The organism is Pseudomonas sp. TWRC1-2 (assembly GCF_049896685.1).
Lineage (GTDB): Bacteria > Pseudomonadota > Gammaproteobacteria > Pseudomonadales > Pseudomonadaceae > Aquipseudomonas.
In genome coordinates this window covers 56402-281431 of sequence record NZ_JAFCUU010000008.1, presented here as the reverse complement: position 1 = coordinate 281431, position 225030 = coordinate 56402, and the positions used below count along the sequence as shown (strand labels likewise).

The following is a 225030-nucleotide window of genomic DNA, read 5'->3' as shown; positions in this document are numbered from 1 at the left end:
CGCCAGCAATTCAAATATTTCATTATTATTTACTGATGTAGTTATGCCAGAGATGACAGGCAAAGAACTTGCCGACCGCATCGCAACTACTGGTTCTCTAATACCTGTGCTATACACTACAGGATATACACGCAACGCTATTGTACATAACGAAACGCTAGATCGAGGCGTAGCACTTTTACCGAAGCCCTTTACACTTCATGAACTTGCAGTCAAGGTTAGGCAAGAAATAGATCGCTAGGATTGCTTTTTCAAGTTTAGCAGCCCGCTCATAGAGAGCGGGTAAGATAATTAGATGTAAGAGCCTACAATCTATTTTACTATTGCCGCCGCGCGAGCTTATAAGCATCCTCGATGGCCTGAGCAATATCTTCCAGGCTGTAGGGCTTGCGAAGCATTACTACGTTATCAAGCATATTCTGCTGATCCCCACCAGACGCGAAGACAATGGCGAGCCTTTCAAAAAGGTTCCGCGCTTTTTCTGCCAACGCTTCTCCTGAAATCCCACCAAGCCTGATATCAGTGATGAGTACATCAGTATTTTTATTGATCAAGCGAAAGGCGTCTTCTGCACTGGAAGCTAAGAAAACCTGGTGATTTAAGCTTTGGATTAGCTCTAACGTAACAGCACCAATAACTGGATCATCTTCAACAAAAACTATATTTAGTGATACGCGTGCAACTTGAGTAGGCTCTACTACACGCGGACTAGCTGGATTCGTTGCATTAGGCTGTCGTTGCCGTTGGTTTGCAAGGACATGACGAATCCGGCGAGCTAGCGCTTCCCTAGTATAAGGCTTGCCTAAAAGTTCAACGCCACGGTCAAGCTTTCCACCGTGTACGATTGCATTCTCTGTATAACCAGAAGTGTATAGCACAGCTAAATTAGGATGAAGATCGCAAGCTTTTTTCGCTAGTTCTGGGCTCTTAAGAGGGCCCGGCATGATCACGTCAGTGAACAGCAAATCGATAGGTAAGCCGCTTTCAACAATAGGCAAAGCACTAGCAGCATCATTAGCCTTAAGCACTCTGTACCCCAAATCCTTCAAAGTATCGACTACTATGGACTGCACGGCTATATCGTCTTCAACAACCAAAATCGTTTCACTTCCCCCTATAATGGGGCGTCTAACAGGTTTCTCTATCGCCTCCTCAGAGTCTAGGGAGCGAGGTAAATAAATTTTGACAGTAGTGCCGTGGCCAACTTCACTATAAATCTTTAAATGACCACCGGACTGTTTAACAAACCCAAAGACCATCGATAAACCGAGCCCTGTGCCTTTACCCACTGGTTTAGTGGTAAAGAAAGGGTCAAAAGCTTTGTTGATGATGTCATTCGACATCCCACACCCTGTATCGCTAACAGCTAACATGACATATTCCCCTGGTGTCACCTCCTGATGCAAACCAGCGTACGACACGTCTAAAGTAGCGTTATTAACTTCGATTGTTAGCTTCCCACTTCCTCCCATAGCATCACGCGCATTGACGCAAAGATTTAGTAAGGCATTTTCGATCTGAGCGATATCAATCAAGGTGTTCCATAAGTCAGAACCTACCACTACTTCGATATCAAACTCTTCACCTAAAGTACGGCGCAGCATGTCGTCCATGCCTATTACAGTATTGCCGATTTTCACCACCCTCGGTTCGAGCGTTTGCTTGCGGCTAAATGCTAATAGATAACTTGCTAGCTTCGCTCCTCGCTCCACACCAGCCAGGGCATTGGCCAAGCGCTTTGTCGCTTTAGCGTTACCCTCCAAATCTTGATTTAAAAGCTGCAGATTTCCGGCAATCACTTGCAGGAGGTTGTTGAAATCATGAGCCACACCTCCGGTTAGCTTACCCATGGTTTCCATTTTTTGCGCTTGCTGAAGCGCATGTTCAGTTCTTTTTAACTCCGCTTCTACCTCACGCTCAGCCGTCATATCTCGACCTACTAGCAGCATCGTGTTGTCGTGCAAACTCCCATTCAATGCCATGGATACGTAGCGACCTCTCCTGCAGAGGATCCGGGCTTCAAACATAAAGGTCGACGCACTGGACGAGCATTCCGACCATTTGGACAAGAAGGCTTCTTTATCGTCAGCAAGAATGAGATCTTGGATAGGACGATTGATCAGATCTATATCTGTCCAATTGAGAGTCTTTCGAAAGGCAGGGTTTACTGCGGATATTTTCCCCGTTTCGTCAGTGACAACCATGGCCTCTACAGAAAGATTCCACATCCGATCCCGATCTGCGGTTCGATTTAGAATTTCCCGCTTAGTGGCTGTAGCGAAATCCTTCAATTTCCTCTCAGTGAGAACCCGAGATGTCGTTTCGACTACGGTATCTAAAATGCCGACGACTTTGCCTTTCTCGTCAAAAACAGGGCTGTAGCAGAAGGTAAAAAATGCCGTTTCGGGAAACCCGTGACGCACAATCTCCAGCTCGAAATCTTCGATAAAAGTCGAGATTCCGGAAAGTGCTTTTTCTGCAATAGGGCCTATGGCGCACCACGCTTCACTCCAGACCTCCGCAAATGAGCGGCCTAAAGCATTAGGTTTGGAGCCCAGAATGGGAACAAAAGCATCGTTATAAATCATGACTAATTCCGAGCCCAACGCTAGACAAGCAGGAAAGCTGGAAGTCAAAACCATATTGACCGCTACGCATTGAGCAGCGCCCCACAACGGCATCGCGCCTAGGCTGGTGTCAGCCCAAGGGAAAGCTCTGACCTGATCGGCCATATCTCCAGTTGCGGCGATAGAACTCGTAACATTAGAAGGCATTTTTTCCCCAAGGCGTGCGGGCGCCCTGGCGCCGACTGTCACTACGTAATCGCACAATTCTACCTAAGTTTCGCTCACTTTCTGTAGCTTCAATCGAAAGATCAAATATCGAAAGCGAATTACGCGATGTGAGTAAATCCTTAATCACGAGGTGAATTCAACGAGCCGTAACAGACGTAATTGGGTGAGCCGTATGAGGGATAAGCAATTCCAAAGTCCCGCTGAAAACCTTAAAAACCAGACGAAGGTTCCGGCCCCAATGACCAGCTTTGAAGCGTCATTCCTTTAGCCGTGCTTCAGGCAACAACTGTTGGACGACAGTAAGCAGTGAGTCCAGTGCCCAGGGTTTCGGCAGGAAGGCTGCCTGATGGGGCAGCGCATCACGACGCTGGAGGTTGCCGGATGTGACAATGACAGGTAACGAGGGCCAGAGCTCAACGACAACCCTAGCAAGCCCCAAACCGTCGATCTGGCCAGGCATGTGTATGTCGGTAAGCACTAAACTCACTAAATTCGCTCGTTTTAGAACCTGCAGTGCTTCGTCGGCACTCGAAACGGGCAATACTTCCGCATCGAGGATTGAAAGCACATCAACGGCCAATTCACGAATAATTTCATCATCTTCGACTAGCAAAATCGTAGGGCGCATGGATCAGCTCTATTCTAAAGGCATGAAATTTAGAGAAAGCGAATTTGTGGTTAGTTTCATAATTCTGAAGGCAGCAGGTTTAACGACCATATCTGCTAGTAGATGTAGCCGGCGCTGTCCTGAGCGCTGGATCATAAAGATTCGCGAAAGGGCATAAACCGACCTGGTAAATGATCGATCTATGCCCTGGGAGTCTGGAGGGAATGCACGCAGCTTGAGCCGAGCGAGTAATACTACTGACAGGCACAAAATCGCCCTAGTGGGCGAACTCCAATGCAGCACGACTAAGCGTGCTAAGCCACCTGAGTCGCAAACTTACCAACCGCTTCAACAACTCTCTTGGCTCCGTCCTGAATTTCAACAATAACCTGTCCTGCCTGCGTGGCTAGCTCAAGACCTTGCTCAGCTTGGGATTTACTGTTCGTCATTTCCGCTACGGTTTGATCCACTAGCTTTTGGTTCTCCAAAACAACCGAAACAATTTCTTCGGTCGCGGTGCTGGTGCGCCCGGCTAATTGTCGAACCTCATCCGCGACGACTGCAAAGCCTCGACCTTGCTCCCCTGCGCGCGCAGCTTCAATTGCAGCGTTCAATGCCAAAAGGTTCGTTTGCTGGGCAATACTACTGATCGTCTGAATGATAGAACTGATTAACAGCGACTGCTTTCCAAGCGCTTCGACGCCACCCGAGGCAGCCTGCATATCCACAGCGACTTTACGCATGGTGTGCATCGTGTCGTTAACCACTATTGCACCACGTTGAGCAGTAACGTCAGTCTGCTGGGAGATCTCAAATGCCGTTTGTGCGGCCTCACTGACTTGGTGCTCACGGGCAACCTGTTCGGTAATAACCGTTGCAAACTTGATGACCTTGCGAAGTGTTCCCTCTGTATCGTAGACCGGGTTATAGGTCGCCTCCAGCCATACCGTCTGACCCCGACTATCAACACGTTGGAATCGGCCAGCGACAAATTCACCCTTGTTTAACGTCAACCAAAAATCTCTGTATTGCTGGGATGAGGCATCTTCTGGCCGGCAGAAAATACGATGGTGACTACCTTGCGCTTGTCCCAGGCTGTAACCCATCGCTTTTAAAAACTGATCATTCGCCATGAGTACATGCCCGGACAGGTCGAACTCGATCACTGCCGTTGAGCGCAGTAATGCGTCAATGAACGAGGCGTTTTCCGATGCCTTTTCCACTCTGGAAGTAATGTTCGTCGCATAGCCTGCAATATGACTCAACCGGCCAGTCGCATCCGTTACGGGCTGCCAATGGGCATGAATCCAAACCAATGAGCCATCAGCATGCAGGTACCGGTATTCATCAGAGATCGATTTTCCGGCGGCGACGGCTGCCCGAAAATTGTGAAAACAGGGGAGCTTGGAAACGTACTGCGGAACAATGTCGGCCATGGCACGACCTATAAGCTGATTCTGGGTGTACCCCAAAGCCTGTGCAAAATTGTCGTTGCAGGCGGTAATCGCAAAATTAGCATCGATGCACAGCGTCAGCATTTCACGGTGGAGGCCATCACGCAGTTGGCGCAACTCCGAAAGCTCAGCTGTTTGAGCCTGGAGCTGGTTCTTGATTTTTGTATTGAACATGGGAAGCCGCCTGTTGGGTGTTAAAAGGTCTATCGGCGTGATCTGCAACACGTTTAGCTATCAGACGAACGAAAACCAGTGAGGCGACGAACGTCACCATCAGGTCGGCAAACTGCCGTGGCCACACGTCTTAGCTCCAGCCCCAGAAGCCAACCTGAAATCCCCGAGCGGGCAACGCTTGGAACCTGATTTCGTTTCGAGGATTAGGCCCGGTTGTCATCGAAGTTTATTGAGCATATCTTGTCTGAAAACTTATACAAGGTATCAGTAGTTGTACAAGAATGAGCGATGGCCACTGACGCTGTATTTCGACGGCGAGTGCCCTCTTTGCGCCCGGGAGATCAAGCTCCTAAGGGAGCGGGCCTCGCCTAATCGCATTCTATTCGTTGATATCAGCGATGGTGCCTTCGACGCAAAATCTCTTGGGCTAACGCTCGTTGAAATGCAGTCGATACTGCACGCCAAGCTGGGCGATGGAACCTGGGTCACTGGCTTAGACGCTACGCTATGGAGCTGGCGAGCTGCGGGCCTTGGTATCTGGGCCGCGCCGTTATCATGGCGGTTGACCAGGCCACTTTTAAACCTTGGCTATCGCCTATTTTGCCGCTTGCGTCCCCATTTAGCATGGCTGCCCCATCCTGATGGCAGCGCTCGGTGTTGCGATGAGGGATGCGTAGTGCCTGATACCAAACGCGACCCAGACAGCAAGACGGCGCCTGCCAGAGGTAATCATGAACAGCGCTAGCAGCCTGCGACTGATCTTGGGGGATCAGCTTTCGTTCGATCTTGCTTCACTGCAGGGCTTGGATATACAGCGCGATACGGTGCTGCTTGTCGAGGTGATGGAGGAAGCCAGCCATGTTCCTCATCATCCGCAAAAGATCACCCTCATCTTCAGTGCTATGCGCCACTTCGCCGGGGCGTTGCAGCAACGGGGAGTCAAGGTGCGGTACGTCAAGCTTGATGACCCAAAAAATACTGGATCGGTGTCTCGCGAGTTAGAGCGGTGGCACGCACTTTTGCGACCGGATGAAATCCACATCACCGAGTGCGGCGACTGGCGCTTGGAGCAATCGATAAAGGACTGTGGTTTAGCGATAAAATGGCATTCGGATTCTCGCTTTCTCTGCTCCCGTGCCGAGTTCTCTACTTGGGCGAATGGCAAAAAGCAGCTGCGCATGGAGTTTTTCTATCGCGAGATGCGCCGTAAGAGCCGGCTATTACTCAATGGGGACGGCAGCCCAGTCGGAGGGGCGTGGAACTTTGATGCGGAAAACAGAAAGGCTTTCCCCAGGGGCGTAAGACCTCCATCACCCGCGCGTTTTACTCCTGACGCAATTACTCGAGATGTTCTTGCGTTAGTTGCCAAAAATTTCGCAAGCCACTACGGCACGCTCGACACATTCGACTATCCGGTAACCCACGCCGAAGCTCAGGCCCTCTGGGATTACTTCCTCGACTGGGGCTTGGCAGCCTTTGGTGATTACCAAGACGCCATGGCCAGCGACGAGCCTTTTCTGTTTCATGCCCGAATAAGCGCCGCGCTGAATATTGGACTGCTGGATCTTCGTCAGCTGTGCAGCGATGTTGAATCGGCGTACCTCTCGGGCAGCATTGCGCTGAACGCCGCCGAAGGTTTTATTCGACAACTGATCGGCTGGCGGGAATATGTCCGAGGCGTCTACTGGCTGAAGATGCCTGACTATGCCAATGGCAACGCGTTCGGTAATACGCGGTCGCTCCCAGAGTTCTACTGGACGGGCAACACGCAGATGAATTGCATGCGCCAAGCCATCAACCAGAGCCTTGAGCATGCCTACGCTCACCACATTCAACGCCTTATGGTGACTGGCAATTTCGCCCTGCTGGCAGGTATCGCACCGAGTCAGATATGTGAGTGGTATCTGGCGATCTACATGGACGCTTTCGATTGGGTGGAACTGCCCAATACACTCGGCATGGTCATGCATGCCGATGGCGGATACCTGGGATCGAAGCCTTATTGCGCGAGCGGGCAATACATCAAGCGCATGTCTGACTATTGCCGTGGCTGCGTATACAAAGTAAGCGAAAGCACGACTGACGACGCTTGCCCTTTCAACTCGCTCTATTGGCACTTTCTGATGCGCCACGGCGACCGCCTTCGCGGCAATCAGCGCATGGCCATGATTTATAAAAACCTCGACCGTATGGATGAATCCAGAAAGCAGGCGCTGTGGCAACGTGGCCAGTGGTTGCTTGCAGAAATGGATGAAGGCAGGAAATTTTGAAAAAGAGCGACCTCCCAATCAAAACCTGCGAAACCTGCGGCCTTCCTTTCGCGTGGAGGAAAAAATGGGCTCGCTGTTGGGAGGAGGTACGTTACTGCTCGGAGCGTTGCCGGCGCAGTAAAAGCTGAAACCAAACAAGGGCCTACAAAGGCCCCTGATTCGATTCAGGATCACTTGGTCAGCCAAGACTCGACGGTGTCCGAACCATGTTCGGTCTTCCACTCCTTCAAACCTCTGTGATTGCCACCCTTAGTTTCGATGATCTCGCCGGTGTGCGGATTCTTGTAAACCTTCACCTGACGTGCCTTACGTGTGGCTTTAGGCTCAGATACTGAAGCGCGACGACCAGCCTGCGGATCAAGCAGGTTGATCACATCCTTCAAGCTGTAGCCATACTTTGCGAGCAAATCACGTAGCTTCTTTTCGAAATCAATTTCCTTCTGAAGGCCGGCATCCCCTTTTAGAGCTTCAAGCGCCTGAAGCTGCTCGGCGAGGTGCTTTTCGAGTTGGCGGAATTCTGCGAGTTTAGACATTGGAAACCTCTTCTAAATGTACTGGTACGTTACACCAAAAAAGAAAAATGCATAAACAGATCGGCCTGTAAGCGAACGATCTGAGTAATAACCTGTGAATTATAAAAGCGGACTCTTTAGCAAGAGTCCGCGAGAAAATGACGTCTACTTCGGCATCAAAACCGTGTCGATCACATGAATGACACCATTGGACTGCATGACATCCGCAATCGTGATAGCCGCCTTGCCACCCTTGGCGTCTTCCACCCACAGCTTGCCGTCGTGAGCCCAAATCGTGAGTGACTCTCCTTGCACGGTTTTCAGCACTACTTTACCACCGTGCATTTTGGCCTCATCCATCAGTTGTTTGCCGGTATGAGTGCCAGCCACAACGTGGTAAGTCAGGATCTTCGTTAGGTCTGCCTTGTGCTCTGGTTTGACCAGCGTATCCACTGTACCAGCAGGCAACTTGGCGAAAGCCTCATTGGTAGGAGCAAACACCGTGAACGGCCCTTTACTATTGAGCGTATCCACAAGCCCGGCGGCTTTTACAGCTGCTACGAGGGTCGTGTGATCCTTCGAGTTCACCGCGTTTTCAACGATTGTTTTGTTCGGATACATTGCAGCGCCGCCGACCATCACGGTGTCCGCTGCAAAGCTGATACCCGTGTTGAGGCATAGAAGGGTGAAGCAAGCGATAACAATGCGTTTCATGAAATTGTGCATGGCGCGTCTCCTTGATTCGTCGACCCATCGAATGACGGGTACTGAATGTACGGAGGAGGATCTCAAACGGATGCAGCACATTTTTTCTTTTCGAACCAGTAAGCATCCAGGGATACACCTTCGCGCATCAACCTGAATTATTCGAGCCGGACAAGGCCTGCCAACGGCGGATGGGAGTGAAAAGCCCTTATGAGGGAAACTGACGATTGCGTACCTTTAAAATATGCTTCCCATTTTCTAACCCTTTCGAACGGCTCAAATAATTATTGATTTCACCCACCAGGCCCTTTGCTGTGCGGATCAAGCTAGGTCTCATGGTCAATTTCCTACAGACAAAAAAATAAAGTGTTCGCTATCCTCCAAGGCTGATACGCATGAGCGGAATGGAGTCTATGGGCGAGCATTGGGTTGCTATCACTTCTCTTTTGTTAATGGCATGGGTCGTTTTTATAGTGTTGGCCATTGAGAAATTTTTTCTTTAATTCCTAGGGTCATTGTCGAGCCCTTGCAATTTGAAAATATTTTATAGACGTGCACGAAACCCTCAATGTAGGTGCACCCAAACCAGCACCTTCCAACGCAGCTTACGTTCATCAGGCACCACATTTAAGCTAGGAATAGGGGGCTTTTTTTATGAGTGCTGGAGCCGGAGTCGCCTACACTGAAGACCCACAAATGCGATCAACGGAGTTCCTCCTACACATTTTCAACTTTAGGCCCACTTCCATGTACACGCCCCTCACCAATCCCTTAGCGCTGGACAACGCCCAGCAATGGTTTAATGACCTGATATCCCTTTCAGACCCCGACTATCTGCGCTCTCGATTGCGCCATCACATCGATGCTTACCGCGTTCAAGCCCTGAAGCTGCACAACTCGAAGATCCTTTTTAACCAGTTGATCGGTTTTCTGGACACTTTGGTGGCCTGCGAGGTCATAACCCCCCAGCTCGGTCGCGAATTCAACCTACGCCTGATCATCGGCTTTGAGTCAGCATGGATGAAATCGTAAGTGCTGTAGCGCCCGACTAGCCCAGCTGTCTTACTCCAACCTTTGACCACTGACGGATGCCCCATGTTTACTGGCGTACTTGACCCGGATTTAGAATCACACTTACTCCAGGAACAACTGGCAATCTTCCATCGCGAACATCCCATCGAGGCCGCGCTGATCGAGCGCATCATGGACGCGTTGGATTACGAAAAAACCGCGATTCGTGGAGAGCTCCGTGTTCGCGGTATGGTCTTGGCCCTCGGCAATCAATTGGCCAAGCGCTCAGATGGCAGCGTGGAGCGCTTGTACGGATGGCTAGCTCACTTTGTCAAAGACGGTGCCTTGACCCAAAAGCAAGCCACGTTGTTCACCGTCGAGATCCGAGCACTATTCTCTTGAATGCACCAGAAAAAAACATAGGCTTCGACCGTCTACACCAATCGCTGCGTCCCTGCCATGAAAGGTGGGGCCATGGAGGTTATTACGTCAATCGCTCAAATTTTCACGTGCAGCAGTTCGTCAATGAAGCGCGCAAGTCTCTCCGGCATGCGAGCCTCTTTGTTTTGGCCAGTCCATTAGCCAAACACTCTTGGAGTGAGCTGCACGATTTACCTGCTGACCAGCCGAGAGTAGACGCATGAGTATTTTAAACGGTTTGGGCTTGTTCAATCTGCCGCCACTTATCCGTGATCACGCCATGACGCATTTGGGGCGGCTGATAATTGCGGCAGATGCACAGACCTTGGATCGTGAGCAAGTGAGCGCTGATGGCTTCGTCGAAGGCCTGGCCGCCGCGCGTGCCGTCACACCAGCGTCGATTGAGGCACTATATTTGGCGATTGAGCACATTGCAGCGGATCGTCTGAAGGAGCTGGGTCAGTGATCGCAGACGCGATACATTCGGACACGTTGAAAGCGCTGGTCTCCGCCCTGCTCTCTGCCTGCATCAACTCGGCGGAGTTGTCGACGAACAGCCCGTCACTTGTGGGTAAATCTGGCAAACTAGCATAATTTTGTTATTGGGCTCAAAGCCATGATCAATCATGCAACGCTGCACTTGTGCTGTGCGTCCGATGCTTGCGACATCTAGATTTGACCCTAGTGGTTTTGCATAGCCGCACGCATACATCACCGGCCGGGCTTCGCTGTCATTGGCTACCTTGAATGAAAAATGGCGTGACGCTCCCGCTTTACGCCATGAGACCTGCATACGTTCATCCCGGCCTGAATTAGGCTTGATAGGGTGAAATGCTTCGTCTTCGACAAACGGTAACGCTTCGAGCTGGGACAAGCTGAGCGGACTGCCCTGCCTTTCTTCAACGCAGGCCGGCATATTCTTCATTATGTCGCAGTATTCAAAGCCGTCTTTTCGAATAAAACCGAGACGCTGCATGCACTGAAAGTGGATTATTTGTTCGTTTATTGGGAAATGGTTTTGTGGCCCTGCTACAGGGTCGCCACATTCTGCCATTGCGGCTTTAACGCCCTCTACGGTGGTAGAAGCGCGTTTCCATTGGGTGAAAGACGCCGGTGGCGGGCACCCAGTGAGTAAAAGTACAGATGAAATCAGGACTGGGATGGTTATGATCTGAGACTTGCTGAACATATTTTTCCTTAATTTATGTCAGGCCACACGAATGATGCCCATGTCCTAGGGTCACCAACTGAGTTGAAAGGCTTAACAGCGTCGCAGCTGTCTCCCATCAACATCACGACATGTACGGCGCCCGCTAATCATTCTTCGACGTCTGACGCCCCTGCGAGCGGCTTAACTAATTCTGGGCCTTGATTACTAACGTTACCCACTGCCTTGCTTACCTTATACCAATGAAAATGAGTAGCAGGCCGACAGTGTTCCATCGCGATTTCCAGCGCACGTTCAGGTGAAGTATCTGAGGCGATCCATTCGCGGGCGTGCTCAGGGGCCAGAACCAGCGGTTTGCGATCATGGATATCAACCATCCCTTCATCACTGGCGGCAGTGATGATGACAAAGCCATCACGAGGGTCTAGCTCCAGGCTCTGGTGAACCTCAGCTAAACCAGCGAAGAACATCGGAGCCTGCTCTTTCAGGGTTATGAAGTAAGGCTGCTTTTTCTTTGGATCAGCCGGATCTTTGACCCACTCAAACCACCCATTTGCCGGTGCGAGGACGCGACCGTTTGGCCAGAGCTGACTGAAGAACTTCCCAGTCATGACTGTTTCAACCCTGGCATTTATTGGGTCAGGACGCTTTCCTTTCGCCCAAAATGGCGACCATCCCCACCTCACCTTATCAATGCTCAGCTTTTCGTCTAGAGGCCGAATAATTTCCACCCGAGTCGAGGGTGCGACGTTGTATCGCTCTACTGGCCAAAGATCGTAGCCGTTGATCACCAACTGCTCTGGTGCGAGCTCCTTCAGGTAGTGATCCATTGATTCGTAGATCGAGTAGCGTCCGCACATGCTGTCACCCGTCGAATAGTGATGCTTATGACATTGACCGCAAGCGAAGCAAATCGTTAACTGTATATACGTACAGTTTACCACTTTAAGGCTTGCATCATGAGCGTCACCATCCTCGGCCCACTCGCTACTGACGGTAAGAAGCTGCCCCTTTATTCGTCCAGGGTACCGGCAGGCTTCCCGTCCCCTGCGGCTGATCACATCGAAAAGCACATCTCCCTTGATGAGCTGTTTGATATTCGAGCCCCGCACGTGTACCTGGTGAGGATCGACGGAGACAGTATGCAGGGCGCCGGCATCTTTTCAGGAGATCTGGTGGTTGTTGATCGAAGCGTAGATCCGGTCAGTGGGGATATTGTCATCGCAGCTCTCAACTCTGAGCCATTCTGCAAGCGCCTGCAGCTGCGCGACAACGCCGTGATCCTCCTGTCTGAAAATCCAAAATATCCAGCAAGGCATGTAATGGAAGGCGACGAACTTGTGATCTGGGGAGTGGTGAAATACAGCGTGCGCGATCATGACAACACGTGAGCCCGTCTTTGCCCTGATTGACTGCAACTCGTTTTATGCGAGCTGCGAGCGAGTGTTCAGACCCGACCTGGCAAAAACGCCCATTGTGGTTTTGTCCAACAACGACGGCTGTGTGATTGCACGCAGCTACGACGCCAAACCGTTTGTGAAGATGGGGCAGCCGTACTTCCAGATCAAAGACCATCTAAGCCGGCATGGGATCGTGGCCTTCAGCAGTAATTACGCTTTATACGGCGACATGAGCGAACGCGTCATGACGATCATCGAATCGCTGGTGCCTGCGCTTGAGGTCTACAGCATTGACGAGGCGTTTGCCGATCTGACCGGCGTCCCAGGCGATCTGTCTGCATTCGGACGGCACATGCGATCCACGCTTCTAAAACACACTGGCATTCCTGTCGGTGTAGGCATCGCACGCACCAAGACGCTGGCCAAGCTCGCCAACCATACTGCCAAAAGGCTGCTGGACATCACCGGTGGTGTAGTGGATCTGTGCGATCCTTTCAAACGGGACTGGACGCTGCGCAACACCGATGTCGGCGAGGTCTGGGGCATCGGCAGGCGCATGAAGGCACACTTGGAAACGATGGGCATCAAGACCGCCATGGACTTGGCGAAAGCCGATCCGTGGATGCTTCGCCAGAAATTCAGTGTGGTGATCGAGAAAACCGCTCGCGAGCTCGCCGGCACCTCCTGTCTGGAACTGGGTGAAGCTGACCCACCCAAGCAAGAGATTTGCTGTAGCCGGATGTTCGGCACCCGGCTCACGCAGATCGAGCCGATCAAGGAGGCCGTCGCCACCTACACCCAGCGCGCGGCGGAAAAGCTCAGAGCCCAAAACTCGCTGTGCAAGAAGATTCGCGTGAGCATTCGAACCGGCATGTTCAATCCCGAGGACGCGAAATATGCTAATGGCGCACTCGTCGAACTACCCTACCCGACAAACGATGTTCGACTCATGACCAAGGCTGCTACCGAAGCGGTAAATCGCCTCTTTCGACCGGGCTTCAAGTACAGCAAAGCAGAGGTTCTGCTGATGGATCTCCTCCAGCCTGGCGAGTTCACCGACGATCTGTTCGCTCAGTCTCAGCCTACGATGGCAGACAAAGTGATGAGCGTTTTGGACGAGATCAATGGTCGCTGGGGAAAGGGAATGCTGCGGGTTGCTAGTGTCCCGGTGGCGCCAGGTTGGGCGATGCGCCGGTGGCTGATGAGTCAGAGTTACACGACCAAGCTGGATCAGTTGTGGACGGTCAAGGCTAGGTAGCAGGCTGGCATAAGCTTACGCTGATGTGCACAGCGGGATATCGTGACCGCTGCTTACAGTTATGAGCAGCCGTTGCGAGCAGCCCCGAGAACGGAAACAGTCAGCTGCAAATTGAAACATTGCTCGTTGGAGAAGCTAGTCGGGATATCAGCTCGGAAAGCTTCGAGCTAAACCCAATGAGATGAAAAGGTCTTGGTGGATCTCGGACTAGCAGTCTTTGCCCCATCAAGAGAGGCAGAAAACGCCCGTCGCCCAAGGAATTCAACCTCCGCCGGCGCGATCTGACAGCGTATGCCACGCTTGGCGCCAATCGAAAAAATGCAGATACTGCCAATAAGCCAGCCGAACCTCATGGAGTACTTGATGGCACGGAAGCAAAAAAGCAGCCTTGGCATGTCGACCGTCGTGACCTTGATACTGATATTGGTCGTGGCCATCTCAGCTGCTCCATCTTATCTGCGGCTTACAGTTGCATTTTTGGTCGGAATCGCTGGCGTCATTTGGCTGATCAAGAAGTCTTCGGCAGAGTCACCGCAGCACCCTCCTCGGCTGAAAACGAATATCCTTGCCGACTCAATAGGTCAGACCGCCTCCTTGTCAAATCACGAGCAAAAATCTGAAATCAGCCTTGATGTGATCAGTGGAGACCTCGCTGGATCAGATTTCCATACGATTAGGGTGAGCACGCCTGAACAGCAGTTCACGATTCCTAAGCCTAAAAATCTATCCCCAAAAGCGCGTTGGATTGGAAAAGATGAAACCATCAATGTCGGTGGTCAGGCTCTGACGGTTCGCATGGTCTACTTTGCTGAGAAAACAGATCGCACATTCAACCATGAGCCCTCGCTGATTGACGGGCGACTGCCCGTGCAAATTACGCACGTGGATCTTACTGAAAAGCTCACCGGCTACTGGCCGAGTTACAGCGGAATTTCTCCTGCAGCACGACGTGGGTACCTGCAATGGCTGTCCGAGGGCCGCTGTGCACCCAGTGTGGATATAGGGTATGTCTTCATCTTCTTTTACGGTCTCGAGCGTCGGGTAATCGTTGATTCAATTACAGATGAGGCCGCGCGCTCGGAATTGCCGACCATCGCTGATGAGATTGGGCGTCTCAAAAACCTCTACGGTGACAACTCATCGTTTCGAAACTACGCGTCGAATCTGCTCAACCACATACAAATCATGGATGTGGAACCGCAGATGTACTTGAATGCACCGCCTCGATTTGAGTCGAATGGCTTTGAACTGCCGATTGCGCTGCGACTGGCATTAGGCCAAATGGCTCTGGACAAACATCCCTTGAACGCGGCGTGGGCAATGGCATGGGTACATTCAGACACTAACATTAGCCGCCGCACTGCCGTGAGCAGATGCGCGGATCAGTTTGCTTCACTGTTCGCGGCCCAATATTCCGCCCGCTATCCGAACGGCCTTGTGCTTACCCAAAATAAGACTCTGCTCAAGATCGCCTATCGTTCTGCCTCTTCCCGCTTAAGCGCTCCCGAAATTGCGTTGGGTGATATACCGGATGTTTCCGCTACGTCAGCAACGCGCAACAAGCTGCAGGCTATAGTGGATGAATGCACGATAGTGCTCGACCCATACAGCAGATACCTGGGTCGAAACCCTGAAGGAGCTTCAAATCTGGAGGGTATTCTGCAACTGCCGGTTGCCCTATGGCCGGCAGCGGCGAAGGATGTAATCGCTGAACTGCAACTCCAAGTCGGTGATGAGCAGTTGGTGATGACTTTCGGGGAACTGGCAGGGCGCTTCGGGTCTACAGGAGCTTTGCCGCGTGGCACAATCGTAGCGTTGGCAAGAGCCCTCGAGTCCTTGAATATCGGTTTTGAGCCAGATGTACTATCCGGTAGCCGTACCCCCAAAAATTCGGACACGATCGTATTGTTCGCGACGGGTGACGATGATGGAAGCCTGCGGACAACTTCGGACTATCACGCTGCTGTGGTAACACTGGATTTGGCAAGCGCTGTTGCGGCCGTAGATGGTGAAAGCTCAAGCGATGAGATGACCCAGCTAGGGCGGCATATCGATTCCTGGAGTCATCTATGCGTATCTCATCGGAAACGGCTCAAAGCCCACCTGCAAATCCAAATTCTGCAGCCGCCTACACTGGCGAGTCTAAAGAAAAAGTTAAGCCCTCTGAATGCCGATGCCAAACGCACCATAGCTGAATTCCTCGTTCATCTCGCTCAAGCTGACGGACACGTTTCACCTCAGGAAGTCAGGCTGCTGGAACGTGTATATAAAACACTTGAGCTGGATCCACAGCTGCTTTACGGGGACTTACACGGCGCGGCCATCAACCCTCCTAGGGACTTGTCCTCTACGCCCGCACTTGGTGCCGAATCTAGTCCTGACCAGGCCGGTGATACGCCAGGCACTAATGACGCCTCCCGAGGCTTCAATTTGGACATGGACAAAATTGCGCAGCTTCAACGCGAAACGGCAGCGGTGTCAGCACTGCTGGCAGAGGTGTTCAATGATGAGTCTCCTGAACCACCTATCGTAGAAGTGAGTATCCGGGATCAGCCAACTGATCATGCGGCTACGGTACATGGGCTCGACACAGAACACTCAGCGTTTCTACGAATGATCGTGTCACGCCGAGAGTGGAGCCGCCAAGAGCTGGAAGATGTTGCCACTGATATGGAGCTCATGCTGGATGGCGCTCTCGAGCACATCAACGACATGGCGTTTGAACGGTTCGACATGCCAGTCTCCGAGGGGGATGACCCCATCGAGATCAACCCAGATATCCTGGAAGAATTAGCCTTATGAGCACGATACGCGCCAAAGATCGCGATGCGGTCATCCAGTCATTGCGAGCCGGTGTAGTCCCCCGTGCAGGCCAACATCTAATCCAGGTGGGTCGAGCGGGAGAGCTGGACGCTCTTCTGAAAGATATAGATCGACTAGCTGACGGAGGCTCCGCTTTTAGGGTCGTTGTAGGCGAATATGGTGCGGGGAAAACCTTTTTTCTCAACCTTGTCAGAGGCATTGCGATGGAGCGAAAGCTGGTCACAATGCATGCCGATTTGAATCCCGACCGCAGGCTTCATGCATCCGGAGGACAAGCACGATCCCTGTATGCAGAGCTCGCTAAAAACATGTCCACTCGGACGAAACCTGACGGTGGCGCGCTGCAAGGTATTGTTGAGAAATTCATTTCTCAAGCCAAATCTGAAGCCAAAACTCGAGGTGTCGAGAGCGAAGGCGTTATTCGCGAATTTCTGGCCGAGCTCACTGAGATGGTAAACGGCTACGATTTCGCCGACGTAATTGCCAAATACTGCCAAGGGTTTGAACAAGGCAACGAGCAGCTGAAGGCAGATGCCATTCGATGGCTACGAGGAGAATTTACTACCAGAACAGATGCTCGTTCGGCGCTTGGTGTCCGAACCATTATTGATGACGCATCGGTCTACGATCAGCTGAAGTTGCTGTCGCGATTCGTCCGGCTTGCAGGGTTTGGCGGCCTCATGATTTGCCTGGACGAGCTAGTGAACCTGTACAAGCTTGCGAACACCCAGGCACGCAACGCCAACTACGAGCAGATCTTGCGGATTTTGAATGATTCCTTACAAGGCTCGACTGAGGGTCTAGGTTTCGTGCTTGGCGGTACGCCAGAGTTTTTGATGGATACGCGTCGCGGGCTCTACAGTTACCCCGCCTTGCAGTCACGGCTTGCTGAAAACACGTTTGCCAAATCTGGATTGATCGACCTTTCCGGGCCCGTAATCCGCCTAAGCAGCCTGACTCCGGAAGACTTCTACGTACTGCTTCAAAAGCTGCGCACCGTTTATGCTTACGGCGACCCGGACAAGTATTTGATGCCGGATGAGGCAATTCCTGCCTTCATGTCGCACTGCAACCAACGATTGGGGGAAGCCTACTTCCGGACGCCACGTACGACTATTACGGCGTTCATCAACTTGCTCGCCGTACTGGAGCAGAACCCTGGCGCGGACTGGCGTAAATTAGTAGGCGCTGTCCAGATTGCTCAGGACGACGGCGCCATGCAGGATCTAAGCATCGAGGCAGACGATGAGCTCACCAGTTTCAAACTCTGAATCCTCGTCTTTCGAGCGCCTGCATCCAGAAGTCCAACAGTGGGTTTGGGCCCAAGGATGGACAGCATTGCGGGACGCCCAAGAATGGGCGATTTCCGCGCTGGTCGATGCTGACCGTGATGTGATCATCGCGGCCTCAACAGCTGCGGGTAAAACTGAGGCTGCGTTCCTGCCCATCCTCACGAACCTGATGAATCACCCCGCCCCTGCAGGTGCTGTCCTCTATATCAGCCCACTAAAGGCACTCATCAACGATCAGTGGGACAGACTGAGTCGACTGTGTGAACAACTGGATCTCCCTGTTGTGGCGTGGCACGGCGATGTGTCAGCAAGCAAAAAACACAAGTTTCTCAAGTCTCCCAGCGGCGTCCTGCTGATTACACCTGAGTCTCTGGAAGCATTGTTCGTAAACAGGGGCTCGAGTTTGGCCGGGCTGTTCCAGAACCTGCGTTACATCGTAGTTGACGAGCTGCATGCTTTCATTGGCAGCGAGCGTGGTAAGCAGCTCCAGTCATTGATGCAGCGTGTAGAGCTTGTAGCGGGGAGAACCCTACCGAGGGTCGGTTTGTCCGCCACGCTGGGAGACATGTCGCTAGCGAGTGAGTTTCTCAGGCCTGGGCACCCTCAACGGGTTCAGGTGGTTGAATCGAAATCATCTGGCCAGAATCTTCAGGTGCAAGTGCGCGGTTACATGATGCCGCCCATGCAAAAGCTCCGTCAGGTAGAACTACCAACCGCCGACAGCGACCAAGACATAGATGGAGACGAAGAGGAAGACAAATCTGGCTCCAGGCATGCCATCGCGGCGCACATGTACAAAGTGCTGCGCGGCAGTAACAACCTGATATTCCCCAACAGCCGGCAAGAGGTGGAGTGGTACGCGGATCGGTTGCGGCGGCTCTGTGAGATCAGCGGGATACCCAATGAGTTTCTTCCCCATCACGGTAGCCTCTCGAAAGATCTGCGAGAAGACACGGAGCGCGCGCTCAAGGCCGGTACACCTCCAGCATCCGCTGTATGCACCACGACCTTGGAGCTAGGGATAGATATCGGCAACATCAAGACTGTCGTCCAGATAGGCTCTCCACCATCAGTCGCAAGCCTTCGCCAACGTCTAGGTCGGTCAGGTCGCCGGAACGGTGAACCTGCTACGCTGCGGGCCTACTGTCAGGAACGTGAGCTTACAGATCAATCGTTGTTATCAGACCTACTTCGCCAGAACCTCGTCCAAACCATCGCGATGATCAGGCTGCTTATTGGTAACTGGTTCGAGCCACCAAGAGCAGAGGGTTTGCACGCCTCTACTCTGGTGCAACAGATTCTGTCAGTGATCGCACAGGAAGGAGGCGCCAGCGCGGCGCAGCTATGGGGTGGTCTCGTCGAAAGCGGGACATTCAAAAGCATTTCCAAGCCCGACTTCTTTGCTCTACTGAAGGGACTCGGCGAGAAGAAACTGATCGTGCAGGACAGCTCAGGTCACCTGCTGCCAGGAGAAGTCGGCGAACGATTAATTAACCATTACGAATTCTATAGCGCCTTCACAAGCGATGAAGAGTTCAGGCTTATCCGCGAGGGCAAGCCGCTTGGGTCAATACCTGTCAGTCGGCCTCTGATGAAGGGTCAGCGAATCATCTTTGGTGGCCGGCGTTGGCGGGTACTGGATGTAGATATTGAAAAAAAGGTGATCGTCGTAAAAGCCGCTCGGGGCGGTCAGCCCCCCCAATTCGACGGGCTCGGTGCGATGGTGCACGATCATGTCCGCGAGGAAATGAGGGCTGTGCTTACCGAGGACACCCCCTGTCCCTTCATTGATAGCAAGGCGCAGGAACTACTCACCGAAGCCCGTAAATCCTTCAGATCTCTCGGGCTGGTAGATGAATTTACCTACGGGTCTGACTCGAAAACTCATCTACTGACCTGGCGTGGTGACCAAACCAATGACGCTCTGGTACTCATGTTCAATCATGTAGGACTGTCTTGCGAGAGCTCGGGCCTTGCGTTATCGCTCGGAGGCTCACAAAAAAGTGTCGCTGATGCCCTCGCAAGGATAGCGGAACTGGATCCCGACGATATTGAGGCATTACTGGATGGAGTCGAGAATCTCATAAAGGAGAAGTGGGACTGGGCTCTCCCTCGCTCCCTGCTCATGAAATCCTATGCGTCATCTCAGTTGAATTTCAAAGGTGCGGTAGAGTTTGCAAGGTTGTTTACTACTCGATGGCTGCACGGTGGAAACGCTTTCGAAAGCACTACCGTCCATTAGCACTGAGTTCACGTAGCCGAGGTCGTATCCGCACTTCAATCCATATTCGTGGTGTGACGGGAGCCGTGACTTTAGGGCCAAAGTGTTGAGGCTCGAAAAGAATGGCTGCGGTAGAAATTTCGTCGTTGGAGAAATAGGCCTCGTGAGCGCATCCGTAAGCAACGAGCAGTAGCACCGACTCCCTTATTGACCCACTGGCGAGCCCTCAGTAGCATGCTGACCAAGCGAGTACCTGAATCGCGCGGTCGGCACGCAAAGACTTTGTCACAGGCGAAACACCCTCTCTTTTTTCACGCATTCGACAGTCGTCATTGCGGGCAGCCGACACCGCCATCGACCGGAGTTTGCGCAATGATAGTTCCTGTTTTCCCATCTGATCTCGAACATAACTCTGGTTTAAAGAAGGTCGCTCGCTTCCTCTTCAAATCATGGCCAGGGGTGGAACCGATCATACATACTCAGTCCTTGGCTATTCTTGCCAGAGGACTCGGCTATCAAAGTTATCACCACCTCACGAAATCAGCCCCGACTTGGACTGAAGCACGTCCTGATATTGATATCCACTCGATCGAATGGAACCTGTCTCGCGTACTAAGCGAAGAGTTTCAAGCGCCTGGAAAGCCTGGCGTCACCATCAATCTTGGCAATCTCCTTGCCTACATCCAAACCATTCCTCTGCATCACCTGACGGTCTTCAAGCGCTTTCCCGAACTGTTGGAGGGGAGGCATTCCTTCCCGCTTCTGCCATACGACAAACAGTCTCCGTTCGGGAGGTTTCAACATAGCCCAGTTGTTCCCCATGAGGCCGACTGGAGGATTTCCGACGACGATGACAGTGAGCGGTTCAAACCATGATGCCCGATGCTCCCTCAACATCAAGAAAACACGGCCAAATTCGACAGTCGGGAACATCATGAGCCAGCAGACCCATACCTTATCTGAACTCGAAATCACAGAATTCAGAGAGCGGTATCCCAACCTGTTTTCAGATCCGGCAGTTGACGAAATCTACTGTGACCCCGGGTGGAAAGAGATACTGATTGCCCTATGTGACACGATTCAGGATCACCTGAAAAGACGCCCGGAAGTCACCCCCTTAACGGTCGGGCAGATTAAATCTAAATTCGGAGAACTCCATTTTTATTATGACGGCGGGGATGACTACTGCAGGGGCGCAGTAGACGTAGCGATCCAGCTTTCGCTGAAGACGTGCACAGTCTGCGGAGCACCAGGTAAACAGGTCGGCGGTAGGTGGGTTAGCACCCTGTGCTCAACCCATGACGGAAGCAATTATCAAAATTCGAAAGTGTGAACTGATGGGTCTCACTAGCAGCTTAGTGAACCCTGAACCACTTTACGAAAGGTGATGCGAGCTCATAATGCAACGCAAGCGGAGCACGCAGGCCACCGGCCGTAGGCGTGAGGATGGAAGCCCACCGGGCCGAGCCACGTAGTGGCTCGGTTTACGACAGCCGTCCGCAAAGCGGCACGCCCAATGTCCAAAAACCGTATGACGCCCTGGCTAACAAATCGAGCCTCGGAAAAGTAAATTGAGGAAGGTAGTTATGCCCATTACCAAAATTGCAGAGCACCTTCGGGTAGCCAGACACGTCGTAGTTTTTACCGGCGCCGGCGCATCGGCAGAAAGTGGTATTCCGACCTTCAGAGATACCCTAACCGGCCTATGGGAAAACTTCGATACCTCGAAGCTAGCGACAGCGGAAGCGTTCCGTGCAGATCCAAGTCTGTGCTGGGGCTGGTACGAATGGCGTAGACGCAAAGTCATCCAGGCCCAACCTAACGGCGTGCACAATGCAATCGCACTGCTCGCCAGTCACGTGCCCAAACTGACGATCATCACTCAGAATGTTGACGATCTTCACGAGCGCGCAGGAAGTCCAGTAGTGACTCATCTCCATGGCAGTCTGCACTCGCCCAGGTGCATCGACTGCGGCTCCGCACACGAAGCCCCTCTCCCCTCTGAACCATTACCAGAAGCCGGAATTCGCATCGAACCACCGCGATGCACGAGCTGCAACGGGTACGTGAGACCAGGTGTTGTTTGGTTTGGCGAAATGCTTCCAGATGAAGCCTGGACGGACGCATTAGCGGCCGCGAAAGACTGTGATCTCTTCCTATCGATCGGCACATCCGGGATTGTTTACCCAGCCGCTGAATTACCATTCGCCGCTTTAGCGAACGGTGCGACGGTCGTACACATTAACTCATTGCGCTTTGCAATCAGCAGTCAGGAGTTCTTCATACAAGGCACCGCAACGAGCAGCATGAAGTCCTTGGTTGAAGAGGCGTTTCTTTAAGAGTATGCGTCGTAGCTACCAGAGCAAAACAAGGGCGCGTTGGCAACATCGGTTCTAGCCAGGAAATCGCCCTTGTTCATGGCTCATGCGGTCGGCTAATCACCCCTCTACAAACTCACCGCCGCTCCGCAGAAAACGCAGTCCAGCCCTCCCCGCTTTAGGAAACTTGACCCAGGCAAAACAGCGGATAGCTTCCTCGCTCTCATGATACTCACCGTCCGCATAAGCCCGATCATCCACTACCTGGACTGTGCCAAAACCTGATACTTCCCAACTATCAGAAGCCCCCCAAAGCGGCTCGCTAAACGATTTGCCCTCATCCAGCTCGACCGAAAATGGCTCAGCCCCTGTCGCGCGATGTACCGCAGCGATGACACTTTCATCCGAAAGAATCACATGCCGAAGCTCTTGTTGAACGTAGGCATCGAGAAACTCTGGCAGATCTGAAAACACACCGTCGCGACAGTTGGCGATAGCGTCGATGAAGTCCTGAACAATGAAGGCCTGCAACACCTCGAGGTCAGTCAGCCGAGAGACACCGCCTTTGTAATCGAGAACGATGACCTCAGCATCAGCCAGATGATATTTCAGATCCTCCCTGCTCTCTTCAACCACAAGCGCGGCGTATGTTTTGTAGCCCAGAAACGCAGCAATAACTTCCAACGCGATACCGTGCTGGACTTTGATGCCTTTCGCAGCGAGGGATGTTTTGGCTGCAAATGCAGCTGCCTTGACGAAGTCTGTCATCTGAAAATTCCGGAATGTGTCGCTGTGCTGGGCGTTTTTTCGTTAGCGAATAACCGGGAAATCCGGATGCCGATAGCAGAATATTGAGGCGGGTGGGACGTTCTCTTTTCGAGCCGACCAGAGCTTCGGCGGAGAGCCGAGGCCGATCGTATCGGAGGGGTTGATGCCGGACAAGACCTTAAATGAACGATGAAAACCAGATTCTAAGACTGCTCGTGGCACAAGGCGCACACGTCTCCGTGGATGCTGTGTCACTCGGTCGCTGATTGGCGCTTGGCGGTGCCCTGATTGCCCTGACCAAACTGGTGTGCAAGCGTCGATAAGTGGGAAATGTGTCGCCCCTGTCTCTTCTGCGGCGACAAGGTCTATTTTCTCGTGTACTCCGAAATGGCAAATCAGGCTCCGTCAGAAGCCAGCAGCGCCCCTTAGCTGCGGGCTATGATCAAGTGGCGGCATGGTCGCTGCGGGGGCAAAACAAGGGCGCGTCAGCCGAGCGTCTAAGCCTGGATTCGGCGTCAAGTGACGCCCTTGCCCTCGGCTGCCATATCTGAAGAAGACCAGAGCCGATATGGCTCAATCTACACCCCCATGCCCAGGGCAAGCGGAGCGCGCAGGCCGCTAGGCCGTAGACGTGAGGATGGAAGCCCTCAGGGCCGAGACCGTCTGGGCTCGGTTTACGACAGTCGCCCGCATAGCGGCACGCCCTCACCCTCCCCGCACCATCAAATGATCACTGCAGCACTCGTGGAGTGATGTGCAGTCCTGCACGAAGACGCAAATACGAACGCAGACTCGCACGACCATTCCCCCGCTGAAACGTGGCGAGCACGTAGCGCGAATGCTCAGTCGTCATCACCCAAAACCTCCCCTCGCGCTCGACTTTCAACACGTCAGAAGTCCGAATCAAATAACCATCCTCGAACCGACCATACTGATCCTTCCGAGTATGACCGAAGACCACGCCGATACCAGCGCATGACCTTATGGAAACCCCGCAGAGGTAAGCCGTAACCGGTTCGTCAAAACCTTGCTCTTGGGCTCTCATGATGCGAACAAGATCAAAATTGGTGTGGCGTTTGCCGTGAAAATTTACATCAACTGTGTTCAGCATCACTACGCTCCGCTGGCAGCCCGCCTGGCGTTATCAGGAATTGCGCACGGAACCAGACACTCTGATACCGTGCAAGAATCTTGGTAAATTTCATGCTGATCGAATCATGGTTTCGAGAAAAACCGGTCGGCGGTTTTTTAGTGACTCGATTTGAAAACCTGGGCGATGTGAGCTGTGGTACACAGAGCCACCGCCTACTTCTATCAGGCACACATCACAGTCATGCTCATCATTGCCAACAGTGACTTTGACCACGCGATCCATACCCCATCCATCACAGTGGTTCATCCATGGCGGTGTCACTACCTGGACATCGGTGACTCTGATTTCCTCATCCTGAGCGATCAGAATCTGCTGCAGTTGATGCTCGTTATCGATCATGAAGGCGGCTTCAGATATCCGACCCTCTTGCCCGGCTTGAACAGTCAGGTGGTACCAGTGTTTACGGAGCACTCTGGATACCTGACGCCATTGGTACTGCCCGTCCCCGAACATCCCCGGTATGCCTATCATGTCGGTCTCGTTTGTTTTGAACATCGTGTGTCCCTATGTCTCGCGGAGCTCTTACAGGAGCGAAGATTAGAAAAAGGAGAAGATGGTCTTAAGGCTCGCAGTTTGCTCATGCCCCGGCCCCATCAGGACGTAAATCGTGTTCTTGGTCTCGAACATAACGCCTTCATCAAACGTGACGCACATGCTGGAACGTACCCAATCACCCGGCTGAAAGCGCCCTCGGCTGTCCTCGATCACCTTGTGGGCAAACATGAATAGGGGGAGGTGATCAGCAGCATGAACACGGGTGAGCTCGTCGGGAGTGAGGTCGGCACGGAAGATCGTCCACTGTTCGACTAAGCAGTACGGCTTGAATGGAAACAGCCTCGTAGCCAACTCAGCAGCTTCTAGACTCGAGGGCGTACTGTTTTGAAGCACTAGCCTCATCCCTTCTAGAAGCTCGTTTTCAGTCGGATTCGCCATGGACAGCTCACCCTCATTTTAGTAATGCATGAATTGACAAGGACTCGCTTGAAAGCGAAGCGTAGAGCTGAACAACAACCTAAAATCAACATGCATATCACTATATATATTTGAGTGTTTATACGCAAACACGGCATACCGTCTCCTTTTGATGAGGCGATAAAATGTCATTGCGTCGCCCTTTTGCGGCCGTGCTGCAACTGCTTCGCAAATCCAAGGATTTGCATCAGCTATCGATATCTGGAGAAGTTGCGCAGCCGTACGTCAGCTTGTTGGAAGCTTCAAAAGCTAATGCGACAGTGGATGTCACCAAAGCGTTGGCAGACGCTTTAGGTGTAAATTCTGCAACCTTCTTTGGGCTAGTGATTGCTGCCAGTCAGCAAGAAACCCCACGAAGCGTCATGCTCGCAGCCATCGCAGAAATGGAGGAGCTGGGACTTGCAGATTTAGTTTTGCCCGCGAAGCCGAGAAAGCTGGAGGCGCCGAACGTGACCGAGAGCAGGCTTAGAAAGCAGCAGGTTCAGAAATTAAAAGTCCAGGGCTACAGCCGTGCTGCGGTTGCGCGAGAGCTGGGGTGCACGTGGACAACCGTCAATCGACTATGGGGTGAGAAGCCTGACAATTGATGGACTTCGAATCTTTAGACGATCGACATGGTGCGAGGATGGACTTTTGGGCGGATCAGCACGATTGAATGCTGTCTTTTGATCGAGTTAGGCGCCCAGTTGTATGGCCGTTCATCACCCAAATGCCTTCAACAGCTGATTCAGGCACGACCGACGGCCAAAGTTTAGAAAATATGGACGTAAAGGCGTGCGGTTGCGGTAGGTGTAGTGGGCGAGCGCCTGCTCATGAACGGCCGTCCTCCACTAGATCTGCAAAAAATGTCGTACGTCATCGTCCGTTTCTGACATCAAATTTGGGGCGAATCTAGAAAAATACGTGCCCCTATACAATGCAAATGTAAACGTGAAAATCCAGTAAAACCGGGCGTTTTCGCCTTTTCTCGATTGGTCGATGTGCCGTAAAGCGCTGTCATTTGCGTCAGCAGGTTTACATCAAGAGCAAAAAAAATTGAAAAAGTGGCTTGTTTACATTTACACCAAAATGGATTTCGATGCGTAGGTCAGAGAGAAGAAATAACTCGGATAAAACCCATAGATACAGGCTTTTTCGTGGGTAATCGGACGTTTAGAGCGACGTAAATCTAGTCAAAAGCCTTGTTTACATTACTTCATGGAAAAAACTAATGCGCCCAGCACCTTCTTCAACACCACCGCCTGGGCCGCGCCGTGGCTGGGCCTGATCGGCACGGTGTTCGTGTTCTGCACCGGCATGCTCTACCTGGCGCGCCAGCGCAACAAGGCCCAGCGTGCCGGCGAAGGCTATGGCACCGAGCTGCGCAACGAGCCGGAAACCGCCGACAACCTGGCGCTGCCCAACCCGTGGATCGCGCTGTCGCCGCTGCTGCTGGTGGGCGTGATGAACTTGCTGTTCACCCACTGGATCCCGCAGTGGTACGGCAAGACCCACAGCCTCAGCCTGCCGGGCATGAGCGCGCCGGTGACCACTGAGATCGCCAAGCTCACCGCGATCTGGGCGGTGCAGGCGGCGTTGCTGGTGGGCATCGTCATGGTGTTGGTGTTCGGTTGGTCGGCGATCAAAAGCAAGCTCGCCGAAGGCAGCAAAAGCGCGGTCAGCGGCGCGCTGCTGGCGGCGATGAACACCGCGTCGGAATACGGTTTTGGTGCGGTGATCGCCTCGTTGCCGGGCTTTCTGGTGCTGGCGGACTGGCTCAAGGGCATCCCCAACCCGCTGGTCAACGAGGCGATCACCGTAACCCTGCTGGCCGGCATCACCGGTTCTGCGTCCGGGGGCATGAGCATCGCCCTGGCGGCGATGTCCGAGAGCTTTATTTCGGCGGCCCATGCGGCCAATATCCCCCTTGAAGTGCTGCACCGGGTCGCGGCCATGGCCAGCGGCGGCATGGACACCCTGCCGCACAACGGCGCGGTGATCACGTTGCTGGCGGTGACCGGGCTGACTCACCGCGAAGCCTACAAAGACATTTTCGGCATCACGATTATCAAGACCCTTGCGGTGTTCGTGGTGATCGGTACTTTCTACGCCACCGGCATTGTGTGAGGTTTTCATGACGACATTGAACGGCAAGACCGCCCTGGTTACCGGCTCCACCAGCGGCATCGGCTTGGGCATTGCGCTGAGCCTGGCAGAGGCCGGCGCCAACCTGATCCTCAACGGTTTTGGCGACGCCAGCGCGGTGATCGCTCAGGTGCAGGCATTTGGCGGCAAGGTCGGCCATCACCCGGCGGACGTCAGCGACCCGGCGCAGATCGCCGACATGATCGCCTACGCCGAGCGTGAATTCGGCGGCGTGGACATTCTGGTCAATAACGCCGGCATTCAGCATGTGTCGGCGGTGGAAGACTTCCCGGTCGAGCGTTGGGACTCGATTATCGCGATCAACCTGTCGTCGGTGTTCCACAGCACCCGCTTGAGCTTGCCGGGCATGAAAGCCAAGGGTTGGGGGCGCATCGTCAACATTGCCTCGGTGCATGGCCTGGTCGGCTCAGTGGGCAAGGCGGCCTATGTGGCGGCCAAGCACGGCGTGATCGGCCTGACCAAGGTGGTGGGCCTGGAGACCGCCACCAGCAACGTCACCTGCAACGCCATCTGCCCGGGCTGGGTGCTGACACCGTTGGTGCAACAGCAGATTGATGACCGCGCAGCCAAAGGCGTAGACCCACAGCAGGCGCAGCACGACTTGCTCGCGGAGAAACAGCCATCGCTGGCGTTTGTGACGCCGCCGCAGCTGGGTGAGTTGGTGCTGTTTTTGTGCAGTGAGGCGGGTGCGCAGGTGCGCGGTGCCGCGTGGAATATCGATGGCGGCTGGCTGGCCCAATAAAACAGACACTGAAGATCGAACGTGGGAGCTGGCAAGCCAGCTCCCACAGTTTCGACCTGTGTTGGCTGCAAGATTTGTACAAGAACAAGAGACTTCCTCATGTCCGAAATCCTCTGGCAACCCTCCCCCGAACGCATCCGCAACACGCGGATGGACCAGTTCCGGCGCTTCATCAACCAGCGCCACAGCCTGCAGCTGGCCGACTACCCCGCCCTGCACCAGTGGAGCATCGACCAGCGTGCCGACTTCTGGCAGGCCATCGTCGCGTTCTTCGACGTGCAGTTTCGCAGCCCGCCCACCGCGGCGCTGATCGAAGGCACTCAGATGCCCAGCGCCCAGTGGTTTCCCGGCGCCACCCTGAACTTTGCCCAACACCTGCTGCGCCGTCGCGACGATCACCCGGCGGTGGTCGCGATCAGCGAGGACGGCCAACGCGAACAGCTGACCTACGCCGAATTGGCCGAGCACGTTGCCGGCCTGCAACACAGCCTGCGCGCAGCCGGTGTCGGCGTGGGCGACCGCGTGGCCGCGTGCATGCCCAACACCTGGCAAACCCTGGTGGGCATGCTCGCCACCACCAGCCTCGGCGCGATCTGGTCTTGCTCATCGCCGGACTTCGGCACCCAGGGCGTGATCGACCGTTTTGGCCAGATCGAACCCAAGGTGCTGATCACCTGCGCGGGTTATCGCTACGCCGGCAAGGGCATCGACCAAACGGCCAAACTGAATGAGATCCTCGCGCGCCTGCCGTCCCTCGAACAGTTGATTATCGTGCCTTACGCGCGGCCTCAAGCGCGCGTCGCGGACTATCAGACCCAGGCCAGAGTCGCGCTGTGGGACGACTTCTACACACCCGGCGGCGAGCCTGAATTTGTCGCGGTGCCGTTCGCTCACCCGCTGTACATCCTCTATTCCAGCGGCACCACCGGCGTGCCCAAATGCATCATCCACGGCACCGGCGGTGTGCTGCTCACCCACCTCAAGGAACACGGCCTGCACGCCGACCTGTCGCGCGAGGATTGCCTGTTCTACTACACCACCTGCGGCTGGATGATGTGGAACTGGCTGGTGTCGGTGCTGGCCCTCGGCGCCACGGCGGTGCTGTACGACGGCTCGCCATTTCACCCCGGACCGGAACGCTTGATCGACCTGATCGACGCCGAAAAAATCAGCGTGTTTGGCACCAGCCCCAAATTCCTCGCCACCCTGGAAAAAGCCGGGCTGCAGCCGCGCCTGAGCCACGATCTGGGCAGCCTCAAAGGCCTGATCTCGACGGGCTCGCCGCTGTCGCCGCAGAGCTACGACTACGTGTACCGCCAGATCAAGGCCGAGCTGTGCCTGTCGTCGATGTCCGGCGGCACCGATATCGTCTCCTGCTTTGTGATCGGCAACCCGGTGCTGCCGGTGCGTCGCGGGCAGATGCAGTGCAAGAGCCTGGCGATGGCCATCGAAGTGTGGAACGAGCAGGGCAAAGCGGTGATCGGCGAAAAAGGCGAACTGGTGTGCACCCGGCACTTTCCGGCCATGCCGATTGGCCTGTGGAATGACCCGCAGCAGCACAAACTGCGCACCTCGTACTTCAGCCAGTTTCCCGGCGTGTGGGCCCAGGGCGACTACGCCGAGCAATGCCCGACTGGCAGCTGGCTGATTCACGGTCGCTCCGACGCGGTGCTCAACCCCGGTGGCGTGCGCATTGGCACGGCGGAAATTTATCGGCAGGTGGAAAAAGTCCCGCAGGTGCTGGAAAGCCTGGCCATCGGCCAACGCTGGCAGGATGACGTGCGCGTGGTGCTGTTTGTGCGCCTGACTGACGGTATCGAGCTGGATGAGGCCCTGGAGCAGCAGATTCGCCAGGTGATTCGCGCCAACACCACACCGCGTCACGTGCCGGCGAAGATCCTCGCCGTCACCGATATTCCGCGCACCATCAGCGGCAAGATTGTCGAGTTGGCGGTGCGCAATGTGGTGCACGGTGAGCCGGTGAAGAACACCGACGCCCTGGCGAATCCGCAAGCGCTGGAGCAGTTTCGCCAGCGCCCTGAGCTGGCCGAATGATGAAAGGTTTCAGCGCAAAAGCACTCAATTGAAGACAAAGCCCCAATGCATGCTATTTTTCGAGGGGTAGTCAGCCGCTCCCGTCTCGCGGGATAATCGGCTTTTGTTGTACTTCAAAGTGTCAGGTGTAGGGCTTTTTCATGAATGGAACATCCACCGGTAGCGAAGCCGCTGCATTGATTGCGCGGCTGGACTGGGCGCAAAGCCCCCTCGGTGAGGCCAACGACTGGCCGCAAAGTCTACGCACTGCGGTCGACATCGTGGTCCACTCACCGATGCCAATGCTGCTGTTGTGGGGCCCTCTGCTCACGCAGCTTTACAACGACGGCTTTGCGCGGCTTGCGGGCAACAAGCACCCCGGCGCGTTGGGCCAGCCGGCGCATGAGACCTGGCCGGAGTTGGCCGGCTTCACCGCGCCAGTCTACGACGCCGTGCTGAGCGGCCAGGTGCGCACGTTCAGCGAGCAACGCTTTGTACTGCAACGCAACCACCGCGATACCGAGATCTGGCTCGACCTGACCTACAGCCCGGTCCGCGATGAAAGCGGGACCGTCGCCGGTATCCTGGTCACCGCCATCGAAACCAACGAACGGCGCAGCAAAGCCCTCGAGCTGCAGCAGCGCTCCGAAGACAGCCTCAAGGCCCAGCACAGCACCGAGCAACGCCTGCAACTGGCGCTGGCGGCAACCGATGCGGTCGGCACCTGGGACTGGGACATCGGCGAAGACCGCTTTATCGCCGATGCCCATTTCGCCTACCTGCACGGCGTCGACCCGAGTGACGCCGGCCTGCTGCCCATCAGCGACTACCTGCAAGGCGTACACCCCGAAGACCGCGGCACGGTGGCGCGCAGCATCAAGCATTGCATCACCTTCGGCACCGAGTACGCCGAGGAATACCGCCTGCTGCAAGCCGACGGCCAGGTGCGCTGGGTGTTCGCGCGCGGGCGCTGTTACAAGGATCATCAAGGCCGCCCGGCACGCTTTTTAGGCGCAGCACTGGACCTGACCGAACGCAAACACACCGAGCAGGCCCTGCGTCAAAGCCAGACCGAGCTGCAGTTGATCATCAACGCCATGCCGGTGCTGATCGGTTACGTCGACCACGAACAGCGTTTTCGCCTGAACAATAGCGCCTACCTCGACTGGTACGGCATGACGCCCCAGGAGTTGTACGGCAAGAGCATCCGCGAAGTGCTCGGCGATGAGGTGTATGCCGGGCGCGAAGACAAGATCGAGGCCGCGCTCAAGGGCAAGGCGTGCAGCTTCATGACTGTGACGCCCCACCACGACGGCCGGCCGCGCCATGCACTGATGAAGTACTTGCCGCGCTTTAGCAATGACGGCTCGGTGAATGGCTTTTACATCTTCGTGATCGACGAGACCGAACGCAAACTCACCGAAGAAGCCCTGCGCCACCTCAACGAGAACCTTGAAGAACGCGTGGCCCAGCGCACCCAGGCGCTGGCCGAGGCCAACCAGCGCCTGCAAAACGAGATGTTCGAACGCGAGCGCGCCGAGGATGCGCTGCGCCATGCGCAGAAGATGGAAGCGGTAGGTCAACTGACCGGCGGCATCGCCCATGACTTCAACAACATGCTCACCGGGATTATCGGCAGCCTGGACCTGATGCAGCGCTATATCGCCGCCGGGCGCAGCGATGAGATCGGCCGGTTTACCGACGCGGCGGTCTCCTCCGCTCACCGTGCGGCCGCCCTCACCCACCGGCTGCTGGCGTTCTCCCGGCGCCAGTCGCTCGACCGCCGCCCGCTGGACCCGAACACGCTGGTGGCGTCGCTGGAAGACTTGTTCCGCCGCACCAAAGGCGCGCATATCTCACTCAAGGTGCAGCTGGGCAAGGACATCTGGCCGGTGAATACCGATGCCAGCCAGTTGGAAAACGCCCTGCTTAACCTGGTAATCAACGCGCGCGACGCTATGCCCGACGGCGGCGAACTGGTGATTGAAACCGCCAACAGCTACCTGGACGGCACCGACATCACCACCCTCGAACCGGTCAAGGCCGGCGACTACGTGATGCTCGGCGTAAGTGACAACGGCAGCGGCATGGCGCCGAAAATTCTGGCCAAGGCCTTCGACCCGTTCTTCACCACCAAGCCTATCGGCCAGGGCACCGGCCTGGGGCTGTCGATGATCTACGGGTTCGCCCAGCAATCGGGGGGCCACGTGACCATTCAAAGCGAACCCGGCCAGGGCACCTGCGTGCGCCTGTACCTGCCGCGCCTGTATGGCACTGCGCTGGAAAGCAACCTGCCGCAGCACCTGAGTGAAGCGCCGCTGGCACTGGCCGGTGAAGCGGTGGTCGTCGTCGAGGATGACCCCGCGGTGCGCATGCTGGTGGTCAATGTGCTGGCTGAACTGGGCTACACCGCCCACCAGGCGGCGGATTCACGCACGGCGCTGCCGCTGCTGGAGTCGGATTTGCGCGTGGACCTGCTGGTGACCGACGTCGGCCTGCCGGGCATGAACGGCCGCCAACTGGCAGAAATCGCCCGCCAGCACCGGCCCGGCCTGCGCGTGTTGTTCATGACCGGTTACGCCGAAAAAGCCGCCGAGCGCCAGGGCTTCCTGGAGGACGGCATGGACATGGTGGCCAAGCCGTTCTCGGTTGAGCTGCTGGCAACCAAAATCCGCAGCATGATCAGCGTCGATGAATGAGTTCAGGCATAATCACGCGCCCTTACGTTTGACCGTTGCCAGGTAACAACATGAAAGCCCAAGCCCGTCACATCCTGGTGAAGACCAGTGAAGAAGCCGAACAGCTCAAGCAGCGCATCGCCAAGGGCGAAGCGTTTGATGTGCTGGCCAAGAAATACTCGACCTGCCCGTCCGGCAAGCGCGGCGGTGATTTGGGTGAAGTGCGGCCAGGGCAGATGGTCGGGGCGATTGACGCGGTGATTTTCAAGAAGCCGGTGAAGGTGGTTCATGGGCCGATCAAGAGCAAGTTTGGCTATCACCTGGTGCAGGTGTTTTACCGCGACTAAGGGGTTGGCTCAGGACCGCTATCGCAGGCGGCCATTCACCGCGCAATCAAAGCCCCTGGCACCTGAATCACCCGGCTGGCCAACCGATGCCCAGCCAAGGCCGCCTCCTCTGGCGACTGACCTTTCAACCGGCTGGCCAGATACGCTGCACTGAACGAATCCCCCGCCGCCGTCGTGTCCACCACCTTCTCGACCTTCAACGCCGGCACGGCAACGCGCTCGCCCGCACAACGGATCAAACAGTCATCCGCGCCGCGCTTGAGCACCACCTCTGCAATCGTCGGGTACGCCGCAAACACCTGCTCGCTGTCGGCGTACCCAAACAACGCACGCTCGTCGTCCTCGGTCAGCAAGGCAATATCCACCTCGGCCAACACGGCGTGATACGCCGCGCGCGCCGCCTCGACGCTGGCCCACAAACGCGGCCTGTAGTTGTTGTCGAAGACTACCTTGCCACCGCGCTTGCGCGTTTCGATCAAGGTTTGCAGTAACCGCGTACGCCCGATTTCTCCCAGTACTGCCAGGGTAATACCGCTGAAATACACCACGTCATAACCCGGCAAAGCCGCCAGGATCGGCTCGGCGGCCGGTGTGGTGAAGCAGTCACGCACGGCGGCTTCGTTGCGCCAGTAGAGGAATTTGCGTTCGCCGTTGGCGTCCGTCTGAATGCAGTACAACCCCGGCAACCGCCCGGGCAGGCGTTGCACCATGCCCAGGCCCAGGCCTTCTTCGGCCCACTGCGTGCACATGGCGTCGCTGAAGCTGTCATCGCCCAGGGCGGTGACGTAGTCAACCGTGCCGATGTCGCCCAGCTCGCGGCGCAGGTACACCGCTGCATTCAGGGTGTCGCCGCCGAAGCTTTGTTGAAGGCTGCCATCGGCGCGGTGTTGGAGTTCGATCATGCATTCGCCGATCAGGGCGATGCGCGGTTGTGGGTTCATGCCTTGGTCTCTCGCTGTTCTGGAGGGCCTCTTCGCGGGCAAGCCCGCTCCCACATTCGACCGCATTCCTTCAGTTGAAATGCAATCAAATGTGGGAGCGCGCTTGCCCGCGATAGGCGCGACGCGGTCTAGAAGCAGGTGTGCAGCGACTCGATCACCTGCAACTGCTCATCCACCAGGCAGCCCACTTGCCACTTGTCGAAGGTCAGGCAAGGGTGCGAGGTGCCAAACGAAATGATGTCGCCGATGCGCAACTCTACCCCCGGCGCCACGGTCATGAACGCATGCTGGTCCATCACCGCCGTCACGATGCAGGCGGTGACGTCATCGCCTTCGGCCGGCACAATTCCAGCCCGGTAGCGCTTGAGCGGCACCGGCAAACCGGCGTCGTAGGCCACATCGCGCTTGCCCAGGGCGATCACCGCAAAGCCTGGCTCGGGCATCGATTGCACGTGCGCCCAGACTTCCAGCGCCGGGCGCAGGCCTTCATTGAGGTCGCTGCGACGGTCGAGCACGCAGCATTGCGCTTGCTTGTAGATACCGTGGTCGTGGGCCACGTAACTGCCCGGGCGCAACACGCTTAAGAAACGCCCCGCGGCGTTTTGGGTTTCGAAGGACTCGGCGATCAGGTCGTACCAGGCCGAACCCGAGGCGGTAATGATCGGTTTGGGCAGGTCGAAAGAGCCGTTGTTTTGCAGGTCGACCGCCAAGCGCACAAGGCTGGCGGCGAAATCGCGGATGCCGCTGATGGCGTGCTCGCCATGGATCACGCCTTCGTAGCCTTCAATGCCAGTGAGGGCCAGCGCCGGTTGGGCCTTGATCGCCTTGGCCAGTTCGCGCACTTCCTGCTCGCTGCGGCAGCCGCAACGGCCGCCGACCACGCCATACTCGATCATCACGTTCAAACGCAGGCCACGCGCGGCGAAAAACAGCCCCAGGTCGGCGACGTTGTCCGGGTGATCGACCATGCAATGGAAGTCGAAGTCTTTGTCGGCCAGCAGATCAGCAATCAACGCCATGTTCGGCGCGCCGACCAATTGGTTGGCCATCAACACGCGACGCACGCCCCCGGCATAGGCAGCGCGGGTCTGCACCGCATTGGCCAGGGTGATGCCCCAGGCGCCCGCCTCGATCTGGCGCTGAAACAACGCCGGCATCATGCTGGTTTTGCCGTGGGGCGCGAGTTCTGCGCCGCTGTTGCTGACGAAGTCCTGCATCCAGCGAATGTTGTGTTCCAGGGCGTCGCGGTGCAGCACCAGGGCCGGCAGGCTGACGTCGCGGACCAGGTGGGCGCCAACGGCGGCGGCGCCTTTTTCAACGGCGTTGAGGGCAGTCATAAACACTCCTATTCGTTGATGCGTCGGGCCAGGTTGTTGGCGCTGTCGATCAACACCCGGCGATAGTCGTTGTAGTTTTTGATCGCATCGGCCCGTGGGGCAACGATGCACAAGGTCGCAATGCTGATGCCCTGCGCGTCCCGCACCGGGGCGGCGAAGCAATGGGTGAAGGTGTCGGCCACGCTGTCAAAGGAGAAGAACCCATCGAGCGTGGCCTGACGGATCTGCGCCAGGAACGTCTCCAGCGGAAGGCGCTGGCCGTCCGGCAGGATGAAATCGTCGCAGTCGATCAGGTCGATAATCTGCTGGTCGCTCAAGTGCCCCAGCAACAGGCGCCCGGAAGCAGTCCAGGGGATCGGTGCGTTTTCGCCGATGTCCGACGAGATGCGGAAATGCCGCTCGCCTTCGCGCATCAGCGCCACCGTGTATTTACGCCCGTTGAGCAGGCACATCTGCGCGGTTTCGTGGGTTTGGCTGACGATCTCCTGCAAGGCGTGATCGGCCTCGCGGGTCAGGTCGAAGTGGCGCAGGTGCGCCTGACCGAGGAAGTACAGTTGGCGACCAAGGTAGACGTGGCCGTCCTTGCCCACGGTTTCCAGGATGCGCCGCTCCAGCAACGAGGCGACCAATTCGTAGACGGTGGATTTGGGGCTGCCGATGCCGCTGGCAATATCATTCGGGCGCAGGGGCTGGCCGATCTCCTTGAGAAAATCGAGGATATCGAATGCACGGTCCAGTCCTTTGGCGCGGCGTTTGATGGTGTCTTCGGTCATGGCAGTTCGGTCCGGTCGAAATTCTAGGGTCTGGCAGAGATCCCTTGTGGGAGGGGGCTTGCCCTCTCCCACATTTGATCTTCAGTGGATGTCAAGAGAGGGGCATTTAGCCTTTTTTCTTGTAGGCCACGCAATCAATCTCAACCTTGCAGTCGACCATCATGTTGGCCTGCACACAGGCGCGCGCCGGGGCGTGTTCGGGGGTGAAGTATTCACCGAACACCTTGTTGAAACTCCAGAAGTCGCGCGGATCTTCCAGCCATACGCCAACGCGCACCACGTCTTTCAACTCGTAGCCGGCCTCTTCGAGAATCGCCACCACGTTGCGCATGGTCTGGCGGGTTTGCTCGACGATGCCGCCGTTGATGATTTCACCGTCCACCGCCGGCACCTGGCCCGAGACGTAGAGCCAGCCGTCCGCTTCCACTGCACGTGCGAAAGGACGCGGTTGGCCACCGCCGGCGGTGCTGCCGGTGCCGTAACGAGTAATGCTCATAAAGTTGCTCCTGATTAAAAACGAATGTTCTTCAAAAATTCCGCCAGGCGCGGCGATTGCGGGCGTTCGAAGATGTCCTTCGCACTGCCCTGCTCTTCAATGCGGCCCTGGTTCATGAATACGATCTTGTCCGACACTTCGTAGGCAAAGCGCATTTCGTGGGTGACCAGCAACATGGTCATGCCCTCCTCTGCCAAGCCCTTGATCACGCTGAGCACCTCGCCCACCAACTCCGGGTCAAGGGCCGAGGTGACCTCGTCGAACAGCATCAAGCTGGGGTTCATCGCAATCGCCCGGGCAATCGCCACGCGCTGTTGCTGGCCGCCGGACAACTGGCCCGGGAAGTGATTGCGCCGCTCCAGCAGGCCGACGCGGTCCAGCCATTTTTCGGCCAGGGCCACGGCTTCGTCCTTGCCCATCTTCTTGACCTTGAGCAGGCCGAGGGTGACGTTTTGCAACGCGGTGAGGTGCGGAAACAGGTTGAACTGCTGGAACGCCATGCCGGTCATCGCGCGGTGCTGGGCAATCACCCGCTCAGGGTGGCGCACACGCTTGCCGGCGATTTCGCTGTAGCCGATGGACTCGCCGTCCAGGGTGATCTGCCCGCCCTGGAATTCTTCCAGCAGGTTGACGCAGCGCAGCAGCGTGGTTTTGCCCGAGCCGCTGGAGCCGATCAACGTCACCACGTTGCCGCGCTGCATGGACAGGTCGACGCCCTTGAGCACTTCGACCTGGCCGTACTGTTTACGCAGGCCGCGAATGTTCAAAAGCGGTTGGTTGGTTTGAGGTTGGTTCATGGCAAGGCCACCCGCTTTTCAATGTAGCGCCCGAATAACTCGATGGCGTAGTTGATGACAAAGAACAGAAACCCGGCGAACAGGTAGAACTCCAGGGTCATGAAGGTGCGCGCGATCACTTGCTGGGTGCTCAGCAGCAGCTCGGCCACGCCGATCACCGAGAGCAAGGTCGAGGCCTTGACGATTTCCGTGGAGGAGTTGACCCAGGTCGGCAGGATCTGGCGCAACGCCTGAGGCAACAGCACGTAACCCAGCGACTGGTAGAACGTCAGGCCAATCGCCTTACCCGCTTCCAGTTGCCCACGGGGAATGGCTTGCAGCGCGCCGCGCACGATCTCCGACACGTGAGAGCCGCAGAACAGCGTCAGCCCGACGGCGCCGGCCTGGAACGCGCTGATCTGCCAACCGAGCGCCGGCAACATGTAGAAACATGCCAAGACCAGCACAAACACCGGCGTGCCACGGATCAGGTCGACATACAGACGAAACGGCGCGCGCATCCAGAATTTGCCGTAGGTCAGGATCAACCCGGCGACGATGCCGATCAGCGTGCCAAAGATAATGGCCAGCGCAGACACATACACGCTGGCCTGAAAGCCCGCCCACAGGGTATCCCGGGCGATCCACAACTCATGCAGCCAGCTGGGGGACTCGTACATGGAAACCCTCCTTAACGACGGATCGCCAGACGCTGTTCCAGGTAACGGAGCAGCATGGCGATGAGGTAACAGGCAGCCACGTAGAGCGCAGTCGTGACCATCCAGGTTTCAATCACCCGGTAGCTTTCGACGTTGATCTTGCGGGCGTAATAGGTCAGCTCGGGCACGGCAATCGCCGCCGCCAGCGAGGTGTCCTTGAACAGCGAAATGAAGTTGTTCGACAACGCCGGCAAGACGTTGCGCAGCATCACCGGCACGGTGATGTAGGCGCGGATACGCCACTCACCCAGGCCGATGGCCAAGCCGGCTTCGCGCAAACCCTTGGGAATATTCAGCAACCCGGCGCGGAACACTTCGGTGAGGTAGGCACCGGCGTACAACGACAGCGTAATGATGAAGGACGGAATTTTGTCGAGACGAATCCCCAGTGACGGCAGTGCAAAGTAGATCAACAGGATCAGCACCAGAATCGGCGTATTGCGGATCACCGTCACGTACACCGAGGCGATGATGCGCAACGCGCGGTGCCTGGACAGCATGGCGAATGCCATCATCAAGCCGATCACGCAGCCAATCGCGATCGACAGCAGTGCCAGCTCAAGGCCCAGGCCGAGCCCCGCCAGCAAGCTGGGGAAATCACGCCACACGGCGGCAAAGTTCAACTGATAGTTCATGGTCGGCAGTACCTGATTGGGGCGCCGTCAGCGACGCCCCAGGGTTTACGATTTACTTGAACTCAACCGGGAAACCGATCGCAGGCTCTGGCAAATCCACACCGAACCATTGCTTGAACGAGGCTTTGTAGGTCGGGAACTCGACGCCGGTCATGGCTTCATGCAGCGCGGTGTTGACGAAGTTCAGCCAGTCCTGGTCGCCACGCTTGACCGCGCACGCGTAGGTTTGCGGGCTCCAGGCGTAGGTCGGGCTGCGGTAGCGGCCTGGGTTCTGCACCATCAGGTACTTGACCGACGACTGGTCGGTGGCGGCGGCGTCGGCACGGCCGGAGTTCACGGCCTGGTACATCAGGTCGACGCTGTCGTACTGATCAACCTTGGCCTTGGGCAGCGCCTGGTGCACCAGCTCTTCGGCGTAGACGTTTTGCAGCACGGCCACGGTGACGCCGTCGCCGGCGGCTTGCAGGTCTTCGATTTCCTTGTACTTGCTGTTGTTCGGCAACAGCAGGCCCACGCCTTCGCGGTAGTACGGCAAGGTAAAGGCCACCTGCTGCGCACGGCTGGCGGTGACGGTAATGAACTGGCAACTCATGTCGACCTTATCGGTCAGCAGGTTGGGAATACGTGCGTCGGAAGACTGCACCACAAACTCGACCTTGCTCGGGTCGTTGAACAAGCCTTTGGCCACAATGCGGCCGATGTCGATATCAAAACCCTGCAACTTGCCATCCGCTCCCTGGAAGTGCCACGGCGCATTGGTACTGCCTGTACCCACGATGAGATGCCCACGCTTGAGCACATCATCGAGCTTGCTGTCCGCCGCGTGCACTACGCTTGCGAGGGAAGCCGATGCGGCGAAGAGAAAAACACACGCTTTAAACACGGAAGGTCGGTGATGCATGACAAGCACTCCAGGAGTTGTGTATTCCGCTATACCGGAACTTAGTATGTAACAACGGAATAGACAGCAGAAAGTGTGCCACACGCGGCCGCAGAAAAACATGAAGGGGACAAAGTTGTTTTAAATCAATTGGATAAATATTGAGCTGCGGTAAGGCGCTGTGCCAGCAGCCGTGGATGTGTTGCTACGCAAGGCCACACGTGGCGGTGACAGTTTGGATGCCGTGCACCACGGTAGCGTTACCGTGCACCGTGGCGGTGCTGAGCGAGCGGGCTTCTTGTGGCGAGCGGGCTTGCCCCGCGTTGGGCTGCGAAGCGGCCCCAAAACCTGGCGACGCGGGTTTTCAGGTACAGCGCGGCGGCTGGATTGGGAGCGCTTCGCACTCCAACGCGGGGCAAGCCCGCTCGCCACAAGAAGCCCGCTCGCCACAGGAAGCTCGCTCACTATGAGAAGACCGCTCACTACAGCTAGCCGGTTTGCCGCAACTCACCAGGGTTTCTTGGCGAGGCTCTGGTTGTTTTTTTGTGCTGGGCTAGGCTGGTGGGATGTCTGTGTGCGGGAGCGTGGCGTGATGAAGGTAAGCCTTTTGGTGGTGTTGCTGGGCTGTCTGGTGGCCGGTACGGCTTCGGCCAGTAATGATCGCCGTGAATGCAAAGAAGAACTGCAGAAGCTCAAGGAAGCCTTCAGCACCGATTACACCAGCCAGAACCACCATGGCTATCGTCGGGCGAAGGCGTCCAGGGACAATGAGGAATACAAGAAATGCGCGAGCCAGGCGCGCAAGGCACGTGAACGAACGGAACGTGCCGACGATGCATGAGCCTGTCTACCTGTGAAGGTTGACAGTAGACGGTGGTGATCTCGCGATCTAGCGTATCCGGCAGGCCCCATCGGCCAGGTGCACAAGGAGATCATCATGGGTGCTGCCAATGCGGTGATTGATACCCTCAGCGATTACCAGCAGGTTCTGAATCAGCACCCGCTGGTGATCGTGCTGTTTACTTCCCAGTCTTGCCAGGCGTGCCTGGGAGTTCACCCACGCTTTAATAGCATCGCCGAAAAATACGCCGGCCGAGTGAAGAGCATGATCCTGGACACCGCCCGGACGCCGAGAATCGACGGCGTAGACGGCACGCCTACCCTGGTGGTCTACAAAAATGCCCTTGAGGTCGAAAACCTCAAGGGCATTGGCGCGCCGGAAGAACAGGAAGCACTTCTGGATCAGGTGTTCAAAGACTACGCGCCCTAGGCACCAGCAGCACCTGCGTCACCCGCCGCTCCTCCACCGCCGCCACTGTCAGGTGCCAGCCTTCGTGCTCCAGGCTGTCGCCCACTCGCGGCAAGCGGTCCAGCAGGCTCATCACCAAACCTGCGAGCGTCTGGTAATCGTCGGTGGCCACGGCCTTGAAGCCGGTGCGCTGGCGAACCTGGTTAAGGGTCAAGGCACCATTGGCGCGAAAGCCTGCGCCCTCCTCGACGATATCCGGCCCTTCGATTTCGCTGGCATCCGGCAATTCACCGGCGATGGATTCAAGAATGTCGGTCATGCTCAACACGCCCATGAAATCGCCGAATTCGTTGATCACAAACGCGATATGGGTGGATGCCTGGCGCATCTGCTCCAGGGCGTTGAGGATCGAAAAGCTCTCCAGCAGGTTGACCGCGCGGCGTGCCAGGTGCTCCAGGTTCGGCTCGTGGCCGGCCAGGTATTCCTTGAGCAACTCCTTCTTGTGCACAAAGCCCAATGGCTCATCGACAGCACCGTTGCGGATCAACGGCAGCCGGGAGTAGGACGAATGCATCAATTTACGGCGGATAGTGTCGGCATCGTCCGCTAGATCGATACAGTCGACCTTGGCCCGCGGCGTCATCAAGCTGCGGATCGGGCGCTCGGCCAACTGCAACACGCCACTGATCATCACGCGCTCGCGTCGATCAAACAGCGGGCCCTGGGTCGCATCCGGCTCGCCCATCAAGTCGGCAACGTCGTCATCCATGCCCTCCACCGCCAGACTGCGGCCCCCCAGTAAACGCATCACCGCATGCGCAGTGCGCTGGCGCACCGGCAATGTGCCCTGTACCGACTTTTTGCGACGGGCGCGGGCAAGCTGGTTGAACAGCTCCACCACAATCGAGAAGCCCATCGCCGCGTACAAATAACCCTTGGGCACATGGAAGCCCAGGCCTTCGGCAGTCAGCACCAGGCCGATCATCATCAGGAAACTCAGGCACAGCATGATCACCGTCGGGTGCGCATTGACGAAGCGCGTCAGCGGCTTGCTCGCGACAATCATCAGGCCGATGGACACGATCACTGCGATCATCATCACCGCCAGCTCGTCGACCATGCCCACGGCAGTCACCACCGCGTCGAGGGAGAACACCGCGTCAAGCACCACAATCTGCGCGACGATCGGCCAGAACATCGCATAGGTGGCATTGCCCGCACGCTGGGCCACATGACCTTCGAGGCGCTCGTGCAATTCCATGGTGGCCTTGAACAACAGGAACACACCGCCAAACAGCATGATCAGGTCACGGCCGGAAAACCCCTTGCCGAAAACCTCGAACAGCGGCTGAGTAAGGGTCACCATCCAGGAAATACTCGCCAGCAAGCCCAGGCGCATCAGCAGCGCCAGTGACAAACCGATCAACCGCGCCCGGTCGCGCTGCTCCGGCGGCAGCTTGTCCGCCAGGATCGCGATAAACACCAGGTTGTCGATGCCCAGCACCAGTTCCAGCACAATCAAGGTCAACAGGCCGAGCCAGGCCGTTGGATCCGCTAACCATTCCATTTATAGAGTCTCGTTATAGATTTCTGAATGCCGGACACGGCAAGGCGCGGTCAGTGGACCGGGGCAAGGGTAGCAATCGGAATACGGGGTGCTTCAGCGGGAACAGCAGCAGCGGATGTCTTGGGGAAAGACGACTGGGAGGCTCCGAGAGGGTGTTCATGCAAGTCCTGCAGTGGAAAAAGGACTTGAATCGTACAATCGAAACCTAAATTTCCTACAACGCAAAACTATTACAAAATCTGTAACCCCAACACACACTTCGAAATAGGCCACTCTAGAGCAGCGCTACCAGTGGAGCAGGACTAACGGTGGACAGAGCCACCTATGGGCCAAATCTACCCGTGGAGCAAGGCCACCTGTAAAGCAGAGCTACCTGTGAAGAAGAGCTATATGCAAAGCAGAGCTATCTATGGTGCAGGGCCACCTGTGGCGAGCGGGCTTGCCCCGCGTTGGGCTGCGCAGCAGCCCCAAAACCTGCTGACCAAATTCTCCTGATACTCCGAATCGCCTCAACTGGGGCTGCTTCGCACCCCAACGCGGGGCAAGCCCGCTCGCCACAGTAATCCCGCGCCCACACCTCGCTCAGCGTTTACGCGTCGCATCATCCAGCGCCAAAATCGTATGCGCAATCCACAAAGTCCCGGAATCCATCGCCCCCGACGAAGCCATCCTCATCGAACCGCTGGCCTGTTCGCTGCACGCCGCCGAGCGTGCGCATGCCGGCGGCGCATCCTTCAACGATGCGCTGCAAGCCATGAAAACCGCTGCCGCGCAAAGGCGTGATTCGACCAAGGACTTAGTCGCGAAAATCGGCCCCGCGAGTCGGCTGGGTGAGCACTCGTTGTGCGTGCTCGACGCAGGCGCGGTGTCGGACTGCCTGATCCTGACGCGGTTGGCTGATTCGGTTCAACCGCGCTGGGTGTAGCGCCCCGGATGGCCCTTTCGCGAGCAAGCCCGCTCCCACAAGGGCCTGACCTGCAGTCTGGAATTACCAGAACCGCTGCTGGGTCAAGCGGCTCCACCAGGTCAGCAGCACTCGGTCCACCGAACCGCTGGCCGCCAGGCCGACCCGCTCTTGCAGGCTTTTGCGCTCGGCATAGTGCAGGTGGAACACCTCGGCGGTCTTGGCCTTGGTGGCCAGGTATTCGTCGCTGGTTTGCAGTTCGTCGACCAGTTGCTTGTCGAGGGCTGCAACACCCAGCCACACTTCCCCGGTCGCGACATCATCGATTGCCAGCTGAGGGCGATAGCGCGACACGAAGTTCTTGAACAACTGATGGGTGATGTCCAGGTCTTCCTGGAATTTCTCGCGGCCCTTCTCGGTGTTTTCGCCAAACACGGTAAGGGTGCGCTTGTATTCACCGGCCGTCAGCACTTCGAAATCGATGTCATGTTTTTTCAGCAGGCGGTTGACGTTGGGCAACTGCGCTACCACGCCGATCGAACCGAGGATGGCGAACGGTGCGCTGATGATCTTCTCGCCGATGCACGCCATCATGTAACCGCCGCTGGCCGCGACCTTGTCGATGCACACGGTCAATGGCACGCCCGCCTGGCGAATACGCGCCAGTTGGGATGAGGCCAGGCCGTAGCTGTGCACCATGCCGCCGCCGCTTTCCAGGCGCAGCACCACTTCGTCTTTCGGCGTGGCCAGGCTCAGCAGTGCGGTGATTTCATGGCGCAGGCTCTCGGTGGCCGAGGCCTTGATGTCGCCGTCGAAATCCAGCACAAACACCCGGGGCTTGGCCTCGGGTTTCTTCTTGCCTTTCTTCTTTTCGGTTTTGCTTTCGGCTTTGCGCAGGGCCTTGAGCTGGTCCTTGTCGAGCAGGCTCGACTCCAGGCGCTCACGCAGGCCCTTGTAGAAATCATTGAGCTTGCTGACCTGCAATTGGCCGGCGGACTTGCGACGGCCTTTGCTGCGCAGCGCCGCGAAACTGATCAGTACCACCACAATAGCGACCACCAGGGTGACGGTCTTCGCCAGAAAGCTCGCGTATTCGGCCAGAAAATCCATATGTCTCCTTAAAAATGCACTGCGCCAGGCGCGGATGGGCCCAGCATACCGACGGCACCGCGTTCGAGCCAGTGATCAAACCGCCAGCAAGCGGGCTCTAACGGGCTTTTAAAACAAGCGTATGTTTTTTCATTGACAGCTCTCCGGCATCCTCATAACCTCGCCAGACTTTCAACGTACCGGGAAAACGGACGTGGGCAGCATTTATCTGATTCGACATGGCCAGGCCTCTTTCGGTGCAGACGACTATGACGTCCTGTCGCCCGTCGGCGTGGAACAAGCGCAAGTGCTCGGTCGCCACCTGGCAGACCTGGGCCTCACGTTCGAGCGCTGTATATCGGGCGACCTGCGCCGCCAGCAGCACACCGCCACGTCCGTGTTCGATCAATATGCAGCCCGTGGCCTGCCCGTACCTTCGCTGGACATCGACAGCGCCTTCAACGAATTCGACGCCGAGGCGATCATCCGCGCCCTGCTCCCCGACCTGCTGACCACCGAACCCGAAGCCCTGGAGATCCTGCGCAATGCGGCGCACAACCGCAGCGAATTCCAGCGCATCTTCGCGTTGATCATCGAGCGTTGGCTGACTGGCACTTATGACCCACCGGGGCTGGAAAGCTGGCTGGGGTTTGTCGAACGCGTACAAGGCGGCCTGCAACGGATTCTCGAAACCGCCCGGAACACGGACAAGATCGCCGTGTTCACCTCCGGCGGCACGATCACCGCCCTGCTTCACTTGATTACCCGAATGCCTGCCGCCCAGGCGTTCGAACTCAATTGGCAAATTGTTAACACCTCGCTCAACCAGCTGAAATTCCGTGGACGCGAGGTGGCGCTGGCTTCCTTCAACAGTCATACCCACTTGCAACTGTTGAAGGCGCCGCAGCTCATCACTTTCCGATGAACTGCGGCCAACTGTGACCCCAAGGTCACTGGACTCTACCCTTAAGGATCGAAACCATGACTGACGTAGCCAAAGCTGTAGAAGCAATGAAAGCCAAATTCAACCCAGCCGCTGCCGACGGCCTGGACCTGGTGTTCGGTTTCCGTATCGACGACACCCAGAACTTCTCGCTGGTGGTCAAGAACAACACCTGCGAACTGCTCGAAGGCGAAAACCCTGACGCCCAGGTCACGCTGGTCACCGACGGCGAAACCATGGAAGGCATCGTCAGCGGCGACACCGACGGCATGCAGGCCTTCATGAGCGGCAAACTGCGCACCGAAGGCGACATGATGCTGGCAATGAAGCTGAGCGAGCTGTTCCCGGCCTGATCACGCTGATTGTGTAGCGCGCTTTACCCCGACAAATCCCGCCACATGGCGGGATTTGTTGTTTGCGCGAGCGGACAACGGCCATACCCGCACCTCATCAGCCACAATTGCCCTTGATAGCCTCGCCCGCAAACGCCCGCCGAACAAACCCTGTCGAATCACCCAAAGACCCATTCACCGTCCCGGAGTGATCGAGCTCTGGATACAAATGCCATTCCACCCGATCCCCTGCCTGGCAGGCGTCCCGGACCAAGGCTTTTTGCCCCGGTACAAACACATCTCGGTCTTTACCGCCGGTGCCGAGAAAGACCGGAATATCGGTTTTCAACGTGGGATAAGCCGATTCACGCCCCAGCCGATCCAACGCCGCCTTGGGCGAACGCTTGAAGCTGTTATTGAAGGTCAAAACTGCCGACCGTGCCGTGAGCCCACGCCATCAGCGGCCAGCCACCCGCTGGTGCTGCGCCCTTGGGCACGAACAGCGCACCGGAAACCGCGACAGGCGTGAGGTTGTCGAGCCCATCGGTGGAGGAATACAGAATCCGCAGGTTCAGCCCGGCCGACGCCAGACTCTGCTGCGGCGTCAATGCTTCACTGCGCAGCAGTTTGCCGGGCATTGGCGGCACAGGGTCAGCCCAGGTGTAGAACGCGTCAGCGGCGCTGCTACTGCCAGCCGCCAGTACCCATAGCAACGCCCACGCGCGCATCACGCATCACCACCCTTCTTTCAACATGCGCAATTCCAGGTGCTGCAACAGCATGATGGTTTTGCCATCGACAATCTCACCGCTCTGCACCATCGCCAGCGCCTGTTCAAAGCTCAGCTCCAGTACTTCGATGTCTTCACCCTCGTCGATCAGCCCGCCACCATCGCCAACGCGGTCCGCCGCCTGGTACTCGCCGATAAAGAAGTGAATGCGCTCGGTCACCGAACCGGGGCTCATGAACGCCGCGTAGATTTTCTCTACGGGGCCGACGCGGTAGCCGGTCTCTTCTTCGGCTTCGAGGCGAATGCGCTCTTCGGGGGTGGCGTTGTCCAACAGGCCGGCGGCCGCTTCGATCAAGTAGCCGGGGTAATCGTTGACGAACGTGGGCATGCGGAACTGGCGGATCAGCAGCACGGTGCGCTGTGCGCGGTTGTACAGCAGAATCGTTGCGCCGTTGCCGCGGTCGTACACCTCACGGCTCTGGGCTTGCCAACTGCCATCCTGGCGGCGCAGGTCGAAGGTGTATTTTTTCAGAAGATACCAATTGTCCGACAGGGTTTCTTCGGCGGTGATGCGAACGGGGCTATTGTCCATGGCCTGGCCTCTGCTCAAAGGAGCGCGAGCATGTCGCGGCGCCAATGTCAGCGTCAAGCGAAACGCTTGTGCAGACAGGCGCGCGGCGTATCGGGTTCAGGAAGCAGTCACGGCCTGAGCCAGCGGCTGCTTGATGCGCGGCCACGCGGCCGCAACCTCTTCAGCGCTGGCGGCCTGGATCCGTGCCAGATCGCGCGGGTAATCCACCCCGGGGTTCTCAGTGAACCGCGTCGCCGTGAATTGCCATTGCTGGCCCGCAGGATGTATCCCGTGTCCTGATCACCCAAACAACCCAGGCACGCGTCGTTCAATGCTGTAACACTTTGCAAGCAATCCCCATTCACGGCTGTCGAATTAATTCCTGCCCCTTAAAGCCATCTGGTAAAACCCGAGCTTCGCTTTTGTCCTGGAACCTTCATGTCATCTCGTTTTCTGTCTCGCCTGGGCCTGCGCTGGTTTCCCCTGCTGTGCATGGCCATCCTGATCATCGGCCTGCCGGTAGGCTGCGCGGTGCTTCAACACAAGGAACGCGAGCTGGTGTTTCGCATTGAACCGGGTACCGCCGGCTGGTACACCGGCTTGCCCAAGGCCGTGCAGGAATTCGATATAAAACCCGCCAGTTTCAAATCAGGCCAGAACCTGCACGGCTGGTGGTACCCGGCCGACAAGCAGGATGCTCCGGCGATTCTGTACCTGCACGGCGTGCGCTGGAACCTCACCGGCCAGCTGTTTCGCATTGAACAACTGCACGCACTGGGCTTTTCGGTGCTGGCCATCGACTACCGCGGTTTCGGCCAGAGTCACGGTGACCTGCCTTCGGAAACCAGTGTGTATGAAGACGCGCGCATCGCCTGGGAGCGCTTTCAGGTGCTGCAGCCAGACCCGAGCAAACGTCTGATCTACGGGCACTCGCTGGGTGGTGCGGTGGCCATCGACCTGGCAGCGCAGTTGAGTCAACAGACACCGGTGCCCGTGCGCGGCCTGGTGATCGAATCCACGTTCACCTCGCTGGGGGACGCGGCCGCGGCCGTGGCCAACACCTCACTGCCGGTGCGCTGGTTGCTGTCGCAGAAGTTCGACTCCATCGACAAGATTGCCGGCGTGCACATGCCGCTGCTGGTGGTGCACGGCCTGGCCGACCCCTACGTGCCACCGCGTTTCAGCCAACAACTGTTCGACGCCGCCCGGGAGCCCAAGCGGTTGCTGCTGGTGCCTGGCGCCACGCATAACAACAGCATGAGCCTGGCCGGGCGCAATTATGGGCAAGCGCTGGAAAAACTCATGCAAGCGCAGATGCCCGCACAGGTGGTGACGCACTCCACAGGTCGCAACGGCGACTCTTGAAAGTACTTTTCGGCACTGGGTTCACGCTTGGCTGTCAAGCGTAAACCCTGCCCATACTGGCCCGCGCCGCAAGTTGATCAAATATTAACCGAGGGTTAAATCGCCAACCCTGCCGGGCCTTCGCAAAGTTATCCACAGAGATACCCACGGTTTTCGTGGACAACTCTTTTTACTTTTTTACGATCTTTTTGCTCAGCAAACCCCTTCGGGAAAGGTGCCTGGCAGCAAAATATCGCGATTCACATCGCGTATATCGTTATAGCCGCACAGCGCCATCGACACATCCAACTCACGGGCAATGATGTCAAGGGCCTTGGTCACGCCCGCTTGGCCCATGGCGCCCAAACCGTACAAGTGCGGTCGACCGATCATGGTGCCTTTGGCGCCCAGTGCCATCGCCTTGAGCACGTCCTGGCCGGAGCGAATGCCGCCGTCGAGCCACACTTCAATCTGCTTGCCCACCGCCTCGACAATTGCCGGCAGCTGGCTGATGCTCGACGGTGCACCATCCAGCTGGCGGCCACCGTGGTTACTCACCACCAAGGCATCGGCGCCGGAATTAGCCGCCAGCCGCGCATCCTCCACATCGAGAATGCCCTTGATAATCAGCTTGCCGCCCCAGCATTTTTTGATCCATTCCACGTCGTCCCAGCTCAGGCGCGGGTCGAACTGCTGGGCGGTCCACGACGACAGCGAACTCATGTCCGCCACGCCTTTGACGTGGCCGACGATATTGCCGAAACCACGGCGTTTGGTGCCCAGCATGCCCATCACCCAGCGCGGCTTGGTTGCCATGTTGAGGATATTCGGCAGGGTCAGTTTTGGCGGCGCCGACAAGCCGTTGATCAAGTCCTTGTGGCGTTGCCCGAGGATCTGCAGATCGAGGGTCAGTACCAGCGCATCCACACCCGCCGCTTTGGCGCGCTCGATCAATTGCTCGACAAACCCGCGATCGCGCATCACATACAACTGGAACCAGAATGGCTGGCCGACCTGTGCGGCGATGTCCTCAAGTGAGCAGATGCTCATGGTCGACAGCGTGTAGCGCAGGCCAAAAGCCGCGGCGGCGCGGGCGGTCAGGATCTCGCCATCGGCATGCTGCATGCCCGCAAGCCCCGTGGGCGCCAGCGCGACCGGCATGGCCATGTCCTGGCCGATCATGCTGGCGCGAATCGAACGTTCATCAATGTTGCGCGCCACGCGCTGACGAAATTTGATGCGGGCAAAATCGCTTTCATTCGCCCGATAGGTGCTTTCAGTCCAGGAACCGGAATCGGCGTAGTCGTAGAACATTCGTGGGACACGTTTTTGCGCCAGCTTGCGTAAGTCTTCGATGGTTGTGATCAACGACATCTAGGTCACCTCTCCCTGAACTGAGCCCAGAGAGTAACCGCCGATCAGCCGCGCAACCAGTGATTGCGTTTATATCGGCAGAGGCCTAATCTCGCAAAAACCAGCAAAAAGACGCACAAACATGCAGAACACTCATCAAGCCATCGACCTGCCTTCGTTGCGCAAACAGAAAATCCTGTTGCTGCTGGAGCGCGACGGCAAAGTTACCGCATCCGAATTGGTGGAGCATTTTGCCGTGTCCCAGGACACCATCCGCCGCGACCTCGGTGAACTGGCCGCCGCCGGCCTGTTGCAACGCGTGCACGGCGGCGCCCTGCCCCGGCCCAAAGATACCGGCAAAGACTTCTTCACCCGTGTGGGCGAGACCAATGAGGTCAAACGCCACCTTGCGCGCCTGGCCGCCGATCGCGTGGAAGACGGCCAGATCGTGTTGTTCGACTCCGGCTCGACCACGCTGCAGATTGCGCAATCCTTGCCACGCGCGATCCGCCTGACGGTGGTCACACCGTCGCCGATGATTGCCATCGCCCTGGCCGACCACCCGGATGTAAAAGTGATTTTGGCGGGTGGCCAATTCAACCCTGCCACCTTGTCCACCAGCGGCCACGAAGCCGTGCGCCTGATCCAGAGCATCAAGGCCGACCTGCTGTTTACCGGCGTGTGCGCGTTGCATCCGCAAGTGGGCATCAGCTCGTTGCATTTCGACGAAGTGGCGGTCAAGCAAGCCTTGCTCGACAGTGCCTCGCACGTGGTGGCGGTGACCACGGCCGACAAGCTCGGCGCGGTGGAACCCTTTGTGGTGGGCCCGTGCAGCCGCATCCACACGCTGATCACCGAGTGGCACGTGCCGAGTATCGAAGCCTATGAGCAGTTAGGGCTGGAAGTGCTGCGCGTGGAGGTTGAGTAAGTACAAGGCATCGGCGGTGGCATGACCGCTGGCGGTGTTGTCGAAGATGCACCAGGTGGGAATGCCTGCGGCAACGGACTGGCTCAGTTGCTGCGAGAATGCCTGCACGCGCTCCGGCCCATACGCGCTGTGATAGATGCGCGGCGAGCCGTGCAGTCGCCAATACTGCACGCCCTGCCAGCCGGTGCCCGCGTCGATGACCGGAGGGTCGGCGACCACACGGCCTATGTGTAAATCCTGCAATAACGCCTCGGCCTCAAGCCAGCTGGCGTGGCGCGGTTCCAAAACCACGGCACCCGCAAATCGTTGGCGTAACGCCGTGAAAAACGGTGCAGCAATCGCCGCGTCATAGCCAAAAGACGGTGGCAATTGAATCAGCAGGCAGCCCAGTTTTTCACCCAATCTGAAGCACTGCTCGAGGAATTCATCCAGCGCGGCTTCGCAGCGCTGCAAGCGCAATTCATGGGTGATGCGCTTGGGCACCTTGACCGAAAAACGAAACGCCGGCGGCACCGATTGCGCCCAGCGCTCATAGGTCTTGGGCAGGTGCGGGCGGTAAAACGAACTGTTGATTTCCACCGCGTTGAAACGCGACGCGTAACGTTGCAGGTGTGTGCCCTCGCCCGCAAAAGCCGGCCACTGTTCACGCGGCAAACTCCACCCCGCGCAGCCCACATACAGCGCTGCCTTCAAAACAGCACCTTGGCGGCGTCGCGCATGAAAATCTCGATGGTCTTGGGCCCGACGCCTGCAAATTCACCCAAGCGTTTTTCAAAGGCCTGACGGTCTTCGCTGGCGCTGCGAATATGGCTGATCTTGCCGCCATATTCGGCATTCAATTTGGCACTCAGGTCGAGCAAACGCTGCGCCGTGGTTTCGTCATAGCGCACGTAATGGGCGCGCCCAAGCATCGACACCAACTCCCTGGAGGTGCAGTGCTGCAACTTGCGCGCGGTATCGCGGCCTTGCTCTTCGACAATCACCTTGTACGCCTGCGCAGCAATCGGCGCCTGAATGCGCTTGCCCATCAGGAAGCTGGCGATAAACCACTTGAACAGGCTGGCGTCGTCTTCAGGCCTTAACTCAATGCCCAACTGCGCAGCGGTAATCGACCTGGCCATGCTCAGTGGCCCAACTTGCGCTCAGCCTTGGCGGCTTGCTCGTTGATGGCGTCCGTTTGGCGTTCGATGTCTTTGATCGACGTGGGCGTGAGCACCTTGTCGACACTTTCGGTTTTAGGGTTTGGGCGTTCCAGCGTGTGGCCCTTGTCGGCTTTGTCGGTGCCTTTTTGGGCGTCTTCGGAACTGATCGGGGTTGGGGTTTTATCGGCAGTCACAGTTTGTCTCCAAGCAGTTGAAGGCCCACAAAAAATAGCGGGCGCTTATGCAGCAGAGCCTGTCGAATTTCGATAGTTCAAGGAAATTGGCGTGCATGACCACCGGAGAAAAAACCGCGAATTAATTTAAACCTTTTGCCGAGGCTCCCCCTCAACAGTCAGGTACGGCATCACGCCACTGTTGATTTCAAGGAGATCCACCATGACTACTCTGCTGATGAAACAAATGGGCCTGACCTTTGTGCTGGTTGCAGGCTCGATTTCCACGGCCATGGCCGCAACGTCCAACAGCTTTGTCGACGACGCCGCCCAAGGCGGTATCACCGAGGTGGAAGCCGGCAAGCTGGCCCTGGAAAAAAGCAGCTCGGCCGACGTAAAGACTTTTGCTCAGCACATGGTCACCGACCACACCAAAGCCAATCAGGAACTGACGGCATTGGCGAAAAAGCTGGATATCGAAGTACCCGATGACGCCGCCCTGACCGACAAGGCCAAGAAAGCCATCCTCGAAATGCGCGACGAGTCGTTCGACAAGGCCTACGCCAACAACCAGGTCGCCGCTCATGAAAAAACCGTCGAATTGTTCCAGAAAGAAGCCGCTTCCTCGGACAACGCCGAGCTGAAAGCCTTCGCCGCCAAGACCCTGCCGACCCTTGAAGCCCACCTGAAAATGGCCAAGGAGCTGCAAGCCAAACACGACCACTAAACCATACCTGACCCAGGAGACACTCGACCATGAGTTCGCAACTCAACGGCAAGAAAATCCTCATCATCACCTCCAATACCGGTATCGAACGCGATGAGCTGGTCAAACCACTGGAAGCGCTGCGCGGTTATGGCGCCACGGTGACTCACGCGTCCAGCAAAGGCGGCACCACCCAGACCTTCGTCGGTGACACCGAGAAGGACAAAACCGTGGAATCCGACGTGCAATTGTCGGACGTGGCAAGCAGCGACTACGACGCCTTGGTTATCCCTGGCGGCACCGTCAACGCTGACACCTTGCGTCAGGATACCAACGCGCTGCGCTTGATCAACGACTTCGTCAAGGCCGGCAAAACCATCGCGGCGATCTGCCACGGGCCATGGACGCTGATCGATGCAGGCGTGATCAAGGGCAAAACCCTGACCTCGTACAAAAGCGTGCGGATCGACCTTGAAAACGCCGGCGCCGCCGGCTGGGTGGATGCCCAGGTCAAGGAATGCAAGGCCAATGGCTGGACCTTGATCACCTCGCGTACCCCGGATGACTTGCCGGCGTTCAACGAAGCAATTGCCCAAGCTGTTGCGGGCTAAACCACCCGCTTGAACGTAAACAGGCGCCCAATGGGCGCCTGTTTGCGGTCTTCAATGGACTCAGCTTTTACGCTGTTCAGCCATCTCACGTTTTGGCCCGAACAAGGCCCAGACAATCAGCCCGAACAGCGGCACGAAAATCAGAATGATCAACCACAGCCCTTTGGTCTCCCAGCCACCGGTGCTGCGTAATACGACGTTGATCGCCCATAATTCCAAGATCAGCAGAATCACGGCCAGAATGATCCAGATAGTTTCCAATTGCATAGCTCACCTCCTGAGGTCTATGCATTAGGTCAAGCAGATGGCCTGAGGGTTCCATTCGATTTTCAGCAAGGGCTCACGCCCAACGGTGGCAGCTAATCCTGCGCGACCTTCTAGACTCAACACTGAATCACCTCGCCTGCACTGAATTAAGGAGGTTCAGGATGACCGAGCACGTTATCCACTTTCACTGCCAGATCGACCAGAGCACCACCGAGCGCTTTCGCGACTGTTGCCTGGACGCTATCGGCGAAGGCGCCAGTTCCCTGCTGCTGAACCTGTCGACGACCGGTGGCAGCACCAATTTCGGCTTTACCCTCTACACCTTTCTCAAGGCGTTGCCGGTGCCCTTGTGCGCGATCAACGCGGGCAACATCGAGTCCATGGGCATCATCATGTTCCTGGCGGCGAACCGACGCATCACCACGCCGCACTCACGATTTTTGATTCACCCGATGAACTGGTATTTCAGCCAGAGTTCAGTGGACCACCAGCGTCTGCGTGAATACCTGTCGAGCCTGGATAACGACCTGGCGCGCTATGTGAAAATCTATGAGTTGGAGACCACTCAAGCCGAAACCCAGCTGGATATTTTCAAGTGCCTGTCGGCTGAGGAAAAAGTCATCGCCGCGCATGAATCGCTGGCCTATGGCATTGCCCACGAGGTGCAGCAGGTGGTGTTTGCCGAAGACATCAAGCACTGGAAAGTCAGCGGCGCCTAGAAGCGGCGTATTGCAATCTACTGCCTGACCAACCATGCAAGCTGCACGAATTCGACGCTTTGCCTATTTTCCTATCTCATTGATTAATAGTGTTTTATTCAAGTTATCCAAGTTGGTACAACTGATGCAACCTCAAAGGAACGAGGCGTGCACTTCGACACGCCCGGATGCTATCCGTGAGGTTCCACCATGAATGCAATCGACCTTCTCAAGGCTGACCACGAACGCGTCAAAGCGCTGCTGGCCCAACTGAGCGAGTCCACCGAGCGTGGCGTCAAGAAACGCACAGAATTGCTGGCCAAACTCGAGATGGAAATCAGCCTGCATACCCGCCTCGAGGAAGAGATCCTTTACCCCGCCTTCCGCAAGGCCGGCGGTAAAGAGCAGGACATCATGTACCACGAGGCCAAGGAAGAGCACCGCACCGTCGACTCTCTGGTGCTGCCCGACCTGAAACAGACCGAGCCTTCCACCACTGAATTTTCCGGGCGCGTCAAAGTGGTCAAGGAACTGTTGGAGCACCACATCGAAGAAGAGGAATCCGAGATGTTCCCGCAGGCCAAAAAGCTGTTGGGCAAGACTGTGCTCGAAGCCCTTGGTGCAGAAATGGAAGCGATGAAAGCCGCGCACAAGAAAGCCCTGGGCGCCAAGCCGATCGCGGCCTGATGCCCGTTCGTCGCATGCCCGCGAACTATTTCAAACTTTGATTTCGATTGAGTATTCCCAATTAGGCGACACCGTTGATTCATTCATCGAAGAGGGATTTTGAAATGGCTACCAGCGGAAAAACCACGACAGGTGCAGGCGGTAAAGCCAAGCCAGATACTGCCAAGAAAAGTGGCGGCCAAGGCTCCGGCGGCAATTTTGCCAACGACCGTGAAAAAGCTTCTGAAGCCGGCAAAAAAGGCGGAGCTCACAGCTCCGGCGGCGGCGCCAAGAAGTCTTGATTGAAGCACCACCGGGGCCCGGGTTTCCCGGGCTTCGGCCCAAGCAAGGGGATTGAGTCATGAAGACCAGTATTTCCCACAGGATGTTGCTCATCGTCGGCTTCTCAGCGCTGCTGGCAAGCCCGGTTTTCGCCGCCTTTGGCGATGCCATTGCCCCCGCCGCCAACTCGCTGAGCGGCAGCAGCGCAGCAGGTTCCGCGCTGCCGCCAGGTACCTATCCGAGCAGCCCCTCCGACAGTGACAAAAAGGCTGAAACGTCGCCCAAAGAGAAGGCCTCGACGAGCGGAACTTCACACAAGCAACCCGCAAAAAAGACTCAGAAAAAAACTCCGCGCAGCAGCAGCAACTAGCCGCTTAACAAGGGGCAGGCGAAACGCCTCGCCGCTTGCCTTTCGCCCATGGCCACGGCGTGGCCTGGGACCCGCCGTGGCCTCCCAAGGACTCAGGGCACTGGCAACCAACCGCTGAAGTCACCCTGACGGTTCAACGGGCACCAGCCGAAGTCGTCCAACGGGGCTGGCAAAGGCTGATGTTCGACGCTTGCCAACGCACTGCCCTTCCAATCGAAAATCCTCGCCCCTCGCCATCCCACGACCACGCCCTGCGCCTGGCTTTGATCGGTAGTGATCCAGCGCGCCGCCGCGGCCGCCATGAAAGCCTCGATGGGCTCCTCATCAATCTGTGATCGATACCCCGAGGCGAGCAGCCAGCGGCAAACGTTGAGGTGGTACGTCCAGTCCAGCGGCGGCTGGTTGTGATAGGCCCAGGTCATGAAGCTGCGGAACAGGTTCAACCCTTCCGGTGGATCCAGTTTGAGCAAGGCCGGGCAGATGTCGAACAAGGTGTGCCAATACGGCAATAACCGTGCATCCAGGTGCACGAAGCAGCGCGAATTGCTCGGGTAATCAGCCAGTGTCGGTTCAGCGCGCATACGCCGAGATGCCTTGCTGACCAGGCGGCTGGCGCCTGCAGGCAATACAGAGATCATGAAATACACTCACAGTCGTGACGATAGAACGCCTCCTGAACACAGGAAGCCCAAGGCACACGTCAGAATGCGGGGGAAGCGCGGGGGTTGGCCGAGGGCCAGGAATAACGCGGCGGCGCCTTGTTGCGCCGCTCATGGGCAGGACGCGGGGTTTGTCCGAGGCCCAACAGCCAAGCCAGCCCGATGAGGAACACGATGGCCACGGTCACGGCAGCGCATACCGGGCAGGCAAAGTAGTTCGAGATGTTGCCAGACGCCGGGTTACCCAACCCTTTGTCGGAAAGTGGCGCCTGGCTACCGTCCACCGAGCAGAACGCACCACCGATGCCGTTGAGTTGCTCGCCAAGCATCTGCCCATGGCCCAAACCGCAGACGAACAGGTTCATCAGCACGCAAAAGTACAGGGCCCAGGCGATCAGCGAACGGTCGGGGTGGCTCAATTTCATGGCGGCGACTCTACCACTGAAGCCCCAAAGGGATGAAGCACGGCGCGCCCTGTGGCAGAACGTCGCAGATTACGTGGGCTGGCCTGGGTTGGTAGACTGTGCACCCGCATCATTACTCCTTTTCAAAGCCTGCCATGCCGTTGCAGAGTCATCCAGGCGTTTCACAGGATGCACAGTTGATGAGTACGTTATTCACCCGCCGCAAAGTGCTGACCGGTATGGGCCTGTTGGGCCTGGGCAGCCTGCTGGGCGGCTGTGATTACAGCCCCAAGCTGAACTTCAAGTACGGCAAGGACCTCAGTGACAAGATCATGGGCCGCACCTTCAAGCTCAAGAACACCGACGGCGAAACCGTCACCCTGAGCTCGTTCCGTGGCCTGATGCCGGTGGTGTTCTTCGGCTTTACGCAGTGCCCGGCCGTGTGCCCGACCACCCTGGCCCGCGCTGCCCAGGCCAAGAAGCTGATGGGCCGCGACGGCGAGATCATGCAAGTGGTGTTCATCACCCTCGACCCCGAACGCGACACCCCGGCGATTCTCGACAAGTACGTCAAGGCCTTCGACCCAAGCTTCGAAGCGCTCTACGGCACCCCGGAAGAAATCGCCGTGGCCGCCAAGGAGTTCGGGATCTTTTATGAAAAGATCCCCGCCGGCGACACCTACACCCTGTCGCACACGGCCACCAGTTTCGTCTTCGACACCCGCGGCAACCTGCGCCTGGGCCTGTCGGCATCCCTTACCGCTAAAGAGTGCGCAGAAGACCTGCTCACCGTCATGGAGGTCTGCTAATGACTGCTGTTCAACACCTCAAGCGCACCCTGATCGGCCTGTCCCTGCTGGGCCTTGCGGCGCACGCCAGTGCCCAGGTGCTGGTGACCGACGCGTGGGTTCGCGCCTCGGTGCCGGGCCAGCCGTCCAGCGGCGCGTTCATGACCGTCACCGCCGACACCGACAGCAAACTGCTCAGCGTGGCAACGCCGGTGGCCAAGGACGTGCAGATCCATGAGATGAGCATGAAGGACGATGTAATGCGCATGGGTCCGGTGGACTCGGTCGCGCTGCCGGCAGGCAAAGCGGTCAAGCTCGACCCCAACGGTTACCACGTGATGCTGATGGGCCTGACCGGGCAGATCAAGGAAGGCGACCAAGTGCCGCTGACCCTGACGGTGGAGAACGCCAAGGGCGAGAAACAGTCGATTGAAGTCAAAGCGCCGGTCCGTGGGCTGGACGGTATGGACCACAGCACGATGCACTAAGCCACCGTGTGGCGAGCCGGGATTTTTGTAGAGAGTGAGCTTGTCGTGGCGAGCGGGCTTGCCCCGCGTTGGGCTGCGCAGCGGCCCCAGTCAATCCACCACAGTACATCAGTGAAAGCGCGGCGCCTGGTTTCAGGGCCGCTTCGCGCCCCAACGCGGGGCAAGCCCGCTCGCCACAACAAGCCGGCTTGCCACACAAGCCCGCTCGCCACAACCGGCCCCTGCCAGCCCCCGCCAACGCCATATCCAAAAGCTCTGCCCTCAACACTTTCTCTATATCTGCAAACAGACCCGATAGCCTGATTCTGCATCGCGAAAGCGTGGTGTACTGCCGGATCAGCAACGCCAGCCCCAAGCTGCTGGCGCCGACTACCCTGGTGCGGCGCGTGTTCAACCCGTCGGCGCCGCTGCAGAACTTTATTGACCTGGCGCGGGCGTCTGCTGGGGTGTATCGCAAAGAGTGAGGCTCAATCCACGATAAACAGCTTCGCGCCGGTGAGGGTGGATGAGCGATGCCCTTCCATGTCATTGCCCACCTGGTAACTCATCCCGGCCGTCAGGATGAACTCGCGGCCGTCTTCCAATTGCGTGTGCAACTCCCCTTCCAGACACAGCAACACATGCCCGCGCCAGCACCAGTGATCGGCCAGGTAACCGGGCGTGTATTCGACCATGCGCACGCGGGTGGTGCCGAAGTGGCACGTGCGCCACAGGGCACTGCCGGTCACGCCTGGGTGCGGTTCGGGTTCAAGGGTGGACCAGTCGGTGGTGGTAAACGGGACAGCGGTCAGTTGCATGGTGGGCTCGGTCGTCAGTTAACGTGGCTCGACCCTATCCGCCCGCCACGCGCAGCGATAGACACAGATCGCCGGCTTTTGTGGGATACAGGGGCTCGCACTTGTTATCCTGCCCGCCCGGCTCTCATGGACGCGTGCTTATGCCGATCGACCCCGCTTTCATCCTTCACGACACCGAGCACTGGCGGCTCAACCATCACCTGGCGTCAACGCTGCCGGGCTACCTGATGCTGGGTGCCAAAGCGCCAATCGACTCGCTCGCCGACATGCCGGAAGCCGCGCTGACTGAGCTGGGGGGCTTGCTGGCTAAAACCCAACGGGTGATCGAGGCGCAGCTGCAGCCGAAATGGCTGTACATCAGCCGCTATGGGCACATGCCCGGCTTCCCGCTGCACTTTCACTTCATCCCGGTGTACGACTGGGTCGAGCAGGCGTTTTGGCAGGACCCGCGCTACCGCGTGCTGCAAGGTTTTGGCGCGCAGGCGCCAGCGCAAAGCCTGACCGACGGCGCCGAGTTGACGCTGTTTGTGTGGCGCGAGTTTGGCGAAAGCCCAACGCCGCCGGCGGTTCAGGGGGACTCGGTTAAGCAGGTTATCGAGCGACTGCGCACGGCCTTCCAAGCCTGACCCCAATCCCCTGTGGGAGCTGTCGAGCTTTAGCGAGGCTGCGAAGGCGGCGGCACTGCTGAAATAGCTGTCGCCTGACCCACCGCTTTCGCAGCCTCGCCGGGGCTCGACAGCTCCCACACGGACCGCGGCCATGCCCAGACGCCGCCGAGGCTTCGGTTGATCGGCTGCGCACGCCCCTTCAAGCCCGCCCCCGTTCCCCTGTGGGAGCTGTCGAGCTTTAGCGAGGCTGCGAAGGCGGCGGCACTGCCCGAAATAGTTGTCGCCTGACCCACCGCTTTCGCAGCCTCGCCGGGGCTCGACAGCTCCCACAGGGATCGCGGCCATAGCTCAGACTCCACCGAGGCCTCAGTTGATCGGCCGCGCACGCCCCTTCAAGCCCGCCCCCGTTCCCCTGTGGGAGCTGTCGAGCTTTAGCGAGGCTGCGAAGGCGGCGGCACTGCCGAAACAATTGTTGTCTGACCCACCGCTTTCGCAGCCTCGCCGGGGCTCGACAGCTCCCACAGGGATCGCGTCTATGCCCGGACGCCGCCGAGACTTCGGTTGATCGGCCGCGCACGCCCTCTCCGACCCCGCCCGCGATCCCCTGTGGGAGCTGTCGAGCTTTAGCGAGGCTGCGAAGGCGGCGGCACTGCCGAAATAATTGTTGCCTGAACCACCGCTTTCGCGGCCTCGCCGGAGCTCGACAGCTCCCACAGGGATCGCCTGTGTTAGCAGGAGCTAGTCGCGTCTTCAGCAATCAGTCGCTTGGTCATCGGTATACACGCCAGGGTCAGCCCCGACGGCGAGTGATACACCGCTTGTTTGTCGCCCACATAACCGCACGCCCTGTAGAAGCTCGCCGCGTTGAGCGTCGAATCCAGCACCACGTGCTCAATGGCCAGTTCCCGCGCTACGTTTTCCAAGTGATCAAGCATCGCCTTGCCATACCCGCGTCCGGCGAATTCAGGGAGCACAAACAGCGCGCCCACTTCGTGGTTATCCGGGTCGAGCATCCCGGTGACCACGGGCTCGCCATTCACCCAGCCCAGGTAAAACGGTTTGTCCATCAGCGCGCTGTAGCCGTCTTCGGCGCGGCCGCGGGTCCACAGCAGCATCTGTTCGCGGCTGTAGGCGCCGATGCATTGGCTGCGGATGGCCAACAGGCGAATGTCGAACGCCGCCTGGGCGTCCGCTTGGGTGGCGCGTTTAATCTGCAGCATGCTTCTCTCCGTCCATGACCTCATCGTGCCATTAGCACACTTGTGCTAATCGACCCTTTTGCCCGTCAGAGCTATATTCCACGGCACTTCCACCGCTCCCCCCGGCACCGCACGCCTGTTGCGCGAGGGGGCCTTGCGCGCTGGAAAAACCCTGACAATCCCAAGGAAGAAGCCTCATGAACCTACACGCCCCCGTTACACGTCTCACCCTGCTTGGCGCCCTGATCATCGGCATAGCCGGTTGCAGCAACGTCAAGCCCAATGAAGACCATCTCAAGACGCTGTCGGAAACCAACCTCGGTGAGCCGGTCAAGCGTATCTCCAACGTGCGCAATGACTCCATGACCACCTACTACATCGCCAGTACCGCGTCCGGTGATTACAACTGCACCGTGCCCAGCGGTGCCAGCGGCGGCTTGTTCACGGTGGCCAGCTTTGGCCTGATGAAACCCAGCGCCTGGTGCATGCCCAAAGGCGCCAAAGGCGGTCAGGCCGCACCGTTCATGCAGTGACGCTTGGCTGGCTGAGGTCACGCAGCGTGCCGCGTAGCTCTGCAGGCCGCACCGGTTTGGACAGAATCGCGATCTTGCGGTCGTGCAGGGCAGCGTGGATTTTTTCCACGTCGTGCCCGGTCAAAATCAGCGCCGGCACCGCCCAGCCGCGTTGCTGGCGCAGGGCATCGATGCACTCGATGCCGGTGGCGTGGTTGCCCAGGTCATAGTCGGCGACGATGATGTCGCAGTCGCTGACCAGGCCCTGCCCGCTGGATTCGGCCTGCACCTCGCAGCCCCAGCGCTCCAGCAAGGCCTGGGTGGCCAACAGCACGTTGTGGTCATCTTCCACCAGGCAGACTTTCAGACCCGTCAGCAAGCCGGCCTGGCGCGGGTCGTCTCGCGCAGCCGGTTGGCGCGGCGCCGTCGCCAGTGCCAGGCCGTACAGGCTCACGGAGGTGCCATGGCCCAGCCGCGAACGCAGGCTCACGTGCACGCCCATCAACTGCCCCAACCGCTTGACGATGGACAGCCCAAGGCCCACGCCTTCGACATCCTTGTCACGCAGTTGGCGCACCCGATAAAACTCTTCGAAGACCTTCGCCTGATGTTCCTCGGCAATGCCCCGCCCCTGGTCATGCACCTGCACCGACACGCCGCCGTCGCGAACGCGCGCGCCAATCAGTACCGGCCGCTGCGCGCCATATTTGAAGCAATTGGAGAGCAGGTTTTGCACCATCGTCGCCAACATCGCGGGGTCGACCTGCACCCAATACGCACACGGCCGCAGGCGCAGTTCCACGCCGGCCCAGTGCGCCGCCTCGGCGTGCTGGTGCACCAGGTCGGCGAGGAATTCGCCCAGGTGAATCACTTGGTATTTGGGCAACAGCCTGCCGTTGTCGAGGGTGTAGAGGTCGAGAATCGAACGGAACAGCTGCGACACGTTGAGCAGCGAGCGGTCGATATTGTCCACCAACCGCTGTTCGTCATGCCCAAGCTTTGCTTCACGCAAACACGCCGTGAACAAACCGATGGAGTGGATCGGCTGGCGCAGGTCGTGACTGGCCTGGGCCAGGAACCGCGATTTTTCCAGGTTGGCCGCGATGGCTTCTTCAGAAGCCTTGCGCGTGCGTTCGAGCAAAATATGCGCGTACACCGGGATCACCGTGCTGGTGATCATCAGCATCAGCACCATGAACGGTTGCGCCTGCCACAGGGGCGTCAGCCGGTACACGATCAACAGCGCGAGCAACGCCAGCCCCGTGGCAATCGCCAGGTAGCGCGAGCCGTAGCGCATGCCGTTGCCCAGGTTGACCCACACCATCACGGCATACAGCGGCAATGCCGCTTCACCGCCCACCACCAGCCCGAACGAGGTGCCGGTGTAGTCGTGGATCATGCCCAGCACCCGCCGCGTCGGGTAATGCCCGGGCCAGCGCGCGATGACCTGGCGCAGCGCGATGGAGGCCAGCAGGAACGCCACGATGTACAGGATCACCGGCACGTAGGTGTCCACCGACTGACCGGGAAAGAACCCCAGCGCGCCGATGTAGACAATCGCGATGGCGGCCACCACGATGCGCAGGTTGGCCTGATCGAGTTCGGAGTTGGTCTCATGACTCATGGATGACGTCCTTGTGCGGCAATCGATCTGTCCGGTACGCGCCAGCAGCGTCCCTGTGGCGCGGTGCTAAAGTAGCATGTCACAGCACTCTCTTGCCCAAGGAAGGCGCACACCATGACTGGCCGAATCATCATAGCCGACGACCACCCGATGTTTCGCGAAGGCATGCTGCGTACCGTGCAGCGCCTGCTGCCCGAGGCCGTGGTGCAAGAGGCCGGCGACCTGGACGCGGTGCACGCCTTGACCAGCGACGGCAGCGATATCGACACACTGATCCTCGACCTGCGCTTCCCCGGCCTGACCTGCATGAGCCAACTGGCCGAGCTGCGCCAGCACTTGCGGCGCACCACCTTGATCGTGGTGTCGATGGTGGATGACCCGGCGCTGATCGAGCAGGTGATGGCGCTGGGTGCCGACGGGTTTATCGGCAAGAACATCACCCCGGACGAAATCGGCCAGGCCCTCCTGGCGATTCGCGACGGCGAAGTGCTGGTCAAGTTCGCGCCCTCCGGCCTGCTGCCCTTGGGCACCCCCACCCTCACCGCGCGCCAGCAAGAAGTGCTGCGCCTGATCGCCCAAGGCAAGACCAACAAGGAAATCGCCAAAGCCCTGGCGATCTCGCCGTTCACAGTGCGCATTCACGTGTCGTCGCTGCTGCGTAGCTTGAAGGTGCCCTCGCGCGCGGCGGCGGCCGTTAAGTACTCAGCAGAACTCTAGGCGTTTTCGTTGCCGGGGCGCGTGAAGGAGTAACGGTCGATGTCCGTTCGCAGCGCCCAGCCCTGCCCTTGCCAATACGCGGCGGCATGGGTGTTGGTCTTGAACACGTCGAGGTGGCATTTGCCGATGCCCAGTTGCTCCAGCGCACCGAGGCAACGCTCGACCAGTGCCTGGGCGATGCCTTGGCGGCGATAATCCGGCAGCACCAGCAGGTGTTGCAGGTAGCCACGGCGACCGTCATGGCCGCACATCACGCAGGCGATCACCCGGCCGTCAGCTTCAGCGACAAAACTCATCTCAGGGTTGCGCGCCAGGTAGCGTTCGGTAGCCTCGCGGGAGTCGGCATCGCGCAGGGAAATGCCAGGGGTGTTTTGCATCAGGGCGAGGACGGCGTCGTAGTCGGCAGGGGTCATTACGCGAAGCGCGGGCATGGCATAAACCTTGTGGGAGCGGGCTTGCCCGCGATGGCGTTGGTTCAGATATGACGCTATCACCCGGCAGATTGCAATCGCGGGCAAGCCCGCTCCCACATTTGATCTGTGGCGTTACGCACACCGCTCTGCATCCGATATTTATGCTCTGTTCCCAGCTTAATAATATTTTATTAAAAATTGCCCTCCCCCTAGCCTTGACGCCATGCCCAAGCTGAATCCAACTGCATTACGCAAGGACAGACACATGACGCAAGCAATAACAAAAACAGACACCCTGGTCGTGGGAGCCGGTCAAGCTGGCGTGGCCATGAGCGAGCACCTGAGCAAGCACGGTGTGCCGCACCTGGTGCTGGAGCGCAGCCGTATTGCCGAGCGCTGGCGCACCGGGCGGTGGGATTCGCTGGTGGCCAATGGGCCGGCCTGGCATGACCGTTTTCCAGGCCTTGAATTTGATGACGTCGCCGCCGATGGCTTCGCGCCTAAAGAGCGCGTGGCCGATTACTTTGAAGCCTATGCGCGCAAATTCAACGCGCCGATCCGCACCGGCGTGGAGGTGAGCGCTGTGGTGCGCAATGTCGGCCGCCCGGGCTTTACCGTGCACACCAGCGAAGGCGTGATCGAAGCCAACCGCGTCGTCGCCGCCACCGGACCGTTCCAGAAACCGGTGATTCCAGCGATTGCGCCCAAAGACACCGGGCTGCACCAGATTCATTCCGCCGACTATCGCAACCCTGCGCAACTGCCCGCCGGTGCCGTGCTGGTCGTGGGTGCCGGCTCGTCCGGCGTGCAGATCGCCGATGAATTGCAACGCTCCGGCCGCCAGGTGTACCTGTCGGTCGGCGCTCACGACCGCCCGCCGCGTGCCTACCGCAACCGCGATTTCTGCTGGTGGCTGGGCGTGTTGGGCGAATGGGATCAAGCCGCGATGAAGCCTGGCCGCGAGCACGTGACCATTGCAGTGAGCGGCGCCCACGGCGGCAAAACCATCGATTTTCGCGAGCTGGCCCAGCAAGGTATGACCCTCGTCGGCCTGACCCAATCCTTCAACGGCAGTACCGCCACCTTCCAGGCGAACCTGGTGGAAAACCTGGCACGCGGCGATGAGAACTACCTGGCCCTGCTGGATGCCGCGGATGCCTACATCGAGCGCAATGGCCTCGACCTGCCGGTGGAACCCGAAGCACGCCGCGTGTTCCCCGACGCCGAATGCATCAAACAGCCGATCCTGGAACTGGACCTGGCAGAGGCCGGTATCACGTCGATCATCTGGGCCACCGGCTTTGCCGTGGATTACAGCTGGCTGAAGGTCGATGCCTTTGACGCCGCCGGCAAGCCGCAGCACCAGCGCGGCGTGGCCCCCGAATCGGGGATCTACTTCCTCGGTTTGCCTTGGCAATCGCGCCGTGGCTCGTCGTTTATCTGGGGCGTTTGGCATGACGCCAAGTACGTGGCCGACCACATTGCCATCCAGCGCCAATACCTTGAGTACCGTGAACCCGCACCGGTTGTTCAACCGTCATTTGTCAGCGCCTGATCACTTTTTTCTGGAGTTTTTTGATGCCTACTCACACGCGTATCCGCATGTTCAACACCAAGGAAACCTACCCCAACCAGAGCCTGGACAACGACCTGTGCCAGGCCGTGCGCGCCGGCAATACGGTGTACGTGCGCGGCCAGGTGGGCACTGATTTTGACGGCAACCTGGTTGGCCTCGGCGACCCGCGCGCGCAAGCCGAGCAAGCCATGCGCAACGTCAAGCAACTGCTTGAAGAAGCCGGTTCCGACCTGAGCCACATCGTCAAGACCACCACCTACCTGATCGACCCGCGCTACCGCGAGCCGGTGTACCAGGAAGTCGGCAAGTGGCTCAAAGGCGTGTTCCCGATTTCCACCGGGTTGGTGGTGTCGGCCCTGGGCCAGCCGCAGTGGCTGATGGAAATTGACGTGATCGCCGTCATCCCCGAATAAGGAGCCGCACATGACCTTTTCAATCGTCGCGCGCTGCGCAGACACCGGCCAGCTGGGCATCGCCATCAGCTCATCGAGCATCGCCGTGGGCGCGCGTTGCCCGTGGCTGCGGCCCGGTGTGGGCGCGGTCTCGACCCAGAACATCACGCTGCCGGCCCTGGGCCCGGACGTGCTCGACCTGCTCGAACAAGGCCTCGCGCCGGCCGAGGCCGTCGACCAGGCCCTGACCCGCAACGGCTACAGCCAGTACCGGCAATTGACGGCGATTGATCACCTGGGCCGCAGCGTGCATTTCAGCGGCAGCGAAACCCTCGGCACGCACCACGCGGTGGCGGGCGAACAATGCGTGGCGGCGGGCAATATGCTCGCTGACCGCGCGGTGATCGAGACGATGGTCACGGCCTTTGAGCAAGGCGAAGGCCAACTCGCCGACCGCCTGCTGGCCGCCATGCACGCGGCCATCGCCGCCGGTGGCGAAGCCGGCCCGGTGCACTCTGCCGCGTTGGTGGTGGTGGGCGAACTGACGTGGCCGATCATCAACTTGCGGGTGGACTGGGCCGATGCACAGCCGATCGGCGAACTGCAAAAACTGTGGGACGCCTACCGCCCACAAGTGCAGGACTACATCGACCGCGCGCTCGCCCCCGACCGCTCGCCCGGCTACGGCGTGGCCGGGGACGAGCGATGAGCACCAGCCGCCAATTGCTGCAGACGCTGGTGGGCTTTGACACCACCAGCCGCGAATCGAACTTGCAGTTGATCGCGTTCGTGCGCGACTACCTGGCCGAATTCGGGGTGACCAGCGAGCTGGTCTACAACGCGCAGCGCAGCAAGGCCAACCTGTTTGCCAGTGTCGGCCCGACGCAACTGCCGGGCATTGTGCTGTCGGGGCACACCGATGTAGTGCCGGTGGATGGCCAGCCGTGGACCGTGCCGGCGTTTGAGTTGACCGAGCGCGACGGCAAGCTGTTTGGTCGCGGCACGGCGGACATGAAGGGGTACATCGCCTGTGTGCTGGCGCTGGTGCCGGCGTTGGTGGAAGCCGACTTGCGCCTGCCGGTGCATATCGCCCTGTCTTATGACGAGGAAGTCGGCTGCCTGGGCGTGCGCTCCTTGCTGGCGGTGCTGGAGCAGCGGCCAGTGAAGCCGATGCTGTGCATCATCGGCGAGCCCACCGAACTCAAACCAGTGCTCGGCCATAAGGGCAAATTGGCGATGCGCTGTGATGTGCATGGCGAGGCCTGCCATTCGGCGTATGCGCCGTCTGGCGTGAATGCGATTGAGCATGCCGCCGAGTTGATCGGTGAGCTGGGGCGAATAGGCCAGCGACTGCGCGAGCAGCAGGACCCGCGGTTTGATCCGCCGTTCAGCACGGTGCAGACCGGGGTGATTTCGGGTGGAAAGGCGCTGAATATCGTGCCGGCAGACTGTCGGTTTGATTTTGAGATTCGCGCCTTGCCGTCGCAGGACCCAGGCGACGTGGCGTCAGCGCTGCGGGCCTACGCCGAACAGCAGGTGCTGCCGCGTATGCAAGCGGTGAGTGCGCAGAGTGCGATTCGGTTTACCGAGTTGTCGGCGTATCCGGGGCTGGTGACCGATGAGCGCAGCCAGGCAGCAGAGTTGATCGCAGCGTTCAGCGGTTCGCGGGATTTCGGCACCGTGGCGTTCGGCACTGAGGGCGGGTTGTTTGATGCGGTGGGTATTCCCACGGTGGTGTGTGGGCCCGGGAGCATGGACCAGGGGCACAAGCCGGATGAGTTTGTCAGTGTGGCGCAGTTGCAAGGCTGCGATGCCATGCTGCAACGGATGCTGGATTCGATTCGCGCCTGAGCCGCCAGGCTGTCAAACCGGCACATCAACGGTGAGGGGGAGCAAGTCCCCCCTCACCTTCAAGGGTGTGTTCAATCCTGGCTTGGCGCCGCGCCCGTCGACTCGCGCTCAATGAGTTGCACCTCCAGCATCGGCGGCGCCTCACAGGCAAGCCCGGCAAGACGATCAATCAGGTACTGCGCGGCCATTTCGCCGATCTGCCGGTCGGGCACCTGAACGGTGGTCAAGGCAGGCCGACTGTGGGCCGCGATCTCGATGTCGTCGAAACCGCAAATGGACAATTGACCGGGCACCGCAATGCCCAGCGCCTGGGCTTCCAGCAATGCGCCGATGGCAAGCATGTCGTTACCGCAAATGATCGCGGTGGGCGCCGGTTGTTGGCTCATGATGTGTTGGAGGCTGGCGCGGGCAAACGCGACGCGCCCTTCGTTCAGGCTCTGGGCGCGAATGGCCTGATGCTGAGGCCGCAGGGCCAGCCCTTGCTCGGCCAGAGTGGCGTGCACGGCCTGCAGCCGGGCCTGGATGCGGCCGTTGTCGGTGACCGACTGGAAAATGATGCCAAACCGCTGATGCCCCAGCGCCAGCAGGCGCCGGGTAATCATTGCGTAGGCCTGCCCATGGTCAAACCCGGCGCAGGGATGCCGCGCACCGGCGCGCTTGCCAAAGGTGACCACATACGGCGTGCCTTTGGCATCCAGCTGATCAAATAACGCATCGGGGTAATCATCCCCAAGCAGTGCCAGCGCATCGACGCCACGCGCCAGCATGCCTCTGGCCTGACGATAACCTTCGCCCGGGTCATACGCCGAGCAGGCGACAAACACCGCCAGCCCGTGAGCGCCCAAACGGTTCTGGAACGCCTGCAACTGCTGGTGAAATTTCTCGTGCTCCAGGGTCGGCACGATCACGCCGATGGTGTACGAGCGCCTGGAAACCAACGAACGCGCCGCCGCGTTGGGCACCCAGTCCAGTTGGTCGATGGCCGCGCGTACCTTGGCGCGGGTTTTCTCACTGACGCGTTGCGGCTCATTCAAATAGCGCGAAACGGTTGCGGTGGACACATTGGCGATCCGGGCGACATCGGCGAGCACCGGTTCCTGGGTACTGTGCGCATGAGGCGTGTCGCGGGGCGTGGTGGTTGCGGCGGGCATAGGTGGCTTCATGTCAAAAAGTAAGCGTTACGCACAACCTAAGCGGGCACCTCGGCACAGTCAATGAATCGTTGACAGCCAGCAAACTGAAAACCTAGGATGTAAGCGCTAGACAAAAAATAAACATTTTAAACATCGGTTGTTTATATTGGGCACTCTACATTAACGATTCGAGGGCCCAGGGACGATTTTTGTCAGGATGACAAACGATTACATAATGCCATGTGCTGCCACGTCAGCCGGGAAGCCGGGCCAACGTGCCGGGTCAGCGCACGCTGTCAAAAACAATAAAAAGAGACATCCATCATGAGTCAGACACCTGCACACCCGGTTGCGCCACCGCGCATTCGGCGCCAGCAAACCCTCGCCCTCAGCCTGCTGGTGCTCAGCGGCATCATCAACTACCTGGACCGCGGCACGCTGGCCGTTGCCAATGAGTTCGTGCGCGCCGACCTTGATCTGTCGCTGGGCGAAATGGGCATCCTGCTCTCGGCTTTTTCCTGGAGCTATGCGCTTTGCCAACTGCCCGTCGGCGCCCTGGTTGACCGCGTCGGGCCACGCTGGTTGCTGGGCGGCGGCCTGGTGCTGTGGTCCCTGGCCCAGGCGGCTGGCGGCCTGATGTCGAGCTTCGGCTGGTTCTTGCTCGCCCGCGTGCTGCTGGGGATCGGTGAGTCGCCGCAATTCCCGTCTGCCGCGCGGGTGGTGAGCAACTGGTTTCCACTGCGCTCACGCGGCACGCCCACCGGCATCTTCAACTCAGCCTCGCCGCTGGGTATCGCACTGGCCCCGCTGTGCCTTTCGGCGCTGATCGCGGCACTCGACTGGCGCTGGGCGTTCTACCTCACCGGCGCCGCCGGGCTGTTGGTCGCAGTGGTGTGGCTGGTGGTCTATCGCGACCCGGTCAAGGACACGCTCACCGAAGAGGAGCGTCACTACCTGTACAGCGATGAACCTCACGTCACCACCCCCAAGGTCACGTTTGCTGACTGGCGCGCACTGTTCTGCCACGCGACAACCTGGGGCATGATGCTCGGCTTCATGGGCTCGGTGTACTTGAACTGGGTCTACCTGACCTGGCTGCCCGGCTACCTGCGCAGCGCCCGGCACATGAGCCTGGAGATGAGCGGCGTGGCCGCTGCCATTCCGTTCCTCTGCGGGTTTATCGGCGCGCTGGTCGCCGGCTGGGTGTCCGACCGCATCACCCGACGCAGCGAAACCGCGGTGCTGGGACGCCGCAACGCGATGGTCGTCGCGATGGTGGGCATGGTGATTTTCACCATCCCGGCCGCGCTGGTGGAGAGCAATGTCATCGCCGTGGCCTGCATTTGCGTGGTGATCTTTTTGGCCAACGCGTCCTCGGCGTGCGCCTGGTCTTTGGCCACCGCCGTCGCGCCGGCCAATCGCGTGGCTTCACTGGGGGCGATCCAGAACTTCGGTGGCTTCCTGGGCGGCGCACTCGCGCCGATCATGACCGGCTATATCGCCCAGACCTGGTCGTTCGTGCCCGCACTGCTGACCGGCGCCGCCATCGCCATGATCGGCGCCCTGTCGTACCTGTTCCTGGTACGCCACCCCATCCCTGATACCCCGCCAGCCTGCGCGGTCACCGCCGTGGCGGCTCACCCATGAACATTCATCCAGAGGACGCCTCTATGCCCCGCCCTGCCCAACCTGTCATCGAAGGCATCGTGCCGGTGATGCTCACGCCCTTTGACGAGACTGGCCACATTGACTTCCCCGGCGTCGACCGCTTGATCGAGTGGTACCTGGGCCTTGGCTGCGACGCATTGTTCGCCGTGGCGCAGTCCAGTGAGATGCAATGGCTCAGCCTCGACGAGCGCACCCAACTTGCCCGGCATGTGGTTGAGCGAGTGGCCGGGCGAGTGCCGGTGGCGGTGTCCGGCCATATCAGCGACTGCCTCGACACCCAGGTGCACGAGCTTAATGCGATAGCCGCCAGTGGCGCCGACGCAGTGGTGCTGGTGACCAACCACCTTGACCCGCAACGCCAGGGCAGCAAGGTGTTTCTCGATAACCTGCACACCCTGCTCGAACGCCTGCCCGCTGACGTGCCCCTGGGCCTCTACGAGTGCCCGGCGCCCTACCGGCGCTTGCTCAGTGACGAGGAACTGCAGGCCTGCATCGACAGCCAGCGCTTCATCATGCTCAAGGACGTGAGCTGCGACCTGCAAGTGGTCAAGCGGCGCGTTGCCTTGGCGCAGGGCTCGTCGCTGCGCATTCTCAACGCCAATGCGGCGATCGCCTGGGACGCCATGCAAGCCGGGGCCGCGGGCTTCAATGGCGTGTTTACCAACTTCCACCCCGACCTGTATCGGTGGCTGCGCCTGCATGGCGCACAACATCCGCTACTGGCTGAAGAGCTCGCGACCTTTCTGGTGCTGGCGGCCACCACAGAAGGCATGGGCTACCCGGCCCTGGCGAAAATCTACCACCAGCGGATCGGCACCTTCGCGTCCATACGTTGCCGGGTGATCGACTACGACGTGCGCGAACGCCATTGGGCCCTGGATGCCGTGCTCGATAAAATCGTCGCAGGCACCGAACACTTTCGCGCCAGAATCCGCGCGCTCGATACCCCGCAGGTGGCACTGCCGGGAGAACCGCGCCATGGCGGATAACCGTGTCATCTGCGTGGGTTGCGCGCTGTGGGACACCATTTTCAGCGTCGATCACATCCCGTCGCGCGGTACCAAGATTCTCCCCCGCCAGGCGGTCCAGGCCGCGTCAGGCATGGCCACCGCCGCCGCGGTCAGCATCGCGCGCCTGGGTGGCCCGGTTGCCCTGTGGGCGCGTATCGGCGACGACGCCACCGGCACAATGCTCATCGAGGACCTGAGCCAGTCCGGCGTCTGCACCGCATGGATTCGCCAGGTGCCCGGCGGGCGCACGCCGTTCTCGACCATCCTGGTGGACCATGACGGCGAGCGGCTCGTCGTGCCGTTCATCGACCCCGCACTGGAAGCCGACGCCGCCTGGCTGCCACTCGAGGACATCGCGGGCGCGGCGGCGGTAATGGCCGACATGCGCTGGCTGCAAGGGGCTCACGCAGCGTTCAGCGCCGCCCGGCGGCTGGGCGTGCCAACCCTGCTGGATGCCGACGTCGCCGCCGTGCAAGACCTTAACGCGCTGATCCCCCTGGCAGATCATGTGCTGTTTTCCGAGCCGGCCTTGCAGTTGCTGGCTGGCAACGTCCCGCCCGAAGAGGCGTTATTGGCCCTGGCGTCGCGCTGCGAGGCCAAGGTGATCGGCGTCACCCTGGGCGAACGCGGCTCGCTGATCTGGCAGCGCGAAGGGTCGAGCACTGCGGTGCAGCACTTCACGACACCCCACATTCGCGCAATCGACACGCTCAACGCCGGGGATGTCTGGCATGGCACCTATGCGTACGGCCTGGCGCACGGCTGGACGCTGGTCGAGCGCGTGCGCGCCGCGAGCGTTGCCGCGGCGATCAAGTGCGAAGTGTTTGGCGGGCACCGGGGCGCGCCGACCCTGGCGCAACTGGAGGCGCGCCTGGGCGCAGAAACGTCGCCGTGCTAAGCCAGCAACCGCGCGAGCTCTTCGCGGCAGTAGTCGACGAACAGTTGCACCGGCTTGGTCAGCGGCGCGCGACGCAGCCAGACTGCCGATAACCCTGAGCCGGTCACCGTCTCCGCCAACGGCACACACACCACCTTCTGGCCATCGTAGGTGTATTCGGTAAAGGGTTTGGTCACCAGAATCGAAAACCCGAACCCCCTGCCCACCATGCCCCGCACCATCTCGATCGACGGCGAGCTGAACACGATATTGGGCGTCAGCCCGCGCTCTTCAAAGATGCTCACGAAGTAGGTACGGCTGGGCAGCACATCCAGCAAGATCATGGGCTCCAGCACCAGGTCCGCCAGCGATACCCTGGCCTGCTGCGCAAAACGGTGATCCGCCGGCAGCAAGGCATACGGCTGTTGCGGCGGCATCAGCGGCGTGGTTTCAATCGTGCCGCCCAGGTCATGCTCGAACAGCATCGCCACATCGATACTGCCCGCCGTCAGGGCCTGCACCAGCTCTTGCTGCTCGCCATCACGAATACGGATTTCCACCCCGGGCCAGCGCGCCTTGAAGCCCGCGATCAAACGCGGCAAATACAACGGCGCCACCGTCTCAAAGCAACCGATATCGATCTGCCCCGCCACCACATCATTGTCGGCCAAGGCGTTCTGCTCGAACTCATGCGCGACCCGCAGCAGCTCCAGCGCCTTGCGATAAAACCGCGCGCCGCTGGGCGTGAGTGAAACACCCTGGGCGTGATGGCGAATAAACAACTGCACGCCAAAGCTGTCTTCCAGCTGCTTGATCGCGGTGGAGACCGACGGCTGCGCGATATACAGCTTGCGCGAGGCCTCGGCGACGCTGCCGCACTCGGCCGTGGTCACAAAATATCTGAGCTGGCGCAGGTTATAGGCAGCCATCGGGACCTCCAGAAACGTGGGACTTCACCCCAAACAAGTGCGCAAAAATCGGCTTTTTCGCACGGCTTCAAGCCCCTGCAACATACCCGAGCAAAAAATCCGGCGAGATACTTTTTTTAAGGTCTATAGCAACAAACTTACTAATTTACCTCCCTGCGCCCATTGCAGATGATCACTCCAACAACAAAGCGTCGCCCACGCGTCGCACAGCGAAGTACGTCAACGTACTCACCTTGCCTTGGAGCTCGTCATGGTTACCACTGCAGCATCCTGCGCCCCGCTTATCGAAAAACACACGATTGGATACGTGCCTCCGGAAGATCGCCATGGAAAGGTAAGAGACCTGTTCACCCTGTGGTTCGGCGGCAACATCGCGCCGCTGCCGATCGTCACCGGTGCGCTGGGTGTGCAACTGTTCCACCTGAACCTGGTGTGGGGCATCGTCGCCATCCTCGTCGGCCACCTGGTCGGCGGCGTGCTGATGGCGCTGCACTCGGCCCAAGGCCCGCAAATGGGCATCCCGCAGATGATCCAGAGCCGCGCGCAATTCGGCTCCCTCGGCGCGCTGCTGGTGGTGGTGATCGCCGGCGTCATGTACATCGGCTTCTTCGCCTCCAACATCGTGCTGGCCGGTAAATCCCTGCACGGCGTGGTCGACAGCGTGCCCGTGCCGGTCGGCATCGTCATCGGCGCCATCGGTTCCGGGATCATCGGCATCATCGGCTACCGCTTCATCCACGTGCTCAACCGCATCGGCACCTGGGTGCTCGGCGCCGGCATCGTGCTGGGTTTCGGCTACATCTTCACCCACGTGCAAACCACGGACTTTCTGACCCGTGGCAGCTTCAACATTTCCGGCTGGCTGGCCACCGTGTCTCTCGCGGCGCTTTGGCAAATCGCCTTCGCACCCTACGTGTCGGACTACTCCCGTTATCTGCCGGCCGACGTCCCCGTGGCGTCCACCTTCTGGACCACCTACCTGGGCTCTGCCCTTGGCTCCAGCCTGGCCTTCATCTTCGGCGCCGTCGCCGTGCTCGCCACCCCGGTCGGCATGGACACCATGGACGCCGTCAAACTCGCCACCGGCGCCATCGGCCCACTGATGCTGGTGCTGTTTTTGCTCAGCGTGATCAGCCACAACGCTCTTAACCTCTACGGCGCGGTGCTGTCGATCATCACCTTGGTGCAGACCTTTGCGTATCGCTGGATTCCTACCGCCAAAAGCCGTGCGGTGATCTCGATTCTTGTCCTCGCTGCCTGCGCGATGGCGGCGGTGTTTGCCTCCAAAGACTTCATCGGCCACTTTGTCGACATGGTGCTGGTGTTGCTGGTGGTACTGGTACCGTGGACGGCGATCAACCTGATCGACTTCTATGCGATTCACAAAGGCAAGTACGACATCGCCTCGATCTTCCGCGTGGATGGCGGGATTTACGGCAAGTACAACCCACAGGCGCTGCTGGCGTATGCCATCGGGATTGCAGTGCAGATTCCGTTTATGAATACGCCGCTGTATGTAGGGCCGATTTCCGCACACATCAATGGCGCGGATTTGTCCTGGGTGGTGGGGTTGGTGGTGACGTCGCCGTTGTATTTTTGGTTGGCGAGTCGCGACAGTGCGTATAAACGACGCATGGAGGGGGGCAAGTTGGTGGGTGGGGTTTGAGGTAACAGGCTGAAGTATTTTTAGCGTACTGAATGGACCATCCCTATCGTGGCTTTGCGGCTGCGGTATGGGTGGTTTTTTCGTTTCGGCTGGATTGCAGGATTGAAGGCTGTGCAAGTGCGCTTGCGTGGCGTTTGATTAGTGCGTTGAGGGATGGTGGCCAACGATGACCTTAGTTCGATCCGATGGATGGTTCAGTCTGGCAACGCCGCTGAAACGCAGCCGGCTGCTTAGTCTGCTTTGGGCCATATGTTGCCACTCGTGAGGGGTTCTTTCGACATAACAACGGCGACTGGCGCGACAACTTTCCATTCAACCCTAATGGCTCCCGAGCCGAAATGGAGTAGCATTCCCTCCATCAGCTTGGTTTAAACAGATTGTTTTTCGGATCAGGGTCGCATTGTGGAAAAGCTAAAACGCCTTCAAAGCGGAATAGAAGGGCTCGATGCTCTGCTCAAGGGCGGATTGGTCGAGGGTGCTTCATATATTATTCAAGGACGCCCAGGGTCTGGAAAAACGATCCTTGCCAATCAGCTTGGGTTCCATCACGCGAACAATGGGGGCCGGGTTCTGGTCGCCACGCTGCTGGCAGAATCACATGACCGTCTTTTTCAATTTCTTTCTACGTTGAGCTTTTTTGATTCATCCAAAGTCGGTGCCGAAATTCAATTTGTCAGCGCCTTCGACACGCTGGAAAACGACGGTCTGGATGAAGTCGTCAAGCTGCTTCGGCGTGAGATAAGCCGCCAGAAAGCCACGGTGATGGTAGTAGACGGGCTGCTCAACGCGCGCTCTAAAGCCGACTCGCCCATAGACACCAAAAAATTCATTTCAGAACTGCAAGGGCACGCCGCCTTCGCCGGTTGCACGGTGCTGTTTCTGACCAGCTCCCGACTTGATGACGGAAGCCCTGAGCACACCATGGTGGATGGCGTCATCGAGATGGGCGAAGAGTTGTATGGCACTCGCTCGGCGCGTCGCATCCACCTGCGAAAAACCCGTGGCAGCGGAGCAATGACCGGTCTTCATGAGTGCGAAATTACCGAGCATGGCTTGGTGGTTTATCCCCGCCTCGAAAGTCTTTACAGCCACCCGTCCGCCCCCGACAGCGCCGACATGACGCGCATCGCCAGTGGCGTTGATTCACTGGATGGCATCTTGGGCGGAGGCCTTTACAGTTCCAGTGTGTCTCTTGTCATAGGGCCCTCCGGGATTGGTAAAACGACGCTGGGTCTGAAGTTTCTGTCCGAGTCGACGGTGGATATGCCAGGGCTGCATTTTGGCTTCTACGAGAGCCCACAACGGTTGCGGCTCAAGGGCCAATCACTGGGTATCGATATCAAAGCCATGGAAGACAGCGGCGCGCTGAGCATTGCCTGGCAGCCAACCACCGAAGGCCTGCTGGATGGGCTGGGCGCACGACTGCTGAGCATCGTTGAGGAAAAGGGCATCAAGCGCCTGTTCATCGATAGCCTCAGTGGCATGACGCGAGTCTCGACAAATCCGGCGCGGATTACTGACTTCTTCAGCGCCCTGATGAACGAGCTGCGGTCCAGGGGCGTGACGGTATTTGCATCCTGGGAAATGCGCGATCTGTTTGGCTCCGAGGTCAGCGCACCGAGCTCTGACCTGTCCAGCATCGTCGATAACCTGATGCTGATGCGGTTCTCTGAGAATCGGGCTGAACTAAGCAGGACGTTATCCATTCTTAAGGTACGAGATAGCGCTTATGACCCCTCGCGATTTGAGGTCGTCATCCAAGATCAAAATGTTTTTCTGAGAAAGGCTTCAAGACATGAACCTTCAGTTATCACTGAGTCATCACCTGGTTCAATTTCTTAAGCTTTCGAGTGGGTTGAACTAACATGACCACCATTCTGGTCGTCGACGACGAGTATTTGATCGCTGATATTCTCAGCTTCGCGCTGGAGGATGAGGGGTTCATGGTGGTAACGGCCAGCAACGGCCGAAAAGCACTCGAGGTGCTGGACAGAGAACGCCCTGCCCTGATCATTACCGACTTCATGATGCCGGTGATGGACGGCCAGGAGTTCGCCACCGCTGTCCGCGCCCTTCCTTCAGCTAATCATTTACCGATCATTTTGATGAGCGGCGCTCAGGCGCACATTGGCATGCAGCGATCGGACTTGTTTGATGTTGTGTTGCCAAAGCCCTTCAATATCGATTTGATCATTGCCGAAGTCAGGAAGCTGTTGTCCTCTGATCAATCAGTCGTTCTCTGAGGCATGACGTGGGTGGGCATTGAACGTATTTGCCCGCCCAGTTGCCTTTAACTGAAGCTGACCATCGCACTGCAAGGTTATGAGCGGCGTAGAACGACCCGCGGCAGGCCAGGTGAAGTCTGCGACGCTTTGTCTGAGAACTTAAAATGGACTGTGTCGACATGAGTTGTCAGGTGGCATCCGCCAAGTAGTAAAGGATGTACCCGCAATACATAAGAGCACCGGCCGCCACCTCTGCGTCAAAGCACGTGTTGAGTGCATCCTCATCAGCAAAACCGTACGCCGACAACTTGTCGCCTGCAAAATCAGCAAGTCGCCACACGTCGAAGCCATCGATCTCACCGTGGGCCCCGAAGTCGAAGTCCACCGTGCCGGTGGGGAGGCTGACCGCGCAGCCGTAGCCGTGCTTGAAGTAACGAATGCCCACCCAATCCACATTCGTCGTGGGCAGCGGGATGCCAGACCGCTGCATCATGGCCACCGCGACGCCGACACTTGCCTGGTAGTCGCTGATCAAAATGGCGAGTTGATTATTCATACCATCTCACTGTTATAGATGTCCGTGATGGCCAGAAAAATAGTTGGCCCGTTCGGTAGTGTTGGCGCTCGATAGCAACCCTGTGCGTTCAGGGTGTGAACCGCGCCCGAACTGTTCAAGTTTGACTTCACACTCGTCAACAATCAGGGCATTTGCAGGCAACAAACCTATTCAATAAGCTCGACGACATTTTCACCTATCACGGTAATTCCATTTGCCCTGTTCGATACCGGCAATCATCAGGCCGCGCTGACAAACTTCCTTCAAGAAGCTCCATGCGCAGCGCCTGGATAGGGGATTCAAAGCGCCCGCTTCGCCCGCATGCTTGTATCAGATCGGCCTGTCTACAACCCGTGCATTCCAGACGTCCCGATAGCGCTCGCGCCAACCCGGGCTGCCTTGATCCAGCCACGCCAGTGTCGCCTCGATCGTATCCGCGCTGATGACGAAGTGATTGATATGCTCGGCAATCCGTTCCTGCGACAGGTGCAGCATGTCCAGGTAGGCATTGAAGCCGTCCGCCAACACCACGTACTCATCGCCTTGCTGGCGACGCCCCGTCCATGCGGGTAAGCCCGCGACCATCGCGCCCACGTCCTGACGGCCCTCGCGCAGGTCAAGCAGCAACAGGCTCGCACCGCCATCGCGGCCGATCGGCAACACCCCCGTAGCCGGGAAGCCAGGTTGTTTGCGCAGTTGCTCCAGTTCATAAGGGTTGGATTCATAGCCTTCGCCGGGCTGCAGCCCATACAGCGAAAAGCTCAGCAACTCCTTATCGCCATTACTCATAGTGGCCAGCACGTCGTAATCCACGGTGCCGCCGTTGCACACCTTGAGAAACTGCCGGTAATCGTCCGGCAGGCGCGCACCGAGCAGCGCCTCCAGGTGCGAGATGGCCTGCTCGGAGGCGCCTTCACGGGTGTCGTCAAGAATCAATCCACGGTAGTCAGTCATCGAGGGCTCGCAAAACCTTAGTAAAAATCATAATAAAGTGCCCATTCACCGGTTTCGATGTGCTTCCAGAACATCAGGCTCCCACTGTGGACGACGTTCAGATTGATCTTTGCGTCGGACGAAATCTGGAACACAAACTCGAAGCCTTCACCCGGATCAACACCCGGCTGGCAGAACGAGGGGTAACCGCCGATCTTGTGTTCGTAGGTGTGGGTGACCTGGTCGTAATAGCTGGGCACCTCGCCCGCGCGTACCAGCGTAAGTATGGCTTGCTCAAGGTCGGCCGGCACACCGCCGCCATCCCACAGTGGAAAGTCCTCCGGCACCGCTTGCGCGTTGAGTGGGAAGGGTTTGAGAAATGAACCGTCCACCCGCAGCGCCTTGCGAACCAACACATCATCCGCCGCATATTCACGGATAACCCAGTTGTTCCCCATCGGCTCAAAGGGCTCGGGAAGCGGATTAGACATAAACACCGTCAACACACGAACCCTTTCCAGCAGGGGGCTGCTGAAGGGCATGGCGGGCAGAAAAAATTGCGCATAGGGAAGCAATGGCTGCCCCGCCTGATTGGTCGGCACGCCTTCATCAGGTCGGAACAGAAAGACATTACCCAGCCAGCTTTCTTCATCGGTGCCCGAGGGACGAAAGCCGCCAGCAACGAACTTCACCGCAGGGCGGGCCAGGCGTTGCTTGATAAGTTGAATGTCCATGGCGATGTAAACCGTCCTTTTTGCGACTCACGTGACAAGCATAAAGGCCGCAGATTAGCAGTGTGAGCGAGTGGATGCTGTGGTGTTTGTGAGCACGCTTGGACGAGTTGAGCGTGCTCGGGTATCGGATTCGGTCGGCGTTAGTTGGCCATGAGACCGTCCCGGGTCATCGATAGGATAATCAGCACCTTGGGCGGGGCGATAGGCGTGTTGAATTAAAAGCCATTGGTTACTAGGGCTGACTACTGATCCCGTTCTCTTAGCAAGTGGGGGCAAGGTTCGGTTTTGGCGATGGCTGCCGTTCGCGACTGGCAGCTTGCGGCCAAAAGCAGTCATTGCGTGGACGCTGAGTGGCATACGGTAGATTCTTGACTTGTTGAGGGTTCGAATTTCTTCTTCATTGCCACATTCTTAAAACGCAATCCCATGATTTTTATATAGAAAATAGATGGTTTGTGGTTTTTTGGCGTCCAAAAAATAGCCCCATGGGACCACCATGGAACTGGCGCGTATTTTGGGTGCGTTTTTTACTCGCAAGACGGGTGCACTTCGTTCCTTTATGAACTTAGTGTTAGGCCCACTACTCCCTAGAGATGAGCGCAGATTCGTAAGCGTGTCTTCAACGTTTTGAGACCGAGGGTAAGAATTGATGTCTGTTGCCAGGGGCGATGTTCATCACGCGAATAGCGTGTCGGCTCATTTACTCGCCGGGATTGCGTGCGCGCCCACCACACTTGAAGCACGGAGGCGTGAGATTCGCACGCATGACCTGATTTTTAAGCTTCAACTTGAGGAGACTATTTCCAATCTTGATGCAGACAATCTACGAATCTTGTTCAGAGGGGCGCTTGAGAAGCGCCTCCGTGAAATTTTGAGCGAGTAAAAAATTTTGGTATTGCCTAGGTCGACATAACGCCGCTTATGTTCAAAAGGCTCCTACACGTTAGCCCGGTGTGGGGGCCTTTTTTAATGGCTGCGGTAACCAATGCCCCCTACACTGGCCTACCAGTGCCCCTTGTACTGGTAAGCGCATAACCCGCGCTTAAACGCTCTTGGCCGGTGCAAGCAGAGGTTTGGGCAAAGCCTTGGTTGAGGGGCTGGGTGAGAATGAGGACACGCTGATTGGTGTCTCCTGTACTGATCCAGTGGAGGAGCCCCTGGAGGAGTAACCATCTCGCCATATGGCCCACGGGAAATTTAACCTTCAGAGCATTTCTTTCTGTGCCCTCCGCAGAGGATCGCCGTTCCACACGCGTTCATCGGTCTCAAGGATCTGGCTAATCAGGTTGCACACAATTGGTAGCCTCTCATGGCGGCGAAACAAAGCTCCCACCTCTGAAAAAATGGGAGGCCCAGCTATCTCCCTAAAGACCACATTTGGCAGTTGAACAGTTTGAATCAGAACGCTGGGAATGACAGCTATACCAACACCCAGTGCCACCTGTGTCAGCACTGCGACCAGACTTCCGGGAGCCGAACCAATGTATGGATCGAATCTCCCGCGCTTGGCCACTTCACGCAACCCTAACCCTTGTTCAGGTAGCACAAACAACTCGCCAGCAAGCGCACTCGGGCGAATGTCATCAACTGTCTTTGCCAGGATATGGTCCGCTGGCAAAGCAACGCAGAATCGGTCTCGGGCCAAAATACGGCTGGAGATTGCGTCGGGCAAATGCACCGGCATCCGTACAAAGGCCACGTCAATCCGACCGTCCTCGAGAAGTGCCGTGAGCTGCTCGGTAGGGAGTTCCTTGTTGTTCACCATGACGTCTGGCCACTGATTGCGAAAGCGCTGGATCTGGTCCTGGAGTACCCCAAAAAAGGCGGCTGAACCCACGTATCCGATTTCCACTCGGCCAACCTGGCCTCGGCCTGCACGTTGGCCCACGTTAACAGCTCTCTCGAATTGTTCGAGAGTAGCGCGGGCTTCTGTCAGAAACGCTTCCCCAGCTGGCGTCAAAGCGACAGATCGCTTTGTTCTATTAAAAAGCCGAGCTTCTAACAAGCTCTCCACTTCCTGAATCTGCGCAGTGAGAGTTGGGGCAGAAACGCCCAGTTGCTCGGCCGAGCGTGAAAAATGTAAATTTTCCGCCACTGTTACGAAAGAGCGGAGATGGCGAATGTCCATGGCAGCGGAACCTAGTATTCAGTTTTTCTGAATTATAAAGCCATCAAGCTTTGTTGTACTGAATTATTCCCCCTGTTCCAATCATTGGACTCACTACATTAGGAGTTCACCATGTTCCGCCTTCCTCACATCGCGACTGCCTTGGCTCTTTCTGGAGCGCTTGCTCTGCTCTCTCTGCCAGCAGCAGCATCGGATTTGCCTAGCCAGCCAGTTCTGACGCTTGCCGCCGCTCAACAGATCCTCACAGCAGCGCAAACACAAGCGCAAAAGGCTGGTTGGCCGTGCGTGATCGCAGTTGTCGATAGTGCTGGTTTGCCTATTCTCCTCGCTCGAATGGACAACGCCGCTGTCCCAGCGGGTGTAGAACTGGCTCCCGGAAAAGCTCGTACAGCCGCTCTGTTCCGACGTCCTAGCGGCGCGCTAGAAGATGCCGTCAACGGCACCCGACCTGCCGTCATCACCGCCCAAGGCTTTGTGCTGATGCGTGGTGGTTTTCCGATCATCATCAACGGACACACCGTTGGGGCTGTAGGGGTATCTGCGGACACACCACAGCACGATGAAGAGATCGCTCAAGCCGGGCTAGCTGCATTCAAATAAACGGCCGTTTCAAAAAGTGCAGTTACCGCTCCCACTATCAGAAGAGACTGTCATTCCATGAGAAAAGAAGCGGCCATACTGGTTGTCGCGTCGGCGGGCTGTGCCATGACAGTTCTAGATACGAACGTCGTAGGCATTATTTTGCCAACCATTGCCAGGGATCTTCAGGCATCGTTTGCAGAGGTCGAGTGGGTCATAAGCACCTACGTGCTCTGCTTCGCTGCCCTCCTGCTTCCGGCTGGCTCCATCGCTGACCGGTATGGCCGACGACGCGTCTTTCTGTTCGGAATAGCGCTCTTTGCAGTCTCTTCTCTGGCCTGTGGTTTGGCGCCTTCAGCGTCAGGCCTTTATCTGGCGCGAGCGGTACAGGGAGTCGGAGCCGCTTTCCTGCTTGCTCCTGCCCTAGCCATCATCGGACACACTTTTCACGATGAAAAAGCGCGCAGCCACGCATGGGCGATCTGGGGCGGCATCATGGGACTCACAATGGTTGTGTCGCCGCTCATTGGTGGAGTGATCAGTAGTTCACTTGGGTGGCGCTGGGCTTTCTATATCAACATCCCAGTCTGCTTATTGCTGGCGGCAGCGGTCGTGACGCTGGTGGATGAATCTCGTGACCCCATTCCGAGAACATTGGACATCCCGGGAATTGCGCTTTTCGCGCTAGGGATGTTCAGTGCCACATGGGCACTCATAGCCGGTCCCAGTCATGGCTGGTCCAGTATCCCTGTCCTCGTGAGCATGATCGGGGGCCTGCTGTTTTTCGCAGTCTTTGTCTGGGTCGAAAAACGCCGCACCCACCCAATGCTTGATCTCGAATTGTTCACAGCCAGGCCCTTCGTTGGCGCAGTACTCGCGATGCTAGCCTATGCCTCATCTGCTCAAGTCATGGCATCGCTGTTACCGCTCTTTCTACAAAATGGCCGTGGCAACGGAGTACTCCAAGCGGGTATCGCCATGCTTCCATTTGCCATTGCGATGCTGATTTTCCCCCAAGTAGGTAGGCGACTTTCGCCTTACCTTGAGAGCGCGGGCATCCTGGCACTTGGCCTCTTAATCGTTGCACTGGGTAACCTTATTCTGATGTTCGCCGCCATTCAGCAGGGAGAACTATTGCTGATTTCCGGCATGGCTATTTTGGGAACTGGTGGAGGATTGCTGAATGGCGAAACCCAGAAGGCGATCATGGGCACAGTTCCTCGGAGTCGCGCCGGAATGGCATCCGGCATCAGCACCACATCCAGATTTACCGGCATATTGCTGGGTTTCGCCGGGCTGGGAGCGGTACTCGCCAGCGGAGTGAAATTGGCGATCGAAAGCAGGCTGATAGACGCGGGAGTGTCTGCTAAACCCGGATTTTCCGAATACGTGATGGCAGGCGACTTCGAACGTGCTATCGCAATGTATCCCCACGACTTAACCAAAACGCTGAATGGGCTCGCTCAGCAGAGTTACAGCCAGGGATTCGCGGGCGCATTTGTGATTGCCGCTGTGTTCTCGCTACTCGCATCCGGTGCGGTGTATGTGCTGATGCGTAGCAAAAAAGGCCATAGCCAGAGCCCTGCCATCTAGTCACAGCCCTGCAAAACGTGAGTAAAGATATATGTCGATAAATGAACTGAAAATTGCACACCCGATTCAGGCCGATGCGATTATTTTTGACCTTGACGGTACTCTCGTTGACTCTGCGGACGACATGACAGCGCAGCTGAACGCAATTCTGATCGAGCGGAATCTTGAGCCAATTTTGGTCGCAACAACTTCATTATTCCTCGGTGACGGAATGCGGTCATTTGCCAGGCGAGCGTTCTACTTGCGTGGAATAAATGACATGGAAGAAGCGATTGATACCTTCATCTCGCGTTACGAACACACTGACCATCCGATGACAAAACCTTATGAAGGGGTAATTGAAACCCTTAGCGCGTTGCGAGAAGCGGGGTGGCAAATATCTGTCTGTACGAATAAGGACGAATCGATTGCCATCGATATTCTCAAGCAAACCAACCTGTTGAAATTTATGGATGTGGTCTGTGGCGGGGATACCGTGTCCTTTAAGAAGCCTGACCCCAGACACCTGGGTGCATTGGTAGCGCGGGCCGATTACCGAAAGCTCCCCAAGATAATGATCGGAGACAATAGGAACGATTTTGAAGCCGCACGCGGATACGGAATACCGTTTGCTTTTGCCCGTTGGGGCTATGGATCTCTGCCTGACGATTGCAAAGCCCTTAATCTCACAGAATTCAGAGATATTCTCGACATCGTTGGCTTGCCTGGCCACTGAGCGGCAGCTAAGGATCGACTCCCATCCTCGTCGGTCTACCAAATTCCGGGTTCTTAGCAGGTAACAAGGTCAGAGGTTTTCCAATGGTGTTCATGGTGGATTCCTCCTCCTCAGGAGAGGACAAGGGTGGATCAGGTACAGTACTCCGTCATCGATATTCGTCCCAGAATTGCCGCTCACTGATTTGGCTTCAATTGACTCCGTGCGGCACTGCGCGGAAGGGTTCAGTTGAGTGCTCACGTCACCCTGACGTCTCTCGTATCCCCGAGGATCCGCCCCGCATCTTTTGCAGGGGGTAGCCCGAACACCCGAGCATAATCGCGACTGAATTGCGTGGCGCTTTCGTAGCCAACCTCGAAGGCCGCAGCCATGACGCTCTTGGCATTTGCCACCATCAGTGTTCGCGCCTGGAGCAAGCGCACGCGCTTCTGATACTGCAAGGGGCTCAAATTGGTAACAGCCTTGAAATGGCGATGAAATGCCGAGACGCTCATCGATGCTCGTTCTGCCAAGCGTTCTACGCCGATGGGCTTGGCAAAGTCGCGGCGAATCCATTGAATAGCCATGTTAACGCGGGCCATTGCGGTATCAGGCGCTGCGATCTCTCTGAGCATCCACCCATGCGGTCCCTGTAGGACGCGGAAGATGATCTCCCGCTCGTAAACCGGGGCCAAAGCTGCGATGGCATCTGGATCGCCCATCAGTCGGAGCATTCGTATCCAAGCGTCCATCAGCTCGGTCGTAACTGAGGCCACCGAAAAGCCGGGATTATTTTCCATGCGGACGGCAGGTTTGGGCAAGTCGCCGAATAAGGTCGACAGGACTGCCGGATCAAGCGTCAGACTGACTGCCAGATACGGCTCGCCTGATGCGGCGGGATGTACTGAACCCACGGCTGGTAGGTCGATGGACATGACAAAGTAGGTCGCAGGATCATATCTAAGCGTGCGGTTACCCACCGTCATGCTTTTGCTGCCTTGCAGAATCAGATTGATCATAGGGTCATAGACCGCCGCGAGCAGGTGCTCGGGGATCTTGCCCTGAACCATGGCTACGCGCGGGATGCCTGTTTCGGTTCGGCGGTTTTCAGCGCCGGCCGCCAGTGATCTAAGTTCTTTGAGTTGGTTGTCCATGATTAGCATGCTGAAGGTATAACGACTCCTCGTGCAAGCAAAAAGCAGAAACAGGCATGTTTAGAGTAGGAACGGATATGACCCCCTAGGCGCTGATTATTACTCTGGACGCACATTCCAACCACAGAGGAAACAGATATGGGCGTCATCGTGATCACAGGCGGCAGCCGCGGAATCGGTGCCAGTGCCGCCGAGCATATTGCCAAAAAAGGTATGGGCGTCATCCTGACCTATAACGCCAACCCCCAGGCGGCGGCTTCGGTTGTGGAGCACATCAAAGACGCAGGTGGGAAAGCCATAGCGCTAAAGCTCGATGTCTCGGATGTTGGCAGTTTCGAGGCATTTCGCGAATCAGTAGTGGTAGCTCTGCGGGAGACGTGGAATGCCACAACGCTGAGTGGCCTGGTCAACAACGCCGGCTATGGCTTGTTCAACCCGTTGGCCTCCGTCAGCGAGGCGCAGTTCGACGACTTGTTCAAAGTGCATCTTAAAGGCCCGTTTTTTCTCACTCAGGTATTGCTGCCGCTGCTGGCGGAAGGCGCCAGTATCGTCAACCTGACCAGCGCCACTACTCGTGTAGCCACCGCCGGAGTTGCACCGTACGCCGCGTTCAAGGGCGGGCTCGAAGTGCTCACCCGCTATATGGCCAAAGAGTTTGGTGAGCGGTACATACGGGCCAATGCTGTATCACCGGGTGCTATCCGTACTGAGCTGGGCGGCGGGCTGAACGACGAGTTCGAAGCGATGCTGGCGGCGCAAACAGCGCTTGGAAGGGTGGGTGAGCCCGAAGATGTTGCGCGGGTTATTGCCATGCTGCTGTCCGAAGAGGGCACTTGGATCAATGCCCAGACTATTGAAGTCGCCGGCGGCTACAACATCTGAACATACGGGGGGTACACCATGCTTGATCATATTTTTTTGTCGGTAAGCGACATCGCACGCTCTATCAGTTTCTATGAGACTGTACTGAGGCCGCTGGGCATCACCGCGCGTTTGGACTACGACGGCAAGGACGGCCCACCGGGGCATCCAGACCTGAAAGGTTTTGGCAGCAATGGCCGAATGTTTTTCTGGTTGCGTGAAGGTGTATCTGGAGGGCGGGCTGTGCACGTTGGTTTCGTCGCGAACAACAAGGTAGAAGTTGATGCTGCCTACGCCGCGGCCATAGCGCAGGGCGCCATCGATAATGGCGCGCCGGGCGCCCGCTTACACTACGACCCCGATTACTACGCAGCCAATGTCCTGGACCCGGATGGGTACAGCCTGGAACTCGTCTATAAAAAATGGCAACACGTCCAATGAGCGCACTTCTGATCTACGGAGCCACGGGCTACACCGGTCGTATGGCGGTCAAGCGGGCAAAAGCGCTTGATCTGAATTTTGAAATCGCAGGGCGCAGCAAGCAGCAGCTTGCGATCCTTGCAGCGCAGTTGGACGTGCCATATCGAGTGTTCGATGCTGGCGCAGTTCTCGAAACTGATCTGTCTGGCATCTCGGTATTACTAAACTTCGCGGGGCCATTCGCGCAAACAGCAGAGTCATTGATGAACGCCTGCATCAAGTCTGGGGTCGACTATCTGGACATCACCGCCGAGATCAACGTTTACCGGCTAGCTGAGAGACTGGGCGTTCAAGCCGCTGCCAATAAGGTCATGCTTTTGCCAGGCGTTGGTTGGGACGTCGTCCCCACTGATTCGCTGGCGGTGCAGGTTGCTAGGCGCGTTGAAAATCCGCTTGCAATGAGCATCGCACTTCAGGTCCCAGGATCAATGTCCCGTGGGTCGGCCATGAGCGTTAGTGAGATCATCGGTGCAGGCCTACTCGCAAGGGTGGACGGCGAATTGGTTATGGCGCCCGATGCGACGCCACGGGACTTTGACTTTGGTCAGGGGCCGGTCCTTTGCGTGCCGCTTTCTTTCGGTGACCTGGTCACAGGCTGGCATTCGACGGGCATTCCTAATATCGCGATGTATGTGCATATCGCGGGCGATGCGTTTCCAGAAGGTGATCTGTCGCAACTGCCTGACGGACCCACGGCAGAGCAACGGGATGCGCATCGCGCCCGCGCAGTGGTTGAGGTCATAGACGCTGATGGAGTAACCGCAACGTCTGTGATCGAAACCGTGAACGGCTATTCCTATACGCCATTGGCAGCGGTGGAAGCTGCGCGCCGGGTATTGAACGGTGAACGGCGCCCGGGATTTGCGACACCGGCCACGGTCTTCGGAGATGGATTTGCCGAGAGCATTGCCGGGACGGTAATTACCGACTTCTAACGTGGTGTTGGCGATTCAAATGGCCGCTGTACGCTCTGTAGCGGAGGCCGTGCGGACCAAATATCGCAGCATCGCACGCAGACGGCAGGCCAAAAAGCCGTGAGTACGCTCGGTTGAATTACGAGGCGCTTTTATACCCCACCGTATTGGTGACCGGCCGCTTCTGGCCGTTTGCGGCCGTTAACGTTACCGTTGACGAATCCTCGGCTATTTGCGCCCGATTGTGCCAGGAGTCAACCAGCCAGTTCCGCCAATAATGTGCGCAATCTTGCTGACAAACGTCGAAGAAAACGACTGACCAAATAGAACGCAAATGGACGAGCACGCTCGTGATCCAGCCAAGACCTCCTAAATGATGGATGGGTGAAATTGGTGGCTCAGGTGCGACATATCCTCCGGGTTGCGCCCTAACCAGTGGCGCATTATAGTTCGGCCCGTCGTCGACCCAGGTCAGCGACAGGGTTTCGCAGCCCTAAAACTATTACCAGTACCGTCAAACCCGACGCAGTCGATTCACGTCTGCCTCTCGTTTTATGGCGGTTGTGCGTGGGAGGCCTTCGGGTCTGCCGGGTTATGGTAATAGTCCCCCGGTCTGCGAACCCGCGCACAGCTGCCACCCATTTGTTTCGCAGCATAAGGTGGCAATTTTTCTTTTTTAAGGACTATTACCATGACTACTCAACACCCGCCCCGCCGCTTCACCCCCATGTCCCAAACCGCAACCGAATACCCTGTCCTCCTCATCGACAGCGACGCCCCGCTCAGCGAGCTCCACGCTTGCGCCAGCGAACGACTCAACGCCGCCCTCGCCTACCTGCACCTGATGGCCTGTTCCAATGTGTCCGACTATGCCGAGCACGACATCAATACCGTCGCCAATACCGCCAGGATCATGGTGCAGGATGTGGCAGATGTGTTTTCGGTGATTGAGAAGCGGGGGTTTGATGTGCCTGCTGTGGCTTGATGAAAGGTGAGTTGTGAGAAAACCCGCTTCGGCGGGTTTTCTGGTTTTCGGCGGTCGGTTCAAGCCCACCTTTTTTGTGGTAAGCGGGCTTGCTCCGCGTTGGGTTGCGCAGCAGCCCCGAAACCAGTCCCTCAATTTGCCTGGCGTACCGCGTTTATTTTGACTGGGGCTGCTTCGCAACCCAACGCGGGGCAAGCCCGCTCGCCACAATTCGTGTCAGGCAGTTGATGTTTCTCTATGATGTGGCCTTTCGCTTAACGTCCCAGGAAATACCCATGCCCGCCCTCACCTTCCGTAACGCCCTCCCCGCCGATGCCGCGCGCTGCTTTGAAATCGAAATCAGCGCTTACGAAGGCGATGAGGCCGCGACCCTGGAGAAAATCGCTACGCGCATTGCGCAGTACCCCGAAGGTTTTTTGATCCTGGAGGCGGATGGCGAGGTGGTGGGTTTTATCAACTCAGGCTGCGCCCATCAGGTGGTGATGTCGGACGAGGCGTTCAAGGAGTTGGTGGGGCATTCGGCCGAGGCGCCGAATGTGGTGATCATGTCGGTGGTGGTTGACCCGGCGCAGCAGGGCAAGGGCTATTCCAAGCGGTTGATGACCGAGTTTGTGCAGCGCATGCAGGCCATGGACAAGCAGACGATTCACTTGATGTGCAAGGAGCAGCATGTGCCGTTGTACACGCGCATGGGTTACAGCTATGTGCAGCCTTCGCCTTCTGACCATGGCGGGATGGCGTGGCATGAGATGGTGATGGCGCTCTAACCAAGGGAATTTGCGGTGATGACTGCTTTGCGTATTGAAATCAGCGACCAACCCAACCCCGACGCCGAGCGCCTGCTCGGCAACGGTCTCGCCGCGTTCAATGAAGCCATCACCGGAGCCAACGACCGCCAGCCACTGACGGTGCTGGTCAGAGATCCGGACACCCGGCAGATCCTCGGCGGCATCACCGGCAAAACCTCTTTGGGCATGGCCTTTCTCGACCTGTTCCACTTGCCCGATGCCCTGCGCGGCTCGGGCCTGGGCAGCCGATTGCTGCAAGCCTTTGAAGACGAAGCCCGGCGCCGGGGTTGCTTGAGCGCGGTGCTGTACACCCTCAGTTTTCAGGCACCGGCGTTTTACCAGAAGCAAGGGTGGGTGCGGTTTGGCGAGGTACCGTGCATGCCTGCGGGCAGCAGCCGGGTGTTTTTGTCTAAGGCGCTTTGATGGCTTGCCAGTCGAGGCCGGCAAAGTGTTGCGTAAATTCGAGTAGTTCGCGGTCGATGGCTTCGGCATGCCCATGCACCCCGCTATCCGCCAGGCTGTACGCATCATCAAAATACCCGCACGCCTGCAGGGTGCCGGGTAAGTCGTAGCCTGACCGGGCCCATAGACGGTAGATGCCCTCGGCCAGGCGTCGCCCGAAGGCGGGGTCACTAAGAAGTCGGCTGTGCGCAACCGACAGCACATAAGGCAGCATTTCGTCTTCGGCCATGGCCGGCGCGGCGACTTGCAATAGCTGCCACATGACCTCCTCGCGACTCGACCTGGTCATGAGCGCGAGTTCTATCAGCGCATACGGAGGGTGCTGCAGTGTCGCCAATGTCGCATCCGCCCATTGAATCACCGCGGCCACATCGATAACGTCGATGTCCAGGGCGCCCCTGAGGTAGGCGACGGTAACACCCAAGGCTGCTTCAGCCTCGCTCATCACTCACCCGCCGGCGCTCAAGGCTTTACCAAACAACCGGTTCTCGTGGGTTTCCCCCTGGAACGTATAGGTCGGCGAGCCCAGCAGTTCGTAGCCGCGCCGCGGGTAAAAACCCAGTGCCCGTTCATTGCCGACCCATACCGTGGCCCACAACAGTGAAGCCCCGGCCAGCGCCGCGTGTTGCTCGGCCGCTTGCAGCAGTTGATAGCCGATACCCCGGCCGGTGAAGCGCTCCTGGATGTACAGGCGTTGTAGCTCGGCAACGTTGGAGGATGGAAGCATCGCGTGCTCGGCGCGCAGTTTGACTTGAGCAAAACCGACGATGTGGCCGTTGGTTTCTGCCACCACCAGAGCGCTGCCGGGTTCGGTCATCAGCCGCGAGATGGTAGCCGGCGCAAAGGCTTGCAGCGCTTCGGTGGCGATGGCGCTGCGAATGCCTTCGGTCGCGTAGGTGTCGAGAAATACCTGCATGCCCAGCACGCCGATGCATAAAGCATCCTGGGGGCTGGCAGCGCGAATCTGGATGGGCGAAGACGATGTCATATGCGGCTCTAGGGCTGAAAACGGCGTGAGCAGGGTTTTAGCATAAATGGACCTCGGCCGGCGTATTCCATACGCCAATGGGACTTCCAGGCTGACGGCCCTGGCGGTCTGTGTAATGATCGCCCTTCGTTCCTCAAGGGATGGAGCCACCGCCATGTCGCTGAACACCTCTGCTGACCCCGCGCAAGCGCCGCGCTTCTGGCGTGATGAGCGTTTGCCGTTCATCGAAGCGCGGACCATCGCCGACGGGCGCAAGGTCACTTATACCCGTCACGCCCACGAGCATTTTTCCATCGGTGCGATCACCACCGGGCGCAGTTATTACCACTACGGCGCGCAGACGTTTGAGATCAGCGCCGGCACGGTGGTGTTAATGAACCCCGGCGATGTGCATGCGTGCAATCCGATCTACGACCAGCCTTGGTCGTATCACATGATTTACCTCGACACGCCTTGGCTGACCGACCTGCAATACCAGCTGGGTTTCAGTACCGATCAGGGTTATCGGCCATTCAACACGCCCCACACCCGCGATCCGGTGCTGTTCAACGGTTTGATCGAGCTGTACGCAATGCTGTTGGATGAGCACGCCGAACTGCTGCAAAAACAGAGCGCGCTGGTGAGTTTTTTTACTGAGGTGCAACAGCGTTTGAACCCTTCGTTAACGCCGGTGCGGGAGATCAACCACAAGCTGGAGCGCGCCGCCGAGTACATCCGCGCGCACTGCACCGAGGCGTTGAAGCTCGAAGAGATTTGCCTGGCGGCCGAGCTGTCGCCGTCGTATCTGATCCGTGCGTTCAAACAGTATTACGGGCTGACGCCGCATGCCTTTCTGGTCAACCGGCGTATCCAGTTTGCCCGGACGCAATTGCGCAACGGCGCGTTGATCGCTGACGTGGCGCTGGCGGCAGGGTTTGCCGACCAGGCGCATTTTCAGCGCGCGTTCAAACAGCATTTCGCTGCTACGCCGGGGCAGTACCGCGACTTGCTCAAGCCATCAGCAAATAACCCACACTGGCCACCAGCAACGCGGCCATTGAGCGGTTGAACAGGCGTACGCCTTGCGGGTTGCTCAGGTAGCGTCGCAAGAACGTCCCGGCGTATGCCCAGCACGCCACCGACAGGTAGCAGATCACCAGGTAGAGCGCCGCAAACAGCCACACTTGGCCCGCGTCGCCGTCCGCCACAAACAACCCCATCCCTGCCACACAGGCCAGCCAGGCTTTGGGGTTGAGCCATTGCATGATCGCGCCGTAAAGCATCGACGGCGCGGTGGCGGTGCCGTCGGCGTCGAGCCGGCCATCGTCCACCGCCAACTTCCAGGCCATGTACAGCAAAAACGCGACACCGCCCCACTGGATCAACTGGGTCAGGATCGGCCAGCGCACCAGCACTTCATGCAGGCCCAGGCCGATCAGCACCAGCAGCAGCGTGAAGCCGACGGCGGCGCCGAACACGTGTTTCTGGCTGGCGGCAAAGCCGAAGCGCGCGCCGGAGCTGAGCGCGACCACATTGACGGGGCCCGGTGTAATGGAGGTGGCCAGGGCGAAGGCGGCCATGGAGAGGATCAAGCTCATTGCAGTTCCTTTTTGTTATGCCAAGCGAAGATGGCACCACGGTAAACGACCCACTGAACGCGGTATTGAACAAAATGCCCCTGAGCCTTGGATGCATTGATCCATTAACCGCGGTGAAGGGCCCGGGTTTGTGCAATGCCGCACTGTTGGGCTTCCTCGACAGCAAATAGACCCTGTACCCTGTCGGCACGCGCGGAATGCGCGCCCACAATGACCCGCCATCAGGACGCTAATGCCCAACCCCATTCCCCGCCGGCGCGATGCCGCCGTCACCCGCGAAGCCATTGTGTTGTCTGCGCGCAAAGCGTTTGCCCTATCCGGCTACGATGGCACCGGGCTGGGCGACATCGCCGCCGGCGCGCGGGTCACCGTGATGCTCGTCAACCGCTACTTCGCCTCCAAGGAGCAGCTGTTCGCGGAAGTGATCGCCCAGGCGTTGGCCAGCCCGTTCCCCCTGACACAAGGCACCCTGAGCTCGGCAAATTTCGGTCGTACCCTGGCGACCGCGCTGGTCAGCATCACCGAAGCCGGCAGCACGCCGCTGGAAGGTTTCCTGATCATGCTGCAGTCAGCGTCGAGCAAACGCGCCGCCATGATTGGCCGCGAGCACCTGGAAAATGGCCACCAGGCAACCCTGGCCGCCGCGCTCAAGGGCGCGCATCACCAGGAGCGCGCAGCGTTGATGTTGGCGCTGGTGTCAGGCGTTCAGGTGATGCGCCAGATGCTCGAGCTGTCGCCGCTGGCCAAGGCCGACCCGCAGGTGTTGATCGACTTGCTGACGCCCCTGTTCCAGCAACTGGTGGATGGCCAACCCGCCTAGCTCACCTGCGCGACGATGTCGTCGACGCCCAGCGTACCGACATGCTCAGGCTCGGTGCGCACCTCGCCCCCTTGGGCCAACGTGGCGAGCACCGGCATCAGCGCGCGGCCTTTGTCGGTCAGTTGATATTCACTGTGCGCCGCTGTCCACCGACAGCGCGGCCTACCTCACCCGTTGATCAACGAGAAGTGCGCGCCGACGCCGGCGCGTACGCCCTCGCCCACCGCCAGCGCCACGGAGCCGCCCGCCAGGGCGACATCACCACAGGCGAAGACGCCGGCCACCGAGGTCTGGCGCATGTCGTTGATGTGCACATAAGCCCCGGTCGGGCCGTCGACCAACTCGCAGGCCAGGTGCTCGGCTAACGGGCTGATTCGAGTACGCGACTGGGTGAACAGGCCGTCCAGCGCAATGACCCGCCCGTCCGCCAGTTCCACATCGGCGCGTTCGCCGCTGATGCGCGCAACCTGTGCGCGCTCCACCATCACGCCACGTCGATCCAGCTGCGCCTGTTGCTCGGCATCCGGGGTGAATACGCCATTGGTGAACAAGGTGGTGGCGCCCCAATCCGGCAACATCAGCGCGTGATGCATCGCCAATGCCGAGGTGGCCAATACGCCGATGCGGCCTTGATCGAGTTCATAACCGTGGCAGTAAGGGCAATGAAACACGCGTGTGCCCCAGCGTTCCTGCAGGCCTTCGAGGGTGGGTAGCTCGTCGACCACGCCGGTGGCGAGGATCAGGCGTTTGGCCTTGAACTCGCCATTGCACTGGGTGCGCACACTGAAACCGCCCTGCTGCGCGACGGCCGTCAATACGCTGTCCTGCACCCAGGTGACCGTCGGGTACTCCATCAGTTGGCTGCGGCCCTCGGCTGCGATGACATCGGGTGACTGGCCGTCCTGACCGAGAAAACCGTGGGAGGTGGCGGCAAACCGATTGCGCCGCTGACCGGCATCGATCATCAACACCTTGCGCCGCGCCCGCGCTAATTGCAGGCCCGCGGACAGGCCGGCATAGCTGCCGCCCACAATAATGACGTCGTGCACCATGAACGTGACCTCGTGTGTTGAGCACAGGGTTATCCGTGCGCTTTCACGACACACCATAAGTTACGTAAAAATACCGCGTCAAGCGTCTCGCAACTTTTCAGGTTACGAACGATACTTTGCGCCGACTCGACTGGGGATTATTTGATGAGAAACGACACCCGCCTCTCGCGCATGCTGCATGTGCTGATCCATATGGGCCGCCATGAAGAGCGCGCCACCTCGGAAACCATCGCGCAGATGCTCGGCACCAACCCGGTGGTGGTGCGACGCACCTTGGGGTTGCTCAAGGAAAAGGGCTATGTGCGCTCGGAAAAAGGCCATCAGGGCGGTTGGACGCTGGGCAAACCCTTGAGCGACATCACCTTGCTGGATATTCACAACGCGCTGGGCACGCCGTCGATATTCGCCATTGGCCTGTCCACCGACCACCCGCAGTGCCTGGTGGAACAGGCCGTAAACGCGGCCCTGACGGACGCGTTCGACCAGGCGCAGGCGCTATTGATGGCGCGCTTGGGTGATGTAACGCTGGCGCAGTTGGCGGATGATTTTGACCAGCGCTACCGCGTCGCGATGGCGCCCTGAGCGCTTACAAGCCGCGATTGCGCAACCACTGCAAAAAGCCTTTTTTAACCGGCACCACCGGCGCTTCCTGGGTCATGGCCTGCGCTGCGTGCACGCGAAAATCCAGCAGCGCCTTCATCGCTTCGCTGATGTCATGCCGCGCGTCCAGGCAAGGTTTGAGGTATTCCTTCTCGATGCGGTACAGGGTGCAGAAGGTCTTGGCGGAAAAGTCCGCCAGCGTCGCCTGGTCGGACAGAATCCCCGCCTCGCCAATCACTTCGCCCGGCCCCATGCGCCCGGCTTCGAATTTGTGACCGCCCTTGATCAGCATCACCGAGACCACACCGGACTCGACGATAAACAAATGATCGCTGACCTCCCCCGCCGGCAGGATCATCTCGCCAGCGCGATAGGTGTGCAGCGTCATGTTCTGGCTGAAGGTGTCCTTCTCCTCCTGGCGCAGCGTGGAGAAAATCGACGAGCGCTCCAGCAACGCGCGTGCGCCGGACAACGCCGGCGGCGCGCCGCTTTCGGTGGCGGACAGCAACCCCACACCCGCCGCCTGCAGGTGCCTGAAAGCCAAATCGTAAAGCTGGTTGCGCACTTCGCGCTTGAGGGTCATGGCCGGCACAAAGCCGCTGATTTCGTACTCGACGCCGCCACTGGCGGAGGTCTTGAACGCCACGCTTGGCGCGGGGTTGGCCAGCAGCGGCCGGCACCCTTGCATGGCGCGCTCGAGCGCCTCGATCACGATTTGCGGGCGCGCATGCGGGCTGACTTGCAGGCTGACGGCCAGGCCGAACATGTCGGCGGGGCGTGAGAAGTTGATGATCTTGGCCTTGGCCGCCAGGGAATTGGGGATCACCGCCATGCTGCCCTGGGAGGTCTGCAGGCGTGTGGCACGCCAGTCGATATCGGTGACGCGGCCTTCGGTGCCGTCGATGGAGATCCAGTCATCCAGCTGATACGGCTTGGTGGTGTTGAGTACGATCCCGGAAAACACGTCGCTCAAGGTGCTTTGCAACGCCAGGCCGACGATGATCGCCACCGCGCCTGATGTGGCGAGTACGCCCTTGACCGGCAGGTCGAGCACGTAGGCCATGGCGGCGATGATCGCGATCAGGAAAATCACCGCGCCCATCAAATCCTGCAGCAAGCGCCCGCCATGGCCGACCCGTTGCATCATCACCGCACCGAGCAATACCGTCAGGGTCCGTGCGGCGAACAGCCACCAGCCGATCTGCAAGGCAGTAGCCGCCAGGTGCAAGGCGGTGTTGTCGGAATAGGGTGCGAGTTGCATGGGGTTCATGCCGTCGTTGAACAGCACGGCGCTGTACACGGCAAAGATTGCCAACCGCGCCGCCAGCTTCCAGTTGGCGAGGTTGACGGAAATCAGCCGCCACACGGCAATGTCGATAAAGATCAGCGCCACGGCGCACAACATCGGGTGATCAGCGATAAATGAGGGCATCCAGGCGACTCCAGGGCGAATGCTCAGAAGATCGCATGAATCGGGAAGGCAGCAAACAAAATGTATTGGGAAGGGCTTGCTGTGGGAGCGGGCTTGCCCCGCGTTGGGGCGCGAAGCGGCCCTGAAACCTGACGACTCAATTCAGCTGGAAAAAACGCGGTGACTGGTTTTGGGGCGGTTTCGCCACCCAACGCGGGGCAAGCGGGCTTGCCACAGCAAGCCAGCTCCCACAGGGGTTGCGGTGTGCAGTCAGGCGTGCATTTGCCCGAAACGACCGGACTGGTAGTCGGCAAATGCCTGGTGGATTTCCTGCTCGGTGTTCATCACGAACGGGCCATGGCCGACGATGGGTTCATCAATCGGTTCACCGCTGAGCAGCAACACCTTGGCGTCATCATTGGACTCCAGGGTGAGTTGATCACCGTCGCGCTCGAACAACGCCAGTTGCCCTTGGCGTGCCACTTCCTCGCCATTGACCAGCACGGTGCCACGCAGGATCACCAGCGCAGTATTGCGCCCGGCGTGCAGGTCCAGCGTGACCGCTTTACCGGCGTTGAGCCGCAAGTCCCACACGTCTATCGGCGTGAACGTACGCGCCGGCCCTTGAGTACCGGAAAATTCACCGGCGATCAGGCGCAATTGCCCGGCGTCGTTGGCCAACGGCAGCACCGGAATGTCGCCGTCAACGATGGTCTGGTAACCGGCGTCGGCCATTTTGTCCTTGGCCGGCAAGTTGACCCACAGCTGCACCATTTCCAGCGCCCCGCCGCTGCGGGCAAAGGCTTCGGAATGGAATTCTTCGTGAATGATGCCTCGCGCGGCAGTCATCCACTGCACATCGCCGGGACCGATCGTGCCGCCGGCGCCGGTGGAATCACGGTGCTCGACTTCGCCGTCGTACACGATGGTCACGGTTTCAAAGCCGCGATGCGGGTGTTGGCCTACACCGCGTCGTTGTTCGGTGGGGCTGAAATCAGCGGGGCCGGCGTGGTCCAGCAACAGGAATGGGCTGATGTGCTTGCCCATCGCGTCGTAGGAAAACAGCGTGCGCACCGGGAAGCCGTCACCGACCCAATGGGCGCGGGGACTGGTGTAGATGCCGATGATTTTTTTCATGGTGTACCTCCAAAGTGCCTACACCATAAGTCCCTCGGCCTCTGAACACTAGCCGGCAAAAGCAGCCCTGATCGTTCTATGTATAGGACAGTCCCTTGACCGGACGTTGGCGCAGCAGGTGAAACGCGACAAACGCCAACACCGCAAAGCTGGCCTCAATGACGATCATTGGCGTGGCGCTGCCATCGCGCAAATGACTCAGCAACAGGCCGCTGCAGGTCGCGCCAAACATCTGCGAAAACCCCATCAGTCCAGCGGCCAAGCCCGCACGGTGCGCGTTGGGCATTACCGCGCCCGTGACCGAGCCGGGGAGCACCAGGCCACCGCCCAGGGTCACCAATGCCACCGGAATATCCAGGCCCAACACCGACAGGCCGAACAGCTCGTAAATCAGCAACGCCGATAGGCCGCCGATGGCCACCAGTGTCACGCCCATCGCCACAATCCGCTGCGGCCCCAGGCGCATGATGTTGCGCCGGGTGTAGGTGGAACCGACGATCAGCATCGACACAATCACGCCAAAATTGATGCCGTATTCAAGGCTGCTGAAACCCAGCAGGTTGATAAACACTGCCGACGAACCCGCAATCACCGAGAACATCGCACCATAGGTGCACGCCAATGCCACGGCGTACGCCCGGTATTGACGGCCCTTGAGCAAATCCAGGTATTGCCCGCCGAGGGTACGCCAATGGCCGGCCGTGGGATCAAGGCAGTGGTTGCTCTCGCGAAAGAACAGCACAGCCAACACCAGCACCACACTGCCGATGATCAGGGCCAAAACAATTGGCGCGTGCCAGCCCAGCAGCTTGATCAGCAGCCCGCCGATCATCGGCGCGACAACAATGGCGTAGAGCATGCCGATCATGGTCAGCGCCAGGGCCGGCCCCGCTTCGGCTTGCCATACATCACGCACCACGGTGCGCGCCAACACCAACGCGGCGCAGGCGCCGAGGCCTTGCAACACGCGGGCGGCAATGAATTGACCGATGTCGTTGACCAGCAGCATCGCCAAGGTCGCCAGCACATACAGCGCCAGGCCGCCGATCAGCACCGGACGACGGCCGATCCGGTCCGACAACGGCCCGAACAGCAATTGCCCGAGGCCGAATGCAGCTACAAACGCCGACAACGCCATCAGCGCCGAACCGGCTGGCGCCGCCAGCGCCTGCTCGATGGCGCCAAGGCCTGGGATGATCAATTGAGTCGACACTTCACCCAGCGCCGTAAGGGCCACCAGTAAAAACAACAAGCTTCGCGAGGGCGCCGGGGCGTTTGCCATGGGGAGTATCCGGGGGCTGGATTAATTTATATTTCGACCATAATATGCGTAAAAAATTATGTCCATAATTTTTTATTCACTGGTTATCCCGGAGCCCGTCATGACCCCTCTTCCCCTGCGTCTTCTCACGCCCCTGGCCCTGTTGATCCTCCTCGGTGGCTGCAACAGCAAGGCCGACACCGCCGCCGAAGTACCGCCGCCCCGCCCCGTGCTAGCGGCCAAAGTCGAAGCCGCCGGCACCCAGCAAAGCGCCTACACCGGCGTGGTGGCTGCGCGCACAGAAAGCGACCTGGGCTTCAGGGTTAGTGGCAAGGTCATAGACCGCAAGGTCGACCCCGGCCAGCACGTCTCCCGTGGCGACACCTTGCTGGTGCTGGACATCGGCGACTTCGAGCTGGCCCTGCGCTCGGCCAAGAACCGCGTGAACGCGGCCCAGGCGCAAGTGCGCCAGCGCCGCGATGATGAAAACCGCTACCAGCGCCTGGCCAGCACCGGCGCCGTGTCGCGGCAGATTTTCGACCAGTCGGCGACCAACCTGCGCGTCGCCGAAGCCGAGCTGGCTTCGGCGCAATCGGACGCCAGCCAGATCGAGAACCGCCGCACCTACTCGGTGCTCAAGGCTGACGGCGACGGCATCATCACCGACGTGCGCGTGGACCGCGGCCAAGTCGTCGCCGAAGGGCAAATCGTCGCGCGCCTGGCCCATGACGGCGCTCGCGAAGCCATCGTCAACCTGCCGGAAAACCAACGCGACCACGCCTCACAAAAAGCCTTGGCGTTCCCCTTCGGCGCGCCGGACCAGGCCGTGACTGCCACCCTGCGCGAGCTATCCGCCAGCGCCGACCCGACCACCCGCACCTACCGCGCGCGCTACGTATTGCACGGCGCCGTTGACCGTTTCGCCCTTGGCTCGACCATCACCGTACGCCTGCAAGGCGATGGCCAGGCCCAGCAAACCCGCGTGCCCATCGGCGCATTGCAGGACGCCGGGCAAGGCACCGGCGTGTGGCTGATTGGTGCTGATGACACCGTCAGCTTCGCCCCCGTCAAGGTCGCCAGTCTCGGCCAGGAAGACGCCCTGCTCGACAGCGGCCTCACACCCGGCCAGACCATCGTCGCCCTCGGCGCGCACTTGCTGCACAGCGGTGACGCGGTGCGCCTGCTGCCCGCGCAAGCATTGGCCCTCAATCGCAAACAGGACCACTGAGCATGCGCGGCATCAACCTCTCCGAACTGGCGGTGAAACACCGCGCAGTCACGCTGTTTCTGATCATCGCGATCCTCGCCGCCGGCGTCTTCTCGTTCGGCCAACTGGGGCGCGCCGAAGATCCTTCATTTACCGTCAAGGTCATGACCATCACCGCCGCCTGGGCCGGCGCAACCGCACAGGAAATGCAGGAGCAAGTCGCCGACCGCCTGGAAAAGCGTCTGCAGGAACTGGACTACTACGACCGCGTCGAGACCATCGCCCAACCGGGTTTTGTGTCGATGCGCATGACCTACAAAGAGTCCACGCGCCCCAGTGAAATCCAGGACCTGTTCTACCAGACCCGTAAAAAACTCAGTGATGAAGCGGCGAAACTGCCCAAAGGCGTGATCGGGCCGTTCTTCAACGATGAATACTCCGACGTGTATTTCGCCCTTTACGCACTGGAAGCCGAGCACTTGCCACATCGCCAGCAAGTGCAAATGGCCGAAGAACTGCGCCAGGGCTTGCTCAACCTGCCGGGCGTGAAAAAGGTCAACATCCTCGGCGAGCAGGCCCAGCGGATCTTTGTCGAGTTTTCCTACGAGCGCCTGGCTACCCTGGGCATCAAGCCCGATCAGATCTTCGCCGCCCTCGCCGCGCAGAACGCCGTAGCGCCATCGGGCTTCGTCGAAACCGCCGGCGCCCGCGCCTATATCCGTATCGACGGCGCCTTCGACAGCCTCGCGCTCATCGAAAATGTGCCGCTGGAAGTCAACGGCCGCGTGCTGCGCATTGCCGATGTGGCCACCGTGAGCCGTGGCTATGAAGACCCGCCCAGCTACCGGATTCGCCATCAGGGCGACCCGGCGCTGATGCTCGGCGTGATCATGGAAAAGCACTGGAACGGCCTGGAGCTGGACAAAAGCCTCAAGGCCCAGGAAGCCAACATTCAGGCCGATCTGCCGCTGGGCGTGAACTTCGCCAAGGTCTCCGACCAGGCAAAAAACATCAGCCTGGCCGTGAATGAATTCATGCTCAAATTCTTCGTCGCCCTGGCCGTGGTGATGGTCATCAGCCTGCTGGCGCTGGGCTTTCGCGTGGGCCTGGTGGTGGCCGCCGCGGTGCCGCTGACCTTGTCCGTGGTATTTGTGATCATGCTGCTGACCGGGCGTGAATTCGACCGTATTACCCTGGGCGCGCTGATTATTTCCCTGGGTTTGCTGGTGGACGACGCGATTATCGCCATCGAGATGATGGTGGTGAAACTGGAAGAAGGCTTCGACCGGATTCACGCCGCCACCTTTGCCTGGAGCTCCACCGCCGCGCCGATGCTGACCGGCACGCTGGTGACGATCATCGGCTTTCTGCCGGTGGGTTTTGCGCGCTCGGGCGCCGGGGAATATGCCGGCAATATCTTCTGGATCGTCGGCTTTGCGCTGATTTCATCCTGGCTGGTGGCGGTGGTGTTCACACCGTACCTGGGCGTGAAATTGCTGCCGCAGATCAAACCGGTGCCGGGCGGCCACGACGCCATTTACGCCGGCCGTTACTACCAGAAGTTGCGTGGTGTCGTCCAAGCCTGTGTGCGCAGGCGCTGGTGGGTAACTGTCTTGGTGGTGGCGGCCTTTGTGCTGTGCGGTTTAGGGATGGGCGTGGTGAAGAAGCAGTTCTTCCCCAATTCCGACCGTTCCGAACTGATCCTTGAGGTGTACATGCCGCCCGGCAGCGCGTTCAAAAACACCGAGGCGGTAGCGGCGCAGCTGGAGAAAGCCCTGCTGCAAGAGCCACAGACCAGCCTGGTCGACACCTATGTGGGCGGCGGCGCGCCACGCTTTTTCCTGTCGCTGAACCCCGAGTTGCCCGACCCGGCGTTTGCCAAGCTGATTGTGCAAACCCCGGACTCGCATGCCCGTGATGCGCTGAAGCTGCGCATGCGTGAGCGCATAGCCGCCGGTGAATTCCCGGCTGCGCGCGTGCGTGTCACGCAATTGCTGTTCGGCCCGCCCGTGCCGTTTCCCGTGGTGTTTCGTGTGTCCGGGCCAAATGTGGATGTGCTGCGCGGCGTGTCCGAAGATGTGCGTCGCATTGTCGCCGCCAACACGCTGACCAAGGACGCCTTTCTCGATTGGGGCGAGCGCACCAGCGGCTATCGCCTGGTGCTGGATCAGGACCGCCTGCGCCTGCTGGGTTTCACGCCTAACGAGGTCAAATCGCAGCTCAATGCCTTGCTCAGCGGCAACTCGATCACTGAAGTGCGCGAAGGCAATCGCACCGTCTCCGTGGTCGCTCGCGCTCAGGGCAACCAGCGCGAAGACCTCGGCAATCTCAACAATATGACCCTGACCAACAGCGCTGGCACCTCGGTGCCGCTGGCCCAGGTCGGGCATTTTCAGGCGGTCATGGAAGAGCCGATCCTCAAGCGCCGCAACCGCGCGAGCACCGTGGAAGTGCGCGCCGACATCATCGACGGCGTACAACCGCCCGACGTGGAAATGGCCGTGTACAAAGACCTGCAACCGCTGATCGCAAAGCTGCCGGCCGGTTACCAGATCGACATCGGCGGCCCGATGGAAGAAAGCGCCAAGGCCAACGTCGCGCTGGCGGCACTGTTCCCGATCATGATCCTGCTGACCCTCACCGTGATCATGTTCCAGGTGCGCTCGTTCGGCGTAATGTTCATGGTCTTCGCCACCGCGCCCCTGGGCCTGATCGGCGCGGTGCCGACCTTATTGCTGTTCAACCAGCCGTTCGGGTTTAACGCGATTCTGGGCTTGATCGGGATTGGCGGCATCCTGATGCGCAACACGCTGATCTTTACCGACCAGATCCGCCAGAATCAGGAGCACGGCATGGCGATTCGCGAAGCGATTATCGAAGCCACCGTGCGCCGCGCAAGACCGGTGATTTTGACGGCACTGGCGGCGGCCCTGGCATTTATCCCGCTGACGCTGTCGGTGTTCTGGTCGTCCCTGGCTTATGTGCTGATTGGCGGGGTGTTGGTGGGCACGGTGTTGACGCTGTTGTTCCTGCCGGCGCTGTGCAGTCTGGTGCTTGGGCGAGAGAGGACAAGGACTACCGAAACCTCCCACGCAACACCCGGATAAGCTCTACGGATACCACCTGAAAACCTCGGCAAAGTCCTTCGCCTGATCACACAGTGCGAGGGATTGCAGATGGTTTTTTCCGTTAAAGCCCCAGTATTGGGGCTGTCTTTTGATCGCCGCCACCCGCCAACACATTGGCCTTCTGGTACTGGCCGTGATGGATTCCGAGACGCGAGACGTCGAATCCGTTCTCAGCGATTTCAAACGCTGCCTCAATACCTACGAGCTCTGGGTCGAAAGCTACGTCAGCTTTTCGGCACTGGATGTCGATCAGGTCTTCAAAGTCGGGGATGAGGCGGCACTCGTCGCGCCGATCAACCGCCCCGTCCTGCCCAGCTCGGCCGTTGCGGCCTGCACGCAAGACGGCACCCTGACTCTGGTGCACATGTTCCATGGATTCCCGATTTGTACCCCTCGGCAACACGCCAGTGGTGTTGCAAATCATCGACTCCCATGAATGCCCTACTCGAACGACTTAAACACTATAAGAGAGAAGCAGCCTCTGAAAAAACAATACAAGACCATTAAAGACCTGCCCCTAACATTACATATACTTCGACAGCCTCGCAGCACACATACTTTCTACAGCGATAATCTGATTGGATCGCATGCATTTCTTTTGAGGGTGACATTTATTTTTCAAATCTATCATTTCCTCCAAACCCATAAAAATCAAACTATAATAATAGGACCCCGCAGATTGATTCGATCAAGAACAATAAAGACTAACTCCATAGAAAATTTGGTCACCGATTATCTAGCGCGAGTGAAAAGCGCAACAGCTCTACTTGAGGACTCATTCGGAGTCAAAAATATCCTGGGTCTATGGCGCTCTAAAAAAATCCCCCAGCGAGGGCCAGTCACCGCCGGCGTAACCTACGAACTACATGGAATTGATTGCTGTGTTTACTTATCCGAAATATGTATCGACTTTGATTACGGCCCTGACGGAAGAGTCGACGGCTTCGACGCATGGCGACTGTACATGTACGCGTGCGAGTTGCCACACAAATACAAAAAATATACCAATAAAGAATTCTTGGAACGCGAATTCACTGAGTACCTAAAAGAGGGAAAAGCCAAAAAAATCGAAGGGTCCACATCTAATTTATACTTTATACAGCCTTGAAAAGCGTTGAAAGACTACCTCTAAATAGACTATTCGATCTTTACCTGTGGCGAGCGAGCTTGCTCGCGTTGCGTTGCGTTGCGTTGCGCAGCGCAGCAGCAGCCCCAACAAGGGCGACGCGGTTCTACAGCCAAGTCCGCGTCGCCAGTTTCGGGCCTGCTGCGCAGCCCAACGCAGGGCAAGCCTGCTCGCCACAATAAGCCTTCTCATCACAATAAGCCTGCTCATCACAATAAGCCGGTTCATCACAACAAACCTACTCACCCTATACCCAGGTTCACCCTCAAAAAATGAGTGAACCCGGCGCCCCAATCATCGCTTCGAGAGCTCCATAATCATCCGGCTAAGCAGGTAAATCCGCGGCGCTACACTCTCCACTTCCGCATATTCCTCTGGGGTATGGATGTTGCCACCGACAATCCCGAACCCATCCAACGTCGGCGTGCCAACCCCGGCAGACAAGCTGGCATCCGCTGCCCCGCCGCTGCCTTCGATGGTCAACTTACGCCCCAACTCCCCGTAAATCCCTTGGGCGATTGCGACCAACTTGTCCGACTCCGGCGTCTGCGGCATTGGCGGTAAACCGCGCAGCAAACTGGTCTTCACTTCAGTGTCCGGAATCAACTTATTCGCCGAAACACGGGCCAGGTCCTTCTCGATCCGGTCGAACTCTTCCGGCAATGCCGCACGTACGTCCGCCTTGGCCGTCGCTTGGTCGGGGATGACGTTGACGCGGTCGCCGGCCTTGAGCACGGTGAAGTTGATGGTGGTTTTCTTCTCTTCGTCGCCCAGTTTGCCCAGTTGCAGGATCTGGTGCGCCGCTTCCATCGCGGCGTTGCGGCCCAGTTCCGGGGCGACACCAGCGTGGGCGGCTTTGCCTTTGACTTCGACCACGGCGGTGGCGCTGCCTTTGCGCCATACCACCAGGCCGTCGGCTGGGCGGCCGGGCTCGAGGTTGAGGGTGACGTCGTGGCCTTTGGCGGTGGTGCGGATCAGTTCGGAGGCGGCGTCAGAGCCGGTTTCTTCGCTGGCGTCGAGCAGGAAGGTGATTTGTGCGTAGTCCTTGAAGCCCTGGTCTTTGAGCACCTTCAGCGCATAGATGCCAGCGACTATGCCGCCCTTGTCATCCATCACGCCGGGGCCATAGGCGCGGCCGTCCTTGATGTGGAACGGGCGTTCGGCGGCCGAGCCCTCCTTGAACACCGTGTCCATGTGGGCCATCAGCAAAATCTTGGCTTTGCCGGTGCCTTTGAGGGTGGCGATCACATGGCTGTTGTTGGCGGCTTTGTCCGGCACCAGCTCGATGTTGAAACCAAGCTGCTTCAATTCTTCTACGGCGATGTCGCGCACTTGGGTCAGGCCGGGCTCGTAGCCGGAGCCCGAATCGATATTCACCAGGCGCTCAAGCAGTTTCAGGGCGGGGGCCTTGTACTGTTCGGCGCCGGCCTGGATCTGTTTATGGGGTTCGGCGCTGTAGGCCGGCGCAGCGAAGGACAAGGCCAGGGTCGCGGCCAGGAGGGTACGAGAGAAGGTGAAGAGCATGGACCGATCCTTGATTTTTTGTTGAGAGGTGCGCCGCCACCCTACCCCACTAGACCGATCGCAACCAACTCCCTTGCACTGAACTCACACGGTTGCGCCCGCTGCTCTTGGCCTCATACAACGCCTGGTCGGCGTCGTTGAGCCAACTGGTCGAATCCGCATGCGCAGGTTGATACGGCGCCAGGCCAATGCTCAAGCTGGCGCGCAGTGTCGGGTCTTGGGTGTACGCCAAGGCGTTGAAGCGATCGCGCAAGGCGTCCATTACTTCGGTGGCGCGGTGCAGGGGCATGTCCGGCAGGATCACGCAGAACTCATCGCCGCCATAGCGCCCGGCAAGGTCGGCGGTGCGCAGGTTCTGTCGCAGCACTTTGCTCAGTTGGCGCAGCACGATATCGCCGGTGACGTGGCCGTAGGTGTCATTGATAGTCTTGAAATGGTCGATGTCGATCAGCGCAATGGCGGCGCCCACCTGCTCTGTGCGGCAGCGTTGAAACTCGATCTCCAGGTGGTCCTTCCAGGCACCGTGGTTAAGCAGGCCGGACAGGCTGTCGGTGCGGCTCAGCGCCAGCAACTCGCGTTTGTGCCGGGCGAGGGTCACGGCCTGGCGATAGCAGATCCAGCCCAGGGCCAGCGGGTACACCATCAGAATCGGCAAGCAGGCGTAAAGCTGGGTTTCAGTGGTGACGGCGATGAACGCCGGGGCGAACACCAGCAACGACGCGCCAACACCCAAGGCCTGCGCCACCCAGCCCGCCAGCATAAAGCGCGGCCCGCCAATGGCGACGTTGTTCATGGTCATCATCGACAGCGTGGTGACACTGGGCAGCGGGTTGAAGTGCATGGCACCGACCCAGAACCCGCCGCAAAAGGAATCAAACAGCAGGTTACGGCGCTCGCTGCGCAGTGAGTTGCTGGCGCGGCGCGACCACAGATAGGCCATGTGCGGCCAGACAAAGGCGTTGATCAGCATCCACGCCCACACCCAAGGCGGGGGATGCAGGGGAAACATGCCAAACACCACGCACACAAAGCCGAGCGTCAGCCCCAGCGTGCGCGACTTATACAACCGTGAAGCGAGCGGAAGTCCATTTCCTCCGGCGGTTGACATGGCTTGATGTGATCCTGGATGAATGCCTGGAGTCTATCAGGGCGACGTCAAATCGCCACTACCGCTCATAAGCCTGCGGGTAGCGCCCCTCAGTGCGAAAAACCGCGCGCCAGCATCAGCGCCACACCCAGCAACAGCACTGCCGTGACCCGTTGCAGCAACACTCGTCGCCTGGGGTTTTCCAGCACGTGCTTGATGCGCTGGCCGAAATAGCAATACAGGCAGCCGCTGGCAAACTGCAACGACAAAAAGGTAAGCCCGAGGATGGCGATATCTGCCGCGCGGCTGTGCCCTCCCGCCCCGGCAAACTGTGGGAACACGGCGCTGAACATGATGAGGGTCTTGGGGTTGGAAAACCCGGTCAGCAAGCCCTTGCCGAACAGGCTGCGCGCGCCCTCCGCGGCAGAGTCCCGGTTGATCGATACGCCGCTGCTGGTCCACTGCCGGTAGGCAAGGTAGAGGATGTAGGCCACACCCACCAACTGGAGGGTCTGGGTGATGGCAAGGTTGCCCTTGATCAATTCCGAAAAGCCCACGGCAAAGATCAGGATCGAGATCAGGTACGCCACACTGGCGCCGATCTGCGCCGGGATCGAGCTGCGCAGGCCGTCCTTCAAACCCAGGCTCAACAGCAACAGGGTCATCGGGCCGGGGCTGAAGGTCATGGTGGCGCAAAACAGCAGAAAGTAGAGAAACGAAGAAAGCGTCAACGTACTTGTCATGAGCCCAAACCCGGATTGGAAGAAACAACGGCGAAGGCGCGCGCCAGGTCGGCCAGGGCGGCCTGCGCACTGTGGTGACAGGTTTCAAAGGCCACCAGGCCTTTCCAGTTCGTCTCGACGATAGCCTGCAGCACCTCGGCGTACGCGCAGTTGTCGGCGTGGTGCCCCTCCTTGTGGTTGCTGAAGGAAATGCCCTTGATCAGCGCGGGGTACTTGCGCACCACTTGCGCGGGCAAGCCGCTGTCGAGGCGGGCGTGGCCGGCGTCGAGCAAGCAGTACACATTGCTGTGCGCTTGCAGGTGCTCGAACACAAAGGCGAATTGCGCTTCGTGGGTGAAAATCCGGTAGTTGACGTAGTTGGACAGACTCTCCAGGTAGATATCCGTCCCCTTGGCCTCGGCATATTGCGCCAGCTCCTTGACCGATTTGAGGTAATGCTCCAGGGCAATGTCCCTGGCCTCCAGCACCCTTTGCGGCCCGACGATGCAGCCGCCGTGGATGATCAACGGCGCGCCCAGACGGCTGGCAACATCAACCTCTCTTTCCACGTATTCCACCGCCGCCGCACGAAAAGCTCCGACATCGCTGCCCAGCGGCGCCTTGAAGTTACTGTGAAATATCGGCTGAACACCGCTGGCCGCGATCTTTTCCTGCAGGCGGGCGATGCGCGCATCAGTCCAGTCCTCGACCCTTTCACCTAACAGGCTGGCGTCGATGTACCAGTGGCTGTAGCCCCCTTCAATGGCGCTTTGCAGGCCCTTTTCGGCCCCCAGGTATTTATGCTGGGCCACCCCCAGGCAGAACGGCGCGCCGGGGTTGATCAGTTGGCTTTCCATCACGTAATCCCTGTCATTGATGGCCCGCAGTCTAGAGCGGCAGCCTTGCACAGGGCAGGTAAAGTGAGGCCTAATCCGGCCGAACTTTACCGGTAACAATGGCCGGTAAAATCATCGGCAAATACCAGGAAGGTTTATGTTTGTATACGCCATCGCCTTTGTTGACGGCACACCCAAGGTTCAGCAGATTGTCGACGCGTTCAGCCACGCCATCGAGCACGGTGAATGGGCGCCGGGCAGCAAATTGCCGTCGGTGCGTGAATTGACCCAGACCCTGGGCGTGAGCAAATTCACCCTCAATGAAGCACTGGACCGCCTGCGCGGGCGCAACCTGCTGACCTCCAGCCAGGGTCGTGGCTACTTTGTGGCGATGGACAGCGCCCGCCCCACCGCGATGACCTGGGTCGACCTGTTACCCCAAGACCTGCTCAGCGTGTTGCGCCGCCCCTTGGTCACCGCCGGCGGCGAGCTGCGCCCCGGCAGCGGGCACTTGCCGGAGGACTGGCTGAACAACGACGCTATCCGCCAAGCCCTGCGCAGCGTAGTGCGCGCGCCGTCGTTGCGCATCGCCGGGCTGGGCGCGCCGGCCGGGCTGTTGCCGCTGCGCCAGGCGCTGCAACAAAAACTGCACAGCGAAGGCCTGTCAGTGCCGGTGGAACAAATCATCACCACGCCCAACACCGTGCAAGGCCTGGACATGCTCATGCGCCTGCTCGCACGCCCCGGCGACACCGTGCTGCTGGACGCGCCGTGCTACTTCAACTTCCACGCCAACCTGGCCTTGCACGGCGTCAAAGTGGTGACCCTCGAGCGCCGCCCCGACGGCTTTGACTTCGCTGCCCTTGAGGCGCTGCTGGCCGAACACCGCCCCAGTCTGTACCTGACCACCAGCGTGCTGCATAACCCCACCGGCCACTCCTTCAGCCCCAGCCAGGCGTTTCGCCTGCTGCAACTGACTCAGCACTACCACTGCCATATCGTCGAGGATGACCTCTACGGCGACCTGCACCCCAACCCGCCACCGCGCCTGGCCGCTCTCGCCGGGCTGGACCAGGTCACGTACCTGTCAGGTTTCTCCAAGATCCTCAGCGCCAACACCCGCGTCAGCTATGTGGTGGCCGCGCCGCAACTGGCGGCGAACCTGACCAACATGAAGTTGATGAGCGGCGGCGTGACCTCAGAGCTGTTCGAACAGCTGGTCTATCGCATGCTCAGCGAAGGCAGCTACGCCAAGCACCGCAAGCGCATGGTGCAACGGTTGATGGAGTGCGGCGGGCGCGTCGAGCAATGGCTCAAGCGTTGCGGGTGCGAGCTGCCGATGGCGTACGAGGGCGGGATGTTTATCTGGGCGCGGCTGCCGCAGGGAGTGGACGGCGAACTGCTGGCCCAGCAAGCGTTGAAACACAGCATGGTTCTGGCGCCGGGCGCCTTGTTCGGTTACGACCCGGCGCACCTCAATTCGATGCGTTTTAATGTCGCCCACAGTGATGAACCACGCGCGCAGCAGCTATTCGAGACGCTGCTGCTCAAGGCCGTGCGCGCCCCTTGAGCATGCCGTGGTGGACTTGCCGGTGCCGGTCTCGCCATTGATCAACACCGGCGCTTCGCTGGGGCCGACGCGTTTCAAATAATCGAGCCGTTGCAATGAGCGCGGCTCGGAAAACATCAGGGCCATGTTACGGACCGACCGCGGGGCTTTTTCGCCCTGGGGCAAAGTCAGGATCGGCGGTGCGCCAGCGACCTCACACAGCGATCCCCCAGGCTTTGCACGCCCTGCACCAGCACCACCAGAACGATGACCGTGACCACCATGATCTGGTTGTTGAAACGCTGATAACCATAACGAATCGCCAGGTCGCCCAGCCCGCCGCCACCGATCACGCCAGCCATGGAGGAAAAGCCGATCAGCATCACCAGCGTCAGCGTCACCCCGGCCACCAGCGCGGGCAAGGCTTCCGGCAGCAGCACTTTGAGGATCACATGACGCACGTCACCGCCCATGGCAACGATGGCTTCTATGCGCCCCTTGTCCACTTCATCCAGGGCGGTCTCGACGATGCGCGCAAAAAATGGAAAAGCGCCAATCGTGATCGGCACCACGGCCGCCGTACTGCCCAATGTGGTGCCGACGATCAGGCGCGTCAGTGGGATCAACGCGATCAGCATCACCACAAACGGCAATGACCGCCCCAGGTTGATCACGGCGCCCAACGCCCGGTTGAGCCGTGGCAAAGGCAACAAGCCGCCGCGTCGGCTGATAAACAGCACCACGCCCAGCGGCAAGCCGATCAACAGCGTGAACATGCCCGCCAGCAGCACCATGTACAGGGTTTCGCCGGTGGCGTTGAGCAGCAGTTGAACAATCTCGTTCCAGTCGGTTTTCATACGGCCCTCACCACCGGCAGGCTTGGCGCCAGCGAACGGCCCAGGTGCGATGCCGGGTCGGCTTGCAACTGCAGCAGCGTGCCGCTTTCCACCACGCGTCCATCGGCCAGCGACACCGCGCTGTCACAGATGGCCTTGACCACCTCGAGTTCATGGGTGATCAACACGATGGTCACGCCCAGCTGCCGGTTGATGTCGCGCAACAACTCAAGAATCGACGCGGTGGTTTGCGGGTCCAGCGCGCTGGTGGCCTCATCCGACAACAGATACGTCGGACGCGCCGCCAATGCACGGGCAATGCCCACGCGTTGTTTCTGCCCGCCGGAGAGCTGCGAAGGAAACGCCTCAGCCTTGTCACTCAAGCCCACCAACGCCAGCAACTCGGCCACCCGCGCCGCGCGCTCAACCTTGGGCACCTTGGCGATTTCCAGCGGCACCGCGACGTTGCCCGCCACCGTGCGTGAATGCAGGAGGTTGAAGCCCTGGAAGATCATGCCGATGCGCTGGCGTTGCTCGCGCAGTTGCCTGTCGCTCAGTTGGGTCAGGTCCTGGCCGTCCAAAAGGATGCGCCCGAAGGTGGGCCGCTCCAGCAGGTTAAGGCAGCGCAGCAAGGTACTTTTACCCGCCCCGCTGCGGCCGACAATGCCAAAAATCGACCCGTCGTTTATCCGCAACGACACGTTATCCAGGGCCGCCGGCTGGCCGTCGGCGTAGGTTTTGCTGACGCCCTCGACGACGATCATTCGGCCGCCACCGGAATCACCGAGCCCGCGTATTTTTCGCTGATGAACTTGGCCACTTCCGGCGAGCGCAGGTCCTTGGCCAGTTGCTTGATGCGCGGGTCATCCGCGAGTTTTGGTGTGGTCACCAGGATATTCGCGTAAGGGTTGCCCTCGGCTTTCTCCAGGCCCAAGGCGTCTTTGGCCGGCACCAACCCGGCTTCCAGGGCAAAGTTGCCATTGATCACCGCCAGGTCCACATCGTCCAGCGCGCGCGGAATTTGCGGCGACTCGATCTCCAGAATCTTCAGGTGCTTGGGGTTCTCGGCGATGTCCTTGGGCGTGGCTTGCTCCCTGGACGCGTCATTGAAACCCGGCTTGAGCGTGATCAGGCCATTGGCTTGCAACAGGTACAGCGCGCGGCTGAGGTTGGTGACGTTGTTCGGCACCGCCACCGTGCCTTTGTCCGGCACCTGGGCGAAACCGGTATGGCGATGGGAGTAAATGCCCAGCGGTTCGATATGCACCGTAGCAGCCACCGCGAACTTCTGCCCGAGCGCCTGCTCCTGAGCATTGAGAAACGGCAGGTGCTGGAAGTAATTGGCGTCGACATCACCGTGCGCCAGCAACTCGTTGGAGTTCACGCCGCTGGGAATTTCGATGATCTTCAAGTTCAGGCTCGGGTCGAGCTTCTGCACGTATTCGAGGATCTGCGCATGGGGAATCGGGTCGGCGGCGACGCGCAACGCATCGGCGGCCGACACGCTCAATGAGGCCAGCAACGCCGCCAGGGTAAGTGCAGATGTCTTCAGCATGGTGATCTCCTGATCAGGCGGACAGTGCGTGGGGAAGTGTGGCGTCGGCATAGAAACGTTGGGCGACATCCGGGTGCGAGCGCAGACGGCCCTTGAGGTAATTCCAGCCGACATCGCGCAGCAACGGGTTGCGCGGGTCGCTGGTCGGCCCGTGGGCATCGCGCAGCAGTTCGGGTGCCAAGTCATACACCGGCACTACCGCATCCAGCTGCGCACCGAGAAAAAACGCCAGGGACAAACGCTCGCTGCCCACCGGCGGCGACACCACGCGGTGCACGGTGGCGCGCAAGTAACCGTTGCTGGCCAACTCGAGCAGTTCGCCGATATTCACCACCAGCGTGTCGGGGCGCGGCGACGCGTCGATCCAGCGGCCCTCCTCCACCTCCACCTGCAAACCGGCCTGCTCGTCCTGCAGCAGAAAGCTCAAAAAGCCGGAGTCCTTGTGTGCGCCCACGCCCTGGCGACTTTGTTGCGCGTGGCGGCCGGGGTAGCGGATCAGTTTGATGTGTTCGTTGGGTTGGTCACCGTACAGTGCGTCAAAGGCCTGCTCGGGCAACGACAAGGCTTGGGCGAAGGCGCGTAGCAAGCGCAACGCCATTTGCGTCATTGCCTGCTGCCAGGCCAAAACCAACGGCTTGAGTTCGGGCAAGGCGGCTGGCCATTGGTTCGGGCCTTGCAGGCGGGCCCACGCGGCCGGGTGTTGATCCGCGTTCAGTGGCTCGCGTTCGGCGCCGACATCAAACTGTTCACGCAGGTCCGGCTGGCCGCGGGTGATCTCCGAAGCGGCGCGGTTGTAGCCGCGAAAGTGCGGCGAGTTGAGCATACCGACCGCCAGTTTGTCGGCCTCGGGCAAGGCAAAAAATGCGCGCGCCTGCTGCTGCACCTGAGCCAGCAGCGCCGGGTCGATGCCGTGGCCGTTCAGGTAGAAAAAGCCGATCTGCCGCGCGGCAGCGCGCAACGCATCGAGAAATTCGCCGCGTTGCTGAGGCGTGCCGTCAAGCTGCGACAGATCCAGCAGCGGCAAGGTGGTGACTGATTGCAGCATCGGCGGCTCACTCCATAAGCATCTTGGGTTGGAGCAACCAAGCTAAACGATCTTAAAAAACCTTAATAAATACCTTTTTAGCATTAGCTTAGGCACGCAGGTGAACGACGCCGGACGCTGGCCTGTCGGTTTTTTTGCCTCGCTGTGTATCTCGTTATCGCCAGATACACTGCAATACAAAGGGCACAAGGCAAACCCTGCGGCGATGGCTAGACTGCGGCCCATGAGCATTTAACGAGGAACGCAGCATGGACCATGTCGACCATATCCTGATCGTCGATGACGACCGCGAGATCCGCGAGCTGGTGGGCAATTACCTGAAGAAAAACGGCATGCGCACCACAGTAGTCGCCGATGGCCGCCAGATGCGCAGTTTCCTCGACACCACCCCGGTTGACCTGATCGTGCTGGACATCATGATGCCCGGCGACGACGGTTTGCAGCTGTGCCGCGAGTTGCGGGTGGGCAAGCACAAAGCCACGCCGGTGCTGATGCTCACCGCGCGCAACGATGAAACCGACCGCATCATCGGCCTGGAAATGGGCGCCGATGATTACCTGGTCAAACCCTTCGCCGCCCGCGAACTGCTGGCGCGGATCAACGCCGTGTTGCGGCGCACGCGCATGCTGCCGCCGAACCTGGTAGTGAGTGAAACCGGGCGGCTGATTCGTTTTGGCCGTTGGCGGCTGGACACCACCGCCCGCCACCTGCTCGACGAAGACGACACGCTGGTGGCCTTGAGCGGCGCCGAATACCGCCTGCTGCGGGTGTTCCTCGATCACCCGCAGCGCGTGCTCAACCGCGACCAATTGCTCAACCTGACCCAGGGCCGCGACGCGGATCTGTTTGACCGTTCCATCGACCTGCTGGTCAGCCGCCTGCGCCAACGCCTGTTGGATGACGCACGTGAACCGGCGTATATCAAGACCGTGCGCAGCGAAGGGTATGTGTTTTCCCTGGCGGTGGAAATCCTTGGAGCCACGCAATGAAATGGCGCTTGGGTTGGCCGCGCACGCTGGCGTCGCAGCTGTCGCTGATCTTCCTGATCAGCCTGGTGTGCGCCCATGGGTTGTCGTTCAGTGCGCAGTTCTACGAGCGCTATATCAGCGCGCGCACCGCGATGCTCGGCAACCTGGAGAACGACGTGTCGACCTCGGTGGCAATCCTCGACCGCCTGCCCGCCAACGAGCGCGCCAGTTGGCTGCCGCGTATCGACCGCCAGAACTACCATTACCTGCTCAATGCCGGCGAGACCGGTGAGCCGATGAGCAGTGACGACATGCCGATGGCCGCCACCTCGATTGCGGATGCGCTGGGCGAGCAGTACGCGCTGACCTTTCGCACCATTCCCGGCCTGCAGAAGCACTTCCAGGCGCACCTGACCCTGGCCGATGGCAACCCGATCACCCTCGACGTACGCCCGGCCGCCCCGCCCGTGGCCTATTGGTTGCCGGTGGTGCTGATCCTGCAATTGGCGCTGTTGCTCGGCTGCACGTGGTTGGCCGTGCGCCTGGCGATTCGCCCGCTGACGCGCCTGGCCCGCGCGGTGGAAACCCTCGACCCGGACGCTCATCCGACGCCGCTGGACGAACACGGCCCGACCGAAGTGGCCCACGCAGCGGCAGCGTTCAACCAGATGCAACAACGCATCGCCGAATACCTCAAGGAACGCATGCAGATCCTCGCGGCGATTTCCCACGACCTGCAAACGCCGATTACCCGCATGAAACTGCGCGCTGAGTTCATGGAAGATTCTGCCGACCGCGACAAGCTCTGGAGTGACTTGGGGGAAATGGAACACCTGGTGCGCGAAGGCGTGGCCTACGCGCGCAGCGTGCACGGCGCTACCGAATCCAGTCATCGCATCAACCTCGACGCGTTTCTGGACAGCCTGGTGTTTGATTATCAAGACATGCACAAGCAGGTCAGCATCAGCGGTAAAAGTGCGCTGGTGCTCGACACCCGCCCTCACGCCTTGCGGCGGGTGCTGGTGAACCTCTTGGACAACGCGCTGAAATTCGCCGGCAGCGCAGAACTGGCAGTCGGCTCGACGCCAACCGGGCAGCTGTCGATCAGCGTATTGGACCGCGGACCGGGGATTGCCGAGGACGAACTGGTGCACGTCATGCAGCCGTTTTATCGGCTAGAAAGCTCACGCAATCGCGGCACCGGCGGCACCGGGCTGGGCCTGGCGATTGCGCAGCAGCTGGTGGTGGCGATCGGTGGCTCGCTGACCTTGAGCAATCGCGCGGGCGGTGGGCTGTGTGCGCAGATTCGTCTGAGCCTGTAGCTCACCGCTTAATGCACGTTACTAATAAATAAACCGAACAATAATTCAATATTTTAATACTTAGGTTAGAACCAACAGGCATTTTACAGACCCGACTCCCGCCCTTACTTTTGAGCCGAGTGACCGACCCCACGCCCGGAGGAGGAGGTGTTGATCCCGTACCTGACAAGGACTGACCATGAGCATTGAATTCATCGGCTATATCGGCGGCCATCACGCCTCTGAGATCCACCCGCGCAGCGGCCCGACCCTGCAACCGGACTACGTCGAAACCGTGGCCCGCGCCCACGAAGAGGCCGGCTTCGACCGCGCCCTGGTGGCCTTCCATTCCAACAGCCCGGACAGCACGCTGATCGCCGCGCATGCCGCCAGCGTGACCCAAAAGCTGCAGTTCCTGATCGCGCACCGCCCCGGTTTCGCCCAGCCCACGCTGGCTGCGCGCCAGTTCAGCACCCTGGATGTTTTCAACGGCGGGCGCACCGCCGTGCACATCATCACGGGTGGCGATGACCGCGAACTGCGCGCCGATGGCAGCCACATCGGCAAGGACGAACGCTACGCGCGCACCGACGAGTACCTCAGCGTGGTGCGCCAGGAATGGACCAGCGAGCAGCCCTTCGATTTCTCGGGCACGTACTACCAGGTGCAAGGCGCGCACTCGACGGTGAAGTCGCCGCAGCAGCCGCACATTCCGCTGTATTTCGGCGGCTCTTCCGCGGCAGCGATTGCGGTGGCGGGCAAACATGCCGACGTGTATGCGCTGTGGGGTGAAACCTATGAGCAAGTGCGCGAAGTGGTGACTCAGGTGCGTGCCGAAGCGGCCAAGCATGGGCGCACGATCCGCTTCAGTTTGTCGTTGCGCCCGATCCTCGCCGAGACCGAAGAACTGGCGTGGGCGCGTGCCGAGACAATCTTGCAACAGGCCACGGCGCTGGCTGAAAAGAACGGATTCGTGCGACGGGAACCGCCGAACGAAGGCTCACGCCGCTTACTGGCAGCAGCGGCGCAAGGCTCGCGGCTGGACAAGCGGTTGTGGACCGGGATTGCCGGGCTGCTTGGCGCCCAAGGTAACTCCACCTCACTGGTGGGCACCGCCGAACAAGTCGCTGAAGCGTTGTTGGATTACTACGACCTGGGGATTACCACCTTCCTGATTCGCGGCTTCGACCCGCTCAATGATGCAATCGACTACGGCAAGCGCTTGATTCCACTCACCCGCCAATTGGTCGCAGAGCGCGAGCAGGCCAAGCAGGTCGCGTAAACACAGCTCCCACAGGAAAGCGAAGCACTGCGGTTCTGGCAGTTAAACTCGGTCAACTTGTGGGAGCGGGCTTGCTCGCGAAGGTGGTGTGCCAGTGACACATGAGCTGCCTGAACCACCGCATTCGCGAGCAAGCCCGCTCCCACATTTGGGTCTCTTTGCGTCAGGTAGATGGGTTTCGTTTGTACTCGGTCAACTTGTGGGAGCGGGCTTGCTCGCGAAGGCGGTGTGCCAGTGACACATGAGCTGCCTGAACCACCGCATTCGCGGGCAAGCCCGCTCCCACATTTGGATCTCTGTGCATCAGGTTAGATGGGTGTCGTTTGTACTCGGTCAAAGGTGGGAGCGGGCTTGCTCGCGAAGGCGGTGGACCAGTGACACATGAGCTGACTGAACCACCGAATTCGCGGGCAAGCCCGCTCCCACATTTGGAGCTCTGTGCGTCAGGTAGATGGGTGTCGTTTGTACTCGGTCAAAGGTGGGAGCTGGCTTGCCTGCGATGGCATCAACCCGGTGTACCTGATGGACCGAGGTGCCTGCATCGCAGGCAAGCCAGCTCCCACAGAAAGGCCAAGCCGTGCGGTGCTGGATGCTGAACGCGATCAACTTGTGGGAGCGGGCTTGCTCGCGAAGGCGGTGTGCCAGTGATACATGAGCTGACTGAACCACCGCTTTCGCGAGCAAGCCCGCTCCCACATTTGGAGCTCAGTGCATCAGATAGAGGTGTGTTGCTGTGCTTTTGATCCGCTTTTGCTTCTACCACTCAGGTCGGCTACTAGGCCGCCGTGCTCTGCTTTTGATCTTGCTTGTGATCTGACAGGCCCCGTCAACCACGCTGGCCGAACGCAGGCTTGAATCCGTGGGTAACCCGGCAGGACGCCGGGTTAGCCGCGTTGGGCCATGGATGGCCCGTCGCGGCGGCCCACGGATTCAAGCCGGAGTGAGGGAACACCGAGCCTAGGCGAGGTGCCGAGTGGTGGGGCAAAGACCTTTTGGTTACTTTTGGGGCGTTTGCCAAAAGTGACCCGCTGTAAGAGCGGAACCGCCAGCCGCCGTTACCGCAGCAACGGATATGCCCCCAATCTACCCAAACAAGCCCCCACACCGCCGCCAACGTCAGTTTTTATACTCGGTATCCGTACGCTCCAACTGCCGAACCAACGCATCCCAATGCCGCGCCACACCCGGCCCGGCCCCGTTGCTGAACACCTTGGCCTGCTCTTCAACCTTGGCCACCACCTCCGCCGGCGGGAAGATCAACTGCGCATTACCGCCCGCCTGCGCCGCCACCTGAATATTGCACGCACGCTCCAGCCCCTGCAGTTGCTGAAACGCATGCTCAACGCTCACCCCCGCCGTCAACAACCCATGGTTACGCAAAATAATCACACTCTTGTCCCCCAGGTCCGCCACCAACCGCTCACGCTCGTCCAGGTCCAGCGCCACGCCTTCATAGCCGTGGTACGCGATACGCCCGGAGAACGCGATGGAGTGCTGGGAAATCGGCAACAGACCGTCCTTCTGCGCCGACACCGCAATACCGTCACGGGTATGCGTGTGCAGCACCGCTTGCAGGTCATGCCGCGCGCCGTGAATGGCGCTGTGAATCACATAGCCTGCGTAATTGATGCCCAGGCCCGTAGGGTCGTCGACAATCGTGCCGTCAAGGTCAACCTTGACCAGGTTGGACGCGCTGATTTCATCGAACAACAAGCCAAAGGCATTGATCAGGAAATGCTCATCCGGACCCGGCACGCGGGCCGAGAAGTGCGTGTAGATGTGATCGGTCCACTTGTACAACGCCGCCAGCCGATAGGCCGCAGCCAGTTTGACGCGCACCTCCCACTCTTCAGGCGACACGCGCTGGCGGACGTTGCTGGAAACGCTGGATAGAGAGGTGACGCTGCTCATGGCAAAACTTCCTGGATGGCCTTAAGGACTTCCAGGCAGCCTAGGGGATGCCGAAAAATAATAAAAAGCACATTTTAATCTAAGCTAATTATTATTCTTTTTTATAAAAATCACGTCCCTCGCTCAGGCCGCGTTGCGGATCTTGTGCAGCGAGTCCGCAACCAGCTTGCCGAATGCATCCACCGGCCCCTGCAGGTTGCCGAGAAAATGCGGATAGATCAGCCACAAATCCATCACTGGCTTGAAATCCTTGAGCGGCATGACCGCCAGCTGCTCACGGTGAGCGCTGCGCTCCAGCAAAGGCCGCGGCACCAGCCCCAGGCCCAAACCGTCTGCCACCAACCCCAATTGCAATTCGGTGCCGAAGGTTTCCAGGTTCACCCGCAATGCCAACCCCTGATCAGACAAGGTGCGCTGCAAGCCGGCGCGGAAACCGCAGCCATCCGGGTTCAGAATCCAGCCGTTCTGGTACACATCGGCCAACTTGCACGGCTTCTTCGGCAACTGCGCCTTGGCACACACCACCACCAACTCCATCTTGCCGATGGACTCACCGACGATGTTGTCCGGGAAAATCTTGCCCGCCGGAAACAGCGCCACCGCCGCGTCCAGTTCACCGCGCTCGATCTTGCCGACCAGTTGGCTGCCCCAACCCGTGGCGACCTGGGTGCGCAGGTCGGCGTATTCGGTGCGCAGGTGCTTGAGCGCATCGAGCAGCACCACGTCGCCAATGGTCTGCGGCACGCCCAGGCGCAATACGCCAGTGGGCGGCGCATCGGTGGCCACCAGTTCGCGCAGGGCATCCATTTCACGCAGGATCAGCCGGCATTGTTCATAAACACGCGTACCGATCAGCGTAGGCTTGAGGGGCTTGGTGTTGCGGTCGAACAGCTCCACGCCCAGCGCCTGCTCGAAGTTCTGCACACGGCGGGTAATGGCCGGCTGGGTCAGTTGCAACGACTCAGCGGCATGGCTGATGGACTGGCAACGAATCACTTCGACAAAGGCATCGATATCGTCAATTTTCATTTGGGCCGCACATAGAGAACAGTCATTAAGATGTGTGCGAAGCATAGTTGCAGGAACGCTGCATGGATAGCCCGCGCTGTGATCGATAACGTCTAACGCTAGTCAGAGCGGTTCTAAATTACCTAAAGCTATAAGCTAATCATTAAAAAATAGCATATTAACTATAAACATTATGCTTATATAAACCCATTACACCCTCCCCGTTAAAGCAGCGATGGAAGTGCCATGACCCAGGCCCGACACCCCGAGAGACTCAGAGCCTTTATAGGCGCCCTGGCGGAATTGATCGACGGCAATCCACGCGAAGGCGACCTGCTGCACCGCGGCGGCAAGCTCTTGGCGCAACTGGTCAGCCACGATGACTGGCTGCCCGACGAATACGCCCAACCCGACCCCGCGCGTTACCAGCAATTTCTGCTGCATGCCGATTCGCGCCAGCGCTTTTGCATCGTCAGCTTTGTATGGGGGCCGGGGCAAAGTACGCCGATTCATGACCACCGGGTGTGGGGCTTGATCGGCATGCTGCGCGGCTCGGAATTTTCCCAGGGCTTTGGACGCGCACCCGACGGCCGCCTCGTTGCCGAGGGCAAGCCGATTCAGTTGGTGCCGGGTCAGGTCGAGGCCGTGTCGCCCAAGGTCGGCGATATCCATCAGGTCAGCAATGCCCACAGCGACCAGGTGTCGATCAGCATTCATGTGTACGGCGCCAATATCGGTGCGGTACGCCGCGCGGTGTATCAGCCCGACGGCAGCGAGAAACTGTTTATCTCCGGTTATTCCAACGCCTACCTCCCGAACATCTGGGATGTGTCCAAAGAAAAGAGCCCTGCCCTATGACCACCGTATCGAACCGCAGCTTCACCCAGATCCGTCAGGCCCTGTTGGACCGTGAAGAAGTCGCCCTGATCGATGTGCGCGAAGAAGCGCCGTTTGCCGAGTCGCACCCGCTGTTCGCTGCAAATATTCCGCTGTCCAAACTGGAGCTTGAGGTGTACGCGCGCATTCCACGGCGCGATACCCAGGTCACCGTCTACGACAACGGTGAAGGGCTGGCGCAGCGCGCTGCCGAGCGCCTGGTTGCGCTGGGCTACACCCAGGTCGGCCTGCTTGAAGGTGGGTTGGACGGTTGGCGCCGTGCCGGTGGTGAACTGTTTAACGACGTCAATGTGCCCAGCAAAGCGTTTGGTGAGCTGGTCGAGAGCGAGCGCCATACGCCGTCCCTGGCCGCCGAAGAAGTCCAGGCCCTGCTCGACAACCAAGCCGACGTGGTGGTGCTCGACGCGCGCCGCTTCGACGAATACCAGACCATGAGCATCCCCACCGGCATCAGCGTGCCCGGTGCCGAGCTGGTGCTGCGCGCCCGTGAACTGGCGCCGGACCCGTCCACACGCATCATCGTCAACTGCGCCGGGCGCACGCGCAGCATTATTGGCACTCAATCGCTGATCAACGCTGGCATCGCCAACCCGGTGTCGGCGCTGCGTAACGGCACCATCGGCTGGACGCTGGCCGGGCAGAAACTCGCCCACGGCCAGTCGCGGCGCTTTGCGCCAACCCGCGAAGAACACCGCCAGATCGCCGCCCGGGACGCGCGCCGCGTGGCCGATAAAGCTCGCGTCGGCCGCGCCACTCTGGCTGACCTGCAACGCTGGCAGCAGGAACCGCACCGCACCACGTACCTGTTCGATGTGCGCACCCCGGAAGAATTCGAAGCCGGCCACCTGCCCGGCGCACGCTCCACACCGGGCGGCCAGCTGGTGCAGGAAACCGATCACGTCGCCAGCGTGCGCGGTGCGCGCCTGGTGCTGGCGGATGACGACGGCGTGCGCGCCAATATGTCCGCCTCCTGGCTCGCGCAACTGGGCTGGGAAGTGCATGTGCTCGACGGCCTGCAAACGGCGCACTTCAGCGAAACCGGTGCCTGGGTAGCCCCCGTACCGGCGCCGCAGCAAGCCGAGTTGATCAGCCCGCACACCCTGGCGCAGTGGCTCGCCCACGGCGACACGGCGGTGCTGGATTTCACCCCCAGCGTCAATTACGTCAAGCGCCACATCCCCGGCGCCCACTGGGCACTGCGGGCGTATTTGCCCGAAGCGCTGACCAAAGTGCCGCCTGCCGAACGTTATGTGCTGACCTGCGGCACCAGCCAGCTGGCGCGCCTGGCCGTGGCCGAAGTCGAGGCGCTGACCGGCAAACCGGTGTTCCTGCTGCAAGGCGGCACCACCCACTGGATCGCCGAGCAACTGCCGCTGGAAACCGGTGAAACCCACCTGGCCTCACCGCGTATCGACCGCTACCGCCGACCCTACGAAGGCACCGACAGCCCCAAGGAAGCCATGCAGGCGTACCTGGATTGGGAGTTCGGCCTGGTCGACCAGCTGGCCCGCGACGGCACCCATGGTTTCTATGTGATCTGAGCCACCTTCACGCCTGCCCCGAATCGGGGCAGGCCGCACCGACCCCTTTCCAGGCGGAGGTAACCCACACCTTTTCGAACTGTCTGGAATCTACCGCTCATGACCTTTACCCCTGCGTTCAAACGCCTGTTACTGGGCACCGCCCTCGCCTTTGGCCTGCTCACCACCGCCCAGGCCGCCGACCTGCAACCGCTGCGCGTGGCCAATCAAAAATCCACCATCAAGGCACTGCTGGAAGCCTCGGGCGAAACCCAAAACGTCCCCTACACCCTCCAATGGTCGGAATTCCCCTCCGCCTCGCCGTTGGGCGAAGCCCTGAATGCCGGCGCCGTGGATGTCGGTGCGCTCGGCGATGCGCCCTACGTATTCGCTCTGGGCGCCGGCGCCTCGCTCAAAGTGGTCAGCATCATCCACGCCGAAGGGCGCAACACCACCGCCCTGGTGGTGCCCAAGGATTCGCCGATCAAGACGGTGGCCGACCTCAAGGGCAAGAAAATCGTCACCGGGCGCGGTTCCATCGGCCACTACCTGGCGATCAAGGCCCTGGCCAGCGCGGGGCTGACCACCAAGGATGTGCAATTCATTTTCCTGCTGCCCGCCGAATCGCGGCTGGTGCTCGATAACGGCACCGTCGACGCCTGGGCCACGTGGGACCCGTACACCACGGTGGTCACCTCACAAAGCCAGGCCAGGGTGCTGGTCAGCGGCAACCAGCTGCTGAGCAACCACCTGTATTTTGCGGCCACCCACCAGGCTATCAGCGAAAAACGCGCGCAACTGAACGACTTTGTCGCCCGCGTCGATCGCGCTTATGCGTGGGCCAACGTACACCCCAATGAATACGCTGCCGCCCAATCGAAAATCACCGGCCTGCCATTGGCTGTGCACGTCGAGGTGGCCAAAGACACTCATCTGAGCCCCGTGGTAATCGACGACAGCGTGATCAGCGGCCTGCAAGCCACGGCCGACACCTATCAGAAGGAAGGCCTGCTGCCCAAGCACATCGACGTGTCGCAGGGTTTCGACAAGAGCTTTAACGCCGAGCGTTTTCCCACTTCCCAAGCATCGCGCTAAGCAAGGAGCGACACATGAGCAAGCCAGATCAATTGCAGCCACGCCATTTGAAGCTGGGCGCCATGGTGCACGGCGTCGGTCACGGCTGGGGCGAATGGCGTCACCCGCAGGCGCAACCGAATGCCAGTACGAATTTTGCTTTCTACCAGCAGCAGACTGAGTTGGCCGAAGGCGCCAAATTCGATTTCGTGTTCATCGCCGACAGCCTGCATATCCACGCCAAATCCAGCCCGCATTACCTCAATCGCTTTGAGCCATTGACGATTCTCTCGGCCCTCGCCGCGCTGACCACGAACATCGGCCTGGTCGCCACGGTGACGGTCAGCTACACCGAGCCTTATCAGGTGGCACGCCAGTTCGCCTCGCTGGACCACATCAGCGGCGGCCGCGCCGGTTGGAACGTGGTCACCTCATGGCTCAGCGGCACCGCCGACAACTTCGGCAAGGCCGAGCACCCACCGCATGCCGTGCGCTATCGCATCGCCAAGGAACACCTCAACGTGGTCAAGGGCCTGTGGGATTCCTGGGAGGACGACGCCTTTGCCTACAACAAGCAAAGCGGCGAGTTTTTTACCCCGCAAAAGCTGCATGCGCTGAACCACACAGGCGAGTTCTTCTCGGTCAAAGGCCCGCTCAACATCGCGCGTTCGCGCCAGGGCCAGCCGGCGATTTTCCAGGCCGGCACCTCGGAAGATGGGCGCAACTTTGCGGCGCAAAACGCCGATGCGATTTTCGTGCACGTCGAGAAAATTGAAGAAGGCAAAGCCTACAGCGCCGATTTGAAGCGCCGCGCCAAAGGCTTCGGGCGTGACGCCAGTAGCCTGTCGATCCTGCCGGGTATCCGCCCGATTGTCGGGCGTGACGCCGCCGAGGTGGAAAACCGCTATCAGCAGGCCGTGGACCTGGTCACCGTGGAGGACGCCATTGTCGCCCTCGGCCGCCCGTTCAACGACCACGACTTCAGCCAATACCCGCTGGACGAACCCTTCCCGGAACTCGGCGACCTGGGCGCCAACAGCCAGAAAGGTGGGTCCGAGCGCATCAAGCAACTGGCCAAGGACGAAGGCCTGACCCTGCGCGAAGTGGCCCTGCGTTTCTCGCGGCCCAAACGCGATTTTGTCGGTACCCCGGAGCAAGTCGCCGATGCGATCCAGACCTGGTTCGAAACCGGCGCCAGCGATGGTTTCATCATCAACTCGGTGCTGCCGGATGGCTTGCAGTACTTCACCGAGCTGGTGGTGCCGGTGCTGCAACAGCGCGGCTTGTTCCGTACCGAATACACCGGCCACACCCTGCGCGACAACCTTGGGCTGGACGTGCCGGTCAACCGTTACAGCGTCGCCACCGAGGTCGAAGAACAACAGGAGGCGCTGGCATGAGCGAGTCCCTCAACCGTCAGTTAGCTGAGCTGCATGCCGAACGTGTGGCCACCTGGGCGCCGGCGGCGTTGCAGGTGGTGGAGCGCGTGTTGGGCCAACAGCCTGTGCGTATCGCTATCTAAGACCACAATTTCCATGTGGGAGCGGGCTTGCTCGCGAAAGCGGTGTGTCAGGAAACCTATTCATTAACTGAACCACCGCATTCGCGAGCAAGCCCGCTCCCACATTTTTGACCGAGTACATGCTCATGACGTCCCAACCGTCCTTACGCTCCGTGAAAGTCGCCAACTTCGAAGCCTTGCTCGAACGCCTCAGCGCCGAGCTGGCGAGCACTGCGCACCTGTACGACGCCAGCGGCGCCTTCCCCCACGATAACTTCAAGCTGTTGCATGACCACGGCCTGGTCGCCCTCACCGTGCCCAAGGCCTTGGGCGGCGGCGGTGCCAGCTTGCCCCAGGCGCGCAAGGCGATCAGCGCGATTGCCAAGGGCGAGCCCTCCACCGCGCTGATCCTAGTGATGCAGTACCTGCAACACACGCGCTTGCAAGACAGCAAGACCTGGCCCCAGCACTTGCGCGTGCACGTCGCCGAAGACGCAGTGCGCAACGGCGCGCTGATCAATGCGTTGCGTGTCGAACCCGACCTGGGCACCCCGGCGCGTGGCGGCCTGCCGGCGACCACCGCCGTGCGCACCGCCGAAGGCTGGCGCATCAGCGGGCGCAAGATTTACTCCACCGGCAGCCATGGTCTGAGCTGGTTCAGCGTATGGGCGCGCAGCGATGACGCCGACCCGCTGGTGGGCGCCTGGCTGGTGCCTAAAGACAGCCCCGGCGTGAGCATCATCGACACCTGGGACCACCTGGGCATGCGCGCCACCTGCAGCCATGAAGTGGTGCTCGACAACGTGCTGGTGCCGCTGGACCACGCCGTCAGCGTGAGCCCCTGGAGCGCACCGCAGCCAGAGCTGGATGGCGATGGTTTCCTGTGGATGTCGGTGTTGCTGTCCTCGGTGTATGACGCCGTGGCCCAGGCCGCACGGGACTGGCTGGTGCAATGGCTGGAAGAACGCAAGCCATCCAATCTGGGCGCAGCGCTGTCGACCTTGCCGCGTTTTCAGGAAACCGTCGGCCATATCGACACGCTGCTGTTTGCCAATCGCAGCCTGCTGGATGCCGCCGCTGAAGGCCACACACCGGCCGCGAATGCCGCGCAGTTGAAGTACCTGGTGACCGGCAACGCGATCCGCGCCGTCGAGTTGGCCATCGAAGCCTCGGGCAACCCCGGCCTGTCACGCCACAGCCCGCTGCAACGCCATTACCGCGACGTGCTGTGCAGCCGCGTGCATACCCCACAAAACGACGCCGTGCTGCAAGGCGTCGGCAAAGCTGTGTTCGCCCAACGTGGCCCAAAATGAATAAGGAGCGCTCATGAGTCAGGTGATTATTGCCAGCCAGCTGGACGAAGATTACAACGCGGTGATCCGCGAACGCCTCGCCTCGATTCATCCTGAAGCCCAGGTGATCGGCGTGCCTGTTGGTGTGCCGAGTGACTTGCCGCCCCAGGCCAATATCCTCTTGCTGCGCCCGATCAACGTGCGCGGCTACACCGCGCCAGACACCCCGCCGCCGGGCTGGCCGTATGGCGCGCAGTGGGTGCACCTGGTCTCCTCGGGCATCGACTTCTACCCGCAGTGGCTGTTCAACGGCCCACCGGTAACCACCTCGCGCGGCAGCGCCGCCGACAACCTCGCCGAGTTCGCCCTGGCGGCGATCTTTGCCGCGTCCAAGCACTTGCCGGCTATCTGGGTGAAGGATGCCCAGTGGAACTTCACGCCATTGCGTCCGCTCAAGGGCACGACCCTGGGCATTCTCGGCTTTGGCGCGATTGGTAAAAGCCTTGCGCAAAAGGCGTTGGCACTCGGCATCAACGTGGTTGCGTTGCGTCAAAGCCATGCCTCTTTTGACGTGGACGGCGTCGAAGCCGCGCGGGATATCCACGACCTGTTCGCCCGCGCCGACCATCTGGTACTGGCGGCGCCGCTGACCGAGAGCACGCGGCATATCGTCAACCGCGATGTGCTCGGCAGCGCCAAGCCGGGGTTGCACCTGATCAACATCGCGCGCGGTGGTTTGCTTGATCAGGAGGCGTTGTTGGAAGCGTTGGACAACGGGCAGATCGGCCTGGCGTCGTTGGATGTGACCGAGCCGGAACCGCTGCCGGATGGGCATCCGTTGTACAGCCATCCTCGGGTGAGGCTGTCACCGCATACCTCGGCGATTTCGACCAACAGCCAAGAGGAGATTGCCGATACGTTTCTGGCGAATCTTGAGCGTTACGTGCAGGGCTCGACGCTGGCCAACCTCGTCGATCTCTGAGCCGTACACCTAACCAAATGTGGGAGCGGGCTTGCTCGCGAATGCGGTGGATCAGCTACAGATAAGCTGACTGACCCACCGCTTTCGCGAGCAAGCCCGCTCCCACAGTTGTGCGATGTTGTGTCAGTGGCTCAGCAACCACCCGCCAGGCGCTCGCGCAAGAATTCCACCAGCGCCTGCACGGGCCTGGAGCTTTGCCGGTGCTGCGGGTAAACGGCTGACAAGGTCAGCGCTTCAGGGGCGAAGTCTTCCAGAAGCGTGACCAAGCGCCCATCCCTCAGTGCCTCAGCCACGATAAACGTCGGCAGGTAAGTAACACCCAACCCGGCAATCGCCGTGTCGCGCAACAACTCGCCGTTGTTCACGCGCATGCGCCCGCTGACATTCACCGACTGCAGCTTGCCCTTGGTCTGGAAGCGCCATTGCACCTGGCGGCCGTGGCCGTAGGGCAGGCAATCGTGGTCGGTCAGGTCGTCGGGCTTGAGCGGCGTGCCGCGTAGGGCCAGGTACCCGGGGCTGGCGCAATACACCCGCTCGACGCTGGCGATACGCCGCGCGATCAAGGTCGAGTCTTCAAGGGTGCCGATGCGCAACACCAGGTCGTAGCCTTCACCGATCAGGTCAACAGGCCGATCGCTGAGGTCGACTTCCACCGACACGTGCGGGTAGCGTTGCAGAAATGACGGCAACAGGCAGCCCAGGTGAGCCATGGCAAACGACAGCGGCGCACTCAGGCGTAGCGTGCCGCGCGGCTCGCTGTTCTGGCCGGCGATGCCCTGCTCCACTTGCTCGACGTCACTGAGCAGGCGCAAGGCGGATTCGTAATAACTCTGGCCCAGCGGCGTGACGTCCAGGCGGCGCGTGGAACGGTTGAGCAGGCGCACGCCCAGGCGGTCTTCCAGCTGAATCAGGCGGCGGCTGACAAATTGCTTGGACAGGCCCAGTTGCTCGGCGGCGGCGGTGAAACTGCCAGACTCCATGACCTGGCAGAACAGGCGCATGTCTTCGAAGGGGTTCATTGTCGCTTCTCGGTGGACATTTTGCTGTTTTATAACCGGTCAGTCATGGCACCACAAATCAAATGTGGGAGCCGGGCTTGCCGGCTCCCACAGGGTTCAGTGGTGTGCTGTCTGTCGGGTTACTTGGCAGTAAACGCCGAGTAGCTGTTCATCAGGTTGCGGTAGTTGGGAATGCGCGGCGACAGCAGGTTGGCCAGGCCTTCCATGTCGTTGCGCCAGTCGATCTGCAGCTCGCAGGCCACCGCGAACCAGTTCACCAGGTGCGCACCCGCTGCGCTCATGCGCGCCCACGATGCACGTTGCACGGCCTCGTTGAACGTCCCGGACGCGTCGGTCACCACAAACACCTCAAAGCCTTCAGCCAGCGCGGCCAGGGTCGGGAACGTCACGCAGACGTCGGTCACCACACCGGCGATGATCAATTGCTTGCGGCCGGTGGCCTTGACGGCCTTGACGAAATCTTCGTTGTCCCAGGCGTTGATCTGGCCAGGACGCGGGATGTACGGCGCGTCCGGGAACAGTTCTTTCAGCTCCGGCACCAGTGGGCCATTGGGGCCGGTTTCAAAGCTGGTGGTGAGGATGGTCGGCAGCTTGAAGAACTTGGCCACATCCGCCAGCGCCAGCACGTTGTTCTTGAATTCATTGGGCGAGAAATCCTGCACCAGCGAGATCAAGCCGGTCTGGTGGTCCACCAACAGCACCACGGCGTCGTCTTTGTTCAAGCGTTTGTAAGTCATGGGATAGCTCCTGTTTTTGATTGAGAGGGGGAGTTTTAGAAGGCAAAGCACGAGCAGCCAAACGCGCCCCAGAAACCCTGGAAGTCGCTGACCGGCACACTGGAAAGGCGCGCTTTTTCATGGCCATGGGCATGCACGCCACACGGGCCGCTGCATTGATGGACCTGGGCTTGTAACGGTGAGCTTGGGCGCCACTGCCCCGGCACCTTGACCACTGGTGACCAGTCCGGCAGCACCGGCACGCGTGGCGGTGCGAAATCGTCGAAGTCGCCGGCGCCGTACACCACCTTGCCGCCGACCACGGTCAGCACCGACTCGATCCACTTGATGGCTTCTTCATCGACACTGAAAAAGTCCGCCGACAGCGCGGCAACGTCCGCCAACTGGCCGACCTTGATCTGGCCTTTCTTGCCCTGCTCCGACGAGAACCAGGCACTGCCGTGGGTGAACAGCTCCAACGCGGTGAGGCGCGGCAGGCCTTCGGCGTGCAGTTCCAGGCCGCCGACGGTGCGGCCGCTGACCATCCAGTACAACGAGGTCCACGGGTTATAGCTCGACACCCGCGTGGCATCGGTGCCCGCCCCGACCGGCACGCCTTCAGCCAACATGCGCTTGATCGGCGGCGTGGCTTCGGCCGCTTTGGCGCCGTAACGCTCGACAAAATATTCGCCCTGGAACGCCATGCGATCCTGGATCGCGATACCACCGCCAAGAGCACGCACGCGCTCGATGTTGTGCGGGGTGATGGTTTCGGCGTGGTCGAAAAACCACGGCAGGCCATTGAACGGAATGTCGCGGTTGACCTTCTCGAACACGTCGAGCATGCGCGAGATGGATTCGTTGTAAGTGGCATGCAAGCGGAACGGCCAGCGCTGCTCGACCAAATGCCGCACCACCGGTTCCAGTTCCTGCTCCATGCTCAGCGGCAGGTCGGGGCGCGGTTCGAGGAAGTCCTCGAAGTCCGCCGCCGAAAACACCAGCATCTCGCCGGCGCCGTTGTGGCGCAGGTAGTCATCGCCCTGGTGCAGGGTGACGCTGCCGGTCCAGTGCTTGAAGTCGCTGAGTTCTTCCTTGGGCTTTTGGGTGAACAGGTTGTAGGCGATGCGCACCGTCAGTTGTTCGTCTTTGGCCAGTTGCTCGATCACCGCATAGTCATCGGGATAGTTCTGGAAACCGCCGCCGGCATCGATCGCGCTGGTGAGGCCCAGGCGGTTGAGCTCACGCATGAACTGGCGGGTCGAGTTGACCTGGTATTCCAGCGGCAATTTCGGCCCCTTGGCCAGGGTTGCATACAGAATCATCGCGTTGGGCCGCGCCACCAGCATGCCGGTGGGGTTGCCATTGCTGTCACGCACGATCTCGCCACCCGGTGGGTTCGGCGTGTCTTTAGTGTAGCCGGCCACCCGCAGGGCCGCGCGGTTGAGCAAGGCACGGTCGTACAGGTGCAGCACGAACACTGGCGTGTCCGGCGCGGCCTGGTTCAGTTCTTCCAGGGTCGGCATGCGTTTTTCGGCGAACTGGAATTCGTTCCAGCCACCGACCACGCGCACCCATTGCGGCGTGGGCGTGCGGTCCGCCTGATCCTTGAGCATGCGCAGCGCATCGGCCAGGGACGGCACGCCTTCCCAGCGCAGTTCGAGGTTGTAGTTCAGCCCGCCACGGATCAGGTGCAGGTGCGAGTCGTTGAGGCCGGGGATGACGGTGCGGCCCTTGAGGTCGATGACCTGCGTGGCACTGCCACGCAACGCCATGGCTTGGGCGTCGGTGCCGACCGCGACGAAGCGGCCCTGGTGAATAGCAACGGCGGTGGCGCGCGGGTTTTCACGGTCCACGGTGTGGAACTGGCCATTGAACAGAATCAGATCGGCGTTCATAGGGTTTCCTTTACAGAGGCTTCAAGCCAGGGAGCGAACAGGCGGGTGGCGGCCGGCATCAGCAGGTAGACCACCAGCAGCACGATGGTCAGGGTGACCAGGAAGGTGGCGACCACGTAGTTGGAGAGGAACGGATGCAGGCGTAATACCGGGGCCCAGATGATCGGGATCAGCAGGGTCAGCGGCAGGATGACAAACAAGGTCACCACGGCTTGTTTCCAGCGCGGTGGTTTGGCGGCGCTGTCGGCCAGGGGGGCGAACCAGAATTCGTTGACGGCACCGATTTCGGTGTTGTCGCCGTCGGCGAGCATGGGCGTGGCTTCGTTGATCAGGGCTTGGCGCTCGGGGGAGCCGAGCCAGCGTTCGAGGTCGTCGGTGGAGCGGTAGCGCAGGACGCAGGTGAACAGCGCCAGGCGGTTTTGTTTGCTGCGCACGACGTCGACGCCGAGGTGGCCAGGGCGTTCGCCGGCGATGCGCACGATGCGCCGGAGCCAGGCTTCATAGTCGGCTTCGCGGCCGGGTTTGATCAGGTGTTTGACGACCAGGGTGACGACTTCGTCGGGGCTGGTTTTGGGTGTTGGGTCCATGGTTCTGATTCCCCCCTGGAGGGTTGTGCGATGGGGGGAGTTTGGGGGGCATTGGGGGGGTTGGAATTGGATGTATGTGCTGTTTGACGTGGCGGCCTTGGGGGCAGGTTTTTATGGAGTACATATCCGTTATTTGAGTAACGGCCGCTATGGGTTCCGCTTTTACAGCGGGTCACTTTTGAAAAGAGCCCAAAAGTAACCAAAAGGCTCTTGCCTCACCACTCGGCACCTCGCCTAGGCTCGGTGTGCCCTCACGCAGTCTTGAATCCGTGGGCCGCCGTGACGGGCCATCCATGGCCCAACACGGCGGCCCACGGATTCAAGCCTGCGTTCGGCCAGCGTGGTTTAACGGGGCGCCTAAGATCAACGTCAAAAGCAGATCAAGATCAAAAGCAGAGCACGGCGGCCTAGTAGCCGACCTGAGTGGTTAGATCAAAAGCGAAAGCGAGGCGGCCTGACAGCCGACCTGATGTTGGAAGCTGAACTCAATTCAATGTGGGAGCTGGCTTGCCTGCGATGGCATCTACTGGGTTGTCACTGACAGACCGAGGTGCCTGCATCGCAGGCAAGCCAGCTCCCACAGAAAAGCAAAGCACTGCGGTGCTGGCAGTTGAACTCGGTGAAATTGTGGGAGCGGGCTTGCTCGCGAAGGCGGTGTGCCAGTGACAAATGAGCTGACTGATCCACCGCATTCGCGGGCAAGCCCGCTCCCACATTTGGAGCTCTGTGCATCAGATAGATGGGTGTTGATTGTACTCGGTCAAAGGTGGGAGCTGGCTTGCCTGCGATGGCATCTACTGGGTGTCACTGATACACCGAGGTGCCTGCATCGCAGGCAAGCCAGCTCCCACAGAAAAGCAAAAGCAGTGCGGTGGTGGCGGGCTGCACTCGGTGAAATTGTGGGAACGGGCTTGCTCGCGAAGGCGGTGTGCCAGTGACACATGAGCTGACTGATCCACCGCATTCGCGAGCAAGCCCGCTCCCACATTTGGATCTCTGTGCATCAGATAGAGGTGTGTGGTTGTGGTTGTGGTTGTGCTTTTGCTGTGCTTTTGCTTCTACCACTCAGGTCGGCTACTAGGCCGCCGTGCTTTTGCTTTTGCTTTTGATCTTGCTTTTGATCTGACAGGCCCCGTCAACCACGCTGGCCGAACGCAGGCTTGAATTCGTGGGTAACCCGGCAGGACGCCGGGTTAGCCGCGTTGGGCCATGGATGGCCCGTCGCGGCGGCCCACGGATTCAAGCCTTCGTTCGGGCACACCGAGCCTAGGCGAGGTGCCGAGTGGTGGGGCAAAGACCTTTTGGTTACTTTTGGGGCGTTTGCCAAAAGTGACCCGCTGTAAGAGCGGAACCGCCAGCCGCCGTTACCGCAGCAACGGATATGCCCCCTAAAAAACGCCCGCCATCAGCAACCACTCAACTCCCATCCCCACCATGAGCCTCTTCAAAGAAGTAATCCTTCCAGCTCGCCGCCTTGTTCTTCAACACCCCCAGCTCCTGCAATTTCTCGGCATAGATATAGGTCCGCTGCGGCACGATGGTGAAATCGATCTCCGGGTCCTGGACAATTTTCTCCACCAGGTCCAATGGCAGCTTGGATTGCTCCACACGGATATACGCCTTCGCCGCGGCCGGCTTATCGGCCTTGATGATCGTCTCGGCCTCAGCCAGCGCGTCGTAAAACGCCTTATAGGTCTTGGGGTTCTCGTCGTGGAACTTCTCAGTGGTGTAAAGCACGTTGAACGTAGCCTGCCCGCCAAGGATGTCGTAGGAACTGAGCACCTTGTGCACGTTAGGGTTGAGCAACTCCTGGTACTGGAACGGCGGGCTGGAGAAGTGCGAGTTAATCTCCGAACCACCGGCAATCAACGCCGCCGTGGCATCAGGGTGAGCCAGGCTGATGGAGATATCGTCAAACTTCTTGTAGTTCGCATCGCCAAACTGCTTGGCGGTTTCGATCTGCAAAGTGCGCGACTGAAACCCCACACCGGCAGCGGGCACGGCGATGCGGTCTTTCTCGGTGAAGTCCTTGAGGGTCTTCACGTTAGGGTTGTTGGTCAGCAGGTAATTGGGCATCGAGCCGAGGGAGGCGATGGCCTTGACGTTCTGCTTGCCCTTGGTGCGGTCCCACAGGGTGAGCATCGGTGGCACACCGGCCGAGACCACGTCCAGCGCACCCGCCAGCAGCGATTCATTCATCGCCGTGGCGCCGGAGATGCTGTTCCATTCCACCTTGATATCCAGGCCCTGCTCCTTGCCGTGTTTCTCGATCAAGTGCTGGTCGCGCACCACGTCGAGGATCAGGTAGCCGATGCCGAACTGCTGGGCGATGCTGATTTTGCCTTCGGCCTGGGCACCGGGGCTGAGCAAGCTGCCGGCAGCGGCCAGCGACGCAACCAATAAGGTCAGGGAGGAACGCTTGAAAGTCATGGGGGAATCTGCCGCGTTTTCGGGAAGGTGATGAAGCCTAGCGGCGTTTTTTAAGACACGAAAAGAATATATAGCTCTATTCTTATGCAATAAATCAGCAGCGCTGAACGGCGGCGATGTTCGAGCGTCCGACGCCAAAACCTGCCAGCACGTGGTCGAGGTTTTCCAGGGTTCTACGCGTTTGCGCTGCGTCGCCATCGACGGGGGTTGATTGGGGAAACGCTAACAAGGCTATTGGCGAATGGACGTCGACCCTGAAGCGAGTACCTTTCGCGCAAAAAATCCCCATGGGCGCCGCTCGGCTGGTATTGTGCCGCGCTTTGAAATGCACCTGCCGATCTGCGAGGAAATGGACGTTGAACACTGACGATAAAATGACCGGGGACCTGTTCGAGGTGGATAAGCGCCTGTCACTCAAGCCCGTGGTGGACTTCAACGCCTACCTGCGCAGCGCGTTCGGCGACGGCCCATGCACCTGCGTACGCTGCGCCACCAGCAACGGCGACGAAACCGGCTACGCGTACCAGCACAGCTTCAACTTCGATGGCAAACCCAGCCACCGCCGCTTTGCCTCGACCGCGGGCAGTGATGTGCTGACGATGCTGAAAAAAGCCTGGCTGTCGTACACCAAGGCCGAGCTGCCGCTCAGTGGCGAGCTGGCGCTGGACACGGTCAAGGAGTTCGTCGAGCCGCAGTTGCACAAGCGCGTGGCGCCGTTGTTTGTGGCCAGTGGCCTGGTCAAAGACGTGGACGGCGTGCTGCAGATCCAACCGCAGGCGGCAGCCTGACGTGAATGCGGGAGGGGCTTGCCCCCTCCCGGTTTGCGCTGCGTTCGGTTTAGAAGCCTGGAACGCCCTGCAGGCGTAAATCGGGCGTCACTTCTTCCAGCGGTTCGACAATCGGCCGCTCATCCATGCCCGGCAGCAGGATCACCTTGCGGCACTCCTCCTCGGCCTTGTCAAACAGCTCATAGCCGCGCGCAGCCTGCTCCAGCGACAACCGATGCGTGACGATCGCCTCGGGGTTCAGATGCCCCAGCTCGATGTGCTCAAGCAACTGCGGCAGGAAGCGCTGCACATGGGTCTGGCCCATCTTGAACGTCAGCCCCTTGTCGAACGCGTCGCCAAACATGAACCCGTGAATGAACCCGGCATACACCCCGGCCACGCTGACCACCCCGCCACGGCGCACGGCAGCGATGCACTGGCGCAGGGCCTTGCCGCTGCTGCCTTCGATCTTGAGCGTGGTAAGGATGGTCTCGGTGGTGCTGCCCTTGGCTTCGAACCCCACTGCGTCCACCACGCCATCGACCCCGCGCATGCCGGCGGTCTGGCGAATGATGGTGTCGGCGGGGTCGTCATCTTCTTCGAAGTTGATCGGGATCACCCCGTACATTTTTTGCGCGTAGGCCAAGCGATAGGGATGGTCATCGACCATGAAGATCTGCTCGGCGCCAAGCATCTGCGCGCACGCCGCGCTGAGCAGGCCTACCGGGCCGGCGCCGTAGATCGCAACGCTGGAGCCTTTGCCGATGCCGGCGTTGGTCACCGCCTGCCAGGCCGTCGGCAGGATGTCCGAGAGGAACAGGACCTTTTCATCCGCCAGCGACCCAGGCACCTTGAATGGCCCGGTATTGGCTTTCGGCACCCGCACCAGCTCGGCCTGGCCGCCGGGAATGCCGCCATACAGACGGCTGTAGCCGAACAACGCGGCCCCCGGCGGGATCGCCTTTTTATTCAGGATCGCGCCACGCCCGTCGTTGGTGGTTTCGCAGGCGGCAAATTGTTGAAGTTGGCAGAAGAAGCAGTCGCCACAGGCAATCACGAACGGGATCACCACGCGGTCGCCGCGCTGCACGGCCGTCACTGCCGGCCCGGTTTCCTCGACGATGCCCATGAACTCATGGCCGAAGATGTCGCCGTGCTCGACGGTCGGGATCTTGCCGCGGTACAGGTGCAAGTCCGAGCCGCAAATGGCGGTGGCGGTGACGCGCAAAATAATGTCGTCGGGTTGCTCAATGATCGGATCGGGCACCGTATCGACCTGCACTTTGTGCGCGCCCTGGAAAGTCATCGCTCGCATGCTCTGCACTCCTGTTGTTGAGAAGGTGTTGAACGGGTTATTGATTAAGGGGCGCGACACCTGCGAGCGTTCCGTCGAGGTAGGGCCACAGCCGATCAGTGGTCGCCGCTGATGCGCGCCAAGCTCAGCGCAGTCGGGTGACGGTGAGCGCCACCACGGCGATCCGCTCGACGCCCTCATAGCCGGGTTTTTCCAGCTCTTCGCCAAAGACGTCAGGGTCGATTTCGCGGTAGGTCCAGCCGTAGTCAGCACTGGCCACCAAGGGTTTGATCGCCTCCAGAAAGGCATCGGCACCGGCCACCATCGCCACGCCGGTGTAGAGCACCAGGCTGCCACCCAGAGCCAGGCGCTCCCGGGATTCGCTGACGATACGCACCGACAACTGCGCCCCCAGGGCACCGCCACCATGGCGGTAGGCGCGCTGATGCTGGTCATTCATATAGGGCGGGTTGGCAACGATCAGGTCGAATTCGCCGTCGACGCTGGCCAGTATGTCGCTGTGGTACGCGCTGACATTCGCCAGGCCCGCCAGCTCGGCATTCACCGCGGTCATGCGCAGGGCGCGGGGGTTGATGTCCACCGCCAGCACGTCAGCGTCAGGCCGGGCGCGGGCGATGACCAATGCACCGACACCCGCGCCGCAACCGATGTCCACCGCCCGCCGCACAGGGTCGAAACGCTGTTGCAGATGGGCTTGGATCACGTGGGCAAACCGGTAGCTGTCGGGGCCGAAAAACACCGCGTCGGTCTGGGTGGTCGGGTACGGCGAGTGGGCGAACAGCAACTCGTCCAGGCTCGACCAGCGCACGGTGCTGCGCCATAAGGCGTCGTGTTTTTCGATCACCTGCGCTTGCTGCAATTCTTCGCGAAAGGCCTCAGGCAACAACGCGTTATCAAATGGCAGCGACCAGCCGAACACATCGCGCATCGTCATCGCCAGCGGTGTTGCCAGGCGCTGGCACACCCGTTGATGGGTCAGGGGCGTCGGCGTGATAAACCGGTAGCCGTTCTCCTTCAAACCGCGGCCCAGGTTCAACAGGGTGCGATCGACGAGCTGCTGTGCAGACATGGACCACACTCCTCAGCGCAGACGCGCGCGCAGTTGGATAAAGCGCCGCGTCGCGTAAAGCCCAGCCGGAGCGCAATGGCGCCGCGCCGACATCCACGGAATCAGCGCATCGAGCTGCTGTTCATCGGCCAGTTTGCACAGTGACTCAACCAGCGCCTGGGTGTCCGGATCGGCCGGGCGATGCTGCTCCCGGGAGAAACGGCTGCCGCGCCCCGGCCGTGCAGGCGGCACGCGCTCGCCGCTGACCCAGTCACCGGCAATCCAGTCGTGCAGCAGCTGCTTTTCAGCGCCGCTGAACACGCCGAACATCGCTGCACCGGCGCCCTCGATCAGTTGCCAGAAGCGGCTGTCGGCAGGGTCCTGGTTGCGCTTGATCCAGCCTTTGTCTTGCAGCGCCTGCAGGAACTCAGCGATCTGCCCAGGCTGTGCCAGCCATTGATTGACGGTTTTGCCCTCGAAGCGGCAGTAATCGGAATGCATGTGCTGACCGTACGTGCGCTTACGCTCAAGCATGGCCACGACTTGCTCCTGAACGTCGAAGCGCTCGATCACGGCCGTGGTGCCCGGCCCGAGGTCATTGAGCTGATAACCGCGGGCCACGCGGCGGTAGAACTGCTCCCTGCCCTCGCCCAGCGGCAGCAGGTTCAACACCGATTGCGCGGCCTTGCAGGCATGGCCGCTGCTGGCGTTGTCGATGGTGACGTGGAGGGTGAAGTAATAGGGATCGATGCCCAGCTCGCTCAGCTCGTACGAGGTGATCAGCAGGTGCAGGGGTAATTGCTCATAACCCAGGTTGTAACCGATCACCTCCGGCAGAAACTCCTCGGTACACAGGCCCAGCGCCAGTTGCAAGGCGCCTTGCAGGTAGTCGTCATCATTGAGGCCGGCTTCGCTGTCGGCATCGTGTTCGCTAAGCAGCTTGCGATAGATCACCACATGGTTTTGAGCCGCTTCGCCGTCGCCCAGTTCTTCGAGGTAGGTGGTCAGCAGCCCATCGAAGCGCTGGTCCTGCCAATAGCGCAGTAAACCGTACAGCCAGGCGCCATCGACCTGTTTGGTCGGCGCCAGGCATTGCAACACGTACAAGGCGTGGGCCTTGTTCTGGAAGTAGCGCCGTGGCTGACCCTGCTGGCGTTGCTCCAGGTAGTCGGCGTAGTCGCGGGCCACGGCGGCGCAGCGCTGCTCGACCCACGCGGGCAATTGTTCGGGCGTGTCGGGCAATTCGCAGGGCACGTCCTGCACCTGGGCCAATTGCGCCAGCAAGAATTCCCGTGCCAGCGCCTCGCAACCCTCCGTCTCGTTGTACAGCTGCTGGTACACGCGTTGATGGCGGCCGTCGGCCGAGTCAGTCAGGGTGGCCGGTTGGCCCGACAGCGCTGTAAGAAGCGTCATGATGGCAGTTTCCACAAAGTCCGATACAACTCGGCTTTCTCACCAGAAAGCCCCGCAAGAGCGCTCAAAACGCGCGCTTCTAAAGTGCAGAGCATCTGGCTGTGGGGAAAATTCAATCGGCATTGCATGGCTGCGGATCAGCGGTTATTCGGCACCACTCGACAGATGCCAGGGGGTTGTAGACCAACTCCAGGCTTTACGACTACGTTGGCTGCGTACGAACGGGAGATTCTCTTCCTCGTACTGCAAGGCGCCCATGGCTGGATGTTGCCCGACATCGCCGCGCCGGACACTGCCATGTCGCGCATCAGCCAGGCCATCCAGAGGATTCGCCAGGATTTTGCCGAACCGGATATGAAAGCGCGACCCAGTTCAGCCGCGACTATGCGCGGGTGTCCGGGCTGCCGCCCGCGCGGGAACGGCGCGGATTTTGGCGGCGAACAAGGGGGCAGTAGACACAAAATCTGTGGGCTGAGCGGCCCATTGGGGCGAGTGGGTTTGCTGTGGCGAGCGGGCTTGCCGTGGCGAGCGGGTTTGCTGTGGCGAGCGGGCTTGCCCCGCGTTGGGCTGCGAAGCAGCCCCATAAAAGACGCCGAGTTCACCCAGACAGGACTCGGTCGTCAGGTTTTGGGGCTGCTTCGCAACCCAACGCGGGGCAAGCCCGCTCGCCACGGTAAGCCCGCTTGCCACAGATACTGTTACTTACGCGCTGCCTCCCACGACTTGAGCAGGTCGTTGTAGCTCACGGTTTCGCCTTTGGGTTTCTCATTGGCCAGTTTCGGCTTCGGCGCGCCGGGTTGGTCGAACCAGTATTGGGCATCACGCTCGGGGTTCATTTTCGGGCCGCATATTGGCTGCACGTTGGAGCGTTCCAGGCGCGTCATGATCGCGTCCTGCTCCTTGGCCAGGTTGTCCAGCGCCTGCTGCGGGGTTTTCTCGCCGCTGGCGGCGGCGGCGATGTTGCTCCACCACAGTTGCGCCAGGCGTGGGTAGTCCGGCACGTTGGTGCCGGTCGGGGTCCACTCGACCCGTGCCGGGCTGCGGTAGAACTCCACCAGGCCACCGAGTTTGGGCGCCAGGTCGGTCATGGCCTGGGAGTTGATGTCAGACTCACGAATCGGCGTCAGGCCAACAATGGTTTTCTTCAGCGACACGGTTTTCGAGGTCACGAACTGCGCGTAGAGCCAGGCCGCGAGTTTCTGCTTCTCAGGCGTCGACTTGAGGAACGTCCAGGAGCCCACGTCCTGATAGCCCTTCTTCATGCCCTTTTCCCAATAAGGCCCGACCGGCGATGGCGCCATGCGCCATTTCGGCGTGCCGTCGGCATTCACCACCGGCAGGCCCGGCTTGGTCATGTCGGCGGTAAACGCGGTGTACCAGAAGATCTGCTGGGCGATGTTGCCCTGGGACGGCACCGGGCCGGATTCGGAGAAGGTCATGCCCGCCGCTTCCGGTGGCGCGTAGGCTTTCATCCAGTCCACGTATTTCTGCGTCGCGTACACCGCGGCCGGGCCGTTGGTGTCGCCGCCGCGGGTCACGCTGGAGCCCACCGGGTGGCAGTCCTCCACGCGAATGCCCCACTCGTCCACCGGCAAGCCGTTGGGCAGGCCCTTGTCGCCGCCGCCGGCCATGGAGAACCAGGCATCGGTGAAGCGCCAGCCCAGTGATGGGTCTTTTTTGCCGTAGTCCATGTGCCCATAAATACGTTTGCCGTCGATTTCCTTGACGTCTTCGCTGAAGAATTTGGCGATGTCTTCATAGGCCGACCAGTTCACCGGGACGCCGAGGTCGTAGCCGTATTTTTCCTTGAACTTGGCTTTCAGCTCCGGCCGCTCGAACCAGTCGGCGCGAAACCAGTAGAGGTTGGCGAATTGCTGGTCGGGCAGTTGGTAGACTTTGCCGTCCGGCGCGGTGGTGAACGAAAGGCCGATAAAGTCTTTGATGTCCAGGGTCGGCGAGGTGAAGTCCTTGCCTTCGTTGACCATCAGGTCGGTGATCGACTCGGTCTTGCCATAGCGAAAGTGCGTGCCGATCAAGTCCGAATCGTTGACCCAGCCGTCATAGATGTTCTTGTCGGACTGCATCTGGGTTTGCAGCTTTTCCACCACGTCGCCTTCCTGCAACAGATCGTGGGTCAGCTTGATGCCGGTGATTTCGCTGAAGGCCTTGGCCAGCACCTTGGATTCGTACTCGTGGGTGGTGAGGGTTTCCGACACCACGTTGATCTTCATCCCACGAAACGGTTCTGCCGCCTTGATAAACCACTTCAACTCTTCGAGCTGCTGGTCTTGGGTGAGGGTGGACGGTTTGAACTCGCTGCCGATCCATTTTTTCGCCGCGTCTTCGTACGCATCGGCCCAGGCCGTGGCGCTCAAACCGCTGAGGGCCAGTACGCCGGCCAATGAAATGCTATGTCGCAGCTTATTGTTTTTATTCAACATAGAGACCTCCTGGTGGTTTATTCACAAGGGCACTAGCCCCAACGCATCACACTCAACAGCCATACCAGGGACAGCGCGGACGCCACCCAGATGCTCCAGTCGGTAACGCCGATAACCAGTAAATGCAGGTAGGCGCTGCCGAGAAGACCGATAAACAGGCGATCACCACGGGTGGTGCTGATCGGTAAAAAACCGCGCCGAGGGATGCTCGGCGAGCGCAGTTCCCAGGTGGTCATGCCCACCAGCAGCACGCCGATGGCCGCAAAGAACAACGCGGTGGGAGTGGTCCAGGCCATCCATTCCATCATCGACTCCTCAGACCCGGCCCAGGGCAAAGCCCTTGGCCACGTGGTTGCGAACAAACCAGATCACCAGCATGCCGGGCAGGATGGTCAACACCCCCGCCGCCGCCAGCACGCCCCAGTCGATACCCGAGGCCGAGACCGTGCGGGTCATCACCGCCGCGATGGGCTTGGCGTTGACCGAGGTCAGCGTGCGCGCCAGCAACAGCTCGACCCAGGAAAACATGAAACAGAAAAACGCGGTTACCCCGATGCCGGAGCCGATCAGCGGGATAAAAATCTTCACGAAAAACTTGGGAAAGCTATAGCCGTCGATGTAGGCGGTTTCGTCGATTTCCTTGGGCACGCCGGACATGAAGCCTTCCAGAATCCACACCGCCAACGGCACATTGAACAGGCAATGCGCCAGGGCCACGGCGATGTGTGTGTCGAACAGGCCGATGGACGAATACAGCTGGAAAAACGGCAGCAAAAACACCGCCGGCGGTGCCATGCGGTTGGTCAGCAGCCAGAAGAACAGGTGCTTGTCGCCCAGGAAGCGGTAGCGTGAGAAGGCGTAGGCTGCCGGCAGCGCCACACTCAGGGAAATCACCGTGTTCAGGCTCACGTAATACAGTGAGTTGATATAGCCGGTGTACCAGCTCGGGTCGGTGAAGATCACCTTGTAGTTGGCCAGGGTGAAGTCCTGCGGAAACAGGGTCAGCCCGCCGAGGATTTCGGTGTTGCTCTTGAAGGACATGTTCAGCAGCCAGTAGATCGGCACCAGCAAGAACAGAATGTAGACCAGCAGCGGTATGACCTTGCGTTTGCTCATGTTGGCGGCCTCAGCGGTTGGCGTCGGAGTGGGTCATGGCGGTGTAGAACAGCCAGGACACCAACAGGATGATCAGGAAGTACACCAGCGAGGACGCCGCCGCCGGGCCCAGGTCGAATTGGCCGACAGCCATCTGGGTCAGGGTCTGACTGAGGAAGGTGGTGGCATTCCCCGGGCCGCCGCCCGTGAGGACGAAGGGCTCGGTGTAGATCATGAAGCTGTCCATGAACCGCAGCATCACCGCGATCAGCAGCACGCTTTTCATCTTCGGCAACTGGATATGCCGGAACACCGCCCAGGCCGATGCACGGTCTATTCGCGCGGCCTGGTAGTACACGTCCGGGATCGCGCGCAGCCCCGAGTAACACAGCAACGCCACCAGTGAAGTCCAGTGCCACACGTCCATCACCAGCACCGTGACCCAGGCGTCCATGGTGTTGGCCGCGTAGTTGTAGTTGATGCCCATGGCGTTGAGGGTGGAACCGAGCAAACCGATGTCGGCACGGCCGAAGATCTGCCAGATAGTGCCTACCACGTTCCACGGAATCAGCAGCGGAATCGCCAGAATGATCAGCACCAGCGACGACCAGCGGCCCTTGGTCGGCATGGTCAGGGCGATGGCGATACCCAGCGGGATTTCAATCAGCAGCACGCAAGCCGAGTAGATGAACTGGCGCAGCAAGGAGTCATGCAAGCGCGGGTCGAGCAGCACCTGCTTGTACCAGTCGGCGCCGACAAAGTAGCGGCTGGACTGGTCGAAGATGTCCTGCACCGAGTAGTTGACCACGGTCATCATCGGGATCACCGCACTGAACGCCACCAACAGAAACACCGGCAACACCAGCCACCAGGCCTTGTTGTTCTGCACCTTGTTCATGGCTGCACCTCCAGCAGGTAGTCATCGGCGTAGACCATCAGCCACTGCGCCGGAAAGCTGATCGAGGCGCTGCCCTGGGGCACCGGTTTGTCTTCGGCCAGGCGTATTTTCAACGGCGCGCCGTCGAGGTTGAGGGTCATGATCTTGTAGGTGCCAAGGTCTTCGACATGGGTGACGTCGGCCTGCAGCGCGTCAGGGTTGTACTCGTCCCACACGTGGATAAATTCCGGACGGATGCCCACCTGCAGTTTTTTGAAGTCGCCGTCGCGGATGCGCTGCTGCATCGCCTCGGGCAACGGCAGCAGCGTGCCGGCAAACCGCACCCCGCCCGCCTCGGCCTGCACTTCAATCAGGTTCATGCCGGGGCTGCCAATGAAATAGCCGACAAACGTATGGCTGGGCCGCTCAAACAACTCGCGCGGCGTGCCGAACTGCACGATCTGCCCGCCGTACATCACCGCGATCTTGTCGGCAAAGGTCGAGGCTTCAAGCTGGTCGTGGGTCACGTAGACCATGGTGATATTGAACTGCTCGTGGATCTGCTTGAGCTTGCGCCGCAGTTTCCACTTCAGGTGCGGGTCGATCACCGTCAGCGGCTCGTCGAACAGGATTGCCGACACGTCATCACGCACCAGGCCACGACCCATGGAGACTTTCTGCTTTTCATCGGCGGTGAGGTTGCGCGCCTTTTTGCTCAACAGGGTTTGCAGGTCGAGGACTTCGGCAATTTCCTGCACCTTGCTGTGAATTTTCGCCTCGGGCATGCCTTGGTTGCGCAGCGGAAAGGCCAGGTTGTCGAACACCGTCATGGTGTCGTACACCACCGGGAACTGGAACACCTGGGCGATGTTGCGGCGCTCCGGGGTGAGTTCGTTGACCACCCTGTGGTCGAACAGCACCTGGCCTTCCGAAGGGTTGAGCAGGCCGGAGATGATATTCAGCAAGGTCGACTTGCCGCACCCGGACGGCCCGAGCAAGGCGTAGGCGCCGCCCTGCTCCCACACGTGGTTCATTTCCCGAATCGCGTAGTCTTCAGGGCCGGCGGGTGTAGGGCTGTAGCTGTGCGCGAGGTTCTGCAAATGGATCTCGGCCATCAGGCAACCCTCGCTACGCGGCGCCCGGGGGCCTGGACCAAGCGGCCCTGGCCATCGAACACAAACAGTTTATGGGTGGGGATATACACGCGGATCGGCGCATCAACGTCGTACTCGTGCACGCCCGGCAGGTGCAGCACCAGCAGGAAATGCTCGCTGCGCACGTGCAGGAAGGTTTCCGAGCCGCTGATTTCGGCCACTTCCACGGTCACGGCCAGTTCCAGGTCATCGTCGTTGCTCGGCACCAGGCTGATATGGCTGGGGCGCACGCCAAAGCGGAACTCGCCCTCGCCGATGGGGCGCAGGTCGACGTTGAGCGGGAAGTGCACAAAATTGGCGAAGCTGACTTCATTGCCGCTGATCCGCCCCGGCATCAGGTTGATCGGCGGCTCGGAAAACAATTCGGCGGCCAGCACGGTCTGCGGCTGATGGTACACCTCGGCAGCCTTGCCGCTCTGGATCACCCGGCCCTCATGCAGAATCGTGGTGGTGCCGCCAAGGGCGAGGGCTTCATTGGGTTCGGTGGTGGCGTAGAGGGCGATGGTGTGGCGGGCCTTGAACAGCTCGCGCATTTCCTGACGCAGTTCTTCGCGCAGTTTGTAGTCCAGGTTCACCAGCGGTTCATCAAACAGGATCAGCTCGGCGTCTTTAACCAGCGCGCGGGCCATGGCCGTGCGTTGCTGCTGGCCACCGGACAGCTCCAACGGATGGCGCTGCAGGAATTTCTCGATGCGCAGCATTTTCGCGGTTTCGAGCACCTTGCTGTGGATCAGCTCGTTGGACACACCGGCCTGGCGCAGCGGCGAGGCGATATTCTCGAACACGGTCATGGTCGGGTAGTTGATGAACTGCTGGTAGACCATCGACACGTTGCGCAGGCGCACCGGCTTGTGCGTGACGTCCACGCCATTCATCAGGATGCGGCCGCTGTCGGGCTTGTCCAGGCCGGCCATCAGGCGCATCAGGCTGGTCTTGCCGGACAGGGTGCGGCCCAGCAAGACGTTGAAGGAACCGGCTTCGAAACGCAGGTTGGCGTCGTCGATCCAGGTCTGGCCTTCGACGACGCGGGAGACATGTTCCAGGGTCAATGACATGACACGCCCTTTTTTATTATTGGAATGAATCTGGCAACGACTCAGAGCGAGTTTCGTGCCAGAACTGGCAGGTGATTGATCTGTAAGGACATGGGCCGAATACGCCGCTCGAGCATGAACACAGGTGAACACCTGGGGCTGAACAACTGAACAGGCGCGGGGTTGACAATGAACAGTTGTGAACAACAATTGATGGGCGACGCGAATCAAAGGTGGGAGTGGGCTTGCCCGCGATGACGGTAGAACAGTCGGCATCTGTATTGACTGACCCACCGCATTCGCGGGCAAGCCCGCTCCCACATTTCGACCCTGTTTCTTCAGCCAGATTGTGCAAGCCCAATAACAATAAAAAAGAAGGTCGCCTCCATGGCCGAACCCTTGGCTCACGACACCCTCATCCAGGATTCCTGGCGCCGCTGCCGCGCGTTTGGCCTGGACCACCAGAGCACGCCCAGCTTTGACCAACTGCCCGCCGAGGGCATCAGCCAATTACTGGAAAGCCAGCATTCACTGGTGCAGACCACCCACCAGGAAGTGCTGCCCTATTACGAAAACATCCTGAGCAATTCCAACTGCCTGATCATGCTGGCCGATAACCAGGGCCAGGTCCTGACCTCGTGGGGCACCCAGCGCTTTATCGAGCCGAAACTGGCGCGCGGTTTCAGCGCCGGCGCCAGCTGGAGGGAGCGCAGCAGCGGCACCAATGCGATCGGCACCGCGTTGGCCTGTGCCCAGGCGGTGCATATCGAGCACGACGAACATTTCCTCAAGGCCAACCGCTTCATGACCGGCTCGGCGGCGCCGATCTTTGATGCCCAGCGCGAAATCATCGCGGTGCTGGATGTGTCCAGCGACAGCTATCTACCGCCCTCCCATACCCTGGGCATGGTCAAGATGATGAGCCAGACCGTAGAAAACCGGCTGATCCTCAACCTGTTTCGCGGCGAGCATTTCCAGCTGACCTTTAACACCGGCCTGAACAACCTCGACAGCCAGTGGGCCGGGCTGCTGATTTTTGATGAGAGCGGTCAAGTGCTGTCGGCCAACCGCCGTGCGGACAACTTGCTGGGCATCAGTTTGTCGCGGGTGCTGATCGACAGTTTGTTCAAGGTCTCGTTGCTGGAGTTGCTGAACCAGCCGGAAGGCTTGCCGTTCTCGCTGCAGGCGGCGGGACGCAATCGGTTTCAGTGTTTATTGAAACGGCCGAAGAAGATGCCGATACAGGCGCGAGTCTTCAGTGAGCCCAAGCCGGGCAAGCCTGCCGAGCTGAAGCCGACCTCGATCAGCCTCAACACCCTGCACTTTGGCGACGCGCGTGTGGAAAAAGCCGTGCGCCAGGCCGAGCGTCTGCTGGAAAAAGACATTCCGCTGCTGATCCACGGCGAGACCGGCGTCGGCAAAGAGGTGTTCGTCAAAGCCCTGCACCAGGCCAGCTCGCGCAGCGCGCAGGCGTTTATCGCGGTGAACTGTGCGGCGATTCCGGCGGAGCTGGTCGAGTCTGAGCTGTTTGGCTATGAAAAAGGCGCCTTCACCGGCGCCAATCAGAAAGGCAGCATCGGCCTGATTCGCAAGGCGGACAAAGGCACGTTGTTTCTGGATGAGATCGGCGATATGCCGCTGCCGACCCAGGCCCGTTTGCTGCGGGTGTTGCAGGAGCGCTGCGTGCAGCCGGTGGGCAGCAGCGAGCTGTTCCCGGTGGACTTGCGTATCATCTCCGCCACCAACCGCGCGTTGCGCGAATGGGTGCAGGCCGGGCGCTTTCGCGAGGATTTGTACTACCGCATCGGCGGCCTGACCCTGGAGCTGCCGCCGTTGCGTGAGCGTACCGACAAGCAGGCGCTGTTCCAGCAGTTGTGGCAGCAGCACCGCGAGCCAACTCAATGGGCCGGGCTGAGTGCCGAGGTGCTGGCGTTGTTCGAGCAACACCCGTGGCCGGGCAATTTGCGCCAGGTCAGCAGCGTGTTGCAGGTAGCACTGGCCATGGCCGAGGAGCAGCCGGTGCGCCCCGAGCACCTGCCGGATGATTTTTTTGTGGATTTGAACGTGCCAGCGCCGTTGCCTGCCAACCAGGGTGTGGAAGATGGCATCGACCTCACGCAACGCTTGAAGGCCGCTGGCGGCAATATTTCCCACCTGGCGCGGGAGTTGGGCGTCAGCCGCAACACGTTGTACAAGCGCCTGCGCCAGCATGAACCTTGACTTAACGCGGCTTGACCACCACCAGCAAGTCCGTGAAGTACTCCACCTTGATCGGCAGGTTATCGGCCAGTGTCGCGAGCGCCGCCGCGGTGTCGTCGAGCTTGAACACACCGGACACCCGCAGGTTTTGCAGGGCCTGTGGGTCAAACCGCACCAGGCCATGGCGGTAGCTGGCGAGGGTTTGCAGCACATCGCTCAAGGGCTGGTCATTGACCTTGAGCAGGCCACGCGTCCAGGCGTCCGGGTCGGTGTTGCCAATCGCCTGCGGCGACTGGGCGCGGCCATGGTCAAGCACCGCGCGCTGGCCGGCTGCGACCTTGACGCCTTCTGCGCCCTCGCCTTTGACCGCCACGCTGGACTCGATCACCGTGACCACGGTGGTGCCGTCCGCGGCGCGCTTGACCAGGTAGCGGGTGCCCAAGGCGGTGGCCGTGCCTTGATCGGTGCGCACCACGAACGGCCGTTGCGCATCCTTGGCCACCTCGACCCATAGCTCGCCCTGCAGCAACTGGATCACGCGTTGGTGGCCGTCGAATTTCACGTCCACGGCCGAGTTGCTGTTGAGCTGCAAGCGGCTGCCGTCTTCGAGGGCGACCTGGCGACGTTCGCCGACACCGGTGCGCTGATCGGCCATCCACACTGGCGCGCGCTCCAGACCGACCCAGCCGCAGATCAATACGCCGAGTAAACCCAGCACCTGTGCGCCACGCGAGCGTCGTGGGGCGAAGGCACGGTTAAGGGCGATGCGCGCCGGGCGCGCGGGCACGGCGTCGAAATTGCCCCACAGCGCACGCATGCGGTCGATGGCGACGGCATGGCGCGGGTCGGCCTGGCACCAAGTGTTGAAGGCCTGGCGGTCGGCGTCGCTGACGTCTTCGTCGTGCAGGCGTGTCAGCCAGTTCGCCGCCTGCTGGATGATGTGTTCAGTGCTCACGACAGCGGGTCCGCCGCGTGCAGGCTGTGGTAGCAATGCACCAGCGCCGTGGAAATATAGTTTTTGACGGTACTGGGCGACACGTCCAGGCAGCACGCGATTTCGCTGTACGTCAGCCCGTCGAGGCGGCTTAACAGAAAGGCTTCGCGGGTCTTGGCGGGCAAGCCGGCGAGCATCTCGGCGATGCGCTCCAGGGCCTGCAACGCCACGTGGATTGCCGCCGGATCGGGCATGCCGGCGTCTTCGCACTCAATCACCAGGGCTTGCATGTAGGCCTTTTCGATGCGGCGGCGCCGCGCGCCGTCAATCAGCAAACGCCCGGCGGTGGTGGCCAGAAAAGCCCGCGGTTCCTTGATGTTGTGGGGGGCGGCCAGCATCAGGACGCGGATGAATGCGTCGTGGGCCAGGTCGGCGGCGTGCTGCGAACAGCCGAGTTTTTTGCGCAGCCAGCCGTGCAACCAGCCGTGGTGCTCGCGGTACATTGCCGTGAGGGTCTGCTGACGGGCGCCATCGCCCGGCGCGGCCGGAATGTCATGCATGCGCAAAAACTTCTCAAATGGGAAATATTACCAATTGCGCGAACAATGCCAGCAAAACGGTATGAGGGCAAGGGGGGCTCAGGTCTGCTGCTTTTCGGGCTTTACAGGCTGGCAGTTGTGGCGAATGGGCTTCCTGTGGTGGGCAGGCTTCCTGTGGCGAGCGGGCTTGCCCCGCGTTGGGGCGCGCAGCGGCCCCAGTAGGCCCACCGCGTTTTGGCAGGTAGAACGCGGTCGCTGGTTTTGGGGCTGCTGCGCAGCCCAACGCGGGGCAAGCCCGCTCGCCACAGGAAGCCCGCGCTTCACAGTGAGCCCCCTCGTCATACAAGTGTTGCTTAACGCCAACTCCACGACACGCCGGTAAAAATACCTCGCCCGTCTGCCGGTGTGGACCGTGCCACATCCAGGCCCTTGTCGTCATAGCCCGGCGTGACCGTATTGGCGTAGCGCCGGTTGGTGAGGTTGCGCACATCGACCCAGGCTTGCCAGTCCTGCTGGGGCGCGTCGTAGCCGAAGGTGGCGCCGAGGGTGGTGTAGGCCGCCGCGTAGTAGGAATTGGCGTAGTCCACCGCCACGCGCGAGGAATGCTCGGTGTTGAGGCTGGTGTAGAACCCCGTCGGGTGGCTGTAGCGCAGTTGCGCCTGGTAGTAATGCTTGGGGATGCCCGGCAGGGTGTTGTCGCCGAAGCGGTCGTCGTCGCGGTAGTGGAAGTCGCTGAACGTGTAGGCCTGGCGCAAGGCCAGTTGGCCATTGCCGCCGCCGTCCCACAGCGGGCTGAGCAGGCTCAGTTCCACACCCTGGTGCACGGTGGGGCTGGCGTTGGCTTCGGCGACGATCGCGTTGGTGGTGGCGGTTTGCGCCTGCGTTTCGACGGTAAGCAGTTCGTGACGCACTTCTGAGCGGTACAGCGCCAGGTCCCACTGGCCAAACCACTGTTCGCCACGGCCGCCGACTTCCACAGTGGTAGCGGTCTGATTGCGCAGGCTCACGCCTTCACGCTGCAAGCCGGTGGCCGGGCCGCTGCCGGTGGGAAAGTATTTATTGGAACCCCAGATCATCGACCACGCGTGCGGTGGCTCGACCGAGCGACTCAGGTTGCCATACACCTGCAATTGCGCGTTGAAGTCATAGCGCAGGCCGATACGCGGGGCGTAATCCCAGTCGTGCTGGCTCAACGGCGCCTGACCTTCGGGATAAGTGACTTGGGTTTCGCGGCGGGTGTAGATCGCGGCCAGGCCGGTGGTCAGCCACAGGTCCGGTATCAGCTCCAAGTCGTTGCCGACATGCAGCACGGTGTCAGTGCCGAGATAGCTGTAGTCGCGGGTCTTGGTGCCGGGCGCGTAAATAGCCGTGTTACCGGCAGGCGTGCGCACGTATTCCGAGGCACCGTTATTCGGCATCGCCTGGGTGCTGCGCAGCCCAATCGTGGTCTTGCTGTCGTGGCCGAACACCAGGTCCTGGCGGATGTAATTGAGCGTGCCACTGACGTCGGTGTAGGCGACTTTCAGGCGATTGGTGCCCTCGCGCAAGTCCATCGGATAGTCGTGATAGGCCAGCCCGACTTCAACGCGGGAATTGTCATCCAACTGCAAGGTGGTCTTGTTGGCGATCCAGGTCGAACCGGGCTGCAAACGCTTGGAATCGCGGGCGGCGTTGAGGCTGTTGGCGGCCGTTGGATCGTGGCTGATCTGCTCACGCGTCAGCTTGCCGGGGGTGTCATTGGTGGTTTCGCGGTAGCGAAAATAGAAGCGCGTTTCCAGGTCCGGATTGAAACGGTAGCCAAAGTTGGCGGCGATGCCCTTGCCGGTACCGGCGCTCTGGTGCTGGTAACCATCGGATTCGGAGTCGGTAAGGCTGATGTAATAGTCGGCATCGCCCAGCACCTGGCCGGAGCTGATCTCGCGCTGGGCATAACCGCGACTGCCTGCTTCATAACGCACCTGCAGTTTGGGTGCGTCGTAACCCGTGCGGGTGACGTAATTCACCGACCCACCCAAAGCCAGCGCGCCCTGGTCAAAGCCATTGGCGCCGCGCAGCACTTCGACGCGGCTTTGCCACAGTGGGTCCTTGAGTTCGTAGGGTGTGCCGCCTGGGCCGGTCAGCGGCAAACCGTCGAACATTTCATACAGGCCGGAGGCGTGCGAACCGGGGCTGCGGTTCAAGCCCGAACCGCGTATCGAAAGCTTCACGCCTTCATTGTTGGCCGCCTTGGCGTACACCCCGGCCTGGTACTTGAACACGTCTTCATTGGTGCTGACCCGGCCCTGCTGCACGCTGCTCATGTCGATGTAGTTGGTGCCACCGGGCACGCTGTTGAGTTGCGCCTGGGCCACTTCGCCTGCGCTGACCTCGCTGCTGGTGACCTCGATCGGTGCCAGTTGCAGGTCTTCGGCCTGCACCAGTGAACTGAGGGTCAAGGCGGCAAAAAGGAGCGGAGGTTGGCGCAACAGCATGAGCAGATCCTTGGAATTTGGGGGCGCGACAGGCCTGGGCCGAGCACGCGAACAGGGGTGGGAAGCCACGCAGGCTTAGCGAGTCACGCCTTATTAACGGACCAGACCCTTCCCACAACAGCTTCGGACGGCCTGTGTTGGTTAAGTCCAAAATCGAATTAACACATGCAAACTCAGTATTTAAGGAAATACGGCCGAGCTGATGTGGGCGATGTACACGGCACGCGCCGGGCTTGCCGTGTTGACCGCCCAGGCGGCGCCCTCCATTGATACGCGCCAGGCGTAAGACCGATGAATTTTCTGCAGGCACTTGCCGAGTCAACCGAACCGCTTCCAAAACCTGGCACCGATGACGACGACACCAGCCTGTGTGTCGCGCAGCGCCTGCGCACCAAACGCCACCTGTCGCTGGACGGCCTGGCACGCGCCTGCGGCGTCCGGGCAATGCTGGCGCAGATCGAATCGGGCCGCAGCGTGCCGTCGATCAAGGTGCTGTGCAAAATTGCCAAGGGGTTGAAGGTGTCAGTGGCGGCCTTTCTAGAAGACCGCGCCTTTGAAGGCGTCGAAGTGTTGCCGGCGCAGCAGAGCAAACGCCTGGTGAGCGCCGATGGTGCGTTTGTCAGCCGCGCGTAGTTCCCCTACGACACGGCCCTCCACCGGCGATTCGATCCTGTTCTACACCGACCAGCCCCACCGCTACCGCAACTCGGCGGACAGCGAGGCGGTGGCGTTTTTGGCCTCTTGCATAGGCAGATAAACGCCGCTGTAGATATGCGATTAGGCTCTTGAGACCAATCGTAAGGAAATAAACGATCTAACCCGCTTCAAATAAACCCCGCACCGGTCTCATCGGCCGTCGACGCCAGCGAGCGCAGCAAATCATCCGCCTCCGTGCCCTGCGCAAATCTGAACCCAAGCATTTCGTCACACGCCAGAACATTCGCGAGCGCGTCACGCAACTGCGCCTCTGTCGGCGCGTCGCGCAGCAGTTTGTGGGCGGGCAATAGCACGTCAGCGGGGACGCCTTGAGCACTTGCCACGTCGATCACGGCAAACAGGATAAATCGCAGGCGGACTTCGCGATCAGTAGGCCAAACCGTTTTGCGCTTTCCCAAGGTAGGCACTCATCGTTAAGAAAAGTCCGAGGCTATTGCCGACCGTGGGTATGTTTCAAGCAAAGGGGGGCAAGATAGGCCGTTTCCCACATATGAAAGGGAAATGCCGCACCGCATGATCGGTCCCCGCATCACTGCACGGGCAAAAAATTCATCAGCAGCAAGCTCTGCGCGTAATTGAGTGCAACGCGCCGGTAACGCTCGTCAAGCATTTGGGCAAGCAGGTCGAGGCGCGCAACCACTTTGCCGAACTCAACGGCGAAACTGAGGTTGCTGCCCTCCTCCGAGATTTCATTGGAGAACAGCAGCAACACGCCATTGGCGTCCTGACGCTGGCTGAGCAGCCAGGTGGCTTTCTCGATATTGCGCGCGGCATTGCTGACAAATTGCGGGTTGATCGAGTCGGTGACATAAAACTGCGTGCGCCCACCGTGTGCAGTCACCAGCATGCTGCCGATGGCATAGATAAACGCCCCGACCCGGTCGCCGCGAAACTCCGGGCTCAGCGAATAGCTCAATGCCACCAGGTCACGACGGTCCCCCAGGGCAGGCAGCGGTTGCCGGTTCTCGATGGCACGGCGAATTTCCCGCGCGGCACTCACGGCATCGGTATAACCCGATTGGCGCCACTGGTTAGGGTTGCGCAGGTAGAGCTTGTTCATCAGCACGTAGAGGCTTTGCAGGTTGTCGCGCATGCTCAGGGTTGCCATGCGGTCGACGCTGGTCTGAAAAAACTCATCGGGCTTGCCATCGCGCAACTGCCTGGCGATATCGCGGCCCTGTTGCTGGCTGCAGCCGGTGGCACAGAGCATAAACACCGCTGCGATCAGCAGCGGCCAGCGGGTGATAAAAGCAATTGACGTTCGATCCATCGGCACCGGGTCTGGCTGCTGTCCACGCGCAGAATGAGCGCGGTCGTGACAGGGATAGATCAGAAGAATGAAAAAAAGTGCGGCGCACCGGCCTGGATCAGCAAAGGCCTACAGGCTAAAAGCACGCGCAGTGGTGCAATCCTGTCGAATTCTTGCCTGATCCTCCGAGTTGTCGATGACTGGATCGATAGCTGTTGCGCCGTGGTCTAGAGTGCAACGATGGGCAACTTATAAAAAAAGCCACACCAACCGATGATCAGCAGGTGAACCATGCAATTACGTATCAACCAGAAATCCTACGAGGTCGATGCCGACGCCGATACGCCGCTGCTCTGGGTGATCCGTGATGACCTGGGGCTGACCGGCACCAAATACGGCTGCGGCCTGGCCCAGTGCGGCGCCTGCTCGGTGCTGGTGGACGGCAACGTGGTGCGCTCGTGCGTCACGCCAGTGGCGGGTGTGGTTGGCCGCGAGGTCACCACCATCGAGGCGATCGAAGCCGATGACGTGGGCAAGCGCGTGGTCGCGGCCTGGGTCGAGCATCAGGTGGCGCAATGCGGTTACTGCCAGTCCGGGCAAGTGATGGCCGCCACTGCGCTGCTCAAGCACACCCCGGCGCCCAGCGATGCGCAGATCGAGGCGGCGATGATCAACCTGTGCCGCTGCGGCACCTACAACGCCATTCGCACAGCGGTGCATGACCTGGCCGTTCAGCCCGCCCGGCAGGAGAGCGCCTGATGAACACGCGCAACGCCGTCCTCGACACGCCATTGGGCGAACCGATCAACCTGTCCCGGCGCCGCTTCCTGGCCAGCACCGCCGTGGGCGCGCTGGTCATTGGCTTCGGCCTGCCGCTGGGCACGCCCAGGGCCTACGCCGCCACGCCCGACGCGGCAGAACGCGGCACCCAGGTGCCGGCATTTTTAGAGATTCGCCCTGATGGCACCGTGCGTTTGCTCAGCCCCTTCATGGAAGGCGGCCAGGGCACTCACACCGCCATGGCGCAGATTGTCGGTGAAGAGCTGGACGCCGACCCCGCCACCTTCATCGTCGAGGCCGCGCCGCCCGGCGATGCGTATGTGGTGATGGAAAACGGTATGCGCATCACCGGAGGCAGCATGTCGGTGCGCATGAGTTACCCGACCATGCGCCGCCTCGGCGCCCTGGCCCGCGCGATGCTGCTGCAGGCCGGCGCCGAGCAGCTTGGTGTGCCGGTCGCGCAACTGACCACAACACCCGGCCGCGTGGTGCATGCCGCCTCCGGCCGCTCGCTGGGCTACGGTGAGCTGGCCGGGCGCGCCCTGGACATGCCGGTGCCCGACCCGGCCACCATCACCCTGCGCGACCCGAGCCAGTTCCGCTGGATCGGCAAGCCGGTCAAACGCCTGGATGCCTACGACAAATCCACCGGCAAGGCGCAATACAGCATCGACTTGAAAGTTGACGGCATGCTCCACGCCGCCGTCCAGCACGCGCCGCGCCTGGGCATGACCGTGGGCAGCCTGCGTAACCAGGCGCAGGTCGAAGCCATGAAGGGCGTGCACTCGGTGCATCAACTGCCCGGCGCCGTGGCCGTGGTGGCCGAGCGCTGGTGGCACGCCAAGCGCGCGGTGGAGGCGATCCAGGTGGAATGGCTGGAAGCCGCTGCAGATTCGACCGTACGCGCGATGCCGGCGGATTTTTCCAGCGACAAGTACCGCGACTTCCTCGCCGCCCAGCAAGGCCCGGCGCGTGACGATGAAAACGAAGGCGATGTGGCCGGCGCGCTGGCCAACGCCAAAACCAAAGTCGAAGCCACCTACCATAACCAGTACGTCAACCACGCCCAGTTGGAGCCGCCGTCGGCCTTGGCACGCTTCAACCCCGACGGCACGCTGGAGGTGTGGCTGCCGAACCAGGCGCCGGATATGTTCCGCGCCGATATCGCCAAACGCACCGGCCTCGACCCGGCGAAGATCACCCTGCACTCACCGCTGCTGGGCGGTTTTTTCGGCCGGCACTTTTTGTATGACTCGGCCAACCCTTACCCGCAAGCTATCGCGCTGGCCAAGGCAGTCGGTCGCCCGGTCAAGCTGATCTGGAGCCGTGAAGAGGAGTTTCTGCGCGATGTGCTGCGCCCGGTCGCCGTGGTCAAGTTCCGCGCCGCGCTGGACGCGCAAGGGTTGCCGGTAGCCATTGAAGCGGTGAGTGCCACCGAAGGCCCCAGCGAAGCCATCGCCGGTAAACAGGGCGACAAAATCGACCCCACGGCCCTCGAAGGGCTGTCGGGCAAAAGCTACGCGATCCCCAACAAACGCATCGCGCAGATCTACGTCAAAGGCCCGACCATGCTCGGCTACTGGCGCTCGGTGGGCAATTCGCTGAATGACTTCTTCTATGAAGCCTTCCTCGATGAGCTGGCCGACAAAGGCGGCCAAGACCCCTACGAGCTGCGCCTGCATTTGCTGCGCGATAACCCGCGGCTGACTACGCTGCTGAAGGCGGTGGGCGAGTTGTCCGGTGGCTGGAAGCGTGGCCCCTACACCGCCGAAGACGGCAGCCGCCGTGCACGCGGCGTGGCCATGGCCTCACCGTTCGGCTCCCACGCTGCGGTGGTCGCCGAAGTGTCGATCGAAAACGGCCAGGTCAAGGTGCACCACATCTGGGAAGCCATCGACCCGGGCAGCATCGTCAACCCGGCGATTGTTGAAGCGCAAGTGAATGGCGCGGTGGCCCTGGGCTTGTCGCAAACCTTGCTGGAGGAAGCGGTGTACGTGGACGGCAAACCACGGGCGCGCAACTATGACCTGTACCCGATCCTGCCTATGTCGCGCATGGCGCAGGTGCACGTCAAGATCGTCGAGAGTGGTGAAAAAATGGGTGGCATCGGCGAACCGCCGTTACCTGCAGTGGCGCCGGCCGTGGCCAATGCAGTCGCGCACCTGACCGGCCAGCGCATTCGTAGCCTGCCTTTGAGCCGATACACTTTCGCCTGACCGACAAGGAACGCGCATGAACAACCAACGATTGGCTAGAACCGCAGGCTGGCTGGTGCTGGCCGGCGCGGTCGCCGCAGGCGTACTGGCCTGGTACGTGACCCGCGAGCCCGCCTCGCCTTTTGATCAACAACCTGCCGCCAAAGCCGACCCGGCATTGGTCAGCCGCGGCGAGTACGTCGCCCGCGTCAGTGACTGCGTGGCCTGCCACAGTTTGCCGGGCAAGGCGCCGTTCGCTGGCGGCCTGGAGATGGCCACGCCGTTGGGGGCAATTCACGCCACCAACATCACGCCTGACAAAAATGTCGGCATTGGCACCTACAGCCTCGCCGACTTCGACCGCGCCGTACGCCATGGCGTGGCACCCGGTGGGCGACGGCTCTACCCGGCCATGCCGTATCCCTCTTATGTGAAGCTCAACGACGACGACATGCGTGCGCTGTACGCGTTTTTCATGCAAGGCGTGGAGCCGGCCAATCAGCCCAACATCGAAAGCGGCATTCCCTGGCCGCTGAACATGCGCTGGCCCATCGCCCTGTGGAACGGCGTGTTCGCACCCAACGCCACCTACGCGGCCAAACCCGCCCAGGACGCGCTGTGGAACCGCGGCGCCTACATCGTCCAGGGCCCGGGGCACTGCGGCAGTTGCCACACGCCGCGCGGCCTGGCCTTTAACGAGAAGGCGCTGGACGAGTCCGGCGCGCCCTACCTGGCCGGCGGCCTGCTCGATGGCTGGTATGCACCGAGCCTGCGCCAGGACCACAACACCGGGCTGGGCCGCTGGAGTGAGGACGAGATCGTGCGGTTCCTCAAGACCGGGCGTAACCAGCACGCGGTGGTGTATGGCTCGATGACCGAAGCGTTCAACAACTCGACGCAGTTCATGAGCGATGAGGATTTGAACGCCATCGCCCGCTACCTCAAGTCCTTGCCTGGCGACCCGCAGCGGGACGGTTCGCCGTGGCAGTATCAGGCGGTCAACGCGGTTGCGGACGTACCGGGTGCCCATACCTACGCGACCCGCTGCGCTTCCTGCCACGGCCTGGACGGCAAGGGCCAGCCGGAGTGGATGCCACCGCTGGCGGGCGCCACCTCAGCATTGGCCAAGGAAAACGCGTCGGCGATCAACATCACGCTTAATGGCTCACAACGGATCGTGACCGCCGGTGTGCCGGATGCTTACCGGATGCCAGCGTTCAGGGAGCAGTTGTCGGATGAGGAAATTGCGCAGGTGCTGACTTACGTGCGGGGTACGTGGGGCAACAATGGCGGCGCAGTCGATGCCGCGGCGGTGAACACGCTGCGCGGGCATACGGACCCGGCGAGCAGCAGCCCGATTATTTTGCATATGCGCTGAGAGAGGGCTCCCACGCTCCCGCGTGGGAATGCAGCCCGGGGCGCGGTGTGCCCCCGGGCCTACCAACCGTACAAAAGGGTCCAGAGGACACCGCTGGCAGCCACTATCATCCCAAAATAATACGGCCACAACGCCCAGCGTTTGAGGGACAAAGGAACGGCCGCCAGTTCAGCCTCGGTTACTTCCCCTCTGTTGATATGAAATTTAGGCATCCCCAACAGTTCAGTGATCAGGAGCATGCGATGAAACCTGTCGATGTGCTTATTTCTGCCCCAAAAGCGTTTGTTGTCGCAGATCACCTTGTTCTCGCTGAAGTAGCTTTCCAGGGCCTCGAGCTTTGTGTACTCAGCGTATAGAGTGAGCCCCGAGAACACGAACACACCTGCACACATAAAAATTGCAAGGATGAGTTGAAAATCCATGCTTAAGCGCCCTCTGGTTGAAAGATCAAATCACCGTCGATCTCTTCGATCTTCCCGCCCAGAAACGCACCGCCAGTGCCGAATACGTTGCCGATCACTGCGCAGGCCAGCGCACCGTTTTCTTTAGCCGCGACGCCAGTGTCAAGCACCCGTGAGAATGCCGCCAGAAACGTGGTGCGTCCCGGGCTACCAGCCATACAAAATGGACCAAAGCATACAGCCGGCAATCCATACCATTCCAAAATGATACGGCCACAACGCCCAACGCTTGAGGGACAAGGGCACGGACGCCAGTTCAGCCTCGGTTACCTCCCCTCTTTTGATGTGAAATTTAGGCATTGCCAACAGGCCATTGATCACGAGCATGCGATGAAACCTGTCGATGTGTTTATTTCTGCCCCAAAAGCGTTTGTTGTCGCAGACCACCTTGTTCTCGCTGAAGTAGCTTTCCAGGGCTTCGAGCTTTGTGCACTCAGCATATAAAGTGAGTCCCGCGCCAACAAACGCCCCTGCAAATAAAAAGATTGCCAGGATGAGTTGAAAATCCATGCTTAAGCGCCCTCTGGTTGAAAGATCAAATCACCGTCGATCTCTCCGATCTTCCCGCCCAGAAACGCACCGCCAGTGCCGAATACGTTGCCGATCACTCCGCAGGCCAGCGCACCGTTTTCTTTAGCCGCGACGCCAGTGTCAAGCACCCGTGAGAATGCAGCCCGGACCGCCGTGCGTCCCGGGCTACCAGCCATACAAAATGGACCAAAGCATACAGCCGGCAAACCATACCATTCCAAAACGATACGGCCACAACGCCCAACGTTTGAGGGACAAGGGCACGGATGCCAGTTCAGCCTCGGTTACCTCCCCTCTTTTGATGTGAAATTTAGGCATTCCCAACAGGCCATTGATCACGAGCATGCGATGAAACCTGTCGATATGCTGATTTCTGCCCCAAAAGCGTTTGTTGTCGCAGATCACTTTGTTCTGGCTGAAGTAGCTTTCCAGGGCTTCGAGCTTTGTGCACTCAGCATATAAAGTGAGTCCCGCGCCAACAAACGCCCCTGCAAATAAAAAGATTGCCAGGATGAGTTGAAAATCCATGCTTAAGCGCCCTCTGGTTGAAAGATCAAATCACCGTCGATCTCTTCGATCTTCCCGCCCAGAAACGCACCGCCAGTGCCGAATACGTTTCCTCCCGCATACCCGCCCGCAGCGCCGCCGATCACTGCGCAGGCCAGCGCACCGTTACCTTTAGCCGCGATGCCCAAAAGAACCCTACAGCCGCTACGGGCTAATGTTGCACCCAGCTTCCCTGCGCCATAAGCCCCCGCCACCCCTCCCATCAATTTCCCCGTCTCCACATATTTCGCCCGCCGACACTGCGCCTCCCGCCCCGCCACACACGCCTCCTTGATTTCCAGCCCTGCCACGCCCACGTCCAGTGCCAATCCCACATACGCGCCCTTGCCCAACCATTTCGACGTTTGCGCAATATCCCGCATCCGCTGCGCATACCCGGCGATCTCGCCCTTTTGCAGATAGCTTTTGGTAGAAATCCCCAACACCTTCTTCAGCGCCTGATTGCCCTGCAATCCGGTGCCAAATCGCGCCGCACCTTGCAGCTGGGTGTCCAGCAGCCCGAACAACGCCTTACGCTGGCGAAGAAACGCCTCACGGTCCAAACCAGTGTTTTTCAGGCGCTGATGCAGCTGCTCAATCGCCTCCAGTGTCTGCGCCACTTCATCCAGATGCCGGGCCCACGCTGACGTCGCGCTGCCCACGCCCAACGAGCCGTACCCCAAAAAACTCTGTAGCAGGTCATAGTTATTGACCACTTGGGGTCCGGCGCCAGCGTCCAACTCACGACGAATTGCCTCGGCCCGGCGTACCAGCCAGGCCTCTTCCATCGAACAGGTCACGCTGTAGGGGTCGGGAACGATCACCAACTGCCCAGGCATCACCAGCCCAGGCCGCAGGTGCCTGTTCAGCACGTCGAAATGGTCGGAACGCTGCCGACTAGGGGCACTGCCCATCAACCGGGATTTCAAGCCGTTGTAGTCCGTGGTGCGGTCGTTGATATAGCCCTGCGCCATGCCTCACATCCCTGGATGCAATGAAGTTGGCGTCGGAATATAAGCAAGCGGATACGCCCCGCACACAAGCCTGGGTAGGCTGAGTGATATTTCAGAAGCCGCCTACGTCGCAGGGGAAAAGCACCTACAAAAAGCCATTCACCACCACCGTTGATGGGCGGGTTAGTGGCATTCAGTCATGGTTTTTGAAGGGCCAGCAGGGCGTGTCTCTTTAAATTGCAGGACGTTTCCTAGACAATTCCTGCCGCCTTGTGCCTCCTCGAATCGATGGCTAGTCTGCGGTCCGTCACTGCTTATCAGTGATCGGGTTTAGTCGCTCGGATTTAGGAGTAGGCGCATCGTCCCATAAAGTTTAATGGTGGCTGTGCGCAGGGCGCCCTCGGGCGCGCCGGATGCTCCTGACCGGTCGACTAACCTGCGTACAGCCGCCACCCTACGTTTAGTCGCGAAATGTGTCGGCTCCTTGATCACCCAGGAGCTGCAAAATGAAAAAAGTCGTCCCCGATCCACCCCGCAACGCCACTAAAGACCGCGCCGCCTTCAACCGCGCCATCGACCATTACCTGCCAGCCCAAGGCGTTCAAATCGAAGACCTGAGCTTCGAAGACGCCCTGCTCTACACCTCAAGCTTGCTCGACAGCGCTTCGGCCACGACACTTAACTGCAGTGAGCAACTGCCTAACCCCGAGCGGGCGAAAATTCTGGCGGTGTGGCATTTGCTGGAAATGGCCAAGACCACCGTAGACCGCTCCATCGAGTGCCTGAACCCCACCAAATAAGAAATAGAAGAAATAGGGAAGAAATAGGAAGAAATAGGGGTCAGACCACCATTCACATGTTTCAAAGAGCAATTTTTGATTACCTTTACAAAACCGTGGTCTGCCCCCTATTTCTCTGTTTCAAAGAGCAACTCTGATTACCTTTACAAAACCGTGGCCTGCCCCCTATTTCTCTTCTATTTCTCTTGCTCAGGACAGCTCCAGTAGTGCAGAAAGAAATAGGGGCCAGACCACCATTCACATGCTTCAAAGAGCAATGCTGATTGCCTTTACAGAACTGTGAACTGCCCCCGTTTCGCGTTTAACTCTCGTTTCACAAGTGTTGCTTGCAGCTGACAACTGAAAATTCCCGAGCAAGCACTTCAAACCCTGTGCCTCCATAGTCTTTCAGCCTATATTTAACTCCTTCAAGCTGATCTGCTGAGACGTCATCCACTTCAACTTCGCTCAAGTAAAAACTCCCACACACATCAGGAACTGCTAAACGACGAACCCCTGCAAACCCTAAAATAACTTCAAACGCCGACTGCTCAGACTCATAAAGCATCTCTAAGGTAACTCTGTAAGTATCAACTGCGTGCCCCATATTTTCTCGCTGCAAGCTGAGCCCCAGCACAAGATTTAGATTATAGAAATCAAAATCTGGAATAATGGAAAGCTTCTCAATGCCCTCAATGCTCATTTCAAGTGGCCGCATATTCCCTCCTAGTAATCTGGATGCACGCCAGGCCTGGCACCTTTGACATTTTGATTTCGCTCCACATCTCGCACATGATGGTGGGGATTAGGATGCACGTCAGGTTGCCCATGATCGGTCATATGGGTCTGACCTTTGCTACGCCCATACTCATCATAATGCGTGGTCCGCTCATAAAACTCATCTTTTTTACGGCTGCTCGGTTTGATGTCCACCACCCGCGTAGTCCCCGGGGTAACCTGAGTGGGCGCTTCTTTGTTCTTCCAGTAACTGTCAGGCAGCAGCGGGCCTTTCGAATCATTAGCAAAGATTTTACTGCCGGCCTTCATCCCTAGGGACTTGACCTCGCCCAGGACGGCATCAATCAGGAACTCCGTTGCAACAACGTATTCATCGCCATTCAGAACACTATTAGCATCAGCTTTAGCCTCCTCATGGATCTCCCGCATAAACTCAACTTTTCGATCTGTCAGCTTTGCTGCCAACTCAATAGCGGCCGACTCTTTATACTCCTGATATTTTTCACCGGCTACTTCCTTGACGACAGCATTCGCAACAGCGCTCACTACAAACTTTAAAGGCCCCATCATAGCTTGTACGCTGAGCATCGCAGCTTGGAACTGCTCTATTGGGAGCGCTTGAGAAATCTTAACAATATCAACGATGCCATTAAGCGCTGCCTCACCGCCGTTACGCGGTAAATTATCTATGTTCGTCGCCGCCAGTTCCAGTGGCTGCCCAGCTTTTTGCTCAGCCGAAGAGGCGAATGGACAACTGCCATCATCAATACAACTTTTAATTTTCTTATCGTAAATCTCTGCATTTTGCGAAAAGGTAGTCAATGCGCTAATCACTTCCGGTGGAAGCGTTTCTAGCGCATTAGGGTCAAGGCCTTTGCGGGCTAAATTTTTCGCAATGGTTAGCGCTTGCTCATCCCCAAATGTTTTGCGGGTCTTCGCCGAGATATCATTGATACTTACACGTTGAGCTTGGATTTCTCCCTTGATCTGGTCGAGCGCGCTTGCGACTTCCTGAATCTTCTTCTTTTGATTTTCGCCGAAATTAACAACGTCCTTAACCAAGTCTTTAGCAGTTTTCTCGGGGTCCATCACCGCATCAATCGAGGAACTGCTCGCATACAGATCGGTGCGTTTCTCTTCATCCTTAGTGATTTCATAGGCTTTGCCCACGTCGCGGTTCAAACTGGTCGTGGAGTCAGCACCTGTTTCGGCATCCTCGCGTACAACGATCTCACCGGTCCCAACAGTTGCACGCACAATCTGCTCGCGTTCTTTTTCGTAGTTCCAACCCTCAACGCTCCAACCGGTCTTACCTTCCTTGCCTTTGCCCGTCTGGCTACTGTCTTGTACGGTGCTGCCTTTGCTGTCATTGCTACCGGCTTTGTAGGTCCCGCCTACGTTGAGGTAGTAACCGTGCTCTTTATCCTGCCCGGCGATATCGCTGAAGCCGAGCGTACCGGTGTCCAGTTTAAGGTTGCCGTTATCAGCTGCGATGACAGCACCGTCGACCTGGGTATGGTTCTCGGTACGGATATCAACTTTGTTTTTGCCGGTGATGCTGGTTTGTTCTTCAACCCAGTCAGTCTTGCCGGTGGTTTGGCCATAGCCGACCGAACCGCTGACACCCGCTCCCGGGCCGATGGTAGCCGTAACGCTAATGTCAAATTCTTTGCCCTTGACCTTGCCGGTATCGGCCACCGATGAAACGTTGAGGTTGCCGCCGACGCGGCCTACCACCTCATCACCCCGTAGGTTGGCACCGCCGATGTTGGTGTCCTTACCGCTGTTGAACCCCAGGCGGTCGCCTGCGTATAGATATGCCTCTTGTTGACGTTGGCCTTCTCGTTCCAGGTTGCCTTTGCCCAAACTCACACTGACATAAACGCCGATGCCATCGGAGCCAAAGGTAAGACCCGCCTCCCCGCCGCCACTGTGGCGATTGTTTTCGCTGGTGCTGTCGTTATGCGCCGAACGGATATTCAAATCCTTGCCGGCATTCAGCTCAATATCTCGTTGCGCCTTGGCCTGTGTACCAATCAGGTTGAGGTCATTACTTGCCTTGAGGTTGATATCGCGACCAGCATCAAGTTGCGTAGGCGTAGAGGTGCCCTGGGCACTGTCGCCCGTGGCGGTGCCATAACTGCCACCGACACCGACCTTGATCCCGCCACTGGTGCCGCCATGAATACCGCCCCAACTCTGGGTGTTGGTGGTTTCCTCACTGACGCTGCCTTTGGCGATATCAAGGGTCACGTCGCGCCCTTTAATATTGATGTCGCGACCGGCGTCCAATTGGCTACCCTTCACCACGACGTCGTTGCCGGCGTTAAGGTTGAGATCTTTGCCGGCATTGAGTGTCGAGGACCTGTTGGTCTGCTCGACAACTTGTTGGCTGTTGCTCTGTTTGCTATTACCGAACTTGGCATCACCCGTCGGCCCGCTGACGAACTGGCTCACCGAATCTACGGCCTTCAGCGTGCTAGAGCCCTTGCTGACATTGTCCTCGCCCTTGCCCGCTCCGCTCACCGCGTCCTTGGTATTGGCGTAGTTGTGGTTGATTGAAGCACCCAGCCCATTGCTCTCTTTCTGTCGCAGTTGCTCTTGGAGCAGGCTTTCACGGGCAGCGTCGATGTTGATATTTCTCCCGGCCGTCAGGTCGATATCATTAACCGCATTGAGGTCGGAACCTCGCTGGTTAATATCGCGCTTGGCGTTGATCGCGACGTCCTGGCCTGCACTGATCTGGCTGCCCGCAGCGGTCTCGCGTTCCAGGCGATCTTTTTTCGTGGAGCCTTCGGTGCCTGCAAAAACACTGAAGCCATTGCCATTGCTGGAGATACTTGAGCCCGTCTGTTTTTTCTTCTCCCAACTGCGTTCGCTGCTGGAGTTCTGAGCGGCGACCACGTTGACGTCACGCCCGGCGTCCAGGCTGACGTTGCGCCCGGCACTGATGCCGCTGCCCACCAGGTTGATGTCACGTTCAGCCTGCAAGGTAGCATCGCGGTCAGCATTGACCTGGCTGCTTACGCTCGTGCTGCTCTGCGCTTCACGCCCGGCCTTCTTCGCCGAAGAGATCGCCACCGACGTTGGCCTCTCCACATAGCCAAATTTCTTTTTGTATTCCTCGCTGCGGCTGTACGCCGTGTCATTCGCAGAAACCAGGTTAATGTCGCCGGTGCTGTTCACCAGCCCGGCGCGCAGTTCAGTGTCGTTCTCAGCACTGATCTCACTCGCCCGCAACCGCACGTCATTACCCGCAGCCACCACCACGTCATTGCCGGCCTCCAACTCGCTGCCGACCTGGCTGGCGGTGGTTTTCAGCTGGCTCTTGCCGCTTTTCGAAAGCCCGAGGAACCCGGACTTGGTCTTCTTGCTGTAGGAACCGTGCTCCTCGACACCCGACAGCACCGCGATATCGCCCGTGGCACCCAGCAGCATGTCGCCGCCGGCTTTCAATTGGCTGCCGATCACGGTGACGTCGCGCCCGCCTTCGATGTTCATGCCGCCGTCGGCTTTTTTGCTGGCGTTGATGGTCAGGTCTTTGCCGGCTTCGACGACGGAGACGACGTTGGTGCTGTCGTAGCTTTCACGTTGTTCGCTTTTGCTGCGACCGAACGAGCCTTTGCTCTTTTTCGAGTAGAACGAAGCGTCTTCGTCGAGTGCTGAGAGGATGCTCACATCGCGCTGTGCCTCGAGGGCGACGTTGCCGCCACCGGCAATTCGGCTGGCGGTCAGTTCCAGGTCCTTGCCGGCATTCAACGACACGTCGCCGCCGGCGGTCAGCACGCTGGAGACTTGGCTGATGTGGTCTTTGGACTGTGTGACTTTCTTGGACTTGCTGGAGGAATGCTGCTCATCGGCAGCCGAGGAAACGCTGAGGTTTTCGGTGGCCGTAATGCTCAGGTCGCGCTTGGCGTCGATGCGGCTGGCGATGGCGCTGAAGTCGCGGCCTGCCGAGACTGTCAGGTCACGGCCGGCTTCTACGCTGGCACCGTTTTGTGTCACGGTTTCGGTGCGCAGGCGGCTGCCCATGTTGAAGCCATCGCGCTGCTCAACCGCATCAATATGAACATCGCGCCCGGCGGTGATGAGGGTGTCGCGCCCGCTTTGCAACACACCACCGGTGTTGGCCACGTCGCGCCCGGCATTCAGGGTCAGGTCATTCGCGGCCTCGATGCGTGACACGCTGTCGAGGTAGTCGCGACGCGTCGCGGTACCGCCACCTGTGCTGGTCACGGCGCGCTCGTTGATCACATCACCCTTGAGGGCCGTGAGCGTGACGTCGCGCCCGGCAATGATGCCACCAGACTTATTGACGATGTTGTTGCCGGCCAGCAGGTCCAGACGATTACCGGCTTCGATCACGCCGCTGTTGGTCAGGTCGTTGCCGGCTTTGGCTGAAAGGTTGTTGGTAGCGCGCAGGGTGCCGGCGTTCTCCAGGTTTTCCCCGGCGATCAGGTTCAGGTCGTTACCGGCGATCAGGGCACCGTTCGGCGCAAGACGGTTGTCGGCCTGGGCCATGTAAAGCACCGGCACCAACACTTTCTCACCGTTCACTGAATGCTCTTCGAGCCAGACGATGTCGTGCGTCAGGGCGGCAACCTGCTGCGAGGTCAACGACACGCCCACGGCCAGGTTCAGCTGTTGCTTACTGCTGATGGCGTTATCCATCAAGTACTTGAACAGTTTTTCGTCGGTGTTCTGGCCGTCGATAAAACGCTGTCCCGTACGCGCTTGCACGGCTTGCTGGATCAAGTGTTGCTCATAAAGCCCGTCGCCCAGGCGTTTGGCACTTTCATCCGGGTTGTAACCCAGGCCCGCCAGCAGGTAGTCGGAGCTCATGAACTGTTTCAGGTCGGTGAGCACCGGGTTGGTTTCGACCAGGTATTTGTGCGGTTGGGACACCGGCCCGGTAGGCGTAAAGCCTTGTACACGGCTGACGGTCTGGCTGGCGACCGAGGTGGTTTGCGCGCCTGCGTCGAGTGGTTTAGCGACCACCGTGGCTACTTGCGTTGGGCGATTGCCTTGGCTTTGTGTATTGGGCGTGCCGGCTACCGGCTGGATGCCTGGCATCACCGGGGTGACACCGGGAATGTTCACTGTGGGGCGCGCGAGGTCGCCGGGTGTAGTGACCTGTATGCGCGTATCGCGCTCAGTCAGCGCCAGGTTTGGCTGGTCGCCAGGCCCGCTGACCTTGACCGTAGGCAGGGTCGAACCTGCGGACGGATTTTGGCTGTTGATGCCATCCCCACGGGCGATCTCACCGGTAGTGATCTGGCCAGGCGTCCAGACGCCGCCGTTGTCCACATCGGTGGCCGCAGAGACGTCAAACGCCGTGGCGCTGGCGGTGACGCCACTGACCTGGCGTGCTGTCGAGCCCAATTGGCGAGTCGCGGCGCTCTGTTGATCGACTTGGGTCAAATCGAAGGTACGCGTCGTCGGTGCTGGTTGCGCGTCCTTGCATTGCGCCAGGCCGAGGCTGGCGCCGCCCATGGTCCAGCTTTGCGGGCCCGTGTTGGCCTGTACCGCCTGGGTGCCGTCGACCGCTTGGGTACTGAGGTGGAACAGGCCGTGGGTACCGGTCGGCAGGCTGAACTCACGCAGTGTCAGCGGGTTGACTTGCTGTTTGGCAAGGTCAGGCGGCAGTTGCGCAGCGAGTTGCACCACCACCGTTACCGGTCCGGTGCTGATAGCGGTGTCTTCGTGGCGCGCGGCGCGTTCGGTCAAGGCTGTGAACGGTGTCTCACTGCTGTTGATCAAGGTCTTGGTGGCGGTGATGTTCACCGCACCACCGGCCTGGATGATCGCCGGCGCCAGTGACGCCCCGGCGGTCGATACCAGGGTGTCGGCAACCAGTGGGAACGCCGACAACGCACCGACCGGCAAGCTTTTAGGGCCGCCCTGCGCGTTGTACGGGTCTACGACGCTGCGTTTGAAACGCCAGTAAGTACCGTTGGACGCGGTCAACCTCCAGGTACGGGTGCGCGTGCCGGAGCCGGACGTCGCACCTTTGTTGGTGAGTGTGTCCGCCGTGATATTCATGTCCGTGCCGGCAGCCAGGGTGCTGTATTCGTTGAGCACGTTGTTTGCGGCGATGTCCATTCGCCCGTTCGACTGGATAGTCGAGGCAGCCGAGGTGTTCAGCAGCTCACTTTGATAATTCTCGGTGCCGACGAAGTCGACGACAAAACTGCCACCACTGCAGTCCCAGCAAATGGTGCCGAGCGAGCCGCCACTGCCCGGGATTTCTTTGGTCTGGAACACATCCCGACGGTTAGTCAGGTTGGACACCTTCAGCGACATATCTCCGCTGGACTGGATGCTGCCGGAGACGTTCTCCAGGCGGGCGGCTTTGCTCACGCCGTCACGGCCGGCAACGTCCAGGCGCCCAAGGCTGTAGATGTCGCCGTATTGATTGGTGATCGAGTCGCTGTACATCGCCATGTCGTTGCCGCTGAACAGCAAGCCATGATCGTTGAGCAGGGTCGCGCTGGTCAGCGTTACCTTTTGCGCTGCGCCCAGGGTCCCGTAGTTGTTCAGGCCACCTGCCGCGAGGTTGAGAGTGGCCGCAGAGGTCAGGCGCCCACGGTTATTGAGCTGGCCATCAACGTTGATCACCGCATCGCCGCCGCTGGTTATCTTCGCGCTGTTACTCAGGTCCAACTGGCCCGCGTGCAGGTTGAGGGTGCCTTGGCTGGTGACTTTGCCATTGCCCGAGTAAGCGCCCGCCAAATCGAGCTTCAAGCTGCCGTCACTGGCAATCAACCCGTTATTGACCCAGCTGCCGCCCTTGCCTTCCAAGTGCGTGGAGGCCAATAGCTGCCCGGTTTCGGTCTGGGTAAATTTATTGACATTGACGTTCAAACGCCCTGCCTGGATGACGCTGGTGTTGGTCCAGGTATCCGCGTTCAAGGTCAGGCCGCCACGGGTGACGATGGTGCCGCCGGCACCGGTGACATTGGGCAGGGAAATATCGAAATTGCCCTCACCCATGTGCAGCAATTGCCCGCCGCTGTTCTGGAAGCTGGCAGCGGCCAGGATCAGGTCCTGGTTGGCGGTTTCTACGGCGCCGTTGCGGTTATCGAACAGGCTGCCGATCTGGAATTGCGTGGCACCCGTGCGGCCCAGCGCGCGTAGCTTGCCGCCCTGGTTGTCGATGGCATTGGCCGCCACCGTCAGGGCGTTGGTGCTTTCGATCAGGCCATTCTGGTTAGTCAGTTGGCCTGTGAGGCCCAGTGCTATCTGGTCGCCGGCGATCTGCCCGTTGCTGTTGTCGAGGTTGTCACCCTGGACCCGCATCAGGCCCTTGGCATACAGCGCGCCTTGCTGGTTATTCAGGGTGGCGAGGGTCAGCAGCGCGTCACCCGACTGCGCCGCAATGTGGCCGCCCTGATTGTCGAGCTGGCCAGCAGTGAGCAGAAGACGCTCACCCTGGATCAAACCGCCCTTGCGGCTGCTGCTCTGGTCATAACCATTACGCATCACACCGACCACGCCAGCGTCGATATCACCCTCAAGGGCAGCAAGCACACCACCACGGTTGTCGAAATTACCGGCTTTGAGCTGCACGTCACCGGTCTGGCTGATGAGGTGGCCGCCCTGGTTATCGAGGTCGCCATTGACCTCGACACGCAACCCGTTTTGCCCCTGCAGCTTGCCTTGCGCGTTGCTCAGGCCGAAGGCTTTGATCTGCAGGTCGCCCTCTTGGCTGTAAATCAAACCATCGGCGTTGTTTTGCACCATAGCGCTGGCATCAATCGCCAGTGGGCCTTTGGCGGCGACCGTGCCGCCTTGGCTGTTGTTCAGGCCACCCATGGCCAGTGACAGGCGCCCTTGGCTGGCGAGTTGGCCGCCACGGTTATCCACCTCGATAGCCTGCTTGAGCACCAGCGCCCCGGTGCCGGCGATCTTGCCGTTGACGTTGCCCAGGTTACCTTGCAGGTCGAGCACCAGGTGGTCGTTGCCCATCAGCGAGCCGCCGGTGTTGATCAGGTTGCCACCTAATACGTTCAGGTTGCGCATTGCCGTGATACTGCCGGCGCTGTTGTCGAGGTTGGCCGCGCTCAGGTCCAGTGTTGAGCCGCTGTCGATCAAGCCGCCTTGGGCGTTGCTCAGCAGGCCAATCACACTCAGAGTCTGCTGCGCACCGCTGGAAATAATGCCTTTGTCACTGTTGTCCAGGCTGGCCGCGCTGACACCCACGCGTCCCTGGCTGACCAGTACGCCTGCGCCGCTGTTGAGCAAGCCACCACTGAGGCGCAGGTCGAGGTCGCCGTTGCGGCTGGAGAGCGTGCCGCCAGCGCGGTTGTCCAGGCTGGCGCCGGCAATATTCAGCCCCTGCCAACCCGATATCAGGCCAGCGCGATTGACCACAGCGTCGGCATTCAGGCTCAGTACTTGTTGGCTGATGAGTGTGCCGGCGCTGTTGTCCAGGCTACGCCCGCTCAGGCTCAGGGCACTTTGGCTGGAGATCTCGCCGCCCTGGTTTTGCGCGTCGCGCAGACGCTTCAAGGTCAAAGGTCCCTTGGCGAGGATCAGGCCTTGACGGTTGTCCAGGTCACCATTGGCCAGGTCCACGGTCAGGCGCTGATCACTGATCAGCCTGCCGTCGCGCAGCGCCAATGCGCTGAGATTGAGGTCGATATCGCCCTTGGCCGACACCTCGCCACCGTCGCTGGCGTCCAGCGCCTGGGCATTCAGCACAAGGCTGCCCTGGCTGTTGATCAGGCCTTTGGCGCTGTTGTCCAGGGTCTGGGCATTGAGCGTCAAGGCGCGGGTGCCGAGCAAGCTGCCGCCCTGGTTATTGAGGTCGCCGCTGTTCACCGTCAGTGTTTGTGCGGCGTTGATCAGGCCTTGTTGCTGGTTATTCAGCAGACCGGTGCTGGTCAATTCGAGGTCGCCACGGCTGGTGAGCGTACCGCCGCTGTTATCAACAGAGGCTGCATTGGCACTCAGGCTCGCACCTGCAACCAACCCCTTGACGTTGGTGAGTACCTGGTCGATACGCAAAGCCAGGCCTTGGTTACTGAGCAGCCGGCCATGGCTGTTGTCCAGGTTGCGCGCCAGCAGGTCGAACGCCTGGCCGCTGGAGATTTCACCGCCTTGGTTGTTCACGCCATTGAGACGACTGAGCACCAGCGGCCCGTTCGCGTTGATCAGGCCTTGCTGGTTGTTCAACTGCCCGTTGTTCAGGTCCAGTGTCAGGCGTGTATTGCTGAACAGCTTGCCGCCCTGCTGGTCAAGGCCATCGACGCTGGCCGTCAGGGCCTGGGCACTGCCGATGCTGCCAGCGGCGTTGTTCAACAGGCCAGCCTTCAGGTTCAAGGTGTCGCCGCTGTTGAGGCGAGCGTTGGTATTGTCCAGCGCACCGGTAGTTACCGAGACCGCCCCTTTGCCACTGACCACACCTTTCTGGTTGTCCAGGCTGGCGCTGCGCAGCTGCAACGTACTGTCGGTCACCAACTGGCCGTCTTGGTTATCCACCGCGCCTGCCAGGTCCAGCTCCAACGCTTGAGCGCTGGAAATACGGCCTTGGCGGTTGATCAGGTTGGCGGCATTGACATTCAGGCGCCCTTCACTGCTGAGCACGCCCTGGCTGTTATTGAGCTCGCCGTTGAGTTCCAGTTGCAAAAGTTGCTGGGCAAGCAACTTGCCGTTGCTGTTGTCCAGGTCCTGCGCCGTGAGCATCAGCCGCTGGGCATTGAGCTGGCCGTCGTTGCGGTTGAGCAGTTTCGCCACGGTCAGGCTCAAGGCTTGCCCGGCCAGCACACGACCGCTGTCGCTGTTATCCAGGGTTTGTCCGGTGAAGCCCAGGTCGCCATTCGTGGACAGCTCGCCGCCACGGTTATCGACATTGCCGACCTGCAGTTTCAGCGCTTTTTCGGCGCCTGCCAGGCCTTTGCGGTTGTCCAGGGCCGTGCCCTGCAACGCCAGCTCGGTGGTGCTGATAAGTTGACCGCCACGGTTATCGACTTGGTCAATCGTGGCCGTTACCGCGGCCTTGCCCGTCACATCACCGGCACGGTTGTCGAGCCGCGCGGAAGACAGCAGCAACGCGCCGTCGGCGATCAGCGTACCGCGCTGGTTGTTGATCAACTGGTCGGCGGCGACGTCCATTGCCCCGTGGCTGCTGAGCAGGCCATCGCTGTTGTCCAGGCTGGCGGCACGCGCGTTGATCGAGGCTGCGCTGATGGTCCCGTGGGCGTTGCCTAACGCCTCTTTCACCTGCAGCGTGAGGCCCTGATTGCTGATCAGCTTGCCGGTGGCGTTATTCAGGTTGCGAGCCGCCAGGGTGAACGCTTGTTGGCTGGAAATCTCGCCGAGCTGGCTGTTGTTTACATCCGCCAGGTTTTTGAGCATCAACAGCGGGCTATTGATCAGTCCGGCGACGTTGGTCAACTGGCCATGATTGAGGTCAAGGTCGAGCCGGGTTTTGCTGAACAGTTCGCCACCCTGCTGGTCCAGCCCGGTCACTGTGGCCGTGAGGTTGTTGTCACTGGCGATACGCCCGCTGTTGTTCAGTTGGGCGGCCGAGACGTCCAGGCGGTCGGCACTGGTGATACGGCCACTATTGTTCAAGGCGCCGGTGGTCAGCGTCAGCGCGCCGCGACTGTTGAGCAGGCCTTTGGGGCCGTTGTCGAGGCTGGCACTGGTGAGGTTGAGGCTGGCATCGGTTTCCAGAATGCCGCCTTCGTTGGCGACAGCGCCGCCGACCTCCAGCGTCAGCGCAGCGGCCGAAGACACTGCGCCGCCTGTGTTGTTGAGGTTGGTGCTGGTCAGTTGCAGCGTGCCTTCGCTGCTGATCTGGCCCTGCTGGTTGTCCAACTGCCCGTTCAGTTCGGTGCCGGGAATGGCTGCCAGCGCAATGTTCAGGGATTGCTGGCCTGAGAAGGTGCCATGGCTGTTGTCCAGCCGCGCGCCGTTGAAGTGGTTATCGCGGGCAAACACCAGCCCTTGGGCCTGGTTAATCACCTGGGCCACGGCCAGCTCCAGCGCCGTACCGGCGACCAGTTTGCCGCCGCTGTTATCCAGGCGCTGGCCCTTGAAGTCGATGCTGCTCTGGCTGGAAATTTCGCCGGCGCGGTTATCAATGGCGTCGACCGTCAGTTTCAGCGCTTTTGTAGCGCCTACCAAGCCTCCGTTGCGATTGTCCAGCGAGGTACCGCTCAAATTCAGCTCACCCAGGGCAACCAACTCACCGCCTTGTTGAGCCAGCACGCCAACAGTGGCCTGCAGGTCGTTCTGGCTGGCGATACGGCCCGCCGCGTTTTGCACGTTAGCGGCGGTCAGCCGCAGCGGCCCTACGGCACTGATCAGGCCGTTCTGGTTACGCAACTGTTGCCCGGCGTACACCAAGGCCGCCTTGCCGCTGAGCAAACCTTTCTGGTTGTCCAACTCAGCCACATTGAGTTGCAGGTCTTTTTGCGCGAGGACCACGCCGCTGCGGTTGTCGACATTAGCGCTGTGCAACGTCAGCAGGTCCTGGCCGATCAGCCGCCCTTCGCGGTTGTCCAGCTGGCCGGTGTGCAGTTCCATGGTGCCCTTGGCCAACACCCGGCCCTTGGCCTGGTTGTCCAGTAACCCGTCAACGGTTGCGTTCAGTTGACCGTTGCTGACCAGTTGCCCGCCCTGGCGGTTATCCAGGCTGGCGGCGTACACATCCAACAACGTGCCGGCGCCCACTGTGCCGCCCTGGTTGTTCACTGCGCCCTTGACCTTGAGGCCCAGGCTCACATCACCAAGCACTTGCCCCTTGGTGTTGCTCAAGCTGGCTGCATCCAGCTGGGTGTGCCCTGCGCTGACGATCTCGCCCTGGTCGTTCAGCAGATCTTGCTGGACGGCCACGCGGGTGTCCAAGGTGCTGCTGACGCTGCCTTCGCGGTTATCCAGGCGCAAGGCTTCAAGCCCAACTCCAGCCGCTGAAATCAAGCCTTTGACGTTGAGCAGGGCGTGTTCGACTTTAAGGGTCAATGCCTGGTCGCTGAGCAGGTTGCCGCCGCTGTTATCCAAGGTGTCGGCGGTCAAGGTGAAGGCGTGTGTGCTCGAGACCTCACCGTTGCGGTTGTCGACGTCTTTGAGGTTCTTGAGCAGCAACATCCCCGGTGCATTGATAAAGCCATCGGCGTTGTTCAACAGCCCATGCTGCATGTCCAGAGTCAGTTCACTGTTGCTGTAAAGCTCGCCGCCACCGCGTTGGTCGAGGCTGGTCACACTGGCGTCGAGCGCCTGGCCACTGGCGATACGGCCTTCGAAACGGTTGTCGACGCTGGTCGCTTTGAGGTTGAGGCGATCGGCGCTGGTGACACGGCCTTGGTGCTGGTTGAGCAGCACACCCGTTGTGAGTTGCAATGCGCCGTCAGCGATGATGTGCCCTTGGCTGTTGTCCACACTGGCGCCGTTCACGGTCGCGGTGCCGGCGCTGAGCACTTCACCATTCTGGTTAGTGATCGCACCCTGGGTGCTCAGCACCAGCGCCCCGCCGCTGCTGATACGCCCACCGCTGTTGCCCAGGCTGGCATTGCGCAGTTGCAACCCAGCATCGCTGCGGATCACGCCTTGGGTGTTGTCGGCGTGCTCGGCCAGGTTCAGGTCAAGGTTGTACTTGGCGTAGAGATTGCCTTGAGCGCTGTTGTCCAGGTTGCCGGCTTTGAGGCTGACGTCCTGTTGCCCTGAAATCAGGCCCTTAAGCTGGTTGTTCAGCCTGTCGAGCGTCAGTTGGAGTGCGCCGTTAGCCAGCACACGACCGCCGTTACTGTTGTCCAGGTCATGCCCTGCCAACGTCAACTCGGTCACGCTGGACACTTCACCGCCACGATTGTCGACCTTACCGACGGTCACGTTCATGGCCTTGCCCGAATTGAGCAACCCGCCCTGGCGGTTATCCAACGCGTCGCCCTGGACCTGCAGTTGGCCAACCGAAGTAATGCTGCCCTCGCGGTTATCCAGTTTGCCCACACGCAGCTGCGCATCACCTTTGCTGGTGATGCGGCCTTTGGCCTGGTTGTCCAGGCTGGCGGCATTGAGCTGCACACCGTCGCCGGCCGCAAACAGCCCGTCCTGGTTGAGCACGTTGGCCGAGACCTGCACCGTCAAGGCGCCTTCGCTGGTGAGCTTGCCGGCGCTGTTATCGAGGCTGGCGGCATTCACCGTCAACACCTGCCCGGCAGCCAAGGTACCTTGGGTGTTGGTGATGGCGCCCTGGCCGGTCAAGGTCAACTGGTTGTCGCCCTGGAGACGACCCTGAGTGTTATCCAGTGCTGCCACGTTGACCGTCGAGCGCTGGCCAAGCAGTTCACCATGGCGGTTACCCAGCACGCCCTCGATGCTGAGGTTCAAGTCAGTGACAGCGCTCAATTTGCCGCCCTGGTTGTCCAGGCTGGCGCTGTTGACTTGCACGGCGGCGGCGGCAATCAGGCCGCGGGTGTTGTCCAGTGCCTGGGCGATACGCAAGACCAGGGCTTGCTCGCTGAGCAGCTTGCCGCCCGAGGTGTTCAGGGCCGTTGCCGCCAGCTCAAAGGCGTGCGCACTGGAAATTTCACCGCCCTGGTTATCCACGCTGCCGAGTTGCTTGAGCAGCAACTGCCCAGGCGCGCTGATCAAGCCACCCTGATTATTAAGGTGACCACCTTGCAGGTTCAGGCTCACATCGGCCTGGCTGGAGATATGCCCCGCGCGGCTGTTATCCAGCGCTGTCAGCGTCATCCCTAACTGCGTGCCGCTGCTTACGCGCCCGCCCTGATTACTCAACGTGCCGGTAGTGATCTGCAGCGCATCGCTGCTGGACAGCGTGGCATCATTGTTGGCCAAACCAGTGGCTTCGATAGCGAGATGCCCATCACTGACGATCGAGCCCTGCGCGTTATTCAACTGACCGCCAAGCGCCAAACCCAGCTGGCTTTTGGCAGCCAGGCTGCCCCCCGCACTGTTGTCCACTGTCTGACCCGCAATGTGCAGTTGCTGGGCGGAAATCCGACCTTTGAGTGAGTTGTCCAGGTGGGCGACAGTCAATTGCAGGTCAGCACCGGCGCTGAAGAGTCCCGCCTGGTTGAGCATGTTCCCGGCAATGCGCGCGGTCAGTGACGCGTCGCTGGTCAAGTTGCCGCGACGGTTATCCAGACTGGCGCTGTCGAGGGTCACGCTTTGCCCGGCGGCCAACGTACCGGCCTGATTGCTGATTGCACCCTGTGTGTGAAGCGCGAGCGTCGATCCAGCCTGCACCTGGCCCTGATCGTTATTCAGCGCGCCAAGCCCTAATACGAGTTGCTTGCCGAGCAACTTGCCCGCGCGGTTATCCAGTTCGGCATCGACGTGCAGGTTGAGGTCGTCTACCGCAGCGAAACGGCCGAATTGGTTGTTCAGCGTGCCGGCCTGAACCTCCAGAGTCTTGGCCGTTACCAAGCCTTTGGCGTTGTCCAGAGCACGGGCGATGCGCACACTCAACGCTTGCTCGCTGAGCAACTTGCCGGCGCCGTTGTTAAGTTGATCGGCGTTCAGGTCGAACGCCTGCACGCTGGAAATTTCACCGCCTTGGTTATCGACACTGCTCAGCTGCGTCAGCAGCAACCGCCCCGGCGAGTTGATCAAGCCTCCCTGGTTGTTCAGGTGACCATGATTGAGGTTCAGGCTCAGGTCACCCTGGCTGAAGAGTTGACCAGCGCTGCTGTTGTCCAGGCTCCCCACGGTCAACTGCGCGCCGGCGTCGGCGCTCAAACGTGCACCTTGGTTAACGAGCGCGCCGCTCACCCGAGCGTTCAGCCGATCACGGCTATGCACAAGGCCGCTCTGATCGTTGATCAAACTGGCAACGTCAATCTCCAGGCCATTAGCGGTAATAACGCCGGCGCCGTTGTTCAGGGTTTGCGCGATGCGCAGGCCCAGCGCTTGGTCACTGAGCAATTTGCCGCTGCGGTTATCCAGGCTGTTTGCGGTCAGTTGAAAACCATGCGTACTGGAAATCTCACCGCTGCGGTTATCGACGCTATTGAGGTTGTTGAACGTCAGTTGGCCGCCCGCGTTAATCAAGCCGCTGTCGCGGTTGTCGAGGTGGCCATTGCCCAGGTCCAGGTTGACGTCGTTGTTACTGTAAAGGCGCCCATGATCATGCTGGTCGAGGCTGGTGACGCGGGCATTGAGAGCCTTGGCGCTGCTGATCGAGCCGCCTTGGCTGTTATTGACCGGCCCTGCAACCAGATCAAGCGCGTCACCACTGATGAGTACGCCGCTCTGTTGGTTATTGAAGGTGCCGACATTGATCTGTGCGCCAGTGCCGGATTCGATGCGGCCCTGCTGCTGGTTATCCAGCGTACCGGCAATGTTCAGCCCCAGGCTGCCCTGGCTGCTGACGACGGCTGACTGACTGTTGTTCAGTTGCCCGGCGTCGATCTGCAGGTGCTGCCCAGCGGCCAGGCGACCGGCCTGGTTATTCAGGGTCGCGCCGGCGCTCAAGCGCAGCGCTTGGCCCGAGGAGATCAGGCCAGCGACGTTGTCCAGATCATCGACATGCAAGGCGACGTCGGCCTGGCTGGAGAGTTCGCCCTTGCGGTTGATCAATTGCCCGACGTTAGCGCGCAGCCCGCGGTCGCCGGCGACCAGCCCGGCCTCAGAGTTGAGCAGTCGAGCGGCTTTCAGCTCAATGCTTGCAGCACTCAGCACGCGGCCTTGTTGCTGGTTATCCAACGTTGCGGCGCTGACCTTGAGCTGGTTTTTCGCACTCAGGGTGCCGCCCTGGTTGCTCAGCGTTCCATCGACATTCAGTGAAAGGTCGCGACTGGCAATGAGGGTCTTGCCGTTGTTATTCAACTGCCCGGCGCTGATTTGGATGTCGCCCTGCGCGTTGCGTGTCTGGTCAGCGTTAACGCCAGCTTCGATGATGCCGTTGTTGGTCAACGCCCCGCCGCTTTGCAACTGCACGCGATCACGCGCAACCATGCTTTTTTGGTTGATCAATGCGCCTTGGGTCTGCACATTCAAGGCACTGCCCGCCAAGACCGATCCCTGTGCCGCCACGCTTGCGGCCTTCACATTTACGGCGCCGGCTGCCGAGGTCTGGCCCATCACCACATTGCCCGCCGCATCAATCTGAATATCGCCGCCGGCAACCATGTCACCCGACAGCCGCACGCCCACACCGGCCTCGGTGCCGATCAGCTTGACAGCGCCCACGTACATGCCACCCAGCGCCGAGGAGTCAATCGCCAGATCCGGCGTCTGGCTGCCATCCGCCGCACGCGCCGTGGCGTTCAAAGTGCGCGCATCGACGTCGTTGCGACCGGCGACGATGGTAAGTTTTTTCGCCTGGATCTGCGCGTTGATCGTGGTGGCGCGGGTGATGATTTCGAACTGGTCGACGTTGCTGGCGTTCAAGCCGGCACCTTCGATGGCGACGTTGCCTTGGTCGACCTGGTAGCGGCTGATCTGGCCGTTTTCGATCACCGCTTTACCAGTGGTCAGCGTGGCTTGCGGGGTGTTGATAAAGCCGCAACCGTTGCAGCTGATGCCGTACGGGTTGGCGACGATCACATGGGCCGACTGCCCCGCCACTTCAGTGTATCCACGCAGTTGGCTGGGGCTGCCGCCGTTGACTTCGTTGAGGATGATGTTAGCGGCAGTGCCCTGGAAATTCGGGTTGCCGACAATAATGCCGCCGAGCTGAGTGGACTGCGTACGCCCGGTGGCGTTGTTGAGAATGACGCCGTTGGCGCCGACGTTGTAGTCATGGAATTGGTTGTGCGACAGCCCGCTGCCGTTTGGCGCGGCGATGTTGACGATGGGCACGCCATTGCCCGCTTGCCCGAGCGTGGTGCCCGGCGCGCTGACCACGATGCCGTCGGCCTGGGCCAGCAGCGGCTGCCAGAACATCGCGTTGGCCAGGATCAACGCTAACCCACGTTTAGGCAGCCCCAGGAAGTGGGAGCGGCTTTTTACGGCAGCAGAAGGCTGGCGCGCGAGGAAGGCGAACTGGCGAACGTCCATGTCATGTCTCAATGCCCGAGGGCGGTTAAAAATTTAAAGGAAAAAATCCAGGCGGAAATAGATCGGCGCTTCACGTTCCGTGATCGCAGCCGGTCGTTCCAAGGAGTGAGCAAAGGTCACGCTGGCCGCGACGTTCTTGCCACGGGCAAACAGGTCCAGAGAATTGCTGCTCATGCGCCCATGCTGCTCGGCGTTGTAGCGGCCGTGGCTGATCACGCCCTGGTCGTAGCCGAGGCTGGTGCCGTATTCGCTGAACACCGGCTGCAGCCAGGCCCAGGTCACCGGGCGGCTCCAGCGCAGGTCGTTGCGCCAGTAGCCGCCGCTGTCACCGGCGAGCATCTGGTCTTTGTAGCCGCGAATCGACGATTGCCCGCCCAGGCTCATGCGCTGTGGGCTGAACAACACGTCTTCACTGTGCTGGCCGGTCATCAAGCTGCTGAAGCTCAGCGACTCGCCCCACAGCTGGAATGGGTACAAGTAGCTCACCGTGGCGGTGTATTTGCGGTAGCGCGCATCGGCCTGGCCGGGCTTGGGGTGATGATTGGCCTGGGCATCAAAGGCGCCGATGCCGTCCTGCATGCCCAGGTCGATGTTGAGGAACGAGCTGCCAATCCGCCGACCATGGTTGATGCCGAACTGGGCTTCGCTGAGGCGGTTGCTGCTCAGGGCGAGCTTGCTGTCTTCGATAAAGTTGTTAGTGCGCAGGTAGGCCACGCCAGTGCTCAGGGAGGTTTTGCTCAGCGCGTCACGATGAATCACACGCTCCAGGCGCAGTTGGTGGTTTTGGCTGTCGCCGGTTTGCTTGAACGTGAAGTTATTCGCCTGGGCCTGGGAGCGGTATTCGCTCTCGCTGTAGGTGTACGTGAGGTTCCACCAGCCGAACGGCAGGCTGTAATTGAGCATCGAGTTGCGCGAGGTTTTCTGGTGATCGCTGATCGCATCGTGGCCGCCGCGCAGCGACAGTTGGTCAGCCAACCCCAGCGGGTTATCCCAATCCAGACTTGCGCCCCACTGCTGCTCGCCAGTGCTGCGCTGGCCGCCGTTATGGCGCGACAAGCCGACGCGCCAAGGTTTTTGTGGGGTGTTCTTGACCAGCACATCACTGCCACCCACAGCCCTGCCCGGCGCCAACTCCATCTGCGCCTGGTTCGACGGCAGGCGGTTGAGTTGGTCGACCATCTGTTCGATTTCGCGCAGGTTGAGCAACTCGCCGGTCTTGCCTGGGAAACTCATCGCCAACTGGCGGTCGGTGATGCCGCTGCCTTCGACGCCCTTCAAACTTTCGAGCTTGCCTTCGACTACCTGGATCTTGAGGTTGCCGCTGGAAAGGTCCTGCTGTGGCAGGTAGGCACGGCTGGTCACCAAGCCTCTGGCCAAGTAACGGTCGGTGATGACCTTGAGCACTTCATTAAGCTGCGGCACGCCCAGGCATTGGCCGATATAGGGCTTGATCAGCGCGTCACGCTCACCTTCGGGCAGCGCATCGGCGCCGGCGAGTTCAATGGTTTTGATCGGGAAGCAACGGGTATCCACGGGCGTGGTCGGCGTTGCAGGCGCGGCGGATTTGCCGGGCAAGTCTTTGAGTTCTTCGAGGCGCCGCTGCTGGTCTTCGAGCAGCCGGTCCTGGCGGTCGCGAATCAGGTCGGTGATGCCCGGGGTGGCCTGCGGGGGGGCAGCTTGCGCTAATCCGGCAACGCCCAGGCAAAAAAAAGCGGACAGCAGGCCAAGCCTTGTCCGACGTTCCAAACGCCACATTTCTAGATCCCTCTATATGGCACTGAGCCACTAATCGGCGGCGATAATAGGATGGCGAAATGCTGGCGTCAATTAAATGTACCCATTTGTATCAGTGCTGATGCATTGATTCAGTGCGAATCACAACTTACCGGGAGGCAGCGCTGTAGCTTTTTTGATACGGATATTGCTCAACAGAATTATAAGTCCATAATGGACAAATCAGTTTATCCGCGGAGATAGCCATGCCCAGCACGCCTCACGTGATCAACCAGGCCCAGGCCCACGAATTACTTGCGCAAATCGATGTGCCTCACATCCTGCGCAAGCTGTTCCGCGACCTGGCCGCAGGGCTTGCGGTACAGCCGGCGCAACAGCTGGTGGAGTTCCCGCAAGGCGCCGGCGACTTTATCAACTACCTGGGCGTGCTGGCCGAAGACGGGGTTTACGGGGTCAAGACCTCGCCCTACATCGTGCGCGAGCAAGGGCCGCTGGTGACCGCATGGACGCTGTTGATGTCGATACGCACCGGCCAGCCTCTGTTGCTTTGCGATGCCGCCGAACTGACCACCGCGCGCACCGCAGCTACCACCGCGCTGGCGGTGGACGCGCTGGCACCGGCGGCCGCGCGGCGCCTGGCGATTATCGGCAGCGGCAAGGTTGCGCAGGCGCACGTGCGCTATGTGCAGAACCTGCGCGACTGGCAGCACATCAGCCTATATTCGCCGCGCCTTGGTCGCGCGAATGCCGACACCCTCGCCCACCTCAAGGGCCTGGACCCGCGCCTGACCCTCGCCACGAGCTGTGACGCCGCCTTGGAAGACGCCGACGTCATCCTGCTCTGCACCTCCTCGGCAACACCTGTGATCGACCCGACACGCTTGCGCAAACCCGCGCTGATCACCTCCATCAGCACCAACGCGCCGCGCGCCCATGAAGTGCCGCCCGAATGCCTGGAGCACATGCACGTGTTCTGCGACTATCGCCAGACCACCCCAGGCGCGGCCGGTGAAATGCTGATCGCCGGCGAACGGCACGGTTGGGACAAGCGCACCATCGTCGGCGACTTGCCTGAGCTGCTCAGCGACATGGCGCAGCGCCCGGACTACGACCGCCCTGTGTTTTTCCGCTCCATCGGCCTGGGCCTGGAAGACATTGCACTGGCCAATGCCCTGTACCAGATCCAGCGCTAACCGCCTTTTGAGGAAACGATCATGAACTCTGCAGACTTCATCATTATCGGCGGCGGCATTGCTGGCGCCTCTACCGGTTTCTGGCTGGCGCAGCACGGTAAGGTGCTGGTACTGGAGCGCGAAAACCACCCGGCCTATCACTCCACCGGGCGCTCGGCAGCCCTCTACACCGCCGCCTATGGCACCCCGCAAGTGCGCGCGTTGACCCTGGCGAGCCGTGAATTTTTCGACAACCCGCCGCCTGGCTTTTGCGAACATCCACTGCTGACGCCCAGCGGTGAAATGACCGTGGATTTCATTGGCGACCCGGTGGAACTCAACAGCCAATACCTGAGCGCCAAGGCCACCGTGCCGCAAGTCGAGCGGCTGAGTGCCGACGAGGCTTGTGCACGCTTGCCAATCCTGCGGCGGGAGAAAGTCCATGGCGCGATCTTTGACCCTACCGCCAGCGACATCGATACCGACGCCCTGCACCAGGGCTATTTGCGCGGCATCCGTCGCAACCACGGCGACGTGCGCACCGACAGCCACGTACTGGGCTTGAGCCGTGACGCCGACGGCCTGTGGCATGTGCGCACCCAGGACGCGACCTACACCGCCCCAGTCATCATCAACGCCGCCGGCGCCTGGGCTGATCATATCGGCGGGCTGGCCGGCGCGGCGCCCATCGGCCTGCAACCCAAGCGCCGCTCGGCGTTCATCTTCGCCGGGCCCGAGGGTGTGGACACCCATCACTGGCCGATGCTGGTGGCGCTGGACGAAGCCTTCTACATGAAACCCGACGCCGGGATGTTCCTGGGTTCACCGGCCAACGCCGACCCGGTCGAGCCACAGGATGTGCAGCCTGAGGAGCTGGACATCGCCATGGGCATTTACCAGATCGAAGAAGCCACCACCCTGACCATCCGCCGCCCGACCCGCACCTGGGCCGGCCTGCGCAGCTTTGTCCACGACGGTGATTTGCTCTCGGGGTTCGATCCGCAGGTTCCGGGGCTGTTCTGGGTAGCGGCGCAAGGCGGCTATGGCATCCAGACGTCACCGGCCATGGGCCAGGCGAGCGCGGCCCTGGTGCGCGGTAACCCGTTGCCGGAGCCACTGACGCGGTTCGGCCTGGACGCTGGTATGCTCTCGCCCGTCCGCCTGGAGCCGCATTGATGAACACCGCCGAGCAAGAAAAAGTCATGCAGAATTTTCGCGCGATCGCCGATGCGATCGCCACGCTGTTCTTCCCCCATGCCGAAGTGGTGCTGCATGACTTGCGCACGCAAAAGGTCGATTACATCGCCAACAACCTGTCCAAACGCGCTATCGGTGACGACTCGTCGCTGGAGGACATGCTCAGCGATGACGTCAGCGAAGTGAACATCGGCCCGTACGAAAAGCTCAACTGGGACGGTCAGAAAATCCGCAGCCTGAGCACCGTGCTGCACGACCACAAAGGGCGCCGGCTTGCCGTGCTGTGCATCAACCTGAATATCTCGCTGTTCGAAAACGCGAAGGCGGCGCTGGACCTGTTTCTGTCGCCGAGCAAGCTGATCCCGCAGCCGGACTCGCTATTTCGTGACGACTGGCAGGAACGGATCAACACCTTCCTGCATGCGTGGATGCGCGAACGCCAATTGAGCCTGAATCTGCTGACGCGCGACCACAAGCGCGAGCTGGTATTGGCGCTGCATGCCGAAGGCGCGTTCAAGGGCAAGAGCGCGTCGAACTATGTGGCGAATGTGCTGGGCATGGGACGGGCGACGGTTTACAAACACCTCAAGGAATTGAAGGGCTGACCCGTCGCACGAGCCGGCGTGCCGGCCCCTGCGGGGAGTCGGCACGCCGGCTTGAGGCGTCAGTCGCCGTAGATGTCGGACTTGAAATACTGCTGTGAAATCTTCTGGTACTCGCCATTGGCGCGGATACCGTCGATGGCCGCGTTCAGCTCGCCGACCAGTTCGGTATTGCCTTTGCGTACCGCAATCCCGGCGCCCTCGCCCACGTATTTCGGGTCCTTGAGTTCAGGGCCGACAAAGGCATAGCCCTTGCCACGTGGCATCGACAGAAAGTCGCTCAGCGGGATGGTGTCGGCAAAGATCGCATCGAGGCGCCCCGACGCCAGGTCCATGTAGATTTCTTCGTTGTTGCTGTAGCGCTTGACGTTGATGCCCTTGGGCTCGAACACCTCGGTGGCATAACGGTCGGTGGTCGTGGCGCGCTGCACACCGACGGTCTTGCCCTTGAGGCTGGCGTACTGGTCATCCACGGCTGCGCCGTCCTTCATCACCAGGCGTGAGGAGGTGAAATAGTATTTGTGGGTGAAGTCCACCGACTTCTTGCGGTCTTCATTGATGGTCATGGACGACAGGGCCATGTCGATTTTCTTCACTTTGAGGGAAGGAATCAGACCGTCGAATTCACCCTCGACCCACACGCATTTGACTTTCATCTGCGCGCACAAGGCATTGCCGATGTCGTAGTCGAACCCGACGATCTTGCCATCCTGGGTCTTGGAGGCGAACGGTGGGTACGCCGCCTCAATGCCGATGCGCAAGGTTTTTTCAGCCGCCAGCACATGGCTGGAAGCGAGCAGGCTAAAGGCCAGGGCGGTGATAAGCGTGTGTTTCTTCATGATTGAGGTCTCGCAAGTTATTGTTGGTTTGGCAAGCGTGAAGAAATAAAAGCAGGGTTGACGCATTTTTTTTGTACTTATAATTCCATACTGGACTTTTACGTATAGCACGTCAATCCGCCGTCCCTTCAGGAAAAAAACGCCCGCCTCCATCGTTCCTAAACAAAACCTCCCATGAAACTGTATCTGGGTTGCGCACAATAACGCCGCGCGCTGCAAATACAGCTGGCACTCAAACTGACCTGTTGCTGCTGGATGTGCTGATGCGGCACGTGGGTGGCTGGCAGGTACTGGCGGGTGACTGCGCCGATGAACAATGGGCTGATCGTGGCGCAAATCATCATCGACCAGAAGCCTATGACCCTGCTGTTGCGTGTGGACCACGCGCGCGACCTGCTCCGGCGGACACGGCAAAGCAGCCTGTAATCAGACTGCGATACGGGGCATGACCACAGCGACTAAAGCCCGTCGCCCTCACAACACAAGCAGCGCCTCATGCAATTGAATGCACGGTGTAGCGCCCTCGGCACGCCGGTTGTGCAACCACTCACGCGTCTTGGCAATATCGAAGATCTGGCCGTTGTCCATCAACGCCAGGATCAGTTCGTCTGCCACCCGATAACGCCCGCAGTCCGGGCAGTCGCGTTCTTCCCAGGGGCCGTCACAGGAAAACCGTTCGGCCACTCCCACACAAATGAGGCAATTCATCGCGATCACCCTTTTTATCATTGTAAGCGGTGCAGTCCAGGCTGCTCGCGACAGCCCGGACCCTCACGGGGTTTACTGGCTTTCCTGTGACTTGCCTTCCTGCATCTGCACCGAGGACTTGCTACCGCTGGTGTTGTCCTTGGTGGTGTTATTGGCGCTGTCAAAACAGCCGTGAAGCATCAACACACTGCACAGCCCCAAGCATCTATATAACGTCTTCATCATCGTTTACCTGTTAGTGAGGTGGGTGAAAGCGCAAGGCCTTGCCAGGCGTCAGACTGTTATCGGTCCACACATGATTTATCTGGCCGGAGCGCAGCCGCGCTCGTTCAACTATTAGGCTTAATAGCTGACGAGTGGTCAGGACGTTACGCGGGTTAAAAAAACTGAATCATTCATCCCACCCGCCCTCTTCCTATTTAAGGGTCTGGCAATTAAGGAAGCGGGTTTGAGTAATCTGGATTGGGTGCAGTGGCCAGCAATGCTGGTGACGGTTCTGGCGGCATGGCTGATCGGCTCTCAGCGCCCCTCGCGCAGAATGGCGGGGTTCGTGTGCTTTTGTTTAAGCAATGTTCTGTGGGTTGTCTGGGGCGCTTACGCTGACGCCTATGCGCTGATCGTGCTGCAGATCTGCCTGGGCTTGATGAACCTGCGCGGGTTTAAAAAGAACTTTCAGAATCAGTAAAGTGGGTCATTCAGAAGCCCGGTGGGTGCGCAGATTTTTCCGGAAACCGCGCGCGTTCATGCCCAGCAGCGTGCATTCGAGCACGATCAGCGCGTAGGCATTCGCGTGCCATCCCCAAGCCACCCATAAGGCGTTGCTGAGGATGAAGCCCCAGAACGCGAACATGCGCCGGCGAGGCCGTTGAGACCCGATGAACCAGGCCGAGATCACCGTCACGACCATCGCAGGCCATTGCACCCAGTCGATAAACACCCGAGGTCACCCGGCCCCGAGCGTGACGTTTGCACTCGCACTGGGCTCGCTGACCACGTGGCCCGTGCCAGGCATGAGCGAAGCCAGGTATTCGCCGAACCCGCCCCGACATTTGTAATCACGGCGCGCACTGGTGATCACCGGGTTGGTGGCCGTCCACGCGATCCGCGCACCGGTCCTTTCCAGGTCAGCCACCAGGCGCACGTCCTCGTGAGCAACCAAATGCTGAAACCCACCGGCGTTGCGATAGGCGTCTGCACTCAGGCCCAGGTTGGCGCCATGGATATGCCGATGGTTTTCGACAAACTGGTAGAGGGCGAGGTATCGAGAGCGTGCGACTTCGTCGTACTCGCTCCAGCTGTCCACTTCGACGGTGCCACACACCGCGTCGGCGCCGAACGCGAGCTGGCGCACCAGCCAATCCTGCGGCACGAGCGTATCGGCATCGGTGAAGGCCAGCCATTGGGCACCGGCCTCCAGCAGTTGCTCTGCGCCGACCGCCCTGGCCTGGCCAACGTTTCTAAAGCAGACGTCAAGCGTTGCCACGCCCAGTGCGTTTGCCCGCGCGCCGGTTTGGTCCGAGCAGTCGTCCAGCACCACGAGGACCTCGACGCGCTGGTTTTGCAATGCCGGATGTTCAATGGCAAGCAGCACCGAAGCCAGGCAATCACTGATGTGCCTTTGCTCGTTATGGGCAGGTATCACAATCCCTATCATTGACGTTCCCTCTACCTGGCGAAGTGTCTCCAGCTATCGACACCTCGCTTATCACGAAGGTTTAAAGTTTCTGGAACGTCCCTAGGCCGTGGCCGCTCAGATAGTTTATCGGCGCGCCACACTGGCGCTCAGCGGCTTTGCACTGTTATTGCGTGCAGGAGAACACGGCATGAAAAACGCGCATCCATCGGCAGGTACGGTCAAGACCTTGCTGCTCGAACGCAACGGCTGGGTGCCGAACAACCCGCGCTTGCCGGTGATCATTTACTCAAACGCCATCCCCGTAACAGGACGTGATCCGGCGGCGCTGTTTGAACAGACGTTTTCGGCAAACGGCTGGCCGCCACAATGGCGGGACGGGGTCTACGACTACCATCACTACCATTGCGAAGGGCATGAGGTATTGGGCGTCGCCCGTGGTGATGCTCGCCTGATGCTCGGCGGGCCCAATGGCCACGTGGTGTCGGTGAAGCCAGGCGACGTGTTGCTGCTTCCCGCCGGTACCGGTCATTGCAATCTCGGTTGCAGTGAAGACTTTCAGGTGGTTGGCGCCTACCCGCCCGGCCAGCACGCAGATATAGGCCGCGAGGCACCGAGCGACGCGCAGCTGCAGAGCATTGCCGGCCTGGCGTTTCCACAGCAAGACCCGGTTCAGGGCGACGCGGGCGCCGTGTGCACACATTGGTCTGACTTGCGCGCAACTATCGAATGAACAGCAGGGTCAAAAATCGACACTGTTGAATTCGCAGTCACCACAGAAGGTAGCCCGTTATGTCATACGATTATCAAGGTATTGCCAGCGTCATTACTGCATCACGTCACCTGGGAACCGGCTCAGACGAACACCTCAATGAGTCGGTGAACATCCAATTGACCAGCAGCGGCAAGCCGACGATTGCGCGCCTGAGCTTCGACAAGCCCCTGCAATGGCCCGGTCACCCCAACTTTGTCGCGGTCAACCTGCCGGACGGCACCTCGATTGGCGGCGTCATTATGGAAATCGAAAGAGCGAATGACGGCCCGGGTTGGGTGACCTTTACCGTGGACGACTGACACGTGCGAGTGTCGCCAGCACGGCCATCGAATTGTCAGACAACTTTTTTGAATCTTCTTTGACGCCAAATATCTGTACTTCATGAGCAACAGGAGGCCTCATGAAATCGAGCGATCTATTTACCATCGAGTATCAGCTTCACGGGGTGCCGAAGTCTTTCATCGTTCGCGCGCCGCAGATGGACAACGCCCAGGCCTGGCACTGGGCCAGCTGCGACGCCGGCGTCGCAGTGATACCCAAATTTGGCCAGAACACGCTCAAGCGCGTTTCCAAGCCGATGGCCGAGCAATATGGAATTACTCACGTGCGCTGGAACAGCGCAGCAGAGATTCAATGGATGGAGGAACTCACGCAATGACCCGTCAAACCCTTCAATACTCCACGAGACAGGCGTGGGATGACCAAATCGCGCACACCACCGAGATGTTTTTCGAAGCCGATCGACTCGAAGCGGCGGCCTACAACATCATCGAATCCTACAGCGGTGACACGGCGACCTGGGCACGCTTCAGCCAGGCCAAGCAGACCGCCGACAGACAACGCGCCGCCGCGCATCAAGAATGGATGCGAATACAGCGGGCGATGCGCAACTAGTCAGCCGCCAGCCCTGTCACGGCAGGGCTGGCTTGCTGGCCTCATGCACCCGACTCTGGATCCTTCGACGGTCCGCCGGGAGCAACCGCGCCTTGATTGACATCAGGCTCCCAGGGCCGGGCGACATTCGGGTCTTCTGATTTGTCATTTCGTTTCGCCGTCTCGGGGCGTACTTTCTGCCCGGTAGGGGCGCCTTCAGGTCGCTTCAACTGATCGCTCATGCAGCCTCCTCAATCGCTCACGTGCAGGACAACCTTGCCGTGCACATGCCCGTTGGCCAGAAAGTCCAACGCCTCTACTGCCGCCGCCAGCTCGAACTGCCTGGCGATATAGACCTGCACATTGCCGGCCTCGATCAACCCGGCAATTTCGGTCAACTCTTCACCGCGCGGCGCCGCCGTAAACCGCGTACCGGTCTTGCCCGCGGCCTGCGGATGATGGGCATCGGGCTGGGTCAAGGTCGACACCAGCCGCCCGCCCTCGCCCAGCACCTGCCATGAGCGCGCTTGCGTATCGCCGCCAATCAGGTCGATGACCAGGTCAAAGTCCTGGCAGATGTCTTCGAAACGCTCGGTCTTGTAGTCAATCGCACGGTCCACGCCCAGCTCACGCAAAAACGCCAGGCTGTCGGTGGATGCCGTGGCGTAAACCTGGGCGCCCTTGACCTTGGCAAATTGAACGGCGAAGTGCCCCACACCGCCGGTGCCACCGTGGATCAGGACCTTTTGCCCCTGCTCGATGTGGCCATACTCCACCAACGCCTGCCAGGCGGTATGGCCCGCCAGCGGCACACCGGCGGCGACCGGCCAATCAAGCGCGGCCGGAATGCGCGCCAGATGCGCGGCAGGCACGCGGGCATATTCGGCGTAGCCGCCATCGGCGCCGATCATTGCAAAGACCCGGTCGCCCGGTTTGAAATCACTGACACCCTGCCCGACTTTCTCGACCACACCGGCCACTTCGCGGCCCAGGGTCAACGGCAGTTTGTCTTGCTTGACCTCGGGGTATTGGCCCTGGCGAATCTTGTAGTCCACCGGGTTGATACCCACAAAAAAATTCTTCACGAGCACTTCGCCCGTTTTCGGTTCCGGCACTTCGACATCGCGTAGCTGCATGACCTCGGGGCCGCCGAACCGCTCAATCCTGATTGCTTTCATGCCACACACCTCATTGTCTTTTCAGAACACACAGGGGTGTGGAGGACTGTCGGCAACCCGGGGTTCAGTGGGTGTTGGGTTATGCAGACCAACGGTTCGGTCTGCCCTGCGAAAGCGCCTACGCGTTTTGCTCCGCATAGGCGCTTTGTGTGAGGGTTATTTACAGCCGATACGGCCCGGCAACTGGCCCTGCTTCGCCTTCAGCGCAGCCTGCACCGGCTGCGGCAAATTGCTCCAGAAGGTCAGCCCCGAACGCTCTTCGATTTGGTTCACGGTGACCTGGTAGTCGCAGAAGTTGGCGCCTTTGGGCGTCTCCTGGTTCATCACAAACGATGCGTACACACCGTTTTCGGGCGAGCTGCCGACAAAGATGATTTTCCAGTAGCCACTGGGAATGGTGTGCACCTTGTTTGTGCCCGGCAGCGTGCCGACAAAATGCTCATACAGCGGCCCGGTGCTGACATACACCTGGTCGACGCCCGCCTGCTTGCTGAGGTTGCGCTCCTGATCTTCAAGATGCGCCCAGGGCCCCTGGTTGAGGTCGGACTTCTGCGGGGTGATGTTGGACAAATAATTGAGCGTCTGCCAGTCAGGCACGCCCGCCATGGAGGCGAGGTTGGCCTGATGGCCACGGTCGACTTTGAGCGCGACATTCGCGCCGTTGTAATCCACCGGGTCGAGCGTTTCCCCGGCCGGAATGTCCGGATCCGTCTTCCAATCGCGCGGGCGTCCGCTCGCCGGGGTGTCCTTGGTGATTTTGTACGAGACCCAGTTGGCAAACTTGGTCGAGCCGTTGTTGTTCAGCGTGTAGGCCTGACGGTTCAACGTCAGAGGGCTGCCGCCGGCCGGACAGCCCACCGCGCAGTTGTCGAACTGCAACGCCTGCTGTGGCTGAGGCTGGGCAATGACTGCCGATTCGCGGTTTCTATCCGGTGTGGTACAGGCGGCAACGAGCGGGATCAACAGAAACGCGAGGTGCTTGAACTTCATACTTCCTTGCATGGTGTAGCTCCTTGGGTGAATCAATGACAGAGGTCAATGGAAAGCCGACCGTTGCGATTCCATCGCGGGTCGACATAAACATTAAACCACTTTAAACATTTCAATATGAGGAAGGCTTTCAGGTCGTCTGAAAAAACGGGTTCGACATTGCCTTGCTAGGCGTTGACGTCATTCAACGGCCAAGCAAAAAACGAGGAGGCCATCGAGGCGATGGGCTCAGGGGCGGATAGCGATGCAGGCGGGAATTTCCGGCTGGTCATCCTGTTATCGACTGCCGTGGATGGGTTGATGGCGTTCATTAAACGGACGCTGCAACGCAGGCCGTTTTTTGCAGGGAGCCCTGCGTAATGGGATGGCAACTCGGGATTGGCGCGCGGCCTTTTGAGCCGCCGCCTTTATCGAAGACAAACCCGCGTGAAGAAGCTAGGGCATAAAGCCCTAGCAGGTATCACTTTTTCTTTTTCGGCGACTTCTCTGACTTCTCGGATTTTTCTGACTTCTTCGCCTTTTCTGGCTTGCTATCCGCTTTTTTTACAGACTTCTTCGGTTCGGCCTCTTTTTTCTTGTCTTTCTTCTCGGAAGACTTTGAAAGAGCCGATGCTGCTGCGGATTTTTTTGCGGGTGAGGACTTTTTGTCTTTCAATTCCTTGCTGGCTTTCGAAGCGTCACCTTTGCTTTTCTTCTCGTCTTTAGCCACGTTGCCCACCTCTCGGAGTATGCCGATATTGGCAAATCGCCTGTGCAATTCGTCACAAGCTAATCGTTAGGTAAGCGTGTTCAGCGGCGGTTCAAATTTTTGCTATGTCGAAATCGGCTGACCGATTGGGTGTCGTCTTTGCAGATCCAGGTTTTCCGCAATCTTGTATCGGGACCGTACGGCACAACGGCGAGCAATCCCTTCTGGTTGGCAGCCGGTGTGGTGTGAACACACACCCGTCGCCGACGAAATAATGAACGCGTGGCGGCCTCACGTTTCAGAACGGTATGCGCCAAGCTTCGATTGACGGGAGATAGGCAATGAGGGTCGCGTTACAGCGGGCCCGCTGATGATGAGCGAATTGAAAAAACAATGACCGCTTAATCTCAAACCGCCAACGAACTACCCGTCACGAACACTACAGCTATCAACCTGGAGACACGCCATGCGACCTCAAACATCTTTTATATTCGACCTCGATGGCACGCTCACCGACAGCGTTTACCAAAACGTGGCGGCGTGGAAAGAGGCTCTTGATTCCGAGGGCATCCCGCTGGCTATGTGGCGTATTCATCGCAAGATCGGCATGAGCGGAGGGCTCATGTTAAAGACCCTGTCGCGTGAAACGGGTGTAACCATTACTGCAGCGCAAGGCGCGACGTTAAGTAAGAAACATGCCGCTGCCTACGAGGCCCTCAAAGGCCAGATAACGGCACTTCCAGGTTCAGTCGAGTTATTAAAAACACTGACTGAAGAAAATAAACAGTGGTGCATCGCCACCAGCGGCGGTTTGTCTACTGCCAAGATCAATTTAGAAGCGCTTGGCTTGGATATTAACGAGATCAATATAATCACCCGCGACGATGTTAAATACGGCAAGCCGGATCCAGATCTTTTCCTTGCCGCAGCGCGCAAGCTCAACGTGCCGATTGAGGATTGTGTGGTAGTGGGAGATGCCATATGGGACATGCTTGCGGCAAGGCGCTGCAAAGCGACAGGCGTCGGCTTGCTTTCCGGTGGCTACGATATCAGCGAGCTTGAAAGAGCCGGAGCGCTGAGGGTGTACGAGGACCCGCAAGATCTTTTGCAGCATTTAGAGGAAGTCGCCTCCAGGCCGTGATTTCCCACGACCCATCCAGGTTTTTAACAGCCGTATGACGCTGCCCGATGGATATCCAAAGCGCTGTAATCGAATGGTGTGCCGAAAAGCTATTCAAGCAGCACGGCAGGCACACAATGAAATCGACTGAAGGGACTCTCCAATGAGCGCAATCTGCAAACCCTATGGGATCAACACGCTGTGCGCGGCGGTGCTGGCTCCATTGCTCGCCGCCTGTGCGGGCAACAACTCGCCCTCTAACGTCGTCGCGCCGGGGGATACCAAATCGCCCACTACGCAGTCTCTGGATGCAGGCGCTGCACTGCTTCAATCACGCCCGCCGATAGACGCATTGAATGCGTACCTGGATGGCTTCCATTTTTATAACGGCCACATGGATGCCCAGATGGAGGCCCACCATTACTGCGCCATCCTCAACGAGGAAGTCATCCAGTGTGTGATCTACGATGGCAATCGCAAGGACGCCAAACTGATGGGTGTCGAGTACATCATCAGCGAACAATTGTTTGCCGGTCTGCCCAAAGCCGAGCAAGCGTTTTGGCACAGTCATGTTCACGAAGTGAAATCAGGTCAGCTCATAGCGCCCGGCATCCCTGAAGTAGCCGAGCATGCATTGATGGAAAAGCTCGTCCATACCTATGGCAAGACGTGGCATACCTGGCATACCGATCTCAATAAAGACCTGCCCCTGGGCGTGCCTCAGCTCATGATGGGTTTCACAGCAGATGGGCAGGCAGACCCTCAGATGGTTGCAGATCGGGATCGTCGATTCGGCGTCGATAGCGCGCAAAAGAAGAACGCGCGAGTGGACATACCGGCCCCGGCCGTTGCGCCAGGCGCGGATGCGTGGCGTCAGGGCAAGGTTTTCCAGATCGTTGATCCGACGAACACGCCGCATCAGCACTGACGTCATCGCGCATTAAACGCTAATAAGAAAAAGGCGCTCCGAAGAGCGCCTTAAAGGGAATTATTGCAGGCTTACTTGACGCTGGTCTGGCTTGCCGGCGGTACCGATCTGGATGCGTTTTGGCTTGGCTTCTTCGGGAATCACTCGAAGCAGCTCGATTGCCAACAGACCATGGGTGAGCGATGCACCCTGCACCTCGATATGATCAGCCAGCCGGAAGGACAAGCGGAACGCCCGCTGCGCAATCCCTTGGTGAAGGTAAGTCACCTTCTCGTCGTTTTCACGTTTTCCACCAGAAACGTTCAATACGCCATTTTCAACCTGAATGTCTATGTCCTCCTCAGTAAGGCCCGCCACTGCAATCACGATGCGGTATTGATCATCACCGTGTTTCTCGACGTTATGAGGTGGATAGGTGTTACCGGCCTCGCTACGAAGCGCCGATTCAAACAGGTCGTTGAAGCGATCAAAACCCACAGACTGACGAAACAGAGGGGCCAAAGAGAGAGTAGTAGCCATAGCAAAATCTCCTGAGTTTTCTCCAAGTGATTTAAGACGCGACCCGTTTGCGGCATCGCGTAAAACCGAAAATAGGTACTGCCAAAACATTTTCAAGGGCATCTCGAAAAAAATTTTCCAACTCAAAATCCTGGGTGAAAACCTTGCGCACAGCGTGCCGCGCAGGCGCAGGTCTGAAGCGATTTTCTCTCGCCAGAACGCGCCTGCAGCGAGCGAATGCGTCAGCTGCTTGAGGGCGGCGCTTGCTACTCAGAGAGGTCGCGGTGTCGCAAAAGCCAGCAAAGCAGACCCAGTACCAGCGTCGCGAAACCTAGCGCCGCGATGGTCGAAGCCGGAGTGACGGCCGAATCGAGGATGACAAATTTTCGGCTCAGGGCCAGCAACGCAATCATCAGTACCGTTCTGACCTGCACGACGCTGTTTCGCCTGAGGGCGGGTCGCACTATCGAATGCTTGAATTCCAAGGCAATCAATACCGTGAAAATGGAGCCGAATAACGCTTGGAATGCGTTGTGATCCAGCGGATCAATGGCTCCCCCTATCAGAAGGGGCACTACATTCCTGCAGAGTTGCAACACGGCGATAACGATCACCAGCGCTATGATAAGGCTCAGCGTCAGCACCACCAGTTGCTCGAAGCGTTCATAGGCGCTCATCAACGCCCACTGGATTTTAAAGTTTTTGAATGTCGAGTTATTCTCACGATTTTCTGGATGAAGCTTAGACACGACCTCTCTCCTCTTGTCTTGGAGGACTTATGTAAGACGCTCGAAGTAAGTTCATGAAAAGATAGCTATTGTCTTGAGTTTCGGGACTCTTGAGATGCGCACCGTTTCACGGGTTGATCAGGTAGGGGCATACGAATTTAATATCAAGGACGTCTCTTGAAAAAATCAGATCTTCCAGTCAAAACCTGTGCTACCTGTGGGCTTCCTTTCACATGGCGGAAGAAATGGGCCCGTTGCTGGGACGAAGTACGCTATTGCTCGGAGCGCTGCAGACGCGGCAAATCACTCAAATCCTGAATAAAAAAAAGGGCTCTTTAAGCCCTTTTTGTGTTCAAGCGAAGTTTACTTGGTCAGCCAGGACTCAACCGTGTCAGCGCCGTGCTTGCTTTTCCACTCTTTCAAGCCTTTGTGATTACCACCTTTGGTTTCAATGGTTTCTCCAGTGTGCGGGTTTTTATAAACCTTTACCTGACGAGCTTTGCGGGTGCCCGCTTTTGGCGCCGGTGCAGTAGCGCGGCCCTTGGATTGTGGATCGAGCAGGTTGATCACGTCTTTGAGGCTATAGCCATACTTTGCGAGCAAATCGCGAAGCTTGGTTTCAAATTCAATTTCTTTCTTTAGACCGGCGTCGCCTTTAAGCGCTTCGAGCGCTTGAAGTTGCTCAGCCAGGTGTTTTTCGAGTTGACGAAATTCTGCGAGTTTAGACATGGGAAACCTCTTCTAGATGTGTTGTTACGTTACACCAAAAAAGACATGTGCATGAACTGGTAAACCTGTCGACACGCGTCCGGGGTCATGAATTGAATCCCATAGAAAGAGTAAGTTCAGCTACTGGGAGAATAGAAATCCCGTGCCTGGACTGTATCTACCGGCAGTAAACAGTCCAAAGCTGATCGACACGGGTCGTGAAACGTTGGCTCAATCATCTCTCCTCGCATGCCCCAATCCGGATCGATAGGCACGCCGGCCAAGCGCATCGTCCCCCTGCTCCACCGGCCGTTGATTGCATCCAGAACGCCCATGACCTTCTGCGTAGTGACCATAATGCAAACGCCAAATACTGACTATTGGTGAGTGTCCGCCTCTTCAGCCGGATAAAACTCGCCCTCCTTCCCCATCTTTTTCAACCGTTCGCGCACGATCAACTCAACGCTGGCCACTGCCGCCTGATCGTCAGGGTTGACCAACTGCAAGCACAGGCGTTGGACATTCTGGTCGTGCGTGCCCTCGCTCATCATTTCGTGAGTGAAGACTTGTTCACCACGCCACAGGCACAGCTGGGTATGCGTCTCGCCCAGCCATATCTCGTTGATTGATCCAAGGTCGGCCGTCGCCAGTTGATCCACGGTGATTGTCTTATCCATAGCGCTGTACCTTACCGATGAGTAGATACAGGTAGACTTGCAGGCGTAGTGGGTCGTTCCCGGCGTCGGCCGTTCAACCGCACCAGTGGTGGTCAACCACGCGCCAAACGAAAAAACACGCCGAAGCGTTTATTGCGTAAATCCAGGCATTGCCTCCCGTGCAATTATTGCCCCCGGGTACTGAATGACTCGCCCGGCCAGTCGATGACCTTCGGCAGCCGCTTGCTGCGGTATGCCTCCTTGCAGCCGACAGGCCAGGTAAGCGGCACTGAACGCATCACCGGCGGCGGTAGAATCAATCACCCTGGCAACCCTGGTCGCAGCGACTTCGTGCAACGCCCCCTGGTACTGAAGCAGGCAGCTCTGCGCACCGCGCTTGATCACCACCTCATTCACCCCCATTTGCCGGTAGCGTTTGAAGATCGACTCGACGTCGGCCTCCTCGAACAGGGCCTGCTCATCGTCAAGGGTCAACAAGGCCAGATCCAGATGAGGCAGCAGGCGTTGATAGGTCTCTGTCGCCTGCTGACGGTCGCGCCACAGGCGGGGCCGGTAGTTATTGTCGAATACCAGTTTGGCGCCGCGCGCACGCGCCGCGATCAATCGCGGCAACACGCGATCAAGTCCCGCTTCACCGAGCACGGCCAGTGTGATGCCGCTCAGATAGAACACGCGATAGTCGTCCAGCGCCGTCAATACCTGCGCAGCCAAAGCCTGGGTAAAACACTCGCGGACGGCGGCTTCGTTGCGCCAATACAAAAAACGCCTTTCGCCCTGGGCGTCAGTCTGGATGCAATACAACCCCGGCAGGCGTCCCGGCAGACGCTGCACCAGCGACAGGTCCAGCCCCTCACTGGCCCAGGCGGCGCACATGGCATCGCTGAAACTGTCATCGCCCAGCGCCGTGACATAAGACACCTGCCATTTGGCAGCGGCCAGGCGACGCAAATAAACGGCCGTGTTCAAAGTATCGCCGCCAAAGCTCTGGTTTAGCTGGCCGTCAGAGCGTTGTTGCAGTTCGATCATGCATTCGCCGATCAGGGCAATACGCAGAGTCGCTTGGGGCGGCGCAATGAAAGTCATGACGTTCAATTATCCGATGCGGTTCATAAACAGCCCCTCGCAGGGGAAGGGCCGAGGCGTAAAACGGTGTTCAAGCGAAGATCAGTTGCACCTTCGCCGCTTTGCTTTTGTCGCCGGCCAGCTCCAATGCCTCAACCACCTGATGCTGATTGAACTCAGCGGACAGCAGCGGCAGCGGATCGATACGGCCGCTCTCCAGCCAGCGCACCGATGTGGTGAATTCGTCGATAAAACGGAACGAGCCGACCAATTTGATTTCTTTGACCAGCAGCAGGCCCAGCGGCATCTCGACCGTGTTGTGGCCCATGCCCAATTGCACCACCGTGCCTTTGGGGCGCGTGAACGCTGCCGTGGAGGCGATGGCTGCCGGTGAACCGGAGGCTTCGAAGCAGACATCGAAGTACCCACCCTCCTCGGCCCATGACGCGGTGCGTGCGGTGTCGGTCGGGTCCACGGCGAGCGTCGCGCCCATTTGCAGGGCCAGTTCGCGGCAGCGCTCGCTCATGTCGGTGGCAACCACTTCGGCGGCACCCGCCTTGAGCGCGGCCGCCATCACCAGGCACCCGATCGGGCCGGAGCCGGTGACCAGGACCTTTTTGCCCACCAGGTCACCGGCCTGATGCACCGCGTGAATGGCGACAGCCAACGGCTCGGCGAACACCATCACGCTGTCTTTGGAGCTGTCGGCGTACGGCACGCATTGCTGCTCAGTCACGGCGACGTAGTCGGAAAAACCACCGTTCACATGGGGGTTGAATTGCGCGCTGCCCATGAACTTCATGCTGCGACAGACATTCTGTTTGCCCTCCAGGCACAGTGCGCAGCGGTTGCACGGCTGCGACGGGTTGACTGCGATCCGCTGCCCCACCTTCAGTGTGCTGCCCGTGGGCACGGCGGCAATCACCCCGATGAACTCGTGCCCCAGCACCAGCGGGTTCTTGAGGATCGACATGCCCGCCTTGGCATGCTGGTAATAATGAATATCGGAGCCGCAGATCCCACCGCGACTGACCTTGACAAGGACCTGCTCCTCGTCGGAGTACGCCAGGGGCAGCGATGTATGGCGTACGTCCTTGATCCCGTAGGCGACACAGGCGCGGTTTTCGATTGTTTGAATAGCCATTGCGATTTACCTCATGCCTGGGAAGGTTTGCCCAGCGGGCGGTCGGATTCAGGTGCGGATTTGGATTGCTTGTTTGGCAGCTCGACGACTTCGATCTTGCCCACCAGAAAGGTGTAAGCGAGCAGCCCCATCAATGCCACGGCGGCGATGTAAAACATGGCGTACTGAAAGCTGTGGGTGCGCTCCAGAATCACCCCGATAACAATCGGGCTGATGATCCCCGACAAATTACCGAAGATATTCAAAAAACCACCCAGCGTGCCGATCAGGTGCCGTGGAATGACGTCACTGCACACCACCCAGCCAAGATTGGAGAAGGCATTGGCGAAGAACGCCACGGACAGAATCGCGATGGCAATCACCGGCTGGTCTTCGAAAAAATTCACCAGGCAAATGCTGGTCGTCACCGCCAGCCCGCACATCACCGGAATCTTGCGCGCCTTGGTGCGCGAATGACCGCGCTTGAGCAGCATATCGCTGAGTACGCCGCCACACAGCACGCCGCACATGGCCATCAGATACGGGAACATCGCGCCAATCCCGGCGGTGGCAATCGACAGGCCCAGGCCTTTTTCCAGATAAACGATGAACCAGGTGAGGAAGAAATACAGGGTCGACGACGCGGCGAACTGAGCGATAAACAACCCCCACACCGTCCGCTGACGCAGCACGTGGCGTACGTCCGGCCAGTTGACCCTGGTGCTGTTGCCTCGCTGGTTGGCCGAACCATAACCACCACCGTCGCGGATCATGTCCAGTTCTGCCTGATTAGCTTTGGTGCTGTGCTGGGGATCGCGATAGGCGATCAGCCAATAGATGCCGAAGACGATGCCCACTGCCCCAGAGAGGTAGAAGGACGCTTCCCAGCCCCAGGTGGCGACGATGTAAGACAGCACCGGCGTCAGCACCGCCAGGCCAATGTACTGCGCGCTCGAATAGACCGCAGTGGCTCGCGCCCGCTCATGGTCGGGGAACCAGTTGGCGATGATCTTGGTGTTGGAAGGAAACGATGGGGCTTCAGCGACGCCGATCAGCGCGCGGCAGACCAGCAGCATCACAAACGACGCCGACGCGGTGGCGAACATATGATGGGAAGCGAAGCCCATGACAAATGTGAACACACTCCACAGGATAATCGCGCTGCCGTACAAGCGTCGTGGCCCCACGCGGTCGAGTACGTAGCCGACAGGCACCTGGCTCATGGCGTAGAACCAGGTGAACATCGAAAACAGCAGGCCCAACTGGGTCGGCGACAAGGCGAACTGGCCTTGAATCGCCGAGCCGGCCACCGACAGGTTGGCGCGGTCCATATAGTTGATTGCCGTGACCACAAACAGCATGGCCAAGACCGAAAGTCTTGCGCGTGTGGGTTTCATCGCTCTACCTATTTATTTGTATTTATCAGGTAAGTGCTTGCGCCCGCGGGCATGGCGAACAGGCAATGCCCGCCTTATCGAACGGACCCGGTCAGAGCGTGGCCAGCCAGCCTCCATCGACATAAATAATCTGGCCGCTCACATAGTTGGAGGCCTGGGATGAGAGGTAGACCGCCGTGCCGATCAACTCATCGGGGCGCCCCCAGCGTTGGGTCGGGTTGCTGCTTTTAACCCAATGATCGAAGTCCGGATTGTCCACCAGGGCCGCATTCATTTCGGTCAGGATGTAACCCGGCCCGATGGCGTTGCACTGGATATTGAACTGCGCCCATTCAGCGGCCATGGCCTTGGTCAGCATCTTGATGCCACCCTTGGCAGCCGTATAAGGCGCGACCGTGGCGCGGGCCGCTTCGCTGGTCAGGGAGCCGATGTTGATGATCTTGCCGCCACGCCCAGCGGCCACCAGACGCTTGGCCACCGCCCGGCCAACGATGAAGGCACTGGTCAAGTTGACGTCCAGCACTCGCTGCCAATCGGCCAGCGCCAACTCGAGCATCGGCTGACGGTGCTGGATACCTGCGTTGTTGATCACGATATCGACCAGCACGCCCTGGCTGTCGAGTTCGCGGAACATCGCCTCCACCGCCGCTTCATCCGCGACATTGAACAGATGACCCGTGGAGCGATGCCCCTTGGCAGCGAGCTGGCCGACGGCGTCTTCCAGACGCGCCGCGTCGGTGCCATTGAGGATCACCGTGGCACCCGCCTCTGCAAGCCCAAGTGCGTAGGAGAAACCCAGGCCGCGAGTGGAACCGGTTATCAGTGCGGTGCGTCCGCTCAAATCGAAAAGTGATGACATGATTTCCTCGGTATTCAGCGTTTTTTATTCTTGGTACAAAGCCCCGATACGCCTGGCGACGCCACAACTTAACTAATAAGTTGGCCGTAAAAATACGAACTCATGGGACAACCTGAGGCTATCCTGATCTCGAATCGGCGCAACAATCAAGAAAAAAATCCATTTTCTCCCTTTCAATGTATTTACTTCTTAGATTTATTGGCGGAAGGTGCTAAAAGAATCAAACTTATGTGACGAGTTGAAAACCACAAAAATGAATCGTGAAATCGTCAAAACTCAAAACACCGTCAACGCTGTTTACGAGCAGATGAAGCACAACATTCTGGAGGGTCTCTGGCCGCCCGGCAGCAAGCTGCCCTCCGAATCCGAGCTGATCGCCACCTTCGACGTCAGTCGGGTCAGTGTGCGCAGCGCGGTCCAGCGGTTGCGCGGCCTGGGCATCGTGGTGACGCATCAGGGCAAGGGCACCTTCGTTATCAAGGACCTTGAACAGCACGGTGTGCTCAATGACAGCCAGCCGATCATGCATCTGTCCCAGGAAGAATTCGAAGACATGCGGGTGTTTCGCGAGGCCGTGGAGTTTCGCTGCATGGAACTGGCAGTCAAGCACGCCACCAGCGACGACATCGCCCTGCTGGAAGCGGCCCTGAACCGGATGCTGGTGAACAAGGACGATTACAAGCGCTATTCCCAGGCCGACTTTGATTTCCACTACGCCATCGTCAAGGCCTCGCACAACAAGATCTTCATCCATGCCATGGATTCGATCCGGCACATCTACCTGTATTACCTCGAAGAGTTGAATCGCGTTCTGGGGGTCACCCTGGAAAGCGTCAATGCGCACATCAAGGTCTACATGGCGATTAAAAACCATGACGCCGTGGCTGCGGCCGAGACCCTCAACGAGGCGATGGCCAACAACGTAGACGCGATCAACGAGGCACGGCTCATCGAGTCACGCAGCAATGCCGGCGACGGATTCAAGACATAAGCAAACGACAGCTCAATGGGAGAGCGAGATGGAATCCATAACAATCACAAATGTAAAAACGATTCTCACCGCGCCAGGCGGCATTGATCTGGTGGTGGTAAAAGTGGAAACCAACCAGCCGGGGCTCTACGGCCTGGGCTGTGCAACGTTTACCCAGCGTATCTTCGCGGTCGAGGCGGCCATCGAGCAGTACATGAAACCCTTCCTGATCGGCAAGGATGCGCTGCGCACCGAAGACATCTGGCAGTCGGGGGCCGTCAGCGGGTACTGGCGCTCCGGGCCGATCATGAACAATGCACTGTCCGGTGTGGACATGGCGCTGTGGGACATCAAGGGCAAAGTCGCCGGGTTGCCGGTCTACCAGATGCTCGGTGGCCGCTGCCGCGATGGCGTGCCGTTGTACCGCCACTGTGACGGTGAAGATGAAGTCGCAGTGGAAGACAGCATTCGCGCAGCCATGGAAGAAGGCTATCAGCACGTGCGCTGCCAGATGGGCATGTACGGAGGCTCTGGCACCGAGGACCTGAAGCTGATTGCCGGCAAGCTGGCCAGGGCGAAAAACATCCAACCGAAAATCTCACCGCGCAACAAGACCCACGGTATCTACTTCGATCCGGATGCCTACTTGCGTGCCGTGCCCAAACTGTTCGATCACCTGCGCGACAAGCTGGGTTTCGGTGTCGAGTTCATTCACGACGTGCATGAACGCGTGTCGCCGATCGCCGCCGTGCAATTGGCGAAGAACCTCGAACAACACCAGTTGTTTTTCCTCGAAGACCCTGTTGCACCGGAAAACATCGAGTGGTTGAAAACCCTGCGCGCACAGAGTTCGACCCCGATTTCCATGGGTGAACTGTTCACCAACGTCAACGAATTCAAGCCGCTGATCCAGAACAACCTGATCGACTTTATCCGTTGCCATGTCAGCACGGTCGGCGGCATTACACCAGCGAAAAAAATTGCCACCTTCGCCGAGTTCCACGGTGTGCGCACGGCGTGGCATGGCCCGGGCGATATCTCGCCGGTCGGCGTGGCCGCCAACCTGCACCTGGACCTGAGCACCACCAACTTCGGCATCCAGGAATGGACCCCGCTCAACGACAATCTGCTGGACGTCTTCCCTGGCTGCCCGGAAATCGACCGTGGCTACGCCTACCTCAGTGACCGGCCGGGTATCGGCGTGGACATCGACGAGGAGAAAGCCAAGCGCTATCCGTGCCAGGGCGGCATTCCAAGCTGGACCAATGCACGCCTGCCGGACGGCACGGCGGCGCGTCCCTGAAAGGTCCCGGGGGCGACGTCGGTCACCCCTCGCCTGGCGTCTGCGCCAAGGCCCCGGCGCTGATCCGCTGCACCTGAATGCAACACCCTCGATTACAACAATAATGAAGGGCTATTCATGAACACCATCAAAGAGACTGCTCTCTCGGCAGGAGACACCCGTGCCACCCGCGGGTCCAAGTCCGAGCGCTTTGCGATCAAACGCTGGCTCTACCTGATCCCGCTGATCTTCATCACTTACAGCCTGGCCTACCTCGATCGGGCCAACTACGGCTTCGCCGCCGCCTCCGGTATCGAGCAGGACCTGAACATCAGCAAGGGCACGTCCTCGCTGATCGGTTCGCTGTTCTTTCTAGGCTATTTCTTCTTCCAAGTGCCCGGCGCCATCTATGCCCAACGCTACAGCGTGCGCAAACTGGTGTTCTGCAGCCTGGTCCTGTGGGGCTTCTGCGCCATGGCCACGGGCCTGGTGACCAATATCCCGATGCTGATGATCATTCGATTCTCACTGGGGGTGGTGGAGGCGGCGGTGATGCCGGCGATGCTGATCTTCATCAGCAACTGGTTCACCCGCAAGGAACGCTCACGCGCCAATACCTTCCTGATCCTCGGCAACCCGATCACGGTGTTATGGATGTCGGTGGTTTCCGGCTACCTGATCCACGCCTGGGGCTGGCGAGAAATGTTCATTATCGAAGGCGCACCGGCGGTGCTCTGGGCGTTTGTCTGGTGGCGTCTGGCGCGGGATAAACCCGAGGAAGTCAGTTGGCTGACCCGCGAGGAGAAAGACCGACTGGCCGCCACACTGGCCGACGAACAAAAAAACATGAAGGTGATGCGCAACTACCGTCAGGCATTCACCTCACCCTTGGTGATCAAGCTGTGTCTGGTGCATGCACTGTGGAGCATCGGCGTGTACGGCTTCATCATGTGGCTGCCGTCGATCATCAAGCAGGCCTCGGCGTCTGACATCGTCACCACCGGCTGGCTGAGTGCTGTGCCTTACGTGGCCGCAGTAGTGACCATGCTGGCGGTCTCTTGGGCCTCGGACAAAACCGGGCAGCGTAAACTGTTCGTCTGGCCGCTGCTGGCCCTCGGCGCCTTGGCCTTTCTGGGTTCTTACTTGCTGGGTTCGACGCACTTCTGGCTGTCATTCAGCCTGCTGACCATTGCGGCGGCGGCGATGTACGCACCTTACGGCCCCTTCTTTGCGTTGATTCCGGAGTTGCTGCCGGCCAACGTATTCGGTGGCGCCATCGGGCTGATCAATGCCTGTGGCGCGCTGGGCGCATTTCTCGGCTCGTGGATCGTCGGCTACCTCATCGGCCTGACAGGCAATCCGGGAGCGGCCTATATTTTCATGACCGCAGGCATGCTGGCGGCGGCCGTCATCATGGGGTTAGTGGTGGTAAGCGAGAACCGCAGGTAATAAGACCACCGCTGAAATGATCGGATGGCCCCAGGATAACGATAGCGAGCCCGGGGCCTCGAACTTCCGGTGTCGGCCCTGCTTTGGGCGAAGTCGGTCCCAGTGGAGCGCATCGAGCGCTGTGCCTTGCGGCGTTCAAAACAGTCAGCGCCTGGTTGTTATCACTGCCCTCCTGAATGCCATAAGGCACACCAGGCGTCACGCGCGCCACAAACCACAGCGCCATCAACCTGGCGCTCTCAGTCAACTCTGACCGCTGCGTTCAAGCAACAGCAAAGCTCAAGAATTAAAGTTGAAGCGCCAGGGGAAGCAACCCCAGCTCACAACTCCAATAATAGAGCGACGTCAATGAAACTGAACGCATCCTTGCCAGCGTGCCTGGCTTTCAGCTTCGTATCACTTGCCGCCCAGGCTGCTGAGGGCCCACCTCCGCCTTCCGTCAGCCAGCCCAGCGGTATCAACCTGGGCGGCACCAGCTTCTACGACGGCTTCGCCGGGCCACCCGGGCTGACGCATCAGACCTACCTGAAGTTCAGTACGTCCAGCAGCATTCGTGACAATGCCGGCAAAGACAACCGCAACTTCGATAACCCGAAAATCAATGTCATTACCCTGATCAACCAATTCAGCTATTACTCACCCAACACCATCGGTGGCGGCGCGCACCTGGGCTGGAGCCTGTTGGTCCCGGTGGTCTCCCTGGACGGCGACTTTGGCGACAACGGTGTCAAGCTCAAGGACAACGGGGTCGGTCTGGGTGACGTCACCGTCGGCCCGCAGATCCAGTTCGACCCGATCGTCAACGCCGAGGGCCGGCCCGTGTTTGTGCAGCGCGTGGCCTTCGATACGATCCTGCCCACCGGCAAGTACGACAAACACAAGGACTTGAACCCCGGCTCCAATTACTTCTCCTTCAACCCCTACTGGGCCGCCACCTTGATGCCGGCACCGCGTTGGGAAGTGAGTTGGCGCTTGAACTACCTGTACAACTTCAAGAACGACGACCCGGCCAGCAGTTCGGCACAGTTCTATGAAGGGCGACCGGTGCGCGACACCCGGGCAGGGCAGTCGGCATGGGCCAACTTCACGGCCTCGTACGAGGTGTTCCCGAAGGTCTCGGTCGGGATCAACGGCTATTACTTCAGGCAGATTTCGGATGACCAGGCCAACGGCGATCGCCTGAGCAATTCTCGCGAGAAGGTGCTCGGCATCGGCCCCGGCCTGTTCTGGAAAATAACCGAGGACAAGGCCTTCTGGCTCAATACCTATAAAGAGACCGGCGTGGAAAACCGCAGCAAAACCGATTACGCCGTGCAGGTTCGCTACGTTCACAAGTTCTGACTGAGGTGATGTTTGATGAATGCGCTCAACTCCATCGACAGCAAGAAATCACTGGGCGCTATTTGCCTGATGATGGTCATTTCCCTGGGCACGCTGCAGATCCAGCCGATCCTGGGTGGCGCGTTGATTGATCAGCTGGGTGTGCCGCTCAATGCCATCGGCGTGATTTTCGCCGCCGAGCTGATCGCGATGGCCATCGCCTGCGGCGTATGTGCGCTACTGATGGCACGTGTCGACCGCCGCCGCTTTGCGCTGGTTGCCTTGTTGATATTGGCCGCCGGCAACCTGGTCAGCACCCAGCTTCACAGCCAGGCGTGGCTGGTGGTTTTCAGGGTGATCTGCGGTGCCAGCGGTGGCGCGGTCATGGCGGTGGTGTATGCAACCGCTGCACTGCGCAGGTCTAAAGACGCGACATTTGCCGTGATCAATATCGGCAACCTGCTCTGGGGCATGCTGCTGGTGACGTCCATGCCCCTGCTCTTGCAGGCGTTTGGCGTGCAAGGTGCCTTTTTCCTGCTGGCCATCACCAGCCTGCTTGCCGCACTGGGTTGCTGGAGAATACCCAGGCACTACTCAGACGCCCATCGCATTGCCCACGGTGCGGCCCGGCCGTTCGGGCTGACCTCCATGCTGCTGATCGCACTGTTTGCGCTGTTGTTTTTCGGGCATTCCGCCCTGTGGGTGTATCAGGAGCGAATCGGCAAGAGTCTGGGCCTGGAGCCCCAGCAAATCGGCGCCATCCTCGGTGGCAGCATCCTGGCCGGCGCCCTGGGTGCGGGACTCTCCGGGATGATCGGACGACGCCTGGGTTTGTTGTTCCCGCAACTGTTGAGCTTTGGCACCGCCTTGCTGGCGACGCTGATCATGGTCTACGGCGACAGTACCGTTGCGTTCGCCACCACGGCTTGCCTGATTCATATGGTGTGGTTTTTCAGCTTGCCGTATCTGCTTTCGATGGCCGCCGAACTGGACCCCTCCGGTCGATTGGCGGGCCTGGGCAACGCCGCGATTTTCGTCGGCCAAGGGCTTGGCCCCTTTGGCGCCGCGCTGGTGGTGGGTGATGGACACTTTCGCGCGGTGGGCTGGCTGGCCGCCTGCGCTTATGTGCTGGCCTTGATCATCTCGTGCCTGGTGGTGGCTCGCTTCCGTCGAGGCGTGAAGCCTTGTGGGCAGGCGCTCTCGACGCAATCGGCCTGCATGTCATTAACGAAACCGATCCATGAGATGAAGCGATGAATACTCCATTCCCCAACACCCCCGAATTTTCCGGGGCGCTGTACACACCCAGCCGCGTCGAAGGCGAGGTGTATGACCTTGAGGTCGAAGGCGCGATCCCCGAGGCGATCCGTGGCACCTTTTATCAGGTGTCACCGGACCCGCAGTACCCGCCCATGCTGGGCACCGACATATTCTTCAACGGCGACGCCCTGGTCAGCGGCTTTTACTTTGCCGATGGCAAGGTCTCGCTGCGCCGCCGCTACGTGTTGACCGACCGATTGGTCGCTCAACGCCGTGAAGGACGTTCGCTCAATGGCGTGTACCGCAACGCGTACACCAACGACCCGCTCGCGGCAAAAAACAACACCACCGCCAACACCTCGGTGATCGCGCACAACAACGTCCTGCTGGCACTCAAGGAGGATGCCATGCCCTGGGCGCTGGACCCGCAGACACTGGAGACCCTCGGCGAGTGGAATTTCGACGGGCAAATCGACGCTGCGACCTTCACGGCCCACCCCAAGCTCGACCCGGTCACCGGAAACCTGCTGGCCTTCAGTTACGAAGCCAAAGGCGACGGCACACCCGACATGGCCTATTTCGAGATTTCGCCGCAGGGGAAACTGCTGCATGAGATCTGGTTCCAGGCGCCCTACGCCGCGATGGTCCACGACTTCGCGGTCACCGAGCATTACGTGGTGTTCCCACTGATCCCCTTGACGGTGGACGTCGAACGCATGAAAAACGGCGGCCAGCATTTCCAGTGGCAGCCCGAGCTGCCCCAGCTGTTTGCCGTGGTGCCCCGCCATGGGCACGCGCGGGACGTGCGCTGGTTCAAGGGGCCCAAAGACGGCTTCCAGGGCCATACCCTGAATGCCTTCGACGCAGACGGAAAAATCTACCTGGACATGCCGGTCACCGGCGGCAATATTTTCTATTTCTTCCCCCAGGCGGACGGCTTCGTACCACCGCCGGAAACCCTGGCAGCCAGCCTGATGCGCTGGGTGTTCGACCTCCACAGCTCGCACGATGAGCTGCAACCCCAGGCACTGACGGACTACCCCTGCGAGTTTCCCCGCTGCGATGACCGCTACATCGGACGCCAGTATGAACACGGGTTCTTGCTCGCCTTCGATCCGCAGCGGCCCTATAATCCGTCGAACGGGCCAATGCCGTTTCAGTTCTTCAACCTGCTGGCGCACCTCAACCTCACAACCGGCGTCACCGATGCCTGGTTCCCCGGTGACAGCGGATGCTTTCAGGAGCCCATTTTCATTCCACGCTCGGCTGAGGCACCGGAAGGTGATGGCTACGTGGTCTGCCTGCTCAACCTGATTGCCGAAGGCCGCAGCGAACTGGTGGTACTGGACTCGGCTGACATGTCAGCGGGCCCTATCGCACGTATCAAAATCCCGTTTCGCATGCGCATGTCGCTGCACGGCTGCTGGGTGCCACGTTAAGTCGGCCTGGCACTCCCCTCTCCTCCAATAGCCACACCCGTCGCCATCCACCCCCCATGGAATGGCGCGGGTTGCTTGGCGTTGGAAATCTCGATTCGATGATCGAACACAAAACCCACATTTATTCCGCAATACGAGATTTATGCATAAATCCCACTTTACAGGATTAATGCATACGCCTAAATTAACCCCATTACTGCCCCGCTCCCGTTCCCCTTTCCGAGAGGACGCTTCATGAAATTCGCAAGCTTCGTTGTTCAAGGCCGCACGACTTACGGTGTGGTTGACGGTGATCAGATAATTGACCTGGAATCGGTCAAGGCCACCTTTGGCGCCGACCTCAAGCAGGCGATTGCCGCCAACCGCCTGGGAGAACTGACCCAGGCCGTGCTCGCGCCACTGCCACGCGTGGCAGTGGCAGACGTGACGTTCCTGCCGGTTATCGCGAACCCCGGCAAAGTGCTGTGCATCGGCATCAACTACGCCACCCACGTGCGTGAAACCGGCCGTGAAATGCCGACTTACCCGATGATTTTCACGCGTTTCGCCGACAGCCAGGTGGCCCACCTGCAACCGATCATTCGCCCCAAGGCTTCGCACAAACTGGATTTCGAAGGCGAACTGGCGGTGGTCATCGGCAAAACCGCACGGCACGTCAAAGCGACGGATGCACTGGACTATGTCGCCGGCTATGCCTGCTACAACGATGGCAGCGTCCGCGACTGGCAGAAGCACACAATCCAGTTCGTGCCCGGCAAGAATTTTCCGAACACCGGCGGTTTCGGTCCTTGGCTGGTGACCGGCGATGAAATCGGCGACCCCCAGGACCTGGAATTGACCACGCGCCTGAACGGCGAAGTGATGCAACACACCCGCACCAGCGACATGATTTTCGACGTGCGCCAATTGATCGAGTACTGCTCCACCTTCACCGAACTGGCGCCCGGCGATGTGATTGTCAGTGGTACCACCGGTGGCGTCGGCGCCTTCCGCGAACCGCCGGTCTGGATGAAGCCTGGCGATACCGTCGAGGTCGAGATATCCGGTATCGGCATCCTGCGCAACAGCATCGCCGACGAGCAGTAAGCCATGAAGCCATTGTCTGAATCACAAGCCCCGCCGGAACAGGACGCCGATAACAAAGGCTCGAGCCTGGAACGCATGCTGCGGGTCCTGGATTTATTCACCGAAGCCAGCCCGATCTGGGCGGTCGACGTAATGGGCGCGGAGCTCGGTTATACCCGCTCGACCATCTACCGCTACGTTCGCGAACTGGCCGAGGCGAACCTGTTGTTTCAAGTCGAGGCCGGACGTTACGCGCTGGGCGCGCGGATTATCACTTGGGACCGCCAATTGCGCCTCAGCGACCCCTTGGTGCGCGCGGCACAGTCCCTGGAACAGGACCTGCCGCGCTGGAGCGAGCAGCAAGTGTGGCTGATCTGCCGGCTGTTCAAGGACCAGGTGGTGTGCATCCACCAACAGGGCGAGTTGTTCAGTGAGGTCAGCTATTCCCGTGGTTCACCCAGGCCGCTGTTCCTCGGCGCCACTTCGAAAGCGATCCTCGCCAACATGACTTCGCGCCAGCACAACCAACTGTTCCTGGAAAACCCCGACGAAGTCCGCGCCAGCAACCTGGGCCACACCTGGGAACAGTTCCGCCGCTCACTGCAGCAACTACGCCGTCAGGGGTATGTCGCCAGCGCGGCTGAAATTGATCCCGGTGTCTACGGCCTGGCGGCGCCGATCCTCGACAGCGACGGCAAGGTGGTTGGCAGCATCAGCTGCGTTCGCCCGATCGAGGAGCGCGACAACACCCTGGAAGCGCAACAAGGGGCACAGATGCTCAGCCTCGCGCAGGCGCTTTCACAACGCATGGCGGCGCTCACCCACGCCCCCCGACAGCCGGACTGAAACCTTTGGAAGGGAATAACAATGACAACCCTCAACAGCTTCAGCACTCAAGTCCTGATCATCGGTGCCGGCCCCACCGGGCTGACCCTGGCCAACCTGCTCGGCCAGGCCAATGTCGACACGCTGATCATCGACCGCAAGGCCGGTACCGTGACCGAACCCCGCGCCGTCTCGATCGACGATGAATCCCTGCGCACCATGCAGGCGATCGGGCTGGATGACGCCGTACTGCGCGACGTGGTGCCCGGCTACGGCGTGCACTACTTTACCCGCCCGGGCGGTCGTTGCTTTGGCAAGGTCGAGCCCACCGGCAAGGTGTATGGGTTTCCCAAACGTAACGCCTTTCGCCAGCCGTTGTTTGAAAGCACGCTGAAGAACGGCCTTGAGCGCTTTGCGAGCCTGACAGCACGCTTCAATCACGAACTGCTGGAGTTCACTCAAGATCAACACGGCGTGCGCGCGTTGATCATGGACGCCGATGGCCAACTGCTCGAGGTCAAAGCCAGCTACCTGGTCGCCTGCGACGGCGGGCGCAGCCCGGTGCGCAAGCAACTGGGGATCGAGATGGTCGGGTCCAGCTTCGCCTCACGCTGGCTGGTGGTCGATACCGACCAGGACGACGATCCGTTCTGGCAGACCCGCGTGTACTGCGATGCCAGACGCCCGGTCGTGGAAGTACCCGGCCCGCACCGCACACGGCGCTTCGAGTTCCAGCTCAAGCCTGGGGAAGCCGATGCGCAGGCACTGAGCCCCGAGAGCCTGCACACACTGCTTCGTCCGTTCAAGGGGGATGCCCCGGTGTCCATCGTGCGCAAGACGGTCTACACCTTTCATGCCCGCGTTGCCGAGCGTTGGCAGGTTGGCCGCGTCTTTCTGGCCGGCGATGCCGCACACTTGACCCCGCCCTACGCCGGGCAAGGGATGAACAGCGGCGTTCGCGATGCCCACAATCTTGGCTGGAAGCTGATCGGCGTCATCAAGGGAAAAATGGCCGCGACCGCCCTGCTGTCCTACGAAAGCGAACGGCGCGACCATGCCTGGGCCTTGATCAAGCTGGCCCTGAACCTGGGCGTGGTCATGGCCCCGGCCACCGTACTGCGGGCTCGTTTGATCAGCGCGGCCTTCGCATTGATCGGCCTGGTGCCACCGCTGCGCGACTATTTCCTGCAAATGCGCTTCAAACCCAAGCCTCGATTTACCAAAGGCCTGGTGCTGCCCGAAGGCAAAGCGGGAAAGCTGGCCTGTGGGCAAATGTTTCCTCAGCCATTGCTGACCGACGCCCAAGGCCATGCCCACCTGCTGGACGCGAGCCTCGGGGACGGCTTTGCGCTCATTCAATATGGCGACCCTGCCCACCAGCGTCTTGACCAACTGCACCACGGTCTTTGGGACCACCTGGAAGCCAAGCGCATCCTGATCCTGCCCGCGCATTGGCAGACACTGCCCTTGCTCCCGGGCTGCACCGTGCTGCAAGACCGTGAAGAGGCGCTCAAGGGCGTGCTCGGCGACAGCCAACAGTTTTTGCTGCTACGCCCGGATCGCTATATCGCCGCCATCTTCGACATGGCCACCCAAGACCAGACCGCCGAATCATTGCAGACGCTGTTCGGCATCACCCTGACGAACAACTGCGCGGCTGAGCCACGCATGGCGCCCGTCTACCCCTGAACCTTCAGCCCCAGAGGTGTTTATGCAAACCTTGCAGACTTCCACACCCGCACGCCTGTGCTATCTGCACCTGGCAAGCAAAGATCCCCAGCAGCAAGTCGAGTTCTATCGGCGTCTGCTGGACATGGACGGCCTGGCGCAAGCCGACGGCAGTTGGCTGCTCCAGGGACCCCAGCGCGCCATGCTGATTTCGCCCGCCGACCACAGCGGCCTGCTCGCCGCGGCGTACGACCTGGGCAGCCAGCCGCGCTTGAGCGAGCTGCACGCGCGCCTGGTAGCCAAAGGGTGCAGCGTCGAACCGCTCGACTCGCCGTTGCTGGAAGCGGGCGCCTTTCAAATCCGTGATCCCCAGGGACGGCAAACCGTCTTTGGCGTCGCCCGCAACGCATCCACGGCCAACCCCAAGGGCATGCCGGGACGCCTGCAGCACGTGGTGTTCCAGACCACCGAACTGGAAGCGATGATCGACTTCTACGTCAACACAGTGGGCTTCACCGTCTCGGACAATGTCGTGGACGAGCAAAGCGGCCAGCTCACCACCTGTTTCCTGCGCTCGGACGATGAGCACCATTCACTGGCGTTTTTCCGCGGCTCGAAAAACGAATGGGACCACCATTGCTACGAAACCAATGAATGGAACGACATTCGCGACTGGGGCGACCGTTTCGCCAAGGAACGCATCACCCTGTTCTTCGGCCCGGGTCGCCACGGTCCCGGCAACAATCTGTTCTTCATGGTGGTCGACGCTGATCGCAACCGCCTGGAGTTCTCGGCCGAGCTGGAAATCACCGAAGCCAGCCGTCCACCCGGGGTCTGGCCACAAGAGGAATACACCCTCAATTCCTGGGGGCGCGCCTGGATCCGAAGCTGAATACGTTCAACCACAGGGCCTGCCCTCTCCTCCCCTTAAATTGACGCGGCTACCTGCCTCTAAGGTAAGACAATGACAACTCCAATCATCGCGCCCTACGCCATCAACGGCGACCAGTACATCAACGGCACCTGGCGTGCAGGTCGTTCTGCACGACGCCTGGACGACCGCAACCCCTTCAACGGCGAGTCTTTGCTGGAAATGCCCCTGGCCTCGGTGGCCGACCTGGACGACGCCTACCAGGCCGCCCGGCGCGCGCAAACCGATTGGGCAGCGCTGCACCCGACCCAACGCAGCGCGCAGTTGGAAAAACTCGCCCAGGTCATCCAGAACCGTCGCGAAGAAATCATCGACTGGCTGATCCATGAGTCCGGCAGCACCCGTATCAAGGCGGGCATGGAATGGCAATTCACCCTCAGCCTGGTGCGCGAGTGCGCAACGCTGCCGATGCAGGTCGAGGGCCGGATCCTGACCAGCTACAAGCCTGGCGAACAGAGCTTCGTGTTTCGCGAGCCACTGGGGGTGGTCGGTGTGATCAGCCCGTGGAACTTCCCGCTGTACCTGAGCATGCGCTCAGTGGTCCCGGCACTCGCGCTGGGCAATACCGTGGTACTCAAGCCGGCCAGCGATACGGCGGTCACCGGCGGCCTGCTGATTGCCCATCTGTTCGAAGAAGCCGGTTTCCCGGCAGGCTCGCTGAACGTGGTGGTCGGCGCAGGTTCGGAGATAGGCGATGCGTTCGTCGAGCACCCGATACCGAGCCTGATCTCCTTCACCGGCTCCACGGATGTGGGCCGCAATGTCGGACGTATCGCCACCGGCGGCAAGCACATCAAGCGCGTGGCGCTGGAGCTGGGCGGTAACGCGCCGCTGGTGGTGCTGGCGGATGCGGACATCGAGATAGCGGCACATGCCGCAGTGGTCGGGCGCTTCCTGCACCAGGGCCAGATCTGCATGAGCGTCAACCGGGTCATTGTCGACCGCTCGCTGTATGCCGACTTCGCGGCGCTGGTGGTCGAGCGCGTGCGCAACCTCAAGACCGGTGACCCGGCCCTGGCCGACACGGTGATCGGGCCGGTGGTCAACCAGAGCCAGCTCGATGGCCTGCTGGGTAAAATCGACGCCGCCGAACGCGCCGGCCTCAAGCAATTGTGCGGCGGCCAGGCGCGCGGCCTGGTGCTGCCGGCCCATGTGTTCGGCGAAGTGGGCCCCGACCAGGCCCTGGCCCGGGATGAAACCTTCGGGCCGTTGTTGCCGCTGATGGTGGCAGAAAATCAGGCGCATGCCCTGGAGTTGGCCAACGCAAGCGAGTACGGTCTGTCGAGTGCGGTGTTTACCCGCGACATGGCGCGCGGCTTGAGTTTTGCCCGCGGGATTGTGGCGGGCATGACCCACATCAACGACATTACCGTCGATGATCAGCCGAATGCTCCTTTTGGCGGCGAAAAGAACTCCGGCCTTGGGCGCTTCAACGGCCACTACGCTCTGGACGAATTTACCCGTGCACATTGGGTCACCTGGCAAGCCGGGGGCCATCACTACCCGTTCTGATCGCGTGCCAGGATCGGGCAAGGCTCAGCCTTCGCCCGGTCAGCCAACACCAAAAATAAAAAGGGCGAAACAATGAATAATCTAGCCTGTGTGTCCACCGAACAGGTCGTTTGTTCTGACCGGCTGATGAAGTGGAAAGAGTTCATGAGTGATCACCTGGGCCGCACGCCGGAGTATATAAAGCGCCTGGAATCCACCAGCATCGACCCGTTGCAGGACGGCAACTTCCAGGGCCGGCTGGAATACGGTGACCTGGGCCAACTGCGTTTTTGCCGCATGACCGCCAGCGCCCATCGTTACTCACGCCACCTGAGCCAGGCGCTCGACGTGCTCGACACGCCGCGCATGCTGATCCTGCAAATCGCCGGGGTCAGTCATTTCGACCAAGGCCAGCAACACAGCACCGTCGCGCCGGACGAAATGCTGCTGGTCGATTGCGGCAAACCCTTTAGCGTCACGAGCCCCCAGGGCTGCGAGCACTTTCTGCTACTGTTCCAGGGCGCCAACGGGCAACTGAAACACCCCGGCGACATGCACCTGAACGCCCGCAATGGGCTGGGCCGCATGCTGATGCACCTGATCAGCGACGCCTACCAGCACTATCCGTTGCTCAACAGCCACTCGGCCGCACTGATCGGCGACAGTATCGCCGGGCTGCTGGACAACGCGCTGAAGAACAAGCAGGACGAAAAACAACTCGAACATGACTTCCGCTTCTTCAAGCAGAACCGCCTCAAGGCTTATATCGAGCGCCACCTGGCTGACCGCGACCTGAGCACCGAACGCATCGCCAACGCAGAGCAGTGCTCGGTACGCAGTTTGCACCGCGCGTTTCAGGATGAGTTGGGGTGCAGTGTCAGCGAATACATCTGGCAGCGTCGGCTGTCCCGTTGCGCCGAAGACCTGCGCAACCGCGAACAAGCCCATCGTTCCCTGACCGAGATCGCCTATGCGTGGGGCTATGGCAGCAGCTCGCACTTCAGCCGGCACTTCAAATCGACATTTGGCATGTCGCCCCGATTGTTCCGGGAAACGGCCAGCGAAAGCCGGGGTTAGTCGCCAGCCGTTCGAGATGTGCTCATCCTGCAACGACGGCGGTGCGATCGCGGCCTGTCGCAACATTTCACGCAGTGGAATGACGCCGGGGCAGAGCGTCACAGCGTGGCCATACAGGTTGGGGGTCGTTTGCCGAGTACGTCGGTATACACCAGGCCGACCTGAACCTCGTCGCACAGCCGTCGTGACCGCGTTCTAGACTCAATCACCTGCCACCGGCAATGTGCAGGTGTGTGGGCTCCTCGCTTACTCTATAAACGCCGTATTGCCGCACCTGATCTATAAAGATATTGGCAGGTGTGCCGATAATCGAGAAAGCCCTTCAGGCGGTTGCAGTTCGTTTTGGCGATGAGTAAGGAACACGAAATGATGCCTTTTCGTAAGAGCGCCCTTAAAGCATCCGACGTGACCCTCTGCATTCTTGTGTGCCTGGCCGGGGTGGCCGTAACGAGCTTGGTACTGATTCTTTACCACGGGTCAGAGCAGCGCACCGTTGCCGTTGCGTTCCAACTGGAGGTTGACGAACGATTCAGTCGCTTGCAGCGACGTTTTACTGTTCAAGACTTGAAACTGGACACCGTCAGGCGTTTCTTCATCAACGCCGACGATGTCACGGAAAAGGAGTTTATGGGGTTCGTCACGCCTCTCGTCGAGGAGGGCGAAACGTACGGTTGGGTACCGAGGATTCTCGAGCAGGATCTACAAGTATTTCACACCAAGGCGCTGCTCAATGGTACGAGTGACTTTGCGTATCATGAGATCAATCCAATCACCGGTGCCGAAGCCCCCCTCACCCGCCGCCCGGAACACATGGTCTTGCTCTATTTATCCAAGCGCGATGACGTGAAGGTTACCCCTGGCATGGATGTCATCGCCCGCCCGGATCGCGAGGCCCTGTTGAAGAAGGCACGAGAAACACATCAAATGGTCGTGTCGGAACCGTTGAAAATGAGCAATGGCCAGGCCGGGGTTTTCTTTGTCGCTCCCGTATTCAAAGAGTCCTCCGAGGCGCCAGTGAACGATGAAGGTTTGCAGGGCTTCATCGTCTCGACAATGCGCTTGGCCTCCTTGATGGAACAAAGCATTCCGTTACCCAGTCTGCAACGACTGAACGTGACGCTGTCATTGACCGACACACAGCATCAGGAAGACAACATTTATCAGAGCTTATCGCCGGCTGCCCCATCGCCGCTTTACGCTCAGCGCGTGTTGAAAGTAGCCGACCAACACTACTTGATGCGGTTTCGGCCAACCGCAGCCTTTTTGAGCTCCAACAGTCACGCATCGTTTATCAGTCTGATTGCCGTGTTCGGAACAGGATTGACGCTGCTGATGACGTTGATGGTGTACTTGCTGATCACGCAGCGCGCGCGGGCCCTGTCTCTTGTTGAAGAGCGCACGCAAGCCCTGCGTTTATTGAACATTACCGACCACCTGACGGGCGTGTATAACCGCAGGCACTTCGAAGAGCTGATGGAACGCCTGCTCATTGAAGCTAACACCCACTACCAGCCTCTATCGCTGATCATGTTCGACGTTGATCACTTCAAACGCATCAACGACAGCAGAGGGCATCAATGCGGTGACAACGTGCTGAAGGCATTGTGTACACGAATACGTTCGGCAACGCGCAAATCCGATCTACTGTGCAGAACAGGTGGCGAAGAGTTTGCCTTGATCTGCCCGGGTAGCGAACTGCACGACACGAAGCGGCTGGCGGAAAAGCTTCGAGCCCTCGTCAGCGCCCTGCCCTTTGAGGAGGCGGGTCAGGTAACGTGTAGCTTCGGCGTCGCGGCGTGGGTGCCATCGGAGTCATTTGATGCTTTCATGCGGCGCGCGGACAGCGCTATGTACAGTGCTAAATCAAAGGGTCGTGATCAAGTCCAGCTTGCCAATGCGTAACAAGCCGGATGCAGGGTTATCACGACCTGGTGGGTCACGTCCCGATCAAAAGTCGTCCTTTACGGCTCCCCCGTTGATCTTGAACGCTCGGGTTTGCAAATAGACACTTCGAATGAAGTTGTACTTATCGCCCGTAATGAGCTTTTCGGACGTCAGATATTGAGCCCGTCCGTCGATCAGGCTCACGCCGTAAAGGCTATTACGGGTAGGAACGTCGCCGATGTAGCGGACCGGATTGGTGTAGGCATCGGGAAGGATGGCAGGCGCATCGCGCAGTGTGCTTGGCCCCAGGAGCGGCAGTACCAGGTAAGGGCCGCTATTTACCCCCCAGTAACCTAAGGTTTGACCGAAATCTTCGTCACTGCGCTGCAGCCCCATGGGCGTCGCGACGTCAAACAACCCCGCCAGGCCAATCGTGCTGTTGAGTAAAAAGCGACTCGTATCCACGCCGGCACTATGAAACTTGGCTTGAAGTAAGTTGTTGGACAGATTTTTGACCTCCCCCAGATTATTGAAAAAATGATGAATGCCGTCTTGAGCAACCCGGGGAGTGACGAATTGGTAGGCCTGGGCAAGTGGTTTGAGTGCATAGGTATCCAACGTGTCGTTGAATGAGAAAATAGGTCGGTTAATACCTTCCCATGGATCTGCGTCGGCGTCCGCACGCGAAGGCGGTGAGATCGTGATGAAGCAGGCGCAGGCAAGCACCTGGACGCAACGGCTTACACTGGAACGAAAGGCACACATGGTTATTCCCCACTCAAAGAAGTCATCTGATTTGATGCGCGCAAGCCGTTCCTTCGCTGCGGTGATGTGTGCACGTGGCAGGGCCATTAATTCCAACCGCCCCCCAGCACCTTGTACAACGTGATGCGATTACTCTGCTCGGTCAGGCGCAGCGTGATCAGGTCCTGCTGTGCGCTGTAGAGCGAGCGTTGCGCATCCAGGGCTTCGAGGTAGCTTTGCGAACCGCCCCGATACAAGGCATCCGAGAGTTCGAAGCTTTTGCGGCTGGCGTCGGTCAGCGCCTGTTGCGCGGCGATACGGCGATCCAGGGTGCTGCGCACCGCCAACGCATCGGCCACTTCGCGGAAGGCGGTCTGCAGGGTTTGCTGATAGGTCTGCACCCGGATCTCGCGTTCTACCTTGGCCGAATCCAGGGTCGCGCGGTTACTCCCGCCGTCAAAAATCGGCACGCTGATGCTCGGGGCAAAGGTCCAGGCACCGCTGCCGGACTTGAACAGGCCGGCCAATGCCGCACTGGACGAGCCGGCATTGGCGGTCAGGCTGATGCTCGGGTAAAACGCCGCACGGGCCGCGCCAATATCAATGTTGGCGGACTTGAGCGTATGTTCGGCCGAGAGCACGTCCGGGCGTTGTTGCAGCAGGCTGGAGGGCAGGCCCGCCGGAATCTCCACCAGCACCGCCGCCGATTCCAGGTGCGTCCCCGGCAAGAGCGCCTCGGGCAGATCACTGCCGACCAACAGACGCAAGGCATTGCGGTCCTGCAGGATCTGGCTCTCGTAGGACGCCACATCGCCCCGTGCCGACTCGACCGTGGTCTGGGCTTGCGCCACGGACAACGCAGAAGCGCCGCCCAAGGTGTAGCTGCGCTGGGTCAGGTCGTAGGTGGCCAACTGGCTGGTCAAGGTTTCCTGGGCCAGCAACAGCCGTTCGTTGTCGGCGGCCAGGGTCAGCCAGGCCGTGGCCACTTCGGCCACCAGACTGATTTGCGTGCTGCGCCGGGTTTCCGTCAGCGCCAGGTAGTCTTCCAGCGCCTCATCCCGCAGGTTGCGAACCCGGCCAAACACGTCCAGCTCATAACTGCTCAGCCCCAATTGAGCGCTGTAATCGTGAGTGGTGGCCGCCGCGCCGGAGTTGGACAGCGACCCCGGTGTACGGCTATGGGTGCCGCTGACGCTCGCGTCGACAGTGGGAAACAGGTCTGCGCGCTTGATGCGGTACTGCGCCTGAGCCTTCTCAACGTTCAGGCTGGCCAAACGCAAGTCGCGGTTATTGGCCAGCGCCAATACCTGCAATTGCGCCAGGCGGCTGTCGGTAAAGAACTGCTGCCATTTGATATCAGCCCCAGCCTGCCCTTTTGGCAGGCTGGCTGCAGGCAGCCATTGCTCGGACACTGGTGCAGCGGGACGCTCATACTGCGGTGCCAGGTTGACGCAACCGCCCAGGGCCATGGCGGCCAGCAAAGGCCAGTGTGACTTGATCATGCATCACCTGTCGGGGCAGATTGGTTAGCGCTGTGCACGCGGCCAAAACGGCGGCGGATCAGCACGAAAAACAGCGGCACAAAGAAAATCCCCAGCACCGTCGCGCTGAACATGCCGCCCAGCACCCCGGTCCCGATGGCCTGGCGCCCGGCGGAGCCTGCGCCCGTACTCAAGGCCAGCGGCAACACGCCGAACATGAACGCCAGGGAGGTCATCAGGATCGGCCGCAGGCGTTGGCGCACGGCGATCAGCGTCGCGTCGATCACGCTGTTGCCCTGCTCTTGCAAGTGCTTGGCAAACTCAACGATCAGGATCGCGTTTTTCGCGGCCAGGCCCACGGTGGTCAACAACCCGACCTGGAAATACACGTCGTTGCTCAACCCGGCGACACGGGTCGCCAGCACCGCACCGATCACCCCCAGGGGCACCACCAGGATCACCGAAAACGGCACCGACCAACTCTCATAGAGCGCGGCCAGGCACAGGAATACAAACAACACGGAGACGCCGTAGAGCAGCGGCGCCTGGGAGCCCGACAGGCGCAGTTGATAGGATTGCCCCGTCCACTCGTAGCCGATGCCCTGAGGCAATTGCCGAACAATGGCTTCCACCGCGTTCATCGCGTCCCCGGAGCTCACCCCTGGCGCAGGGTCACCCACGATTTCCAGGGAGGCGTTACCGTTGTAGCGTTCCAGCAACGGCGAGCCGTAACTCCAGGAGCTGCTGGCGAAGGACGAAAACGGCACCATTTCATTGTTGCTGTTGCGCACAAACCAGTGATCAAGGTCCGCCGCCTGCATGCGCGAGGATGCCTGGCCCTGTACATAGACTTTTTTCACCCGGCCCTGGTTGAGGAAGTCGTTTACGTAAGTACCGCCAAGCGCCGTCGACAATGTGGTGTTGATGTCACTGGTACTCAAGCTCAAGGCCCCGGCCTTGCGGTCGTCAATGCTGACCTTGAGCTGCGGTGCATCGTCCAGGCCGTTGCTGCGCACGCCCAGCAAGCGGGGATCTTTCCTGGCCAACTCCAGGAACTGTTCGCGGGCCGCCACTAACGCATCATGGCCCAGGCCACCGAGGTCCTTGAGTTGCAGGTCGAACCCCGAGCTCTGGCCCAGGCCGCGCACGGTCGGCGGCTGCATGACGAACGCATCGGCATCGCCGATGCTCGACAGCGCCATGGTCGCCCGCTGGGCAATGGCGGCTGCACCCTCACCAGAGCCACCGCGTTCGGACCAGTCCTTGAGGCGGATAAACGCCCGCGCGGTATTCTGGCTGTTGCCGCCCATGCCCAGCCCGCTGATGCTGATCATCGCTTCGACTTCGGGCTGTTTCAGGATGTAGTCTTCGAACTGCTTGATCACCGCTTGTGTGCGGCTGTCCGTCGCGCCGACCGGTAACTGGATCTGTGCCAGGAGGATCCCCTGGTCTTCATCCGGCAGGAACGACGTGGCCAGGCTCATGTAGCCCACCGCCATGACCACCAGCACCACGCCGTAAAGCAGCAGGCTGCGTCCCCAACGGCGCAACACCGCCCCCACCCAGCGCTCATATCCGGCACTGGCCCGTTCAAAGGTGCGGTTGAACCAGCCGAAGAACCCGCGCTGAGCCGTATGCGCCTGGCCGCCACGCGCCTTGAGCAACGACGCGCAGAGCGCGGGTGTCAGGGTCATCGCCACCAACACCGACAGGACCATGGCCGAGACAATGGTCACCGAAAACTGCCGATAGATAATCCCGGTGGAACCACCGAAAAACGCCATGGGAATAAACACTGCACTCAGCACCAGGGTGATACCGACCAGTGCACTGCTGATTTCACTCATCGATTGCCGCGTGGCGGCCACCGGCGACAGCCCCTCGCCCATCAACCGCTCGACGTTTTCCACCACCACAATGGCGTCGTCCACCAGCAAACCGATCGCCAGGACCATGGCAAACATGGTCAAGGTGTTGATCGAATAGCCGAACAGCGCCAGCACACCGAACGTGCCCAGCAGCACCACTGGCACAGTAATCGCCGGTATCAGCGTTGCGCGCAGGCTCTGCAGGAACAGGAACATGATCAGCACCACCAGCACGATGGCCTCGCCCAGGGCCTTGACCACTTCCTCGATGGACAGGCTGACAAATGGCGTGGTGTCGTAGGCAATCACGTTTTTAAGCTGCATTTCTGTCGGGTAGAACGGCTCCATCTCCTTGAGCTTGGCCTTGACTGCCTCACCGACATTCAGCGCATTGGCGCCAGCCGCCAGTTGCACACCCATGGCCGCAGCGGGTTTGCCGTTGAGGGCCGAACTGATGTCGTAGCTTTCACTGCCCAACTCCAGGGTTGCGACGTCGCCCAGCAGAACGACAGCTCCATCACTGTCGGACTTGACGACGACATTGCGAAACTCTTCAACGGTTTGCAGTTTGCTGCGGGCGCTGATCGTGGCGTTCAACTGCTGCCCCTTGATCGCCGGCAAGGCGCCGAGCTGCCCCGCGGAAACTTCAGTGTTCTGCGCCTCCAGGGCACTGCTGACGTCCGAGGGCATCAACGCGTACTTTTCCAACAGGGCGGGATCCAGCCAGATACGCATGGCGTAGCCCGACCCCAACGTCTGCACATCGCCAACGCCGTCTATTCGGCTGATGGAGTCCAGCAAGGTGGTGGAAATGTAGTCGCCGATCTGGGTACCGGTGACACTGGGGTCATCCGATGCCAGGGCGACAATCATCAAGAAGTCCGAGCCGCCCTTGGTCACGGTCAGGCCTTCGCTTTGTACCGTTTGCGGCAGTCTCGACTCCGCTTGTTGCAGCTTGTTCTGCACCTGCATCTGGGCGACGTCCGGGTCAGTGCCGGCAGTAAAGGTCAAGCTGATGCTGGCACTGCCTGCCGAACTGCTGGTGGCCGACATATAGGTCAGGTTATCCAGGCCTTTCATCTGCTGTTCGATGACCTGGGTCACCGAATCCTCCACGGTCTTGGCCGAGGCCCCGGTGTAGGTGGCAGAAATCGTGACCGTGGGCGGTGCGATGTCCGGGTACTGCTCCAACGGCAACTGGCTGATGGACAAGCCACCACCGAGCATGATCACGATGGCGATCACGCAGGCGAAGATAGGTCGATCAATAAAAAAGTGCGCCATGTTCAACCCGCCTTCACAGCAGTCGGCGCCGTAGCCGCCTGGGTAGTGGCGTCTTGCGCGTTTACGGCGGCGCCGACACGAACCTTTTGCCCGCCTTCGACGATCAACTGGTCCCCCGCGTTCAGGCCCGCGGTGACCCACCACTGGTTACCCACCGCGCGATCGATGGTCAGCTCGCGTTGTTCAACCTTGCCGTCAACCACCAGCAACGCGGTGGTCACACCGCTGGCGCTGCGGTTTACCGCTTTTTGCGGAATCAGAATGGCCTGATCATTGCGCGCCTGCTCCAGCACCGCGCGCACATACATGCCCGGCAGCAGCAGGTGGTCCGGGTTGGCGAACTCTGCGCGAAGGGTCACGGTGCCCGTGCCCTCATTGACACTGACGCCGCTGACCTTGAGCCGCCCCTCATGGTTGTAGGCGGTGCCGTCGTCCAGCTTCAGACTGATCCGTGCCTGCCCCTCGCCGTTGGACTGCAAGGCCCCGCTGGCCAGGTCACGCTTGAGCCGCAGCAGTTCCGTAGTCGATTGGGTGACATCCACATAGATCGGATCGAGTTGTTGCACCGTGGTCAACGCGCTGTCCTGATCAGCCACCACCAGCGCCCCGGGGGTCACAGTGGACGTTTCAATGCGCCCGCTGACCGGCGAGGTAATACGTGTGTAAGCCAGGTTAATCCGGGCGGTCTCGACTTCAGCTGCGGCGACTTGCACGTCGGCGGCCGCGGTGAGCAACGTCGCCTGCGCGTCCTCGTTGTCTTGCTGGCTGATGGCATTGATCTTCACCAGTTCGGCGTCGCGCCTGGCGGTGGCCTGCGCCGATTTAAGCGTGGCGCGGTACTTGGCCAGGCTCGCCTGGGCCTGCGCCAGTGCGGCGTTGTAGGGCGCTGCATCCAATTGGTACAACGCTTGCCCGGCCTTGACATCCGCGCCCTCGACAAACAGCCGCCGCTGGACGATGCCACCGACTTGCGGACGAATCTGCGCCACCATGAAGGCCTGGGTGCGCCCCGCCAGCTCGGTGGTCAGCACTTGGCTCTGGGGTTTTATGCTGATCACCGAGACCTTGGGGGTGACCGCCTCAGGAAGTGGCTCGCCGCCGGAGCAGCCGCCCAGCATAACCAAAATGATCAAGGACAGGAGCACCGCGGCGGTGACCAGAAATTTGGCGATTATTTTCGTCGACATAGCAGCCTCTGCAAGACGGGATGACTTGAGTCAGCGCCATGCTGCGAGGCAAATGTGCAGGAAAATTGAAGATTGCCCCGCCGGGTTGAATCTTTCGCTCGCCAGGGCCTAAATGGTCACCATCCATTCCCGACGGCCCGCCTCCATGAAGTTGAGTATCTCCACCAAGCTGTTTATTGCGGTACTGGCCGGTGTGTTGCTGGTCATCCTGAGCATGGGCCTGGCGACCAGCTGGAGTTTCGGGCGGGGCTTTCTCGGGTACCTCAATGAGCAGGCGCTGGAGCGCATGGCGCCCGTGCTGCCGCGCCTGGCCAGCGCCTACGCGCGCGAGGGCAATTGGGAGTTCCTGCGCAACCAGCCGGACCGCTGGTTCGACATCATGCGGCCCGAACTTGGCGAGGATCCGGCGAAGAACGACCTGCGCACGCCTTTGGCCTCCGACCTGACAGGCGCGCTATTTCGCATCGCCTTGTTGGATAAACACAAAAAACGCGTGAACGGTTACCCGGATATTGGCGACGACGCGCTGTTGCGCCCGGTTGTCGTGGCCGACGAAACCGTGGGCTGGCTGGCCGTGACCCCGTTCCAGAGCGTGACCGAGGCCGGCGGCGAACGATTCCAGCAATACCAGTTACGCACCAGTTTGGTCATGGGCGCGTTTTCGCTGTTGCTGGCGATGCTGATTGCCTGGTGGATCGCCCGAACGTTGCTGGAACCGGTCAAACGGGTGGCCGCAGCGACCCACCGTCTGGCCAGCGGTGACTACAGCAGTCGGGTGGCGGTGGCCTCCAATGACGAAGTGGGCCAATTGGCCCGTGACTTCAACCAGCTCGCCTACACCCTGGAGCGCAATGAACAGATGCGTCGCGAGTTCATGGCCGACGTTTCGCACGAGCTGCGCACCCCGCTGTCGGTAATGCGTGGCGAGCTGGAGGCCATCGAGGATGGCGTACGCACCCTGAACCCAGGCTCGATGAAGTCGTTGCAAGGCGAGGTCAGCATGCTCAGCAAACTGGTGGATGACCTGTATGAGTTGTCCCTGGCGGATATCGGCGCACTGACCTACCGCAAGAGCGTGTGTTCATTGGATCACTTGTTGCAAGCCAGCGTGTCGATGTTCCAGGAGCGTTTGAATACCCGGTACCTGCGCGTCGAATTGGACTTGCCATCCCAACCACTGGAGCTGTTCGCCGACGCCAATCGCTTGCAGCAATTGTTTTCCAACCTGTTGGAGAACGCCGTGCGCTACACCGATCCGGGTGGGGTCATACACATCCGCGCTTCCCAGGATCGCGCCGAGGTGTGCCTCGAGCTGCTCGACTCCGGCCCTGGTGTTTCGGCCGAGCAACTGCCGCGCCTGTTCGAGCGCTTCTATCGTGGCGAATCGTCGCGCAACCGTAGCAGTGGCGGGGCCGGCCTGGGGCTGGCGATTTGTCACAGCATCGCCCTCGCCCACGGCGGCAGCCTTGACGCCGCGCACTCCCCGCTTGGGGGGCTTTGGCTGACCCTGCGTCTGCCAAGGAACATCTGACTCATGAACGACGAAAGCCCGATCCTGATTGTCGAAGACGAACCGAAGCTGGCCGCATTGATGCAGGATTATGTGGTTGCGGCAGGCTACCCGACCCTGTGCCTGGACAACGGCTTGCAGGTGGTGCCGACCGTGCGCGCCCACACACCGCGCCTGATCCTGCTCGACCTGATGCTGCCCGGCCGTGACGGTATGCAAGTTTGCCAGGAC

The 225030-nt window shown here is 59.6% G+C and carries 213 protein-coding genes and 11 pseudogenes (2 of these 224 only partly in view); 113 read left to right on the top strand and 111 right to left on the bottom strand.

The genetic code is table 11. The features are described 5' to 3' along the window. Positions 1 to 241: the 3' portion of a PAS domain S-box protein gene (locus tag ACP7B3_RS23190; protein WP_426181047.1), read on the top strand. It extends 1859 nt beyond the left edge of the window; the window shows 241 of its 2100 coding nt (coding positions 1860–2100); the start codon falls outside the window, past its left edge; the stop codon is at positions 239 to 241. Positions 242 to 320: 79 nt separating this feature from the next. Here the strand turns inward: ACP7B3_RS23190 and ACP7B3_RS23185 are convergent, their stop codons facing one another. The 4 genes and pseudogenes from ACP7B3_RS23185 to ACP7B3_RS23170 all read right to left on the bottom strand — a co-directional run. After that, on the bottom strand, positions 321 to 2774 hold the full coding sequence (locus ACP7B3_RS23185) for a response regulator (RefSeq protein ID WP_426181045.1): 2454 nt from the start codon (positions 2772 to 2774) through the stop codon (positions 321 to 323). A 277-nt stretch (positions 2775 to 3051) separates the two neighbouring features. Then, positions 3052 to 3423: a response regulator gene (locus tag ACP7B3_RS23180; protein WP_426181043.1), complete on the bottom strand. Its 372-nt coding sequence runs from the start codon at positions 3421 to 3423 to the stop codon at positions 3052 to 3054. A 293-nt stretch (positions 3424 to 3716) separates the two neighbouring features. Further along, positions 3717 to 4151, bottom strand: a pseudogene (locus ACP7B3_RS23175) (methyl-accepting chemotaxis protein); the annotation flags it as partial. A gap of 108 nt (positions 4152 to 4259) precedes the next feature. Beyond that, a pseudogene (locus ACP7B3_RS23170) lies at positions 4260 to 4940 on the bottom strand (PAS domain-containing protein); the annotation flags it as partial. A 361-nt stretch (positions 4941 to 5301) separates the two neighbouring features. On the opposite strand from ACP7B3_RS23170, the gene ACP7B3_RS23165 reads away from it, so the two are divergent. From ACP7B3_RS23165 to ACP7B3_RS23155, 3 genes are read left to right on the top strand one after another with little or no spacing between them, the layout of a single operon-like run. After that, positions 5302 to 5775, top strand: a complete 474-nt coding sequence (locus tag ACP7B3_RS23165) for a thiol-disulfide oxidoreductase DCC family protein (RefSeq protein ID WP_426181041.1) — start codon at positions 5302 to 5304, stop codon at positions 5773 to 5775. Then, positions 5762 to 7300, top strand: coding sequence for a cryptochrome/photolyase family protein (locus ACP7B3_RS23160; protein WP_426181039.1), 1539 nt, complete (start codon positions 5762 to 5764; stop codon positions 7298 to 7300). The genes ACP7B3_RS23165 and ACP7B3_RS23160 overlap by 14 nt, the downstream gene beginning before the upstream one ends. Beyond that, positions 7297 to 7428: a DUF2256 domain-containing protein gene (locus ACP7B3_RS23155; protein ID WP_426181037.1), complete on the top strand. Its 132-nt coding sequence runs from the start codon at positions 7297 to 7299 to the stop codon at positions 7426 to 7428. The genes ACP7B3_RS23160 and ACP7B3_RS23155 overlap by 4 nt, the downstream gene beginning before the upstream one ends. Positions 7429 to 7470: 42 nt before the next feature. On the opposite strand, the gene ACP7B3_RS23150 is transcribed toward ACP7B3_RS23155, so the two are convergent. Together ACP7B3_RS23150 and ACP7B3_RS23145 are read right to left on the bottom strand one after the other, a co-directional pair. Further along, positions 7471 to 7833 carry a histone-like nucleoid-structuring protein, MvaT/MvaU family gene (locus tag ACP7B3_RS23150; protein WP_426181035.1) on the bottom strand — a complete coding sequence of 121 codons (363 nt, stop codon included), beginning with the start codon at positions 7831 to 7833 and terminating at the stop codon, positions 7471 to 7473. Positions 7834 to 7977: 144 nt separating this feature from the next. Next, on the bottom strand, positions 7978 to 8538 hold the full coding sequence (locus ACP7B3_RS23145; RefSeq protein WP_426181033.1) for a fasciclin domain-containing protein: 561 nt from the start codon (positions 8536 to 8538) through the stop codon (positions 7978 to 7980). A 726-nt stretch (positions 8539 to 9264) separates the two neighbouring features. Here ACP7B3_RS23145 and ACP7B3_RS23140 point away from each other — a divergent pair. From ACP7B3_RS23140 to ACP7B3_RS23130, 3 genes are all read left to right on the top strand, one after another. Then, a complete protein-coding gene (locus tag ACP7B3_RS23140) occupies positions 9265 to 9549 on the top strand; it encodes a hypothetical protein (RefSeq protein ID WP_426181031.1) in 285 nt (94 codons plus the stop codon). Between the two features lie 63 nt (positions 9550 to 9612). Further along, entirely contained in the window at positions 9613 to 9930 is a 318-nt protein-coding gene (locus ACP7B3_RS23135) for a hypothetical protein (RefSeq protein ID WP_426181029.1), read from the top strand. Between the two features lie 238 nt (positions 9931 to 10168). Beyond that, positions 10169 to 10414, top strand: a complete 246-nt coding sequence (locus ACP7B3_RS23130) for a hypothetical protein (RefSeq protein ID WP_426181027.1) — start codon at positions 10169 to 10171, stop codon at positions 10412 to 10414. Positions 10415 to 10477: 63 nt separating this feature from the next. On the opposite strand, the gene ACP7B3_RS23125 is transcribed toward ACP7B3_RS23130, so the two are convergent. Then, positions 10478 to 11137: a hypothetical protein gene (locus ACP7B3_RS23125; RefSeq protein WP_426181025.1), complete on the bottom strand. Its 660-nt coding sequence runs from the start codon at positions 11135 to 11137 to the stop codon at positions 10478 to 10480. Between the two features lie 128 nt (positions 11138 to 11265). Then, positions 11266 to 11976 carry an SOS response-associated peptidase gene (locus ACP7B3_RS23120; RefSeq protein ID WP_426181023.1) on the bottom strand — a complete coding sequence of 237 codons (711 nt, stop codon included), beginning with the start codon at positions 11974 to 11976 and terminating at the stop codon, positions 11266 to 11268. Positions 11977 to 12075: 99 nt separating this feature from the next. Between ACP7B3_RS23120 and ACP7B3_RS23115 the strand changes: the two genes are divergently transcribed. From ACP7B3_RS23115 to ACP7B3_RS23080, 8 genes are all read left to right on the top strand, one after another. Next, positions 12076 to 12507 carry a LexA family protein gene (locus tag ACP7B3_RS23115; RefSeq protein ID WP_426181021.1) on the top strand — a complete coding sequence of 144 codons (432 nt, stop codon included), beginning with the start codon at positions 12076 to 12078 and terminating at the stop codon, positions 12505 to 12507. Next, positions 12494 to 13774 (top strand): translesion error-prone DNA polymerase V subunit UmuC, encoded by a 1281-nt coding sequence (gene umuC, locus ACP7B3_RS23110; RefSeq protein ID WP_426181019.1) that lies wholly within the window; start codon positions 12494 to 12496, stop codon positions 13772 to 13774. The genes ACP7B3_RS23115 and umuC overlap by 14 nt, the downstream gene beginning before the upstream one ends. Positions 13775 to 14137: 363 nt before the next feature. After that, positions 14138 to 16576 (top strand): TerB N-terminal domain-containing protein, encoded by a 2439-nt coding sequence (locus ACP7B3_RS23105; RefSeq protein WP_426181017.1) that lies wholly within the window; start codon positions 14138 to 14140, stop codon positions 16574 to 16576. After that, positions 16573 to 17868, top strand: coding sequence for an ATP-binding protein (locus ACP7B3_RS23100; protein ID WP_426181015.1), 1296 nt, complete (start codon positions 16573 to 16575; stop codon positions 17866 to 17868). Before ACP7B3_RS23105 ends, ACP7B3_RS23100 begins: the two co-directional genes overlap by 4 nt. Then, entirely contained in the window at positions 17843 to 20131 is a 2289-nt protein-coding gene (locus tag ACP7B3_RS23095) for a DEAD/DEAH box helicase (RefSeq protein ID WP_426181013.1), read from the top strand. The genes ACP7B3_RS23100 and ACP7B3_RS23095 overlap by 26 nt, the downstream gene beginning before the upstream one ends. A 351-nt stretch (positions 20132 to 20482) precedes the next feature. Then, positions 20483 to 20986, top strand: a complete 504-nt coding sequence (locus ACP7B3_RS23090) for a hypothetical protein (protein ID WP_426181011.1) — start codon at positions 20483 to 20485, stop codon at positions 20984 to 20986. Positions 20987 to 21044: 58 nt separating this feature from the next. Beyond that, positions 21045 to 21443: a hypothetical protein gene (locus ACP7B3_RS23085; protein WP_426181009.1), complete on the top strand. Its 399-nt coding sequence runs from the start codon at positions 21045 to 21047 to the stop codon at positions 21441 to 21443. 253 nt (positions 21444 to 21696) lie between these two features. Beyond that, positions 21697 to 22449 carry an SIR2 family NAD-dependent protein deacylase gene (locus tag ACP7B3_RS23080; RefSeq protein ID WP_426181007.1) on the top strand — a complete coding sequence of 251 codons (753 nt, stop codon included), beginning with the start codon at positions 21697 to 21699 and terminating at the stop codon, positions 22447 to 22449. A 99-nt stretch (positions 22450 to 22548) separates the two neighbouring features. On the opposite strand, the gene ACP7B3_RS23075 is transcribed toward ACP7B3_RS23080, so the two are convergent. From ACP7B3_RS23075 to ACP7B3_RS23060, 4 genes are all read right to left on the bottom strand, one after another. Next, positions 22549 to 23196: a hypothetical protein gene (locus tag ACP7B3_RS23075; RefSeq protein WP_426181005.1), complete on the bottom strand. Its 648-nt coding sequence runs from the start codon at positions 23194 to 23196 to the stop codon at positions 22549 to 22551. A gap of 730 nt (positions 23197 to 23926) precedes the next feature. Beyond that, positions 23927 to 24307 carry a hypothetical protein gene (locus tag ACP7B3_RS23070; protein WP_426181003.1) on the bottom strand — a complete coding sequence of 127 codons (381 nt, stop codon included), beginning with the start codon at positions 24305 to 24307 and terminating at the stop codon, positions 23927 to 23929. Positions 24308 to 24397: 90 nt separating this feature from the next. Continuing rightward, a complete protein-coding gene (locus ACP7B3_RS23065; protein ID WP_426181001.1) occupies positions 24398 to 24844 on the bottom strand; it encodes a hypothetical protein in 447 nt (148 codons plus the stop codon). Between the two features lie 42 nt (positions 24845 to 24886). Then, positions 24887 to 25282 (bottom strand): DUF6957 family protein, encoded by a 396-nt coding sequence (locus ACP7B3_RS23060; protein ID WP_426180999.1) that lies wholly within the window; start codon positions 25280 to 25282, stop codon positions 24887 to 24889. Positions 25283 to 25446: 164 nt separating this feature from the next. Here ACP7B3_RS23060 and ACP7B3_RS23055 point away from each other — a divergent pair, with 164 nt between their 5' ends. The 6 genes and pseudogenes from ACP7B3_RS23055 (at position 25447) to ACP7B3_RS23030 (ending at position 33267) form a co-directional block, all read left to right on the top strand. Then, positions 25447 to 25908 (top strand): helix-turn-helix domain-containing protein, encoded by a 462-nt coding sequence (locus ACP7B3_RS23055; protein WP_426180997.1) that lies wholly within the window; start codon positions 25447 to 25449, stop codon positions 25906 to 25908. A 628-nt stretch (positions 25909 to 26536) separates the two neighbouring features. Beyond that, positions 26537 to 27427: pseudogene (locus tag ACP7B3_RS23050) on the top strand (GntP family permease); the annotation flags it as partial. A gap of 7 nt (positions 27428 to 27434) precedes the next feature. Then, positions 27435 to 28208 (top strand): 3-hydroxybutyrate dehydrogenase, encoded by a 774-nt coding sequence (locus ACP7B3_RS23045; RefSeq protein ID WP_369303402.1) that lies wholly within the window; start codon positions 27435 to 27437, stop codon positions 28206 to 28208. Between the two features lie 99 nt (positions 28209 to 28307). Then, positions 28308 to 30263, top strand: a complete 1956-nt coding sequence (locus tag ACP7B3_RS23040) for an acetoacetate--CoA ligase (RefSeq protein WP_426180994.1) — start codon at positions 28308 to 28310, stop codon at positions 30261 to 30263. A 140-nt stretch (positions 30264 to 30403) separates the two neighbouring features. Then, positions 30404 to 32941, top strand: coding sequence for a PAS domain-containing sensor histidine kinase (locus ACP7B3_RS23035; RefSeq protein WP_145165752.1), 2538 nt, complete (start codon positions 30404 to 30406; stop codon positions 32939 to 32941). 50 nt (positions 32942 to 32991) lie between these two features. Next, a complete protein-coding gene (locus tag ACP7B3_RS23030) occupies positions 32992 to 33267 on the top strand; it encodes a peptidylprolyl isomerase (protein ID WP_003174397.1) in 276 nt (91 codons plus the stop codon). Positions 33268 to 33302: 35 nt separating this feature from the next. On the opposite strand, the gene ACP7B3_RS23025 is transcribed toward ACP7B3_RS23030, so the two are convergent. The 8 genes from ACP7B3_RS23025 to ACP7B3_RS22990 form a co-directional block, all read right to left on the bottom strand. Further along, positions 33303 to 34208: a sugar kinase gene (locus ACP7B3_RS23025; RefSeq protein ID WP_426180992.1), complete on the bottom strand. Its 906-nt coding sequence runs from the start codon at positions 34206 to 34208 to the stop codon at positions 33303 to 33305. A 128-nt stretch (positions 34209 to 34336) separates the two neighbouring features. After that, positions 34337 to 35545 carry an amino acid deaminase gene (locus ACP7B3_RS23020; protein WP_145165754.1) on the bottom strand — a complete coding sequence of 403 codons (1209 nt, stop codon included), beginning with the start codon at positions 35543 to 35545 and terminating at the stop codon, positions 34337 to 34339. Between the two features lie 8 nt (positions 35546 to 35553). Further along, positions 35554 to 36318, bottom strand: a complete 765-nt coding sequence (locus tag ACP7B3_RS23015) for an IclR family transcriptional regulator (RefSeq protein ID WP_145165755.1) — start codon at positions 36316 to 36318, stop codon at positions 35554 to 35556. A 106-nt stretch (positions 36319 to 36424) separates the two neighbouring features. Then, the gene (locus ACP7B3_RS23010; protein WP_078742925.1) at positions 36425 to 36814 is read right to left on the bottom strand and encodes a RidA family protein; all 390 of its coding nucleotides are present in this window, start codon (positions 36812 to 36814) and stop codon (positions 36425 to 36427) included. A gap of 14 nt (positions 36815 to 36828) precedes the next feature. After that, positions 36829 to 37611, bottom strand: a complete 783-nt coding sequence (locus ACP7B3_RS23005) for an amino acid ABC transporter ATP-binding protein (protein WP_119735365.1) — start codon at positions 37609 to 37611, stop codon at positions 36829 to 36831. After that, a complete protein-coding gene (locus ACP7B3_RS23000) occupies positions 37608 to 38270 on the bottom strand; it encodes an amino acid ABC transporter permease (RefSeq protein WP_122541442.1) in 663 nt (220 codons plus the stop codon). Before ACP7B3_RS23000 ends, ACP7B3_RS23005 begins: the two co-directional genes overlap by 4 nt. 11 nt (positions 38271 to 38281) lie before the next feature. After that, on the bottom strand, positions 38282 to 38944 hold the full coding sequence (locus ACP7B3_RS22995; protein WP_106580127.1) for an amino acid ABC transporter permease: 663 nt from the start codon (positions 38942 to 38944) through the stop codon (positions 38282 to 38284). 52 nt (positions 38945 to 38996) lie between these two features. Then, on the bottom strand, positions 38997 to 39845 hold the full coding sequence (locus ACP7B3_RS22990; RefSeq protein WP_065929539.1) for a transporter substrate-binding domain-containing protein: 849 nt from the start codon (positions 39843 to 39845) through the stop codon (positions 38997 to 38999). 571 nt (positions 39846 to 40416) lie between these two features. Between ACP7B3_RS22990 and ACP7B3_RS22985 the strand changes: the two genes are divergently transcribed. Next, positions 40417 to 40665 (top strand): hypothetical protein, encoded by a 249-nt coding sequence (locus tag ACP7B3_RS22985; protein ID WP_145165756.1) that lies wholly within the window; start codon positions 40417 to 40419, stop codon positions 40663 to 40665. A 96-nt stretch (positions 40666 to 40761) separates the two neighbouring features. Beyond that, positions 40762 to 41094, top strand: coding sequence for a thioredoxin family protein (locus ACP7B3_RS22980; protein ID WP_145165757.1), 333 nt, complete (start codon positions 40762 to 40764; stop codon positions 41092 to 41094). Here the strand turns inward: ACP7B3_RS22980 and ACP7B3_RS22975 are convergent. Beyond that, complete coding sequence (locus ACP7B3_RS22975) at positions 41075 to 42640, bottom strand: TerC family protein (RefSeq protein WP_242197678.1); 1566 nt, start codon at positions 42638 to 42640, stop codon at positions 41075 to 41077. The two genes, ACP7B3_RS22980 and ACP7B3_RS22975, sit on opposite strands and share 20 nt — an antisense overlap. A gap of 649 nt (positions 42641 to 43289) precedes the next feature. Between ACP7B3_RS22975 and ACP7B3_RS22970 the strand changes: the two genes are divergently transcribed. Continuing rightward, positions 43290 to 43565, top strand: coding sequence for a DAK2 domain-containing protein (locus ACP7B3_RS22970; protein WP_426181135.1), 276 nt, complete (start codon positions 43290 to 43292; stop codon positions 43563 to 43565). Positions 43566 to 43628: 63 nt separating this feature from the next. Here ACP7B3_RS22970 and sohB read toward each other — a convergent pair whose 3' ends face one another. Continuing rightward, entirely contained in the window at positions 43629 to 44654 is a 1026-nt protein-coding gene (sohB, locus tag ACP7B3_RS22965) for a protease SohB (protein WP_145165759.1), read from the bottom strand. Positions 44655 to 44847: 193 nt separating this feature from the next. Between sohB and ACP7B3_RS22960 the strand changes: the two genes are divergently transcribed. Together ACP7B3_RS22960 and ACP7B3_RS22955 are read left to right on the top strand one after the other, a co-directional pair. Beyond that, positions 44848 to 45558 (top strand): histidine phosphatase family protein, encoded by a 711-nt coding sequence (locus ACP7B3_RS22960; protein WP_426180987.1) that lies wholly within the window; start codon positions 44848 to 44850, stop codon positions 45556 to 45558. A 56-nt stretch (positions 45559 to 45614) separates the two neighbouring features. Beyond that, positions 45615 to 45929: an SCP2 sterol-binding domain-containing protein gene (locus ACP7B3_RS22955; protein ID WP_016969749.1), complete on the top strand. Its 315-nt coding sequence runs from the start codon at positions 45615 to 45617 to the stop codon at positions 45927 to 45929. Positions 45930 to 46026: 97 nt separating this feature from the next. Here ACP7B3_RS22955 and ACP7B3_RS22950 read toward each other — a convergent pair. From ACP7B3_RS22950 to ACP7B3_RS22940, 3 genes and pseudogenes are all read right to left on the bottom strand, one after another. Beyond that, positions 46027 to 46636, bottom strand: a pseudogene (locus tag ACP7B3_RS22950) (hypothetical protein). Positions 46637 to 46642: 6 nt separating this feature from the next. Then, positions 46643 to 47230 carry an NUDIX domain-containing protein gene (locus tag ACP7B3_RS22945; protein ID WP_426180985.1) on the bottom strand — a complete coding sequence of 196 codons (588 nt, stop codon included), beginning with the start codon at positions 47228 to 47230 and terminating at the stop codon, positions 46643 to 46645. Between the two features lie 96 nt (positions 47231 to 47326). Next, positions 47327 to 47508, bottom strand: a pseudogene (locus tag ACP7B3_RS22940) (short-chain dehydrogenase); the annotation flags it as partial. Positions 47509 to 47647: 139 nt separating this feature from the next. Here ACP7B3_RS22940 and ACP7B3_RS22935 point away from each other — a divergent pair. Next, on the top strand, positions 47648 to 48574 hold the full coding sequence (locus ACP7B3_RS22935) for an alpha/beta hydrolase (protein ID WP_404487804.1): 927 nt from the start codon (positions 47648 to 47650) through the stop codon (positions 48572 to 48574). Positions 48575 to 48766: 192 nt separating this feature from the next. Here the strand turns inward: ACP7B3_RS22935 and ACP7B3_RS22930 are convergent, their stop codons facing one another. Beyond that, complete coding sequence (locus ACP7B3_RS22930; protein ID WP_426180983.1) at positions 48767 to 49927, bottom strand: alpha-hydroxy acid oxidase; 1161 nt, start codon at positions 49925 to 49927, stop codon at positions 48767 to 48769. A gap of 121 nt (positions 49928 to 50048) precedes the next feature. Between ACP7B3_RS22930 and ACP7B3_RS22925 the strand changes: the two genes are divergently transcribed. Next, positions 50049 to 50834, top strand: coding sequence for a DeoR/GlpR family DNA-binding transcription regulator (locus tag ACP7B3_RS22925; RefSeq protein ID WP_426180981.1), 786 nt, complete (start codon positions 50049 to 50051; stop codon positions 50832 to 50834). Here the strand turns inward: ACP7B3_RS22925 and ACP7B3_RS22920 are convergent. From ACP7B3_RS22920 to ACP7B3_RS22910, 3 genes are read right to left on the bottom strand one after another with little or no spacing between them, the layout of a single operon-like run. Beyond that, positions 50799 to 51527, bottom strand: a complete 729-nt coding sequence (locus ACP7B3_RS22920) for a DUF72 domain-containing protein (protein ID WP_426180979.1) — start codon at positions 51525 to 51527, stop codon at positions 50799 to 50801. The two genes, ACP7B3_RS22925 and ACP7B3_RS22920, sit on opposite strands and share 36 nt — an antisense overlap. Beyond that, positions 51524 to 51955: a DNA methylase gene (locus tag ACP7B3_RS22915; RefSeq protein WP_145165764.1), complete on the bottom strand. Its 432-nt coding sequence runs from the start codon at positions 51953 to 51955 to the stop codon at positions 51524 to 51526. The genes ACP7B3_RS22920 and ACP7B3_RS22915 overlap by 4 nt, the downstream gene beginning before the upstream one ends. A gap of 2 nt (positions 51956 to 51957) precedes the next feature. Next, the gene (locus ACP7B3_RS22910; protein WP_119735379.1) at positions 51958 to 52170 is read right to left on the bottom strand and encodes a hypothetical protein; all 213 of its coding nucleotides are present in this window, start codon (positions 52168 to 52170) and stop codon (positions 51958 to 51960) included. Positions 52171 to 52372: 202 nt separating this feature from the next. Between ACP7B3_RS22910 and ACP7B3_RS22905 the strand changes: the two genes are divergently transcribed. Further along, entirely contained in the window at positions 52373 to 52876 is a 504-nt protein-coding gene (locus ACP7B3_RS22905; RefSeq protein WP_106580144.1) for a DUF4142 domain-containing protein, read from the top strand. Between the two features lie 29 nt (positions 52877 to 52905). Further along, positions 52906 to 53466: a type 1 glutamine amidotransferase domain-containing protein gene (locus tag ACP7B3_RS22900; protein WP_426180976.1), complete on the top strand. Its 561-nt coding sequence runs from the start codon at positions 52906 to 52908 to the stop codon at positions 53464 to 53466. A 60-nt stretch (positions 53467 to 53526) separates the two neighbouring features. On the opposite strand, the gene ACP7B3_RS22895 is transcribed toward ACP7B3_RS22900, so the two are convergent. After that, positions 53527 to 53733, bottom strand: a complete 207-nt coding sequence (locus ACP7B3_RS22895) for a PLD nuclease N-terminal domain-containing protein (RefSeq protein ID WP_106580146.1) — start codon at positions 53731 to 53733, stop codon at positions 53527 to 53529. A 161-nt stretch (positions 53734 to 53894) separates the two neighbouring features. Between ACP7B3_RS22895 and ACP7B3_RS22890 the strand changes: the two genes are divergently transcribed. The 4 genes and pseudogenes from ACP7B3_RS22890 (at position 53895) to ACP7B3_RS22875 (ending at position 55749) form a co-directional block, all read left to right on the top strand. Further along, positions 53895 to 54452: an ATP-dependent Clp protease proteolytic subunit gene (locus ACP7B3_RS22890; RefSeq protein WP_145165767.1), complete on the top strand. Its 558-nt coding sequence runs from the start codon at positions 53895 to 53897 to the stop codon at positions 54450 to 54452. A gap of 189 nt (positions 54453 to 54641) precedes the next feature. Then, positions 54642 to 55118, top strand: coding sequence for a hemerythrin domain-containing protein (locus ACP7B3_RS22885; RefSeq protein ID WP_426180974.1), 477 nt, complete (start codon positions 54642 to 54644; stop codon positions 55116 to 55118). 170 nt (positions 55119 to 55288) lie between these two features. After that, positions 55289 to 55399, top strand: a pseudogene (locus tag ACP7B3_RS22880) (KGG domain-containing protein); the annotation flags it as partial. Positions 55400 to 55458: 59 nt separating this feature from the next. After that, positions 55459 to 55749, top strand: a complete 291-nt coding sequence (locus ACP7B3_RS22875) for a hypothetical protein (RefSeq protein WP_426180972.1) — start codon at positions 55459 to 55461, stop codon at positions 55747 to 55749. A 92-nt stretch (positions 55750 to 55841) separates the two neighbouring features. Here the strand turns inward: ACP7B3_RS22875 and ACP7B3_RS22870 are convergent, their stop codons facing one another. Then, positions 55842 to 56387, bottom strand: a complete 546-nt coding sequence (locus tag ACP7B3_RS22870) for a putative natural product biosynthesis protein (protein WP_145165770.1) — start codon at positions 56385 to 56387, stop codon at positions 55842 to 55844. A gap of 62 nt (positions 56388 to 56449) precedes the next feature. Then, entirely contained in the window at positions 56450 to 56833 is a 384-nt protein-coding gene (locus ACP7B3_RS22865; RefSeq protein WP_145165771.1) for a DUF2946 domain-containing protein, read from the bottom strand. A 179-nt stretch (positions 56834 to 57012) separates the two neighbouring features. On the opposite strand from ACP7B3_RS22865, the gene ACP7B3_RS22860 reads away from it, so the two are divergent. The 3 genes from ACP7B3_RS22860 to ACP7B3_RS22850 all read left to right on the top strand — a co-directional run bounded on the left by ACP7B3_RS22860 (position 57013) and on the right by ACP7B3_RS22850 (position 58552). After that, positions 57013 to 57621: an SCO family protein gene (locus ACP7B3_RS22860; protein WP_119735385.1), complete on the top strand. Its 609-nt coding sequence runs from the start codon at positions 57013 to 57015 to the stop codon at positions 57619 to 57621. After that, positions 57621 to 58088 (top strand): copper chaperone PCu(A)C, encoded by a 468-nt coding sequence (locus tag ACP7B3_RS22855; protein WP_426180969.1) that lies wholly within the window; start codon positions 57621 to 57623, stop codon positions 58086 to 58088. The genes ACP7B3_RS22860 and ACP7B3_RS22855 overlap by 1 nt, the downstream gene beginning before the upstream one ends. A gap of 323 nt (positions 58089 to 58411) precedes the next feature. Next, positions 58412 to 58552, top strand: coding sequence for a hypothetical protein (locus ACP7B3_RS22850; RefSeq protein WP_426180967.1), 141 nt, complete (start codon positions 58412 to 58414; stop codon positions 58550 to 58552). 3 nt (positions 58553 to 58555) lie between these two features. On the opposite strand, the gene ACP7B3_RS22845 is transcribed toward ACP7B3_RS22850, so the two are convergent. Next, positions 58556 to 58885 (bottom strand): DHCW motif cupin fold protein, encoded by a 330-nt coding sequence (locus ACP7B3_RS22845; RefSeq protein ID WP_426180965.1) that lies wholly within the window; start codon positions 58883 to 58885, stop codon positions 58556 to 58558. A gap of 140 nt (positions 58886 to 59025) precedes the next feature. On the opposite strand from ACP7B3_RS22845, the gene ACP7B3_RS22840 reads away from it, so the two are divergent. Beyond that, positions 59026 to 59511, top strand: coding sequence for an HIT family protein (locus tag ACP7B3_RS22840; RefSeq protein WP_426180963.1), 486 nt, complete (start codon positions 59026 to 59028; stop codon positions 59509 to 59511). Positions 59512 to 60221: 710 nt separating this feature from the next. Here ACP7B3_RS22840 and ACP7B3_RS22835 read toward each other — a convergent pair. Beyond that, positions 60222 to 60713 (bottom strand): GNAT family N-acetyltransferase, encoded by a 492-nt coding sequence (locus ACP7B3_RS22835; protein ID WP_426180961.1) that lies wholly within the window; start codon positions 60711 to 60713, stop codon positions 60222 to 60224. Positions 60714 to 60889: 176 nt separating this feature from the next. Here ACP7B3_RS22835 and ACP7B3_RS22830 point away from each other — a divergent pair, with 176 nt between their 5' ends. Then, entirely contained in the window at positions 60890 to 61225 is a 336-nt protein-coding gene (locus ACP7B3_RS22830; RefSeq protein ID WP_262209116.1) for a hypothetical protein, read from the top strand. Here the strand turns inward: ACP7B3_RS22830 and ACP7B3_RS22825 are convergent. Continuing rightward, on the bottom strand, positions 61215 to 62828 hold the full coding sequence (locus ACP7B3_RS22825; RefSeq protein WP_426180959.1) for an ATP-binding response regulator: 1614 nt from the start codon (positions 62826 to 62828) through the stop codon (positions 61215 to 61217). The two genes, ACP7B3_RS22830 and ACP7B3_RS22825, sit on opposite strands and share 11 nt — an antisense overlap. A 114-nt stretch (positions 62829 to 62942) precedes the next feature. Between ACP7B3_RS22825 and ACP7B3_RS22820 the strand changes: the two genes are divergently transcribed. Then, positions 62943 to 63545: a LuxR C-terminal-related transcriptional regulator gene (locus ACP7B3_RS22820; protein ID WP_426180957.1), complete on the top strand. Its 603-nt coding sequence runs from the start codon at positions 62943 to 62945 to the stop codon at positions 63543 to 63545. Here the strand turns inward: ACP7B3_RS22820 and ACP7B3_RS22815 are convergent. Next, the gene (locus ACP7B3_RS22815; protein ID WP_426180955.1) at positions 63542 to 63976 is read right to left on the bottom strand and encodes a GNAT family N-acetyltransferase; all 435 of its coding nucleotides are present in this window, start codon (positions 63974 to 63976) and stop codon (positions 63542 to 63544) included. The two genes, ACP7B3_RS22820 and ACP7B3_RS22815, sit on opposite strands and share 4 nt — an antisense overlap. Positions 63977 to 64181: 205 nt before the next feature. Here ACP7B3_RS22815 and ACP7B3_RS22810 point away from each other — a divergent pair, with 205 nt between their 5' ends. Genes ACP7B3_RS22810 through argE form a run of 4 tightly spaced genes read left to right on the top strand, consistent with a single transcriptional unit; the run spans position 64182 to position 67777 of the window. Further along, complete coding sequence (locus ACP7B3_RS22810; protein WP_426180953.1) at positions 64182 to 65513, top strand: flavin-containing monooxygenase; 1332 nt, start codon at positions 64182 to 64184, stop codon at positions 65511 to 65513. 23 nt (positions 65514 to 65536) lie between these two features. Beyond that, complete coding sequence (locus tag ACP7B3_RS22805; protein ID WP_010171793.1) at positions 65537 to 65947, top strand: RidA family protein; 411 nt, start codon at positions 65537 to 65539, stop codon at positions 65945 to 65947. A 10-nt stretch (positions 65948 to 65957) separates the two neighbouring features. After that, positions 65958 to 66635, top strand: a complete 678-nt coding sequence (locus tag ACP7B3_RS22800) for a DUF1028 domain-containing protein (RefSeq protein ID WP_426180950.1) — start codon at positions 65958 to 65960, stop codon at positions 66633 to 66635. Then, the gene (argE, locus tag ACP7B3_RS22795; protein WP_369303381.1) at positions 66632 to 67777 is read left to right on the top strand and encodes an acetylornithine deacetylase; all 1146 of its coding nucleotides are present in this window, start codon (positions 66632 to 66634) and stop codon (positions 67775 to 67777) included. Before ACP7B3_RS22800 ends, argE begins: the two co-directional genes overlap by 4 nt. Positions 67778 to 67848: 71 nt before the next feature. On the opposite strand, the gene ACP7B3_RS22790 is transcribed toward argE, so the two are convergent. Then, positions 67849 to 68928, bottom strand: coding sequence for a LacI family DNA-binding transcriptional regulator (locus ACP7B3_RS22790; RefSeq protein ID WP_262209103.1), 1080 nt, complete (start codon positions 68926 to 68928; stop codon positions 67849 to 67851). Between the two features lie 306 nt (positions 68929 to 69234). Between ACP7B3_RS22790 and ACP7B3_RS22785 the strand changes: the two genes are divergently transcribed. The 3 genes from ACP7B3_RS22785 to ACP7B3_RS22775 are packed head-to-tail and all read left to right on the top strand — an operon-like array spanning position 69235 to position 72486. Continuing rightward, a complete protein-coding gene (locus ACP7B3_RS22785) occupies positions 69235 to 70557 on the top strand; it encodes an MFS transporter (RefSeq protein ID WP_426180948.1) in 1323 nt (440 codons plus the stop codon). Between the two features lie 23 nt (positions 70558 to 70580). After that, entirely contained in the window at positions 70581 to 71567 is a 987-nt protein-coding gene (locus ACP7B3_RS22780) for a dihydrodipicolinate synthase family protein (protein ID WP_426180946.1), read from the top strand. Next, entirely contained in the window at positions 71557 to 72486 is a 930-nt protein-coding gene (locus tag ACP7B3_RS22775; RefSeq protein WP_426180944.1) for a PfkB family carbohydrate kinase, read from the top strand. The genes ACP7B3_RS22780 and ACP7B3_RS22775 overlap by 11 nt, the downstream gene beginning before the upstream one ends. On the opposite strand, the gene ACP7B3_RS22770 is transcribed toward ACP7B3_RS22775, so the two are convergent. Next, on the bottom strand, positions 72483 to 73394 hold the full coding sequence (locus ACP7B3_RS22770) for a LysR substrate-binding domain-containing protein (RefSeq protein WP_145165787.1): 912 nt from the start codon (positions 73392 to 73394) through the stop codon (positions 72483 to 72485). The two genes, ACP7B3_RS22775 and ACP7B3_RS22770, sit on opposite strands and share 4 nt — an antisense overlap. Positions 73395 to 73644: 250 nt before the next feature. Here ACP7B3_RS22770 and ACP7B3_RS22765 point away from each other — a divergent pair, with 250 nt between their 5' ends. The 3 genes from ACP7B3_RS22765 to ACP7B3_RS22755 all read left to right on the top strand — a co-directional run bounded on the left by ACP7B3_RS22765 (position 73645) and on the right by ACP7B3_RS22755 (position 77303). Continuing rightward, positions 73645 to 75060, top strand: a complete 1416-nt coding sequence (locus ACP7B3_RS22765; RefSeq protein ID WP_262209094.1) for a purine-cytosine permease family protein — start codon at positions 73645 to 73647, stop codon at positions 75058 to 75060. Positions 75061 to 75462: 402 nt separating this feature from the next. Next, positions 75463 to 76902 carry an ATPase domain-containing protein gene (locus ACP7B3_RS22760; protein ID WP_242197758.1) on the top strand — a complete coding sequence of 480 codons (1440 nt, stop codon included), beginning with the start codon at positions 75463 to 75465 and terminating at the stop codon, positions 76900 to 76902. A gap of 23 nt (positions 76903 to 76925) precedes the next feature. Then, positions 76926 to 77303, top strand: a complete 378-nt coding sequence (locus ACP7B3_RS22755) for a response regulator (protein ID WP_145165790.1) — start codon at positions 76926 to 76928, stop codon at positions 77301 to 77303. Positions 77304 to 77472: 169 nt separating this feature from the next. Here ACP7B3_RS22755 and ACP7B3_RS22750 read toward each other — a convergent pair whose 3' ends face one another. The 3 genes from ACP7B3_RS22750 to ACP7B3_RS22740 all read right to left on the bottom strand — a co-directional run bounded on the left by ACP7B3_RS22750 (position 77473) and on the right by ACP7B3_RS22740 (position 79508). Beyond that, the gene (locus ACP7B3_RS22750; protein WP_426180941.1) at positions 77473 to 77841 is read right to left on the bottom strand and encodes a DUF6896 domain-containing protein; all 369 of its coding nucleotides are present in this window, start codon (positions 77839 to 77841) and stop codon (positions 77473 to 77475) included. Between the two features lie 330 nt (positions 77842 to 78171). After that, positions 78172 to 78795 (bottom strand): SMI1/KNR4 family protein, encoded by a 624-nt coding sequence (locus ACP7B3_RS22745; protein WP_404487766.1) that lies wholly within the window; start codon positions 78793 to 78795, stop codon positions 78172 to 78174. A gap of 17 nt (positions 78796 to 78812) precedes the next feature. Next, the gene (locus ACP7B3_RS22740; protein ID WP_426180939.1) at positions 78813 to 79508 is read right to left on the bottom strand and encodes a hypothetical protein; all 696 of its coding nucleotides are present in this window, start codon (positions 79506 to 79508) and stop codon (positions 78813 to 78815) included. A gap of 1052 nt (positions 79509 to 80560) precedes the next feature. Between ACP7B3_RS22740 and ACP7B3_RS22735 the strand changes: the two are divergent. Beyond that, positions 80561 to 80653, top strand: a pseudogene (locus ACP7B3_RS22735) (SDR family NAD(P)-dependent oxidoreductase); the annotation flags it as partial. Positions 80654 to 80712: 59 nt separating this feature from the next. Here the strand turns inward: ACP7B3_RS22735 and ACP7B3_RS22730 are convergent. Beyond that, the gene (locus tag ACP7B3_RS22730) at positions 80713 to 81636 is read right to left on the bottom strand and encodes a LysR family transcriptional regulator (protein WP_426180937.1); all 924 of its coding nucleotides are present in this window, start codon (positions 81634 to 81636) and stop codon (positions 80713 to 80715) included. 111 nt (positions 81637 to 81747) lie between these two features. Here ACP7B3_RS22730 and ACP7B3_RS22725 point away from each other — a divergent pair, with 111 nt between their 5' ends. Genes ACP7B3_RS22725 through ACP7B3_RS22715 form a run of 3 tightly spaced genes read left to right on the top strand, consistent with a single transcriptional unit; the run spans position 81748 to position 84523 of the window. Then, a complete protein-coding gene (locus ACP7B3_RS22725) occupies positions 81748 to 82236 on the top strand; it encodes a GlcG/HbpS family heme-binding protein (RefSeq protein WP_242197774.1) in 489 nt (162 codons plus the stop codon). A 57-nt stretch (positions 82237 to 82293) separates the two neighbouring features. Then, positions 82294 to 83808: an MFS transporter gene (locus ACP7B3_RS22720; protein WP_426180936.1), complete on the top strand. Its 1515-nt coding sequence runs from the start codon at positions 82294 to 82296 to the stop codon at positions 83806 to 83808. A 31-nt stretch (positions 83809 to 83839) separates the two neighbouring features. Beyond that, positions 83840 to 84523: an HAD family hydrolase gene (locus ACP7B3_RS22715; RefSeq protein WP_242197780.1), complete on the top strand. Its 684-nt coding sequence runs from the start codon at positions 83840 to 83842 to the stop codon at positions 84521 to 84523. A gap of 236 nt (positions 84524 to 84759) precedes the next feature. Here the strand turns inward: ACP7B3_RS22715 and ACP7B3_RS22710 are convergent, their stop codons facing one another. Then, positions 84760 to 85656, bottom strand: a complete 897-nt coding sequence (locus ACP7B3_RS22710) for an AraC family transcriptional regulator (protein ID WP_242197783.1) — start codon at positions 85654 to 85656, stop codon at positions 84760 to 84762. A gap of 138 nt (positions 85657 to 85794) precedes the next feature. Here ACP7B3_RS22710 and ACP7B3_RS22705 point away from each other — a divergent pair, with 138 nt between their 5' ends. The 6 genes from ACP7B3_RS22705 to ACP7B3_RS22680 all read left to right on the top strand — a co-directional run bounded on the left by ACP7B3_RS22705 (position 85795) and on the right by ACP7B3_RS22680 (position 90107). After that, positions 85795 to 86538, top strand: coding sequence for an SDR family NAD(P)-dependent oxidoreductase (locus ACP7B3_RS22705; RefSeq protein ID WP_043205680.1), 744 nt, complete (start codon positions 85795 to 85797; stop codon positions 86536 to 86538). An 18-nt stretch (positions 86539 to 86556) separates the two neighbouring features. Next, positions 86557 to 86958, top strand: coding sequence for a VOC family protein (locus tag ACP7B3_RS22700; RefSeq protein ID WP_426180934.1), 402 nt, complete (start codon positions 86557 to 86559; stop codon positions 86956 to 86958). Next, positions 86955 to 87932, top strand: a complete 978-nt coding sequence (locus ACP7B3_RS22695; protein ID WP_426180932.1) for a saccharopine dehydrogenase family protein — start codon at positions 86955 to 86957, stop codon at positions 87930 to 87932. Before ACP7B3_RS22700 ends, ACP7B3_RS22695 begins: the two co-directional genes overlap by 4 nt. A 670-nt stretch (positions 87933 to 88602) precedes the next feature. Further along, positions 88603 to 88896 (top strand): fructose-bisphosphate aldolase, encoded by a 294-nt coding sequence (locus ACP7B3_RS22690; RefSeq protein WP_200625150.1) that lies wholly within the window; start codon positions 88603 to 88605, stop codon positions 88894 to 88896. Positions 88897 to 89171: 275 nt separating this feature from the next. Continuing rightward, entirely contained in the window at positions 89172 to 89663 is a 492-nt protein-coding gene (locus ACP7B3_RS22685; protein WP_426180930.1) for a GNAT family N-acetyltransferase, read from the top strand. Positions 89664 to 89681: 18 nt separating this feature from the next. Further along, positions 89682 to 90107: a GNAT family N-acetyltransferase gene (locus tag ACP7B3_RS22680; RefSeq protein WP_426180928.1), complete on the top strand. Its 426-nt coding sequence runs from the start codon at positions 89682 to 89684 to the stop codon at positions 90105 to 90107. Here ACP7B3_RS22680 and ACP7B3_RS22675 read toward each other — a convergent pair. Then, the gene (locus ACP7B3_RS22675; protein ID WP_426180926.1) at positions 90094 to 90591 is read right to left on the bottom strand and encodes a hypothetical protein; all 498 of its coding nucleotides are present in this window, start codon (positions 90589 to 90591) and stop codon (positions 90094 to 90096) included. The two genes, ACP7B3_RS22680 and ACP7B3_RS22675, sit on opposite strands and share 14 nt — an antisense overlap. Positions 90592 to 90594: 3 nt before the next feature. Further along, on the bottom strand, positions 90595 to 91134 hold the full coding sequence (locus tag ACP7B3_RS22670; protein ID WP_426180924.1) for a GNAT family N-acetyltransferase: 540 nt from the start codon (positions 91132 to 91134) through the stop codon (positions 90595 to 90597). A gap of 154 nt (positions 91135 to 91288) precedes the next feature. Here ACP7B3_RS22670 and ACP7B3_RS22665 point away from each other — a divergent pair, with 154 nt between their 5' ends. Next, positions 91289 to 92182, top strand: a complete 894-nt coding sequence (locus ACP7B3_RS22665; RefSeq protein ID WP_145165801.1) for an AraC family transcriptional regulator — start codon at positions 91289 to 91291, stop codon at positions 92180 to 92182. On the opposite strand, the gene ACP7B3_RS22660 is transcribed toward ACP7B3_RS22665, so the two are convergent. Beyond that, positions 92124 to 92711 carry a LysE family translocator gene (locus tag ACP7B3_RS22660; RefSeq protein ID WP_145165802.1) on the bottom strand — a complete coding sequence of 196 codons (588 nt, stop codon included), beginning with the start codon at positions 92709 to 92711 and terminating at the stop codon, positions 92124 to 92126. The two genes, ACP7B3_RS22665 and ACP7B3_RS22660, sit on opposite strands and share 59 nt — an antisense overlap. A gap of 232 nt (positions 92712 to 92943) precedes the next feature. Here ACP7B3_RS22660 and ACP7B3_RS22655 point away from each other — a divergent pair, with 232 nt between their 5' ends. Further along, on the top strand, positions 92944 to 93531 hold the full coding sequence (locus ACP7B3_RS22655; protein WP_426180921.1) for a TetR/AcrR family transcriptional regulator: 588 nt from the start codon (positions 92944 to 92946) through the stop codon (positions 93529 to 93531). Here ACP7B3_RS22655 and ACP7B3_RS22650 read toward each other — a convergent pair. Both ACP7B3_RS22650 and ACP7B3_RS22645 read right to left on the bottom strand, forming a co-directional pair. Then, positions 93528 to 93665 (bottom strand): annotated as a pseudogene (locus ACP7B3_RS22650) (winged helix-turn-helix transcriptional regulator); the annotation flags it as partial. The gene ACP7B3_RS22655 and the pseudogene ACP7B3_RS22650 sit on opposite strands and share 4 nt — an antisense overlap. Positions 93666 to 93698: 33 nt before the next feature. Further along, positions 93699 to 94583, bottom strand: a complete 885-nt coding sequence (locus tag ACP7B3_RS22645) for an NAD(P)/FAD-dependent oxidoreductase (RefSeq protein ID WP_426180919.1) — start codon at positions 94581 to 94583, stop codon at positions 93699 to 93701. Positions 94584 to 94727: 144 nt separating this feature from the next. On the opposite strand from ACP7B3_RS22645, the gene ACP7B3_RS22640 reads away from it, so the two are divergent. After that, positions 94728 to 95165: an Rrf2 family transcriptional regulator gene (locus ACP7B3_RS22640; RefSeq protein ID WP_119735419.1), complete on the top strand. Its 438-nt coding sequence runs from the start codon at positions 94728 to 94730 to the stop codon at positions 95163 to 95165. A gap of 4 nt (positions 95166 to 95169) precedes the next feature. Here ACP7B3_RS22640 and ACP7B3_RS22635 read toward each other — a convergent pair whose 3' ends face one another. The 3 genes from ACP7B3_RS22635 to ACP7B3_RS22625 all read right to left on the bottom strand — a co-directional run bounded on the left by ACP7B3_RS22635 (position 95170) and on the right by ACP7B3_RS22625 (position 99013). Next, positions 95170 to 96615 carry a mechanosensitive ion channel family protein gene (locus ACP7B3_RS22635; protein ID WP_145165805.1) on the bottom strand — a complete coding sequence of 482 codons (1446 nt, stop codon included), beginning with the start codon at positions 96613 to 96615 and terminating at the stop codon, positions 95170 to 95172. 249 nt (positions 96616 to 96864) lie between these two features. Further along, positions 96865 to 97731 (bottom strand): pirin family protein, encoded by an 867-nt coding sequence (locus ACP7B3_RS22630; protein WP_369303363.1) that lies wholly within the window; start codon positions 97729 to 97731, stop codon positions 96865 to 96867. A 76-nt stretch (positions 97732 to 97807) separates the two neighbouring features. Then, entirely contained in the window at positions 97808 to 99013 is a 1206-nt protein-coding gene (locus tag ACP7B3_RS22625) for a multidrug effflux MFS transporter (protein WP_426180916.1), read from the bottom strand. Between the two features lie 100 nt (positions 99014 to 99113). Between ACP7B3_RS22625 and ACP7B3_RS22620 the strand changes: the two genes are divergently transcribed. From ACP7B3_RS22620 to ACP7B3_RS22605, 4 genes are all read left to right on the top strand, one after another. After that, positions 99114 to 100220 (top strand): efflux RND transporter periplasmic adaptor subunit, encoded by a 1107-nt coding sequence (locus ACP7B3_RS22620; protein ID WP_145165808.1) that lies wholly within the window; start codon positions 99114 to 99116, stop codon positions 100218 to 100220. Positions 100221 to 100222: 2 nt separating this feature from the next. Further along, positions 100223 to 103306 carry an efflux RND transporter permease subunit gene (locus ACP7B3_RS22615; protein WP_426180914.1) on the top strand — a complete coding sequence of 1028 codons (3084 nt, stop codon included), beginning with the start codon at positions 100223 to 100225 and terminating at the stop codon, positions 103304 to 103306. A 109-nt stretch (positions 103307 to 103415) separates the two neighbouring features. Continuing rightward, positions 103416 to 103763 carry a hypothetical protein gene (locus ACP7B3_RS22610; protein ID WP_426180912.1) on the top strand — a complete coding sequence of 116 codons (348 nt, stop codon included), beginning with the start codon at positions 103416 to 103418 and terminating at the stop codon, positions 103761 to 103763. After that, entirely contained in the window at positions 103764 to 104435 is a 672-nt protein-coding gene (locus ACP7B3_RS22605; protein ID WP_426180910.1) for a DUF6896 domain-containing protein, read from the top strand. It begins immediately after the preceding gene. Positions 104436 to 104747: 312 nt separating this feature from the next. Here ACP7B3_RS22605 and ACP7B3_RS22600 read toward each other — a convergent pair whose 3' ends face one another. From ACP7B3_RS22600 to ACP7B3_RS22585, 4 genes are all read right to left on the bottom strand, one after another. Beyond that, a complete protein-coding gene (locus tag ACP7B3_RS22600) occupies positions 104748 to 105977 on the bottom strand; it encodes a M20/M25/M40 family metallo-hydrolase (RefSeq protein ID WP_426180908.1) in 1230 nt (409 codons plus the stop codon). 49 nt (positions 105978 to 106026) lie between these two features. Continuing rightward, on the bottom strand, positions 106027 to 107085 hold the full coding sequence (locus ACP7B3_RS22595; protein ID WP_426180906.1) for a diguanylate cyclase: 1059 nt from the start codon (positions 107083 to 107085) through the stop codon (positions 106027 to 106029). An 89-nt stretch (positions 107086 to 107174) separates the two neighbouring features. Further along, a complete protein-coding gene (locus tag ACP7B3_RS22590; protein ID WP_426180904.1) occupies positions 107175 to 107807 on the bottom strand; it encodes a LysE family translocator in 633 nt (210 codons plus the stop codon). Beyond that, a complete protein-coding gene (locus ACP7B3_RS22585) occupies positions 107804 to 108643 on the bottom strand; it encodes a sugar phosphate isomerase/epimerase family protein (RefSeq protein ID WP_426180902.1) in 840 nt (279 codons plus the stop codon). Before ACP7B3_RS22585 ends, ACP7B3_RS22590 begins: the two co-directional genes overlap by 4 nt. A gap of 136 nt (positions 108644 to 108779) precedes the next feature. On the opposite strand from ACP7B3_RS22585, the gene ACP7B3_RS22580 reads away from it, so the two are divergent. After that, positions 108780 to 110192, top strand: a complete 1413-nt coding sequence (locus ACP7B3_RS22580) for a PLP-dependent aminotransferase family protein (RefSeq protein WP_426180900.1) — start codon at positions 108780 to 108782, stop codon at positions 110190 to 110192. On the opposite strand, the gene ACP7B3_RS22575 is transcribed toward ACP7B3_RS22580, so the two are convergent. From ACP7B3_RS22575 to ACP7B3_RS22555, 5 genes are read right to left on the bottom strand one after another with little or no spacing between them, the layout of a single operon-like run. Next, positions 110151 to 110318 carry a sigma 54-interacting transcriptional regulator gene (locus tag ACP7B3_RS22575; protein ID WP_426180898.1) on the bottom strand — a complete coding sequence of 56 codons (168 nt, stop codon included), beginning with the start codon at positions 110316 to 110318 and terminating at the stop codon, positions 110151 to 110153. The genes ACP7B3_RS22580 and ACP7B3_RS22575 overlap by 42 nt on opposite strands. A gap of 41 nt (positions 110319 to 110359) precedes the next feature. Then, on the bottom strand, positions 110360 to 111028 hold the full coding sequence (locus tag ACP7B3_RS22570) for a methionine ABC transporter permease (RefSeq protein ID WP_426180896.1): 669 nt from the start codon (positions 111026 to 111028) through the stop codon (positions 110360 to 110362). Further along, positions 111025 to 111771 (bottom strand): methionine ABC transporter ATP-binding protein, encoded by a 747-nt coding sequence (locus ACP7B3_RS22565; protein WP_426180894.1) that lies wholly within the window; start codon positions 111769 to 111771, stop codon positions 111025 to 111027. The genes ACP7B3_RS22570 and ACP7B3_RS22565 overlap by 4 nt, the downstream gene beginning before the upstream one ends. Then, the gene (locus tag ACP7B3_RS22560) at positions 111768 to 112562 is read right to left on the bottom strand and encodes a MetQ/NlpA family ABC transporter substrate-binding protein (protein WP_145165817.1); all 795 of its coding nucleotides are present in this window, start codon (positions 112560 to 112562) and stop codon (positions 111768 to 111770) included. The genes ACP7B3_RS22565 and ACP7B3_RS22560 overlap by 4 nt, the downstream gene beginning before the upstream one ends. Before the next feature lie 13 nt (positions 112563 to 112575). After that, entirely contained in the window at positions 112576 to 113607 is a 1032-nt protein-coding gene (locus ACP7B3_RS22555; protein WP_426180892.1) for an isopenicillin N synthase family dioxygenase, read from the bottom strand. Positions 113608 to 113855: 248 nt separating this feature from the next. Between ACP7B3_RS22555 and ACP7B3_RS22550 the strand changes: the two genes are divergently transcribed. The 3 genes from ACP7B3_RS22550 to ACP7B3_RS22540 all read left to right on the top strand — a co-directional run bounded on the left by ACP7B3_RS22550 (position 113856) and on the right by ACP7B3_RS22540 (position 117158). After that, positions 113856 to 114596, top strand: coding sequence for a response regulator (locus ACP7B3_RS22550; protein WP_426180890.1), 741 nt, complete (start codon positions 113856 to 113858; stop codon positions 114594 to 114596). Further along, positions 114593 to 115897: an ATP-binding protein gene (locus ACP7B3_RS22545; RefSeq protein ID WP_426180888.1), complete on the top strand. Its 1305-nt coding sequence runs from the start codon at positions 114593 to 114595 to the stop codon at positions 115895 to 115897. Before ACP7B3_RS22550 ends, ACP7B3_RS22545 begins: the two co-directional genes overlap by 4 nt. 178 nt (positions 115898 to 116075) lie before the next feature. Next, positions 116076 to 117158: an LLM class flavin-dependent oxidoreductase gene (locus ACP7B3_RS22540; RefSeq protein WP_426180886.1), complete on the top strand. Its 1083-nt coding sequence runs from the start codon at positions 116076 to 116078 to the stop codon at positions 117156 to 117158. A 1116-nt stretch (positions 117159 to 118274) separates the two neighbouring features. On the opposite strand, the gene ACP7B3_RS22535 is transcribed toward ACP7B3_RS22540, so the two are convergent. Both ACP7B3_RS22535 and ACP7B3_RS22530 read right to left on the bottom strand, forming a co-directional pair. Then, a complete protein-coding gene (locus ACP7B3_RS22535) occupies positions 118275 to 119069 on the bottom strand; it encodes a class II aldolase/adducin family protein (RefSeq protein WP_426180884.1) in 795 nt (264 codons plus the stop codon). Between the two features lie 123 nt (positions 119070 to 119192). Beyond that, complete coding sequence (locus tag ACP7B3_RS22530; RefSeq protein ID WP_124417080.1) at positions 119193 to 120098, bottom strand: LysR family transcriptional regulator; 906 nt, start codon at positions 120096 to 120098, stop codon at positions 119193 to 119195. A 225-nt stretch (positions 120099 to 120323) separates the two neighbouring features. On the opposite strand from ACP7B3_RS22530, the gene ACP7B3_RS22525 reads away from it, so the two are divergent. The 7 genes from ACP7B3_RS22525 (at position 120324) to ACP7B3_RS22495 (ending at position 127343) form a co-directional block, all read left to right on the top strand. Next, a complete protein-coding gene (locus tag ACP7B3_RS22525; RefSeq protein ID WP_145166214.1) occupies positions 120324 to 120935 on the top strand; it encodes a cysteine dioxygenase in 612 nt (203 codons plus the stop codon). Continuing rightward, entirely contained in the window at positions 120932 to 122515 is a 1584-nt protein-coding gene (locus ACP7B3_RS22520; RefSeq protein ID WP_426180882.1) for a rhodanese-related sulfurtransferase, read from the top strand. The genes ACP7B3_RS22525 and ACP7B3_RS22520 overlap by 4 nt, the downstream gene beginning before the upstream one ends. Positions 122516 to 122614: 99 nt before the next feature. Beyond that, on the top strand, positions 122615 to 123589 hold the full coding sequence (locus tag ACP7B3_RS22515; RefSeq protein ID WP_426180880.1) for an ABC transporter substrate-binding protein: 975 nt from the start codon (positions 122615 to 122617) through the stop codon (positions 123587 to 123589). A 14-nt stretch (positions 123590 to 123603) separates the two neighbouring features. Beyond that, positions 123604 to 124968: an LLM class flavin-dependent oxidoreductase gene (locus ACP7B3_RS22510; protein ID WP_426180878.1), complete on the top strand. Its 1365-nt coding sequence runs from the start codon at positions 123604 to 123606 to the stop codon at positions 124966 to 124968. After that, on the top strand, positions 124965 to 125090 hold the full coding sequence (locus ACP7B3_RS22505; protein ID WP_256676539.1) for a hypothetical protein: 126 nt from the start codon (positions 124965 to 124967) through the stop codon (positions 125088 to 125090). Before ACP7B3_RS22510 ends, ACP7B3_RS22505 begins: the two co-directional genes overlap by 4 nt. A 119-nt stretch (positions 125091 to 125209) precedes the next feature. Then, positions 125210 to 126382 carry an acyl-CoA dehydrogenase family protein gene (locus ACP7B3_RS22500; protein WP_426180876.1) on the top strand — a complete coding sequence of 391 codons (1173 nt, stop codon included), beginning with the start codon at positions 125210 to 125212 and terminating at the stop codon, positions 126380 to 126382. A gap of 13 nt (positions 126383 to 126395) precedes the next feature. Beyond that, on the top strand, positions 126396 to 127343 hold the full coding sequence (locus ACP7B3_RS22495) for a D-isomer specific 2-hydroxyacid dehydrogenase family protein (RefSeq protein ID WP_426180874.1): 948 nt from the start codon (positions 126396 to 126398) through the stop codon (positions 127341 to 127343). A gap of 131 nt (positions 127344 to 127474) precedes the next feature. On the opposite strand, the gene ACP7B3_RS22490 is transcribed toward ACP7B3_RS22495, so the two are convergent. The 5 genes from ACP7B3_RS22490 to ACP7B3_RS22470 all read right to left on the bottom strand — a co-directional run bounded on the left by ACP7B3_RS22490 (position 127475) and on the right by ACP7B3_RS22470 (position 133990). Further along, positions 127475 to 128362 (bottom strand): LysR family transcriptional regulator, encoded by an 888-nt coding sequence (locus tag ACP7B3_RS22490; RefSeq protein ID WP_426180872.1) that lies wholly within the window; start codon positions 128360 to 128362, stop codon positions 127475 to 127477. 119 nt (positions 128363 to 128481) lie between these two features. Continuing rightward, positions 128482 to 129099, bottom strand: coding sequence for an isochorismate family cysteine hydrolase YcaC (ycaC, locus tag ACP7B3_RS22485; protein WP_145166221.1), 618 nt, complete (start codon positions 129097 to 129099; stop codon positions 128482 to 128484). A gap of 35 nt (positions 129100 to 129134) precedes the next feature. Then, entirely contained in the window at positions 129135 to 130973 is a 1839-nt protein-coding gene (locus tag ACP7B3_RS22480) for an amidohydrolase (protein WP_426180869.1), read from the bottom strand. Next, positions 130970 to 131560: an antibiotic biosynthesis monooxygenase gene (locus ACP7B3_RS22475; protein WP_145166223.1), complete on the bottom strand. Its 591-nt coding sequence runs from the start codon at positions 131558 to 131560 to the stop codon at positions 130970 to 130972. Before ACP7B3_RS22475 ends, ACP7B3_RS22480 begins: the two co-directional genes overlap by 4 nt. 1416 nt (positions 131561 to 132976) lie before the next feature. Further along, positions 132977 to 133990 carry an ABC transporter substrate-binding protein gene (locus ACP7B3_RS22470; protein WP_262206150.1) on the bottom strand — a complete coding sequence of 338 codons (1014 nt, stop codon included), beginning with the start codon at positions 133988 to 133990 and terminating at the stop codon, positions 132977 to 132979. A 356-nt stretch (positions 133991 to 134346) separates the two neighbouring features. Here ACP7B3_RS22470 and ACP7B3_RS22465 point away from each other — a divergent pair, with 356 nt between their 5' ends. Then, positions 134347 to 134778 carry a hypothetical protein gene (locus ACP7B3_RS22465; RefSeq protein ID WP_426180867.1) on the top strand — a complete coding sequence of 144 codons (432 nt, stop codon included), beginning with the start codon at positions 134347 to 134349 and terminating at the stop codon, positions 134776 to 134778. A gap of 49 nt (positions 134779 to 134827) precedes the next feature. Here the strand turns inward: ACP7B3_RS22465 and ACP7B3_RS22460 are convergent, their stop codons facing one another. From ACP7B3_RS22460 to ACP7B3_RS22450, 3 genes are all read right to left on the bottom strand, one after another. Then, positions 134828 to 136072: a zinc-dependent alcohol dehydrogenase gene (locus ACP7B3_RS22460; protein ID WP_145163620.1), complete on the bottom strand. Its 1245-nt coding sequence runs from the start codon at positions 136070 to 136072 to the stop codon at positions 134828 to 134830. A gap of 124 nt (positions 136073 to 136196) precedes the next feature. Beyond that, positions 136197 to 137141, bottom strand: a complete 945-nt coding sequence (locus ACP7B3_RS22455) for a methyltransferase (RefSeq protein ID WP_426180864.1) — start codon at positions 137139 to 137141, stop codon at positions 136197 to 136199. Positions 137142 to 137153: 12 nt separating this feature from the next. Further along, positions 137154 to 138533, bottom strand: a complete 1380-nt coding sequence (locus tag ACP7B3_RS22450; RefSeq protein ID WP_242200080.1) for an iron-containing redox enzyme family protein — start codon at positions 138531 to 138533, stop codon at positions 137154 to 137156. A 213-nt stretch (positions 138534 to 138746) separates the two neighbouring features. Between ACP7B3_RS22450 and ACP7B3_RS22445 the strand changes: the two are divergent. Next, positions 138747 to 139008, top strand: a pseudogene (locus ACP7B3_RS22445) (AraC family transcriptional regulator); the annotation flags it as partial. A 223-nt stretch (positions 139009 to 139231) separates the two neighbouring features. Here ACP7B3_RS22445 and ACP7B3_RS22440 read toward each other — a convergent pair. Genes ACP7B3_RS22440 through ACP7B3_RS22415 form a run of 6 tightly spaced genes read right to left on the bottom strand, consistent with a single transcriptional unit; the run spans position 139232 to position 145155 of the window. Continuing rightward, positions 139232 to 140974 carry an ABC transporter substrate-binding protein gene (locus tag ACP7B3_RS22440; protein ID WP_426180862.1) on the bottom strand — a complete coding sequence of 581 codons (1743 nt, stop codon included), beginning with the start codon at positions 140972 to 140974 and terminating at the stop codon, positions 139232 to 139234. A gap of 32 nt (positions 140975 to 141006) precedes the next feature. Beyond that, the gene (locus tag ACP7B3_RS22435; protein WP_106580628.1) at positions 141007 to 141279 is read right to left on the bottom strand and encodes a DUF2160 domain-containing protein; all 273 of its coding nucleotides are present in this window, start codon (positions 141277 to 141279) and stop codon (positions 141007 to 141009) included. A 10-nt stretch (positions 141280 to 141289) separates the two neighbouring features. Beyond that, positions 141290 to 142090 (bottom strand): carbohydrate ABC transporter permease, encoded by an 801-nt coding sequence (locus ACP7B3_RS22430; protein WP_242200086.1) that lies wholly within the window; start codon positions 142088 to 142090, stop codon positions 141290 to 141292. A 10-nt stretch (positions 142091 to 142100) separates the two neighbouring features. Next, the gene (locus ACP7B3_RS22425; protein ID WP_426180859.1) at positions 142101 to 142967 is read right to left on the bottom strand and encodes a carbohydrate ABC transporter permease; all 867 of its coding nucleotides are present in this window, start codon (positions 142965 to 142967) and stop codon (positions 142101 to 142103) included. Continuing rightward, positions 142964 to 144061 (bottom strand): ABC transporter ATP-binding protein, encoded by a 1098-nt coding sequence (locus ACP7B3_RS22420; protein WP_426180857.1) that lies wholly within the window; start codon positions 144059 to 144061, stop codon positions 142964 to 142966. Before ACP7B3_RS22420 ends, ACP7B3_RS22425 begins: the two co-directional genes overlap by 4 nt. Then, positions 144061 to 145155 (bottom strand): ABC transporter ATP-binding protein, encoded by a 1095-nt coding sequence (locus ACP7B3_RS22415; protein WP_145163607.1) that lies wholly within the window; start codon positions 145153 to 145155, stop codon positions 144061 to 144063. Before ACP7B3_RS22415 ends, ACP7B3_RS22420 begins: the two co-directional genes overlap by 1 nt. A 366-nt stretch (positions 145156 to 145521) precedes the next feature. Here ACP7B3_RS22415 and ACP7B3_RS22410 point away from each other — a divergent pair, with 366 nt between their 5' ends. Then, positions 145522 to 147354 (top strand): sigma-54-dependent Fis family transcriptional regulator, encoded by a 1833-nt coding sequence (locus ACP7B3_RS22410; protein WP_426180854.1) that lies wholly within the window; start codon positions 145522 to 145524, stop codon positions 147352 to 147354. Position 147355: 1 nt separating this feature from the next. Here ACP7B3_RS22410 and ACP7B3_RS22405 read toward each other — a convergent pair whose 3' ends face one another. The 3 genes from ACP7B3_RS22405 to ACP7B3_RS22395 form a co-directional block, all read right to left on the bottom strand. Next, positions 147356 to 148288: a FecR family protein gene (locus ACP7B3_RS22405; RefSeq protein ID WP_426180852.1), complete on the bottom strand. Its 933-nt coding sequence runs from the start codon at positions 148286 to 148288 to the stop codon at positions 147356 to 147358. Continuing rightward, positions 148285 to 148827: a sigma-70 family RNA polymerase sigma factor gene (locus ACP7B3_RS22400; protein ID WP_426180850.1), complete on the bottom strand. Its 543-nt coding sequence runs from the start codon at positions 148825 to 148827 to the stop codon at positions 148285 to 148287. The genes ACP7B3_RS22405 and ACP7B3_RS22400 overlap by 4 nt, the downstream gene beginning before the upstream one ends. Positions 148828 to 149159: 332 nt before the next feature. Next, on the bottom strand, positions 149160 to 151277 hold the full coding sequence (locus ACP7B3_RS22395; RefSeq protein ID WP_426180848.1) for a TonB-dependent receptor family protein: 2118 nt from the start codon (positions 151275 to 151277) through the stop codon (positions 149160 to 149162). Between the two features lie 291 nt (positions 151278 to 151568). On the opposite strand from ACP7B3_RS22395, the pseudogene ACP7B3_RS22390 reads away from it, so the two are divergent. After that, positions 151569 to 152034, top strand: a pseudogene (locus tag ACP7B3_RS22390) (helix-turn-helix domain-containing protein). A 67-nt stretch (positions 152035 to 152101) separates the two neighbouring features. On the opposite strand, the gene ACP7B3_RS22385 reads toward ACP7B3_RS22390, so the two are convergent. Further along, positions 152102 to 152392 carry a hypothetical protein gene (locus ACP7B3_RS22385; RefSeq protein ID WP_426180846.1) on the bottom strand — a complete coding sequence of 97 codons (291 nt, stop codon included), beginning with the start codon at positions 152390 to 152392 and terminating at the stop codon, positions 152102 to 152104. A 131-nt stretch (positions 152393 to 152523) separates the two neighbouring features. Continuing rightward, positions 152524 to 153264 carry a hypothetical protein gene (locus tag ACP7B3_RS22380; RefSeq protein WP_262206160.1) on the bottom strand — a complete coding sequence of 247 codons (741 nt, stop codon included), beginning with the start codon at positions 153262 to 153264 and terminating at the stop codon, positions 152524 to 152526. A 270-nt stretch (positions 153265 to 153534) separates the two neighbouring features. Here ACP7B3_RS22380 and ACP7B3_RS22375 point away from each other — a divergent pair, with 270 nt between their 5' ends. The 3 genes from ACP7B3_RS22375 to ACP7B3_RS22365 are packed head-to-tail and all read left to right on the top strand — an operon-like array spanning position 153535 to position 157596. After that, complete coding sequence (locus tag ACP7B3_RS22375; protein WP_426180844.1) at positions 153535 to 154002, top strand: (2Fe-2S)-binding protein; 468 nt, start codon at positions 153535 to 153537, stop codon at positions 154000 to 154002. Continuing rightward, complete coding sequence (locus ACP7B3_RS22370; protein WP_426180842.1) at positions 154002 to 156239, top strand: molybdopterin cofactor-binding domain-containing protein; 2238 nt, start codon at positions 154002 to 154004, stop codon at positions 156237 to 156239. Before ACP7B3_RS22375 ends, ACP7B3_RS22370 begins: the two co-directional genes overlap by 1 nt. Positions 156240 to 156255: 16 nt before the next feature. Further along, positions 156256 to 157596 (top strand): c-type cytochrome, encoded by a 1341-nt coding sequence (locus tag ACP7B3_RS22365; protein ID WP_426180840.1) that lies wholly within the window; start codon positions 156256 to 156258, stop codon positions 157594 to 157596. 59 nt (positions 157597 to 157655) lie between these two features. On the opposite strand, the gene ACP7B3_RS22360 is transcribed toward ACP7B3_RS22365, so the two are convergent. Genes ACP7B3_RS22360 through ACP7B3_RS22350 form a run of 3 tightly spaced genes read right to left on the bottom strand, consistent with a single transcriptional unit; the run spans position 157656 to position 158567 of the window. After that, a complete protein-coding gene (locus tag ACP7B3_RS22360) occupies positions 157656 to 158018 on the bottom strand; it encodes a hypothetical protein (RefSeq protein WP_242200109.1) in 363 nt (120 codons plus the stop codon). Positions 158019 to 158020: 2 nt separating this feature from the next. Further along, positions 158021 to 158215, bottom strand: coding sequence for a hypothetical protein (locus ACP7B3_RS22355; protein ID WP_124417036.1), 195 nt, complete (start codon positions 158213 to 158215; stop codon positions 158021 to 158023). Next, entirely contained in the window at positions 158205 to 158567 is a 363-nt protein-coding gene (locus tag ACP7B3_RS22350) for a hypothetical protein (protein ID WP_169366369.1), read from the bottom strand. The genes ACP7B3_RS22355 and ACP7B3_RS22350 overlap by 11 nt, the downstream gene beginning before the upstream one ends. A gap of 17 nt (positions 158568 to 158584) precedes the next feature. On the opposite strand from ACP7B3_RS22350, the gene ACP7B3_RS22345 reads away from it, so the two are divergent. Beyond that, positions 158585 to 158722 carry a hypothetical protein gene (locus tag ACP7B3_RS22345; RefSeq protein ID WP_426180838.1) on the top strand — a complete coding sequence of 46 codons (138 nt, stop codon included), beginning with the start codon at positions 158585 to 158587 and terminating at the stop codon, positions 158720 to 158722. A 31-nt stretch (positions 158723 to 158753) separates the two neighbouring features. Here ACP7B3_RS22345 and ACP7B3_RS22340 read toward each other — a convergent pair whose 3' ends face one another. After that, positions 158754 to 159116: a hypothetical protein gene (locus tag ACP7B3_RS22340; protein ID WP_369302670.1), complete on the bottom strand. Its 363-nt coding sequence runs from the start codon at positions 159114 to 159116 to the stop codon at positions 158754 to 158756. A 2-nt stretch (positions 159117 to 159118) separates the two neighbouring features. Then, entirely contained in the window at positions 159119 to 160108 is a 990-nt protein-coding gene (locus tag ACP7B3_RS22335) for a hypothetical protein (protein ID WP_426180836.1), read from the bottom strand. Positions 160109 to 160593: 485 nt separating this feature from the next. Here ACP7B3_RS22335 and ACP7B3_RS22330 point away from each other — a divergent pair, with 485 nt between their 5' ends. Next, positions 160594 to 160887 carry a DUF6124 family protein gene (locus tag ACP7B3_RS22330; RefSeq protein ID WP_426180834.1) on the top strand — a complete coding sequence of 98 codons (294 nt, stop codon included), beginning with the start codon at positions 160594 to 160596 and terminating at the stop codon, positions 160885 to 160887. A gap of 313 nt (positions 160888 to 161200) precedes the next feature. On the opposite strand, the gene ACP7B3_RS22325 is transcribed toward ACP7B3_RS22330, so the two are convergent. From ACP7B3_RS22325 to ACP7B3_RS22315, 3 genes are read right to left on the bottom strand one after another with little or no spacing between them, the layout of a single operon-like run. Further along, positions 161201 to 161584, bottom strand: a complete 384-nt coding sequence (locus tag ACP7B3_RS22325; protein ID WP_426180832.1) for a hypothetical protein — start codon at positions 161582 to 161584, stop codon at positions 161201 to 161203. 8 nt (positions 161585 to 161592) lie between these two features. Then, a complete protein-coding gene (locus ACP7B3_RS22320) occupies positions 161593 to 178575 on the bottom strand; it encodes a hemagglutinin repeat-containing protein (protein ID WP_426180830.1) in 16983 nt (5660 codons plus the stop codon). Between the two features lie 33 nt (positions 178576 to 178608). Further along, entirely contained in the window at positions 178609 to 180330 is a 1722-nt protein-coding gene (locus ACP7B3_RS22315; protein WP_426180828.1) for a ShlB/FhaC/HecB family hemolysin secretion/activation protein, read from the bottom strand. A 224-nt stretch (positions 180331 to 180554) separates the two neighbouring features. Between ACP7B3_RS22315 and ACP7B3_RS22310 the strand changes: the two genes are divergently transcribed. From ACP7B3_RS22310 to ACP7B3_RS22300, 3 genes are read left to right on the top strand one after another with little or no spacing between them, the layout of a single operon-like run. Then, complete coding sequence (locus tag ACP7B3_RS22310; protein ID WP_426180826.1) at positions 180555 to 181502, top strand: ornithine cyclodeaminase family protein; 948 nt, start codon at positions 180555 to 180557, stop codon at positions 181500 to 181502. 21 nt (positions 181503 to 181523) lie between these two features. Continuing rightward, positions 181524 to 182657 carry an NAD(P)/FAD-dependent oxidoreductase gene (locus ACP7B3_RS22305; protein ID WP_426180824.1) on the top strand — a complete coding sequence of 378 codons (1134 nt, stop codon included), beginning with the start codon at positions 181524 to 181526 and terminating at the stop codon, positions 182655 to 182657. After that, a complete protein-coding gene (locus ACP7B3_RS22300; RefSeq protein WP_145163566.1) occupies positions 182657 to 183283 on the top strand; it encodes a helix-turn-helix transcriptional regulator in 627 nt (208 codons plus the stop codon). Before ACP7B3_RS22305 ends, ACP7B3_RS22300 begins: the two co-directional genes overlap by 1 nt. Positions 183284 to 183342: 59 nt before the next feature. On the opposite strand, the gene ACP7B3_RS22295 is transcribed toward ACP7B3_RS22300, so the two are convergent. From ACP7B3_RS22295 to ACP7B3_RS22285, 3 genes are all read right to left on the bottom strand, one after another. Further along, complete coding sequence (locus ACP7B3_RS22295; RefSeq protein WP_242200118.1) at positions 183343 to 184119, bottom strand: ABC transporter substrate-binding protein; 777 nt, start codon at positions 184117 to 184119, stop codon at positions 183343 to 183345. A gap of 474 nt (positions 184120 to 184593) precedes the next feature. Beyond that, positions 184594 to 184827, bottom strand: a complete 234-nt coding sequence (locus ACP7B3_RS22290) for a hypothetical protein (RefSeq protein WP_426180821.1) — start codon at positions 184825 to 184827, stop codon at positions 184594 to 184596. A gap of 72 nt (positions 184828 to 184899) precedes the next feature. Next, positions 184900 to 185049, bottom strand: coding sequence for a hypothetical protein (locus ACP7B3_RS22285; protein WP_177410134.1), 150 nt, complete (start codon positions 185047 to 185049; stop codon positions 184900 to 184902). A 226-nt stretch (positions 185050 to 185275) separates the two neighbouring features. Here ACP7B3_RS22285 and ACP7B3_RS22280 point away from each other — a divergent pair, with 226 nt between their 5' ends. Then, positions 185276 to 185512, top strand: coding sequence for a hypothetical protein (locus ACP7B3_RS22280; RefSeq protein ID WP_262206176.1), 237 nt, complete (start codon positions 185276 to 185278; stop codon positions 185510 to 185512). A gap of 6 nt (positions 185513 to 185518) precedes the next feature. Here ACP7B3_RS22280 and ACP7B3_RS22275 read toward each other — a convergent pair whose 3' ends face one another. Both ACP7B3_RS22275 and ACP7B3_RS22270 read right to left on the bottom strand, forming a co-directional pair. Beyond that, on the bottom strand, positions 185519 to 185734 hold the full coding sequence (locus ACP7B3_RS22275) for a hypothetical protein (protein ID WP_106580020.1): 216 nt from the start codon (positions 185732 to 185734) through the stop codon (positions 185519 to 185521). A 36-nt stretch (positions 185735 to 185770) separates the two neighbouring features. Continuing rightward, entirely contained in the window at positions 185771 to 186481 is a 711-nt protein-coding gene (locus tag ACP7B3_RS22270) for a glycosyltransferase (protein WP_426180819.1), read from the bottom strand. Positions 186482 to 186650: 169 nt separating this feature from the next. Between ACP7B3_RS22270 and ACP7B3_RS22265 the strand changes: the two genes are divergently transcribed. From ACP7B3_RS22265 to ACP7B3_RS22250, 4 genes are all read left to right on the top strand, one after another. Then, positions 186651 to 187193: a cupin gene (locus ACP7B3_RS22265; protein ID WP_426180817.1), complete on the top strand. Its 543-nt coding sequence runs from the start codon at positions 186651 to 186653 to the stop codon at positions 187191 to 187193. A gap of 59 nt (positions 187194 to 187252) precedes the next feature. Next, positions 187253 to 187534, top strand: a complete 282-nt coding sequence (locus tag ACP7B3_RS22260) for a hypothetical protein (RefSeq protein WP_145163558.1) — start codon at positions 187253 to 187255, stop codon at positions 187532 to 187534. Positions 187535 to 187635: 101 nt separating this feature from the next. Beyond that, on the top strand, positions 187636 to 187893 hold the full coding sequence (locus ACP7B3_RS22255) for a DUF6555 family protein (protein ID WP_426180815.1): 258 nt from the start codon (positions 187636 to 187638) through the stop codon (positions 187891 to 187893). After that, a complete protein-coding gene (locus ACP7B3_RS22250; protein WP_145163554.1) occupies positions 187890 to 188129 on the top strand; it encodes a hypothetical protein in 240 nt (79 codons plus the stop codon). The genes ACP7B3_RS22255 and ACP7B3_RS22250 overlap by 4 nt, the downstream gene beginning before the upstream one ends. Before the next feature lie 41 nt (positions 188130 to 188170). Here ACP7B3_RS22250 and ACP7B3_RS22245 read toward each other — a convergent pair whose 3' ends face one another. The 4 genes from ACP7B3_RS22245 to ACP7B3_RS22230 form a co-directional block, all read right to left on the bottom strand. Then, entirely contained in the window at positions 188171 to 188350 is a 180-nt protein-coding gene (locus tag ACP7B3_RS22245) for a hypothetical protein (protein WP_404487675.1), read from the bottom strand. A 9-nt stretch (positions 188351 to 188359) separates the two neighbouring features. Beyond that, a complete protein-coding gene (locus ACP7B3_RS22240; protein ID WP_426180812.1) occupies positions 188360 to 189286 on the bottom strand; it encodes an NADP-dependent oxidoreductase in 927 nt (308 codons plus the stop codon). Between the two features lie 156 nt (positions 189287 to 189442). Beyond that, positions 189443 to 190288 (bottom strand): DNA/RNA non-specific endonuclease, encoded by an 846-nt coding sequence (locus ACP7B3_RS22235; protein WP_404487673.1) that lies wholly within the window; start codon positions 190286 to 190288, stop codon positions 189443 to 189445. Between the two features lie 448 nt (positions 190289 to 190736). After that, on the bottom strand, positions 190737 to 190994 hold the full coding sequence (locus ACP7B3_RS22230) for a hypothetical protein (protein WP_426180810.1): 258 nt from the start codon (positions 190992 to 190994) through the stop codon (positions 190737 to 190739). 436 nt (positions 190995 to 191430) lie between these two features. On the opposite strand from ACP7B3_RS22230, the gene ACP7B3_RS22225 reads away from it, so the two are divergent. Both ACP7B3_RS22225 and ACP7B3_RS22220 read left to right on the top strand, forming a co-directional pair. Then, on the top strand, positions 191431 to 192105 hold the full coding sequence (locus ACP7B3_RS22225; RefSeq protein WP_145163545.1) for an HAD family hydrolase: 675 nt from the start codon (positions 191431 to 191433) through the stop codon (positions 192103 to 192105). Positions 192106 to 192247: 142 nt separating this feature from the next. Beyond that, positions 192248 to 193012 (top strand): OBAP family protein, encoded by a 765-nt coding sequence (locus ACP7B3_RS22220; RefSeq protein ID WP_426180808.1) that lies wholly within the window; start codon positions 192248 to 192250, stop codon positions 193010 to 193012. A gap of 60 nt (positions 193013 to 193072) precedes the next feature. Here the strand turns inward: ACP7B3_RS22220 and ACP7B3_RS22215 are convergent, their stop codons facing one another. Next, positions 193073 to 193531, bottom strand: coding sequence for an Hsp20 family protein (locus ACP7B3_RS22215; protein WP_145163542.1), 459 nt, complete (start codon positions 193529 to 193531; stop codon positions 193073 to 193075). A 245-nt stretch (positions 193532 to 193776) separates the two neighbouring features. After that, a complete protein-coding gene (locus tag ACP7B3_RS22210; protein WP_124528285.1) occupies positions 193777 to 194187 on the bottom strand; it encodes a phosphate-starvation-inducible PsiE family protein in 411 nt (136 codons plus the stop codon). A 228-nt stretch (positions 194188 to 194415) separates the two neighbouring features. Here ACP7B3_RS22210 and ACP7B3_RS22205 point away from each other — a divergent pair, with 228 nt between their 5' ends. Next, complete coding sequence (locus tag ACP7B3_RS22205) at positions 194416 to 194556, top strand: DUF2256 domain-containing protein (RefSeq protein ID WP_426180806.1); 141 nt, start codon at positions 194416 to 194418, stop codon at positions 194554 to 194556. Positions 194557 to 194601: 45 nt separating this feature from the next. Here the strand turns inward: ACP7B3_RS22205 and ACP7B3_RS22200 are convergent, their stop codons facing one another. From ACP7B3_RS22200 to ACP7B3_RS22170, 7 genes and pseudogenes are all read right to left on the bottom strand, one after another. Continuing rightward, complete coding sequence (locus tag ACP7B3_RS22200; RefSeq protein ID WP_145163538.1) at positions 194602 to 194967, bottom strand: histone-like nucleoid-structuring protein, MvaT/MvaU family; 366 nt, start codon at positions 194965 to 194967, stop codon at positions 194602 to 194604. A gap of 157 nt (positions 194968 to 195124) precedes the next feature. Then, positions 195125 to 195290: pseudogene (locus ACP7B3_RS22195) on the bottom strand (DUF4113 domain-containing protein); the annotation flags it as partial. 33 nt (positions 195291 to 195323) lie between these two features. Next, positions 195324 to 195623 carry a hypothetical protein gene (locus tag ACP7B3_RS22190; RefSeq protein ID WP_262206187.1) on the bottom strand — a complete coding sequence of 100 codons (300 nt, stop codon included), beginning with the start codon at positions 195621 to 195623 and terminating at the stop codon, positions 195324 to 195326. A 129-nt stretch (positions 195624 to 195752) separates the two neighbouring features. Next, positions 195753 to 196706 (bottom strand): sugar kinase, encoded by a 954-nt coding sequence (locus ACP7B3_RS22185; protein ID WP_426180804.1) that lies wholly within the window; start codon positions 196704 to 196706, stop codon positions 195753 to 195755. A 70-nt stretch (positions 196707 to 196776) separates the two neighbouring features. Continuing rightward, positions 196777 to 197829 carry an L-idonate 5-dehydrogenase gene (gene idnD, locus ACP7B3_RS22180; RefSeq protein ID WP_426180802.1) on the bottom strand — a complete coding sequence of 351 codons (1053 nt, stop codon included), beginning with the start codon at positions 197827 to 197829 and terminating at the stop codon, positions 196777 to 196779. An 11-nt stretch (positions 197830 to 197840) separates the two neighbouring features. Beyond that, entirely contained in the window at positions 197841 to 199205 is a 1365-nt protein-coding gene (locus ACP7B3_RS22175; RefSeq protein ID WP_426180800.1) for an MFS transporter, read from the bottom strand. A 91-nt stretch (positions 199206 to 199296) separates the two neighbouring features. Beyond that, on the bottom strand, positions 199297 to 200064 hold the full coding sequence (locus ACP7B3_RS22170; RefSeq protein WP_426180798.1) for an SDR family oxidoreductase: 768 nt from the start codon (positions 200062 to 200064) through the stop codon (positions 199297 to 199299). Between the two features lie 253 nt (positions 200065 to 200317). Here ACP7B3_RS22170 and ACP7B3_RS22165 point away from each other — a divergent pair, with 253 nt between their 5' ends. The 13 genes from ACP7B3_RS22165 to ACP7B3_RS22105 all read left to right on the top strand — a co-directional run bounded on the left by ACP7B3_RS22165 (position 200318) and on the right by ACP7B3_RS22105 (position 216743). Further along, the gene (locus tag ACP7B3_RS22165) at positions 200318 to 201055 is read left to right on the top strand and encodes a FadR/GntR family transcriptional regulator (protein WP_177017707.1); all 738 of its coding nucleotides are present in this window, start codon (positions 200318 to 200320) and stop codon (positions 201053 to 201055) included. 28 nt (positions 201056 to 201083) lie between these two features. Beyond that, the gene (locus ACP7B3_RS22160; RefSeq protein ID WP_426180796.1) at positions 201084 to 202337 is read left to right on the top strand and encodes an enolase C-terminal domain-like protein; all 1254 of its coding nucleotides are present in this window, start codon (positions 201084 to 201086) and stop codon (positions 202335 to 202337) included. A gap of 117 nt (positions 202338 to 202454) precedes the next feature. Continuing rightward, the gene (locus ACP7B3_RS22155; RefSeq protein ID WP_426180794.1) at positions 202455 to 203765 is read left to right on the top strand and encodes an MFS transporter; all 1311 of its coding nucleotides are present in this window, start codon (positions 202455 to 202457) and stop codon (positions 203763 to 203765) included. Between the two features lie 348 nt (positions 203766 to 204113). Further along, complete coding sequence (locus tag ACP7B3_RS22150) at positions 204114 to 205106, top strand: SphA family protein (protein WP_426180792.1); 993 nt, start codon at positions 204114 to 204116, stop codon at positions 205104 to 205106. Between the two features lie 15 nt (positions 205107 to 205121). Then, a complete protein-coding gene (locus tag ACP7B3_RS22145; protein ID WP_426180791.1) occupies positions 205122 to 206342 on the top strand; it encodes an MFS transporter in 1221 nt (406 codons plus the stop codon). Continuing rightward, positions 206339 to 207784: a carotenoid oxygenase family protein gene (locus tag ACP7B3_RS22140; RefSeq protein ID WP_426180790.1), complete on the top strand. Its 1446-nt coding sequence runs from the start codon at positions 206339 to 206341 to the stop codon at positions 207782 to 207784. Before ACP7B3_RS22145 ends, ACP7B3_RS22140 begins: the two co-directional genes overlap by 4 nt. 234 nt (positions 207785 to 208018) lie before the next feature. After that, entirely contained in the window at positions 208019 to 208870 is an 852-nt protein-coding gene (locus tag ACP7B3_RS22135) for a fumarylacetoacetate hydrolase family protein (RefSeq protein WP_426180788.1), read from the top strand. Between the two features lie 3 nt (positions 208871 to 208873). Next, positions 208874 to 209695 (top strand): IclR family transcriptional regulator, encoded by an 822-nt coding sequence (locus ACP7B3_RS22130; protein ID WP_426180786.1) that lies wholly within the window; start codon positions 208874 to 208876, stop codon positions 209693 to 209695. Between the two features lie 21 nt (positions 209696 to 209716). After that, positions 209717 to 211363, top strand: a complete 1647-nt coding sequence (locus ACP7B3_RS22125; protein ID WP_426180784.1) for a bifunctional 3-(3-hydroxy-phenyl)propionate/3-hydroxycinnamic acid hydroxylase — start codon at positions 209717 to 209719, stop codon at positions 211361 to 211363. A gap of 22 nt (positions 211364 to 211385) precedes the next feature. Further along, positions 211386 to 212234, top strand: coding sequence for a VOC family protein (locus ACP7B3_RS22120; protein WP_242200150.1), 849 nt, complete (start codon positions 211386 to 211388; stop codon positions 212232 to 212234). Between the two features lie 72 nt (positions 212235 to 212306). Beyond that, complete coding sequence (locus ACP7B3_RS22115) at positions 212307 to 213785, top strand: aldehyde dehydrogenase family protein (protein WP_242200152.1); 1479 nt, start codon at positions 212307 to 212309, stop codon at positions 213783 to 213785. 72 nt (positions 213786 to 213857) lie between these two features. Beyond that, on the top strand, positions 213858 to 214841 hold the full coding sequence (locus ACP7B3_RS22110) for a helix-turn-helix domain-containing protein (RefSeq protein ID WP_145163502.1): 984 nt from the start codon (positions 213858 to 213860) through the stop codon (positions 214839 to 214841). 366 nt (positions 214842 to 215207) lie between these two features. After that, the gene (locus tag ACP7B3_RS22105) at positions 215208 to 216743 is read left to right on the top strand and encodes a sensor domain-containing diguanylate cyclase (RefSeq protein WP_369302705.1); all 1536 of its coding nucleotides are present in this window, start codon (positions 215208 to 215210) and stop codon (positions 216741 to 216743) included. 45 nt (positions 216744 to 216788) lie between these two features. On the opposite strand, the gene ACP7B3_RS22100 is transcribed toward ACP7B3_RS22105, so the two are convergent. The 4 genes from ACP7B3_RS22100 to ACP7B3_RS22085 form a co-directional block, all read right to left on the bottom strand. Beyond that, positions 216789 to 217490 carry a VacJ family lipoprotein gene (locus ACP7B3_RS22100; RefSeq protein WP_315975597.1) on the bottom strand — a complete coding sequence of 234 codons (702 nt, stop codon included), beginning with the start codon at positions 217488 to 217490 and terminating at the stop codon, positions 216789 to 216791. 86 nt (positions 217491 to 217576) lie between these two features. Further along, positions 217577 to 218971, bottom strand: coding sequence for an efflux transporter outer membrane subunit (locus ACP7B3_RS22095; RefSeq protein ID WP_426180780.1), 1395 nt, complete (start codon positions 218969 to 218971; stop codon positions 217577 to 217579). Then, positions 218968 to 222102, bottom strand: coding sequence for an efflux RND transporter permease subunit (locus ACP7B3_RS22090; RefSeq protein WP_426180778.1), 3135 nt, complete (start codon positions 222100 to 222102; stop codon positions 218968 to 218970). The genes ACP7B3_RS22095 and ACP7B3_RS22090 overlap by 4 nt, the downstream gene beginning before the upstream one ends. A gap of 2 nt (positions 222103 to 222104) precedes the next feature. Then, entirely contained in the window at positions 222105 to 223289 is a 1185-nt protein-coding gene (locus ACP7B3_RS22085) for an efflux RND transporter periplasmic adaptor subunit (protein ID WP_416363856.1), read from the bottom strand. Between the two features lie 145 nt (positions 223290 to 223434). Between ACP7B3_RS22085 and baeS the strand changes: the two genes are divergently transcribed. Both baeS and ACP7B3_RS22075 read left to right on the top strand, forming a co-directional pair. After that, complete coding sequence (baeS, locus tag ACP7B3_RS22080) at positions 223435 to 224820, top strand: sensor histidine kinase efflux regulator BaeS (RefSeq protein ID WP_262206214.1); 1386 nt, start codon at positions 223435 to 223437, stop codon at positions 224818 to 224820. A gap of 3 nt (positions 224821 to 224823) precedes the next feature. Continuing rightward, positions 224824 to 225030 carry the beginning of a response regulator gene (locus ACP7B3_RS22075; protein ID WP_426180775.1) on the top strand. 477 nt of this gene lie beyond the right edge of the window, so the window shows 207 of its 684 coding nt (coding positions 1–207); it begins with the start codon at positions 224824 to 224826; its stop codon lies off the right edge, out of view.

Bases quoted from the DNA above. Each gene is read 5' to 3' on its own strand.
- ACP7B3_RS22680 (WP_426180928.1), top strand. From the start codon at position 89,682: ATGACTGCTTTGCGTATTGAAATCAGCGACCAACCCAACCCCGACGCC.
- ACP7B3_RS22990 (WP_065929539.1), bottom strand. From the start codon at position 39,845: ATGCATCACCGACCTTCCGTGTTTAAAGCGTGTGTTTTTCTCTTCGCC.
- ACP7B3_RS22355 (WP_124417036.1), bottom strand. From the start codon at position 158,215: ATGGCTGGTAGCCCGGGACGCACCACGTTTCTGGCGGCATTCTCACGG.
- ACP7B3_RS22535 (WP_426180884.1), bottom strand. From the start codon at position 119,069: ATGAGCAGCGTCACCTCTCTATCCAGCGTTTCCAGCAACGTCCGCCAG.
- ACP7B3_RS22695 (WP_426180932.1), top strand. From the start codon at position 86,955: ATGAGCGCACTTCTGATCTACGGAGCCACGGGCTACACCGGTCGTATG.
- ACP7B3_RS22830 (WP_262209116.1), top strand. From the start codon at position 60,890: ATGAACCTACACGCCCCCGTTACACGTCTCACCCTGCTTGGCGCCCTG.
- ACP7B3_RS22105 (WP_369302705.1), top strand. From the start codon at position 215,208: ATGATGCCTTTTCGTAAGAGCGCCCTTAAAGCATCCGACGTGACCCTC.
- ACP7B3_RS22805 (WP_010171793.1), top strand. From the start codon at position 65,537: ATGCCTACTCACACGCGTATCCGCATGTTCAACACCAAGGAAACCTAC.
- ACP7B3_RS22375 (WP_426180844.1), top strand. From the start codon at position 153,535: ATGCAATTACGTATCAACCAGAAATCCTACGAGGTCGATGCCGACGCC.
- ACP7B3_RS23060 (WP_426180999.1), bottom strand. From the start codon at position 25,282: ATGGCGAATCCGACTGAAAACGAGCTTCTAGAAGGGATGAGGCTAGTG.
- ACP7B3_RS22725 (WP_242197774.1), top strand. From the start codon at position 81,748: ATGTTCCGCCTTCCTCACATCGCGACTGCCTTGGCTCTTTCTGGAGCG.
- ACP7B3_RS22510 (WP_426180878.1), top strand. From the start codon at position 123,604: ATGAGCAAGCCAGATCAATTGCAGCCACGCCATTTGAAGCTGGGCGCC.
- ACP7B3_RS22160 (WP_426180796.1), top strand. From the start codon at position 201,084: ATGGAATCCATAACAATCACAAATGTAAAAACGATTCTCACCGCGCCA.
- ACP7B3_RS23085 (WP_426181009.1), top strand. From the start codon at position 21,045: ATGAGCCAGCAGACCCATACCTTATCTGAACTCGAAATCACAGAATTC.
- ACP7B3_RS23100 (WP_426181015.1), top strand. From the start codon at position 16,573: ATGAGCACGATACGCGCCAAAGATCGCGATGCGGTCATCCAGTCATTG.
- ACP7B3_RS22840 (WP_426180963.1), top strand. From the start codon at position 59,026: ATGCCGATCGACCCCGCTTTCATCCTTCACGACACCGAGCACTGGCGG.
- ACP7B3_RS22370 (WP_426180842.1), top strand. From the start codon at position 154,002: ATGAACACGCGCAACGCCGTCCTCGACACGCCATTGGGCGAACCGATC.
- ACP7B3_RS23005 (WP_119735365.1), bottom strand. From the start codon at position 37,611: ATGAACCAACCTCAAACCAACCAACCGCTTTTGAACATTCGCGGCCTG.
- ACP7B3_RS22775 (WP_426180944.1), top strand. From the start codon at position 71,557: ATGGCGGATAACCGTGTCATCTGCGTGGGTTGCGCGCTGTGGGACACC.
- ACP7B3_RS22895 (WP_106580146.1), bottom strand. From the start codon at position 53,733: ATGCAATTGGAAACTATCTGGATCATTCTGGCCGTGATTCTGCTGATC.
- ACP7B3_RS23180 (WP_426181043.1), bottom strand. From the start codon at position 3,423: ATGCGCCCTACGATTTTGCTAGTCGAAGATGATGAAATTATTCGTGAA.
- ACP7B3_RS23145 (WP_426181033.1), bottom strand. From the start codon at position 8,538: ATGCACAATTTCATGAAACGCATTGTTATCGCTTGCTTCACCCTTCTA.
- ACP7B3_RS22290 (WP_426180821.1), bottom strand. From the start codon at position 184,827: ATGAATTGCCTCATTTGTGTGGGAGTGGCCGAACGGTTTTCCTGTGAC.
- ACP7B3_RS22635 (WP_145165805.1), bottom strand. From the start codon at position 96,615: ATGCCCTCATTTATCGCTGATCACCCGATGTTGTGCGCCGTGGCGCTG.
- ACP7B3_RS22435 (WP_106580628.1), bottom strand. From the start codon at position 141,279: ATGGAATGGATGGCCTGGACCACTCCCACCGCGTTGTTCTTTGCGGCC.
- ACP7B3_RS22165 (WP_177017707.1), top strand. From the start codon at position 200,318: ATGAATCGTGAAATCGTCAAAACTCAAAACACCGTCAACGCTGTTTAC.
- ACP7B3_RS22095 (WP_426180780.1), bottom strand. From the start codon at position 218,971: ATGATCAAGTCACACTGGCCTTTGCTGGCCGCCATGGCCCTGGGCGGT.
- ACP7B3_RS22810 (WP_426180953.1), top strand. From the start codon at position 64,182: ATGCCCAAGCTGAATCCAACTGCATTACGCAAGGACAGACACATGACG.
- ACP7B3_RS22745 (WP_404487766.1), bottom strand. From the start codon at position 78,795: ATGACTGACTACCGTGGATTGATTCTTGACGACACCCGTGAAGGCGCC.
- ACP7B3_RS22905 (WP_106580144.1), top strand. From the start codon at position 52,373: ATGACTACTCTGCTGATGAAACAAATGGGCCTGACCTTTGTGCTGGTT.
- ACP7B3_RS22605 (WP_426180910.1), top strand. From the start codon at position 103,764: ATGCCCTACTCGAACGACTTAAACACTATAAGAGAGAAGCAGCCTCTG.
- ACP7B3_RS22915 (WP_145165764.1), bottom strand. From the start codon at position 51,955: ATGGCCAGGTCGATTACCGCTGCGCAGTTGGGCATTGAGTTAAGGCCT.
- ACP7B3_RS22155 (WP_426180794.1), top strand. From the start codon at position 202,455: ATGAACACCATCAAAGAGACTGCTCTCTCGGCAGGAGACACCCGTGCC.
- ACP7B3_RS22570 (WP_426180896.1), bottom strand. From the start codon at position 111,028: ATGAAAACCGACTGGAACGAGATTGTTCAACTGCTGCTCAACGCCACC.
- ACP7B3_RS22750 (WP_426180941.1), bottom strand. From the start codon at position 77,841: ATGAATAATCAACTCGCCATTTTGATCAGCGACTACCAGGCAAGTGTC.
- ACP7B3_RS22425 (WP_426180859.1), bottom strand. From the start codon at position 142,967: ATGAACAAGGTGCAGAACAACAAGGCCTGGTGGCTGGTGTTGCCGGTG.
- ACP7B3_RS22175 (WP_426180800.1), bottom strand. From the start codon at position 199,205: ATGAAACCCACACGCGCAAGACTTTCGGTCTTGGCCATGCTGTTTGTG.
- ACP7B3_RS23115 (WP_426181021.1), top strand. From the start codon at position 12,076: ATGAGCGTCACCATCCTCGGCCCACTCGCTACTGACGGTAAGAAGCTG.
- ACP7B3_RS22675 (WP_426180926.1), bottom strand. From the start codon at position 90,591: ATGAGCGAGGCTGAAGCAGCCTTGGGTGTTACCGTCGCCTACCTCAGG.
- ACP7B3_RS22645 (WP_426180919.1), bottom strand. From the start codon at position 94,583: ATGGTGCACGACGTCATTATTGTGGGCGGCAGCTATGCCGGCCTGTCC.
- ACP7B3_RS23105 (WP_426181017.1), top strand. From the start codon at position 14,138: ATGGCACGGAAGCAAAAAAGCAGCCTTGGCATGTCGACCGTCGTGACC.
- ACP7B3_RS22620 (WP_145165808.1), top strand. From the start codon at position 99,114: ATGACCCCTCTTCCCCTGCGTCTTCTCACGCCCCTGGCCCTGTTGATC.
- ACP7B3_RS22250 (WP_145163554.1), top strand. From the start codon at position 187,890: ATGACCCGTCAAACCCTTCAATACTCCACGAGACAGGCGTGGGATGAC.
- ACP7B3_RS23065 (WP_426181001.1), bottom strand. From the start codon at position 24,844: ATGTTCAAAACAAACGAGACCGACATGATAGGCATACCGGGGATGTTC.
- ACP7B3_RS22890 (WP_145165767.1), top strand. From the start codon at position 53,895: ATGACCGAGCACGTTATCCACTTTCACTGCCAGATCGACCAGAGCACC.
- ACP7B3_RS22475 (WP_145166223.1), bottom strand. From the start codon at position 131,560: ATGGACCCAACACCCAAAACCAGCCCCGACGAAGTCGTCACCCTGGTC.
- ACP7B3_RS22995 (WP_106580127.1), bottom strand. From the start codon at position 38,944: ATGAACTATCAGTTGAACTTTGCCGCCGTGTGGCGTGATTTCCCCAGC.
- ACP7B3_RS22625 (WP_426180916.1), bottom strand. From the start codon at position 99,013: ATGGCAAACGCCCCGGCGCCCTCGCGAAGCTTGTTGTTTTTACTGGTG.
- ACP7B3_RS22800 (WP_426180950.1), top strand. From the start codon at position 65,958: ATGACCTTTTCAATCGTCGCGCGCTGCGCAGACACCGGCCAGCTGGGC.
- ACP7B3_RS22900 (WP_426180976.1), top strand. From the start codon at position 52,906: ATGAGTTCGCAACTCAACGGCAAGAAAATCCTCATCATCACCTCCAAT.
- ACP7B3_RS22235 (WP_404487673.1), bottom strand. From the start codon at position 190,288: ATGCAAGGAAGTATGAAGTTCAAGCACCTCGCGTTTCTGTTGATCCCG.
- ACP7B3_RS22360 (WP_242200109.1), bottom strand. From the start codon at position 158,018: ATGGATTTTCAACTCATCCTTGCAATTTTTATGTGTGCAGGTGTGTTC.
- ACP7B3_RS23010 (WP_078742925.1), bottom strand. From the start codon at position 36,814: ATGAGCATTACTCGTTACGGCACCGGCAGCACCGCCGGCGGTGGCCAA.
- ACP7B3_RS22790 (WP_262209103.1), bottom strand. From the start codon at position 68,928: ATGCCCGCCGCAACCACCACGCCCCGCGACACGCCTCATGCGCACAGT.
- ACP7B3_RS22470 (WP_262206150.1), bottom strand. From the start codon at position 133,990: ATGACTTTCAAGCGTTCCTCCCTGACCTTATTGGTTGCGTCGCTGGCC.
- ACP7B3_RS22100 (WP_315975597.1), bottom strand. From the start codon at position 217,490: ATGTGTGCCTTTCGTTCCAGTGTAAGCCGTTGCGTCCAGGTGCTTGCC.
- ACP7B3_RS22720 (WP_426180936.1), top strand. From the start codon at position 82,294: ATGAGAAAAGAAGCGGCCATACTGGTTGTCGCGTCGGCGGGCTGTGCC.
- ACP7B3_RS23075 (WP_426181005.1), bottom strand. From the start codon at position 23,196: ATGACAGACTTCGTCAAGGCAGCTGCATTTGCAGCCAAAACATCCCTC.
- ACP7B3_RS22580 (WP_426180900.1), top strand. From the start codon at position 108,780: ATGTTTGTATACGCCATCGCCTTTGTTGACGGCACACCCAAGGTTCAG.
- ACP7B3_RS23080 (WP_426181007.1), top strand. From the start codon at position 21,697: ATGCCCATTACCAAAATTGCAGAGCACCTTCGGGTAGCCAGACACGTC.
- ACP7B3_RS22380 (WP_262206160.1), bottom strand. From the start codon at position 153,264: ATGGATCGAACGTCAATTGCTTTTATCACCCGCTGGCCGCTGCTGATC.
- ACP7B3_RS22240 (WP_426180812.1), bottom strand. From the start codon at position 189,286: ATGAAAGCAATCAGGATTGAGCGGTTCGGCGGCCCCGAGGTCATGCAG.
- ACP7B3_RS22115 (WP_242200152.1), top strand. From the start codon at position 212,307: ATGACAACTCCAATCATCGCGCCCTACGCCATCAACGGCGACCAGTAC.
- ACP7B3_RS23020 (WP_145165754.1), bottom strand. From the start codon at position 35,545: ATGACTGCCCTCAACGCCGTTGAAAAAGGCGCCGCCGCCGTTGGCGCC.
- ACP7B3_RS22525 (WP_145166214.1), top strand. From the start codon at position 120,324: ATGACCCAGGCCCGACACCCCGAGAGACTCAGAGCCTTTATAGGCGCC.
- ACP7B3_RS22585 (WP_426180902.1), bottom strand. From the start codon at position 108,643: ATGGAAAGCCAACTGATCAACCCCGGCGCGCCGTTCTGCCTGGGGGTG.
- ACP7B3_RS23130 (WP_426181027.1), top strand. From the start codon at position 10,169: ATGAGTATTTTAAACGGTTTGGGCTTGTTCAATCTGCCGCCACTTATC.
- ACP7B3_RS22770 (WP_145165787.1), bottom strand. From the start codon at position 73,394: ATGGCTGCCTATAACCTGCGCCAGCTCAGATATTTTGTGACCACGGCC.
- ACP7B3_RS22190 (WP_262206187.1), bottom strand. From the start codon at position 195,623: ATGGATAAGACAATCACCGTGGATCAACTGGCGACGGCCGACCTTGGA.
- ACP7B3_RS22415 (WP_145163607.1), bottom strand. From the start codon at position 145,155: ATGTCATTGACCCTGGAACATGTCTCCCGCGTCGTCGAAGGCCAGACC.
- ACP7B3_RS22140 (WP_426180790.1), top strand. From the start codon at position 206,339: ATGAATACTCCATTCCCCAACACCCCCGAATTTTCCGGGGCGCTGTAC.
- ycaC (WP_145166221.1), bottom strand. From the start codon at position 129,099: ATGACTTACAAACGCTTGAACAAAGACGACGCCGTGGTGCTGTTGGTG.
- ACP7B3_RS22615 (WP_426180914.1), top strand. From the start codon at position 100,223: ATGCGCGGCATCAACCTCTCCGAACTGGCGGTGAAACACCGCGCAGTC.
- ACP7B3_RS22285 (WP_177410134.1), bottom strand. From the start codon at position 185,049: ATGAAGACGTTATATAGATGCTTGGGGCTGTGCAGTGTGTTGATGCTT.
- ACP7B3_RS22780 (WP_426180946.1), top strand. From the start codon at position 70,581: ATGCCCCGCCCTGCCCAACCTGTCATCGAAGGCATCGTGCCGGTGATG.
- ACP7B3_RS22710 (WP_242197783.1), bottom strand. From the start codon at position 85,656: ATGGACAACCAACTCAAAGAACTTAGATCACTGGCGGCCGGCGCTGAA.
- baeS (WP_262206214.1), top strand. From the start codon at position 223,435: ATGAAGTTGAGTATCTCCACCAAGCTGTTTATTGCGGTACTGGCCGGT.
- ACP7B3_RS22200 (WP_145163538.1), bottom strand. From the start codon at position 194,967: ATGTCTAAACTCGCAGAATTTCGTCAACTCGAAAAACACCTGGCTGAG.
- ACP7B3_RS22500 (WP_426180876.1), top strand. From the start codon at position 125,210: ATGCTCATGACGTCCCAACCGTCCTTACGCTCCGTGAAAGTCGCCAAC.
- ACP7B3_RS22870 (WP_145165770.1), bottom strand. From the start codon at position 56,387: ATGATCTCTGTATTGCCTGCAGGCGCCAGCCGCCTGGTCAGCAAGGCA.
- ACP7B3_RS22150 (WP_426180792.1), top strand. From the start codon at position 204,114: ATGAAACTGAACGCATCCTTGCCAGCGTGCCTGGCTTTCAGCTTCGTA.
- ACP7B3_RS22125 (WP_426180784.1), top strand. From the start codon at position 209,717: ATGACAACCCTCAACAGCTTCAGCACTCAAGTCCTGATCATCGGTGCC.
- ACP7B3_RS23095 (WP_426181013.1), top strand. From the start codon at position 17,843: ATGAGCTCACCAGTTTCAAACTCTGAATCCTCGTCTTTCGAGCGCCTG.
- ACP7B3_RS22820 (WP_426180957.1), top strand. From the start codon at position 62,943: ATGACTGGCCGAATCATCATAGCCGACGACCACCCGATGTTTCGCGAA.
- ACP7B3_RS22885 (WP_426180974.1), top strand. From the start codon at position 54,642: ATGAATGCAATCGACCTTCTCAAGGCTGACCACGAACGCGTCAAAGCG.
- ACP7B3_RS23040 (WP_426180994.1), top strand. From the start codon at position 28,308: ATGTCCGAAATCCTCTGGCAACCCTCCCCCGAACGCATCCGCAACACG.
- ACP7B3_RS22660 (WP_145165802.1), bottom strand. From the start codon at position 92,711: ATGAGCTTGATCCTCTCCATGGCCGCCTTCGCCCTGGCCACCTCCATT.
- ACP7B3_RS23125 (WP_426181025.1), bottom strand. From the start codon at position 11,137: ATGTTCAGCAAGTCTCAGATCATAACCATCCCAGTCCTGATTTCATCT.
- ACP7B3_RS22215 (WP_145163542.1), bottom strand. From the start codon at position 193,531: ATGGCTACTACTCTCTCTTTGGCCCCTCTGTTTCGTCAGTCTGTGGGT.
- ACP7B3_RS22340 (WP_369302670.1), bottom strand. From the start codon at position 159,116: ATGGATTTTCAACTCATCCTGGCAATCTTTTTATTTGCAGGGGCGTTT.
- idnD (WP_426180802.1), bottom strand. From the start codon at position 197,829: ATGGCTATTCAAACAATCGAAAACCGCGCCTGTGTCGCCTACGGGATC.
- ACP7B3_RS22305 (WP_426180824.1), top strand. From the start codon at position 181,524: ATGAACTCTGCAGACTTCATCATTATCGGCGGCGGCATTGCTGGCGCC.
- ACP7B3_RS22315 (WP_426180828.1), bottom strand. From the start codon at position 180,330: ATGTGGCGTTTGGAACGTCGGACAAGGCTTGGCCTGCTGTCCGCTTTT.
- ACP7B3_RS22350 (WP_169366369.1), bottom strand. From the start codon at position 158,567: ATGGATTTTCAACTCATCCTGGCAATCTTTTTATTTGCAGGGGCGTTT.
- ACP7B3_RS22220 (WP_426180808.1), top strand. From the start codon at position 192,248: ATGAGCGCAATCTGCAAACCCTATGGGATCAACACGCTGTGCGCGGCG.
- ACP7B3_RS22395 (WP_426180848.1), bottom strand. From the start codon at position 151,277: ATGCTGTTGCGCCAACCTCCGCTCCTTTTTGCCGCCTTGACCCTCAGT.
- ACP7B3_RS22640 (WP_119735419.1), top strand. From the start codon at position 94,728: ATGAGAAACGACACCCGCCTCTCGCGCATGCTGCATGTGCTGATCCAT.
- ACP7B3_RS22090 (WP_426180778.1), bottom strand. From the start codon at position 222,102: ATGGCGCACTTTTTTATTGATCGACCTATCTTCGCCTGCGTGATCGCC.
- ACP7B3_RS22275 (WP_106580020.1), bottom strand. From the start codon at position 185,734: ATGGTCGTGACGGTGATCTCGGCCTGGTTCATCGGGTCTCAACGGCCT.
- ACP7B3_RS22665 (WP_145165801.1), top strand. From the start codon at position 91,289: ATGTCGCTGAACACCTCTGCTGACCCCGCGCAAGCGCCGCGCTTCTGG.
- ACP7B3_RS22550 (WP_426180890.1), top strand. From the start codon at position 113,856: ATGGACCATGTCGACCATATCCTGATCGTCGATGACGACCGCGAGATC.
- ACP7B3_RS22705 (WP_043205680.1), top strand. From the start codon at position 85,795: ATGGGCGTCATCGTGATCACAGGCGGCAGCCGCGGAATCGGTGCCAGT.
- ACP7B3_RS22300 (WP_145163566.1), top strand. From the start codon at position 182,657: ATGAACACCGCCGAGCAAGAAAAAGTCATGCAGAATTTTCGCGCGATC.
- ACP7B3_RS22325 (WP_426180832.1), bottom strand. From the start codon at position 161,584: ATGCGGCCACTTGAAATGAGCATTGAGGGCATTGAGAAGCTTTCCATT.
- ACP7B3_RS22855 (WP_426180969.1), top strand. From the start codon at position 57,621: ATGACTGCTGTTCAACACCTCAAGCGCACCCTGATCGGCCTGTCCCTG.
- ACP7B3_RS22185 (WP_426180804.1), bottom strand. From the start codon at position 196,706: ATGACTTTCATTGCGCCGCCCCAAGCGACTCTGCGTATTGCCCTGATC.
- ACP7B3_RS22365 (WP_426180840.1), top strand. From the start codon at position 156,256: ATGAACAACCAACGATTGGCTAGAACCGCAGGCTGGCTGGTGCTGGCC.
- ACP7B3_RS22480 (WP_426180869.1), bottom strand. From the start codon at position 130,973: ATGAACGCCGATCTGATTCTGTTCAATGGCCAGTTCCACACCGTGGAC.
- ACP7B3_RS22225 (WP_145163545.1), top strand. From the start codon at position 191,431: ATGCGACCTCAAACATCTTTTATATTCGACCTCGATGGCACGCTCACC.
- ACP7B3_RS23160 (WP_426181039.1), top strand. From the start codon at position 5,762: ATGAACAGCGCTAGCAGCCTGCGACTGATCTTGGGGGATCAGCTTTCG.
- ACP7B3_RS22450 (WP_242200080.1), bottom strand. From the start codon at position 138,533: ATGACGCTTCTTACAGCGCTGTCGGGCCAACCGGCCACCCTGACTGAC.
- ACP7B3_RS22505 (WP_256676539.1), top strand. From the start codon at position 124,965: ATGAGCGAGTCCCTCAACCGTCAGTTAGCTGAGCTGCATGCCGAACGT.
- ACP7B3_RS22630 (WP_369303363.1), bottom strand. From the start codon at position 97,731: ATGAAAAAAATCATCGGCATCTACACCAGTCCCCGCGCCCATTGGGTC.
- ACP7B3_RS23000 (WP_122541442.1), bottom strand. From the start codon at position 38,270: ATGTACGAGTCCCCCAGCTGGCTGCATGAGTTGTGGATCGCCCGGGAT.
- ACP7B3_RS22600 (WP_426180908.1), bottom strand. From the start codon at position 105,977: ATGCTCTTCACCTTCTCTCGTACCCTCCTGGCCGCGACCCTGGCCTTG.
- ACP7B3_RS22540 (WP_426180886.1), top strand. From the start codon at position 116,076: ATGAGCATTGAATTCATCGGCTATATCGGCGGCCATCACGCCTCTGAG.
- ACP7B3_RS22260 (WP_145163558.1), top strand. From the start codon at position 187,253: ATGTCATACGATTATCAAGGTATTGCCAGCGTCATTACTGCATCACGT.
- sohB (WP_145165759.1), bottom strand. From the start codon at position 44,654: ATGGATTTTCTGGCCGAATACGCGAGCTTTCTGGCGAAGACCGTCACC.
- ACP7B3_RS22655 (WP_426180921.1), top strand. From the start codon at position 92,944: ATGCCCAACCCCATTCCCCGCCGGCGCGATGCCGCCGTCACCCGCGAA.
- ACP7B3_RS22930 (WP_426180983.1), bottom strand. From the start codon at position 49,927: ATGTCGTTGATCACAACCATCGAAGACTTACGCAAGCTGGCGCAAAAA.
- ACP7B3_RS22530 (WP_124417080.1), bottom strand. From the start codon at position 120,098: ATGAAAATTGACGATATCGATGCCTTTGTCGAAGTGATTCGTTGCCAG.
- ACP7B3_RS22310 (WP_426180826.1), top strand. From the start codon at position 180,555: ATGCCCAGCACGCCTCACGTGATCAACCAGGCCCAGGCCCACGAATTA.
- ACP7B3_RS22670 (WP_426180924.1), bottom strand. From the start codon at position 91,134: ATGACATCGTCTTCGCCCATCCAGATTCGCGCTGCCAGCCCCCAGGAT.
- ACP7B3_RS22420 (WP_426180857.1), bottom strand. From the start codon at position 144,061: ATGGCCGAGATCCATTTGCAGAACCTCGCGCACAGCTACAGCCCTACA.
- ACP7B3_RS22865 (WP_145165771.1), bottom strand. From the start codon at position 56,833: ATGAAATTGAGCCACCCCGACCGTTCGCTGATCGCCTGGGCCCTGTAC.
- ACP7B3_RS22560 (WP_145165817.1), bottom strand. From the start codon at position 112,562: ATGCTGAAGACATCTGCACTTACCCTGGCGGCGTTGCTGGCCTCATTG.
- ACP7B3_RS22455 (WP_426180864.1), bottom strand. From the start codon at position 137,141: ATGTCTGCACAGCAGCTCGTCGATCGCACCCTGTTGAACCTGGGCCGC.
- ACP7B3_RS22520 (WP_426180882.1), top strand. From the start codon at position 120,932: ATGACCACCGTATCGAACCGCAGCTTCACCCAGATCCGTCAGGCCCTG.
- ACP7B3_RS22860 (WP_119735385.1), top strand. From the start codon at position 57,013: ATGAGTACGTTATTCACCCGCCGCAAAGTGCTGACCGGTATGGGCCTG.
- ACP7B3_RS22330 (WP_426180834.1), top strand. From the start codon at position 160,594: ATGAAAAAAGTCGTCCCCGATCCACCCCGCAACGCCACTAAAGACCGC.
- ACP7B3_RS22700 (WP_426180934.1), top strand. From the start codon at position 86,557: ATGCTTGATCATATTTTTTTGTCGGTAAGCGACATCGCACGCTCTATC.
- ACP7B3_RS22935 (WP_404487804.1), top strand. From the start codon at position 47,648: ATGTCATCTCGTTTTCTGTCTCGCCTGGGCCTGCGCTGGTTTCCCCTG.
- ACP7B3_RS22170 (WP_426180798.1), bottom strand. From the start codon at position 200,064: ATGTCATCACTTTTCGATTTGAGCGGACGCACCGCACTGATAACCGGT.
- ACP7B3_RS22210 (WP_124528285.1), bottom strand. From the start codon at position 194,187: ATGAGCGCCTATGAACGCTTCGAGCAACTGGTGGTGCTGACGCTGAGC.
- ACP7B3_RS23090 (WP_426181011.1), top strand. From the start codon at position 20,483: ATGATAGTTCCTGTTTTCCCATCTGATCTCGAACATAACTCTGGTTTA.
- ACP7B3_RS22490 (WP_426180872.1), bottom strand. From the start codon at position 128,362: ATGAACCCCTTCGAAGACATGCGCCTGTTCTGCCAGGTCATGGAGTCT.
- ACP7B3_RS22730 (WP_426180937.1), bottom strand. From the start codon at position 81,636: ATGGACATTCGCCATCTCCGCTCTTTCGTAACAGTGGCGGAAAATTTA.
- ACP7B3_RS23150 (WP_426181035.1), bottom strand. From the start codon at position 7,833: ATGTCTAAACTCGCAGAATTCCGCCAACTCGAAAAGCACCTCGCCGAG.
- ACP7B3_RS22955 (WP_016969749.1), top strand. From the start codon at position 45,615: ATGACTGACGTAGCCAAAGCTGTAGAAGCAATGAAAGCCAAATTCAAC.
- ACP7B3_RS22430 (WP_242200086.1), bottom strand. From the start codon at position 142,090: ATGAGCAAACGCAAGGTCATACCGCTGCTGGTCTACATTCTGTTCTTG.
- ACP7B3_RS23140 (WP_426181031.1), top strand. From the start codon at position 9,265: ATGTACACGCCCCTCACCAATCCCTTAGCGCTGGACAACGCCCAGCAA.
- ACP7B3_RS22835 (WP_426180961.1), bottom strand. From the start codon at position 60,713: ATGCTGCAGATTAAACGCGCCACCCAAGCGGACGCCCAGGCGGCGTTC.
- ACP7B3_RS22715 (WP_242197780.1), top strand. From the start codon at position 83,840: ATGTCGATAAATGAACTGAAAATTGCACACCCGATTCAGGCCGATGCG.
- ACP7B3_RS22845 (WP_426180965.1), bottom strand. From the start codon at position 58,885: ATGCAACTGACCGCTGTCCCGTTTACCACCACCGACTGGTCCACCCTT.
- ACP7B3_RS22130 (WP_426180786.1), top strand. From the start codon at position 208,874: ATGAAGCCATTGTCTGAATCACAAGCCCCGCCGGAACAGGACGCCGAT.
- ACP7B3_RS23185 (WP_426181045.1), bottom strand. From the start codon at position 2,774: ATGCCTTCTAATGTTACGAGTTCTATCGCCGCAACTGGAGATATGGCC.
- ACP7B3_RS22410 (WP_426180854.1), top strand. From the start codon at position 145,522: ATGGCCGAACCCTTGGCTCACGACACCCTCATCCAGGATTCCTGGCGC.
- ACP7B3_RS22545 (WP_426180888.1), top strand. From the start codon at position 114,593: ATGAAATGGCGCTTGGGTTGGCCGCGCACGCTGGCGTCGCAGCTGTCG.
- ACP7B3_RS22985 (WP_145165756.1), top strand. From the start codon at position 40,417: ATGAAGGTAAGCCTTTTGGTGGTGTTGCTGGGCTGTCTGGTGGCCGGT.
- ACP7B3_RS22110 (WP_145163502.1), top strand. From the start codon at position 213,858: ATGAATAATCTAGCCTGTGTGTCCACCGAACAGGTCGTTTGTTCTGAC.
- ACP7B3_RS22925 (WP_426180981.1), top strand. From the start codon at position 50,049: ATGCAGAACACTCATCAAGCCATCGACCTGCCTTCGTTGCGCAAACAG.
- ACP7B3_RS22975 (WP_242197678.1), bottom strand. From the start codon at position 42,640: ATGGAATGGTTAGCGGATCCAACGGCCTGGCTCGGCCTGTTGACCTTG.
- ACP7B3_RS22740 (WP_426180939.1), bottom strand. From the start codon at position 79,508: ATGGACATTCAACTTATCAAGCAACGCCTGGCCCGCCCTGCGGTGAAG.
- ACP7B3_RS22335 (WP_426180836.1), bottom strand. From the start codon at position 160,108: ATGGCGCAGGGCTATATCAACGACCGCACCACGGACTACAACGGCTTG.
- argE (WP_369303381.1), top strand. From the start codon at position 66,632: ATGAGCACCAGCCGCCAATTGCTGCAGACGCTGGTGGGCTTTGACACC.
- ACP7B3_RS22255 (WP_426180815.1), top strand. From the start codon at position 187,636: ATGAAATCGAGCGATCTATTTACCATCGAGTATCAGCTTCACGGGGTG.
- ACP7B3_RS22295 (WP_242200118.1), bottom strand. From the start codon at position 184,119: ATGAAGAAACACACGCTTATCACCGCCCTGGCCTTTAGCCTGCTCGCT.
- ACP7B3_RS23030 (WP_003174397.1), top strand. From the start codon at position 32,992: ATGAAAGCCCAAGCCCGTCACATCCTGGTGAAGACCAGTGAAGAAGCC.
- ACP7B3_RS22400 (WP_426180850.1), bottom strand. From the start codon at position 148,827: ATGCATGACATTCCGGCCGCGCCGGGCGATGGCGCCCGTCAGCAGACC.
- ACP7B3_RS22440 (WP_426180862.1), bottom strand. From the start codon at position 140,974: ATGTTGAATAAAAACAATAAGCTGCGACATAGCATTTCATTGGCCGGC.
- ACP7B3_RS22265 (WP_426180817.1), top strand. From the start codon at position 186,651: ATGAAAAACGCGCATCCATCGGCAGGTACGGTCAAGACCTTGCTGCTC.
- ACP7B3_RS22595 (WP_426180906.1), bottom strand. From the start codon at position 107,085: ATGTCAACCGCCGGAGGAAATGGACTTCCGCTCGCTTCACGGTTGTAT.
- ACP7B3_RS23045 (WP_369303402.1), top strand. From the start codon at position 27,435: ATGACGACATTGAACGGCAAGACCGCCCTGGTTACCGGCTCCACCAGC.
- ACP7B3_RS23025 (WP_426180992.1), bottom strand. From the start codon at position 34,208: ATGAACCCACAACCGCGCATCGCCCTGATCGGCGAATGCATGATCGAA.
- ACP7B3_RS22245 (WP_404487675.1), bottom strand. From the start codon at position 188,350: ATGAGCGATCAGTTGAAGCGACCTGAAGGCGCCCCTACCGGGCAGAAA.
- ACP7B3_RS22565 (WP_426180894.1), bottom strand. From the start codon at position 111,771: ATGATCGTCGTCGAGGGCGTCAGCAAAACCTACGCCGACGGCCAGCCG.
- ACP7B3_RS22785 (WP_426180948.1), top strand. From the start codon at position 69,235: ATGAGTCAGACACCTGCACACCCGGTTGCGCCACCGCGCATTCGGCGC.
- ACP7B3_RS23035 (WP_145165752.1), top strand. From the start codon at position 30,404: ATGAATGGAACATCCACCGGTAGCGAAGCCGCTGCATTGATTGCGCGG.
- ACP7B3_RS22120 (WP_242200150.1), top strand. From the start codon at position 211,386: ATGCAAACCTTGCAGACTTCCACACCCGCACGCCTGTGCTATCTGCAC.
- ACP7B3_RS23120 (WP_426181023.1), bottom strand. From the start codon at position 11,976: ATGTGCGGACGCTACTCGATCTACGAATCAATGGATCACTACCTGAAG.
- ACP7B3_RS22815 (WP_426180955.1), bottom strand. From the start codon at position 63,976: ATGCCCGCGCTTCGCGTAATGACCCCTGCCGACTACGACGCCGTCCTC.
- ACP7B3_RS23135 (WP_426181029.1), top strand. From the start codon at position 9,613: ATGTTTACTGGCGTACTTGACCCGGATTTAGAATCACACTTACTCCAG.
- ACP7B3_RS22515 (WP_426180880.1), top strand. From the start codon at position 122,615: ATGACCTTTACCCCTGCGTTCAAACGCCTGTTACTGGGCACCGCCCTC.
- ACP7B3_RS22875 (WP_426180972.1), top strand. From the start codon at position 55,459: ATGAAGACCAGTATTTCCCACAGGATGTTGCTCATCGTCGGCTTCTCA.
- ACP7B3_RS23055 (WP_426180997.1), top strand. From the start codon at position 25,447: ATGTCATTGCGTCGCCCTTTTGCGGCCGTGCTGCAACTGCTTCGCAAA.
- ACP7B3_RS22085 (WP_416363856.1), bottom strand. From the start codon at position 223,289: ATGTCGACGAAAATAATCGCCAAATTTCTGGTCACCGCCGCGGTGCTC.
- ACP7B3_RS22145 (WP_426180791.1), top strand. From the start codon at position 205,122: ATGAATGCGCTCAACTCCATCGACAGCAAGAAATCACTGGGCGCTATT.
- ACP7B3_RS22825 (WP_426180959.1), bottom strand. From the start codon at position 62,828: ATGAGTCATGAGACCAACTCCGAACTCGATCAGGCCAACCTGCGCATC.
- ACP7B3_RS22320 (WP_426180830.1), bottom strand. From the start codon at position 178,575: ATGGACGTTCGCCAGTTCGCCTTCCTCGCGCGCCAGCCTTCTGCTGCC.
- ACP7B3_RS23070 (WP_426181003.1), bottom strand. From the start codon at position 24,307: ATGCTGAACACAGTTGATGTAAATTTTCACGGCAAACGCCACACCAAT.
- ACP7B3_RS22495 (WP_426180874.1), top strand. From the start codon at position 126,396: ATGAGTCAGGTGATTATTGCCAGCCAGCTGGACGAAGATTACAACGCG.
- ACP7B3_RS22690 (WP_200625150.1), top strand. From the start codon at position 88,603: ATGACTACTCAACACCCGCCCCGCCGCTTCACCCCCATGTCCCAAACC.
- ACP7B3_RS22980 (WP_145165757.1), top strand. From the start codon at position 40,762: ATGGGTGCTGCCAATGCGGTGATTGATACCCTCAGCGATTACCAGCAG.
- ACP7B3_RS22575 (WP_426180898.1), bottom strand. From the start codon at position 110,318: ATGGCCCTGATGTTTTCCGAGCCGCGCTCATTGCAACGGCTCGATTAT.
- ACP7B3_RS22685 (WP_426180930.1), top strand. From the start codon at position 89,172: ATGCCCGCCCTCACCTTCCGTAACGCCCTCCCCGCCGATGCCGCGCGC.
- umuC (WP_426181019.1), top strand. From the start codon at position 12,494: ATGACAACACGTGAGCCCGTCTTTGCCCTGATTGACTGCAACTCGTTT.
- ACP7B3_RS22555 (WP_426180892.1), bottom strand. From the start codon at position 113,607: ATGCTGCAATCAGTCACCACCTTGCCGCTGCTGGATCTGTCGCAGCTT.
- ACP7B3_RS22135 (WP_426180788.1), top strand. From the start codon at position 208,019: ATGAAATTCGCAAGCTTCGTTGTTCAAGGCCGCACGACTTACGGTGTG.
- ACP7B3_RS22945 (WP_426180985.1), bottom strand. From the start codon at position 47,230: ATGGACAATAGCCCCGTTCGCATCACCGCCGAAGAAACCCTGTCGGAC.
- ACP7B3_RS23015 (WP_145165755.1), bottom strand. From the start codon at position 36,318: ATGACCGAAGACACCATCAAACGCCGCGCCAAAGGACTGGACCGTGCA.
- ACP7B3_RS22765 (WP_262209094.1), top strand. From the start codon at position 73,645: ATGGTTACCACTGCAGCATCCTGCGCCCCGCTTATCGAAAAACACACG.
- ACP7B3_RS22755 (WP_145165790.1), top strand. From the start codon at position 76,926: ATGACCACCATTCTGGTCGTCGACGACGAGTATTTGATCGCTGATATT.
- ACP7B3_RS22460 (WP_145163620.1), bottom strand. From the start codon at position 136,072: ATGCGAGCGATGACTTTCCAGGGCGCGCACAAAGTGCAGGTCGATACG.
- ACP7B3_RS22590 (WP_426180904.1), bottom strand. From the start codon at position 107,807: ATGACAAGTACGTTGACGCTTTCTTCGTTTCTCTACTTTCTGCTGTTT.
- ACP7B3_RS22270 (WP_426180819.1), bottom strand. From the start codon at position 186,481: ATGATAGGGATTGTGATACCTGCCCATAACGAGCAAAGGCACATCAGT.